Origin of the sequence: Comamonas sp. A7-5 (genome assembly GCF_039581385.1) — a bacterium.
In the GTDB taxonomy this organism is placed as follows: Bacteria; Pseudomonadota; Gammaproteobacteria; order Burkholderiales; family Burkholderiaceae_C; genus Comamonas; species Comamonas thiooxydans.
Genome location: NZ_JBCPWO010000004.1, coordinates 228,243 through 448,074, shown reverse-complemented (window position 1 = coordinate 448,074; position 219,832 = coordinate 228,243). Strand labels below are relative to the sequence as shown.

At 60.9% G+C, this 219,832-nt stretch carries 219 protein-coding genes, 2 tRNA genes and 1 pseudogene (2 of these 222 only partly in view); 105 read left to right on the top strand and 117 right to left on the bottom strand.

Translation table 11 applies throughout. From position 1 onward, the window contains the following. From AAIL67_RS10170 to AAIL67_RS10150, 5 genes are all read right to left on the bottom strand, one after another. Positions 1-424, bottom strand: partial view of a peptidylprolyl isomerase gene (locus AAIL67_RS10170; RefSeq protein ID WP_034358635.1) — the 5' portion only. The gene continues 362 nt to the left of window position 1, outside the view; the window shows 424 of its 786 coding nt (coding positions 1-424); it begins with the start codon at positions 422-424; its stop codon lies off the left edge, out of view. Between the two features lie 93 nt (positions 425-517). After that, entirely contained in the window at positions 518-784 is a 267-nt protein-coding gene (locus AAIL67_RS10165; RefSeq protein WP_343483909.1) for a BolA family protein, read from the bottom strand. Continuing rightward, positions 781-1,350, bottom strand: coding sequence for a septation protein A (locus AAIL67_RS10160; protein ID WP_003061281.1), 570 nt, complete (start codon positions 1,348-1,350; stop codon positions 781-783). Before AAIL67_RS10160 ends, AAIL67_RS10165 begins: the two co-directional genes overlap by 4 nt. 214 nt (positions 1,351-1,564) lie before the next feature. Further along, the gene (gene msrB, locus AAIL67_RS10155) at positions 1,565-1,981 is read right to left on the bottom strand and encodes a peptide-methionine (R)-S-oxide reductase MsrB (RefSeq protein WP_012838923.1); all 417 of its coding nucleotides are present in this window, start codon (positions 1,979-1,981) and stop codon (positions 1,565-1,567) included. Beyond that, positions 1,978-3,489 carry a YdiU family protein gene (locus AAIL67_RS10150; RefSeq protein ID WP_052088103.1) on the bottom strand — a complete coding sequence of 504 codons (1,512 nt, stop codon included), beginning with the start codon at positions 3,487-3,489 and terminating at the stop codon, positions 1,978-1,980. The genes msrB and AAIL67_RS10150 overlap by 4 nt, the downstream gene beginning before the upstream one ends. Before the next feature lie 228 nt (positions 3,490-3,717). On the opposite strand from AAIL67_RS10150, the gene AAIL67_RS10145 reads away from it, so the two are divergent. The 11 genes from AAIL67_RS10145 to AAIL67_RS10095 all read left to right on the top strand — a co-directional run bounded on the left by AAIL67_RS10145 (position 3,718) and on the right by AAIL67_RS10095 (position 19,097). Next, positions 3,718-5,361, top strand: coding sequence for a 3-(methylthio)propionyl-CoA ligase (locus tag AAIL67_RS10145; RefSeq protein ID WP_343483907.1), 1,644 nt, complete (start codon positions 3,718-3,720; stop codon positions 5,359-5,361). Between the two features lie 334 nt (positions 5,362-5,695). Then, positions 5,696-6,718, top strand: coding sequence for a DUF4123 domain-containing protein (locus AAIL67_RS10140; protein ID WP_343483906.1), 1,023 nt, complete (start codon positions 5,696-5,698; stop codon positions 6,716-6,718). Between the two features lie 186 nt (positions 6,719-6,904). After that, positions 6,905-8,140, top strand: coding sequence for a branched-chain amino acid ABC transporter substrate-binding protein (locus tag AAIL67_RS10135; RefSeq protein ID WP_034390757.1), 1,236 nt, complete (start codon positions 6,905-6,907; stop codon positions 8,138-8,140). Positions 8,141-8,370: 230 nt separating this feature from the next. Further along, positions 8,371-9,606: a branched-chain amino acid ABC transporter substrate-binding protein gene (locus tag AAIL67_RS10130; protein ID WP_343483905.1), complete on the top strand. Its 1,236-nt coding sequence runs from the start codon at positions 8,371-8,373 to the stop codon at positions 9,604-9,606. A 113-nt stretch (positions 9,607-9,719) separates the two neighbouring features. After that, positions 9,720-10,673: a branched-chain amino acid ABC transporter permease gene (locus tag AAIL67_RS10125; protein WP_003069495.1), complete on the top strand. Its 954-nt coding sequence runs from the start codon at positions 9,720-9,722 to the stop codon at positions 10,671-10,673. Between the two features lie 3 nt (positions 10,674-10,676). Next, entirely contained in the window at positions 10,677-12,017 is a 1,341-nt protein-coding gene (locus AAIL67_RS10120; protein WP_343483904.1) for a branched-chain amino acid ABC transporter permease, read from the top strand. 3 nt (positions 12,018-12,020) lie between these two features. Then, positions 12,021-12,839, top strand: a complete 819-nt coding sequence (locus AAIL67_RS10115) for an ABC transporter ATP-binding protein (protein WP_046460817.1) — start codon at positions 12,021-12,023, stop codon at positions 12,837-12,839. Between the two features lies 1 nt (position 12,840). Beyond that, positions 12,841-13,536 carry an ABC transporter ATP-binding protein gene (locus AAIL67_RS10110; protein ID WP_003069489.1) on the top strand — a complete coding sequence of 232 codons (696 nt, stop codon included), beginning with the start codon at positions 12,841-12,843 and terminating at the stop codon, positions 13,534-13,536. A gap of 242 nt (positions 13,537-13,778) precedes the next feature. Then, positions 13,779-15,878 carry a 3-hydroxyacyl-CoA dehydrogenase NAD-binding domain-containing protein gene (locus AAIL67_RS10105; protein ID WP_280040943.1) on the top strand — a complete coding sequence of 700 codons (2,100 nt, stop codon included), beginning with the start codon at positions 13,779-13,781 and terminating at the stop codon, positions 15,876-15,878. Between the two features lie 45 nt (positions 15,879-15,923). After that, complete coding sequence (locus tag AAIL67_RS10100; protein WP_003069486.1) at positions 15,924-17,099, top strand: acetyl-CoA C-acyltransferase; 1,176 nt, start codon at positions 15,924-15,926, stop codon at positions 17,097-17,099. Positions 17,100-17,237: 138 nt separating this feature from the next. Next, positions 17,238-19,097 carry an acyl-CoA dehydrogenase gene (locus AAIL67_RS10095; RefSeq protein ID WP_003069484.1) on the top strand — a complete coding sequence of 620 codons (1,860 nt, stop codon included), beginning with the start codon at positions 17,238-17,240 and terminating at the stop codon, positions 19,095-19,097. A 60-nt stretch (positions 19,098-19,157) separates the two neighbouring features. On the opposite strand, the gene AAIL67_RS10090 is transcribed toward AAIL67_RS10095, so the two are convergent. Continuing rightward, complete coding sequence (locus AAIL67_RS10090; protein ID WP_003069483.1) at positions 19,158-20,189, bottom strand: patatin-like phospholipase family protein; 1,032 nt, start codon at positions 20,187-20,189, stop codon at positions 19,158-19,160. A gap of 275 nt (positions 20,190-20,464) precedes the next feature. Here AAIL67_RS10090 and AAIL67_RS10085 point away from each other — a divergent pair, with 275 nt between their 5' ends. The 5 genes from AAIL67_RS10085 (at position 20,465) to AAIL67_RS10065 (ending at position 24,984) form a co-directional block, all read left to right on the top strand. Further along, on the top strand, positions 20,465-21,730 hold the full coding sequence (locus tag AAIL67_RS10085) for an MFS transporter (protein WP_052951059.1): 1,266 nt from the start codon (positions 20,465-20,467) through the stop codon (positions 21,728-21,730). 176 nt (positions 21,731-21,906) lie between these two features. Then, the gene (locus AAIL67_RS10080) at positions 21,907-22,416 is read left to right on the top strand and encodes a BON domain-containing protein (RefSeq protein ID WP_003069479.1); all 510 of its coding nucleotides are present in this window, start codon (positions 21,907-21,909) and stop codon (positions 22,414-22,416) included. 84 nt (positions 22,417-22,500) lie between these two features. After that, on the top strand, positions 22,501-23,724 hold the full coding sequence (locus tag AAIL67_RS10075; RefSeq protein WP_046460820.1) for a PLP-dependent transferase: 1,224 nt from the start codon (positions 22,501-22,503) through the stop codon (positions 23,722-23,724). 223 nt (positions 23,725-23,947) lie between these two features. After that, entirely contained in the window at positions 23,948-24,745 is a 798-nt protein-coding gene (locus tag AAIL67_RS10070) for a DUF2189 domain-containing protein (RefSeq protein ID WP_003069476.1), read from the top strand. A 20-nt stretch (positions 24,746-24,765) separates the two neighbouring features. Next, positions 24,766-24,984 carry a hypothetical protein gene (locus AAIL67_RS10065; protein WP_034363096.1) on the top strand — a complete coding sequence of 73 codons (219 nt, stop codon included), beginning with the start codon at positions 24,766-24,768 and terminating at the stop codon, positions 24,982-24,984. 17 nt (positions 24,985-25,001) lie between these two features. On the opposite strand, the gene AAIL67_RS10060 is transcribed toward AAIL67_RS10065, so the two are convergent. Continuing rightward, on the bottom strand, positions 25,002-25,733 hold the full coding sequence (locus AAIL67_RS10060; RefSeq protein ID WP_046460821.1) for an arylesterase: 732 nt from the start codon (positions 25,731-25,733) through the stop codon (positions 25,002-25,004). Here AAIL67_RS10060 and AAIL67_RS10055 point away from each other — a divergent pair. Beyond that, positions 25,732-26,412: an ABC transporter ATP-binding protein gene (locus tag AAIL67_RS10055; protein WP_003069470.1), complete on the top strand. Its 681-nt coding sequence runs from the start codon at positions 25,732-25,734 to the stop codon at positions 26,410-26,412. The two genes, AAIL67_RS10060 and AAIL67_RS10055, sit on opposite strands and share 2 nt — an antisense overlap. 100 nt (positions 26,413-26,512) lie before the next feature. Here AAIL67_RS10055 and sstT read toward each other — a convergent pair whose 3' ends face one another. Further along, positions 26,513-27,745: a serine/threonine transporter SstT gene (gene sstT / locus AAIL67_RS10050; RefSeq protein ID WP_003069469.1), complete on the bottom strand. Its 1,233-nt coding sequence runs from the start codon at positions 27,743-27,745 to the stop codon at positions 26,513-26,515. A 305-nt stretch (positions 27,746-28,050) separates the two neighbouring features. Between sstT and rlmB the strand changes: the two genes are divergently transcribed. Further along, positions 28,051-28,821: a 23S rRNA (guanosine(2251)-2'-O)-methyltransferase RlmB gene (gene rlmB, locus AAIL67_RS10045; protein WP_057092598.1), complete on the top strand. Its 771-nt coding sequence runs from the start codon at positions 28,051-28,053 to the stop codon at positions 28,819-28,821. 79 nt (positions 28,822-28,900) lie between these two features. On the opposite strand, the gene AAIL67_RS10040 is transcribed toward rlmB, so the two are convergent. Beyond that, positions 28,901-30,841, bottom strand: coding sequence for a hybrid sensor histidine kinase/response regulator (locus AAIL67_RS10040; protein WP_057092597.1), 1,941 nt, complete (start codon positions 30,839-30,841; stop codon positions 28,901-28,903). A gap of 91 nt (positions 30,842-30,932) precedes the next feature. Between AAIL67_RS10040 and AAIL67_RS10035 the strand changes: the two genes are divergently transcribed. Next, a complete protein-coding gene (locus AAIL67_RS10035) occupies positions 30,933-31,706 on the top strand; it encodes an NAD-dependent deacylase (RefSeq protein ID WP_012838903.1) in 774 nt (257 codons plus the stop codon). Between the two features lie 89 nt (positions 31,707-31,795). On the opposite strand, the gene AAIL67_RS10030 is transcribed toward AAIL67_RS10035, so the two are convergent. From AAIL67_RS10030 to AAIL67_RS10000, 7 genes are all read right to left on the bottom strand, one after another. After that, on the bottom strand, positions 31,796-32,395 hold the full coding sequence (locus AAIL67_RS10030; protein WP_039050571.1) for a chromate transporter: 600 nt from the start codon (positions 32,393-32,395) through the stop codon (positions 31,796-31,798). Then, the gene (locus tag AAIL67_RS10025; protein ID WP_003062711.1) at positions 32,392-32,979 is read right to left on the bottom strand and encodes a chromate transporter; all 588 of its coding nucleotides are present in this window, start codon (positions 32,977-32,979) and stop codon (positions 32,392-32,394) included. Before AAIL67_RS10025 ends, AAIL67_RS10030 begins: the two co-directional genes overlap by 4 nt. A 158-nt stretch (positions 32,980-33,137) precedes the next feature. Further along, positions 33,138-33,785, bottom strand: coding sequence for a GntR family transcriptional regulator (locus AAIL67_RS10020; protein ID WP_003062712.1), 648 nt, complete (start codon positions 33,783-33,785; stop codon positions 33,138-33,140). 142 nt (positions 33,786-33,927) lie between these two features. Further along, complete coding sequence (locus AAIL67_RS10015) at positions 33,928-34,674, bottom strand: aspartate/glutamate racemase family protein (protein WP_039050572.1); 747 nt, start codon at positions 34,672-34,674, stop codon at positions 33,928-33,930. A 20-nt stretch (positions 34,675-34,694) separates the two neighbouring features. Continuing rightward, positions 34,695-36,128, bottom strand: a complete 1,434-nt coding sequence (gene hydA / locus AAIL67_RS10010) for a dihydropyrimidinase (RefSeq protein ID WP_003062715.1) — start codon at positions 36,126-36,128, stop codon at positions 34,695-34,697. Positions 36,129-36,136: 8 nt separating this feature from the next. Further along, positions 36,137-37,351 (bottom strand): serine hydrolase, encoded by a 1,215-nt coding sequence (locus tag AAIL67_RS10005; RefSeq protein ID WP_343483902.1) that lies wholly within the window; start codon positions 37,349-37,351, stop codon positions 36,137-36,139. 40 nt (positions 37,352-37,391) lie between these two features. After that, positions 37,392-38,699 carry an MFS transporter gene (locus AAIL67_RS10000; protein ID WP_057092595.1) on the bottom strand — a complete coding sequence of 436 codons (1,308 nt, stop codon included), beginning with the start codon at positions 38,697-38,699 and terminating at the stop codon, positions 37,392-37,394. Between the two features lie 280 nt (positions 38,700-38,979). Between AAIL67_RS10000 and AAIL67_RS09995 the strand changes: the two genes are divergently transcribed. Both AAIL67_RS09995 and AAIL67_RS09990 read left to right on the top strand, forming a co-directional pair. Then, positions 38,980-39,711 carry an aspartate/glutamate racemase family protein gene (locus AAIL67_RS09995; protein ID WP_003062722.1) on the top strand — a complete coding sequence of 244 codons (732 nt, stop codon included), beginning with the start codon at positions 38,980-38,982 and terminating at the stop codon, positions 39,709-39,711. Positions 39,712-39,760: 49 nt separating this feature from the next. Further along, positions 39,761-40,609: a fumarylacetoacetate hydrolase family protein gene (locus tag AAIL67_RS09990; protein WP_003062724.1), complete on the top strand. Its 849-nt coding sequence runs from the start codon at positions 39,761-39,763 to the stop codon at positions 40,607-40,609. A gap of 27 nt (positions 40,610-40,636) precedes the next feature. On the opposite strand, the gene AAIL67_RS09985 is transcribed toward AAIL67_RS09990, so the two are convergent. Next, positions 40,637-41,224 carry a GAF domain-containing protein gene (locus AAIL67_RS09985; RefSeq protein WP_003062726.1) on the bottom strand — a complete coding sequence of 196 codons (588 nt, stop codon included), beginning with the start codon at positions 41,222-41,224 and terminating at the stop codon, positions 40,637-40,639. A gap of 87 nt (positions 41,225-41,311) precedes the next feature. Continuing rightward, positions 41,312-41,608 (bottom strand): helix-turn-helix transcriptional regulator, encoded by a 297-nt coding sequence (locus tag AAIL67_RS09980; RefSeq protein WP_003062729.1) that lies wholly within the window; start codon positions 41,606-41,608, stop codon positions 41,312-41,314. A 154-nt stretch (positions 41,609-41,762) separates the two neighbouring features. On the opposite strand from AAIL67_RS09980, the gene cls reads away from it, so the two are divergent. Together cls and AAIL67_RS09970 are read left to right on the top strand one after the other, a co-directional pair. Then, the gene (gene cls, locus AAIL67_RS09975) at positions 41,763-43,217 is read left to right on the top strand and encodes a cardiolipin synthase (protein ID WP_012838894.1); all 1,455 of its coding nucleotides are present in this window, start codon (positions 41,763-41,765) and stop codon (positions 43,215-43,217) included. Continuing rightward, entirely contained in the window at positions 43,217-44,068 is an 852-nt protein-coding gene (locus AAIL67_RS09970) for an NAD-dependent protein deacetylase (protein ID WP_280040928.1), read from the top strand. Before cls ends, AAIL67_RS09970 begins: the two co-directional genes overlap by 1 nt. 451 nt (positions 44,069-44,519) lie before the next feature. On the opposite strand, the gene AAIL67_RS09965 is transcribed toward AAIL67_RS09970, so the two are convergent. Genes AAIL67_RS09965 through AAIL67_RS09955 form a run of 3 tightly spaced genes read right to left on the bottom strand, consistent with a single transcriptional unit; the run spans position 44,520 to position 46,938 of the window. Next, positions 44,520-44,936, bottom strand: coding sequence for a PaaI family thioesterase (locus AAIL67_RS09965; RefSeq protein ID WP_179626415.1), 417 nt, complete (start codon positions 44,934-44,936; stop codon positions 44,520-44,522). Between the two features lie 46 nt (positions 44,937-44,982). Then, on the bottom strand, positions 44,983-46,116 hold the full coding sequence (locus tag AAIL67_RS09960; RefSeq protein WP_179626414.1) for a thiolase family protein: 1,134 nt from the start codon (positions 46,114-46,116) through the stop codon (positions 44,983-44,985). Between the two features lie 21 nt (positions 46,117-46,137). After that, the gene (locus AAIL67_RS09955) at positions 46,138-46,938 is read right to left on the bottom strand and encodes an SDR family oxidoreductase (protein ID WP_179626413.1); all 801 of its coding nucleotides are present in this window, start codon (positions 46,936-46,938) and stop codon (positions 46,138-46,140) included. Positions 46,939-47,054: 116 nt separating this feature from the next. Here AAIL67_RS09955 and AAIL67_RS09950 point away from each other — a divergent pair, with 116 nt between their 5' ends. Continuing rightward, a complete protein-coding gene (locus AAIL67_RS09950; RefSeq protein ID WP_003062738.1) occupies positions 47,055-47,999 on the top strand; it encodes a GlxA family transcriptional regulator in 945 nt (314 codons plus the stop codon). Positions 48,000-48,424: 425 nt separating this feature from the next. On the opposite strand, the gene AAIL67_RS09945 is transcribed toward AAIL67_RS09950, so the two are convergent. From AAIL67_RS09945 to AAIL67_RS09930, 4 genes are all read right to left on the bottom strand, one after another. Next, positions 48,425-50,158, bottom strand: coding sequence for a methyl-accepting chemotaxis protein (locus AAIL67_RS09945; RefSeq protein WP_343483898.1), 1,734 nt, complete (start codon positions 50,156-50,158; stop codon positions 48,425-48,427). Positions 50,159-50,571: 413 nt separating this feature from the next. Next, positions 50,572-51,528, bottom strand: a complete 957-nt coding sequence (locus tag AAIL67_RS09940; RefSeq protein WP_114864136.1) for an AEC family transporter — start codon at positions 51,526-51,528, stop codon at positions 50,572-50,574. A 138-nt stretch (positions 51,529-51,666) separates the two neighbouring features. After that, the gene (locus AAIL67_RS09935; RefSeq protein ID WP_164091450.1) at positions 51,667-51,837 is read right to left on the bottom strand and encodes a nucleotidyltransferase domain-containing protein; all 171 of its coding nucleotides are present in this window, start codon (positions 51,835-51,837) and stop codon (positions 51,667-51,669) included. A gap of 50 nt (positions 51,838-51,887) precedes the next feature. Beyond that, the gene (locus tag AAIL67_RS09930) at positions 51,888-52,013 is read right to left on the bottom strand and encodes a hypothetical protein (RefSeq protein WP_255443245.1); all 126 of its coding nucleotides are present in this window, start codon (positions 52,011-52,013) and stop codon (positions 51,888-51,890) included. Positions 52,014-52,157: 144 nt separating this feature from the next. Between AAIL67_RS09930 and sbcB the strand changes: the two genes are divergently transcribed. Then, entirely contained in the window at positions 52,158-53,597 is a 1,440-nt protein-coding gene (gene sbcB / locus AAIL67_RS09925) for an exodeoxyribonuclease I (RefSeq protein WP_343483896.1), read from the top strand. Positions 53,598-53,621: 24 nt separating this feature from the next. Here sbcB and AAIL67_RS09920 read toward each other — a convergent pair whose 3' ends face one another. Continuing rightward, positions 53,622-54,509, bottom strand: a complete 888-nt coding sequence (locus tag AAIL67_RS09920) for a LysR substrate-binding domain-containing protein (protein ID WP_057092590.1) — start codon at positions 54,507-54,509, stop codon at positions 53,622-53,624. Positions 54,510-54,706: 197 nt separating this feature from the next. Between AAIL67_RS09920 and AAIL67_RS09915 the strand changes: the two genes are divergently transcribed. Together AAIL67_RS09915 and AAIL67_RS09910 are read left to right on the top strand one after the other, a co-directional pair. Beyond that, positions 54,707-55,132 carry a VOC family protein gene (locus tag AAIL67_RS09915; protein WP_003062745.1) on the top strand — a complete coding sequence of 142 codons (426 nt, stop codon included), beginning with the start codon at positions 54,707-54,709 and terminating at the stop codon, positions 55,130-55,132. A gap of 82 nt (positions 55,133-55,214) precedes the next feature. Next, positions 55,215-56,138 carry an amino acid ABC transporter substrate-binding protein gene (locus AAIL67_RS09910; RefSeq protein WP_343483894.1) on the top strand — a complete coding sequence of 308 codons (924 nt, stop codon included), beginning with the start codon at positions 55,215-55,217 and terminating at the stop codon, positions 56,136-56,138. 37 nt (positions 56,139-56,175) lie between these two features. On the opposite strand, the gene AAIL67_RS09905 is transcribed toward AAIL67_RS09910, so the two are convergent. Both AAIL67_RS09905 and AAIL67_RS09900 read right to left on the bottom strand, forming a co-directional pair. Beyond that, on the bottom strand, positions 56,176-56,796 hold the full coding sequence (locus AAIL67_RS09905; protein WP_003062747.1) for a hypothetical protein: 621 nt from the start codon (positions 56,794-56,796) through the stop codon (positions 56,176-56,178). A gap of 15 nt (positions 56,797-56,811) precedes the next feature. Continuing rightward, the gene (locus tag AAIL67_RS09900; protein ID WP_003062748.1) at positions 56,812-58,041 is read right to left on the bottom strand and encodes a spore maturation protein; all 1,230 of its coding nucleotides are present in this window, start codon (positions 58,039-58,041) and stop codon (positions 56,812-56,814) included. Between the two features lie 134 nt (positions 58,042-58,175). Here AAIL67_RS09900 and AAIL67_RS09895 point away from each other — a divergent pair, with 134 nt between their 5' ends. Next, a complete protein-coding gene (locus AAIL67_RS09895) occupies positions 58,176-58,601 on the top strand; it encodes a hypothetical protein (RefSeq protein ID WP_003062749.1) in 426 nt (141 codons plus the stop codon). Positions 58,602-58,608: 7 nt separating this feature from the next. Here the strand turns inward: AAIL67_RS09895 and AAIL67_RS09890 are convergent, their stop codons facing one another. Then, complete coding sequence (locus AAIL67_RS09890; protein ID WP_343483893.1) at positions 58,609-59,751, bottom strand: PQQ-dependent sugar dehydrogenase; 1,143 nt, start codon at positions 59,749-59,751, stop codon at positions 58,609-58,611. Positions 59,752-59,938: 187 nt separating this feature from the next. Here AAIL67_RS09890 and AAIL67_RS09885 point away from each other — a divergent pair, with 187 nt between their 5' ends. Both AAIL67_RS09885 and AAIL67_RS09880 read left to right on the top strand, forming a co-directional pair. Next, the gene (locus AAIL67_RS09885; RefSeq protein WP_003053809.1) at positions 59,939-60,643 is read left to right on the top strand and encodes a YebC/PmpR family DNA-binding transcriptional regulator; all 705 of its coding nucleotides are present in this window, start codon (positions 59,939-59,941) and stop codon (positions 60,641-60,643) included. A 130-nt stretch (positions 60,644-60,773) separates the two neighbouring features. After that, positions 60,774-62,648 carry a hypothetical protein gene (locus AAIL67_RS09880; protein ID WP_343483892.1) on the top strand — a complete coding sequence of 625 codons (1,875 nt, stop codon included), beginning with the start codon at positions 60,774-60,776 and terminating at the stop codon, positions 62,646-62,648. A gap of 18 nt (positions 62,649-62,666) precedes the next feature. Here the strand turns inward: AAIL67_RS09880 and AAIL67_RS09875 are convergent, their stop codons facing one another. Together AAIL67_RS09875 and AAIL67_RS09870 are read right to left on the bottom strand one after the other, a co-directional pair. Then, positions 62,667-63,641, bottom strand: coding sequence for an NAD-dependent epimerase/dehydratase family protein (locus AAIL67_RS09875; protein WP_343483891.1), 975 nt, complete (start codon positions 63,639-63,641; stop codon positions 62,667-62,669). A gap of 246 nt (positions 63,642-63,887) precedes the next feature. Beyond that, positions 63,888-64,778, bottom strand: coding sequence for a LysR family transcriptional regulator (locus AAIL67_RS09870; RefSeq protein WP_343483890.1), 891 nt, complete (start codon positions 64,776-64,778; stop codon positions 63,888-63,890). 92 nt (positions 64,779-64,870) lie between these two features. Between AAIL67_RS09870 and AAIL67_RS09865 the strand changes: the two genes are divergently transcribed. Genes AAIL67_RS09865 through AAIL67_RS09850 form a run of 4 tightly spaced genes read left to right on the top strand, consistent with a single transcriptional unit; the run spans position 64,871 to position 68,848 of the window. Further along, positions 64,871-65,848, top strand: a complete 978-nt coding sequence (locus AAIL67_RS09865) for a tripartite tricarboxylate transporter substrate binding protein (RefSeq protein ID WP_003075567.1) — start codon at positions 64,871-64,873, stop codon at positions 65,846-65,848. 2 nt (positions 65,849-65,850) lie between these two features. Next, the gene (locus AAIL67_RS09860; RefSeq protein ID WP_343483889.1) at positions 65,851-66,855 is read left to right on the top strand and encodes a tripartite tricarboxylate transporter substrate binding protein; all 1,005 of its coding nucleotides are present in this window, start codon (positions 65,851-65,853) and stop codon (positions 66,853-66,855) included. Between the two features lie 24 nt (positions 66,856-66,879). Continuing rightward, entirely contained in the window at positions 66,880-67,947 is a 1,068-nt protein-coding gene (locus tag AAIL67_RS09855; RefSeq protein WP_003062756.1) for an isocitrate/isopropylmalate family dehydrogenase, read from the top strand. A gap of 19 nt (positions 67,948-67,966) precedes the next feature. Further along, a complete protein-coding gene (locus tag AAIL67_RS09850) occupies positions 67,967-68,848 on the top strand; it encodes an amidohydrolase family protein (RefSeq protein WP_080554098.1) in 882 nt (293 codons plus the stop codon). 264 nt (positions 68,849-69,112) lie between these two features. Here the strand turns inward: AAIL67_RS09850 and AAIL67_RS09845 are convergent, their stop codons facing one another. Then, positions 69,113-69,706 (bottom strand): isochorismatase family protein, encoded by a 594-nt coding sequence (locus AAIL67_RS09845; protein WP_003062758.1) that lies wholly within the window; start codon positions 69,704-69,706, stop codon positions 69,113-69,115. A 108-nt stretch (positions 69,707-69,814) separates the two neighbouring features. Between AAIL67_RS09845 and AAIL67_RS09840 the strand changes: the two genes are divergently transcribed. Then, positions 69,815-70,795: a DJ-1/PfpI family protein gene (locus tag AAIL67_RS09840; protein ID WP_279085791.1), complete on the top strand. Its 981-nt coding sequence runs from the start codon at positions 69,815-69,817 to the stop codon at positions 70,793-70,795. Between the two features lie 301 nt (positions 70,796-71,096). Here the strand turns inward: AAIL67_RS09840 and AAIL67_RS09835 are convergent, their stop codons facing one another. Then, on the bottom strand, positions 71,097-71,546 hold the full coding sequence (locus AAIL67_RS09835; RefSeq protein WP_179626402.1) for a GNAT family N-acetyltransferase: 450 nt from the start codon (positions 71,544-71,546) through the stop codon (positions 71,097-71,099). A gap of 39 nt (positions 71,547-71,585) precedes the next feature. Between AAIL67_RS09835 and AAIL67_RS09830 the strand changes: the two genes are divergently transcribed. After that, positions 71,586-71,828, top strand: coding sequence for a DUF2938 family protein (locus AAIL67_RS09830; RefSeq protein ID WP_080554099.1), 243 nt, complete (start codon positions 71,586-71,588; stop codon positions 71,826-71,828). 336 nt (positions 71,829-72,164) lie between these two features. Continuing rightward, entirely contained in the window at positions 72,165-72,599 is a 435-nt protein-coding gene (locus AAIL67_RS09825) for a hypothetical protein (protein ID WP_003062761.1), read from the top strand. Positions 72,600-72,818: 219 nt separating this feature from the next. On the opposite strand, the gene AAIL67_RS09820 is transcribed toward AAIL67_RS09825, so the two are convergent. Both AAIL67_RS09820 and AAIL67_RS09815 read right to left on the bottom strand, forming a co-directional pair. Next, complete coding sequence (locus tag AAIL67_RS09820; protein WP_080944414.1) at positions 72,819-73,802, bottom strand: catalase family peroxidase; 984 nt, start codon at positions 73,800-73,802, stop codon at positions 72,819-72,821. Between the two features lie 49 nt (positions 73,803-73,851). Further along, positions 73,852-74,241, bottom strand: a complete 390-nt coding sequence (locus tag AAIL67_RS09815) for a hypothetical protein (RefSeq protein ID WP_343483888.1) — start codon at positions 74,239-74,241, stop codon at positions 73,852-73,854. Positions 74,242-74,511: 270 nt separating this feature from the next. Here AAIL67_RS09815 and AAIL67_RS09810 point away from each other — a divergent pair, with 270 nt between their 5' ends. Then, complete coding sequence (locus AAIL67_RS09810; protein WP_343483887.1) at positions 74,512-74,973, top strand: MerR family transcriptional regulator; 462 nt, start codon at positions 74,512-74,514, stop codon at positions 74,971-74,973. Here AAIL67_RS09810 and AAIL67_RS09805 read toward each other — a convergent pair. Next, positions 74,958-75,644 carry a type 1 glutamine amidotransferase domain-containing protein gene (locus AAIL67_RS09805; protein ID WP_343483886.1) on the bottom strand — a complete coding sequence of 229 codons (687 nt, stop codon included), beginning with the start codon at positions 75,642-75,644 and terminating at the stop codon, positions 74,958-74,960. The genes AAIL67_RS09810 and AAIL67_RS09805 overlap by 16 nt on opposite strands. A 293-nt stretch (positions 75,645-75,937) precedes the next feature. Here AAIL67_RS09805 and AAIL67_RS09800 point away from each other — a divergent pair, with 293 nt between their 5' ends. Both AAIL67_RS09800 and AAIL67_RS09795 read left to right on the top strand, forming a co-directional pair. Beyond that, positions 75,938-76,738 carry a MetQ/NlpA family ABC transporter substrate-binding protein gene (locus tag AAIL67_RS09800; protein WP_343483885.1) on the top strand — a complete coding sequence of 267 codons (801 nt, stop codon included), beginning with the start codon at positions 75,938-75,940 and terminating at the stop codon, positions 76,736-76,738. Positions 76,739-76,742: 4 nt separating this feature from the next. Further along, positions 76,743-77,846: a DUF6817 domain-containing protein gene (locus AAIL67_RS09795; protein ID WP_343483884.1), complete on the top strand. Its 1,104-nt coding sequence runs from the start codon at positions 76,743-76,745 to the stop codon at positions 77,844-77,846. A 118-nt stretch (positions 77,847-77,964) separates the two neighbouring features. Here the strand turns inward: AAIL67_RS09795 and upp are convergent, their stop codons facing one another. From upp to AAIL67_RS09770, 5 genes are all read right to left on the bottom strand, one after another. Then, positions 77,965-78,597: a uracil phosphoribosyltransferase gene (gene upp, locus AAIL67_RS09790; protein WP_003062768.1), complete on the bottom strand. Its 633-nt coding sequence runs from the start codon at positions 78,595-78,597 to the stop codon at positions 77,965-77,967. 112 nt (positions 78,598-78,709) lie between these two features. After that, the gene (locus AAIL67_RS09785) at positions 78,710-79,684 is read right to left on the bottom strand and encodes a threo-3-hydroxy-L-aspartate ammonia-lyase (RefSeq protein ID WP_003062769.1); all 975 of its coding nucleotides are present in this window, start codon (positions 79,682-79,684) and stop codon (positions 78,710-78,712) included. Positions 79,685-79,866: 182 nt separating this feature from the next. Continuing rightward, entirely contained in the window at positions 79,867-80,763 is an 897-nt protein-coding gene (locus AAIL67_RS09780; RefSeq protein WP_343483883.1) for an enoyl-CoA hydratase-related protein, read from the bottom strand. A gap of 173 nt (positions 80,764-80,936) precedes the next feature. Further along, entirely contained in the window at positions 80,937-82,511 is a 1,575-nt protein-coding gene (locus tag AAIL67_RS09775; RefSeq protein ID WP_003062771.1) for a methyl-accepting chemotaxis protein, read from the bottom strand. A gap of 259 nt (positions 82,512-82,770) precedes the next feature. After that, a complete protein-coding gene (locus AAIL67_RS09770; RefSeq protein ID WP_343483881.1) occupies positions 82,771-84,306 on the bottom strand; it encodes a helicase HerA-like C-terminal domain-containing protein in 1,536 nt (511 codons plus the stop codon). Between the two features lie 80 nt (positions 84,307-84,386). Here AAIL67_RS09770 and AAIL67_RS09765 point away from each other — a divergent pair, with 80 nt between their 5' ends. The 7 genes from AAIL67_RS09765 to rng all read left to right on the top strand — a co-directional run bounded on the left by AAIL67_RS09765 (position 84,387) and on the right by rng (position 91,075). Continuing rightward, the gene (locus tag AAIL67_RS09765) at positions 84,387-85,106 is read left to right on the top strand and encodes a YebC/PmpR family DNA-binding transcriptional regulator (protein ID WP_003053891.1); all 720 of its coding nucleotides are present in this window, start codon (positions 84,387-84,389) and stop codon (positions 85,104-85,106) included. Then, entirely contained in the window at positions 85,103-86,395 is a 1,293-nt protein-coding gene (gene purD / locus AAIL67_RS09760) for a phosphoribosylamine--glycine ligase (protein WP_003075619.1), read from the top strand. Before AAIL67_RS09765 ends, purD begins: the two co-directional genes overlap by 4 nt. Next, positions 86,395-87,348 (top strand): oxygen-dependent coproporphyrinogen oxidase, encoded by a 954-nt coding sequence (gene hemF / locus AAIL67_RS09755; RefSeq protein WP_343483880.1) that lies wholly within the window; start codon positions 86,395-86,397, stop codon positions 87,346-87,348. The genes purD and hemF overlap by 1 nt, the downstream gene beginning before the upstream one ends. A 229-nt stretch (positions 87,349-87,577) precedes the next feature. After that, positions 87,578-88,255: a ribosome silencing factor gene (rsfS, locus tag AAIL67_RS09750; RefSeq protein ID WP_003062774.1), complete on the top strand. Its 678-nt coding sequence runs from the start codon at positions 87,578-87,580 to the stop codon at positions 88,253-88,255. Continuing rightward, entirely contained in the window at positions 88,256-88,723 is a 468-nt protein-coding gene (rlmH, locus tag AAIL67_RS09745; protein WP_003053899.1) for a 23S rRNA (pseudouridine(1915)-N(3))-methyltransferase RlmH, read from the top strand. It begins immediately after the preceding gene. Positions 88,724-88,833: 110 nt separating this feature from the next. Further along, entirely contained in the window at positions 88,834-89,448 is a 615-nt protein-coding gene (locus AAIL67_RS09740; protein WP_003062775.1) for a Maf family protein, read from the top strand. A gap of 139 nt (positions 89,449-89,587) precedes the next feature. After that, positions 89,588-91,075, top strand: coding sequence for a ribonuclease G (gene rng, locus AAIL67_RS09735; protein WP_003062776.1), 1,488 nt, complete (start codon positions 89,588-89,590; stop codon positions 91,073-91,075). Positions 91,076-91,406: 331 nt separating this feature from the next. Here rng and AAIL67_RS09730 read toward each other — a convergent pair whose 3' ends face one another. Beyond that, positions 91,407-93,197: an acyl-CoA dehydrogenase gene (locus tag AAIL67_RS09730; protein ID WP_343483879.1), complete on the bottom strand. Its 1,791-nt coding sequence runs from the start codon at positions 93,195-93,197 to the stop codon at positions 91,407-91,409. 484 nt (positions 93,198-93,681) lie between these two features. Here AAIL67_RS09730 and AAIL67_RS09725 point away from each other — a divergent pair, with 484 nt between their 5' ends. From AAIL67_RS09725 to AAIL67_RS09715, 3 genes are all read left to right on the top strand, one after another. Next, complete coding sequence (locus tag AAIL67_RS09725; protein ID WP_280008433.1) at positions 93,682-94,662, top strand: quinone oxidoreductase; 981 nt, start codon at positions 93,682-93,684, stop codon at positions 94,660-94,662. A 92-nt stretch (positions 94,663-94,754) separates the two neighbouring features. Then, entirely contained in the window at positions 94,755-95,411 is a 657-nt protein-coding gene (locus AAIL67_RS09720) for a DsbA family protein (protein WP_003062781.1), read from the top strand. After that, positions 95,380-95,730, top strand: coding sequence for a Rieske (2Fe-2S) protein (locus AAIL67_RS09715; protein ID WP_050788931.1), 351 nt, complete (start codon positions 95,380-95,382; stop codon positions 95,728-95,730). The genes AAIL67_RS09720 and AAIL67_RS09715 overlap by 32 nt, the downstream gene beginning before the upstream one ends. 127 nt (positions 95,731-95,857) lie before the next feature. Here the strand turns inward: AAIL67_RS09715 and AAIL67_RS09710 are convergent, their stop codons facing one another. The 4 genes from AAIL67_RS09710 to AAIL67_RS09695 all read right to left on the bottom strand — a co-directional run bounded on the left by AAIL67_RS09710 (position 95,858) and on the right by AAIL67_RS09695 (position 99,889). Beyond that, the gene (locus AAIL67_RS09710) at positions 95,858-96,970 is read right to left on the bottom strand and encodes a porin (protein WP_343483878.1); all 1,113 of its coding nucleotides are present in this window, start codon (positions 96,968-96,970) and stop codon (positions 95,858-95,860) included. 237 nt (positions 96,971-97,207) lie between these two features. Then, positions 97,208-98,260: a tripartite tricarboxylate transporter substrate binding protein gene (locus AAIL67_RS09705; RefSeq protein WP_343483877.1), complete on the bottom strand. Its 1,053-nt coding sequence runs from the start codon at positions 98,258-98,260 to the stop codon at positions 97,208-97,210. A 99-nt stretch (positions 98,261-98,359) separates the two neighbouring features. Continuing rightward, positions 98,360-98,962, bottom strand: a complete 603-nt coding sequence (locus AAIL67_RS09700; protein WP_046460155.1) for an alpha/beta fold hydrolase — start codon at positions 98,960-98,962, stop codon at positions 98,360-98,362. Between the two features lie 15 nt (positions 98,963-98,977). After that, entirely contained in the window at positions 98,978-99,889 is a 912-nt protein-coding gene (locus AAIL67_RS09695; RefSeq protein WP_343483876.1) for a TauD/TfdA family dioxygenase, read from the bottom strand. A gap of 110 nt (positions 99,890-99,999) precedes the next feature. On the opposite strand from AAIL67_RS09695, the gene AAIL67_RS09690 reads away from it, so the two are divergent. After that, positions 100,000-101,022, top strand: coding sequence for an AraC family transcriptional regulator (locus AAIL67_RS09690; protein WP_003062790.1), 1,023 nt, complete (start codon positions 100,000-100,002; stop codon positions 101,020-101,022). A 77-nt stretch (positions 101,023-101,099) separates the two neighbouring features. On the opposite strand, the gene AAIL67_RS09685 is transcribed toward AAIL67_RS09690, so the two are convergent. Beyond that, the gene (locus AAIL67_RS09685; protein WP_343483875.1) at positions 101,100-102,098 is read right to left on the bottom strand and encodes a tripartite tricarboxylate transporter substrate binding protein; all 999 of its coding nucleotides are present in this window, start codon (positions 102,096-102,098) and stop codon (positions 101,100-101,102) included. Between the two features lie 770 nt (positions 102,099-102,868). On the opposite strand from AAIL67_RS09685, the gene AAIL67_RS09680 reads away from it, so the two are divergent. Next, complete coding sequence (locus AAIL67_RS09680) at positions 102,869-103,939, top strand: 3-keto-5-aminohexanoate cleavage protein (protein WP_012838850.1); 1,071 nt, start codon at positions 102,869-102,871, stop codon at positions 103,937-103,939. 133 nt (positions 103,940-104,072) lie between these two features. On the opposite strand, the gene AAIL67_RS09675 is transcribed toward AAIL67_RS09680, so the two are convergent. Next, positions 104,073-105,011 carry an MBL fold metallo-hydrolase gene (locus AAIL67_RS09675; protein WP_003062796.1) on the bottom strand — a complete coding sequence of 313 codons (939 nt, stop codon included), beginning with the start codon at positions 105,009-105,011 and terminating at the stop codon, positions 104,073-104,075. A gap of 96 nt (positions 105,012-105,107) precedes the next feature. Here AAIL67_RS09675 and AAIL67_RS09670 point away from each other — a divergent pair, with 96 nt between their 5' ends. Further along, the gene (locus AAIL67_RS09670; protein WP_279085738.1) at positions 105,108-105,701 is read left to right on the top strand and encodes an NUDIX hydrolase; all 594 of its coding nucleotides are present in this window, start codon (positions 105,108-105,110) and stop codon (positions 105,699-105,701) included. Between the two features lie 234 nt (positions 105,702-105,935). Continuing rightward, positions 105,936-106,244 carry a metalloregulator ArsR/SmtB family transcription factor gene (locus AAIL67_RS09665; RefSeq protein ID WP_003053925.1) on the top strand — a complete coding sequence of 103 codons (309 nt, stop codon included), beginning with the start codon at positions 105,936-105,938 and terminating at the stop codon, positions 106,242-106,244. Between the two features lie 61 nt (positions 106,245-106,305). Here AAIL67_RS09665 and AAIL67_RS09660 read toward each other — a convergent pair whose 3' ends face one another. Then, positions 106,306-106,719: a DsrE family protein gene (locus AAIL67_RS09660; protein ID WP_012838847.1), complete on the bottom strand. Its 414-nt coding sequence runs from the start codon at positions 106,717-106,719 to the stop codon at positions 106,306-106,308. Between the two features lie 159 nt (positions 106,720-106,878). On the opposite strand from AAIL67_RS09660, the gene AAIL67_RS09655 reads away from it, so the two are divergent. The 11 genes from AAIL67_RS09655 (at position 106,879) to AAIL67_RS09605 (ending at position 116,806) form a co-directional block, all read left to right on the top strand. Beyond that, complete coding sequence (locus AAIL67_RS09655) at positions 106,879-107,871, top strand: MBL fold metallo-hydrolase (RefSeq protein WP_280008425.1); 993 nt, start codon at positions 106,879-106,881, stop codon at positions 107,869-107,871. Continuing rightward, the gene (locus AAIL67_RS09650; protein WP_343483873.1) at positions 107,871-108,362 is read left to right on the top strand and encodes a hypothetical protein; all 492 of its coding nucleotides are present in this window, start codon (positions 107,871-107,873) and stop codon (positions 108,360-108,362) included. Before AAIL67_RS09655 ends, AAIL67_RS09650 begins: the two co-directional genes overlap by 1 nt. A 126-nt stretch (positions 108,363-108,488) precedes the next feature. After that, complete coding sequence (locus tag AAIL67_RS09645) at positions 108,489-108,809, top strand: c-type cytochrome (RefSeq protein ID WP_343483872.1); 321 nt, start codon at positions 108,489-108,491, stop codon at positions 108,807-108,809. Positions 108,810-108,864: 55 nt separating this feature from the next. Then, positions 108,865-110,217 carry a sulfite dehydrogenase gene (soxC, locus tag AAIL67_RS09640; protein ID WP_343483871.1) on the top strand — a complete coding sequence of 451 codons (1,353 nt, stop codon included), beginning with the start codon at positions 108,865-108,867 and terminating at the stop codon, positions 110,215-110,217. Beyond that, a complete protein-coding gene (locus AAIL67_RS09635; protein ID WP_343483870.1) occupies positions 110,201-111,274 on the top strand; it encodes a c-type cytochrome in 1,074 nt (357 codons plus the stop codon). The genes soxC and AAIL67_RS09635 overlap by 17 nt, the downstream gene beginning before the upstream one ends. 47 nt (positions 111,275-111,321) lie before the next feature. Next, positions 111,322-111,777 carry a thiosulfate oxidation carrier protein SoxY gene (gene soxY / locus AAIL67_RS09630; RefSeq protein ID WP_019042819.1) on the top strand — a complete coding sequence of 152 codons (456 nt, stop codon included), beginning with the start codon at positions 111,322-111,324 and terminating at the stop codon, positions 111,775-111,777. Positions 111,778-111,809: 32 nt separating this feature from the next. Further along, positions 111,810-112,121 carry a thiosulfate oxidation carrier complex protein SoxZ gene (gene soxZ, locus AAIL67_RS09625; RefSeq protein ID WP_003053938.1) on the top strand — a complete coding sequence of 104 codons (312 nt, stop codon included), beginning with the start codon at positions 111,810-111,812 and terminating at the stop codon, positions 112,119-112,121. 78 nt (positions 112,122-112,199) lie between these two features. Continuing rightward, positions 112,200-113,009 (top strand): sulfur oxidation c-type cytochrome SoxA, encoded by an 810-nt coding sequence (soxA, locus tag AAIL67_RS09620; protein ID WP_280032227.1) that lies wholly within the window; start codon positions 112,200-112,202, stop codon positions 113,007-113,009. Between the two features lie 9 nt (positions 113,010-113,018). After that, positions 113,019-113,672 carry a sulfur oxidation c-type cytochrome SoxX gene (soxX, locus tag AAIL67_RS09615; protein WP_343483869.1) on the top strand — a complete coding sequence of 218 codons (654 nt, stop codon included), beginning with the start codon at positions 113,019-113,021 and terminating at the stop codon, positions 113,670-113,672. 206 nt (positions 113,673-113,878) lie between these two features. After that, positions 113,879-115,612, top strand: a complete 1,734-nt coding sequence (gene soxB / locus AAIL67_RS09610) for a thiosulfohydrolase SoxB (RefSeq protein WP_343483868.1) — start codon at positions 113,879-113,881, stop codon at positions 115,610-115,612. An 84-nt stretch (positions 115,613-115,696) separates the two neighbouring features. Next, positions 115,697-116,806 (top strand): YeeE/YedE family protein, encoded by a 1,110-nt coding sequence (locus AAIL67_RS09605; RefSeq protein WP_003062819.1) that lies wholly within the window; start codon positions 115,697-115,699, stop codon positions 116,804-116,806. A gap of 116 nt (positions 116,807-116,922) precedes the next feature. Here the strand turns inward: AAIL67_RS09605 and AAIL67_RS09600 are convergent, their stop codons facing one another. Genes AAIL67_RS09600 through lptF form a run of 5 tightly spaced genes read right to left on the bottom strand, consistent with a single transcriptional unit; the run spans position 116,923 to position 121,771 of the window. After that, entirely contained in the window at positions 116,923-118,089 is a 1,167-nt protein-coding gene (locus AAIL67_RS09600; protein WP_034361512.1) for a pyridoxal phosphate-dependent aminotransferase, read from the bottom strand. Positions 118,090-118,129: 40 nt separating this feature from the next. Further along, positions 118,130-119,071 (bottom strand): CysB family HTH-type transcriptional regulator, encoded by a 942-nt coding sequence (locus tag AAIL67_RS09595; RefSeq protein WP_003062823.1) that lies wholly within the window; start codon positions 119,069-119,071, stop codon positions 118,130-118,132. A gap of 58 nt (positions 119,072-119,129) precedes the next feature. Continuing rightward, the gene (locus tag AAIL67_RS09590) at positions 119,130-119,558 is read right to left on the bottom strand and encodes a CbiX/SirB N-terminal domain-containing protein (RefSeq protein ID WP_046460166.1); all 429 of its coding nucleotides are present in this window, start codon (positions 119,556-119,558) and stop codon (positions 119,130-119,132) included. A gap of 3 nt (positions 119,559-119,561) precedes the next feature. Then, positions 119,562-120,665, bottom strand: a complete 1,104-nt coding sequence (gene lptG / locus AAIL67_RS09585; protein WP_280032232.1) for an LPS export ABC transporter permease LptG — start codon at positions 120,663-120,665, stop codon at positions 119,562-119,564. Continuing rightward, the gene (gene lptF / locus AAIL67_RS09580) at positions 120,662-121,771 is read right to left on the bottom strand and encodes an LPS export ABC transporter permease LptF (protein ID WP_003062830.1); all 1,110 of its coding nucleotides are present in this window, start codon (positions 121,769-121,771) and stop codon (positions 120,662-120,664) included. The genes lptG and lptF overlap by 4 nt, the downstream gene beginning before the upstream one ends. Before the next feature lie 23 nt (positions 121,772-121,794). On the opposite strand from lptF, the gene AAIL67_RS09575 reads away from it, so the two are divergent. The 3 genes from AAIL67_RS09575 to AAIL67_RS09565 are packed head-to-tail and all read left to right on the top strand — an operon-like array spanning position 121,795 to position 124,648. Then, positions 121,795-123,354: a leucyl aminopeptidase gene (locus tag AAIL67_RS09575; RefSeq protein ID WP_003062832.1), complete on the top strand. Its 1,560-nt coding sequence runs from the start codon at positions 121,795-121,797 to the stop codon at positions 123,352-123,354. A gap of 52 nt (positions 123,355-123,406) precedes the next feature. Further along, positions 123,407-123,838, top strand: a complete 432-nt coding sequence (locus AAIL67_RS09570; protein WP_034361514.1) for a DNA polymerase III subunit chi — start codon at positions 123,407-123,409, stop codon at positions 123,836-123,838. 3 nt (positions 123,839-123,841) lie between these two features. Continuing rightward, positions 123,842-124,648: a hypothetical protein gene (locus AAIL67_RS09565; RefSeq protein ID WP_343483867.1), complete on the top strand. Its 807-nt coding sequence runs from the start codon at positions 123,842-123,844 to the stop codon at positions 124,646-124,648. A 29-nt stretch (positions 124,649-124,677) separates the two neighbouring features. Here the strand turns inward: AAIL67_RS09565 and AAIL67_RS09560 are convergent, their stop codons facing one another. Beyond that, positions 124,678-125,697, bottom strand: a complete 1,020-nt coding sequence (locus AAIL67_RS09560; protein ID WP_003062839.1) for a D-2-hydroxyacid dehydrogenase family protein — start codon at positions 125,695-125,697, stop codon at positions 124,678-124,680. Between the two features lie 628 nt (positions 125,698-126,325). On the opposite strand from AAIL67_RS09560, the gene AAIL67_RS09555 reads away from it, so the two are divergent. Together AAIL67_RS09555 and AAIL67_RS09550 are read left to right on the top strand one after the other, a co-directional pair. Then, complete coding sequence (locus AAIL67_RS09555; RefSeq protein ID WP_343483866.1) at positions 126,326-127,801, top strand: diguanylate cyclase; 1,476 nt, start codon at positions 126,326-126,328, stop codon at positions 127,799-127,801. 159 nt (positions 127,802-127,960) lie between these two features. Beyond that, complete coding sequence (locus AAIL67_RS09550) at positions 127,961-129,127, top strand: GGDEF domain-containing protein (protein ID WP_003062843.1); 1,167 nt, start codon at positions 127,961-127,963, stop codon at positions 129,125-129,127. 14 nt (positions 129,128-129,141) lie between these two features. Here the strand turns inward: AAIL67_RS09550 and AAIL67_RS09545 are convergent, their stop codons facing one another. Both AAIL67_RS09545 and AAIL67_RS09540 read right to left on the bottom strand, forming a co-directional pair. Then, complete coding sequence (locus tag AAIL67_RS09545) at positions 129,142-129,921, bottom strand: YoaK family protein (RefSeq protein ID WP_012838828.1); 780 nt, start codon at positions 129,919-129,921, stop codon at positions 129,142-129,144. Between the two features lie 150 nt (positions 129,922-130,071). Continuing rightward, positions 130,072-131,289 (bottom strand): GGDEF domain-containing protein, encoded by a 1,218-nt coding sequence (locus AAIL67_RS09540; protein ID WP_003062847.1) that lies wholly within the window; start codon positions 131,287-131,289, stop codon positions 130,072-130,074. Between the two features lie 320 nt (positions 131,290-131,609). On the opposite strand from AAIL67_RS09540, the gene AAIL67_RS09535 reads away from it, so the two are divergent. Then, positions 131,610-131,855, top strand: coding sequence for a DUF333 domain-containing protein (locus tag AAIL67_RS09535; protein WP_034361540.1), 246 nt, complete (start codon positions 131,610-131,612; stop codon positions 131,853-131,855). Positions 131,856-132,427: 572 nt separating this feature from the next. Further along, on the top strand, positions 132,428-132,808 hold the full coding sequence (locus AAIL67_RS09530; protein ID WP_034361542.1) for a cupin domain-containing protein: 381 nt from the start codon (positions 132,428-132,430) through the stop codon (positions 132,806-132,808). A 340-nt stretch (positions 132,809-133,148) separates the two neighbouring features. Here AAIL67_RS09530 and AAIL67_RS09525 read toward each other — a convergent pair whose 3' ends face one another. From AAIL67_RS09525 to AAIL67_RS09475, 11 genes are all read right to left on the bottom strand, one after another. Beyond that, a complete protein-coding gene (locus tag AAIL67_RS09525) occupies positions 133,149-133,343 on the bottom strand; it encodes a hypothetical protein (protein ID WP_003053971.1) in 195 nt (64 codons plus the stop codon). 249 nt (positions 133,344-133,592) lie between these two features. Next, complete coding sequence (locus tag AAIL67_RS09520; RefSeq protein WP_167599004.1) at positions 133,593-133,844, bottom strand: hypothetical protein; 252 nt, start codon at positions 133,842-133,844, stop codon at positions 133,593-133,595. A gap of 523 nt (positions 133,845-134,367) precedes the next feature. Beyond that, complete coding sequence (locus AAIL67_RS09515; RefSeq protein ID WP_003062855.1) at positions 134,368-134,715, bottom strand: PRC-barrel domain-containing protein; 348 nt, start codon at positions 134,713-134,715, stop codon at positions 134,368-134,370. 779 nt (positions 134,716-135,494) lie between these two features. Beyond that, positions 135,495-136,355: a hypothetical protein gene (locus tag AAIL67_RS09510; RefSeq protein ID WP_003062859.1), complete on the bottom strand. Its 861-nt coding sequence runs from the start codon at positions 136,353-136,355 to the stop codon at positions 135,495-135,497. A gap of 357 nt (positions 136,356-136,712) precedes the next feature. After that, on the bottom strand, positions 136,713-137,474 hold the full coding sequence (locus AAIL67_RS09505) for a hypothetical protein (RefSeq protein WP_343483864.1): 762 nt from the start codon (positions 137,472-137,474) through the stop codon (positions 136,713-136,715). 9 nt (positions 137,475-137,483) lie between these two features. Beyond that, positions 137,484-138,962 (bottom strand): amidohydrolase family protein, encoded by a 1,479-nt coding sequence (locus AAIL67_RS09500; protein WP_343483863.1) that lies wholly within the window; start codon positions 138,960-138,962, stop codon positions 137,484-137,486. A gap of 195 nt (positions 138,963-139,157) precedes the next feature. After that, a complete protein-coding gene (locus tag AAIL67_RS09495; RefSeq protein ID WP_003062865.1) occupies positions 139,158-139,604 on the bottom strand; it encodes a universal stress protein in 447 nt (148 codons plus the stop codon). A gap of 165 nt (positions 139,605-139,769) precedes the next feature. Further along, positions 139,770-140,066, bottom strand: a complete 297-nt coding sequence (locus tag AAIL67_RS09490; RefSeq protein ID WP_280009538.1) for a hypothetical protein — start codon at positions 140,064-140,066, stop codon at positions 139,770-139,772. Between the two features lie 294 nt (positions 140,067-140,360). Continuing rightward, positions 140,361-141,002: a heme-binding beta-barrel domain-containing protein gene (locus AAIL67_RS09485; protein ID WP_003062870.1), complete on the bottom strand. Its 642-nt coding sequence runs from the start codon at positions 141,000-141,002 to the stop codon at positions 140,361-140,363. Between the two features lie 84 nt (positions 141,003-141,086). Further along, entirely contained in the window at positions 141,087-141,491 is a 405-nt protein-coding gene (locus AAIL67_RS09480; protein ID WP_003062872.1) for a hypothetical protein, read from the bottom strand. Between the two features lie 95 nt (positions 141,492-141,586). Further along, positions 141,587-141,895: a hypothetical protein gene (locus tag AAIL67_RS09475; protein ID WP_003053988.1), complete on the bottom strand. Its 309-nt coding sequence runs from the start codon at positions 141,893-141,895 to the stop codon at positions 141,587-141,589. A gap of 770 nt (positions 141,896-142,665) precedes the next feature. Here AAIL67_RS09475 and AAIL67_RS09470 point away from each other — a divergent pair. Then, a complete protein-coding gene (locus AAIL67_RS09470) occupies positions 142,666-142,992 on the top strand; it encodes a hypothetical protein (protein WP_003075735.1) in 327 nt (108 codons plus the stop codon). 308 nt (positions 142,993-143,300) lie between these two features. Here the strand turns inward: AAIL67_RS09470 and AAIL67_RS09465 are convergent, their stop codons facing one another. The 4 genes from AAIL67_RS09465 to lexA form a co-directional block, all read right to left on the bottom strand. Further along, positions 143,301-143,762, bottom strand: coding sequence for a universal stress protein (locus AAIL67_RS09465; RefSeq protein ID WP_003062875.1), 462 nt, complete (start codon positions 143,760-143,762; stop codon positions 143,301-143,303). A 143-nt stretch (positions 143,763-143,905) separates the two neighbouring features. Next, the gene (locus tag AAIL67_RS09460) at positions 143,906-144,151 is read right to left on the bottom strand and encodes a hypothetical protein (RefSeq protein WP_003062877.1); all 246 of its coding nucleotides are present in this window, start codon (positions 144,149-144,151) and stop codon (positions 143,906-143,908) included. Between the two features lie 417 nt (positions 144,152-144,568). Next, on the bottom strand, positions 144,569-144,991 hold the full coding sequence (locus AAIL67_RS09455) for a hypothetical protein (protein WP_343483861.1): 423 nt from the start codon (positions 144,989-144,991) through the stop codon (positions 144,569-144,571). A 169-nt stretch (positions 144,992-145,160) separates the two neighbouring features. Next, positions 145,161-145,832, bottom strand: a complete 672-nt coding sequence (lexA, locus tag AAIL67_RS09450; protein WP_343483860.1) for a transcriptional repressor LexA — start codon at positions 145,830-145,832, stop codon at positions 145,161-145,163. Positions 145,833-145,914: 82 nt separating this feature from the next. On the opposite strand from lexA, the gene AAIL67_RS09445 reads away from it, so the two are divergent. Further along, the gene (locus AAIL67_RS09445) at positions 145,915-146,895 is read left to right on the top strand and encodes an asparaginase (protein WP_343483859.1); all 981 of its coding nucleotides are present in this window, start codon (positions 145,915-145,917) and stop codon (positions 146,893-146,895) included. 275 nt (positions 146,896-147,170) lie between these two features. On the opposite strand, the gene adk is transcribed toward AAIL67_RS09445, so the two are convergent. From adk to AAIL67_RS09415, 6 genes are all read right to left on the bottom strand, one after another. Then, positions 147,171-147,827 (bottom strand): adenylate kinase, encoded by a 657-nt coding sequence (gene adk / locus AAIL67_RS09440; RefSeq protein ID WP_003062884.1) that lies wholly within the window; start codon positions 147,825-147,827, stop codon positions 147,171-147,173. A 390-nt stretch (positions 147,828-148,217) separates the two neighbouring features. Then, positions 148,218-148,994, bottom strand: a complete 777-nt coding sequence (gene kdsB / locus AAIL67_RS09435; RefSeq protein ID WP_343483858.1) for a 3-deoxy-manno-octulosonate cytidylyltransferase — start codon at positions 148,992-148,994, stop codon at positions 148,218-148,220. A gap of 3 nt (positions 148,995-148,997) precedes the next feature. Then, entirely contained in the window at positions 148,998-149,189 is a 192-nt protein-coding gene (locus AAIL67_RS09430) for a Trm112 family protein (RefSeq protein ID WP_003054006.1), read from the bottom strand. Between the two features lie 96 nt (positions 149,190-149,285). Then, positions 149,286-150,329, bottom strand: coding sequence for a tetraacyldisaccharide 4'-kinase (lpxK, locus tag AAIL67_RS09425; RefSeq protein WP_343483857.1), 1,044 nt, complete (start codon positions 150,327-150,329; stop codon positions 149,286-149,288). Positions 150,330-150,424: 95 nt separating this feature from the next. Next, on the bottom strand, positions 150,425-151,834 hold the full coding sequence (locus tag AAIL67_RS09420) for a GntP family permease (protein WP_343483856.1): 1,410 nt from the start codon (positions 151,832-151,834) through the stop codon (positions 150,425-150,427). Positions 151,835-151,999: 165 nt separating this feature from the next. Continuing rightward, positions 152,000-152,902: a LysR family transcriptional regulator gene (locus AAIL67_RS09415; protein WP_343483855.1), complete on the bottom strand. Its 903-nt coding sequence runs from the start codon at positions 152,900-152,902 to the stop codon at positions 152,000-152,002. Between the two features lie 132 nt (positions 152,903-153,034). Between AAIL67_RS09415 and AAIL67_RS09410 the strand changes: the two genes are divergently transcribed. Both AAIL67_RS09410 and dkgB read left to right on the top strand, forming a co-directional pair. After that, complete coding sequence (locus AAIL67_RS09410; RefSeq protein ID WP_171832527.1) at positions 153,035-153,181, top strand: hypothetical protein; 147 nt, start codon at positions 153,035-153,037, stop codon at positions 153,179-153,181. Positions 153,182-153,328: 147 nt separating this feature from the next. Next, positions 153,329-154,135, top strand: coding sequence for a 2,5-didehydrogluconate reductase DkgB (gene dkgB / locus AAIL67_RS09405; protein ID WP_343483854.1), 807 nt, complete (start codon positions 153,329-153,331; stop codon positions 154,133-154,135). Between the two features lie 21 nt (positions 154,136-154,156). Here the strand turns inward: dkgB and AAIL67_RS09400 are convergent, their stop codons facing one another. After that, complete coding sequence (locus AAIL67_RS09400) at positions 154,157-154,999, bottom strand: CHAD domain-containing protein (protein ID WP_343483853.1); 843 nt, start codon at positions 154,997-154,999, stop codon at positions 154,157-154,159. Positions 155,000-155,205: 206 nt separating this feature from the next. Next, positions 155,206-155,739, bottom strand: a complete 534-nt coding sequence (locus AAIL67_RS09395; protein WP_343483852.1) for a hypothetical protein — start codon at positions 155,737-155,739, stop codon at positions 155,206-155,208. A gap of 69 nt (positions 155,740-155,808) precedes the next feature. Between AAIL67_RS09395 and AAIL67_RS09390 the strand changes: the two genes are divergently transcribed. Then, on the top strand, positions 155,809-156,258 hold the full coding sequence (locus AAIL67_RS09390; RefSeq protein WP_003062911.1) for an SRPBCC family protein: 450 nt from the start codon (positions 155,809-155,811) through the stop codon (positions 156,256-156,258). A 146-nt stretch (positions 156,259-156,404) separates the two neighbouring features. Here AAIL67_RS09390 and AAIL67_RS09385 read toward each other — a convergent pair. Next, positions 156,405-156,481: transfer RNA gene (locus AAIL67_RS09385), tRNA-Val, on the bottom strand. Between the two features lie 176 nt (positions 156,482-156,657). Between AAIL67_RS09385 and AAIL67_RS09380 the strand changes: the two genes are divergently transcribed. Beyond that, a complete protein-coding gene (locus AAIL67_RS09380; protein ID WP_343483851.1) occupies positions 156,658-157,578 on the top strand; it encodes a Dyp-type peroxidase in 921 nt (306 codons plus the stop codon). Positions 157,579-157,653: 75 nt separating this feature from the next. Here AAIL67_RS09380 and AAIL67_RS09375 read toward each other — a convergent pair whose 3' ends face one another. Both AAIL67_RS09375 and AAIL67_RS09370 read right to left on the bottom strand, forming a co-directional pair. Then, the gene (locus tag AAIL67_RS09375; protein ID WP_003054027.1) at positions 157,654-158,085 is read right to left on the bottom strand and encodes a biopolymer transporter ExbD; all 432 of its coding nucleotides are present in this window, start codon (positions 158,083-158,085) and stop codon (positions 157,654-157,656) included. 19 nt (positions 158,086-158,104) lie between these two features. Next, positions 158,105-158,737: a MotA/TolQ/ExbB proton channel family protein gene (locus tag AAIL67_RS09370; RefSeq protein WP_003062918.1), complete on the bottom strand. Its 633-nt coding sequence runs from the start codon at positions 158,735-158,737 to the stop codon at positions 158,105-158,107. 450 nt (positions 158,738-159,187) lie between these two features. On the opposite strand from AAIL67_RS09370, the gene xseA reads away from it, so the two are divergent. From xseA to AAIL67_RS09355, 3 genes are all read left to right on the top strand, one after another. Next, entirely contained in the window at positions 159,188-160,525 is a 1,338-nt protein-coding gene (xseA, locus tag AAIL67_RS09365; protein WP_134737326.1) for an exodeoxyribonuclease VII large subunit, read from the top strand. Between the two features lie 316 nt (positions 160,526-160,841). Next, the gene (locus tag AAIL67_RS09360; RefSeq protein WP_003054032.1) at positions 160,842-161,429 is read left to right on the top strand and encodes a Fe-Mn family superoxide dismutase; all 588 of its coding nucleotides are present in this window, start codon (positions 160,842-160,844) and stop codon (positions 161,427-161,429) included. A gap of 185 nt (positions 161,430-161,614) precedes the next feature. After that, entirely contained in the window at positions 161,615-162,475 is an 861-nt protein-coding gene (locus AAIL67_RS09355; protein WP_343483941.1) for a class III extradiol ring-cleavage dioxygenase, read from the top strand. Positions 162,476-162,488: 13 nt separating this feature from the next. Here the strand turns inward: AAIL67_RS09355 and AAIL67_RS09350 are convergent, their stop codons facing one another. The 6 genes and pseudogenes from AAIL67_RS09350 to AAIL67_RS09325 form a co-directional block, all read right to left on the bottom strand. Continuing rightward, a complete protein-coding gene (locus AAIL67_RS09350; protein WP_046460188.1) occupies positions 162,489-163,058 on the bottom strand; it encodes an SMI1/KNR4 family protein in 570 nt (189 codons plus the stop codon). A gap of 640 nt (positions 163,059-163,698) precedes the next feature. Continuing rightward, positions 163,699-167,076 (bottom strand): EAL domain-containing protein, encoded by a 3,378-nt coding sequence (locus AAIL67_RS09345; protein ID WP_343483850.1) that lies wholly within the window; start codon positions 167,074-167,076, stop codon positions 163,699-163,701. Positions 167,077-168,045: 969 nt separating this feature from the next. Continuing rightward, the gene (locus AAIL67_RS09340) at positions 168,046-169,218 is read right to left on the bottom strand and encodes an MFS transporter (RefSeq protein WP_057092547.1); all 1,173 of its coding nucleotides are present in this window, start codon (positions 169,216-169,218) and stop codon (positions 168,046-168,048) included. A 129-nt stretch (positions 169,219-169,347) separates the two neighbouring features. Then, the gene (locus tag AAIL67_RS09335) at positions 169,348-169,845 is read right to left on the bottom strand and encodes a Rid family hydrolase (protein WP_343483849.1); all 498 of its coding nucleotides are present in this window, start codon (positions 169,843-169,845) and stop codon (positions 169,348-169,350) included. A gap of 103 nt (positions 169,846-169,948) precedes the next feature. Then, complete coding sequence (locus AAIL67_RS09330; RefSeq protein ID WP_280009455.1) at positions 169,949-170,530, bottom strand: TetR/AcrR family transcriptional regulator; 582 nt, start codon at positions 170,528-170,530, stop codon at positions 169,949-169,951. A gap of 105 nt (positions 170,531-170,635) precedes the next feature. After that, a pseudogene (locus tag AAIL67_RS09325) lies at positions 170,636-171,250 on the bottom strand (DUF3363 domain-containing protein); the annotation flags it as partial. Positions 171,251-171,271: 21 nt separating this feature from the next. Here AAIL67_RS09325 and AAIL67_RS09320 point away from each other — a divergent pair. Together AAIL67_RS09320 and AAIL67_RS09315 are read left to right on the top strand one after the other, a co-directional pair. Further along, complete coding sequence (locus AAIL67_RS09320) at positions 171,272-172,072, top strand: hypothetical protein (protein WP_343483943.1); 801 nt, start codon at positions 171,272-171,274, stop codon at positions 172,070-172,072. Next, positions 172,065-172,286 (top strand): hypothetical protein, encoded by a 222-nt coding sequence (locus AAIL67_RS09315; RefSeq protein ID WP_179626336.1) that lies wholly within the window; start codon positions 172,065-172,067, stop codon positions 172,284-172,286. The genes AAIL67_RS09320 and AAIL67_RS09315 overlap by 8 nt, the downstream gene beginning before the upstream one ends. Before the next feature lie 59 nt (positions 172,287-172,345). Here the strand turns inward: AAIL67_RS09315 and AAIL67_RS09310 are convergent, their stop codons facing one another. After that, complete coding sequence (locus AAIL67_RS09310; RefSeq protein ID WP_179626335.1) at positions 172,346-172,633, bottom strand: H-NS histone family protein; 288 nt, start codon at positions 172,631-172,633, stop codon at positions 172,346-172,348. A 373-nt stretch (positions 172,634-173,006) separates the two neighbouring features. On the opposite strand from AAIL67_RS09310, the gene AAIL67_RS09305 reads away from it, so the two are divergent. Continuing rightward, positions 173,007-173,489, top strand: a complete 483-nt coding sequence (locus AAIL67_RS09305; protein ID WP_343483847.1) for a GNAT family N-acetyltransferase — start codon at positions 173,007-173,009, stop codon at positions 173,487-173,489. Positions 173,490-173,644: 155 nt separating this feature from the next. Here the strand turns inward: AAIL67_RS09305 and AAIL67_RS09300 are convergent, their stop codons facing one another. From AAIL67_RS09300 to AAIL67_RS09290, 3 genes are all read right to left on the bottom strand, one after another. After that, a complete protein-coding gene (locus AAIL67_RS09300; RefSeq protein WP_343483846.1) occupies positions 173,645-174,301 on the bottom strand; it encodes a hypothetical protein in 657 nt (218 codons plus the stop codon). 222 nt (positions 174,302-174,523) lie between these two features. Continuing rightward, a complete protein-coding gene (locus AAIL67_RS09295) occupies positions 174,524-175,000 on the bottom strand; it encodes a hypothetical protein (RefSeq protein ID WP_343483845.1) in 477 nt (158 codons plus the stop codon). Positions 175,001-175,195: 195 nt separating this feature from the next. Continuing rightward, positions 175,196-175,630, bottom strand: coding sequence for a hypothetical protein (locus AAIL67_RS09290; protein ID WP_343483844.1), 435 nt, complete (start codon positions 175,628-175,630; stop codon positions 175,196-175,198). 38 nt (positions 175,631-175,668) lie between these two features. On the opposite strand from AAIL67_RS09290, the gene AAIL67_RS09285 reads away from it, so the two are divergent. Together AAIL67_RS09285 and AAIL67_RS09280 are read left to right on the top strand one after the other, a co-directional pair. Continuing rightward, positions 175,669-177,900 (top strand): NADP-dependent isocitrate dehydrogenase, encoded by a 2,232-nt coding sequence (locus AAIL67_RS09285; RefSeq protein ID WP_003067431.1) that lies wholly within the window; start codon positions 175,669-175,671, stop codon positions 177,898-177,900. A gap of 190 nt (positions 177,901-178,090) precedes the next feature. Beyond that, positions 178,091-178,381 (top strand): CPCC family cysteine-rich protein, encoded by a 291-nt coding sequence (locus AAIL67_RS09280; protein ID WP_046460190.1) that lies wholly within the window; start codon positions 178,091-178,093, stop codon positions 178,379-178,381. Here AAIL67_RS09280 and AAIL67_RS09275 read toward each other — a convergent pair. From AAIL67_RS09275 to AAIL67_RS09265, 3 genes are all read right to left on the bottom strand, one after another. Continuing rightward, positions 178,361-178,921, bottom strand: a complete 561-nt coding sequence (locus AAIL67_RS09275) for a hypothetical protein (protein ID WP_343483843.1) — start codon at positions 178,919-178,921, stop codon at positions 178,361-178,363. The genes AAIL67_RS09280 and AAIL67_RS09275 overlap by 21 nt on opposite strands. Positions 178,922-178,945: 24 nt before the next feature. Next, on the bottom strand, positions 178,946-179,446 hold the full coding sequence (locus AAIL67_RS09270) for a DUF192 domain-containing protein (RefSeq protein ID WP_003067435.1): 501 nt from the start codon (positions 179,444-179,446) through the stop codon (positions 178,946-178,948). A 214-nt stretch (positions 179,447-179,660) separates the two neighbouring features. After that, on the bottom strand, positions 179,661-179,852 hold the full coding sequence (locus tag AAIL67_RS09265; RefSeq protein ID WP_280009486.1) for a hypothetical protein: 192 nt from the start codon (positions 179,850-179,852) through the stop codon (positions 179,661-179,663). A 228-nt stretch (positions 179,853-180,080) separates the two neighbouring features. On the opposite strand from AAIL67_RS09265, the gene icd reads away from it, so the two are divergent. Both icd and AAIL67_RS09255 read left to right on the top strand, forming a co-directional pair. Beyond that, the gene (gene icd, locus AAIL67_RS09260; protein ID WP_003067439.1) at positions 180,081-181,343 is read left to right on the top strand and encodes an NADP-dependent isocitrate dehydrogenase; all 1,263 of its coding nucleotides are present in this window, start codon (positions 180,081-180,083) and stop codon (positions 181,341-181,343) included. A 205-nt stretch (positions 181,344-181,548) separates the two neighbouring features. Beyond that, positions 181,549-183,936: a membrane-bound PQQ-dependent dehydrogenase, glucose/quinate/shikimate family gene (locus AAIL67_RS09255; protein ID WP_280009465.1), complete on the top strand. Its 2,388-nt coding sequence runs from the start codon at positions 181,549-181,551 to the stop codon at positions 183,934-183,936. A 180-nt stretch (positions 183,937-184,116) separates the two neighbouring features. Here AAIL67_RS09255 and AAIL67_RS09250 read toward each other — a convergent pair whose 3' ends face one another. Beyond that, positions 184,117-184,875, bottom strand: a complete 759-nt coding sequence (locus tag AAIL67_RS09250) for a DsbA family protein (protein ID WP_343483842.1) — start codon at positions 184,873-184,875, stop codon at positions 184,117-184,119. Between the two features lie 144 nt (positions 184,876-185,019). Here AAIL67_RS09250 and AAIL67_RS09245 point away from each other — a divergent pair, with 144 nt between their 5' ends. From AAIL67_RS09245 to mnmH, 3 genes are all read left to right on the top strand, one after another. Beyond that, complete coding sequence (locus AAIL67_RS09245; RefSeq protein ID WP_046460195.1) at positions 185,020-185,562, top strand: TIGR02281 family clan AA aspartic protease; 543 nt, start codon at positions 185,020-185,022, stop codon at positions 185,560-185,562. Positions 185,563-185,815: 253 nt separating this feature from the next. Continuing rightward, entirely contained in the window at positions 185,816-187,171 is a 1,356-nt protein-coding gene (locus AAIL67_RS09240; RefSeq protein ID WP_003067448.1) for a sodium:alanine symporter family protein, read from the top strand. 382 nt (positions 187,172-187,553) lie between these two features. Further along, positions 187,554-188,609, top strand: coding sequence for a tRNA 2-selenouridine(34) synthase MnmH (gene mnmH, locus AAIL67_RS09235; protein ID WP_343483840.1), 1,056 nt, complete (start codon positions 187,554-187,556; stop codon positions 188,607-188,609). A gap of 52 nt (positions 188,610-188,661) precedes the next feature. Here the strand turns inward: mnmH and AAIL67_RS09230 are convergent, their stop codons facing one another. Further along, complete coding sequence (locus tag AAIL67_RS09230) at positions 188,662-189,171, bottom strand: GNAT family N-acetyltransferase (RefSeq protein ID WP_012838791.1); 510 nt, start codon at positions 189,169-189,171, stop codon at positions 188,662-188,664. Positions 189,172-189,180: 9 nt separating this feature from the next. After that, positions 189,181-189,798, bottom strand: coding sequence for a LysE family translocator (locus AAIL67_RS09225; protein WP_003067454.1), 618 nt, complete (start codon positions 189,796-189,798; stop codon positions 189,181-189,183). A gap of 134 nt (positions 189,799-189,932) precedes the next feature. On the opposite strand from AAIL67_RS09225, the gene AAIL67_RS09220 reads away from it, so the two are divergent. Beyond that, positions 189,933-191,420: a PLP-dependent aminotransferase family protein gene (locus AAIL67_RS09220; protein WP_134737325.1), complete on the top strand. Its 1,488-nt coding sequence runs from the start codon at positions 189,933-189,935 to the stop codon at positions 191,418-191,420. Between the two features lie 101 nt (positions 191,421-191,521). After that, positions 191,522-192,313 carry a hypothetical protein gene (locus tag AAIL67_RS09215; protein ID WP_046460199.1) on the top strand — a complete coding sequence of 264 codons (792 nt, stop codon included), beginning with the start codon at positions 191,522-191,524 and terminating at the stop codon, positions 192,311-192,313. 7 nt (positions 192,314-192,320) lie between these two features. Here AAIL67_RS09215 and AAIL67_RS09210 read toward each other — a convergent pair whose 3' ends face one another. Beyond that, positions 192,321-192,656, bottom strand: a complete 336-nt coding sequence (locus tag AAIL67_RS09210) for a cupin domain-containing protein (RefSeq protein ID WP_029158280.1) — start codon at positions 192,654-192,656, stop codon at positions 192,321-192,323. 169 nt (positions 192,657-192,825) lie between these two features. Further along, positions 192,826-193,212 (bottom strand): hypothetical protein, encoded by a 387-nt coding sequence (locus AAIL67_RS09205; RefSeq protein ID WP_343483839.1) that lies wholly within the window; start codon positions 193,210-193,212, stop codon positions 192,826-192,828. A 532-nt stretch (positions 193,213-193,744) separates the two neighbouring features. On the opposite strand from AAIL67_RS09205, the gene AAIL67_RS09200 reads away from it, so the two are divergent. The 5 genes from AAIL67_RS09200 to AAIL67_RS09180 all read left to right on the top strand — a co-directional run bounded on the left by AAIL67_RS09200 (position 193,745) and on the right by AAIL67_RS09180 (position 199,582). Further along, a complete protein-coding gene (locus AAIL67_RS09200) occupies positions 193,745-194,731 on the top strand; it encodes a tripartite tricarboxylate transporter substrate-binding protein (protein ID WP_003067463.1) in 987 nt (328 codons plus the stop codon). Position 194,732: 1 nt separating this feature from the next. Beyond that, positions 194,733-196,055, top strand: a complete 1,323-nt coding sequence (locus AAIL67_RS09195) for a CoA transferase (protein WP_343483838.1) — start codon at positions 194,733-194,735, stop codon at positions 196,053-196,055. Beyond that, a complete protein-coding gene (locus tag AAIL67_RS09190; protein WP_343483837.1) occupies positions 196,040-196,432 on the top strand; it encodes a cupin domain-containing protein in 393 nt (130 codons plus the stop codon). The genes AAIL67_RS09195 and AAIL67_RS09190 overlap by 16 nt, the downstream gene beginning before the upstream one ends. 83 nt (positions 196,433-196,515) lie before the next feature. Next, positions 196,516-197,679, top strand: coding sequence for an acyl-CoA dehydrogenase family protein (locus tag AAIL67_RS09185; RefSeq protein ID WP_343483836.1), 1,164 nt, complete (start codon positions 196,516-196,518; stop codon positions 197,677-197,679). A gap of 985 nt (positions 197,680-198,664) precedes the next feature. After that, complete coding sequence (locus tag AAIL67_RS09180; protein ID WP_057092485.1) at positions 198,665-199,582, top strand: LysR family transcriptional regulator; 918 nt, start codon at positions 198,665-198,667, stop codon at positions 199,580-199,582. A 96-nt stretch (positions 199,583-199,678) separates the two neighbouring features. Here the strand turns inward: AAIL67_RS09180 and AAIL67_RS09175 are convergent, their stop codons facing one another. The 11 genes from AAIL67_RS09175 to AAIL67_RS09125 all read right to left on the bottom strand — a co-directional run bounded on the left by AAIL67_RS09175 (position 199,679) and on the right by AAIL67_RS09125 (position 209,296). Beyond that, a complete protein-coding gene (locus tag AAIL67_RS09175) occupies positions 199,679-201,199 on the bottom strand; it encodes an aldehyde dehydrogenase family protein (protein WP_343483835.1) in 1,521 nt (506 codons plus the stop codon). A gap of 34 nt (positions 201,200-201,233) precedes the next feature. Further along, positions 201,234-202,322 carry a saccharopine dehydrogenase C-terminal domain-containing protein gene (locus AAIL67_RS09170; protein WP_280009476.1) on the bottom strand — a complete coding sequence of 363 codons (1,089 nt, stop codon included), beginning with the start codon at positions 202,320-202,322 and terminating at the stop codon, positions 201,234-201,236. A 272-nt stretch (positions 202,323-202,594) separates the two neighbouring features. Next, on the bottom strand, positions 202,595-202,927 hold the full coding sequence (locus AAIL67_RS09165) for a cupin (RefSeq protein WP_057092482.1): 333 nt from the start codon (positions 202,925-202,927) through the stop codon (positions 202,595-202,597). Between the two features lie 4 nt (positions 202,928-202,931). Then, positions 202,932-203,828 (bottom strand): 3-hydroxyisobutyrate dehydrogenase, encoded by an 897-nt coding sequence (mmsB, locus tag AAIL67_RS09160; RefSeq protein ID WP_057092481.1) that lies wholly within the window; start codon positions 203,826-203,828, stop codon positions 202,932-202,934. A 72-nt stretch (positions 203,829-203,900) separates the two neighbouring features. After that, entirely contained in the window at positions 203,901-204,320 is a 420-nt protein-coding gene (locus AAIL67_RS09155) for a DUF488 family protein (RefSeq protein ID WP_012838776.1), read from the bottom strand. An 18-nt stretch (positions 204,321-204,338) separates the two neighbouring features. Then, the gene (locus tag AAIL67_RS09150; protein ID WP_057092480.1) at positions 204,339-204,854 is read right to left on the bottom strand and encodes a TfoX/Sxy family protein; all 516 of its coding nucleotides are present in this window, start codon (positions 204,852-204,854) and stop codon (positions 204,339-204,341) included. A gap of 31 nt (positions 204,855-204,885) precedes the next feature. Next, positions 204,886-206,052: an acyl-CoA dehydrogenase family protein gene (locus AAIL67_RS09145; protein ID WP_046460209.1), complete on the bottom strand. Its 1,167-nt coding sequence runs from the start codon at positions 206,050-206,052 to the stop codon at positions 204,886-204,888. A gap of 53 nt (positions 206,053-206,105) precedes the next feature. After that, positions 206,106-206,597 carry a lysozyme inhibitor LprI family protein gene (locus AAIL67_RS09140; RefSeq protein ID WP_052951030.1) on the bottom strand — a complete coding sequence of 164 codons (492 nt, stop codon included), beginning with the start codon at positions 206,595-206,597 and terminating at the stop codon, positions 206,106-206,108. Beyond that, entirely contained in the window at positions 206,594-207,067 is a 474-nt protein-coding gene (locus tag AAIL67_RS09135) for a lysozyme inhibitor LprI family protein (RefSeq protein WP_223305596.1), read from the bottom strand. Before AAIL67_RS09135 ends, AAIL67_RS09140 begins: the two co-directional genes overlap by 4 nt. Before the next feature lie 82 nt (positions 207,068-207,149). Further along, on the bottom strand, positions 207,150-208,673 hold the full coding sequence (locus tag AAIL67_RS09130; RefSeq protein ID WP_012838771.1) for a CoA-acylating methylmalonate-semialdehyde dehydrogenase: 1,524 nt from the start codon (positions 208,671-208,673) through the stop codon (positions 207,150-207,152). Positions 208,674-208,885: 212 nt separating this feature from the next. Further along, positions 208,886-209,296, bottom strand: a complete 411-nt coding sequence (locus AAIL67_RS09125) for a hypothetical protein (RefSeq protein ID WP_343483834.1) — start codon at positions 209,294-209,296, stop codon at positions 208,886-208,888. A 33-nt stretch (positions 209,297-209,329) separates the two neighbouring features. Here AAIL67_RS09125 and AAIL67_RS09120 point away from each other — a divergent pair, with 33 nt between their 5' ends. After that, complete coding sequence (locus tag AAIL67_RS09120) at positions 209,330-209,512, top strand: hypothetical protein (protein ID WP_343483833.1); 183 nt, start codon at positions 209,330-209,332, stop codon at positions 209,510-209,512. A gap of 372 nt (positions 209,513-209,884) precedes the next feature. On the opposite strand, the gene AAIL67_RS09115 is transcribed toward AAIL67_RS09120, so the two are convergent. From AAIL67_RS09115 to AAIL67_RS09100, 4 genes are all read right to left on the bottom strand, one after another. Next, positions 209,885-210,832 (bottom strand): tripartite tricarboxylate transporter substrate binding protein, encoded by a 948-nt coding sequence (locus tag AAIL67_RS09115; protein ID WP_343483940.1) that lies wholly within the window; start codon positions 210,830-210,832, stop codon positions 209,885-209,887. Positions 210,833-210,992: 160 nt separating this feature from the next. Continuing rightward, positions 210,993-211,637: a maleylacetoacetate isomerase gene (gene maiA / locus AAIL67_RS09110; protein ID WP_343483832.1), complete on the bottom strand. Its 645-nt coding sequence runs from the start codon at positions 211,635-211,637 to the stop codon at positions 210,993-210,995. A gap of 12 nt (positions 211,638-211,649) precedes the next feature. Beyond that, the gene (locus AAIL67_RS09105; RefSeq protein WP_343483831.1) at positions 211,650-212,369 is read right to left on the bottom strand and encodes a fumarylacetoacetate hydrolase family protein; all 720 of its coding nucleotides are present in this window, start codon (positions 212,367-212,369) and stop codon (positions 211,650-211,652) included. A gap of 142 nt (positions 212,370-212,511) precedes the next feature. After that, positions 212,512-213,639: a cupin domain-containing protein gene (locus AAIL67_RS09100; protein WP_343483830.1), complete on the bottom strand. Its 1,128-nt coding sequence runs from the start codon at positions 213,637-213,639 to the stop codon at positions 212,512-212,514. 272 nt (positions 213,640-213,911) lie between these two features. Here AAIL67_RS09100 and AAIL67_RS09095 point away from each other — a divergent pair, with 272 nt between their 5' ends. The 5 genes from AAIL67_RS09095 (at position 213,912) to AAIL67_RS09075 (ending at position 217,463) form a co-directional block, all read left to right on the top strand. Next, positions 213,912-214,460, top strand: a complete 549-nt coding sequence (locus AAIL67_RS09095; protein ID WP_343483829.1) for a MarR family transcriptional regulator — start codon at positions 213,912-213,914, stop codon at positions 214,458-214,460. Positions 214,461-214,489: 29 nt separating this feature from the next. Next, a complete protein-coding gene (locus AAIL67_RS09090) occupies positions 214,490-215,392 on the top strand; it encodes a LysR family transcriptional regulator (RefSeq protein WP_003067507.1) in 903 nt (300 codons plus the stop codon). 308 nt (positions 215,393-215,700) lie between these two features. Beyond that, positions 215,701-216,021 carry a heavy metal-binding domain-containing protein gene (locus tag AAIL67_RS09085; RefSeq protein WP_003067510.1) on the top strand — a complete coding sequence of 107 codons (321 nt, stop codon included), beginning with the start codon at positions 215,701-215,703 and terminating at the stop codon, positions 216,019-216,021. 123 nt (positions 216,022-216,144) lie between these two features. After that, positions 216,145-216,221, top strand: a tRNA-Gln gene (locus AAIL67_RS09080). Between the two features lie 774 nt (positions 216,222-216,995). Continuing rightward, positions 216,996-217,463, top strand: a complete 468-nt coding sequence (locus AAIL67_RS09075) for an Lrp/AsnC family transcriptional regulator (RefSeq protein WP_003067511.1) — start codon at positions 216,996-216,998, stop codon at positions 217,461-217,463. A 116-nt stretch (positions 217,464-217,579) separates the two neighbouring features. Here AAIL67_RS09075 and selD read toward each other — a convergent pair whose 3' ends face one another. Then, complete coding sequence (gene selD / locus AAIL67_RS09070) at positions 217,580-218,650, bottom strand: selenide, water dikinase SelD (RefSeq protein WP_045839495.1); 1,071 nt, start codon at positions 218,648-218,650, stop codon at positions 217,580-217,582. Positions 218,651-219,176: 526 nt separating this feature from the next. Here selD and AAIL67_RS09065 point away from each other — a divergent pair. Further along, positions 219,177-219,832, top strand: the 5' portion of a protein-coding gene (locus tag AAIL67_RS09065; RefSeq protein WP_343483828.1) for an ABC transporter permease. 184 nt of this gene lie beyond the right edge of the window; the window shows 656 of its 840 coding nt (coding positions 1-656); it begins with the start codon at positions 219,177-219,179; its stop codon lies beyond the right edge, outside the window.

The following is a 219,832-nucleotide window of genomic DNA, read 5'->3' as shown; positions in this document are numbered from 1 at the left end:
CCACCAGGATGTGGCTGGCCTTGTATTCCTTGCCGCCATTGGCAGCGACGAATTTGTCGTACTCGGCCTTGGCTTCGGCATCGGTCACGGGGTTCTTCTTGCGGAAGTCGTCAAACAGCGCGCGGATCAGCACGGTCTGGCGTGCCATTTCCATCTGCTGCTTGTAGGCTTCGGAGCCGGCCAGGCCGCGGCGGTTGGCTTCCTGCATGAAGATTTCACGCGCGATGACTTCATCCTTGATCATCTTTTCCATCTCGGGCACAACGGGCTGGCCGCTGGCTTCGATCTGGGTCTTCAAGGCATTGACGCGGGCCATGGGAACGGCCTTGCCATTGACGATGGCCACATTCTGGGCCGAGGCGGACAGGGCGGCTGCGCCCAGAACAGCGGCGGCCACGATGCGGGCCAGTTGCTTTTGTTTCATGCTCATTCGAGTTGTGATTGAGAAAAGTGAGTGAAGTTCAGTCCATACGCAACAGGCTCCCGTCAAGGAGCCTGTGGTCAGAACAGTGCGTTCTCAAAGTACTTCAATGGCGATGGCATGAACACCCTGGTCAATGAAGTCTTGCAGTGCATCATACACAAGGCGGTGGCGTGCCACGCGGGTTTTTCCATCAAAGGTAGGGCCGGCGATGCGCACGCGAAAATGCGTGCCCACACCGCTGTCGTTGGCGCCGGCATGACCGGCATGCTGATAGCTCTCGTCGATGACTTCGAGTCGGGTCGGGGCCAGACGCTGGCGCAGGGCGGCGTCCATGGCTTGGGCACTGATGGTTACGCTCATGGCTGCTTGTCCTTGGCTTCGGCCGCGTTGGGCACGCCGTCCTGGGGCAGGTAGCGGCTCATGTAGATGGCTTGTGCAATCACAAACACCACCATCAGTCCCATGCCGCCAAACAGCTTGAAGTTGACCCAGGTATCGGTGTCGAAGTTATAGGCTACCCAGATGTTGAGTCCGCCCATGGCGGCGAAGAAAGCAGTCCAGGCCCAGTTGAGTTTGAGCCAGATGGCGTCGGGCAGTTGCAGCTGCGCGCCCATGACGGAGCGCAGCAGGTTCTTTTTGAACACCAGCTGACCGATCAGCAGCGCGCCGCCCATGAGCCAGTAAAGCACCGTGGGCTTCCATTTGATGAAGTTGTCGTCATGGGCCAGCAAAGTGGCGCCGCCAAACAGCACGATGACGCCGAGGCTCATCCACTGCATGGGCTCGATCTTGCCGGTCTTGAAGCGCAGATAGGCGATCTGCGCCACAGTGGCGGCAATGGCCACGGCTGTGGCGGTGTAAATGCCCCAGACCTTGAAGGCCACGAAAAACAGGATGATGGGGAAGAAATCAATCAGCAGCTTCATGCGCGAAATGGTAGTCGTTCTGAAATTCAGACTGCGTAGCACCGACAAGGTTCCCGGCGCTGCGAGCGAAGCCGCATCATGCACCAAAGCCCAGGTCATACCGTGAGCAAAGCCTTGTACGCTGGACGGAATCAGCTATCAAAGCTGATACGCAACGCCAGCGCAGCGAGCCCGATTGGAAGCATAGCCCTTGCTGCTCAAGCCTTGCCAGCTCTTATTTTGGGGGCTCGTTCTGGAAATCCAGCGAGGCCGAGTTCATGCAGTAGCGCAGGCCTGTGTCAGTGGGACCGTCGGGAAAGACATGGCCCAGATGGGCTCCGCAGTTGCTGCACACCGTCTCGGTGCGCACCATGCCGTGGCTGCGGTCCACGATATTGGTGATGGCGCCGGGCAGGGCCTGGTCAAAGCTGGGCCAGCCGCAGCCGGCGTCAAACTTGGTATGGGAGTCGAACAGCTTGTTGCCGCAGCAGATGCAGTGGTAGCTGCCATCGGCCCAGAACTGCTCGTATTTGCCGGTGAAAGGTCGCTCGGTGGCTGCGTGGCGTGTGACCTGGAAGGCCGCAGCTTCGGCACCCTTGTCCTGCAACAGGGCTTGCCATTCTTGGTCGGATTTCTGGACAGGAAAGCTCATGATGAACAGCTGATTTCAATCGAGGAAGCCCAGTCGGGCGGGAAGCCGGCCCAGTCGTTGTGGTCCGGGTGCGAGTCATAAGGCGTCTGCAACACGGCCAGCATCTGCTGCACCGGGGCGAAGTCACCGGCCTGGGCGGCACGAATCACGGTCTCGCCCAGATGGTTGCGCAGCACAAAGCGCGGATTGGATTTTTGCATCAAATCGACGGTCTGTGCTTTGTCCACTTGCGCTAGCTGCTCTGAATAAGTGAGTGACCAGGCATCAAAGCTGGCGCGATCCAGAATGATGTCACGCAGTGGCTCAAAGTCGATTTTCGTTTCCTGCCTTTGTGCAACAGCATCGGTCAGGCGGCTGAAAAAGATGGTGTAGTCCACCTTGTTGTCGGCCAGGATCTGCAGCAGCGGGTTGACCAGCTGCGCAAAGCGGCCTTCGGTGGCAGGCGTGCCGGCCTCGTTTTCGGGCAGGCCCAGCTTGGCCAGCATCTGGCGCGCATAGGCGGCGGGGAAGACGGTCTTGTAGGACTCCAGCGCAGCAATCGTCAGCTCTTCGTCGCCGATCAGCGGCAGCAAGGCCTGGCCCAGGCAGTAGAGATTCCAGTAGGCCACCTGGGGCTGGCGGTTAAAGGCATAGCGGCCCTGGCTGTCGCTGTGGTTGCAGATATGGCTTGGGTCGAAGGCATCGAGAAACTGGAAGGGGCCGTAGTCGATGGTCAGGCCCAGAATGCTCATATTGTCGGTATTCATCACACCATGGCAAAAGCCCACGCCTTGCCACTGGGCCATCAGTCGGGCAGTGCGCTCGCTTACGGCCTGCAGAAAATTGGCGTAGGGATTGCCGTTCAGTGCAACGGCCGTGCGGCATTCCGGGTAATGCTGGTCTATGACCAGATCGGCCAGGGCTTTAAGTTCGGTCTGCATGTCGCGCGCGGCGAAATGCTCGAAATGGCCGAAGCGGATGAAGCTCTCGGCCACACGGGTCACGACGGCGGCAGTTTCCATGGTCTCGCGCGCCACGGGCAAGGGCGAGCCCGTCAGCGCCAGCGCTCGCGTGGTGGGAATGCCCAGGGCTGCCATGGCTTCGCTGCAGAGAAATTCGCGAATCGACGAGCGCAGCACGGCCCGACCGTCGCCCATGCGTGAATAGGGGGTGCGGCCAGCGCCCTTGAGCTGGACTTCAAAGCCCTGCTCAGTCTCGCCCAGCAAGATGGCGCGGCCGTCGCCAAGCTGGCCGGCCCAGACGCCGAACTGGTGACCGCTATAGACAGTGGCCAGCGGCTTGCTGCCGCCGTTGCCATGGCCGGAGACGGCATTGCCGCTGAGGATTTGCAGCGCTTCGGCGCTGTGCAGCCATTCGGTGTTCAAGCCTATCCAGCGGGCCGTGCTGACGCTGGCGGCAATCCAGTGCGGCTCTGGCACGGGCGTGGGTTGGAGATAGGTGAAAAAAGCCGGGCCCAGAGCTTCGAAGCGGCCGGGCTTGCGCCATTGCGGGGCAGGGGATTCGCTCATGCAATCATTGTGCTTGAGCAGCATCAAGGACAGGGTTTGCAGGGTTGTTGAGCCGGTTTCCGTTGGAGAGCAGCCTAGGTTTTTCCCTGAGTGCGCGCACATCGTTCAGAGGGAGGATGCAGACAAAGGTCGCCAAGGTTACGCATTGGTGACAGTCCTCAGATGACGGCCTGGAAGCCCGCGCTAGGATGCTTCCCGATCATCACAACGATATCCAGGAGACTGCCAATGTTGGGTCTGATGCAAAGCCAGCCGCTGTTGATTTCTTCCCTGATCGAGTTTGCCGCGCGCAACCATGCCGATGGAGAGATAGTCTCCCGCCGTGTGGAAGGCGATATCCACCGCTACACCTACAAGGATCTGGCGGCGCGCTCGCGTCAGCTTGCCAACAAGCTCGATGCCATGGGCCTGGTGCCGGGCGAGCGCGTGGCCAGCCTGGCCTGGAATGGCTATCGCCACATGGAGATGTATTTTGGCGTCAGCGGCTCGGGCCGGGTGTTGCACACCATCAACCCGCGCCTGCATCCCGAGCAGGTCGCATGGATCGTCAATCACGCCGAAGACAAGGTGCTGTGCTTTGACCTGACCTTTTTGCCCATCATCCAGGCCGTGCATGCCAAATGCCCGCAGGTGCAGCAATGGGTGGTGCTCTGCGATACAGACCGGCTGCCGGCAGACAGCGGCATTCCAGGCCTCGTCAGCTACGAGAGCTGGATTGCAGGCCAGTCCGATCAATACCGCTGGCCGCAGTTCGACGAGAACACCGCATCCAGCATGTGCTACACCAGCGGCACCACGGGCAACCCCAAGGCCGTGCTCTACAGCCACCGCTCCAGCACGCTGCACGCCTATGCCGCAGCGCTGCCCGACGTGATGTGCCTGTCGGCCCGTGATTCGGTGCTGCCCGTGGTCCCCATGTTCCACGTCAATGCCTGGGGCCTGCCATATTCGGCGGCGCTCACGGGCTGCAAGATGGTCTTTCCGGGCCCGGCGCTCGACGGCAAGTCGGTCTACGAGCTGATCGAGTCGGAAGGCGTGACCTTTGCTGCTGGCGTGCCCACCGTCTGGCAGATGCTGCTCGGCTATATGAAGCCGGGCGGCCTGCGTTTTTCCAAGCTCAATCGCACGGTGATCGGCGGCTCCGCCTGCCCGCCAGCCATGATCACCGCCTTCCAGGACGACTATGGCGTGGAGGTGCTGCACGCATGGGGCATGACGGAGATGAGCCCGCTGGGCACGCTGTGCACGCTCAAGAACAAGCATCTGGAACTGCCCAAGGAAGAGCAGATGAAGATCCGGCAGAAGCAGGGGCGCGCGATCTATGGTGTGGAGATGAAGATCGTCAACGACGCCGGCGACGAGCAGCCCTGGGATGGCAAGAGCTATGGCGACCTGCTGGTGCGCGGCCCCTGGATCATCGACAGCTATTACAAAGGCAGCGGCAACCCCCTGGTGCGCGGGGCCGACGGCCACGGTTGGTTCCCGACGGGGGATGTGGCGACGATAGACCCCGACGGTTACATGCAGATCACCGATCGCAGCAAGGATGTGATCAAGTCCGGCGGCGAATGGATCAGCTCCATCGATATTGAAAACATCGCCATGGCCAACCCGGCCGTGGCCATGGCTGCCTGTATAGGCATGCCGCATCCCAAGTGGGACGAGCGCCCCATCGTGGCCGTGGTCAAGAAACCTGGCGCGGAAATCACGCGTGAGGAGCTGTTGAAGTTCTACGAGGGCAAGACGGCCAAATGGCAGATTCCCGATGATGTGGTGTTTGTGGAGGCCATTCCGATCGGTGCCACGGGCAAGATGCTCAAGACCCGTCTGCGTGAGGAACTCAAGGACTACAAGCTACCCACGGCGGTCTGAACGTCCCCCGGCCAGGCCGGAGCAAAGCCATCATCGTGAGATGATGGCTTTTTTGCCTGTGCCTTTTCTGGCGCCATTGCTTGACATCCATGCCTTCAGCTCCCGGTTTTTGCGACTGCTCGTCACTCTTGATATCGGATGGTGGTCGTGCCCACGACTTGCCGCGACGCCAGCTTCTCGGAGCCGCCTTGCTAGGCGGACTGGGTACATGGAGTCTTCCTGCAGCAGCCTGTGGGCCAGAGGCTGTCGCCCAGGCTGCACCGCGCAATGTGTGTCTGGAGTGCCTGGCACGTCGGGCGCAGCAGCGCTCAGCCTTTGTGAACAAGGAGTTGCCATGAGCGCCGGGCCGCTCTGGCCGCAAACAAGACCTGCACGCAAGAGCTGGCCTCTGCGCTGGTCGCAGCTCGTCTCGACTGGTAAGCCAACAGGCAAGCCCTTGCAGCTGTATCTGTTGCTGGATGCGGCGCAGAACAGTGACTTGTTGGTGCAGGTGCCGCAAAGCGGTGCCGAGGCCTTGTTTGCGTTCACACGCGCGAGCAAGGAGGGCAAGCTCAGCCCCTGGTTGGTACACCTTGGCAGCACTGCTCAGGCCTTGAAAATGCCGCAGCAGAATTTTCTCGACGCCGTGCTCGATGTGGTGCAGGCCAGCCCTTGCGCCAGCTTGCTGGCGAGCGAGTGCGAGATGCCGGTGCTGCTGGCCCATCTGCGCCTGGCCATGGATCCAAGACTGCCTGGCGGCGACGGCAGCTATCTTGCCTTATGGGACCCCGCCGTGCTGGCGGCCTTGCTCGGGCAAAGCGATCCGGACATGCAAACCGCCATCGAACCCGTGCTGCGCCCTGCCCAGTGCCTGGCCTTGCTGGGTCCGGTTGCACGCTGGTGGTGCTGGAGTCGATCGGGCCGGTTGCATGAATATGCGGTGGCTGATTTTGCCGGGCCTGCGGCGCCCCTGCCGCTTCAATTCAGCACCGCTCAGGTCGATGCGTTGGTAAAGGGCAATGTGCCCGATTTGCTGATCTATTACCTGAATCTGAACCAGGTCCATCTGCGCGACAGATTGCCGCCGCTGGCAATGCATTGGTTTGCGCGTCAGCAACTGGAGTTTGCGCGCCGCCATGGGCTTGCTGGTACGCGCGACCTGCTCAACTATCTGTGTCTGGCGCTGATTGCAGGAGCACGCTTTGATCAATTGCCCGGAGTGGTCGAACTGCTGGCCAGGGTCAAGGCCGGCAGGCTGAGTTTCGACGAGTTGATTCGCGATATAGGACCGCATCTGGAGGACAGGGAGCTGCCGGAACCGCAGGTGCTGACCAGCTCCAGCGGCCTGCCGCTGACGGAAAGCCAGTTGCCGCTCTAGGCCGCTGAATCAGATAAGTCTCTGCATTTTTATAGGCGGGCGCCAGCAGCTATTGTTTTGGGAGCTTCGGCCTGAGGTAAACCCTGCAGTCGCCAAAGTGATATGCGCTAGGGCAACCCCCAGGCCGCAGGCGCTGGCTTGCCCTTTAGTCTGAGCGTCGCTCATAACCACCAACGGAGACGCTCTATGAAGTTTGCAATCAAGGCTTTGACAGCATCGGTGATCCTGGCGTGCGCGGGGAGTGCGATGGCGCAGAAGGGTGAGACCGTCAAGGTCGCCTGGATTGACCCGCTCTCGGGCCTGATGGCAGCGCTGGGATCCAATCAGCTCAAAAGCCTGCAGTACGTGGCCGAGGAAATCAACAAGAGCAGTGCTTCGGGGGTGAAGTTCGAAATCATCGGCATCGACAACAAGCTCAGCCCGCAGGAGACCACAGCCGCGCTGCGCTCGGCCATGGATCAGGGCGTGCGCTATGTGTTCCAGGGCAATGGCTCGGGCCCGGCGCTGGCCATCATGGATGCGCTGGAAAAGCACAATGCGCGCAACAAGGGCAAGGAGGTCGTGTTCCTCAACTATGCGGCGGTGGACCCGGACCTGACCAACAGCAAGTGCAGCTACTGGCATTTCCGCCTCGATGCCGATACCTCCATGAAGATGGAGGCCTTGACCACGTATATGAAGGACGTGCCAGAGGTCAAGAAGGTCTATCTGATCAACCAGAACTACTCGCATGGCCAGCAGGTGTCCAAGTTTGCCAAGGAGATGCTCAAGCGCAAGCGCCCCGATGTGGAAATCGTGGGTGACGACTTCTCTCCTCTGGCCCAGGTGCGCGACTTTGCACCCTATGTGGCCAAGATCAAGCAGTCGGGCGCCGATACGGTGATCACCGGCAACTGGGGCTCGGATCTGGCGCTGCTCATCAAGGCCGCCAACGATGCTGGCCTGAACAACGTCAAGTTCTACACCTATTACGCCATTGCCACGGGCGCGCCCACGGCCATGGGGGCGGCGGCGGCAGGCAAGGTCTATATGGTGGGCTACGGCCACCTGAACATGCCCGGCGCCATGGACAAGATCGTCAAGGGCTTCAAGGCCAAGGTCAACGAGGATATGTACACCGGTACCGTGTACACGGGGCTGAACATGCTCGACCAGGCTTTTGCAAAAGCCAAGACCACCGACCCGGTCAAGGTCGCCGCGACCATGGAGGGCATGAAGTTCCAGAACTACAACGGCGAGGTCGAGATGCGCAAGACCGATCACCAGCTGCAGCAGGGCCTGTACATCGCGCGATGGGAGAAGGCCGGCGGCAAATACCCCATGGACTCGGAGAACACGGGTTATACCTTTGCGCCCGTGAAGTACTTCGAGCCCTATGTGGCCAGCACCCCCACCAGTTGCCAGATGAAACGCCCCTCCTGAGCGGGGGAGGCAGGATCGATATTCGGGACGCCCTGGTGGCGTCCTTTTTTATTCCCGGGTTTCATTCGCCTGCAAGTGCGAGCAGCTGTCGCACAAGTGTCGCCAACTGCCGTGAATCGGCCTTGGAAGTCGCATGCGTGATAGTTACTAAGGCTTTCCCCAGCGGGAAAAAGTCTACCGACCGGTAGATTGGCGGCAGTCGCTAGCAAAAACAATGAAAGGAGACAAGTATGAAATGGGTTATACGTGCGGTGGCCCTCTCGGCTATGGCTGTGAGTGCAGGTGGTGCATGGGCTCAGAAGGGTGAAACCGTCAAGGTCGCCTGGATTGATCCCTTGTCGGGTCTGATGGCTGCCGTGGGAACGAATCAGCTCAAGACCTTTCAGTTGCTGGCGGAGGAGTTCAACAAGAAAAATGCCTCGGGCGTGAAGTTCGAGATCGTGGCGCTGGACAACAAGCTCAGCCCGCAGGAGACCACGGCCGCGCTGCGCTCGGCCATGGATCAGGGCGTGCGCTATGTGACGCAGGGCAATGGCTCGGGCCCGGCGCTGGCGATCATGGATGCGCTGGAAAAGCACAATGCGCGCAACAAGGGCAAGGAGCTGCTCTATCTCAACTACGCGGCCGTGGATCCCGACCTGACCAACAGCAAGTGCAGCTACTGGCATTTCCGACTCGATGCCGATACCTCCATGAAGATGGAGGCGCTGACCACCTTCATGAAGGACGATGCCGAGGTCAAGAAGGTCTATCTGATCAACCAGAACTACGGGCATGGTCAGCAGGTGTCCAAGTTCGCCAAGGACCTGCTCAAGAGAAAGCGTCCCGATGTGCAGATCGTGGGCGATGACTTTTCTCCGCTGGCCCAGGTACGCGACTTCGCGCCCTATGTGGCCAAGATCAAGCAGTCGGGAGCCGATACGGTAATCACCGGCAACTGGGGCGCGGATCTGTCGCTGCTGCTCAAGGCTGCCAACGACGCGGGCCTGAACAACGTCAAGTTCTATACCTATTACGCGTTTGGCGCCGGCGCTCCCACAGCCATGGGCGCGGCCTCCGACGGCAAGGTCTATACCGTGACCTACGGGCACTACAACATGGGCGCGCCGATTCAGGCCAGCATGGACAGCTTCAAGAAGAAGTTCAATGACGACCTGACGCAAAGCTCGATCTACCATGTATTCGCCTTGCTGGATGCGGCCTTTGTCAAGACGGGATCCACCGACCCGGTCAAGGTTGCGGCGGTGCTTGAGGGCATGAAGCTCAAAAGCTTCAACGGCGATGTCGAGATGCGCAAGAGTGACCACCAGCTGCAACAGGGCCTGTACATCTCGAAGTGGCAGAAGGCGGGCGGCAAGTTCCCCTATGACGCGGAAAACACCGGCTACACCTTCGCCCCCGTGAAGTACTACGAGCCCTATGTGGCCAGCACGCCCACCAGCTGCCAGATGAAGCGTCCGTCCTGAGTCAGGCTCGCATATTCTCACTCTCCCTCGTGCTGCAGCATCCGCACCCACAAGAGCGCATAACAGGTGCAGTGCTGCAGCGGTCTTTTTGCTAATGAGAACAAGGCAAGTCGATGACGCCTGAATTTTTCACCATATCGATGCTCAACGGAGTGAGCTACGGGCTGTTGCTTTTCATGCTCAGCTCAGGCCTGACGCTGATCTTCAGCATGATGGGCGTGCTTAATTTCGCTCACACCAGTTTCTACATGCTGGGCGCGTATTTCGCGTACACGCTTAGCGGCATCATCGGGTTCTGGCCCGCGCTCTTTTTCAGCCCGGTGCTGGTGGGCGTGCTGGGAGCGCTGTTCGAGCGCTACAGCCTGCGCCGCGTGCACAAATACGGCCATGTGCCCGAGCTGCTGGTGACTTTTGGCCTGTCCTATCTGATTCTGGAAGTGGTGCAGCTCGTCTGGGGGCGCGGCACAGTGCCTTATGCGCTGCCATCGGCGCTGCAGGGGCCGCTGTTTACCTTGTATGGCACACAGTTCCCCAAGTCGCGTTCCTTTGTGATGCTGGTGGCGCTGCTGATGCTGGTGGCCGTCTGGCTGCTGCTGACGCGTACGCGCATCGGCCTGGTGATTCAGGCCGCGCTCAAGAACCCAGAAATGGTGGAGGCGTTGGGCCACAACGTGCCGCGCGTGTTCATGCTGGTGTTTGGCGGCGGCTGCGCGCTGGCCGGTCTGGCCGGCGTGATTGGCGGCAACACCTATGTGACCGAGCCCGCCATGGCGGCCTCCGTGGGCTCCATCATTTTCGTGGTGGTGGTGGTGGGCGGCATGGGCTCGCTGGCGGGGGCTTTCGTGGCTTCGCTGCTGATCGGCGTGGTGCAGACCTTTGCCGTGGCGCTGGACTGGTCGCTGGCCGGCCTGTTCGCCTCCATGGGGCATCAGGTCAATGAATCCACCTTCGGCTGGCCCGTGCTGCGGCTGACGCTGTCGCAGGTTGCGCCCATCCTGCCTTACCTGTTCCTGGTGCTGATTCTGATCTTCCGCCCCAAGGGCTTGCTGGGTACCAGAGGGGATTGAGCCATGTCTTCGATTGCAAAAACATCCATGAATTCTTCTGCTGCCGACAAAGCTCGGGCTCAGGCGCATTACCGCTTCAAGCCCTTGAACATAGGGCGAATTCTGATCTGGGGCCTGTTTGCGCTGGCGCTGATCGTGGCACCGCTGATCTTCACCAGCTCGCTGGCGCTGACCATGCTCAGCCAGATCGGCTATCTGATCATCATCTGTCTGTCCTACAACATCCTGCTGGGGCAGGGCGGCATGCTGAGCTTCGGGCATGCGGTCTATACTGGCCTGGGCTCGTTTCTGGCCATTCATGCCATGAACAAGGCTGCTGCAGGCGAGATGGCAATTCCGCTGGTGCTGATTCCCGTGGTGGGTGGCCTGGCGGGCATGTTCTTCGCTGCGCTCTTCGGCTATGTGACGACCAAGAAATCGGGCACCACCTTTGCCATGATCACCATGGGTCTAGGAGAGCTGGTGGCCTCCATGGCGCTGATGTTTCCCGAGTTCTTCGGCGGCGAGGGCGGTATCACCACGGACCGGGTCTACAGCAAGTTTTTCGGGCTGGATTTCGGCTCCGGCCTGCAGGTTTACTACCTGATTGCCGTGTATTGCTTTGTCTGCACTGCTGCCATGTTTGCCTTCACCGGCACGCCGCTGGGGCGCATGCTGAATGCCGTGCGCGACAACCCGGAGCGTGTGGAATTTGTGGGCTACAACACCCAGCGCGTGCGCTACTTCGCCTTCATCGTTGCAGGCTTTTTTGCGGGTATCGGTGGCGGGCTGACGGCCATCAATTTCGAGATCATCACGGCCATGGACAGTGTCAGCGTGGTGCGCTCGGGCGGCTATCTGCTGTTCACCTTCCTGGGCGGCGCCACCTTCTTCTTCGGCCCCATCATCGGTGCGGTGCTGCTGGTGCTGGCTTCGGTGCTGCTGTCCGAGCTGACCAAGGCCTGGCTGCTGTACCTGGGCCTGGTGTTCCTGCTCATGGTCATGTACGCGCCCGGCGGTGTGGCCAGCCTGATCATGATGAATCTGCGCGTAGCCAAGTTCGGTCATTTCAAGCGCCTGCTCATGCCCTATCTGGGCATTCTGGCGGCCGGCATCGTGACGGTGGTAGGTGCCGCGTCGCTGATCGAGATGATCTATCACATGCAGCTCAATGCGGCGCTGGGCCCCAAGGTGCCCTTCATGGGCGCCGAGCTGGACACTAGCGCAGCCTCCACCTGGACCGTGGCGATTGTGGTGTTCGTGGTGGGCCTGGGCCTGCTGGAGGGCGTGCGCCGCCTGACGGCCCGTCGCTGGGGTCGCATACAGGAAGCGATTGAAGAAAGCATCAAGAAAGGGGAGGGCTGAACCATGTCCAGCATCGCCATCCATCAACCGGCTGCGCAAGCGGCGCAGCAGTCAGGCCATGCACTGGAGCTGCGCGATCTGCGCAAGAGCTTCGGCAAGACCGAGATCATTCGCGGCGCCAACCTGGCAGTCAATGCCGGCGAACGTATTGCCATCATCGGCCCCAACGGTGCTGGCAAGAGCACTCTGTTCAATCTGATCAGCGGCCGTTTCGAGCCCAGCAGCGGCGAGGTGCTGTTGCACGGCCAGCGCATCAACGGCAAAAAGCCGTTCGAGATCAACCGCATGGGGCTGTCGCGCAGCTTTCAGATCACGAATATCTTCCCCAAGCTTTCGGTGTTTGAAAACCTGCGCTGCAGCGTGCTCTGGAGTCTGGGCTACCGCTATAGCTTCTGGCGTTTTCTCTCCAATCTGCACGATGCCAACGAACGCGCCAACGAGCTGATGGAGATGATCGGTCTGCACCGCAAGCGCGACACGCTCGCGGTGAACCTGACCTATGCCGAGCAGCGTGCGCTGGAGATCGGCATCACCATCGGCGGCGGTGCCAGCGTCATCTTGCTCGACGAACCCACGGCCGGCATGAGCAACAGCGAAACCGCGCATTTCATACAGCTGATCAAGAAGGTTACCGAAGGCAAGACGCTGCTGACCGTAGAGCACGACATGGGCGTGGTCTTCGGGCTGGCGGACAAGATTGCCGTGGTGGTCTACGGCGAGGTCATCGCCTATGACACGCCTGAAGCCGTGCGTGCCAACGCCAGAGTGCAAGAAGCATATCTGGGATCTTCCGTCGCAGACCAACAGGCAGGAGCGCATTGAGATGCTGAAGATCAACGATTTGCATGCCTACTACGGCAAAAGCCATGTGCTGCATGGCGTGGACTTCGAGGTCCATGCTGGCGAGATCGTGGCCTTGCTGGGGCGTAACGGCTCGGGCCGCTCCACCACAGCCAAGGCCATCATGGGACTGGTGCACTGGGAGGGGGCACTGGACTGGAAAGGCAAGAACCTGCATGGCAAGAAAGCCTATGAGGTGGCCCATCTGGGTATTGGCTATGTGCCGGAGAGCCGCGATGTGTTCCCCAATCTGACCGTACATCAGAACCTGATGCTGGGGCAGAAAGGCAAGGGCAAAGGCAGTCGCTGGGGTTTTGACGACATGTATGCCATGTTTCCCCGCCTCAAGGAGCGTCAGCACACCGAGGCCGGCGTGATGTCGGGTGGCGAGCAGCAGATGCTCACACTCTGCCGCACGCTGATGGGCGACCCGGATCTCATCATCATCGACGAACCCACGGAAGGGCTGGCACCCAAGATCGTGGAGCTGGTGGGCGAATACCTCAAGAAGATCAAGGATCGCGGCGTGTCCGTGCTGCTGATCGAGCAAAAGCTGACCATCGCCATGAATATCTCGGACCGGGCGCTGGTCATGGGCCATGGGCATATTGTTTTTGACGGAACTCCCGAAACCCTCAGAGCGAACGAAAAGGTTCGCAAGGAGTGGCTGGAGGTTTGAGCCGGCGCAGCTCTTGAGCGGCTTTGCCGCTTCCCCCTCTCTCGCTTTGCGAGAGGGGGACGACATCCTGGCTGCGGGGCGGTGGGGCCGCCCAGGCCCTTGCTTGATGTCTCTGATATGAGGTGTGCTCATTGTGTGAGCTGTCTCGCTCAGGACAAACATCAGTTGCGCAACGCAGCAAAATTCGGAAAATAAAAAACGCACGACCGTTCTTTTCTATTTATTGAACAGGGGACAACAGCATGACTGCTGAATACAAAGTGGACGGAGCCATTGCCGTCATTACCTTGAACAACCCGCCGGTCAACGGCCTGGGTCTGGCCACCAGACGAGGTGTGGTTGAGGGTTTGCGCCAGGCTCTGGCGGATGACGCCGTCAAGGCCATCGTCATTACCGGCGCCGGCAAGGCCTTCTCGGGCGGAGCCGATATCACAGAGTTCGGCAAGGAAGATGCCTACCGCGAGCCGCATCTGATTTCGGTCATCCAGCAACTGGACCTGTCGACCAAGCCTGTGATCGCCGCGATTCACAGCGTCTGCATGGGGGGCGGGCTGGAGCTGGCGCTGGGATGCCATTACCGCATTGCCGCCCCCGGCACGGCCGTGGCGCTGCCCGAGGTCAAGCTGGGCCTGCTGCCAGGCGCCGGCGGCACCCAGCGCCTGCCTCGCGTACTGGGTGTGGAAGCCGCACTCAATATGATTGTCAGCGGCGAGACCGTGATGAGCGAAATGCTGGCCATGCTGCCCGGCCAGAAGCTGTTCAACAAGATGTCTGCATCGGCCGAGACGCTGCTGGCCGAGGCCAAGGCCTTGGCGCTGGAGGTCGCCGATGTCCGCCCGCTGCCGCGTGTGCGCGACCTGTCCTGCAAGCATCCCCAGGGCGAGGCCTATTTCGAGTTCGCCGCCACCATGGTGCAGGGCATGTCCAAGAACTTCCCTGCGCCCCTGCGCTGTCTTGAGGCCGTCAAGAACGCCACGACCAAGAAGTTCGACGACGGCATGGTGGCCGAGCGTGAAGCCTTCATGCAGCTGATGATGACGCCCGAGTCGCGTTCGCTGCGCCATCTGTTCATGGCCGAGCGTGCCGCCTCCAAGATCCCCGACGTGCCCGGCGATACACCGGTGCGCGAGATCCGCACCGTGGGCGTGATCGGCGCCGGCACCATGGGCGGCGGCATTTCCATGAACTTCCTCAATGCGGGCATTCCCGTCACGATTCTGGAGACCAAGCAGGAAGCCCTGGATCGCGGCGTTGCGACCATCCGCAAGAACTACGAAGCCCAGGTCAAGAAGGGCAAGCTCTCCGAGCAGAAGTACGAGCAGCGCATGAGCCTGCTGTCCACGACGCTTAACTATGGCGATCTGAAGAATGCCGACCTCATCATCGAGGCCGTGTTCGAGGAGCTGGGCGTGAAGGAGCAGGTCTTCAAGCAGCTCGATGAAGTGGCCAAGCCCGGCGCGATTCTGGCATCCAACACTTCGACCCTGGATGTGGACAAGATCGCCGCCTTCACCAAGCGTCCACAAGACGTGGTGGGCATGCATTTCTTCAGTCCCGCCAATGTGATGAAGCTGCTGGAAGTGGTGCGCGGCAAGGCCACAGCCAAGGATGTGCTGGCCACGGTGATGAAGGTGGGCAAGAAGATCAAGAAGACGGCCGTGGTCTCCGGCGTCTGCGACGGCTTCATCGGCAATCGCATGATCGAGCAGTACTCGCGCCAGGCCGGCTTCCTGCTGGACGAAGGTGCATCGCCACAGCAGGTGGACAAGGCCATCGAGAAGTTCGGCTTTGCCATGGGCCCGTTCCGCATGGGCGATCTGGCGGGCAACGACATCGGTTGGGCGATTCGCAAGCGCCGTTATGTCGAAAAACCCGATATGAAGTACAGCGCCAGTGCGGACCGTCTGTGCGAGCTGGGCCGCTTTGGCCAGAAGACCGGTGCGGGCTGGTATGACTATGTGCCTGGCAAGCGCGATGCCATCCCTTCGGAGGTGGTGGCCAAGATGATCGACGAGCACCGCAAGAGCCTGGGTATCACGCCGCGCAAGATCTCCGACGAGGAAATCGTGCAGCGCCTGGTCTATGCGCTGGCCAACGAAGGCGCGCACATTCTGGAGGACGGCATTGCCAGCAAGTCCGGCGACATCGACATGGTGTATCTGACCGGCTACGGCTTTCCGCTGTGGCGCGGCGGCCCCATGCACTATGCGGGCGAGGTCGGCCTGTTCAACGTGGTTCAGGCGATGGGTCGCTTTGCCAAGAACCCCAACGACGATGCCAAGTTCTGGCAGCCCGCACCGCTGCTGGCCAAGCTGGCCGCCGAAGGCAAGCAGTTCAGCTAGGCGCGGACGATTTGCCACGGAACACCCAGAATCAAAGGACAGAACATGACATCCGCAGTGATTGTTTCTACCGCGCGCACTCCGCTGGCCAAGAGCTGGAAGGGCGCTTTCAACATGACTTACGGTCCCACCCTGGGGGCCCACGCCGTCAAGGCCGCAGTGGAGCGCGCCGGCATTGAGGGTGCCGAGGTCGAGGACGTGATCATGGGCATGTCCCTGCCCGAAGGCACGACCGGCGGCAACGTCGCCCGTCTGATTGCCATGCGTGCAGGTCTGCCGGTCACCACATCGGGTCTGACCATCAACCGCTTCTGCTCTTCGGGTCTGCAGGCGATTGCGCTGGCTGCCCAGCGCATCATCGCGGGCGAGAACGATGTGCTGGTGGCGGGCGGTCTGGAGAGCATCTCCTGCGTGCAGCCCCACCTGAATCCGCACATGGCCTTCGATCCCGAGCTGACGGCCATGAAGCCCGAGATCTACTGGAGCATGCTGCAGACTGCCGAACAGGTGGCCAAGCGCTACAACATCAGTCGCGATGCCCAGGATGAGTACGGCGCCTCCAGCCAGCAGAAAGCGGCTGCGGCACAGGCGGCCGGCCTGTTCGAAGCGGAAATTGCTCCCATGAAGACCGTCATGGGCGTGGCCGACAAGGTGCGCGGCCTGATCACCAAGGAGGTGACCGTCAGCAAGGATGAGGGCATTCGCGAGGGCACGACCAAGGAAGGCATCAGCGGTCTGCGCAGCGCGCTGCCCGGCGGGGTGATCACGGCCGGCAATGCGAGCCAGTTCTCCGACGGGGCCGGCGCCTGCGCCGTGGTCAGCGAGGAATATGCCTCGCGCAAGGGCCTCAAGCCCCTGGGCCGTTTCCTGGGCTTTGCCGTGGCCGGCTGCGAGCCCGACGAAATGGGCATCGGCCCCATCTACGCCATTCCCAAGGTGCTCAAGAAGCTGGGTCTGTCGATCAACGATATCGACCTGTGGGAGCTCAACGAAGCCTTTGCCGTGCAGGTCATCTACTGCCGCGACAAGCTGGGCATTCCGGCCGACAGGCTCAACGTCAACGGCGGCGCGATTGCTGTGGGCCACCCCTATGGTGTCTCGGGCCAGCGCCTGACGGGGCATGCACTGATCGAAGGCAAGCGCCGCGGCGCCAAGCGTGTCTGCGTGACCATGTGCATTGGTGGCGGTATGGGCGCAGCGGGCGTGTTTGAAGTGCTGTAAGCAGGGCTTCAGCCAAGCCGCCTTCTGGTCACCTTGGGGTAGGGGCTGGAGGCGGCTTTTTTCTCCTCTGGATATATGAAATTGATAGCTTCAAGCGCTTTATCCATAAGCGATGAAGCCTGCTTTGATAGGTAATCTATGCGCCTGCGTTCCACCATTGACTTTCTGCTCTACGACTGGCTGCAGGCCGAAGGCCTGACCAGCCGCCCCCGCTTTGCCGATCATTCGCGTGATACTTTCGATGCGGTGATGGATACCTGCGAGCGTATCGCGCGCGAGAAATACGCGCCCTTCAATCGCACGGTGGATCTGCAGGAGCCGCAGTTCGATGGCGAAAAAGTCATCCTGCCTCAATGCACCTATGAAGCCCGCGAGGCCTATGCCGAATCGGGCATGCTCAGCGCGGCTCAGGACTACGAGATGGGCGGCATGCAGCTGCCCTACACCGTGGAGGCGGCGGCCAACTGCTTTTTCGCGGCGGCCTCGATCAGCATAGGCTCGAACATGCTGACCTCGGGCAATGCCAATGCCATCATGGCCCATGGCAGCGAGCGGCAGAAAAAAGTCTTTGCCGCCAATGAGTTCAACGGCCGCTGGGCCGGCACCATGGCCTTGTCCGAGCCGCAGGCGGGCTCGTCGCTGTCGGACATCGCCACGCGCGCCGAGCCCGATGGCATCGAGCATGAGAGTGACGCGCTGGGGCCGCGCTATCGCCTCAAGGGCAACAAGATGTGGATCAGCTCGGGCGACCACGAAATGACCGAGAACATCGTGCATCTGGTGCTGGCCAAGATTCCGGGCGCCGATGGCAAGACCATTGCCGGCGTGAAGGGCATTTCGCTGTTCATCGTGCCCAAGAAGCTGGTCGATGCCGAGGGCCGGCTGACCGGCGAGCGCAACGATGTGGCCCTGGCAGGCCTCAACCACAAGCTGGGCTGGCGCGGAACGACCAATACCTTGCTCAATTTCGGCGAAGGCAAATACCCTGTGCGCGGTCAGCATGGTGGTGGTCTGGACGGCCGCGGCGCGGGTGCGATCGGCTATCTGGTCGGCAAGCCCGGCGAGGGCCTCAAATGCATGTTCCACATGATGAACGAGGCGCGCATTTCCATCGGCATGGCGGCCTCCATGCTGGGCATGGCGGGCTACCACGCCAGTCTCGAATATGCGCAAAGCCGTCCTCAGGGCAGGCCCATAGGCGAGGGTGGCAAGGATGCGAGCCGGCCGCAGTCGCGCATCATCGAACATGCCGACGTCAAGCGCATGCTGCTGGCGCAGAAGGCCTATTGCGAAGGTGCACTGGCCTTGAACCTGCTGTGCGCCAGATTGGTGGACGAGCAGTACACGGGCGAAGCACAGCAGGCGGCAGAAGCCAGGCTGCTGCTGGAGGTGCTGACGCCGGTGGCCAAGAGCTGGCCCAGCGAGTTCTGCCTGGAGGCCAATTCGCTGGCCATCCAGATCCATGGCGGCTATGGCTATACGCGCGATTTCGCGGTCGAGCAGTACTGGCGCGACAACCGCCTGAACATGATTCACGAGGGCACGCACGGCATACAGGCCATGGATCTGCTGGGCCGCAAGGTCGTCATGGATGGCGGCAAGGGCCTGCAACTGCTGGCTGCACGCATCAATGCCACCATTCAGCGGGCCATGCAGCATGAGAAGCTGGGCAGCTATGCCAATCAACTGGCGCGTGCGCTGGCCGATGTTGGATCAACCACCAAGGCAGCCTGGGCCACGGGCAACCCGCAGGAGGCACTGGCCAATGCCGTGCCCTATATGCAGGCCTTCGGTCACCTGGTGCTGGCCTGGATCTGGCTGGATGTGGCGCTGGCCGTTCTGGCCATGGACAAGGATCTGGCAATTGCAGCTCATCGCGGCAGCATGGCGGCGCAGCGCTACTTCTTCCATTACGAGCTGCCGCGCATCGGCGCCTGGCTACAGGTGGTCAAGGCGCGCGACATGACCTGTGCAGGGATGGAGGAGGAGGCGTTCTGAGCCTCGCAGTGCAATAAAAAGGCCCGCATCAGCGGGCCTTTTTCATGGAGCAGGTTCAGCTCAGGGCTTTTCGCAGTTGCCGCTCATACCCACCATACCGGACAGCTTTTGAAGGCTGGAGCGCTGTTTCAGGCAGTCCTGATAGCTGGCTTCGGCGGCTTTCTGCTGCGCTATTTGAGTGGCTTTGGTGCGTTCGGCGCGCAGCTGGGCGATGCGTTCGCGAATCTGCGGCATCAGTGCAGTGGCGGCCTTCTCGCCTTCCACAATCGCGTGGCTGCGCTGTGCGAAGTCGGCCGGGCCGATGTCCAGCACCTTGGGACGAATGATGATGTCGGCACGCGCCAACTCGGCCTGGCCCAGCTTCTGACCCATGATGGCAATCGACTGATTGAGCGCTCCCAGCATATTGGCGGGGGTCTTGCCGCTGGCCTTGTTGGAGATGTCCACGGCGATCACGATGTCGGCCCCCAGATTGCGCACGGCATCCACCGGCACGGGGCTGACAATGCCGCCGTCCACATAGTGGTGCTTGCCGATGGTGACGGGCTGGAACACGCCCGGCACGCTGCTGGAGGCGCGCACGGCCTGGCCTACATTGCCACGTGCGAACACGGTGCGTTCACCGTCTTCCAGGCGCGTGGAAACCGCAACAAAAGGCTTGGCCATCTGCTCCAGCGGTTTGCGGCGGACTTGTTCATTCACATAGTCCTCAAGCTTCTGGCCCAGCACCAGGCCGCCAGCGGACAGCTGCAGGTCGCGGATCTTGGCTTCGTCCAGCGCCACGGCTTTTTCCTGCAGCTCAAAGGCGTTCATGCCGCTTGCATAGAGCGCACCCACCACGCTGCCGGCGCTGGTGCCTGCCACGAACGAGGGCGTGAGGCCATTGGCCTCGAGCATCTTGATGACGCCGATATGGGCAAAGCCCTTGGCCGCACCGCCGCCCAGCGCCAGGCCGATCTTGATCGGAGGGGCTGATGCGGTGGTCGAGGGGGCCTCAGGAGTCGCTGCGGGGCTGGGGGGATTGCTGCCGCAGGCGGCAAGGCCAAGCAGACTCAAACAGACCAAGGGGCGCAAAAAAGCATTCAGGCACATGCCGGGAAATCCTGCTGTCATTAGGGCGCAAAGTATAGCGACGGGTGTTTGATGCGTTGACGTGCTGGTTTTGATCAGCAAAAAGCATAGCTTCCTGTACTTGATAGCAAATAGTTTGGGGCATGTATCCTTTGTTTGGCCTATGCGTGCCGATGCGGCTTTGCAGACAATGTTCTCATCACAAGCAAGTGGCTGGCCCGCTCTGACGGCGCGGCAGGACCAACGACTGTCCGCTCTGTCCCTGTCGCAGGCCCGGCCCGATCAAGAGGCAGCAAATGTCGCAAAGCAATACATGGCAGGCCGGCGCCACAACGGCACAGGCCTCGGTCTGGTGGGTGGGCTTCGGCCTGGTGGTGGGTGTGCTGGGGGCGGCGCTGATCAGTCCCCTGTATGCGCTCTATCAGCAAGCCTGGCAGTTGCGGCCCAGCGATATCTCGCTGATCTATGTGCTCTATATGTGCGGTGGCCTGTGCGCCCTGCTGTTTCTGGGGCGTCTGCCCGACCGCATCGGCTTTCAGCGCGTGATGCTGTGTTTCCTGTGCCTGACGCTGGCAGGCACCCTGATCTCCATGCTGGCCTGGAATCTGCCCAGCCTGATCGTCGGGCGCTTTGTGGTGGGGCTGTCCTCAAGCCTCATCACCATCAGCGCCACCACGGGGCTGACGCTGCTGGCTTCCAGCGCAAGCACCGGTCTGCAGCCGCAGCGCGTGGCCATGGTGGCCAGCTTTCTCAATGTGCTGGGCTTTGGTCTGGGGCCCTTGATCGGTGGCGTGGCGGGGCAGTGGCTGCCTCAGCCCTTGACGACGGCCTATCTGGTGCCGCTGGTGCTGGGCTGCATCGGTGTGGCGGGCGTTGTCACGCTCAAGCTGCCGGAGTCGGTGCTGCGGGGTGCGGGCCAACTGGGGCAGGCCCCGGGCCGCCTGCACTGGCGGGACTGTCTGCCGCGGCTGACCTGGCCTGTGCACGAGGATTCCCTGGCCTTTGCACTGACCTGTGGCTACCCGTTCGTGGCGTTCGGCGTATTCGGGCTGTATGCCTCCATGGCGCCGCTGTTTCTACAGCAGATGATTCCCTGGAGCGGCCCGGTGGTCAGCGGTACGGCCATTGCGGTGATTTTGCTTGTCTCTGCAGGCATTCAGCTGGTGGCTGCCAGCCTGCCGCTGCACCGCTGCGGTTTTGCCGGCATGGCGCTGCTGGTGCTCAGCAACGGCATGCTGTTGCTGAATCTGCAGATGCGCTCGACGCTGCTGTTCATCTTGGGCGTGTGTTTGACGGCACTGGGGCATGGCATGTGCATGCTGGCCGGCATGACCATGGTGGGCCGTCTTGCCAGACCCGACAACCGGGCAGGCATGTTGTCTACCTATCAGACCATCGGTTTGCTTGGCTCCATGCTGCCCATGATGGCAGTGGGCTGGATTGCCGACCACTGGAGCATCAAGCTGGCCGTGAGCCTGTTTGCCTGCTTTGTCATGCTGTTGGCTACCCTGCTGGGCTTGGCATTTGCGCGCCATCCGCGCATGCAAGAGGTTGCGGATTAGTGCATGGCTTGCATAGAGTTTCTGTAAATCACAGAAGAAAACACTTATTAATCAAATGTCACAAATTCGGACAAATTTGTCCTACAGGGATGCGGGAAAAGTTCGTATCCGAGCCAAAATGGTGGTTCGTTACAGTTGACCGTCATGTTTTTGCAAGCATTAAGGGAGAAATCGATATGACCACTATGTTCAAGCGTTCCGCTCAAGTTCTGGCCATTACCGCCTTGGCCTTTGGCTTGGCTGCCTGCGGCAAGTCCGACGACAACAAGACCGCTGGCCAGAAGCTCGATTCCGCCATTTCCCAGACCGAGAAGGCTGCGGAAAATGCTGGCAGCAAGATTGAAGAAGGTACGGCCAAGGCCGGCGATGCAGCTGCCGATGCATTGGCCAAGGCTGGTGAAGCTACCGGTGCCGCCATGGAAAAGGCTGGCAACAAGATGGAAGAAGGCGCTGCCAAGGCGGGTGCTGCCCTCGATGACGCCGGCATTACCGCTGCCGTCAAGACCGATTTGATCAAGGCCCCGGAAATCAGCGCTCTGCAGATCAATGTGGACACCAAGGGCGGCGCAGTGACCCTGACCGGCACCGTGCCCAGCGAAGCCGTCAAGACCCAGGCCGGTGAGATCGCCAAGGCTGCCAAGGGCGTGACCTCGGTCAACAACAACCTGACCGTGAAGGCTGGCTGATCCCCCTAGGTCGCCACCTCGCATGAAGCCAGAGCGCGCAAGCCCTCTGGCTTTTTTGTGGCTGCATGGCACTAAGATCAGGGCATGACCCAAGCCGACCACAAGCTATCCACCCATCTGATCCATCATCCCTACAAGCCACCGACGGACTTCGAAGGCCCCCAGCTTGCCGTGCACAAGGCCTCGACTGTGTACTTCGAGAATGTGCAGGCCATGCGCGAGCGCCGCTGGCTTGACAAGAGCAGCTACACCTACGGTCTGCATGGCACGCCCACGACCTATGCCCTGGAAGAACGTCTGGCCTCGCTGGAAGGTGGTCTGCAATGCCTGCTGGTACCCAGCGGCCTGGCCGCGATTGCCACGGTGTCGCTGGCGCTGCTCAGGACGGGCGACGAGGTGCTGGTGCCCGATAACGTATACGGTCCCAACAAGACGCTGACCGAGGGCGAGCTGGCTCATTTTGGCATTCGCCATCAGTACTATGACCCCATGTGCGTCGAAGACCTGGCAGCCAAGATCACGCCGGCCACCAAGCTGGTCTGGCTGGAGGCTCCTGGCTCGGTAACCATGGAGTTCCCCGATCTTGTCGAGCAGGTGCGCCTGTGCCGGGCCAGGGGAGTGACCATGGTGCTGGACAACACCTGGGGCGCGGGTCTGGCTTTCCGTCCCTTCGACCTGCTGGGCGATGGCAGCCTGGGCGTCGATGTCACGGTCCATGCCCTGACCAAATACCCCAGCGGCGGCGGTGATGTGCTGATGGGCAGCATCATCACGCGCAACCAGCCCCTGCATATGCGCATCAAGCTCGCGCACATGCGCCTGGGCCTGGGCGTGAGCGGCAACGACGCCGAAGCCGTGCTGCGCAGCCTGCCCAGCATCGGCCTGCGCTATCACGCGCAGGATCGCTCGGCACGCCAGCTGGCGCAGTGGCTGGCTGCCCAGAGTGCCGTGGCGCAGGTGCTGCACCCCGCCATGCCTGATGCCCCGGGCCATGCTTGCTGGAAGCAGCTGTGCGGACAAGGGCAGGGCCAGGATGGCGTGGCCGCCGGTCTGTTCAGCGTGGTCATCGACGAGCGCTTCGACCAGGCGGCCGTCGATCGCTTCTGCGACAGCCTGCGCCTGTTCAAGCTGGGCTACAGCTGGGGCGGGCCCGTGAGTCTGGTCGTGCCCTATGAGCTGCCCGAGATGCGCAGCCGTGCCACACCCCACATCAAGGCGGGCACTGTGGTGCGCTTTGCCATCGGCCTTGAGGATACTAGCGATCTGCAGGCCGACCTGGCCCAGGCCCTGCTCAGGGCCTTTGGTTGAAGCTATTTAAATAGGAGCTGGCAGCGCTTGTCGAGAAGCGATTTCAATGCTTTTATTGACTGAAGTCAATAAAGAATGGGCGCTATAAGCTCTTGTTTTCATAGTGAAAACGCGGAGGCCGGCATGCGGGCTTTCCGCAATGCAGATTCGAGGTTGAGCGGGTAACTTGTTCCTGTCAGCTGCCGCCACCGAGGCGCGGTACGGGCGACAAGGAGGGTCTCGCATGCAAGCTTCCCCTGTTTCCGAGGTCAAGGCCGAGTCCGGCAATCTGCAGATTCTGCAACTGCGCTGGAGCGAGCCCTGGCAATGGCTGCTGCTCGGCCTTAGCGATGTGCGGCGCGCACCAATGATTGCGCTGTTCTATGGCCTGTGTTTCTGGGGCATGGCACGTCTGATGGCCTGGGTGTTTCGCTCCAGCCCTGAATATCTGATGTCCATGGCCAGCGGCTGTCTGCTGGTAGGCCCCTTCCTGGCCATGGGCCTGTACTACGTCAGCAAGCAACTGGAGCAGGGCAAGCCCGTGCTGCTGTCGGAGTCGTTGACCTGCTGGGACAAGCATCTGGCCAGCATGGGCATGCTGGTCATGGTGCTGATGGTGCTGGAGATGCTCTGGGGGCGCGCCGCCATGGTGGTGTTCGCCATTTCGTTCGATACCGGCATGCCCAGTACGGCAACCCTGCTGCAGACCCTGCTGCGGCCCGAGAACTGGGAGTTCCTGCTGGGCTACACCGCGGTTGGCGGGATATTTGCTGCCTTGGTGTTTGCCAGCATGGTGGTTTCACTGCCCGCCATTCTTGATCTGGATACCGATGCCTTGACGGCCTGCATCACCAGCATGCGCGTGGTGGGTGCCAACACGGGTGTGATGCTGCTGTGGGGGCTGATCATCACCGTGTTGATCGCGGTCTCGCTGCTCTTCTACAGTGCAGGTCTGATCGTCATCGGGCCGCTGCTGGGTTGCACCAGCTGGCATGCTTATAAAGCCAGCGTCCGCGCCGAAAGCAAGGAGAACCCTGCTTAAGGTGCAATGAGGGGGATGTCATGGAGTTCTGGAACTGGTTGAAAAAAATCTTCTCGCCTCAGTCCGGCGTGCCGGGGCGCAGCGCTGATTCGCAGCTGGCCTGGACTTCGGCAAGCAGTCGTGAAGACGGCAGCGACGTCTTCAACGACAGCTATTTTTGTGGCTCGGGCAGCGGCGAAGGTGTCTGCAGCTCGGACGGCGGCGACTCCGGCGGTGATGGCGGAGGCAGCGGCGACTGAGGCCGCGCGGCCGTCACTTATTTCAGCAATGGCCTGAGCTTGGGCCAGACATTGGCCAGCATCTGTGGCTGAGCCTGGGCATTGGGGTGAATGCGGTCGCTCTGAAACCATCGCTCGGCGTCCGCAGCATCGCCGATGCCCGACAGCAGAAACGGCACCAGCGGCAGCTTTTGCGCGTCGGCAATGCTCCTGAACATCTCGGCAAATTGCTCGGTATAGGCCGCACCATAGTTGGGCGGTACCTGCATGCCCACCAGCAGCACCTGGGCCCCGGCCTCCCTGGCGGCCTTGATCATGACTTCCAGATTCTGCTGAGTGCTCTGCAGCGCCAGGCCGCGCAATGCGTCGTTGCCGCCCAGCTCCAGAATCAGGATGCCCGGCTCATGCTGCCTGAGCAGCGATGCCAGGCGCGCTCTGCCGCCGGCCGTAGTCTCGCCGCTGATGCTGGCATTGACCACCTTGCGCGGATTCTTTTCGTCATTCATGCGCTGCTGCAGCAACTGCACCCAGCCCTTGCCGCGCGTCAGGCCGTATTCGGCGCTCAGAGAATCGCCAAGTACCAGCACCGGGCCGGGTTTCGCGCCGGGAGCGGCCTTGGCCGGCTCCTTGTTCCTGGCGGGCGATGAGGCCACTGCCGCACCGCAAGCCCCTGAAATGGCGAGCGACAGAGCAACAGCGATACAGTGACGGCGCTGCAGTGCAAAGTGCTGGTTGCGACTCTTGACGTTTTTGCTATCCAATTGATTCATGTCCACAACTCTTGCCATTCCTTTGATTGCCGTTGAGCAACTGTCCAAATCGGTGAGCGATTCCACAGGCGTGCTGGATATTTTGCGGGATATCAATCTGAGTTTCACGGCCGGCGAAACCGTTGCCATTGTGGGTGCCTCCGGCTCGGGTAAAAGCACTTTGCTGTCGATTCTGGCCGGCCTCGATACCCCCAGTCGCGGCACGGTCCGCTTGCTGGGCCAGGATCTGTTTGCACTCAGCGAGGACGACAGGGCAGCGGTGCGGGCACAGAAGATGGGCTTTGTCTTCCAGAGCTTTCAGTTGCTGGGCAATCTCACGGCGCTGGAAAACGTCATGCTGCCGCTGGAGCTGGCGGGTCAGCGCGATGCGAGAGCACGAGCTTCGCAGATGCTGGAGCGCGTGGGCCTGGGCCAGCGTCTCAATCACTATCCCAGGCTGATGTCGGGCGGCGAGCAGCAGCGCGTGGCCCTGGCGCGTGCTTTTGTGGTGGAGCCGGCCGTGCTGCTGGCCGACGAGCCCACCGGCAGTCTGGACTTCGCCACGGGCCAGACCATCATGGAGCTGATGTTTGCGCTCAACCGCGAGCGCGGCACGACTCTGATTCTGGTGACGCATGACCGCGAGATTGCGGCGCAATGTGATCGAAGCATCACCATAGAAGCCGGGCGCTCTGTCTGAAAAACCAAAAGGCCTGTGTGATCACAGGCCTTTTTGGGGATCTGGCGCTTATCAAATAAGCGCTTGCAGCTATCAAATCAGTAGATTCTGAGTTCAAGCCTCAGATGCGCGCGACTTCCAGCCCGGCCCTGCGCTCTGCGGCGCGGCAGGCGGCCGCGGTAAACAGCACGTCGGTCGAGGAATTGAGGGCTGTCTCGGTCGAATCCTGAATCACGCCGATCACATAGCCGACACCCACCACCTGCATGGCCACATCGTTGGGAATGTTGAACAGGCTGCAGGCCAGCGGAATCAGCAGCAGCGATCCACCGGGTACGCCCGAGGCACCGCAGGCACAGACCGCAGAGACCACGCACAGCAGTATGGCCGTGGGAATGTCCACCGAGATATTGAGCGTATGGGCAGCGGCCAGTGTCAGCACGCTGATGGTGACGGCAGCGCCGGCCATATTGATGGTGGCGCCCAGCGGGATGGAGATGCTGTAGGTGTTCTCGTCGAGCCTGAGCTTCTGGGCCAAGGCCAGATTGACGGGAATGTTGGCTCCCGAGCTGCGCGTGAAGAAGGCGGTCACTGCGCTTTCGCGCAGGCAGGTCAGCACCAGCGGGTAGGGGTTGCGGCGAGTCTGTGTCCAGACAATGACTGGGTTGATCACCAATGCCACAAACACCATGCAGCCGACCAGCACGGCCAGCAGATGGGCGTAGTCCTTGAGTGCTTCCAGCCCGCCGGAGGAGAAGGTGGCGACCACCAGGCCGAAGATGCCGAAGGGGGCCAGGCGAATCACGCCTTGAATCACGCGGGTGATGGCATGGCCAAAGTCCTCCACCATGGTGCGGGTGGTGGGCGTGGCGTGGCGTAGTGCCAAGCCCAGCGCGATAGCCCAGGCCAGAATGCCGATGTAGTTGGCGTTCAGCAATGCATTGACGGGGTTGTCGAACAGGCTTTGGACGACGGTGCTCAGCACCTGGCTGATCTCGCCGGGCACGCTCTGGACTTTGGGCGCTTCACGAAAGTGAATCACCGAGGGAAAGAGCGCGCTGGCTGCAACGGCCACGCAGGCCGCCGCCAGCGTGCCGATGACGTACAGCCAGAGCACGGGCTTGATTTGCGTTTCCTGGCCGGGGCGGTGGCTGCTGACGGCAGCCATGACCAGCAGCAGCACCAGAACCGGAGCGACAGCCTTGAGCGCGGCAATGAACAAGCTGCCCAACAGGGAAACCGACTGGGCGGCGGCCGGCCATAGCCAGGCCACCAGGCCGCCCAGAATCAGGGCAATCAGAATCTGCAGCACCAGGCTGCTGCGGTTGAACCAATCGAGCAAGGCGTTGAGCATGCTGGGTATTCGTTATGGGATGGGAGGGAGATACAAACACGTAAGCCTCCTCATGCCGGACATGAAGAGGCTATATGCGTGAATGCCGGGGCAGCAGGCTCAAGCCTGTTGCCAGTCGTTCTGGGCGGCAGTGGAGCTTCATGTGAAGACTCGCACTCGGAAAAAACCATGCTGGTACTGCTTGATGAACCGGTGCCTTGCCCGTTGGGGGCGCAGTGTAGCGGCAATGGAAAACCTCAGCTGTCAGCCCAGACATGGCCCTGCGAGTCTCAGGTCTGCCGTAAACGCCGGGATAATGTGGCCCCATGTCGTCCCCCAAAGTTCTTTTCGGCTTTCACGCCGTAGGCGTGCGTCTGAAGACCGCCCCCCAATCCATCATCGAAGTCTATTTCGAGGCTTCGCGCCGCGATGCGCGCATGCGCCAGTTTCTGGAACGTGCCAAGGAAGCCGGGGTGCGTCTGATCGAGGCCGATGCCCTGCGCCTTGCCAAGCTCGCCGGCTCTCACGGCCATCAGGGCGTGGCTGCACGCGTGGAAGAAGTCAAGGACACGCGCACGCTCGACGAGCTGCTCGACGACCTGGAGGAGGAGGGGGTGAAGGCCCCGCTGCTGCTGGTGCTCGATGGTGTGACCGATCCGCACAACCTGGGGGCCTGCCTGCGTGTAGCCGACGGCGCCGGTGTGCATGCCGTGATCGCTCCCAAGGACCACGCGGCCGGCATCAACGCCACCGTGGCCAAGGTGGCCAGCGGCGCGGCCGAGACCGTGCCTTACTTCATGGTCACCAATCTGGCGCGCACGCTCAAGGAACTCAAGGAGCGCGGCATCTGGATCATCGGTACCAGCGGCGATGCCGACAAACATCTCTACCAGATGGATCTGACCGGACCGACGGCACTGGTGCTGGGGGCCGAGGGCGATGGCATGCGCCAGCTGACCCGCAAGACCTGCGATGCGCTGGTCAGTATTCCCATGCAGGGCGCGGTGGAGAGTCTGAATGTGTCCGTGGCCAGCGGTGTGTGTCTTTATGAGGCTTTGCGCCAGCGCCTGGCCGAAGCCGTGGCGATCAAGGCCTGAGCCGGCTTTCCCTGTATCTGAGGCAAGGCGTGGCTGCGAGAGCAGCCACGCCTTTTTTGAAGGTCCGGCCGAGCCGTTCTCAGACGGCCGGCAGATCGGCTGGCGTCGTGAAGTCCGGATGCAGCATGCGCTGCACGGTGCGTGCCAGCTCGCCAATCTCCATGGGCTTGCTCAGCACCACGTAGCGGCATTCCTGGGCATGCGGCACTTCGGCCTCTTCGCTGCTGGTCATGAGGATGAGCGGAATGAGAACATGCTCCCGGGCCAGCTTTTCCTGCATTTTTGCGATGCTCAAGGCACCGGAAAACTCATCGGCGGCAATGATGAGATCCACCTTCATGCCGCTGTTGATATAGCGCAGCGCGACTTCGGGTAAATATGCGGTCACGACCTGATAACCAAGTCCGTAGAGTACCTGGGCCATGGCATTGCGCGTGGCCAGATCGGGCTCGATGAGCAAAATCGTTTCCTGCCGGCCCACTGGGGCCGAGGCTTGCGGGCTCTGCGGCACGACCGGTTGTGAGCGCGGAAAGTACAGGCTCACGATGGTTCCCAGGCCTGGAGTGCTTTCCACTTCGATCAGGCCCTGGACATGGTCCATGAAGTTCTTGACCATGGGCAGGCCCAGGCCCGCGCCCTTGCCTTCGGGCTTGGTGGTGAAGAACATGTCGAAGATGCGGGCCTTGATCTCCTCACTCATGCCCATGCCGTTGTCGGCTACGCTGATCATCACGTAGTCGCCCGCATGGCTGGCGCGCTTTAGCAGCACGTTCTCCGCTGTCAGCGTGATCTGGCCCTGCTCTTCGGTGGCATCACGCGCATTGATGCAGAGATTGATCAGCGAGTTTTCGAAATACAGCTTGTCCACGCTGATGGGCCAGATGCTGGACGCCATATGCAGCTGCAGTTCAGCGTTCTGGCCTACGGCCTTGCTCAGCAGAGGCTCCAGATCCTGCACCAGTGCACGGGGGTCGGCGGCAGCCAGCTGCATGGATTTGCGACTGCTGAATCCCGTCAGATGCGATGCCAGGCTGCCTGCTTTCTGAATGGTGTTGAGTATCACATCCACATGTTCGAGCTGCTCGGGCTCGCCCAGCTGCTTCTCCAGCATGCCGGCATGCAGGCCGGTGATGAAAAGCAGGTTCTTCATGTCATGCGCGACACCGGCAGACAACTGGTTCACCATGCCCATTTTCTGGGCTTGGGCGAGGTAGGTTTCGGCCTGATCCAGCGCCTGCTGCTTGAGTCTCAGCTGGTGGCTCAGCGTGGTGATCTGGTCGCGCAGCTGATTCTCGGATTGCCGGACGCTGTCTATGCCCAGGTTGGCGCCGACCCAGTAGAGAATTCTGCCCTGCGCATTCTTGACGGGAGACAGCGACGAGAAAAACCAGTGGAACTGTCCGTCATGGCGCTTGATGCGCAGCCGGTATCCCGTCGGCTTTTCGGTGATCAGGGCGCGCGACAGCCCGGTGTTGACGGTCGCCAGATCGTCTGGATGCACGATATCAATCCATATGCCTTCGCGCAGGCTCAGGGGGCGTACTTCCCGGTAGGCGTATTCATGCAGGGCCCGGTTGAGCCAGGTCACCTCTCCATGGGGTGTTGCAATCCAGACCTGGTAGGGCAGGTGGTCCAGAAAGTCCTCAAAGCGGTTGACATGCCCCAGCCCGAGCTCGTCATCGGGTTCACGAAACGAGGTTTCGGTCGGCAATACATAGCATTGCACCGCTTCTGCCGCGCCATTGCCCTGAATCGGCGAAAAATGCCAGAGTCCGGGGTGATCGGGCAAGTTTGCAGTCGCTTCCAGGCCTGTCTCCACGCACTGCCTGATAGCCAGCCTGGCTGTTTCCAGAATCTCGCGCGCGGGAATGCCGGGTGCCTGGTGACTGGGCTGCAGAAGGCGCTGCAATGCAGGATTGGCAAAGCGCAGTTCCAATGTCTGGACATCAACAAGACCCCATGCCAATGCTGCAGGCGTCATGGCTTGCTGAAGTGCGAACAATTGGCCCGATTCGTTCATATGCTGGTGTGGTGCAATATCAGGCAAAGAAGAAGCTCCGCAGGGAAATTCAAGTATTCCACGTTGCAACTCGATTTTTGAGGTTATAGCCTTGGTTCAAGCACTTATTGACAATTCTTCGACGTCCTTGGGTGCGATTGCCTGCGTACGTCGCTGGCTGGGCGAGGCGCAGCGACTGGCCGTGCTGACCGGGGCAGGTGTCAGCGCCGAGTCGGGAGTGCCCACTTTCAGAGAGGATGCAAACGGGTATTGGTCCCAGTTCAAGCCCGAGGAAATGGCCAGCGAGTTGGGGTATCGCCGCGATCCGGCTCATGTCTGGCGCTGGTACGAGCACCGACGTGCGCTGGTTGCCAAGGTGACTCCCAATGAGGGGCACCTGGCGCTGGCGCGTTGGGCAAGGCAGCATCCCGGTCGAATGACACTCATCACGCAGAATGTGGATGGTCTGCACCAGCAGGCGGGCAGTGAAGGTGTGCTGAGCCTGCATGGGGAGCTGAGCAGGAATCGCTGGCTGAATCGCCGTTGTGCGTCCTGCGACATGGAGCAGGCTGTCCCGGGCGAGCCGCCTCATTGCGCCGCCTGCGGCAATTTGCTGCGGCCTGCCGTCGTGTGGTTTGGCGAGTCTCTGCCGAGCCAGACCTGGGCCAGGGCAGAGCAGGCGGCAGAGCAATGTCAGCTGATGCTGGTGATCGGCACGTCGGGCGCAGTCTACCCAGCAGCAGGTCTGGCCAAGATCGCACGGCGCAACCGGGCGCGCGTGGTCATCATCAACCCCCATGCCAGCGAGCTGGACTCGGTGGCCGACCAGATGATCGCCATGCCATCGGCACAGGTGCTGCCCTTGCTGCTGGCAAGTCCCGAGTAGGCCGGGATGGGATTGCTAGCGGCTGTCTCAGTGAGGAGACTGCTTTGGCAGTTGACGCCGATCTTCCGACCCCGGGGGCGGTACTGCGTTTACACCCAGCCCAGCGCACCCAGCGCCGCGCCGGCAGCCAGCAGCCACAGCAGATGAATGCGTGTGCGCCATACCAGCAATGTGCATGCAAGGCTCAGCAGCCATAGCTTCCAGTCCCTGCCAGGGTTGCCGCTGGCGCTGCCCAGCAGCCAGCCTGTCGCCAGCAGCAGACCAATCACCAGCGGAGCCATGCCTTGCTTGAAGGCGCGCACGCCGCGTTTGTCCCGGTTGCGCTGACCCCAGCGCGAGGCCTGCCAGGTCAGCAGCGAGCTGGGCAGCAAAATGCCCACCATGCATACGGCAACTCCGAGTGCTCCCAGTCCCCAGGCCGCCGGGCCGGTGCCGCCTCCTGCATTCAGACCCACGTTCCAGCCCAGCAGGGCGATGAACAACACATTGGGGCCGGGGGCGGCCTGGGCAATGGCGATGGAACTGGTGAACTGGGTTTCCGACAGCCAGCGATTGCCGTCGACCAGATAGCGGTGCATATCGGGCGCAGCGGTGATGGCTCCACCCACGGCCATCAGCGACAGCGTCAGGAAATAGGCAAACAGATGCAGCCAGTCCACGGTCTGCAGCTCGATCGTCAGCGTGCTCATGCCAGCCTCCGGTAGGTCAGCACGCAGCCTGTTGCGCCCACCAGCAGCAAGGCCCAGAACAGCGGCAGGCGCAGCACGGCCACCAGCACAAAGGCGGCGATGGCCAGCCCTGCGCAATACCACTTGCCCAGCGGGTGCTTGCGCAGCGTGCCAGCCAGCTTCAGGCCCATGCCCGCCACCAGCCCTGCCGCCACGGCGCCCATGCCGCGCAGGGCTCCGGCCACGGCCGGGTTGGCCGCAAACTGGGTATAGATCAGGGTGAGGCTGATGACCACCAGCATGGGAAACGTCAGCATTCCGCACAACCCCACGATGGCGCCGCGCCAGCCGAAGTAGCGTTCGCCCAGCATGATGGAAAGATTCACCACATTGGGGCCGGGCATGATCTGTGCCACGGCCCAATCCTCCATGAACTCCTCATTGCTCAGCCATTGGCGTTTTTCGACCAGTTCGCGCTGCACCACGGCCAGCACACCGCCAAAGCCCTGCAAGGCCAGAAAGGTCAGCGACCAGAACAGTTCGCTCAGATGGCGCGGGCGTGGCCGCTCGGCTTGCGGCAGTGACGAAGGGGCGGGTGAGCTCATTGAAAGGGCCTCTGGGCCTCTGGAGAAAGTGATGGCGATCAGCCGTGGATGCTAATGCGGACGCCCCTGCCCGGATAGCTGCCAGCCATCTTCAGTAGAGAAGGGCGTATCGATCACTTTGATGGCTCCCGTTGCCGGATCGCGACGCCTGGCGCAGGTCAGAGGTCGCCCAGTATCTGTTCCAGATCTGCGTCGTCGGCATCGGCCTCCAGGCGCAGGCTGCCCTGTATGTGATCCAGATGGCTGAGCATCAGCTGTTCTGCCAGCTCGCCATTGCCCGCGACAATGGCATCGACCACGGCCTCGTGCTCGTCCACCAGACAGCAGGTGTTGACCGCCGATTCATACAGCGAGATCGTCAGGCAGGTCAGCGTGGACAGTTCACGCATGCTGCGCAGCAGCGCGGAGTTGCCGGCCAGTTCGGCAAGCAGTACATGAAATTCGCCGGACAGGCGAACCGTGGCTCGCTTGTCGGAATTGGCGCGAGCATCGCGCTCCTGCTTCAGATGAGCCTGCAGGCGACGGATCTTGCTGTTGTCCATGTTCAGAACGAGGCGACGCACAATGCCTGGCTCTATCAGCCGGCGCGCTTCGAAGACGTCCAGCGCCTGCTCGATGCTGGGCTTGGCAACAAAGGCTCCGCGCTGCGGGAACAGCTCCACCATCTGGTCGCGGGCCATGCGGGCAAGGACCTCGCGCACGCGAGCCCGGCTGGTGTTGAAGATATTGGCCAGCCTGTCTTCGCCGAGCTTGGTTCCCGGCAGCAGGCGGTGCTCATGGATGGCTGTGGCAATGCGGGCTGCCATTTCATCCACGGTAATTTCAGATCGAGATGTGTTGCTTCGATTGTTCACTTTTGTAGTGTGTTTTGTCGACATGCCGGTGAATTCTAGTGTCACGCGGCATGTCGGATTCGAACATCCCGATTGAGGTTATCCCGCAGCCTGTTCAGGGCAGCTGGCTCAATAGCTGGGTGAGCCCCGGGGGGAGGTTCTTGAAGTCCTTGCGCGGTGGTTTGGCAAAACTGCCTGCGCGTGCCGCAGCGGGAGCCAGCGAGACCAGGCTCTGCGCATGATTGACGGCGCTGGAGACGCCATCGACGGCTGGCACCGGCAAACTCTGCTTGATGGAGCGTGCCAGGCCCGCCAGCGGGGCGCCGGCAATGATCAGTACATCGGCGCCATCTTCGCTGACCGCTGCTTCGCACAAGGCCTGCAGGCGTGCTGCATGGTCATCCTGCACACTTCCGATATCTCGCAGAGGCTCGTCCAGGCAGCGAATGCTGGCCAGCCGGTCTATGAGTCCGTTGCGCTCGACCATATCTCGGTACCAGGCGGTAATGCGCCTGGAGATGGCAATGATCGAGAAGCGTTTGCCCAGCATGCAGGCGCTCATGAGTGCGGACTCGGTCATGCCCAGCACGGGAATGTCCAGAGCCTCGCGCAGGCCTTCGAGGCCCGGATCGCCAAAGGCCGCCAGGATGACGGCGTCATGTTGGTGCGCATGTTCGGCGGCCAGCTCGGCCACGGCGTAGGCGGCAATCATGGCCTCGAAGCGCGTCTCGATATAGGCCACCCCCATGGGAGCGGTCAGCATGGTGATTTCCGTGTCTGGCGCGGCGGCCAGCCTGGCCTCTTTCTCGATGAGCGCGGTGACGCTCTCGGAGATATTGGGGTTGATGATGAGCAGTTTCATGGTGTGTTCGTGCTGAAGTTTCAGAAGCGGGCCTGGTGGCGCTTGGGCAGCAGTGTGGGCGCGCCGCGCTGCAGGAAGCGGCCGCTGCCGGCGCGGGCGTGGAATTGCTCGCCGTCCCAGACTACCTGTCCCGCAGACAGGGTGAGGCAGGGCCAGGCCTTGAGCTGCTGGCCTTCATAGGGCGTGTAGTCCACGTTGTGGTGCAGATCGCGGTTGCTGATGGCGCGTTCGCCTTCCTGCCAGACCACGAGGTCGGCATCGGCGCCGATGGCAATGCTGCCCTTGCGCGGATGCAGGCCGTAGACCTTGGCCGGGTTGGTGGAGGTCAGCTCCACGAAGCGGTTGAGTGTCATGCGGCCCGTCAGCACACCATGCGTGTAGAGCAGCGACAGGCGGGTTTCGATGCCAGGAATACCGTTGGGAATGTGACCAAAGGACACCTCCTCGCCATTGGGCTTCTTGCCTTCGGGGGAATCGTAGTTGAACGGCGCATGGTCCGAGGAGAACACGGTGAACAGGCCGTCGTTCAGCCCGTTCCAGATCACTTCCTGGTTGGCCTGATCGCGCGGCGGTGGGCTGCACACGCACTTGGCGCCCTGATAACTGTCATCTATGCCCAGATCCTCGGCGCTGAGGAACAGGTATTGCGGGCAGGTCTCGGCCATGATGTTCATGCCGTGGGAGCGGGCCCAGCGGATCTGCTCGACGGCCTCGCGGCCCGAGACATGGACGATGAGAATTGGCACATCGGCAAGCTCCGAGAGCGCGATGGCGCGGTGGGTGGCTTCGCGCTCCACCAGCATGGGACGAGAGACCGCGTGGTAGCGCGGAGCGGAGCGGCCGCTGGCTTCCAGGCGCTTGGTCAGCCACTGGATGCAGTCGGCGTTCTCGGCATGGATCATGGCGGTGGCGTCGTACTTGCGCGCCACGTCCAGCACGTCGAGGATCTGGCCGTCGTTGAGCTTCAGATCGTCATAGGTCATGTAGATCTTGAAGGAGGTATAGCCTTCGCGGATCAACTGGGGCAGTTCCTTCTCCAGAACTTCGGGGGTGGGGTCGCTGACGATCATGTGGAAACCGTAGTCCACGTGGGCTTTGCCGTCGGCGCGGCGGTGGTAGTCCTCCACGGCCGCGCGCAGCGACTGGCCCTTGGCCTGGGCCGCGAACGGAATCACGGTGGTGGTGCCGCCGCAGGCTGCGGCGCGCGTGCCGCTGTCGAAGTTGTCGGCCATGCGCACCGGCGGTTCCATGGGTTGGTCCAGGTGGCAGTGGGCGTCGATGCCGCCGGGCGTGACCACGCGGCCGGCAGCGTCATATTCGCGGGCGCCGGCGGGCAGGTTGGCGCCCAGCTGGACTATCTTGCCGTCGCGAATGGCTATATCGGATTCAAAGATGTCGCTGGCGGTGGCAACGCGCGCATTGCGCACTACGAGATCAAATTCGCTGGATTTCATGCTGAATATCAGAGTTTCGGGGTGTCGGTCGGGTCTGCCGGTGCTCCGGACTTGCCCTGGTGTTGTGATGCGAGTACGAGTTCGCGCGCCAACGCCTTGTGGCGGGCGGGCGTGGGTTTGGCATGGGCCTGGTTGCTCAGCGCGGGCAGCACGTAGTCATTGACCATGCGGCGGATGGCCAGCACGTTCCGGGATTCGCGCAGGCCGCCTTCGATGGGCTGCATGCTGGTCATGACCACCACGGCATTGCGCTCGGGCAATACCACAATGAACTGGCCCTTGAAGCCCATGGCGTGGGTTTCGGGCTCGGTGGCGACGATGTCGTTGATCCACCAGTAATAGCCATACCATGGCGCCGAGGCGGGCGCGGTCATGGTCCGGACCCAGGCCTGGGAGACGATCTGCTTGCCGTCCCAGCGGCCGCCGGTCAGCACCAACTGGCCTAGCTTGGCCATGTCCACGGCGCGCAGGCGCAGCCCCCAGCCGGAGGAGACCAGGCCTTTGTCGTCAGCCCGCTCCCAGGTGTAATGGCTCATGCCCATGGGCTTGAAGAGTCTCTCCTTCGCAAAGTCCTGCAGTGGCATACCGGCGTCGGCCCCCAGCGTGGCGCTGGCCAGGATGGGGTTGACGTCGGTGTAGTCGAAGGTCGTGCCGGGCGCTACCTTGGGCGTAGTTTCGGCCGCCAGCTTGAGACGGTCGGGGGCGCCGTAGTAGATGGGGTCGTCGGTGGGCTTGAAGTTATAGACCAGGCCCGTGGACATGGACAGCACATGCCGCAGTTCGATGGATTGCTTGTCGGAGAAGGCATCCTGGAGGTCGGGGCGGGCCTTGGTCAGGATGGGCGCCACTTTCTCGTCGAGCTTGCTGCGGCCCTCGTCCACCAGAACGCCGGCGGCCAGGGCCGTCACGTTCTTGGTGATGGAGTACAGCTCGTAGTTGTGGTTGCGCGTCAGGCCCTGGCTGTAGCGCTCATAGATCAGCTTGCCGTCCTTGATGACGAGAAAGCTGCGCACGTCGAGGTTTTCCTTGCGGATCATCTCGGACAACTGCACCAGAGGGCGCGAATCCACGCCTACGGACTCGGGGGCGGCAGCAGGGAAATCGGGACTCGCCTGGACGGCGACGGAGTTGCGGCTGGCTGGCGTGGCGGCATATGCGCTCAGGGTAGAGGCGATGGCCGTGGCGCAGGTCAGGGCCACGGCTCGGCGTGTGGGCAAGGGCATGGGGTTCTCCATCAAAGTGTCCAGGCGAGGCGGGCGGTACTTAGACCGGGATCTTCTTGCTGTAGTCGATCACGATCGACGAGCAGACGAAGAGGCCTGCGCCCGCAGCAGCGAAGAGCATCATGGCCATGTCGTAGGAGCCGGTGGCCTGCACGATCAAGCCCACCAGAATGGGTACGCCGATGCCGGCGAAGTTGCCGCCCAGGTTCATGACGCCACCCAGGAAGCCGACGCGCTTGCGGGTGCCCAGAATGGAAGGAACGCACCAGAACAGACCGCACCAGCGCAGGAAGAACAGCGTTACCGACAGCAGGATCACGATGGTCACGGGGTCCTTGAAGCGGGCCACGTTGTAGATGGCGATGGTGGCGATGATCGAGGCGATACCGAACAGCGTGCGCAGCACCTTGGCTTGCGAAGCGCCCGCAGCCTTCCATTTGTCGGCAATCCAGCCGCCGACCATCTCACCGACGAAGCCGGAGAAGAACATGATGAACACGGCGCCACCCATCTGCTTGATGTCCATGCCATGCACCTTGGACAGGTAGGTGGGCATCCAGGTCAGCAGGCCGTAGAACAGCGCGTTGAAGCACATCCAGCCGAAGAACATGCCCCATACCGAGCGGTACTTGAAGAAGTCCATCACCTTGCCGCTGGCATGGGCGGGCTCGGCGGCGAGGTCGGCGGCATGTGCTTCCTCGATGAAGGCAGCTTCGGCTTCATTGACGCCGGCGTGCTCACGGGGATGGTTGCGGATATACCACCAGGCAAAGACACCCGCGATCATGGTGCCAACGCCCGCGACGACGAAGGACACGCGCCAGGAGTCGAAATGGGTCAGCAGGCCGGCGATGATCAGCGCACCCAGGGCGGCACCCAGAGGTGCGCCACCGTCCAGCAGTGTGGCGCCGCGGCCGCGTTCGTTCTGGGTCATCCAGATGCCGTTGAGCTTGCCGCCTGCAGGGTAGATGGGGGCCTCGGAAGCGCCCAGACCCAGACGGGTGATCAGCAGCGACACCCAGCCGGTGCAAGCTGCGGCGATGGCCTGGAAGAAGCCCCAACCCAGGGTGGAGCAGACGATGACCACGCGTGGGCCGAAACGGTCGGCCAGCATGCCGCCGGGAATCTGCATGAAGGCATAGGTCCAGAAGAAGGAACTCATCAGCAGGCCCTGAACGGCAGGGCTGAGATCGAACTCCTTGGCGATCATGGGCATGGCCACGGACAGCGATGCGCGGTCAATGTAATTGACCGCGATCAGGAAAAGCATCATCAGGAAGATCTTCCAGCGCACCTTGGTCGGCGCTGCCGCCGCCTGTGGCGCGGCAAGTGTGGTTGGGTTTTGCATCTCGGGTCTCGCTCCATCGGTTGGTTGATTGTTCGATGTGAGGTCGAAATCTAAATGTCGACAATGTTGTCAACAATATCGTAAACACCTATTTGGGAATTTTTCTCTGAAATATGCTGTGAGGCGAAAGGTGGTGACGAAGTGAAGATTTTCTTGTCGGATAACTTTGAGTGATTGGATTTTGATTTATTGTCAACAATATTGTTGACGTTTGTTTGGGTGAGGTGAACAATGCCGGCCAACCGGTTTGCCGGTTGGCCATACAACGGAGACAAGCAAGATGACTGCAACTACGACATGCCTGGGCGTGCTCACGCCTTCTTCCAACACCGCGCTGGAGCCTCTGACCAGCGCGCTGGCTGCCAGTGCCGGCAACTGCTCGGCCCATTTTTCGCGCTTCACGGTGACTGAGATTTCGCTGGCCGAGGGGGCACTGAACCAGTTTGACGACAGCAAGATCCTGGCCGCAGCCGAGCTGCTGGCCGATGCCAAGGTGGACGTGATCGGCTGGAGCGGCACGGCCGCAGGATGGCGCGGCTTTGAGACCGATATGCGGCTGTGCGAGCGTATTACCGAGCGCACCGGCATCAAGGCCACGACGGCCATCCTGGCACTCAATGAGCTGATGGGAAAGCTCTCCGTGAAGAAGCTGGCCATCGTCAGCCCGTACACGGCGGACGTGCAGCAATGCATCGTCAACAACTACCGCGCCGCAGGCGTCGAGACCACGGCAGAGCGCCATCTGGACATCTCGGTCAACCACAGCTTTGCGCTGGTGGAGCCCGAGCAACTGCTGCAACTCATCGGCAACGTGATCGAAGAAGGCAAACCTGACGCCGTCGTGACTTACTGCACCAATTTGCGCGCTGCGCACCTGGCCGAAGAGGTGGAGCGCCGTTGGGGCGTGCCGCTGCTCGATACCGTGAGTACCACGGTCTGGGGCATGCTGCGCGCGGCCGGGCGTGATCCTTCCGCCGTCAAAGGCTGGGGCCGCCTGTTCGATATTGCATGATGAAGGCCTTAGAGGGCGACACTGACCGATTCATAAGGAGACAACCATCGTGAAACTGCTTCGCTATGGCAGCGCGGGTGCGGAGCGCCCGGGCGTGCTGGACGCCGACGGCGTGCTGCGTGATGCATCGGCCCTGGTGCCCGATTGGGGCCCGGGCCAGCTAGGTCCCGATGCGCTGGAGCGCATACGGCATACGGACTGGAGCCGTTTGCCCAGGGTTGACGGAACGCCACGCCTGGGTTGCCCCGTGGCACAGGTGGGCAAGCTGGTCTGTGCGGGTCTCAACTATGCTGACCACGCGGCCGAGGCCGGACTGCCAGCGCCGGCCGAACCCGTGCTGTTCATGAAGGCCGTGACGGCGATCTGCGGTCCGGGCGATGCGGTGCAGATTCCGCAGGGCGCGGACAAGGTCGACTGGGAGGTGGAGCTGGGCGTTGTCATCGGCAGCCGCGCGCGGCGCGTGACCGAGGCGCAGGCTCTGTCCCATGTGGCCGGTTATCTGTTGGCCAACGATGTGTCCGAGCGCGGCTGGCAATTGGAGCGTGGCGGCACCTGGACCAAGGGCAAGAGCCATGACACCTTTGCGCCGCTGGGCCCCTGGCTGGTGACGGCCGACGAAATTACCGATCCGCATCGCGTGGGCCTGTGGCTGGAAGTCAACGGCAAGCGCATGCAGAACGGCAGTACGGCCAACTTCATTTTCAGCCTGCCCACGCTCATTTCGTATATCAGCCAGTTCATGACGCTGGAGGCCGGCGATGTGATTCTCACCGGAACGCCTGCGGGCGTGGGTCTGGGGCAAAAGCCGCAGCCCGTCTTTCTCAAGCCCGGCGATGTGGTGCGGCTGGGTGCCGATGGGCTGGGCGAGCAGCGCCAGGTCTGCGTGGCAGTGAACTGACGCTGCTTTTTCCCGGAGAGCTGGTTTTTAGAGCTTTCCGGGAGAAGCCGGGCCGGAAGGCGTGCGCTTTTCTTCGGCTGGCTGGAGCTGCTGGGCCTGCTTGATATCGATTCGCCTGGCCGTGATCCTGGCCACGCATTCGAGTTTTTGCAGGTCCTTGGCCGTCAGGCTTTCATCGGCCGCCTGGCTGAAGCAGCACAGCGTGCCGTAGACCTTGCCGCTGGCCAGCACGATGGGCGTGCTCAGATGGGCGCCCACGCGAAAAGGAGTTGCAGGCAGCTTGGCAAAGGCAGGGTGGCTGGTCGCATCCTGGACCAGACCGGGCAGAATGCCGTCGAGCACGCACTGGCAAAACGACTCCTCCAGGGGACCGCCGCCGCCAGTGGCAATCAATTCCTTGCCGGGGGCGGTATCGACATGCTGGAACATGCGCTGGCCGTTGCGGATCTCGGAGACAAAAATCACCTCCATATTGAGGTGCTGGCGCAGCTCCTGCAGGACCAGGCGCACGTTTTCATCGACCAGTTCGTCACTTCGATCTGCCGTGGCCAGCAACAATTCACTGACCTGTACCTCCAGTGCCTCCGGTGCGTAATCCCAGTTGTGAATCGCCATCTCTCAAATCTCTGAATGTCGCGCAAAAAAACCTCGGGCCATTGTGGCCGAGCAAACAGGGTTCTCAAGTTAACAATACGTAAGACCTCATAGCGAATCCTGGTCGGTCACAGGACTGGCGATGTGGTCGGCTGCAGCCGTCTGGCCGGTCTGGGGCTGAATCAGTGCCAGCACCTGGGCGTGCAGCTCGGCCGGCACGGCGATCAGCTCCATATTCAGCACACGGGCCATTTCCTGCAGAGTGGAAAAGCGCGGGTCCACATCGCCGGTTTCAGTGCGTTGTACGGCCATGCGTGACAGGCCGGCACGTTCGGCCAGATCGGCCTGGGTGATGCGGGCGGCCTTGCGGGCCTGGGCCAGAGTCGTGATGAGTTCGGAAATCATGCGTATCAATATACTCTTTGTAGCGCGGTACAAAAGCATGGCGCCTGCTGGAGGGTGTTTCCCCCCGGGCAGGCGGGTCGCCGCAGTCTGCCATGCCGCTGCCATACTGCGAGGGCATGGTGGTGATGGTTCATCGAACAACAGGAGTGTGCAATTGGACTGGATAGCAATGCAGCTGAGCCACGAGAGCGTCAAGCTCTGGCTGTCCGTGGGCTGGTCGCTGTATGTCGTCGTGGTAGGCATCTGGATTCTGCTGCAGCGCAGCCAGCCGATTGCCACACTGAGCTGGCTGTTGTCCATGGCTGCGTTACCTGTGGTGGGTCTGCTGGTCTATTACTACTTCGGTCCGCAACGCATGAAGCGCCAGCGTATCAAGCGGCTGCGCTCGCGCAAGCGTTCGCGTGTGCGCAACAGCATGCAAAAACTCAGGGAACGCATTCCGGCCCAGCAGGAGCGCTTGCGTCAGGTGGCACGGCTGGTTGGCATGACCAGCGATTTCCCGGTCAGCACGGCCACTTCCATGCAGTTGCTGGTGGGGGGCGCGGCGACCTTTGATGCGATTGCCGAGGCCGTGAGCGCAGCACGCCACCACGTGCATCTGGAGTACTACATCTACGAGCCCGATCAGACCGGCACGGCCTTGCGTGATCTGCTGATCGAGAAGGCACGTGCAGGCGTGCAGGTGCGTTTGCTGGTGGATGCTCTGGGCTCCAAGAAGCTGGGGCGAAAGTTTCTGGAGCCGCTGCAGCAGGCCGGGGCCGAGGTGCTGCGCTTTCACGATGCCAAGATAGGGCGGCGGCTGCGACCCGTGGTCAATTTCCGTACCCACCGCAAGATTCTGGTCTGCGATGGAAAAGTGGGCTTTACGGGTGGTGTGAATGTCACCGATGAAGAGAACGAGCGCATTTGTGACGATGCTTATCATGACGTGCATATCCGGGTCGAAGGCTCCGTCGTCAACTGGCTGCAGACAGTTTTCCTCGAGGACTGGGCCTACACCCGCAGCGACGATCCGCACCGGCTGCCCAACGATCTTGACGATCTGCTGCCAGATTGCGAAGACGGCCCCATCCCCATGCAGGTCGTGACCTCGGGGCCTGACGACCAGCTGGACGCCATCTACCGCTCCTATCTGGCGGCCATCAACGCGGCACAGCAACGCATCTTGCTGACCACGCCTTACTTTGTGCCGACCGAAGGCGCGCTGACGGCTCTCACCAATGCTGCACTGCGCGGTGTGGAGGTCCGCATTCTGGTGCCGAAGAAGTCTGATTCGCTGTTGGTGACGGCCGCTGCGCGCTCCTATTTTGACGAGCTGATTCGCTGTGGAGTGCATATCTATGAATATGCGGCCAGCATGCTGCACTCCAAGACCTTGGTGGTCGATGACAATATGGCGATGATCGGCACGGCCAATTTTGACTATCGCAGCTTTTTCCTCAACTACGAGGTCTGTGTGATTGGCTACGGGCCAGAGCTGAATCAGGCCATCGCTGCGCAGTTCGAGGCTGACCTGGGCCAGGCTCGAATGGTGCAATATCGCAGCGAAAAAGGTCTGCGGCGACGGCTGGTCGGTTCCGTGGCCCGATTGACATCGCCGCTGCTGTAGTGAGTGAAACCTTGAACCATTGTGTGGATGCTCTGGCGCTGTGGCGCCTGCAAGACTGGCTGCATGCGCACCCGCGTGTGGTAGTCATTGGTGGCGCCGGCTGCAGCACCGAAGTCGGCATCCCTGACTATCGGGACCGCAACGGACAGTGGAAGCGCCCCCAGCCCGTGACCTATCAGGCCTTCATGGGCGATGTGCTGGTGCGTCAGCGCTACTGGGCGCGTTCCATGCTGGGCTGGCGCGTGATGGGTCAGGCGCGGCCCGGTTCCGCCCATCAGGCACTGGCGCGACTGGAGCAGCAAGGCCGGCTGGAGTTGCTGATCACCCAGAATGTCGATGGCCTGCATGATGCGGCCGGCAGCCTGAACATCGTGGACCTGCACGGGCGCATCGACACCGTGCGCTGCATGGACTGCGACAAGCGCTCTGCCCGCGCCGATCTGCAGCAGCGCCTGCTGACGCTGAACCCGGCCTGGGCTGAACTGTATGCCACACCGGCGCCCGATGGCGATGCCGATCTGGAAGACCAGGACTTCAGTCGCTTTGTCGTGCCGGCCTGCCCACATTGCGGAACAGGCCTGATCAAGCCCGATGTGGTGTTCTTTGGCGAGACCGTGCCGCGTGAACGCGTGCAGACCTGCATGGCGGCAGTGGCCAGGGCCGACGCTGTGCTGATCGCAGGCTCTTCATTGATGGTCTATTCGGGTTACCGTTTTGCGCTGGCAGCGCATGAGCAGGGCAAGTCCATCGTGGCCATCAATCAAGGCGTGACAAGGGCCGATGCATTGCTGGCTTTCAAGGTAGAGGCCGATGTGGGTCAGGTCCTGATGGGCCTGATCGAGGCAAGCTAGCTCATTCCCTCCGCGCAACGGATGAGGGCAGGGGGGAACAGTCTGCATGCTCCTCGGGTTCGTCGCCATCGGGCGGGTGGAAATCGTGGCGCAGCAGCGGTGCATGGTTGCGCTCCATAAAGTGGCGGGGAGTGCCAAGGGATTTGTGTGCCGCCCTTGAGCGGCTCGTGTTCTGCATAGGTGCGGGCCATGCAGCCAAAGCTCCAGCCTGAAACTCCTGGTGGAGCTCGGGCCGTCGGAATGTACGGCGCAGGTATTCCGGTTCCTGCAAACTCGGGGAAGTGTCTTGGCCGTCGACTCGGCTCACCTGCGCACAGAGGTTGGCAGTTCGTGCGGATCGTAGGTCACCGCGAAAGCCTGACCTACGTGCTGCGCTCCGTCTTCACCCTGGGGAGCATCGATTTCTGTCGGATGTTTTTAGGCTGCCGACTCAAGCGCGGCAACGAGCCAGTCACCAGAGAACGATCTGCGAGCAGCGGAATAGCGATAGCTTACGACCCTTGTCATCGAACAATGTGGCCGACCACACCTGCGTTGTCCTCCCCAGATGCTCGGCCACAGCCTCCACGTGCAGGATTCCTTGCTTCGCAGTACCAAGGAAGTTGGATTTCAGTTCCAGTGTCGTGAATCCTTTCGCGCCCTCCGGTAGATGCGCCAGCGTCGCATAGCCGGCGCAGGTGTCGGCCAGCATCACCTGTGTGGCGGCATGTAGAAAGCCATTGGGTGCCATCATCCACGGTGCAATAGTCAGCTCCATGGTCATGCGGCCTTCGGCAAGTGCCAGCGGCCGCGCGCCAAAGGTATCGGGCAGTGTGCCGCGCTGGCGTTCAAACAGACTGTCCAGGGTTTCGGTGCTACGGAGCATCATGGTTTCCTTGAGTGGAGTTGAAGTCTTGGTCTCTGTCGATACGAGCTCACGGTCTCTCCAGCACCGTAGCAATACCTTGCCCACCGCCGATGCATTGGGTGGCCAGGGCATATCGTCCCTGCTGTCGTGCAAGCAAGGCAGCTGCCTTGCCCGTGATGCGCGCACCAGTGGCGCCAAGTGGATGACCGATGGCCAGCCCGCCGCCGTCAATATTCACGGTCGCCATGTCCAGGCCGAGGTCTCGGATGCAGGCCAGCGCCTGTGACGAAAAAGCTTCGTTGATCTCAACCACATCCAGATCGGCCACAGTGAGACCGGCACGGGCCAGCGCCTTGCGCGTGGCAGGGATCGGGCCTATTCCCATGATCGCAGGGTCCACTCCCACGGTCGCGAAGCTGCGGATGCGCGCCAGTACCTGCAGACCATGGCGTTCGGCAAAATCGTCTCGGGTGACCAGCACGGCCGCAGCGCCATCGGTCAACGGCGACGATGTGCCCGCCGTGACCACGCCATCAGGCCTGAAGGCGGGCTTGAGCCCGGCCAGGGCCTCGAGTGTGGTGGCAGGGCGTATGCAGCCGTCGGCATCCAGCAGCTCCCCGTCCGGTAAAAGAATGGGCACGATTTCGTCGACCAGCAGACCCTGGTCGCGGGCAGCGGCGGCTTTCAGATGGGATTGCAGCGCCAGCAACTCCTGGTCGGCGCGGTTTACCTTCCATCTCTGCGCCACGTTTTCCGCCGTTTCGCCCATTGAAATATAGGCGTCGGTATTTGCCTGTAACTGGGGGTTCGGCGAGAAGTTGAAACCGCCCTGCGGAACCATCGTCATGGACTCCACGCCCACACAGAGGAAGGCGTCGCCCATGCCGGCCTCGATCTGCGCTGCGGCAATATGCACGGCCTGCATCGACGAGCCGCAAAAGCGGTTCACGGTCATGCCGCCCACGGTTTCGGGCAGGCCGGCCAGCAGACCGACGATGCGCGCCAGATTGTTGCCTTGTGCGGCCTCGGGGTAGGCACAGCCGAGGATCACATCCTCCAATAGTGCAGGATCCAGGTCGGAGCGCTTCAGCAAAGCCTGCACAACCTGGGCGGCCAGCGTGTCCGGCCGGACCTCGGCGAGGCGGCCTTTGCGGGCGAATTGGAATGGCGAGCGTGCATAAGCTGCAATAACGGCTTTCATGACTTGGGCTCCTTGCGATGGTCAGTGCGCGGCGGCGTAGCGCTGGGCGACGATGTTGCTGGACAGCTGGCCTGCCATAGCTCGGCGTGCGGCCTCATAGGCATCCCACTTCTCGCCAGCATGCAGCGAGGGGATGGAGACCTTTTCTCCTCGCTCAAACCCCAGCAGTGCTGCGTCGACGAGGTCTTCGGCGCTCATCACGATGCTTGCATCCAGGTTCTCTACCGGCAATCCACCGATGGCCCAGAAGTCCGTGGCCGTAGCACCAGGCAACACTGCCTGCACCCGAACACCTTTGTCGGTCAACTCATGCTGAAGTGACTGACTGAAGGCCAGCACAAAAGCCTTGCTGGCACCGTAGACGCCATTCAGGGTCTCAGGGGAGATGGCGACGATGGACGCAATGTTGATGATCGCTCCGCGTCCACGAGCCACGAAGCCAGGAGCCGCCGCATAGGCCAGCCGCATGGGCACCGTGGCATTCAGATCGACCATGCGGGTCATCTTTTCAACGTCGCTGTGCAGCAAGGGGGTATGTGTGCCCATGCCCGCGTTGTTGACCAGCAAGGTGATGCTGGCGTCCGTGCGCAATTGCTCTTCCACGCGTGCCAGTTCATTGCGGTCGTTCAGGTCGGTCGGCAGGACTTCTACCGCACGGCCGGTGCGAGTGCTGATGCTGCTCGCCAGCGCGTTCAGCTGTTCGCGGTTGCGGGCGACCAGGATCAGGTCATAGCCACGCTGAGCGAGCTTTTCTGCATATAGCGCACCGATGCCGCTGGATGCCCCGGTAATGAGGGCGGTACCGAGATGGGTTTGTGCCATGGTGAAACTCCTTGAGGTTGATGGATGTTGTCCATGGCCTCAATGGTGCGATGTGCGTGGTTTGTCGTAAATGACGTATATAGTCATGAAAAAGGACATTGGAAAGGGCGTTTCTTATGCACCGCATCGGTTACATGCTGCCGGAAGGCTTCCAAGTCATGGCGCTGGCCACCCAGGCTGTGTTCGAACTCGCCAACCTGATGGTGGAGAAGCCCTTTTATGAGGTGGAGACCTATGCGATGAGTGGTACGGCCCGAGCTTCGGCAGGACTTGCATTGCAGGCAAAGCCCCTCACCGCACACAGCAGGGCAGACACCTGGCTGGTTGCGGGCAACCTCACTCCAAGGGACGTCGCTACGGCACCGGAACTGATCCGGCTGCTGAGCAAGGTGGCGGTATCCGCGCGGCGCGTGGCCGGTCTGTGCACGGGCGCTTTCCTGCTGGGCGACGCGGGCCTGCTTGACGGGCGCCGCGCCACCACGCACTGGTATTGGGCCGAGGCCTTGCAGCAGCGCCACCCACAGGCGCAGATTGAGGCCGACCGCATATACATCGCCGACGGACCGATCTGGACCTCTGCCGGTATGACAGCGGAGATCGACCTGGCGTTAGCGCTGGTGGAAAAAGATCTGGGCGCGAAGGTTGCACGGTCGGTTGCACATCGCCTGGTCATGCACCAGCGCCGCTCGGGAGGACAGTCACAGCATTCGGAGATGCTCAAGCTGGCACCCAAGTCAGACCGTATCCAGCAGGCGTTGGAGCATGCACGGCGCAATCTTTCTCAAGCACTGAGTGTGGAAGAGCTGGCCGAGGCTGCCAGCTTGAGTCCGCGCCAGTTCAGCCGGGTGTTCACGGCCGAGACGGGCCAGTCCCCCGCCAAAGCCGTGGAGGGCCTTCGGCTAGAAGCCGCGCGGCTGATGATTGAGGGCAGTCGGCATCCGCTGGAGGTGATTGCTCGGGAGACAGGTTTTCGTGACCGGCGCCATATGCGCGAAGCCTTCCTACGTGGCTTCGGCATGCCGCCACAGGCCGTACGGCGCGAAGCTCGGGTGGAACTGTAAAACGTCTGTGCACGCTCCGTGAAACGCGTAACTTGCACCTTGCGTGGAGCGACCAGCCGGACCCCGAGCCAACTGGCCATGATGGCAATTTGTGAACTGCGAAGTACCGCCGCAGCCGGTGGGATATGCGAGTACTTGGATGTCTGCTCTAGTGCGGGGAGGCGGTTCCCCCAGAATCCCGATCTATCATCGTCTCGAATAAAAACAGAGTTGCTGTCAGAGGTGATGGCTGGCGGGCATCACGCAGGGCTGGCCGTTGTAATGTTCCCAAGGAGCCACTGGCAGCAGGTCCTGGTGTGTGGAGTTGCTCATCGTCTACGCTATCTGTTGCCAAGCACTGAGTTATGCAACGACACCGATAGGTTCAAAAAGCGGCAGGCTTGACGCCTCACCGCCTTTGCTCACGGATCCGCTCGGAAGCTCCTTCAAAAAGTTTCCCAGTCATCGCCATTCTTATTCGTGGCCTGCTGTGTTCCAGCGATAGCAACCGGGCGACGCAGCACAGGGGATTTGGTGGCCATGAGGGGCTTTGGAGGCGACTCCGATACCTTAGCCACTGTCACCGGTTTTGTCGGGTTGACCGACGCTGCCTGCATTGCGGCAGAGGCATGTTGCTCGTGCTCTGACAACTTGAAGACTGCCACCGCTTCGACCAGCGACTGTGCTTGGTTGTGCAAGCTGCTGGCTGCAGCGGCCATTTCCTCGACCAAGGCTGCGTTCTGCTGCGTGGTTTGATCCATTTGGGTGACGGCTTCCCCAATCTGGGCCATGCCCGAGCTTTGCTCATGGCTGGCAGCGCTGATTTCACCCATGATATCGGTGACGCGCCGAATGGCCGTGACCACACCGGTCATGGTCTCGCCAGCTTTGTCCACGAGCAAGGAACCCTGTTCCACGCGCTGGACACTGGTGGTAATGAGCTGCTTGATCTCCTTGGCGGCCTCAGCCGAGCGTCCAGCCAGAGCCCGTACTTCGCTTGCCACCACTGCAAAGCCTCGTCCTTGCTCGCCGGCGCGGGCAGCTTCGACGGCGGCATTCAAAGCCAGAATATTGGTCTGGAAAGCGATGCCATCAATGACAGCGATGATGTCGGAAATCTTGTGGCTGCTTTCATTGATGCTCTTCATGGTCTCCACTACCTCTGCGACCACTTCACCGCCCTGTGTAGCCACAGAGGATGCATTCACGGCCATCTGATTGGCCTGGCGTGCGTTGTCGGCATTCTGTTTGACCGTCGCACTCAACTGCTCCATGGACGCAGCAGTTTGTTCAAGGGCACTTGCTTGCTCTTCCGTGCGGCTGGATAGGTCGTTATTGCCCATGGCGATCTGAGCACTGCCCGACGCAACTCCCTGAGCATTGCCACGCACCGCCGACACCGTGCTCACGAGGCTGTGTTGCATGCGTTGCAGCGCGCTCAGCAGTTGACCGGTTTCATCCTGAGATTTCACTGTGATCTGGCCGCTGAGATCGCCTCTGGCCACACGGTCGGCTGCTGCCATGGCCAGGGACAGGGGGCGGGTGATGGAGCGAGTGATCGTGATGGCAAGAGTCACCGCTAGAAGAATGGCGATTGCACTTGTCGCCAACACTTCCCGGAACAGATTGTCGGCAGCAGCTTCTGCTTTCTGGCTGGCCACGTCGGAGCTTTGGGTCTGGTGATCCAGCATGCTGCGGATGACCCGCTGATATTCGAGCTGGTTGGGGCGCAGCTGGGTTTCCAGCAATCTCAGCGCTTCATCTCTTTGGCCCTGATCGATCAGTCCAAGAAATTCATCACCGGATTTGAGGAAGGCAACGCGCCGCTGCTTCAGATCCTCCAGCAGCGATTGCCCCAGGCCGGAGTGAGTGTGCTTGCCCAGCGAATCCATTTCTGCAGCCAGCTCGGTGCGGGTCTTCTGAATCATGGCACGTGCCGAGGCCTGGAGCGTCTCCGTGGAAAAGATCGCGAGGTTGCGGAACTGAATTGCCTGTTCATTGGCGCCATCCGTGATGGTGTTCAGCGTGCGAATGATCGGGATTTGCTTCTGGGTGATGTCGGTGAGGGCTGAGCGCTGAGTCGACGACCCCCAAAGTGCCACCCCTCCCAGCACTAGTATCAGCACCATCAATGTCATGAACGAGAAAGTCAGCCGAGTGGAAATTTTCAAACGATCCATTTCGCGCGCCTCCTTTAGCAGCCAATGTTTTCGGTTTGAGAGCTCGTGTTAATTTGTGTCCATGCATTTAAAGTGTAACTTTTTGAAAGTTCCAGGGGCACCTTTTTATGGGTAATTGCAGCTTCTAAGCGACAGAGCCCGAGTCCTCGCCTTCTTCCACTTTGCCGAACTGGATGAGCGCTGTTCCCTGTCTACTGATCTGCGTCATCCCGTCCTGCACTTGGAGCAGCTGCCTGGACGCCAAAGCCCAGCTTTTCTTCAGGACAGGTCGAGATCTGCTCCAACTTTCGCTGGCCGGCTCCTGACCGGTTCACTGCAATGTTTCAGCCGATGCCGCAGTGCCATGCGTCGGCAGGGCAAGACCGAACTCCGATTGAATCAGGGTGGATATACGCGAAGGACTACCTTGATGACTATGTCCCATGCAGGACGTGCAGCAGCATCAGCAGCAGCGGCATGGTCACCAGGGCCAGCAGTGTGGAGAGGGCAATGCTGGCCACCACCTCATCCTCGGCAACCCGGTAGCGCTGGGTGAAGAGCAGTGCGTTGGCGCCCACGGGCAAGGCTGAGCAGATCAGCATCACCCCCATGGCCGGGCCGCGCAGTTGAAGTGTCCAGGCGCAGACGAGAAACACAAGTGGGTGCACCAGCGACTTGACCAGCGTGATGCGCATCGCGGCTCGCCAGTAAGCTCCGATCCTGGTGTAGGCCAGCGTGATGCCGACGAGCAGCAACGCCATGGGACCCATGGCCGAGCCCAGCATCTTGAGTGAGGTATCAAGCACTTCAGGCAGAGGCCAGCCTGTCAATGACCACAGCAAGCCAGCCAGAATCGGCAAAGGCACCGGGTGGATGACGCTATTGCGCACTGCCTGCCAGACAGTGCGCCCCATGGACCGTTTGTTGTGGGTGTCGTCAGCATGCTGTTCACGGGAGGATGCCAACTCGAACACCATGGTCGCGGCCGTCAGCAATACCAGGGCGTGCACCGAGATCAAGGTGAACAGCGTCACCAGTCCCTGCTCGCCAAAGGCCAGGCCCACGAGCGGTACGCCGATCATGGCTGCATTGCTGAACATGCTGGCCAATCCGCGCGCCGCAGCCAGGGTGTTGAAGCCGTAGACCAGCATCGTTGTCACGAATACGATGATGGCCGATAGGAAATACACGCCAATCGGTCGGTAATCCAGTTCGCCGATATGGACCTGAGCCATGGTGCGAAACAGCAGTGAAGGCAGCAGCAATAGGAACACAAGGTTGGACATGTCCTTGACTGCTGCCTGTCGCACCAGTCCGACACGCGCCAAGCCAAACCCTGTACCGATCAACGCAATCACCGGTAGTAGGGCCGCTACTGCGGAACCATTCATTCAACTCTCCAACAAAACCGAATCGCTGCTTGCACCTTGCTCCAGGCTTGAGCATATGCACTTCTCGGGCGCTGAGCTTAACGCCTCTGCACACGCGTTTTCGGAATCTGCTTCACCTGTGCGCTATCGCACAACCTGCTAAATGAGCAAGTCTTGGTTGCTATTGGGCGAGGTGAAGCCCCAGCCTGGCTTGCCCGACTCTCCGGCAAGCAGCACCGTCATATCGTGCCTTTGTTGGAGTGCGGCGGCGCGCATGACTTCCAATAGTAGGTGCGCACCCGGAATGGCTTTCTGTTCAATGGCTTGCACGATGGACCTACTTTCTGGCAATGAGGCGTGAGTCCATGTTCCCGCCTCATTCAACCCTTGACCCTGAGGGTATGGTGCACTTCCACCAGGTCCTTCTGGGCGGCCATGACGGCATCGATGTCCTTGACCAGTCGCGCCAGCAAAAGGCCGTGGTCAACGCTGCAGACCGGCTGCACAAATTTGGTTTGAATTGGGAATAGCTCAAACAATCATATTGATAGCTGCTTTCGCTTTATCCAAAGGCGCTGAAGGCTAGAAAGGCTTTAAGTTGATGGGACTGAGCCGCAAGCCGTGCCGGTTCGCAGGCATACTTCGGGCCCATGGCTCATACCTTCTTCTGGCACGACTACGAAACCTTTGGCGCCCAGCCGCGCTACGACCGTCCCGCGCAGTTTGCGGGCATACGCACGGATGACCAGCTCAACGAAATCGGCGAGCCCGTGATGTGGTACTGCCAGCCGGCCAATGACTATCTGCCAGACCCGCAATCCTGTCTGATCACGGGGATCACGCCCCAGCGGGCGCTGGAGGAAGGGGTTGCCGAGCATGAGTTTGCAGCGCTGATCGAGGCCGAGCTGGCGCAGGCCGGCACGGTGGGCGTGGGCTACAACACCATTCGTTTCGACGACGAGATCACGCGCTTCATGTTCTGGCGCAATCTCATCGACCCTTATGCGCGCGAATGGCAGAACGGCTGCGGCCGCTGGGATTTGCTCGACGTGGTGCGCATGGTCTATGCGCTGCGTCCCGAAGGCATTCAGTGGCCGATCAAGGAAGACGGTACGCCCAGCTTCAGGTTGGAAGACCTGGCCCGCGCCAATGGACTGCTGCACGAGCAGGCCCACGATGCGCTGAGTGATGTGCGCGCCACGATTGCTCTGGCCCGACTGATTCGCGAAAAGCAGCCGCGCCTGTTTGACTTTGCCTTTGGACTGCATAAAAAGGACGGCGCTCTGCGCGAGATGGGCCTGCCCGCCACACAGGAGCACGCGCGCCCGTTTCTGCATGTGACCGGCATGATCAGCCCCGCGCGTGGCTGTCTGGGCGTGATGTGGCCGCTGGCCACCCATCCCACCAACAAGAACGAAGTCATCTGCTGGGATCTGGCGGCCGACCCGGCCGAGCTTTCGGGCATCAGCATCGAAGAGCTGCGCCTGCGTTTGTTCACGCGTCAGGCCGAGCTGCCCGAGGGCGTGAGCCGTCTGCCCATCAAGAGCATCCACGTCAACAAGTCGCCCATGGTGGTGGGAAGCCTCAAGACCCTGAGCCCCGCGATGGCCGAAAAATGGGGCGTGGACATGGAGCTGGCGATGCAGCATGCGGCGATTGCCCGCGACCTGCCCGACATGAGCGCGCAATGGAAGGCCGTGTTCAGGCGCGAGGCAGGTGAGCCGTTGGATGCCGACCAGGATCTGTATGGCGGCTTTGTAGGCAACGAGGACCGCCGCCGTCTGGAGCGTATCAAGAGACTCTCGCCCCAGGAGCTGGCGTTGGACAAGACCGGTTTTGATGACGCACGCCTGACCGAGCTGGTCTGGCGCTACCGTGCGCGCAATTTCCCGCAGACGCTGGATGCCAGCGAGCAGCAGCGCTGGGAGCAACACCGCGCTGCCTGCCTGATCGAAGGCCAGGGCGGGGCACGCACGGCGGAGCAGATGTTCACCATGATCGATGCGCTGTCGGAATCCGTGGACGAGCGCGGCGAGGAGATTCTGGGCGATCTCTACGACTACGGCAGCAATCTGGTTCCCGAAGGCTGAGCACCGCCGGTCAACTGAGCCGCATTAGTGCTCCTGCGGCAGGGCGCGCCGGGCAAGCTTGGTGAGCAGGGTGATAAGCACCCGCGCCGGCTCGCTCAGGTGCCGCTCGGCGCGATGTACAAGGCCCACGTCGCGGTGGAAGGTGTGTGCCCCCAGGTCGATGGCACGCACGGCAGCGGGCCAGCGGCGCTGCGCCGTGGTCTGGGGCGCCAGGGCCACGCCCACGCCGTTGGCCACCAGCTTGACGATGGCTTCCAGCTCGTCGGCTTCGCACACTTCCTTCAGCGTGAAGTGCATGCCGCGCAGGAAACGGTCCACCTGCCGGCCGCCGAACGAGGTCCGGTCATAGCGTATGAAGGGCTGGCTGGCCAGCAGCTCGGCCCAGTCGTCGCCCCGGGTTGCGCGCGGCACCAGCAGCCGGAAGGGCTCGTGCGCCAGCGCCGTCCAGCGCAGATCGCTTTGCAGCGCAAAGGGCGGGCGTATCAGCGCGGCCATGTCCAGCTCGCCCGCATCCACCAGATTCATCAGCTGCAGCGATACGCCGGGAATGATGCGTGTGCGGCATTGGGGGAACTGCTGGTGGAGTCTGGCCAGCGCATCGGGCAGCAGGGAGCGCTGCAGAGATGCGATGGAGCCCAGTTGCACTGAAATGCTGGCGGGCTGCCCTTGTGCCGAAGAGCCCAGGTTGGCGTACAGACGCAGCAGTTCCTGCGCCTGCAGCAGCACCTGCTGCCCCATCTTGTTCAGACGGGCCGTGCGGCCTATGCGGTCGAACAAGGCGAACCCCAATTCACTTTCCAGGCGCTGCATCTGTGCGCTGACGGCAGCCTGGGTCAAGCCTATCCGGTCGCCCGCCGCGGCGAAGGTGCCTTCGCGGGCCACGGCGATGAAGGTGTTCAGCTCTTTCAACATTAATAAATTCTATTTGTGTATTTGGAAAAAATATATTGATTTTGTTTTTTATCAAGGTTTTTTACGATGGCTGCAGTCTCAGGCATGCGCCGGGGCCCGCAGCGACGCCGGGCATCGAGGTCCAACGCAACCAGGCCTTGCCTGCAGGCTTTTCCCGACCCTTGACTCGACCCCATAACGATTTCCGGAGTTTCCCCATGAGCCTGTCTCCCTTTCACTTGGCCATTCCCGTGTATGACCTGCCCGCGGCGCGCCGTTTCTATGGCGAAGTGTTCGGCCTGCCCGAGGGGCGTTCCAGCACGCAGTGGGTGGACTTCGACTTCTACGGCCACCAGTTGGTGATCCACGAGCATCCCAAGACCACAGCCCAGGACAGCGCCCACACCAATCCAGTCGACGGCCACGACGTTCCGGTGCCGCACTTCGGCATCGTGCTCGCATGGCCGCAATGGGAAGCCTTGGCCGAGCGCCTCAAGTCCTTTGGCACCGAATTCGTCATTGAGCCCTACATCCGCTTCAAGGGCCAGGTGGGCGAGCAGGCCACCATGTTCCTGCTCGACCCCTGCGGCAATGCGCTGGAGTTCAAGGCTTTCAAGGACATGAGTCAGCTGTTCGCCAAGTAGGCGGTGAATTGCGTCCGGGCCTGTTCCCGCAGCGCCCGCAAAGCGGTGTTTTTCTCCAGGCAAGAACAAAAAGGATTGAGCGATGAAAGTCACATTGAGCCATATCGTCATGGGTGCGGCAGCCTGTCTGGCCATCGCAGCGCAGGCCGAGACGCTGGACAGGATCAGGGATACGGGCGTGGTGACCATGGGCGTGCGCGAGGCCTCGGGCACCATGTCCTACACCTTGGGCAACGGCAAGTACGCGGGCTTCCATGTGGAGCTGTGCGAGAAGGCGCTGGCACGCATGCAGCAGCAGTTGAAGCTGCCGCGGCTGGACATTCGCTACCAGATGGTGACGGCGCAAAACCGCGTGCCCCTGGTCGCCAACGGCACGGTGGATGTGGAATGCGGCACCACCACCAACAATGCGGCGCGCCAGAAGGAGGTTGCGTTCGCACCCACGGTCTACATGGAGGAGGTGCGCACGGCAGTGCGCAAGAACTCGGGCATCACCGAGGTGGCACAGCTCAAGGGGCGCAACGTGGCCGCGACCACGGGCGCCACGGCTGTGACCCTGCTCAGGCGCTTCAGCAAGGAAAAGGGCGTGGACTTCAATGTGCTGATGGCCAAGGACAATGCCGAATGCTTCATCCTGCTGGAGACGGGCCGCGCGGATGCCTGCGTCGCGGACGGCCAGATCCTGGCGTCTGGACTGTCGCGGCTGCGTGATGCGGGCCAGTACGCCATCGTGGGCGAGCCCTTCAGCGTGGAGCCCATTGCCATCATGCTGGACAGGAAGTCGCCCGAATTCAAGAAGCTGTTCGACGCCCAGATCCGCGAGATGGCATCCAGCGGCGAAGTGGCCGCGCTCTACGACAAGTGGTTCATGAAGCCCGTGCCGCCGACGGGAGTAGCCATCAATCTGCCCGCATCGGAGGCGACGCGCGCTGCCTGGGCCGCTCCCAGCGACAAGCCGCTGGAGGACTATGCGGCGGTGCGCCTCGTGGTGGGCCGCACGCAATAGCGTCAGGCCATGGCGCGAATGACGACGCCCGCCCGTCCTAGGCCACGGCCCGCTGCAGATTGCTGCGGGCCTGCTGCTCCAGCAGGGCGTGGAAGTGCGAGGTGGCGTAGATGGTCTTGCGCTGAAGAAAGCCTTTGAGCACCTGCCTGCGCTTGAGCGCATAGATGGGGCGCGGCACCCAGGCGTATTCGGCACGCACCTGGGAGTCGTACTCGGCAAACCGGTCGGGGGCGGCACCGAGGATGGCCAGGTCGATGTCCACGAGCAACCGAGCTTCATCGTCTTCGGGCGTGGATTCATGACAGGTGGCCATGATCAGGGCCTGCACGCGCCTGCAAGCGGCCTCGTCCACGCCGCTGTTGCCCAGGACTTGGGCCGCCCAGCGTGCGCTGCGAAGCTCATTATCCTTGCCCTTGACGTCGTAGACGGCGTCATGGAACCAGAGCGCGATCTCTACTTCGCCAGGGTGCCGGGCCTGGTACGCCACGGTTTCGAAATGCGCCAGGCATTCGCTCAGATGCTGCAGCGTGTGATAGTGGCGCTGCGGCTCGGCATAGGCGGCCAGCAGGGCCTGCTTCAGGCCTTGGGGCGGTGTGGCGTGAAGCGTCTGCCAGGCACGCAGCCAGGAGCGCTCGAAGAGATGATCTGAAGCGGTCATGCTGCTTCCCGGATATCAACCAAAAAAGTGGTAGCAAACCACGATGGCGGCGACCACGCCGGCCAGCTCGGCCACCAGTGCGCAGGGTACGGCATGGCGCGCGCGCTGAATGCCCACGGCACCAAAGTACACGGCCAGCACATAGAAGGTGGTTTCGGTGCTGCCCTGAATCGTGGCTGCAGCCAGAGCCGCAAAACTGTCCACGCCCTGGCTTTGCATGGTCTCGATCAGCATGGCGCGCGCCGCGCTACCGGAAAAGGGCTTGACCAGCGCCGTGGGCAGGGCATCGACAAAGCGGGCATCCATGCCCAAAACGTCCACCGTCCAGCGGATAGCCGACAGCGCATATTCCAGTGCCCCCGAGGCGCGAAACACGCCCACGGCGCAGAGCATGGCGACCAGATAGGGCAGAAGGTTCCTGGCCACATCGAAGCCCTCCTTGGCCCCCTCGATAAAGCTGTCGTACACGGCCACCTTGCGCAGCGCGCCCAGGCCCACAAACAGCACGATCAGCGCAAACAGCGTGAGGTTACCCATGAGCGAGGAAAGCTGGGCCAGCGCCGCCGCGCTGAGCGTGGCCAGAAATGCCATGAAGGCTGCCAGCGCCAGCCCCACGGGCACCAGATAGGCCAGCACAACGGGACTGAACAGGGGCAGCCGCTGCACGAGTGCGACGCTGAACAGGCCCACCAGCGTAGAGGCGGAAGTGGCCAGCAGAATCGGCAGAAAGACCAGCGTCGGATCGGCCGCACCCTGCTGCATGCGGTACATGAAGATGGTGACCGGCAGCAGCGTCAGTGACGAGGCATTGAGCACGAGAAACAGGATCTGCGCATTGGTTGCGGTGTCGGGCTTCGGGTTCAGCTCCTGCAGAGCGCGCATGGCCTTGAGGCCCATGGGCGTGGCCGCGTTGTCCAGCCCCAACCCGTTGGCGGCAAAGTTCAGCGTGATCAGGCCCAGTGCGGGGTGACCGCGCGGCACCTCGGGCATGAGCTTGGCAAACAGCGGGCCCAGCATTTTTGCCAGCCATTCGACCACGCCCGCTTTTTCTGCAATGCGCAGAAAGCCCAGCCACAACGTGAGCGTGCCAAACAGCAGCACCATCACTTCGACGGACAGCCTGGCCATGGCAAACAGAGCCTGCACCATGGACGAGAACACATCTGCCTGACCGCCCAGCAGCCACTGCGCGAGCGCAGCTGCCGCTGCCACGAGAAAAAAACCGAGCCACAAGGCATTGAGCATATAAGCGCCTGTTCTGTACTGCAGCCGATTGTGGCGCGAAACCGGGGCAGCAATGGCACACTGTGGCTCCTTGGTTGCCCGGGAGAGCATGGCGGGCCCTCAGATGTTTTGAATCAGACAGGGACAGTGGACGGATGACAGCAAAGCAAGTTCTCTGGGAGCAGCCCTATGGCAAGGGGCTGGCCCTGTTGATGTGTCTGTTCGGTTTTCTTGGCCTGATGAGCGGATGGATGTTGCTGGAGGCCGATTTTTCGGACGGCTGGCGTACTGGTGCCAGGATCCAGTGGGCTCTGGTGCTGCAGGCCATGCTGGCGCTGAATTCGGCCATGTGCTTCACGCTGGTGTGGCTGCTGTGGACGCGCAATCGTGCGGCTCTGCTGCTGGGCGTTCTTTACGTGGTGCTCGGCGTGGTCAGTCAGGCTGGCATGTTCTGGTATGTCAGCAGGCTCGGCAGCCAGGTCGATATGCTGTCGCTGGGCTTGTGGTTGGGAGAGGCCATCTTCTGGTTCTGCATTTTGGGCTATTTCTACTGGCTCAAAAGCCGCGGCGTGCTGCGCTGATCCGAACTCAAGGCTTTGCCAGCACACGCAGCAATTGTCCATTGGATGAATCGGTGAGCAGGTACAGCAGACCGTCCGGTCCCTGGCGCACATCGCGTACGCGCTGGCTCAGGCGCGGCAGCAGTACTTCGGTGGCGGTGACCTTGCCATCGGCAATCTGCAGGCGCTGCAGTTGCATGGCCTTGAGTGCACCCGTGATGAAGGAGCCTTTCCAGGCCATGCCATAGCGCTCGCTGCTCAGATAGGCGAGCCCCGAGGTGGCAATCGACGGTACCCAGTAATGCCGGGGTTGCTCCATGCCCGTCTTTTCGTTGATGCCGGCACCGATCTTGCCGCCTCCATAGTTTTCGCCATAGGTGATGACGGGCCAGCCGTAATTCTTGCCCGGCTCGATGCGGTTGAGTTCATCGCCGCCTTGCGGGCCATGCTCTGTCATCCAGAGTTCGTCATCCGGCCCCAGTGCGGCGCCCTGGCTGTTGCGGTGGCCATAGCTCCAGATCTCGGTCAGCGCATCGGGCCTGCCCCCAAAGGGGTTGTCGCGAGGCACGCTGCCATCCTTGTTGACGCGCACGATCTTGCCCAGATGGGTCTGCAGATTCTGGGCCTCCTGCATGGCCTTGTAGCGCTCGCCCAGGCTCAGAAACAGCGAGCCGTCGGGCTTGCCGTTCACCTTGCGTTCCACGATGCGGCAGCCGAAGTGCAGGGCCGAATCGATCTTGGGACGCTGGCTGAAGAGAATCTGCACGTTTTCCAGGGCGCTGGCATCGGCCGCGAGGCAGGCTTTGGCCATGGCCGTGCTGTTCTTGCCCCGGTCCGCACCCTGACCAGGTTCCGAGAAGCAGAAATAGAGCTGGCGGTTGCTGGCGAAGTCGCTGTCCAGCACCACATCCAGCAGGCCGCCTTGCCCGGAGGCGGCGATGGCAGGAAGACCTTTGAGAGGGGCGTTGAGCCTGCCCCCGGCCTCCACAATGCGCATGCGGCCAGGGCGTTCCGTTACCAGATAACGTCCGTCCGGCAAAAAGGCCAGTGCCCAGGGGTGCTCCAGCCCCGTTGCCACGGTTTGCGTGCTCAGCTCGGCGGCAGCCAGGGCCTGCGAGCCGAGCAGGGCCAGCACACTGCAAGCGAGGGCGTGAATGGTGATGCGGTGCATTTTTTCCTCCTAGGTGGGCGGTCAACTGCTTGCTGTTTGCCTGTATTTATGACCCGGACTTGATGCAGTTTGCCGACAAAAGATCGCGCGCAGGTGTATAAATCCGGCTTTTGCTCGCCGATGTTTTGGCGGGCGGCTTGCGTGTGCATAGCGCGGGTTTTGACAACATTCAACAAGGAACGCAGCCATGGGCGCGCAATGGAAAGCAAAGGGTAAGGCGCTGGTCGCCGATGCCAAGGGTAAGCTGTTTGGCAAGCTGGTCAAGGAAATCATGGTTGCCGCCCGTCTGGGCGGCGGCGACCCTGCTGCCAACTCGCGCCTGCGCATGGCGGTGGAAGCGGCCCGCAAGGCTTCCATGCCCAAGGACACGCTGGATCGCGCCATCAAGAAGGGTGCTGGCGTTGGTGCCGACGCCGTGAACTATTCCAGCGTGCTGTTTGAGGGCTATGCCCCTCATCGCGTGCCTGTGATGGTGGAATGTCTGACCGACAATCCCAATCGCACGGCTCCCAATATGCGTGTCTGCTTCCGCAAGGGCCAGATGAGCGCCGTGGCCTGGGATTTTGACCATGTGGGCATGATCGAAGGCGAGCCTGAAAACGGTGCCGACGTCGAAATGGCCGCCATCGAAGCCGGCGCGCAAGACTTCGAAGCTGGCGAAGAAGAAGGCACCACCCTGTTCATTACCGATATTGCCGATCTGGACGCAGTGAGCAAGGCTTTGCCCGCGCAAGGCATCAAGGTGCTGTCGGTCAAGCTGGGCTACAAGGCCAAGAACCCCATCAGCATGAGCAGCCTGTCTGCCGAGCAGCAGGAAGAAGTGCAGGAATTCCTGGCCGGTCTGGAAAACGACGACGATGTGCAGCATGTCTACGCAGGTCTGGTGGACTGAAGTCATCGCAGCATGGCAAAACGAGCGGCCCCGGGGTCGCTCTTTTTTTGCCCCGAGTCGACCCCAGCCAGCGGCCCGGCAGTCGCTTTCTATACTGCAAGCCTGCTGAACTGTCTTGTGGATCGACTTCATGGTTTTTTTACCTCGCATTCCCGCGCCTGTTTCCCTGACCGCTATGGCGGTGGCCTTGTCGCTGGCGGGCCCTGCGCCGCAGGCGGCCGAGCCTGAAAGGCTGACGGGGGTTGCGCGACAGGCGGATTCGCCCGCCGAACAGGATTCGCCTTTTTTCAGGCTGCGCCGTGCCGTGGTCGAGGCAGCCCAGGTCAGGCGCTGGGACGAGGCCATCTCCCAGGCGCGCAAGCTGCTGGACATGACGCTGCCGCGCGGCAATCCATACGAGCAGCTCGATGCATCGGGCTTGCTCTACGCTTTGCTCTATCAGCAAGGGCAGTACGCGCAGGCCGTGTTGCAGACCGACCAGATGATGGCTCTGGCCGAAGCCGACGGCTACGACCCGGTCAGCGGGCAGATGCAGGCGTTGATACAGCGTGGTCTGACAGCCGCGATGATGGCCGGCGATCAGGACGCACTGGCTCGCTATCTGCTGGCGCTCAAGCAGGAGTCCAAGGCTTTTGAGCCGCTGTGGCAGTGGAATACTGCAGACCAGCAACTGCACTACCAGGCCGCGCAGCTCAGCGTGCCGCTGGTGCAGGGGCGCTGGGTACTGGTCCAGCTGGAGCCGGCCAGGGATCGCAAAGAGGTCGCGAATCTGGAGTATGTCTACCTGAAGCCCGATGGCAGGCGCCTGCGGGTCCGCATGCGGCTCGGCTATGACGATGGTCTGAAAGACATGGACGCAGCAGCCAGGCAGAAGTCGTTGCAGCAGGAACGTGGCATTTTTGCCAGCGAGCAGACGCCAGAGCCTGGGCTGAGGTTGCCGGCCCTGCCGTTCGCCGACGCAGTGCAAAGCCAGGAGGCCAGCCGCGAGAAAAGAGAAGAGGGGAGGCCCGACATCCTGCATCTGGACTGGGGGCTGGTGCGCGGCAACTGGAAACTGAGCCTGCACGCCGAGCAAATGGACAGCGAGCGTGACAGCGCGCTGCAGCAGCTGCCCCAGCTGTGGCAGGCCATGCAATGGCCCAAAGCGCCCGAACTGCCGCCAGAACTACCGCGCCAGGAGCGCGAGGTGAGTCATGCCTGGCGGGTCGATGACGACTGGTCCAGGGCCGGTCAACTGGCCCGCGCGGCCCTGGCCGATGCACAGTTCCCTGCCGAGCTTGCGCGCCTGAATACAGTGGCTGGCATCTCGGCCTTCAAGGCCGGTCAGCAAGCCGAGGCTGGCCGCTATCTGGGTTGGGCTCTGCAGGCCTGGCCCTATGTCAGCCTGTTCAGGCTGGAGTCCGAGCTGGTCGACCTGGCCCAGCAATATGGGGCCGAGCTGGCGGCGCAGCAAGGTCGCGACGCCGATGCCGCTCGACTGATGCGCCAGTACCTGCGCAATGCCGGCGGGCTGCAGAACATCTGGGTGCAGGCCCAGGACCCACAGGTGGCCGACCTGGAAAATCGCCGCACCGGCATGGTGCTGCCCATGCGTGCAGCAGGCTTTCATCTGCAAGAGCCTAAGGATTCGCAGCGCATGATGTACCGCGATCTGATGACCGGGCAGCAATTGGGCCTGACCACAGGGCTGAAGATCCCCGAGTCCGACGAGGTGCAGGAAAAGCTGCTGCGCACCGCGCTGGAAAAGCAGTTCCGCTTGAAGGCGGGGAGCTTGAAGAAGCGCAACTTCACTGCACAGACGCGCTCCAGGGACCGACGGCCTGAAGGCCGCGAATGGACGTTTGAAGTGAGCCCTCAGGAGAGTCGGACGGGCGCAGCTCCCGTCAAGCGTGTCGTCTTCTGGATTGTCGACCAGGGCGAAAGCCGCGCCATCCTGCGCGCCTCGGTGGCTAGCTTGCGCGAGCAAACCCGGGCCGAGCAGCTGGCCCAGGCGCTGAACTGGTAGCTTTATAAGTACCGATACTTATTTGATAGCTGCTTCCGAAGTCTGGGCAAGGGATTGCTGCTGATTTCTATGAAATTCATCGGCAATCAGGGCCAGCCCCTGCCGGTAGCTGGTGACGGCAAACCCCGGAAATGCCTGCTTGAATTTGCTGGAGTCAAACAGATTGTCGTGGGCATAGCGGGGCAGTAGCTCTTGCAGCTCGGCCACGGGTTTGGAGATCAGGCCGGCTGCGCTCAGTGCCCAGCGGGGCAGCCTGTGATGGCGGCGAGAGCGGCCAAAGCTCTGGCTGGCCCAGTCGATCAGTTGCTTGTAGTTGGGGCGTGCATCGTCGCATGGCAGATGCCAGGTCTGCCCATAAGCATCGGGCGTGTTGCCCAGCAGAGCCAGAGCCCTACTGGCATCGGGGGTCCAGATCAGGGTGCGCAGGCGGTCGTCTCGCACCGGTGCCAGCGGTGTCTTGCCGGCCTTGAGCCTGTCAATCACCAAGGTGTTGGTAATGCTCTGCGTCTGGGCCGGGCCGTAGAACTCGGGCGCCCGCGCTATCAGCACGGGAATCTCCCCGCGTGCCATCTCGGACAGCACCATCTCGGCCATGGCGGCGCGCACCCGGCCTTTGCGCCCCACGGGAGCGAATGCGGTCTGCTCGGTCTGCAGCTGCGCGTTCTGCGGATACATATAGGTGTTGTCGAAATAGACAAATGGGGCGCCTGCAGCGCGGCTGGCCGCCAGGGCGTTGCGCAGCATGCTTGGAAACTGCTGCTCCCAAAGCCGGGTATCGGGAGGCAGGCCTGCGGTGAAATACACCACGCTGCTGCCCTGAACGGCTCTGGCTGTTTGCTCGGCATCGAGCAGATCGGCGGCTTCGAGCAGATCCGTGTCATGTACCTTGCGCGGCCTGCGGCTCACCAGCTTGAGTTCATCACTGTAGTTGCGCTTGAGTTCGCGCGCCAGCTCGGTGGCGATCTGCCCGTTGGCGCCCAATATGGTCTGCATTCCTGCTCCTTGATGGATAGCTTCACCAGCCTTGATGACTGGGAATGATGCAAGCGTAAGCTTGAAGCTTGGTTCAAGGTCAAGCGCAATTTGCGCAGGAATGACGGGTCCGCCCGCCCAGCCCGGAAGGCAGACAGGCTTGCAGCGGTGGCGTAAATGCTGGGCTTGATAGGGCAGGAATGGGTGAGGAATAGGACGCTCGGCCAGCAGTTCCAATCAGGCAGTCATCTATTTACAGCTTTGCGCTTAGTTCAGCTGCCGGGTATGAACCAGTCGCAATGCCCTCTGGAATTCCTGAGCCATGGCAGAAAGTGCCTTGCCCCGTCGCGAGATCAAGCCGATGCTGCGAAGTACCTGCGGCTCTACCAATGGGATGCCGCAGAGATCGGTCCCGCTGATTGCATGCTGAGGGACCGCGCCCACGCCCACCCCGCGCCGAACCAGGCTTAGCAGGCTGGGGACATGTTGAACCTCGCATACCCAATGGGGTTGGGTGACGGTGTTTGACAGAGCCTGGTCGATGAGCAGGCGATTGCCGCTGCCTTGTGCTTGAGTGACACAGTCCTGATGTGCCAGTTCACTCCAGCTGATGCTGCTGCGGGTGGCCAGAGGATGGTCTTTGCGGCAGGCCAGCACAAAAGACTCCGAAGCCAGTTCTTCGAAGTCGAGGTCAGGTTCGCTGGCTCCGAGATAGCCGATTCCGAAATCCACTTCCGAGCGCGCCACGGTCAGCAGGATGTCTGCAGCGGGTTGATCCAGGATGCGCAGCCGAATGCGGGGGAACTGCTTCTTGATCTGATGGATGGCGCTCGCCACCACCGTATCCACGACAGAAGGGATGCAGGCAATGGTCACCAGACCGTGCAGCCGTTCGTTGAGTTCGGTCATCCCTATCAGCGAGGCCTCCAGTTCGGCCAGCACATGCTGGGCACGAGGCAGGAAAACACGTCCCATGGCATTGAGCTCCACTTTGCGAGTGGTGCGCTCCAGAAGCTTGAGCGATAAGGCTTGCTCCAGTTTTTCGACCCGCCTCGATAAGGCCGGTTGAGAGATGTGCAGCAACTCGGCTGCGCGCCTGAAACTGGCCAGCTCTGCCACAGCCACAAAGGCTTTGAGATCAGCAATGTCGAAATTCATTTGAAAAACGCATCAATGAGAAGATTTTTTGCAATTTACTGCATTAATTAAATCACTGATCATTCGCCCAGAACATAAGAAACGGAGACGAAATGCAAGGCTTGGGTGATTTCAGAAAAGCGTGGCTCGCCGCAGCCGCTGGATTGATGCTGGTGAACTCGGCAGCAGCTCAGGGAAAGTGGCCTGAGCGTCCCATCACGCTGGTTGTTCCTTTTGTGGCCGGTGGCGGTACAGACAGCATCGCACGTGACATTGCCAGCCAGTTGTCAAATCGCTTTGGCCAGCCAGTTGTTGTTGACAACAAGGGTGGGGCAGGTGGCTCCATAGGTGCGAACTTTGTGGCAAAAGCCAAGCCCGATGGCTACACGCTGCTGTTTGCGACATCCACTTTCGCGACGAACGCAGCCATTGATCCCAAGCTGCCCTACAAGCCGGAAAGTGACTTTGCTCCGGTGGCAATGATCGGTCGTGGGCCTCTGCTTTTGGTAACCAACAAGGCTCTGGGGGCGAAGTCGGTCGCGGATCTGCCAAAGATTGCCAAAACACGCGAAGGCGGCATCAATTACTGTTCAGCGGGCGCGGGCAGCATCAACCACCTGTCTGGCGAACTTTTCAGGCAGCAGGCGACGCTTCCAATGACGCATGTCCCCTTCAAAGGCAGCGGCCCTGCTGCGCTGGAACTGCTGGCAGGTCGTGTGGATGCATTCTTTGCCACGGTGCCGACCATTCTTCCGCACCTCAAGACCGGCAAGCTGGAGCTTCTTGCCGTCACCAGTGCTCAGCGCTCCAGCCTGTTTCCGCAGGTGCCCACCATGGCAGAAGCCGGAATCAAGGGCTATGACGTGACCACATGGTGGGGTGTGCTTGCGCCCGCCGGGGTGTCACCAGAGATCGTGAATCAGCTCAATCAAGCCGTCAATGCAGCCGCCGCCGCTGAGCCAGTGCGCTCGCGTCTCAAGCATGAAGGCGCAACGCCTATTTCCCTGAGCCCGAAGGCCTTTGCCGCGGAACTTCACGATGAGCTGGGCAAGTGGAAAGCCGTGGCAAGCAAGCCTGGCATGGAGCTCTGAGCATGTTGCTATCCCACGACCCCTCAGGCCTGGTGTCGAGAAGACAGGTACTGGCTGCCATCTGCGCGGGCTCTGCAGCGGTGGCCGCGAGCATGGCAAGAGCGCAGCCAAGTTTTCCAGGACGTCCAGTCACTGTCGTCGTTCCGTATGCGCCAGGAGGACAGGGCGATGTATTCGCACGACTGATTTCCAACGATCTGGGCAAGGCACTTGGGCAATCCGTCATCGTTGACAACCGTCCTGGCGCCAGTGGAGCGCTGGGCACACGCATGGTGGTGCGCGCTCCTGCGGATGGACTGACATTGCTGCTGGGCCAGACCGGAGAGATCGCCATCAACGGGGCGGCCATGAAGAGCCCAGGCTATGACAGCCTGAAGGATCTGCAAGGCGTGGCCCTGGTTGGCGACTCTCCGCTGGTGCTGGCGGTTCCTGCCAGCGCACCATGGAAATCGCTGGACGACCTGATCGCCGCTGCCAAGGCAGCGCCAGGCAAGGTGGCATACGCTTCGTCCGGTACGGCAACACCGGGGCATCTGGCAGCAGCAGCCCTTGCAGAGGCCGCCAAAGTTCAGATGGTCCATATTCCCTACAAGGGGGCCGGCCAGGCGATCACCGACCTCATTGGAGCGCAGGTGCAGTTCTTCATGGCCAGCACGCCATCGATCCTGTCACATATCAAAGGCGGCAAGGTGCGCGCATTGGCGGTCACCTGTCTGGAGCCCATCGCAGCGCTGCCAGGCGTGCCCACGGTTGCCGAGAAATTTCCGGGCTTCGAATTCAGCCTCTGGGGTGGTTACTTCGCGCCCAGGCAGACTCCGGCGCCGGTGGTGCAACTGCTGTCACAAAGAATCAACCAGATCGTGCAGCAGCCCGCGCTGAAGGCACGCTTCGAGGCAGAAGGCACTCTGGTCAAAAGCTATACGCCGCAGGAGGTGGATGCTTTTGTCCGCAAGGAAATCACCAAATACCGGCAACTGGTCCGAAGCACTTCCATATTGATTGATTAAGCGTTGAAAAAGAGAGAGTTGAGTATGAAACTGGTTGTATTGCCCGGCGATGGAATCGGCCCGGAAACCATGGCCGCCACAGTGGAGGTGCTGGAGGCTGTATCTCATAAGTTTGATCTGAATCTGGCCCTGGACCACGATGTCGCCGGCCACGAGAGCCTGCGCAAATATGGTGCGACGGTCACGCCGGAACTGCTGGCCAAGGTCAAGGCTGCTGACGGCCTGATGCTCGGCCCCATGGCCACCTATGAATTCAAGGACGAAGCCAAGGGCGAGATCAACCCCTCCAAGTTCTTTCGCAAGGAGCTGGACTTGTTTGCCAACATCCGGCCGGCGCGAACCTGGGCTGGCGTGCCGCACAAGGTGGATGATTTCGATCTGGTCGTGGTTCGTGAGAACACCGAAGGCTTCTACGCAGATCGCAACATTGCATCGGGCGGCAGCGAAATGCTGATCACGTCCGACGTGGTCGTCTCTCTTCGCCGGATCACCCGCGAATGCTGCGCACGCGTGGCGCGTTCGGCCTTCGAACTGGCCCAGCGCCGGCGCAAGCATGTCAGCATCGTCCACAAGGCCAATGTGCTCAAGTTGGGCGACGGCATGTTCATTGAAGAATGTCAGCGTGTCGCCAAGGATTTTCCAGAGATCGAGGTCGATGAATTCATCGTCGACGCGATGATGGCCCATGTGGTGCGTGCGCCTCAACGCTTCGACGTCATCGTCACGACCAATATGTTCGGTGACATCCTCTCTGACCTGACGGCCGAGTTGTCCGGCAGTCTGGGCCTGGGAGGCTCCGTCAACGCCGGCCAGCAATACGCCATGGGACAAGCGGCTCATGGGTCTGCGCCAGACATCGCAGGCCAGGACATCGCCAATCCGTTTTCGCTGATCTTGTCGGCCAGCCAGCTGCTGAACTGGTACGGTCAGCGCAGCAATGACATGCGTTTTGTGCGGGCCAGCGAGGCCATCGTCACCTGTGCAGCCCAGGCTGTCGAGCATGGCGAGGCCACGCGCGATGTGGGCGGTCAGCTCGGCACGGCTGCCACAGGCCGCAAGCTGGCACAGCGTATCGCTTCGTTGACGCGGTGAAGCCAGGCAAGGCAAAGTCATGGCGGTAGTTGACCGAAGTTCAAGGACGGGGGCAGAGCTCCCGGCTTTGCGCTGCGACACGCACACCCATGTATTTGGGCCGCAGCAGCAGTATTCCATGGATCCAATGCGGCACTACACACCGCGTCAAGCATCGGTTCAGGCGCTGCGGCAGCATTTGCAGGCCATCGGCATGCAGCGCGTGGTGCTGGTGCAGCCAAGCGTTTACGGGTTTGACAACCAGTGCCTGCTGGATGCCCTGGCCGAGCTCGGTGACAGTGCTCGTGGCGTGGCAGTCGCACCGCGCGAGGTCAGCGAGGCTCAGCTGCATGTCTGGCATGCAGCAGGTGTGCGAGCAATCCGCGTGAACCTGCAAAGCTCGGGCAACGAAGACGTCGCCTCGGCTTGCAACGAACTCTCATACTGGAGCGAGCGCGTTTGCCATCTGGGCTGGAGTATCCAGCTATATATGGCTTACCCGGTGCTGCAAGCTGTGAGCACGCACCTGAGTCGGTTGCCGGGGTCTTTTGTCCTGGACCATTTCGCAATGGTGCCGTTCCCGGCAACAGCCTCTCAAGATGACGGATTGCTGCTTCGACTTGCTGAAAGTGGCCGGATATTTGTCAAGCTTTCCGCGCCTTATCGTCTGGCTGAAGCGCAATGGGCCTGCGCCTGGGCAAGGCATCTGGTGAGCCATGCTCCACAGGGAGTGCTGTGGGGCAGTGACTGGCCGCATACAGCCAGGGATGCTGGCGTCTCAGCCTTGGAGCCTAGCCAGTTCCGCACGGTGCCCGCGCAGACCATCCAACAGGACATAGGCCGCTGGCTGATGGATGAGGATGAGCAGCAACAGGTGCTGGTGAAAAATCCGGCGCGCCTGTTTGGCTGGGTTTCGGATTGAGTGCTCAATTGGGCTGAAAGTGTCCAGCAAACCGGGGAGCAACCGCTTGGCTGCTTCAAAGACAAAGCGGGGGAGCGCTTTGCCAAGGGGGGAGGGCCGAGCGGGCCGCAGCACTTGCTCAAAACATGTCTCAGCGCTACCGGGGCGATTTTGCGAGGACATACACGCACGGCATCTCAAGGCTGCCAATGGGCTCAGCCCCTTGGGCCCAAGTAGGCAGAGGCCATCAACCAGAGCCACTTGAGCTGCGGATCCCGCCAAACTTCAGTGCAGAGCGGTGCCCGAGGGGACGACGACACCGTACAAATCAGCAATGGTCGCCAGTGCGCTGTGATGCAGCTGCACTGCCTCCACCTCTGCCACGGCACTGCGCAAGGGGCGCGTGGCGCAGGCATCGGCCACGATGGTTGGTTGGTTGCCGCGTAGAAAGGCGCCCTCGGCCGTGAATGTCACGCACATATGGGTCATGAAGCCGATGATGATGAGTTGCTGGCGGCCTGCTGCGTCTACCAGCTCACCGAGATTGGTTCCCACAAAGCTGTTGGGGGCCTGCTTCACCACCACGGCTTCGCCAGTGATGGGCGCCACGCTGGCGTGAATCTGCCCGATGTCCTCCGTGATGTCGTAAGCAGAGCCCGCGCCGCCGTCATGCATCACATGAATGATCTTTGTTCCCGCTGCACGTGCGCGGGCAAGCAGGGCTGAGGCAGCTTCCAGCGCGGGCTTCCAGCCCGTGAGTTCCATCACGCCGCGCGTGTAGGTGTTCTGGTAGTCCACCAGCACCAAGGTGGCGTTGGCCAGGGTGGCAGGCGAGGCGTCGAGGGCGTTGAGTTCTCTCAGGGTCTTCGAGGGGGTCATGGTCCGGTTTCCTTGTCAATGTTGAGCGATGAAGGAATGGTAGGAAAGCAGGGTAATGTCTGCAATGTCATATAACATGCAGATTCAGACACTCTCTGCAGGCAGCACATGGAACGCCTCATCGTCATCGTTCTGTTCAATCAGGTGGATCTGCTGGACATGACCGGTCCCGCCGAAGTGTTCTCGCTACTCGAGCGCGAGATGGAGCAGCCCACAGGCTATCGTGTAGTGCTGGCGGCTGAGACATTGGAGGCAGTGCAGACCTCTGCGGGTGTGCGCGTGCTGCCTGACATCACCTTTGCCCAGTTGGCGCGCAAGCGCATCGACACGCTGGTAGTGCCCGGTGCGGTGCAAAGGAATGCGGCGCGCGAACTGCGCGCCGTGGTCGACCCGCAAGTCGTGTCGTGGGTGAAGAAATTGGCTGCCCGCACCCGCCGCGTCACCTCCGTCTGCGTGGGCGCACATGTGCTCGCCGCGGCAGGGCTGCTGGATGGCAAGCGTGTCACCACGCACTGGTCCACCGCGCAGCAGCTGGCAGCAGAGTACCCAGCCGTTACCGTGGATGCCGAGCCGATCTTTATCCGCGAAGGCAATCTGTGGACGGGCGCGGGCCTGACAGCCTGTCTGGATCTGGCGTTGGCCCTGGTGGCAGACGACTTCGGCGAGGCAGCGGCACAGCGTGTGGCCCGGCAGCTCGTCATGTTCCTGAAGCGGCCCGGCGGGCAGAGCCAGTTCAGCGTAGCCATAGCCCAGCCTTCGACCACACGCCGTATGGACGCGCTACGCCACTACATAGCGCAGAACGTTGCTAGGCCGCTCACGCTGCCGCTCCTGGCCGAACGAATCCACGTCAGCGAGCGACAACTGGCCCGCCTGTTCAAGACCGAGTTGTGCACCACGCCTGCCGCGTATATAGAGTCCGTGCGCGTGGAGATGGCGCGCAACCGCCTTGAGACGTCTGATGAGTCACTGGTGCGCATCGCCATCGCCTGCGGTCTAGGCACTACCGATACGCTGACTCGCGCGTTTCGCAGGCAACTGAACACCACACCTGCCGAGTACCGCAGCCGATTTCGCACCCATGAATGAAGAGGCAGGCCGCAGAACCGGGCAACTCATGCGTAGCTACTGCTCAAGCGTTCAGACCAGGTATCACCGGTTCGCAGCTTGCAAGCGCTGCAGCCCAGATTGCCTTGCTCGCTTTGGTCCGCCAAACTTGCGGTTTGAAACGGACGGCGCAACACAGAATGTCTGGGTTACACATCAGTAGGACGGCGGTAATTCACTGAATCAAATATCTGTTTCTGACCGATAGGCGGCCGTCTCAGAACGACCCAAAGCCGTCGCTCATAACGTTGTCAAGCAGCCATTGAGCGAACCGACACGGAATTCAGGGCTGTGCAGTAGAAAACGACATCAACATGCAAGGAGCCTCATCGGGCTCTTCACTGAATGCTACCGACGTGCTGCGTGGCACCACGGAGCGCCAGAATCGCAACCCCGAGAGATTGCCCGGCATCACAGCGACTCGCCAATGCCCTTGATGCTTGGCAAAAAGAGCCTTTACCGCGGTCTTTCCTATAGCGAGACCACGATACGACTTTGAAACGCCGAATTCGGCCATCTCGAAGAGAGGTGACTCGTCTAGAGTACGAACGAGTGCAAAACCAGCAACCTGACCATCTGCAAGGATGAAATAGGGAAACCGCCCTGGCTCAGTCCAGTAGAGAGGGAGATAGGTATATTCCGCATCCACCCCCAACTCGGTCAGGTAGCCGAGAAGCATCGTTTTCAATTCGTGTTGAGCGGAATTAGGGATCGGTTCAATATCGATTTTCATTGCTTTAGTAGCGTGCTTGAATGCACAGAAGTAGAGGTCATGTGCTTTGCGCCGCCTTTGTGGATACAGGCTCCTACGCTGGCTCCTGCGCTGATCTTCGGCGGTGCGACCTTGGTACTGCCTTGGGTGATTCTGCTGCCTGCTTTAGAAGCTGGGCTGGCAAGCCGCAAAGCTCCTCATCCTTGGCAAAGTCGTGCACTGGGACTGGCCACACATATTGTTTTTGGAGTGGGCCTGTATCTGTGCGCGAAAGCAGTCACTTCTAAATCTGACTACCGATAGTCTGCTTTTGGCCGGTAACAGCCTGCCGCCAAGGAATGCTCACGACCCGTTGCTGTCGTTCGCTGCGCCTTGATCAATGCCTGCAGTCTTTCATTGCGACATCAGCATCGGCGACTCCAAAGCCAGTATCTGCTACTGGACTGCCGCCGATTCACCTTCTTATGAGTTAAAGCCTCCTCAAAACCCCGGGGCGGTCCAGTGCAGGCTTTTCGCTGGGTCGATACATCAGTTCGAATCAGCCTCTGGGTGGCCCTGAGGGCATCTTCGAAAATTCCCAATTTTCAGCGAGCGAGATTGTTACGACGATGGGCCCACTCAGTTCAAGTGGAGACAAAAATGCGATTCGAATTCCGCTCAATTGCCACACCGGCCCGACATGCAGTGCGTGCCTTGTTCATCGCAGCAACCCTGTCTGGCGCGCTGGCGCTGGCGACCCCCTTGTCTTTTGACATGGCAACCAGCCCAGAGCAGCGATTTCAACTGGCCTTGGAAGCCCAGACTGCAGGTGACTACGCCCCTATGCTCGCGTTGCTGCGCCAGGCGGCCCGCGATGGCGAGGCACAAGCGCAGGAAACACTGGCATGGGTGCTTCTGGCCGGCCCAACCTTGTACGGCGCTGCGGTAAAGGCAGATCGCTGCGAGGCAGCTCACTGGCTGCGGCAAGCTGCCGTAAAGGGGAGTCAAACGGCCAGAAGCCAGTTGAATTTTCTGAACCGCCTGCGAAATGCACCGAGTGGCCAGACGGCCTGCGCATTCGAGTGGAAGGGGTGACATGCGCAAGATCCCTTTTCAGATCACAGCGTCATCTTCAAGCATGTGCCACATGCCCAACGTGACTGGGACACGGCACTGTGTGGCCGCTACTGGCTGCTACCGGCCGATTAACGACAGTCGAAGATCGGCCGGTAGCTTGCCTTCCAGGTTCACCCTTGCTTGACTTTGGCCTTGCTGGAACCTAAGGAGGAATGCACTGAGCTTGATCCTCGGAGTTCATTGACCACTCAAGCGCTTGCCAAATGACACCGCATAGGCCTGGGAGCGAAAGCGGAGCACCGGATCATTGGTGGGCGCAATGCCGTCGGCCATCACCATCGGATCAAAGTTGATCGGCTCGCACAAGCCTCCTTTCTGAGTCGAAGCACTCGTGATCGTCAAGGTGCCGGCCTTGAACTCAGGTCGCTGTGCGGGCCATGATTGCGTGGGGTCGTCCTGGGGATCACCCGGCTGCCCGACCGTCACCAGCATGTCCCAGCGAGCCGGTTTATTTGATGTGCTGCGGATCAAGGCGGTTTCCAGAAAGTCCGTTCCAGCCGTCTTCAGCGCCTCGTTGCTTAGCGGCTTCTCCCCTTCCTGCGGTACTAAGCGCCAGCGCACCAGAGTCACCTTGTCTTGAGCATTGATGAACTTGAAGGTGTGAATGCCAAAGAATGCACTGCGGGTGTAGCTGTCGGGAGGGTTGTGGCTGGCCAGGTATTGCGCCTGAGCCAGGCTGTCAGGATGGGAGGCCCTGAATGCTTTGAGCTTTTCCGGGTCCGGCTTGCCGGTGGCTGGATCGGGGCGCTGAGCTTCGGTCAGGTCCAGAAACGTTCCGGGGTGGGCGGCGCCAAACATGGGGGTGTTCAGCATGGACATCTGGTGCAACTGCCCTTTGGGGAGCTTGAATTGCAGGGCCATTCCACGCGCGCTTTGGGCAACATCTGGAACCTTGGGGTTTCCTCCTGCCAGCGAGAAGCGCGCAATCACCGGAACGGCTTGGCCGGAAAACAGTGCAGAGCGCGAGTAGCTGGCGGCCTCGGCGGTAGCGGTGAATTCGCCCACCGCGCAGGTCCCCTTGATGTGATTGCGGCGCTCTCCCTGATGAACGCCAAAGGTCGCTTCCAGAGCCTGGACCACCCGCGGTGCCGTCACCTCCTGCTCGGCTGCCAGGGTGAAAACCGGCGACACCACCATGACACAGCTCAGCGCGAGCTTCATTTTTCGGAGCTTCATTGTTTCTTCCTCTTGATGATCCAGGCTTGAGTTCTCAGGGCTTGGCGATGTGCCAGCTGTTGTTGAGCAATCCATCTCCCGTTCTGTCTCCGGGCTTGGCATCCTTGGCCCAGTAGTAGAGAGGACGGCCCTTGTAGGCCCATTGCTGATCACCGTTGTCGCGGACAACCAAGCTCCAGTCACCGGTAGCCGTCGCCCCCGGGGCCACCGTCAGAGGCGGCCAGTTCGTGGCGCAGCCACCGTTGCATACGCTCTTGCCGGATCCGGCGGCATCTTTGTCAAAGATATAAAGCGTCATCTGGTTGGGGCCCACGAGCACGCCATTCATGGCAGAAGCGGGCGCCTGCGCCTGGGCGGCAGTTGTCACGGCACAGGCCGCCAGGAACACCGAGGTGAGGGGGGCGAAGGAAGCGAGACGGGTCATGGAGATCTCCTTGAGGTTGACCTGCTGTAAACAGTTCAAGGACGCTGTTTATTCCATTGAAAACTCTGCCCGTTCATCCTCCGAGGCTGTCCGGGCAGAAATCGCCCTGCGCAGTGCAGCGCAAGGCGATCCGCCCATTGATACCCGAATGGATCTGCGATTCCACTCCTTGAAGCACAGGCTTCGCCGGCCTCAACGACCGGTAGTGATGCAAGCGTGAGCTTGAAGCTTGGTTCAAGGTCAAGCGCGGATTGCGCGAGAATGGCGTACATGAAAATCGGAGAACTCGCCCAGCGCACAGGTCTTGCCGCATCGCGCATTCGTTTTTACGAGCGCATCGGCCTGCTGAGCGTTGCCCAGCGTCAGGCCAACGGCTATCGCAGCTATCCCGAAGAGGCGGTGCTGGCGCTCAGGCTGATTGCCACGGCGCAGCGGGCCGGCTTCAGCCTGCAGGAGCTGCGCCAGCTGCTGCCCGAGGATCTGGAGCAGTGGCAGCATGACGTGTTGCTGGCCACGCTGCATCGCAAGCTGCAAAGCATCGATCTGATGCTGGTACAGCTGACGCAAAATCGCGCCGATCTGGGCGAGCTGATCGCCCAGATCGAGGCCAGACCCGAAGACATGGACTGCGCCGGCAACGCACGGCGTGTGCTGTCGCAAATGCGCTTGCTGGGGCGGGAGGGGGAGGGGGACGGGGAGGCGGCGGGTCGACCCGCTCAGCCCAGCAACTGAGCCACCTGCAGGGCAGTGGCCCGGGCCGACTGCGGGTTTTGCCCCGTCACCAGCCTGCCGTCCGTCACCACCTTGGAGACAAAGGGCAGTCGGGCTTTCTCATATTGGGCACCGCGCTGGCGCATCAGCGCTTCGGCGTTGTACGGTACTTTACCGGCCACGCCGGCCAGCCTTTCCTCCAGCCAGGAAAAGCCTGTCAGCCTGCGTCCGGCGACCAGCAGCGAGCCATCGGACAGACGGGTTTCGAGCAGACCGCAATAGCCGTGGCAGACCGAGGCAACGACGCCACCGTGCTCATGGATGTCGCGCGTGATGCGCTGCAGCCCCTGCGAGGATGGAAAGTCCCACATCACGGCATGGCCGCCGGTGAAATAAATGGCATCAAAGTCTTGCGCGTCCACGGCATCAGGGGCGGCCGTGTTGGATAGCAGGGCCATGCGCGCTGCATCCGCCAGCCATGCCCTGGCCGTGGCATCCCGGTTCGGCCATTTCAGCGAGCGCGGCTCCAGCGGCGAGTGGCCGCCCAGCGGGCTGACCAGGTGCTGCGCGTAACCCCGCTGGGCAAAGACTTCCCAGGCATGGCTGAGCTCTGACAGCCACAGGCCGGTGGGCTCGGCAGGGTCATCGTAATGGGCGACGTTGCTGACGACGTGAAGAATGCGACGGGGCATGGGGAGTCTCCTGTGGCTCCCAACTTAAGCTTGAAGTGCAGTTCAATGTCAAGCATGCAGTGTGCTCGAGGTATTCCTGTTTTGATAGCTTTAATCGCTTTATGAGTAAGGGGTTGGGGTGGTTTTTATTGATATTTTCCGAGCCGCGCTGCCAGCCATTCCGCTTTGTGATGGGGGCGGGCCCCAGCCAGGCTGCTGAGGTTTGCTTTATGCGTTAAGTTTCAAGCTGCTGTCCCTGAGCGTGTACATGCTTGGCGGACCTGAGTTTCTCGGATTTGTCTTGAAAGGTGCCCATGGTGCACAAGCGTTCTCTCGTAAAAGCCTTGGCAGTTGCCGCCCTGGTACCTGCCGCATTGCTGGCCCAGGCCCAGGATCTGGCCGTGACCGTCGGCGTAACGGCCGGCCCCCACGCCCAGATTGCCGAAGTGGCCAAGCAGGTTGCAGCCAGGCAGGGCCTGAAGGTCAGGCTGGTGGAGTTTGGCGACTTCATCCAGCCCAATGCGGCGCTGTCCGCCGGCGATCTCGACGCCAACATCTATCAGCACCAGCCCTTCCTCGATGCCCAGAACAAGGACCGTGGCTACAAGCTGGTGCCCGTGGCCAAGGCTGTGAACCAGCAAATGGGTGTGTACTCCAGAAAGGTCAGAAAGCTGGCCGATCTCAAGAGCGGCGCGCGCGTGGGCATTCCCAACGACCCCACCAATGGCTCGCGTGCTCTGATGGTGCTGGCCAAGCAGGGATTGATCACGCTCAAGGCCGATGCCGGTGCGCGCGCTTCGGTGCTGGACATCACGGCCAACCCCAGAAAGTTCAGGTTTGTCGAGCTCGAAGCCGCCCAACTGGCCCGCGCCCTCGATGACCTGGATGCCGCGGCCGTCAACAGCAGCTATGCCGTGGCAGCCGGCCTGTCCCCCCAGGGCGACTCGCTGGCGCTGGAAGATGTGAACACGCCTTATGTGACCGTGCTCATCGTCACGCGCGCTGGCCATGAGAACAGCAAAGGCCTGCAGGCGTTTGTGAAGGCCTACCAGTCACCCGAGGTCAAGGCCTTTGTGGAAAAGACCTTCAAGGGTGCCTACACAACCGCATGGTGAGCGCATGAATCAGCCCTGGAATCAACTGGATGAGGCGCTGTTCGAGCGCGCCAAGACCTTGCTGGACGAGGAATGGCTGAGCCGTGACGCCGATCTGGCGCAGCTGCTGCCTGTGGTGCTGGAGCGCGGTGTGGGCCAGGATTGGCACAAGGCTGGCACTTTTCGCCACCATCTGGCAGGCGTGGCGCGCTCTTTGGCGCTGTGGCAGCAACCCAGGGACGTGCGCCTGCTGGGTCTGCTGCACAGTGTCTACGGCAATGCCTTTGTCGATCTGGTCAAGTTCGATGCCGGCAATGAGCGCGAGCAGCTCAAGCGCCTGATCGGCGAGCAGGCCGAGCATCTGGTCTATCTGTTCTGCACCATGAGCCGCACCCAGTTCGTGCAAAAGCTGCTGGCCGGCGATATCGCGGCGGACGGCAGCATGCAGCTGGAGCGCAACGGTCCCGAGCCGCGCGAGACCATCAGACTCACCGCCTATGAAGTGGCTGTGTTCGCGATCGTCAGCATGGCCGACAGCATGGAGCAGTGGTTCAGCTGGCAGGAAGACATCTACTCGCGCTTCCCGGCCGTGGACCACAGTCGTCAGCAGGCCGTGCACTGGGCAGCGTCGCTGTGGCCCGGCCCCATGCGCCCGAGCAGCCGCATGCTCAGCCAGATCAGCGGCCTGGGCCAGGCGCTGCAGCATCCTGCGCTCAAGACCCAGCTGCCGCTGCCGCCCGTTTTTGCGAATTGCAGCCAGCTGCTGAGCGCTGGCAACGAGGCAGCGGCCGTAGCGCTGTACTGGTCAGTGATTCAGCTCGATCAGCCGCTGGTCGATCTGGATGCAGCCACCGCCACGCTGGAGCAGGCTGTCGCGCTCAACCCCTGGGTGGGCGAGCCGCAGATGGTGCTGGCCCAGCTCTACCTCACGACAGGGCGCAACACCGATGCCGCTCGGGCCGCCGAGAGCGCGCTGCAGTGCTTCAGCAGCTGGGGCAATGCCTGGGACAAGCGCGTGCAGTGGGACGCCTGGATGGCCTGGGCGCGCATTCTGCTGCAGTCGGCCGAGCAGGGCAGCTGGCCTGCTCGGCTGGACAAGCTCAACAATGTGGCGCTGAATCAGATCTGAACTGGATCTGAAATTGATAGCTGCCAGCGCTTGATGGATAAGCGCTGCAGGCTATTTTGAGTATGAAAAAAGCCCCAAGGCCTTGCGCCTGGGGCTTTTTGTTGGCAAGCAGCCGTGCTTACTTGGTGCCGAAGATACGGTCGCCCGCATCACCCAGGCCGGGCAGGATGTAGCCATGGCTGTCCAGCTCGCGGTCCACGGCGGCGGTGTAGATGTCCACATCGGGGTGGGCGGCCTGCATGGTCTTCACGCCTTCGGGGGCGGCCAGCAGGCACATGAACTTGATGGACTTGGGCGCGCTCTTGTCCTTGAGCTGCTGCACGGCCGCCACGGCCGAGTTGCCGGTGGCCAGCATGGGGTCGACGACGATCACGTCGCGCTCGCCCATGTTTTCGGGCATCTTGTAGTAGTACTCGACGGGCTTGAGGGTCTCGGGGTCGCGGAACAGGCCGATGTGACCGATGCGCGCGCCGGGCACCACGTTGAGCATGCCGTCCAGGAAGCCGTTGCCGGCACGCAGAATGGAAACCAGCGCCAGTTTCTTGCCGTCAATGACCTTGCCCATGGTCTTTTCCATGGGGGTTTCGATCTCGACATCCTGCAGCGGGAAGTCGCGTGTCAACTCATAGGCCATCAGCGTGGACAGCTCGCCCAGCATGCGGCGAAAGCTGTTGGTCGATGCTTCCTTGCGGCGCATCAGTGTCAGTTTGTGCTGGACCAGAGGGTGGTCGATCAAATGCAGAGTGCTCATGTTCTTGGTCTTTGTGGTGAAGGCAGGCAGGCCCGCTTGTGGCGGACTCGTGCTTGCAAAAAATGGGATCAGGCGGATGCGGGCAGGGCCGCAACGGACGCTATTTTCGCTGTCACTCGGACAGCAGGCTGGCAAAACGCTCTAAATCCACATTGCCGCCGCTGATCACAATGCCCACGCGCTTGCCCTTGAGCGGCAAACCGCCGTGGATGGCAGCTGCCAGAGACAGCGATCCCGTGGGTTCGACCACGATTTTCATGCGCTCGGCATAAAAGCGCATGGCCTGGACCAATTGCTCGTCGTTAACGGTAAGAACTTCGTTCACTCGCTGCTGGATGATGGCAAAGGTCAGATCGCCCGGCGCCTGGGTCTGGGCACCGTCGGCAATGGTGCGCGGCGTATCGATCTTGACGATATGGCCGGCGCGCAGCGACTGCTGCACATCGTTGCCCGCTTCGGGCTCGACGCCGATTACCTTGCATTGCGGAGCCAGGGCGTTGGCGGCCAGCAGGCTGCCCGAGAGCAGACCGCCGCCACCCAGGCAGACAAACAGATAGTCCAGATCCGGCACTTCCTCCAGCAATTCCTTGACCGCCGTGCCCTGACCGGCGATCACGTCGCGGTGGTTGTAAGGCGGGATCAGCGTCATGCCACGCTCGGTCGCCAGCTTGTGAGCGATGGCTTCGCGGTCTTCGGTGAAGCGGTTGTAGGTGACGACCTGGGCGCCATAGCCGCGCGTGGCCGCCATCTTGGAGGCCGGCGCATCCTCGGGCATGACGATCAGGGCAGGCATGTCCAGCAACTGGGCCGCCTGGGCAATGGCCTGGGCATGGTTGCCGGAGGAAAAGGCCAGGGCGCCGCCCTTGCGCTGCTCGGGTGTGAACTGGGCCAGAGCGTTATAGGCACCGCGAAACTTGAAAGCGCCTATGCGCTGCAGGTTCTCGCATTTGAAGAACAGGCGCGCGCCCAGCTGTTCGTCCATGGTGCGGCTGGTCAGCACCGGCGTGCGGTGGGCTACGCCCTGCAGGCGCTGGGCAGCGGCCACGACATCGTCATAAGTGGGCAGGGGGGCGGTGTTTGTGCTCATGGCAGGACAGGCTGAGGTGGTGACTGAGCCCATGATAACGGGGCATGCTCCACTCCAGCCCGAATCGCTGCGTTGTCGCTTGGCTACACGTCGATGGCGCCCAGCAGGCCATCGAGAAGATAGAGAAATACGAGCGGAAAAGGCATGCAGGCCTTTATTGAGAGGGGCTGGTGGCTATTTAATCAGGAGCGATCACCTGCTTTGGGAAGTGCTGGTGCAAATGCCTGTAGCGGCTCCAGAGCAGGGAAGTCACCGGCGCGCTTGGCCTGCATGGCACTCACGGCCTCCATGACATGGCGGTTGCTCCAGATGCCGCTTTGCACCCAGCCCATTTGCTGCAGCGAGTCGCTCACGCTGTGGTCGCGCGCGTAGTTGATCACCTGCTTGCTGCCCCAGATGGCCACGGGCGGCTTGGCCGCAATCTCGCGCGCGCAGGCGAGAGCTGCTGTGACGGTGGCTTCGGGCGTGTCGTAGACGGCGTTGACCAGACCGTGACTGGCGGCCTCCTGCGCTGTCATGCGGCGGCCGGTGTAGGCCAGCTCCTTGACGATGCCTAGCGGCATCAGCTTGGGCAGGCGCTGCAGGCTGCCCAGGTCGGCGGTCATGCCGATATTGATCTCCTGCACGCAGAAAAAGGATTCGGCGCTGGCATAGCGTATGCAGGCAGTGGCCACCAGATCCAGTCCGCCACCCACGCAGGCGCCCTGAATGGCGCAGATCACGGGCATGCGCAGGGCTTCGATCTTGTTGAAGGTGGACTGCAACTGGGCCAGGGTGTCGATGATGGCGGCGCGGCCCTCGGGCGTGCGGTCATTGGGCGCAAAGGCGGGGTCGGCAAAGGTCTCGAGTGCCATGCCGGCGCAAAAATGCTTGCCCGTGCTGCTGATGACCAGTGCGCGCGACTGGCCGCTGCGCTGCAGTGTGTCCAGCACCAGGTCCAGCTCCTGCCAGAACCTGGGATTCAGAGTGTTGAAGGCATCGGGGCGGTTGAGCACCAGATGGGCAATATGGTCGACCAGGTCCAGGCGAAAGCTGCTCAGACCGGCGGTCAGCAAGGTGTCGTCAGAGGTATGGGGCATGCCGGCATGGTGTCTTGCTGCGTAGGCCGCGCCAGTCACACTTGCGACTGCAGACAGAAAAGCCGGTCTGGGTCAAACCTGCGGTGCCAGCCGTTCCCTCCTGGGTGCATGGAGCGGCTGGCAGAGAAGCTGGTGAAGAGATGGATGCTGTGTTCCAGCAACTTCAACCAGAATCAGGCAGTCAGGGCTGGCGCTCTGTCTGCGGTATGGACCTTGAACACGGCCACCATGCCGGTCAGGCGCTGGGCCTGGTCGCTCAGCGAGACAGCGGCAGCCGTGGATTCCTCGACCAGGGCTGCATTTTGCTGCGTCATCTGGTCCAGGTTGGTCACGGCCTGGTTGACCTGGCTGATACCGTCATGCTGTTCCGTGGCCGAGGCACTGATCTCGCCAATCATGTCCGAGACCTTGCCGACGCTGCTGACGATTTCTTCCATCACGCGGCCTGCCTGGGAGACCTGGTCTGCGCCTTCCTGGGCGGCGTCCACGGAGGTGGTGATGAGCGCCTTGATCTCCTTGGCGGCCTCGGCACTGCGGTGGGCCAGGGCGCGCACTTCGCCGGCAACCACGGCAAAGCCTCGGCCCTGTTCGCCGGCGCGCGCGGCCTCGACCGCAGCGTTGAGTGCCAGGATATTGGTCTGGAAGGCGATGGAGTCGATCACGCCGATGATGTCGGAGATGCGGTGTGCGCTGTCGCTGATGCGTCCCATGCTGCTGACCACGGACTGCACCACATGGCCGCCGCGCTGAGCGACCTGTGCGGCATTGCCTGCCAGATGGTTGGCCTGGCGGGCGGTGTCCGAGGCCTGGGCGACGGTGGCGGTCAGCTGCTCCATGCTGGCTGCGGTTTCCTCGAGATTGGCGGCGGTCTGCTCGGTGCGTGCGGACAGGTCGTGGTTACCTGTAGCGATTTCGGCCGAGGCGGTGCTGATGGAGTGCACGCTGGTACGTACATCGCTCACCAGGCTACGTAGCTGGGCTGCCATGGTCGAGACGGAGCTCAGCAGGCGGCCGAACTCGTCATGGCGGTCGTTGCCGGCGGTTACCGTGAGATCGCCCTGTGCAATGGCCTGGGTCAGCTCCACGGCTTCATTCAGAGGCTGGGTGATGGAACGGGTGAGGGCCAGCGCCAGGCCCAGGGCGGCGGTCAGCACCAGGGCCTGCACCACCCAGGACAGCCAGATCGCTCTTTGCTGGTCTTGCTGCAGCTGAAGGCTGGCGGCGTCGCGCTGCTGCTCCTGCAGCTTCACAAAGTCCTGCAGCGAATCGACATAGCGGCCGATGGCGCCCAGATATTGCAGGCGGATGAAGTCGCGCATGGCTTCGATATCGCCGCTCAGCTTGATCTCCCTTGCCTGCTTGTTCAGCGCCAGAACTTCGGCGCGCACGGCGGCGATCTTCTGCAGGGCAGCCTTGTCAGCATCGCTTTGAGCCAGTTTGATGACCTGCGCCTGCAGCGCGCCGTTGACGGCCACGCCTTCGCTGACGCGCTCGTCCATGCGCTGGGTCAGCGCTTCGTCGGTGGTCATATTGCTGGTGAGCACGCGTTCGCCCGTGGTCTCGGTCGCACCTTTCCATTGAAGGGCGAGATTGATGCGATTGTCATAGTCGGTCAGGGTCTGCATGCCGGCCTGCAGGGCCTGGGTGGATGAGTGCTGGTTCCATAGCGAGACGGCCAGCATCATGGTCAGAAGCCCGCCCAAAGTGCACCACAGCTTGGTGGATACACGCCATTGATTGAATTGCATTGGCAGAAAATTTGCAAAAGCACTGCCCGGCCCGAGCGAACTGGTGGTCTGCGGCAAGACTGGGCAGCGTGGTTAGCGTAGAGGAAAGAAGCGGCTGTGCCTGCAGGCAGCAGCACATGTCCAAGAGACTGGCGGCTGGCACCAGGGGATGGATTTATTATGTATCGTCATAATGACTGCCGCCTTGAGCGCTTTCTGTGCGGCGGCCGCAAAAAAGGCCTGCTGACGCAGGCCCTTGGAGCGAGTGAGCGCGTTGGGATCAGCGCTTCTTGTTGCCCAGAATGCCGCCCAGCACGCCGCGCAGAATCTCCTTGCCCAGACTGTTGCCCACGGTGCGTACCGTGGACTTGGCCATGGTCTGCACCAGACCGTCGTGCTGGCCGCCGCGCGGGCCGGTACGGCCGAACAGCAGCTCCTTGAGTCCGTCCATCATGGAGTCCGTGGCGCTGCCTTGCGGGGACGTTCCGGCCGCTCCGGCAGCAGCCGGGGCATCGCCGGGCTTGGCGGGCGTGGCGCTCGCAGTGCGGTCGCGCAATATCTCGAAGGCCGATTCGCGGTCCACGGCTTTCTCATAGACGCCGGCGACCAGGGAACCATCGATCAGCGCCTTGCGCTGCTCGGCCGTGATGGGGCCGAGCTGGCTGCCGGGCGGAATCACGAACACGCGCTCGGTCACGCTGGGGCGGCCTTTTTCGTCGAGGAAGCTGACCAGGGCTTCGCCTACAGCCAGCTCGGTGATGGCTGCGGCAATGTCCAGACCGGGATTGGGGCGCATGGTGGAGGCTGCCGAGGCCACGGCCTTTTGGTCGCGTGGGGTGAAGGCGCGCAGGGCGTGCTGCACGCGGTTGCCCAGCTGTCCGAGCACGCTGTCGGGAACGTCCAGCGGGTTCTGGGTGACGAAGTACACGCCCACGCCCTTGGAGCGCACCAGGCGCACGACTAGCTCGATGCGTTCGATCAGCACCTTGGGCGCATCGTTGAACAGCAGGTGGGCCTCGTCAAAGAAAAACACCAGCTTGGGCTTCTCGGGGTCGCCGATTTCCGGCAGCTGCTCGAATAGCTCGGACAGAAGCCAGAGCAAAAAGGTCGAGTACAGGCGCGGCGCATTCATCAGCTTGTCGGCCGCCAGCACGTTGATCACGCCCATGCCATTGGCATCGGTCTGCATCAGGTCGTTGATGTCGAGCATGGGCTCGCCAAAGAACTTGTCGCCGCCCTGGCTTTCAATGGTCAGCAGCCCGCGCTGTATGGCTCCCACGCTGGCCGAGCTGATGTTGCCGTACTGGGTGGTGAACTGCTTGGCGTTGTCGCCCACAAAGTTCAGCATGGCGCGCAGATCCTTGAGATCCAGCAGCAGCATGCCGTTGTCGTCCGCAATCTTGAACACCAGATTGAGCACGCCCATCTGGGTTTCGTTCAGATTCAGCATGCGGCCGATGAGCAGCGGGCCCATGTCCGAGATGGTGGCGCGCACCGGGTGGCCCTGCTCGCCGAACACATCCCACAGCGTGGCGGGGCAGGCCAGAGGCTGGGGCAGGTCCAGGCCGCGCTCCTTGAGCGAGGCGGCCAGCTTGCCTTCGATCTTGCCGGCCTGGCTGATGCCGCTCAGGTCTCCTTTGACGTCGGCCATGAAAACCGGCACGCCGATCTGCGAGAAGCTTTCGGCCAGTTTCTGCAGCGTGACGGTCTTGCCGGTGCCGGTGGCGCCTGTGATCAGGCCATGCCGATTGGCCAGTCCGGGCAGCAGGGTACATTCTGTGGCAGAGTGCTGGGCAATCAAAAGGGGTGAAGCCATTTCGGGTTTCCTCTGGGGGGGCATGCAGTCAAAAGTAAAATCGCTCCCGCTAGGTTAAATCAAATATCAAAGGATTCCCTGTGGCAGGACACAGCAAATGGGCCAACATCCAGCACCGCAAGGGTCGCCAGGATGAAAAACGTGGCCGCATCTGGACGCGCATCATTCGTGAAATCATGGTCGCAGCCCGCCAAGGCGGCGGCGACCTGAGCGCCAACCCGCGTCTGCGTCTGGCGGTGGACAAGGCCAAGGCCGCCAATATGCCGGCCGACAATATCAAGCGCAATATCGACAAGGCCACGGGTAACCTCGACGGCGTGACCTACGAGGAAATCCGTTACGAAGGCTATGGCATCGGCGGCGCGGCCATCATTGTGGACACAATGACGGACAATCGCGTACGTACGGTGGCCGATGTTCGCCATGCATTCAGCAAGTACGGTGGCAATATGGGCACCGAAGGCTCGGTGGCCTTCCAGTTCAAGCATGTGGGTCAGATCATGTTCGCCCCCGGCACGGACGAAGAAAAAGTCATGGAGATCGCGCTGGAAGCCGGTGCCGACGATGTGATCACCGATGACGAAGGTGGCATCGAGGTGCTGACTGCCCCCGGCGACTTTGAAGCCGTGCGTGATGCACTGCAGGCTGCCGGCTTTACCGCCGACATGGCCGAGGTGACCATGCGCCCCGAAAATACAATCGCTCTCGAAGGCGATGATGCAGCTCGCATGCAGAAGCTGCTGGACATGATTGAAGACTTGGATGACGTTCAGGACGTCTACCACAACGCAGAACTATGAAAATTCTTGTGATTGGCGGCGGTGGCCGTGAGCACGCTCTGGCGTGGAAGTTGGCCGAATCGCCCAAGGCGACCAAGGTCTATGTGGCTCCCGGTAACGGTGGCACTGCCCTGGCTGGCGGCAAGCTGGAGAACCTCAACATCACCGATGTGAAGGCTCTGCGCGAATGGGCCCAGGCCGAAAAAATTGCCGTGACCGTGGTGGGGCCCGAGGCTCCGCTGGCGGCCGGCGTGGTCGATGAGTTTCGTGCCCACGGACTCAAGGTCTTCGGCCCGACCAAGACTGCAGCCCAGCTGGAGTCTTCCAAGGCCTTCTCCAAGGACTTCATGGCGCGCCACAGCATCCCCACTGCGCAATATGAAACCTTCACCGACGCCGTCGCGGCCCACGCCTATGTGGATCGCCTGGGCGCTCCCATCGTCATCAAGGCCGACGGCCTGGCTGCCGGCAAGGGCGTGGTGGTGGCCATGTCGCTGCAGGAAGCCCATGATGCCGTGGACTTCATGCTGGTGGACAACAAGTACGGTGTTCAGCACAACGAAGGCGGTGCACGCGTCGTGATCGAGGAGTTCCTCGAAGGCGAGGAAGCCAGCTTCATCGTGCTGTGCGACGGCAAGAACGTGCTGGCGCTGGCGACCAGCCAGGATCACAAGCGTCTGAAGGATGGCGACCAGGGCCCCAATACCGGCGGCATGGGCGCTTATTCGCCTGCGCCCGTGGTGACGGCCGATGTGCATGCCCGCGCCATGCGCGAGATCATCCTGCCCACCATCCGCGGCATGGAAAAAGACGGCGTGCCCTATACCGGCTTCCTGTACGCAGGTCTGATGATCGACAAGGTCGGCCATCTCAAGACGCTGGAATTCAACTGCCGCATGGGCGATCCGGAAACCCAGCCCATCATGATGCGTCTCAAGAGCGATCTGGTGGATGTCATGCTGGCAGCCTGCGAAGGCAAGCTCGATCAGCTGGAGTTGCAGTGGGACCGCCGTACCGCATTGGGCGTGGTCATGGCTGCTGCCGGCTATCCCGAAAACCCGCGCAAGGGCGATGTCATCACCGGTCTGCCTGCCGCAGCCGACGATGCCATGGTCTTCCATGCCGGCACCCAGCTGGGCGATGACGGCCAGCCTGTGACCAGCGGTGGTCGCGTGCTTTGCGTGACCGTGCTGGCCGACAGTGTCAAGCAGGCGCAGCAGAAGGTGTATGACGTGGCACGTGGCATCCATTTCGATGGTGCCCAGTATCGTCGCGACATCGGCTTCCGTGCCGTCAAGAAGGCCGACTGATGAACCAGACATCCTCATCTTCTGTGGCTGATCAGCTGCCGGCGGCCGAGGTGCGTGAGTACCTGGTGGGTCTGCAGACCCGTATCACCGAGGCGCTGGAAGCGATCGAAGGCGAGGGTGGTGCGCGTTTTCTGGCAGACGCCTGGCACAAGGAACCGGGCGAAAAGCTGCAAGGCAACGGCGTCACCAAGATCATGGAGGGCGGGCGCGTGTTCGAGCGCGCAGGCTGCGGTTTCTCGCATGTGCGCGGGCCACAGCTGCCGCCTTCGGCCACACAGCACCGGCCCGAGCTGGCAGGGGCGCCGTTCGAGGCCATGGGCGTGTCGCTGGTGTTTCACCCGCGTAATCCCCTGGTGCCCACGGTGCACATGAATGTGCGCATGATCTCGGCCGGCCATGAGGGGCAGCCCAAGACCTGCTGGTTTGGCGGCGGCATGGATTTGACGCCGGTATATGGCTTTGAAGAAGATGCCGTGCATTTCCATCAGACCTGCCAAGATGCGCTGGCGCCATTTGGCGAGCAGCTCTACCCGCGTTTCAAGCAATGGTGCGACGAGTACTTCTTTCTCAAGCATCGCAACGAGCAGCGCGGCATTGGCGGCATCTTCTTCGATGATTTCAGCGAACTGGGTCAGCAGCAGAGCTTTGCCATGTTGCGCTCGGTTGGCGATGCCTTTCTGAAGGCCTATCTGCCCATCGTGGAGCGCCGCCGGAATGCGGAGTACACACAGCAGCAGGTGGATTTCCAGCGCTACCGTCGTGGCCGCTATGTGGAATTCAACCTGGTCTGGGACCGAGGCACGCATTTCGGCCTGCAGTCTGGCGGCCGCACAGAGTCCATCCTGCTGTCCATGCCTCCTCATGCGGACTGGAGCTATCAGCGCGAGGATGCCCCCGGTACTCCCGAGCGCGATTTGCTCGAGAAATTCCTGATTCGCCGCGACTGGCTGTAATCAGTCTGTTTCCTTGCCGGCAGCGCATAAAGCCCTGTCAGCAAGGAAATTTTTAGAAAACTATAATTTCCATAGCTGGATGCGCGCTATCGACTGGCGCGTCAACCTTTTTCAATGCGTGAAGAGCACGGGTCTTAGGGGCCTGAACGCAGACGCTAACCCAGCCCTGATACGGGTGTGGCGCAGCACACGCTATATTGATCCCATCATTTACTGATTCCATCGCCTGATGACCACCTCCACCAAATCGGATTCCGCAGCCAAGCGCGACGTCACCAAACTCCAGCGAGCCATTGTTGACGGCCTCGAAGACGTCAAGGCCCACGACATCCAGGTGTTCAACACCGAAGCACTGTCCCCGCTGTTCGAGCGCGTGATCGTGGCTTCGGGTACTTCCAACCGCCAGACCAAGGCACTTGCCTCCAGCGTGCGCGAAGCCGTCAAGGAAGCAGGGTTTCCCGTGCCCCGCCAGGAAGGTGAGCAAAACGGCGAATGGATCATCGTGGACTGCGGCTCGGTGGTCTGCCACATCATGCAGCCGGCCATCCGCCAATACTACCGCCTGGAAGAAATCTGGGGCGAGACACCGGTGCGCATGAAGATCGGTGCCGCCAAGCCCAAGCCCGCCGAAGTGGCCGCCAAGAAACTGGCTGCCAAGCTGGCTGTGGAAAAGGCAGCTGCGGAAAACACCGTGGTCGAGAAAAAGCCTGCCGCCAAGAAGGCTGCGGCCAAGAAGCCCGCCACCAAGACGGCTGCCGGTGCCAAGCCTGCAGCAAAGAAGCCTGCTGCCAAGTCCGCCGCCGCCAAGACGGTCAAGACCGTGGTCGTCAAGCCCAGCACGCCCCGTACTGCCAAGCCGGTTGCGGCCAAACCTGCAGCCAAGCGTGCTCCCCGCGCCAAGGCCTAAATGAAGCTGACCATCGTGGCTGTAGGCCTGCATGTGCCCGACTGGGCGCAGACGGCCTACGACGATTACGCCAAGCGCTTTCCGCCCGAACTCAAGGTCGAACTCAAGGCCGTCAAGACCGAGCCGCGCGGCTCCAAGACGCTGGAGACCCTGTATGCGGCAGAGCGCAAGCGTATCGAAGCCGCCATCCCCAGGGGCACCCGCATCGTGGTGCTCGACGAGCGCGGCACCAATCTGACCACCAAGGCGCTGGCCCAGCGTCTCAAGGGCTGGCAGCTCGAGAGCGATGATGTGGCCCTGGTCATCGGCGGCCCCGACGGACTGGACCCCGAGTTCAAGGCCGCGGCACACGAGCGCATCCGTCTGTCCGACCTGACCCTGCCGCATGCAATGGTGCGCGTGCTGCTGATCGAGCAGCTCTACCGCGCCTGGTCGGTCAATGCCGGCCATCCCTACCACCGCGAATAAGCGCTTGTGACCGGACTCTGCGTGCAATTTCGCGCAGTGCGTGATACTATGATTTTGATAGCCTTTTGCGCTTTATATATGGGCGCTAGAGGCCATTTTTAATCAAAATCATGGCGCCATTTCTCTATCTTGCATCCCAAAGTCCCCGCCGTCGTCAGCTGCTGGAGCAGCTGGGCGTGGCGCATGAATTGCTGCTGCCCAATGCAGCGGGTGATATCGCCGAGGATGCCGAGGCCATAGAGGCCGAGCTGGTCGGGGAAGACCCCCATGATTATGTGCAGCGCGTGACGGCCGGCAAGCTCGATGCAGCCGTGGCTCGCCATGCGCGGCGCGGTTTGCCGCAGGCGCCCATTCTGTGCTCCGACACCACCGTGGCCCTGGGAAAGCAGATTCTGGGCAAGCCCGCCGATGCCGAAGACGCGCGACGCATCCTGCATCTGCTCTCCGGGGCCGAACATGAGGTGCTGACCGCCGTGGCGCTGCAAAGCGGCGTGCGGCGTCTGCAGGCCCTGTCGGTGTCCACCGTGCGCTTTGCGTCCATGACCGAGGCGCAGATCGATGCCTATGTGCTCACGGGCGAGCCCATGGGCAAGGCCGGTGCCTATGGCATACAGGGCAGGGCGGCCGCACATATTGCAGAGATTCGTGGCAGCTATTCGGCCATCATGGGCCTGCCGGTTTATGAAACTGCCGAGCTTTTGCGCCAGCTGGGCTGGTCGCTCTGAACCTTTGGCGCAATCGGCACTCTGTTCTTGAGTCTTCCCTGCGGGAAGGTCTGCATGGCAGCTGTCTTGCGCCAGCCATGCGCGCGTCGCACACTGGGCGCAGCAAAAGCCAGGACATATAAAGAAAGAACGACAGTCAATGCAGCAAGATATTTTGATCAACTGGTCGCCGCAGGAAACGCGGGTGGCGATTGTCGAAAACGGCGCCGTGCAGGAGCTGCACATGGAGCGCCCGCTGGAGCGGGGACTCGTCGGCAACATCTATCTGGGCAAGGTCTCGCGTGTGCTTCCAGGCATGCAGTCCGCCTTCATCGATATCGGTCTGGAGCGTGCGGCCTTTTTGCATGTGGCCGATGTCTGGCAGCGTCAGGAAAATGGCGAAGCCCCGATGTTCGCGCGCAAGGACCAGCCGCTGACGCCCATCGAAAAGCAGGTGTTCGAAGGGCAGTCCATCATGGTGCAGGTCATCAAGGACCCCATAGGTACCAAGGGTGCGCGCCTGTCAACGCAGATCAGTATTGCAGGGCGCCTGCTGGTGTTTCTGCCACAGGACGACCATATCGGCATCTCCCAGAAAATTCCCCAGAACGAGCGCGATGCCTTGCGGGCTCGTCTGCAGGAGCTGGTCGGCACCAAGGAGGGGGGCGGTGGCGGCGGGTTCATTCTGCGCACCAATGGCGAGGAATCCAGCGATGCCGAGCTGGCCGATGACATCCGCTATCTGCGCAAGACCTGGGCGCGCATTAAGGATGCGGCGCAGAAGCTGCCCGTCATGTCGGTGCTGCATCAGGATCTAAACCTGCTGCAACGTGTGCTGCGGGATCTGGTCGGCGAGAACACCCAGAGCATTCGCATCGATTCGCGCGAGCAGTTTGCGCTGCTCAAGAGCTTTGGCCAGGAATACATGCCGGCGGCTGTGCCCAAGCTGGCGCTTTACAAGGGCGAGAGGCCGATTTTCGACCTCTACAACATCGACGAGGAAATCGCGCGTGCGCTGGGGCGGCGTGTGGATCTGAAGTCGGGCGGCTATCTGATCGTCGATCAGACTGAAGCCCTGACCACCATCGATGTGAATACCGGCGGCTATGTAGGTGCGCGCAATTTTGACGACACCATCTTCAAGACCAACCTGGAAGCGGCGCACGCCATTGCACGTCAGCTGCGGCTGCGCAATCTGGGCGGCATCGTCATCGTGGACTTCATCGACATGGTGCGCGAGGAGCACCAGGGCGAGGTGCTCTCCGAATTCCGCCGCCAGCTGGCACGCGACCGCGTCAAGACCATGGCTGGCGGCTTCTCTCAGCTGGGCCTGGTGGAGATGACGCGCAAGCGTACGCGCGAGTCGCTGGCCCATATGCTGTGCGAGCCCTGTGAAGCCTGCTCCGGCAAGGGCAATGTCAAGACCGCGCGCAGCATCTGCTACGAGGTGCTGCGCGAAATCCTGCGCGAAGCCCGCCAGTTCAATCCGCATGAGTTCCGCGTTGTGGCATCCCCCAAGGTGGTGGAGATGTTCCTCGACGAGGAAAGCCAGCATCTGGCCAGTCTCTCCGACTTCATCGGCAAGCCCATTTCGCTGCAGGCCGAGACTGCTATGGCGCAGGAGCAATACGATATTGTGCTGCTGTGAGTGAGAGTGCATTCAGCGTCATTTGCTCCAGTAGATCCGCTACGGCAGCTGCATCGATTACCTCGTTGCTTGTTACGCAAATCGCACGTATCTGCATTGCGCAGCCGTAGCCCATGGCTTCACTTCCTGGGTTGCACAGATCGCTTATTCCACCCGAGGCGCGTGTTTGCTCGCGTGAGCGATGGCTCCGGAGTCTGCCTGGCAACTGGCCCAGGTGCGTTGTAGAGATTCAAAAAAATAGCGGTCAGCGCTTTATCCATAAGCGCTGACCGCTGTGTCTATGAATTTCAAGATGGGGCAGGCCATTGCCGCCCCGTCTTCAGGTGCAGGATCAGAACAGATCCATGGGCAATGCCATCACGCTGGCTGCGCCGTTGATCACGGCATCGGCCTGGCCGGGCACGCGGGTCAGGATATGTTCGGCATAGAACTGTGCCGTGGCCAGCTTGGCCTGCATGAAGGCCGTGTCCTGGCTCGTGGCCAGCAGCTCCTGCGCAGCCAGCACCGAGCGGCCCAGCTGCCAGCCGGCGATCAGATTGCCGGTGAGCATCAGATAAGGAACGCTGCCAGCATAGGCTGCATTGGGGTCGGCCTTGGCCTTGGCCACGATGAAGTCCACCACCTGCACAAAGGCCTGACGGGCCTGGGCCAGATTCCTGGCGACTGCCTTGGCCGTATCGGTACCGCTGGCGATGAGAGCCGCCTCGGTCTTCTCGATCTGGGCGGCAATGGCCTTGGCGGTCTGGCCGCCATCACGTGCGGTCTTGCGGCCGACCAGGTCGTTGGCCTGGATGGCGGTCGTGCCTTCATAGATGGTCAGGATCTTGGCGTCGCGGTAGTACTGGGCGGCGCCGGTTTCCTCGATGAAGCCCATGCCGCCATGCACCTGTACGCCCAGGCTGGTGACTTCCAGGCTCATTTCGGTGCTGTAACCCTTGACCAGGGGCACCATGAATTCATAGAAGGTCTGATTGGCCTGACGCACTTCTGCGTCCGGATGGTGGTGGGCGGCATCGTAGGCGGCGGCGGCGGCGGTTGCCATGGCGCGGCAGCCCTCGTTGCTGGCACGCATGGTCATCAGCATGCGGCGCACATCGGGGTGGTGGATGATGGTGGCGCTGGCCTTGACCGAGCCGTCGACGGGGCGGCTTTGCACGCGCTCCTTGGCGTAGGCCACGGCGTGCTGGTAGGCACGCTCGGCCACGGCCAGGCCCTGCAGGCCCACGGCATAGCGGGCGGCGTTCATCATGATGAACATGTATTCGAGACCGCGGTTTTCCTCGCCCACGAGGTAGCCGATGGCTCCACCGTTGTCGCCAAATTGCAGCACGGCCGTGGGCGAGGCCTTGATGCCCATCTTGTGCTCGATGCTGACGCAGTGCACATCGTTGCGCTTGCCCAAGGAGCCGTCCTGGTTCACGAGGAACTTGGGCACGACAAACAGGCTGATCCCCTTGACGCCCTCGGGGGCGCCGGCCACGCGGGCCAGCACCAGGTGGACGATGTTGTCCGCCATATCGTGCTCGCCATAGGTGATGAAGATCTTGGTGCCGAAGACCTTGTAGCTGCCGTCGCCCTGAGGCTCGGCCCTGGTGCGCACCAGGGCCAGATCGGAGCCGGCCTGGGGTTCGGTCAGGTTCATGGTGCCGGTCCACTCGCCGGTCACCAGCTTTTCCAGGTAGGTGGCCTTGAGCTCGTCGCTGCCCGCTGTCAGCAGCGCCTCGATGGCGCCGTCGGTCAGCAGCGGGCACAGCGCAAAGCTCAGGTTGGCGCTGTTGAGCATCTCGATGCAGGCCGCGCCAATGGTCTTGGGCAGGCCCTGGCCGCCAAAGTCGGCAGGATGCTGTAGACCCTGCCAGCCGCCTTCGGCGTACTGCTTGAAGGCATCGGCAAAGCCGGGCGTGGTAGTGACCACACCATCCTTGAAGGAAGAGGGATTGAGGTCGCCGGGAACATTCAGGGGGGCGACCACGCCTTCGCAGAGCTTGGCGCATTCTTCGAGAACGGCCTGTGCGGTTTCCAGCCCCGCATCTTCAAAGCCGGGAATCTGGGCGACCTGCTCGATCTGGGCCAGATGCTCCATGTCGAACAGCATGTCTTTGATAGGCGCTTTGTAGGTCATCGTCTCTGTTTCCTTGAATGCTGGCCCGGCTGGCTGCCAGACCTGGGTTGTGCCTTGGATTGTTGGGGATGTTGCCAGCCACGGATGGCAGGGGCTTCCCTCGACTTCATGTCTGGCGCCTGGCAAGAATGTCAGGACCTCGCATTGGTTTGACGTTTACGTAAACGGAATGATTCTAGAGGCTGTGACGGGCTTGCCGCAGTCGCAGACGCGCAATATGGTGGCCAACGCTTGCGGCAAGCTTTCAATCAAAGAGAAACTTTATAGTTAACTTTTTTGGCCTGGTGTTTACCCGTGGTGTCGCGTAAAGACAAGAGGGCGGCGCTCTCGGGAAATGTCCTGGAGCCGAATTCCCATAAATTCAGTCCAGTCTGAATGGAGGAATACCGGGGATATGGCCTAAGTCATTGATTCGTATTGCTTCTGTTCGAGGTGAGGCGGTGTGCCGTATCACCTTTTGATTGGTATCTGACTGGGAGTTTGTATGGCTAAAGTAATCCGTTATCACGAAGTTGGCGGCCCCGAGGTGTTGCGACAGGAAGACATTGAAGTCGGCCAACCCGGTCCAGGTCAGGTCCGTCTCAAGCAGGGCGCTGTGGCCTTGAACTTTGCCGATACCTATTTCCGCTCCGGTCTGTATCCCGCTCCTTTGCCCGCAGGCGTGGGCAGCGAGGCTTGCGGCACGATCACGGCCGTGGGCGACGGCGTGACGGATTTCAAGGTCGGCGACCGCGTGACCTATACCGGCGCGCTGAACACCATCGGCGCTTACGCCACGGAGCGCCTGATTTCTGCTGCCCCCCTGATCCGTCTGCCTGACAACATCAGCTTTGAAACCGCAGCAGCCATCACCATGCGTGGACTGACGGCGGCTTACCTGATGCGCCGCATCTGGGACTTCAAGAAGGGCGACACCATCTTGCTGCATGCTGCAGCCGGTGGCGTGGGCCTGCTGGTGTCGCAGTGGGCAAAGCTGGAAGGCCTGAACGTGATCGGCACAGTCTCCAGCGATGCCAAGGCCGAAGTGGCCAAGGCCAACGGCTGCGTTCACACCATCAACTACAGCCACGAAGACGTGGCCAAGCGCGTGCGTGAGTTGACAGACGGCGTGGGCGTGAATGCCGTCTTCGACAGCGTGGGCAAGGACACTTTCGAGGGCTCGCTCAACAGCCTGAAGGTGCGCGGGCTGATGGTCTGTCTGGGTACGGCTTCGGGCTCCATTGCGCCATTCAACCCGCAGATGCTGGCCGGCAAAGGCTCGCTCTTCCTGACGCGTCCTGCATCGGCGCATTACATCGCCGACCCTGCGGAGCGTGCAGAGCTGGCCAACGAACTGTTCGCCCATGTGGCCGAAGGCCGTATCAAGGTGGACATCAGCAAGCGCTATGCGCTGGAAGACGCCGTTCAGGCTCACCGCGATCTGGAAGCCCGCAAGATTGTGGGATCGGCCATCTTCACGCTCTGAGATACCAAAGGCAGCACTTCTGTATGAAAAGGGCTGAGCCATTCAGCCCTTTTTTGCATCAACCCCGGTGATTGCCCAAAGAAATAAATGCCATGACTCAAAGCTCTGCTGCAACGACATTGCAGGTCGACTTTTCGCTGGACCTGATCTGCCCCTGGTGCTGGATCGGTCTGCGCAATCTGCTGGCCGCCCGTGAGATGCTGCTGGCCAGATATCCCGACCAGCAGCTTGCAATCCATTGGCATGCAGACACTCTGCTGCCCCATATCCCGGAGCATGGAGTGCCTTACCAGGCCTTCTACGAAGCCAGGCTGGGCGGTCCCAGGGCCGTGGAGGTTCGCCGTGCCCAGGTGCGCTCGGCGGCCCATGCGGCGGGCCTGCAGATCAATCATGCGCTGATTGAAACCTTCCCCAGCACGCGCCTGGTTTGTGCGTTGGTCAACTACGCGCAGACTCTGCTCGATGGTGAATCCATGATCCGTTTTGTGGAGTCCATCTTTGCCGCTTACTTTGTGCAGGGCCGCGATATAGGCTCGGTCATGGTGCTGCAGCAGCTGGCGCACTCGGCAGCACTGGACTGGAATCCTTCCCGCTTTGATGCGCTGCGCTACCAAAGCGAGGCCGGCCATACCGGCGGCGTGCCGCATATGGTGTTCAACCAGCGTCTGCAGGTGACGGGCGCGGTGGCGCCCGCGGAGCTGCTGCGCGCCATGGAGCATGCCCGTGTTGCCGACAGCATCTTCGCCTGATACCGCATTGCTGGCCGCCGGTGCCGTGCGGGATTTGCCGCCTGGCGGGCGAAAGTTGGTCTTCACGCCTGGTGGCCAGAGCATCTTGCTGCTGAATGTCGAAGGCGAGTTCTATGCCTTGGAGAACAGCTGCCCGCATGCGGGTGCCTCCATGGCCGGCGGCAATTGCGATGCCCATGTGCTGAGCTGCCCCGCGCATGGACTCAAGTTCGATATCCGCAGCGGCAAGTGCACGGCATCGCCGCAGATGACGATTCCTCTCTACGAAGTTCTTGTCAGAGAGGGACTGCTCTGGCTCAAACCGCCTGACAACTGCTGATAAACCATCGAGCGCTGATGTGCATAGAAGAAGGCCCGCAGATTTTCTCTGCGGGCCTTCTTCTATGGTTTCAGGATTGATGTCCTCTGGCCGGCAACCGGCAGGCGCCGGTTGCCATGGATTGGACTCAGAACGTGTGGCGAATGCCGATGTCAAAGCCCGAGGCATTGCCGCCAGCGACTGGAATCGGGCCTTGCAGCGCGCCCGTGGCCACCGGCAGGTTGATGCTGCCGCGGTTGTCTACATAGGCATAGGTGCCGTAGAGTGCGGTGCGCTTGGAGAGGTTGTGCACATAACCCACTGCGTACTTGCTGGAGCTGCTGCCGCTGTTGTCATTGCGGTTCAGGCGCATGAAGCTCATGGGGATATTGCCGTTACCGACCTTCCAGATGGCACCCAGCTGCCAGTAGCGTACATGGTCGGCATTGTCCAGACCTGCCAGGCGGTTGCCAGTGCGGTGATCGGCAGCCAGAACCATGAGGCGGTGGCCCTCCCAGAGGTAGGATGCGGCGGCATTGATCTGTCTGTAATCGTCGGCCGCACGGTTCTTGGTGGACGTGATGGCGACGGCTGCATCCCAGTTGTCGCCTCCATAGCCCAGGCGTGCACCATAGACGCGGCCGTCCTGGCGGTTGGGGCCGGCATCGTTTTCACCGAATGCAGTCATCAACTGATAGAACAGGCCTTTGCAACTGGAGCTGGAGCAGCCGGGCGAGAAGTAGCCAATGCTGTTCGATGCGCGAAAGCCCGTCACAGTGGTGCCGTGCAGCACATGCAGGCTCATGCCCACGCCCAGGCGAAAGGGGTCGTAGTTGAACATGTTCCAGAAGGCGGGCACATAGTCGCGGCCCAGGCGTACCTCGCCCCATTGCTTGCTCTGCAGATAGACCAGGGCCTTGCGGTTGAAGCTCAGACCATTGCTGCTGCCTGCCCCCGAAGGCTGGTTGTTGGTGTTGGAGGCCTGGCCGGTGCCGTTGTCGGTATTGAGACCCGCTTCCAGATCAAAGCCGGCGGCCAGACCGTTGCCGAGATCCTCACGGCCCTTGAAGCCCAGGCGGCTGGCCTGATTGCCGCTGGAGGTCAGCATCTGACGCGAGCCTGCGCCAGCGCCGCGGTAATTGGATACGGCCATATCCACCACGCCATAGACCTGCACAGAGGATTGTGCCGAGGCCGCCAGCGGCGCCAGCGTGCATGCGAGAGCGCTCAGCGCATTGAAAGCCATTTTTTTTGTAGTCATTCATGTCTCCTTGAACCGTTGAAAAAAGATGCCTGGTGGCAAACCGACGAAAAACACAGCAGGGCAAGGCCGGGCCTGGGGATGGGTTAGGGCGCAGGCAAGCCCCCAGCTCTAATCCCGCCAAAGGACTGGAGCCGGGTGCGGCCGCCCACGGTGCCAAGGGTTGGCACTGGGCAAAGGTCTTGAATCAGATAAGTAATGGAGCAGCTTGAGGGCAACTGCTCAAGGACCCGGGCCTCAGTTTTCGGGCTTGTAGCCTATGGACTTGAGCAGGGCTGCCTGTTTGCGGCTGGCCTCTTTGAGGTCGGCTGTCATTTCTGCCGTGGTAAGGGGCTGGCCGGGCTCCATGCCCACCGTGGCGAGCTGTTTGAGCACGGCCTCCTTGCGGAAATGCGCCAGCGCCACATCCCGCAGCTTCTGCTGGATGGCTGCCGGGGCTTGCGGATGGGACCACACGGCAAACCAGCCGGATTTGGACAGCTGGGGGTAGCCCAGTTCCGTGAAGGTCGGCACCTCGGGCAAAGTCTGCAGGCGGCTCGGGTAGACGACTGCCAGCGCCTTGATCTTGCCGCTGCGAATCAGGGGCAGTGAAGTGGTGACGCCATCGAACATCACCGGGACATGGCCGCCCATGAGGTCCACCAGCGCAGGGGGCGAGCCCTTGTAGCCCACATGGCGCATATTGATCTTGGCCAACTGGCCCAGCAGCATGCCCGAGGTGTGACCCTTCAGGCCCGTGGCGTAGGAGGCAAAGTCCACGCCGTCGCGTTGCTGTCTGGCGTAGCTGATGAATTCGGGCAGGGTCTGGAACGGCAGATCCTTGTTGGCGACCATGACCAGGCCAGTGCGTGTGAGCTGGGCCAGCGGAGTCAGGTCCTTGAACGGGTCGAAACTGACTTTCTGGGCCAGGGGCGCCTCGCTCAGCGCTCCGTCCTGAATCACCAAAAAGGTGTAGCCGCTTTTGCCATGCGACTTGAGGTCCTGGATGCCGATGGCTCCCGAGGCACCGGGCTTGGACTCCACGATCACGGGCTGCTTGAGCTCCTGCGTCATACCCTCTGCCAGCAGACGGGCCAGGGTGTCGGCCGTGCCGCCGGCAGGCCCGGTGACGATCAGGCGTATGGGCCTGGTCGGCCAGTCTGCGCTCTGCTCGGCCTGTGCGGGCAGGGCCAGGCTGGCGGCCACGGCCATGACGGCCAGACCTAATTTGCGGCGCAGTGCGCTGGCTGTCGCGGCGCGAGAGTCTGCCGTGTCCACTGAATTGCGCGAGGCGGGTGTCGTTGCCTTCATTGCTTGTCTCCTTCAATAGGGAGGTCTGGCTCCCCATCTGCGCGCACCTTTTATATATTGTGGGTGGCTGCGCATTCATCGTGATGGTCGTCGGGCGGCTCAGGCCGTTGGCTCGGGCTGTCGGGCTTCGATCCGAGCCTGCAAATCCTCGATCAGCTGTTTTGCCTGCGGCCAGGGGCCATGGCCCGAGGCCGGGTTCAGGTGGCCCTGGGGGCCCAGCTCCACCAGCTCGCTCCCCCAGTCGCGCGCAAAGCCGCGCGCGCGCTCCAACGCGGTCAGCGGGTCATTGCTGCTGGCTGCCAGCAGTGTGGGAAACGGCAGGCGCTGGCGCGGGATGGGCGTCCAGCCGTGGGCTGCCAGCACATCCTTGGGGGGGTAGCCGGCAGGCATCTGGGTTTCCACATCGGCGGGGGCGGCCAGCAAGGCTCCTAGAATGGGACGGGCTCGGCGCAGCGCCCAGTGCGCGACCATCATGCAGCCGGCGCTGTGCGCCACGATGATGACGGGGCCGTCGATGCTGTCCAGTGCACGGTCGATCGCGTCCAGGCGGGCATGGCAGCTGAGCTTGTCCTGCTCCAGCGGTGGAACGGTGACGCAGGGGACGGACTGCGCAGTCAGCTCCTTTGCCAGCAGCGTCTGCCAGTGCTCTTCCACATGGTCGCGCAGGCCGGGGATGATGAGAATCGTGTGCTTCAAGGTCATCTTCTGTCTCCTGGCTCAGTCCGTGGGGCCGCCGATGATGGCGGTGCGTTCCATCTTGCGGTGGCAGGGCTGGTAGTCCATCACTGCGTAGTGCTGGGTGGAGCGGTTGTCCCAGAAGGCTACGCTGTTTTTGCTCCATTTGAAGCGCACCTGGTACTCGGGAATCATGGCCTGGCTGGTCAGGTAATTGAGCAGTTGCGAGGAACCGGGCGATTTGTCCAGGCCGAAGCGCACATTGGCGGGTGTGTTGTAGTTGGTGAAATGGGTGGTGAAGCTGCTGTTGACGAACAGAATCTTCTCGCCGGTTTCGGGGTGGATGCGGACCACGGGGTGCTCGGCGTCGGGGTATTGGGCCTTGAGTGCCAGACGCTTTTCGATAGGCATGACGGCACCAAAGCTCGCTTCGATGCTATGGCGGGCACGCAGATGCTCGATCTTGACCTTGATGTCGTCTGGCAGGTTCTCATAGGCCATCACCATGTTCACCCACATGGTGTCGCCGCCCACTGGCGGGCATTCAACGCAGCGCAGCACGCAGCCCATGGGGGGCTGCTCGCGCCAGGTGGCATCGGTGTGCCATGAGTTTTCGTTGCGGTCCAGAGGGTTGTCGGGGGTCTTGTAGATCTGCACCAGGCCTGGGTGCTCGGGGTGGCTTCCCACCACCGGGTGGTCTTCCAGCTCGCCAAATTTGCGCGCAAATGCCACATGCTCGGCGCGTGTGATGTCCTGGTCGCGGAAAAAGATCACGCGGTGCTTGAGCAGTGCCTGGCGGATCTCGGTCATCAGGCCTTCGTCCTCGGCGGCCGCTCCCAGGTGAACGTTGGACAGCTCCGCACCGATGGAGCAGGTCAGAGGATTGACTCCCAGCGAGCGGGTCAAAGAGCTGGAGCGGATAAGGGCGGGTGCTGCGCCAACCTCGTTTTTCATTGGGAAGTCTCCTTATAGAATCAATGTCGCCAGTGTGAAAACTCCCCTCGATCGGCGCTTGTCATTACATGACTGGTGCTTTGCAATTAGTGCCAAGTTAGTGAAACCCCATGGCCTCTCTCGTTCGCGCCGCCTGCTTGACCAATTACGCCGAAGTCGCCCAGGCTTCGGGACTGAATGGCGCGCGCATGCTGCTCGATGCCGGCCTGAGCCCCGGTGTGCTCGACGAGCCGGATCTGATGATTCCGGTGGACAAGGTGGGGCGTTTGCTGCAGGCCTCGGCCACGCAGTCGGGCAATGAAAGCTTTGGTCTGTGCATGGCGCGCTCGCGCCTGCTGTCCAATATGGGGCCGGTGGGCCTGCTGATTCGCGATCAGGCTACGCTGCGCGATTCGCTGAACCTGCTGGTGCGTCATCTGGCCCTGCTCAACGGCGCCATGACGCTGGAGCTGGACGAGCAGGCCGACACGGTGCTGATCCGTGAGCTGTTGCTGGCCGGCCGTGCCCATGAGCCTACGCGCCAGCGCGTGGAGCTGGCGCTGGGCGTGATGGTGCGCGCCATTCGGCAGCTGATAGGTCGCGACTGGCAGCCTCGCATGGTGTGTTTCGAGCACGCCGCGCCCAAGGACCTGAGCATGCATCACCTGATGTTCGGCCCGCGCGTGGAGTTCAATCAAGAGTTCAACTGCATTGTTTGCGTCAAGGCCGATCTCGATACGCGCAACGAATTTGCCGACCCTGCCATGGTGCGCTATGCCCAGAAGCTGCTGGAGTCCGTGGCTCCCATGAGCGAGGAAGCAGTGCTGGACGATGTGCGCCGCACCATCTTGCTGCTGTTGCCCAGCGGGCGCTGCAGCATTGAGAAAGTCAGCGAGCACCTGGGTGTGGTGCCACGCACCATTCAGCGCCGGCTGACGGAAAAGGGGCAGAGCTTTTCCTCGCTGATGAACGATATCCGCAAGGAGCTGGCCGTGCGCTATGTGTTCGAGAGCAACCGCTCTCTGACCGAAGTGGCCGAGCTGCTGGGCTTTACGGCCCCCAGCAGTTTTTCACGCTGGTATCAGAGCCAGTTCGGCTGCAGTGCCAAGGACAGCCGTGCCAAGGCGCAGACCGAAGGCACGGGCGGCGCATAAAAAAGCGGGCCGTAAGGGCCCGCCAAACACACTACCAAAGTGCCACCCCAGGGAGAGGGCGGCTACGCCAGCGTCCTTCAGTTGCTGGCGATTCTGAGCTTGCTCAGAATTTTGCGGTTCTGCTCCACCGTGTTCAGCATTTTTTGTTGCAGCTCCGTCATCGTGCTGGGCTGGGGGGCGTCAAAGCCCTGGGTTTTGAGCTGCGCCTGAAACTTGGCGGATTGAGTCACCTTGTCCATTTCCTGGCGCACCTTCTGGATAAGGGCCGGGGGCGTGCTGCTCAGCACGAACAGTCCCACACTGGCATCGGGCAGCACAAAGTCGGGCATGTTCTGCTCGGCAAAGCTGGGCACATCGGGTAGCAGGCGCGAGCGGTTGGGCGAGACCACGCCCAGGGCCTTGATCTTGCCGGCCTTGACCAGCGGGGCTGCATTGGTCACCACTTCAAAAGTCAGTTGTACCTGATTGCCGATCAGATCGACGATGGCAGGGGCCGAGCCCTTGTAGGGCACGGCGGTGATCTTGCCGCCGCTTTTCTCGCTCAGCAACTCACCCAGCATGTCGGAGCGAGTGCCGGGGCTCAGGTTGGCGATATTGATAGGGCCGGAGCTCTTTTTTGCATAGTCCAGCACCTCCTGAATCCTGTTGGGGGGAAAGCTGTTGTTGGCCACCAGCATATGCACCATGGAGGCCACATCCGAGACATAGGTGAAGGTCTTGTGCACGTCAAACGGCGTCTTCACGGTAAGCGGAAAGTCGGTCCAGATGCTGGAGGGCGCAATCATCAGCGTATGCCAGTCGGCAGGTGCATTCATCACGGCGCGCTCGGCAATCACGGCCGATCCGCCGGGTTTGTTGTCGACGACCACGGGCTGGCCCAGATTGGTCTGCAGATGATCGGCCACCAGGCGCGCCACACCATCGGTGATGCCACCAGGAGGCGCAGGAACGACGAGGCGGATGGGTTTGACGGGCCAGGCGGATGCGGGGGTCTGAGCCTGTACGGCGGTGCTGGCCATTACGCCGACGCAAAGAATTGCGGCGCAGGAACGCAGGGTTCGAGGAATGTTTCGCATGTGTTGCTCCCTAAATGGAGTTGCTCAGATGGTGCTGGCGGGAGAGTCTGTGACCCGCCCATCTTCAAGAACGCAAGCATTCAGCGCTTGTCTTGCTGCGGCGCTATCGGCCCTGGCTCGCAAGACGGGAATCACGGGCATCACTTGCGGGCCGGGTGGTCCAGCAAAATTCACAGCGGTTGTCATTGATGTCTCCTGTCGTTTTTCATGGGGGGCAGACATTCGGCATGACGCCGATCTCTGTCTCGTAGGGGGCAGACCCAACGAATAGGTGATCCGCTGAATCTGCCGGCATGTCCCTGCGCTCTTGTGCTTGGGGTGTAGGAATGCACCAATTCATGATGGAGGTCCGCAAGTCCGGTGACTTGGCGTTTCATGCCTGCGACTTCGCATTTGATGACTGCAGTACTCCGCACTTACCCGATGTAGGGCTGCAGCCTGCATGGCTTCGATGCGTGCTTGAGGCGCGGTATGGGCGCCTTGCAATCGGAGCCGCGAGGAGGGGGAGGTCGCAGGTTGCCGATGGTGCGCGGCAGTCGCCTGGACTTTTGCAGTGCATGAACCGATGTCGTCTCTCTGTTGCCTGAGCCAATCACCTTCAGGCATGGTTTGCTGGTCTTGTCGCGTTTGAGAAAGCGCGTGTCTTGAAATGCAAAGTGGCATCTCGTACGGCATTTGATACTGGCTTCACGCATCGGCAATGGCCTGAAATCGGCTGATGCAGTTTGTCCAGACACTGATTTCTCGCACTCAAACCGGAGACAACAACCATGAACTTTCTTGACGGTCACCTGTATCCCGAAAACCAGCAACCGCTGATCATCACTGCTGCTCCCTACGCTCCGGGCTGGATTCCCTCGGACTTCCCCGAGGACATCCCCATCACCATGGAAGAGCAGATTCAGAAGGCCGTGGACTGCTATGAGGCCGGCGCCACCGTGCTGCATCTGCATGTGCGTGAAGACGACGGCAAGGGCAGCAAGCGTCTGTCCAAGTTCAACGAGCTTATTGCCGGTGTGCGTGAGCGTGTGCCCGAGATGATCATCCAGGTCGGCGGCTCCATCAGCTTTGCGCCCGAAGGCCCGGACGGCGAAGCCAAGTGGCTCTCCGACGATACCCGCCATATGCTGGCCGAGCTGACACCCGTGCCCGACCAGGTGACGGTGACCGTGAACACCACGCAGATGAACGTGACCGAGCATGCCGGCGAAGACGACTTCCGCGGTGTCTCGCGCGGCTTCCCGCATCTGCACAAGACCTACAAGGACATGATTGTTCCCTCGAACCCCAGCTTCGTCGAAGAACATATCCGTCGCCTGTCCGAAAAGGGCATCCAGAGTGCCTTCCAGGTCTACAACATCAACAGTTTCGAAACCATAGAGCGCATGATCCGCCGTGGCGTCTACAAGGGGCCGCTGGTCATGAACTGGGTCGCCATCAGCGGCGGCATGGACCAGGCCAATATCTACAACCTGGCCAATATGCTGCGCGCCGTGCCCGACAACGCCATCGTGACGGTGGAAAGCTCGGTGCTGAACGTGCTGCCCATCAATATGATCGGCATGGCCCTGGGTCTGCATGTGCGCTGCGGTATCGAAGACGTGCTGTGGAATCAGACCCGCACCGGCAAGATGAGCACCGTGGAGCAGATCAAGCAGCTGGTGCGCATTGCGGGCGAGTTCGGTCGCCCGATTGCCACGGCCCAGCAGGCCCGCGAGATCAAGCAGATCGGCGTGTTCTACGAAACCGCCGATGAAACCCTGGCCAAGAACGGCTTCGCACCCAACCGCAAAGGGGCCAACCAGGGCTTTCTGCGCAAGCCCATGGACGCTGTGGCCTGAGTCTCAAAGCCCGGGTGACCGGGCCCGGCTGATCTAGCCGCTGTGCGTTTGTCACGCTTGCCTGGTGGATGCGTGGCCAAGCGCCTGCCACCGCCGACTTCCTTGAGAAGTCGGCTTTTTTATTTCTCTGGATTCAAGCCCGCAGATAAAGGTCTTCGCCGCGCACGTTGCGCTCCTGCAGGATTTCTCCGACCGCCAGCAGCTCATCCAGATGCTGGGAAATGCTGCGCGTCTCGGCCCCCTGTACCCAGGGCGCATCAAAGCCTTGCGGGTAGAGCAGGCGCTGCTCCACCATCTGCGAGAGCGTCATGGGCCGCTGCGCCAGCCATTCGAGAATGCGCGCACCGCGCTCGTCAATGACCGCAGCAAAGCGCTTGAGGTCTCGAATAAACGCCTCGCGTTCCGTGTAAATGCCCTTGTGGTGCGAGGTCACCCAGACCCGGGCATCGATCTCGGGCAGCCGCGCCAGGCTGCGGCGAAAGTCCGTCAGACAGGAGCAGGCATCGCCGTAATAAGGGCCGAATCCTGTCAGGTCGATATCGCCGATAAAGGCAACACCTTCGGGCTCGATCAGCAGCACGGTATGGCCTGCCGTATGGCCAGGCATATGAATGGCGCGAATCTGCGACTGACCCAGCTCCCAGACGGCTCCATCCTCGTAGCCCCTGGCATCGGGTCTGGGGGCGTAGAAGAATTCGCTCTCCAGCTTGCTGCGCATGATGCCGGCCTGAGCCGAATCAGCCCAGCCAAAGGTGGCAACCAGGCCCTCCCAGCTTTGCAAGGCCGCCAGATCGCCCGCGTGAGCAAAGACCTGCGCGTCTGGTAGGCGGTGCAGGCCGGCCATATGGTCCTCATGCACATGACCCATCACCACCAGCTCGGTGGCATCGAACTCGGCCCCGATATGGTTGGCAACGATAGGCGTATCCAGCGCTGCCAGCGTATCGCTGCCGCGAGTCATGACCTGGTTGCCGTCCGGATACTTGCCACCCTTGGCGCCGCGAAACACCGTCACGCGGCCAAACTGGTGGCGCTGTATGTCTGTCTGGGCTGTGTCGATGGGATGCATCATGGTCTGAGTGGAGGAAAGTGAAGCCGGCTTCTGCGAAGATTAAAACCTTGGATGTATTTGCGCTGTCACCACAGCGCTTTGAAAGACGAGTCGGAGATGACCCAACAAGACAAACAGGCTCAGGAAGCCCATCTGATCGAGCACCCCATCAAAAGCGAGCTGGTGCACCAGGGCAGTTTTCTGCAGGTGAGGCTCGATACCGTGCGTCTGCCTCATGGCGGGCAGGCCACGCGCGAGTATGTGGTGCACCCCGGCGCCGTGGTGGTGATAGGCCTGCTCGACGATGGCCGCGTGCTGCTGGAGCGGCAGTTTCGCTACCCCGTGGGCCGGGTCATGACGGAGTTTCCTGCAGGCAAGCTCGATGCGGGCGAGCAGCCGCTGATCTGCGCTCAGCGCGAGCTGCTGGAGGAAACCGGCTACAGCGCGCGGGAATGGGCCTATGCCGGCCCCATGCATCTGGCGATCGGCTACTCCGACGAAGTCATTCACATCTTCTTCGCGCGCGGCCTGACTGCGGGCGAGCGCCAGCTCGATGCCGACGAGTTTCTCGATGTCTGCAGCATGACGGCTGACGAGCTGCTGGACGGCGTGCGTAGCGGCCAGGTCACCGACGCCAAAACCCTGAGCTGCTGCCTGTGGCTGCAGAACGTGCAAAGCGGTGCCTGGCCTCTGGAGTGGAAGCTAGCTTGATTTTTTTGATAGCTGCTTGCGTATATTGGCAATGAGTTTCAGCTATGAAAGTTCCTGAAATTCATAGCAGTCAGGCGCTGGCTGCTTCTTTTTCGGGATTGCCTGATGCCTATCAGTGTTTGTCGTCGGGTGATGACAGGCGCTGCATGACCTTCCTATAAACTGGTGCCATGCACCATGGCGTACCACCTCTATTTGAGGGTTGCCGTCTGAAGCGGTGTTCAGGAGTGTTTCATGGAATCGTCAGAGCTTGAGGATGACAGCGTTTTCGAGAGTGCGGCCGAGCTGTTCAAAGCCATGGCTGCGCCCATGCGGCTGAAGATCATCAGCGCGTTGTGCAACGGAGAAAAAAACGTCTCCGAGCTGCTGGCTTCCATAGACACGACCCAGCCCAATATGTCTCAGCATCTGAACACGTTGTACCAGTCCGGCATTCTGGGCCGCAGGCGCGAAGGGGTCAGCATCTACTACTTCATCGCCAACGAGAAGGTCGTCCATATGTGCCGCACCATCTGCGTGCAGATTGCCATCGAACAGAACTGACGGCTTGAGCCCAAAAGAAGAAAAGGCGCACCAGGCGCCTTTTTTCATGGCCGTATGTGGTTCAGGGCTTGAGATAGACAAAGCCTTCTTTGGCCTGCAGGCGTGCGACTTCGGCCACACCGGAGGGGACGACCGAGGCCTCCATCAGCAGGCTTGAGGCATCGAGCTTGCGCGTTTGCAGCGTGTTGTTGCAGACCTTGAACTCCACGCCGCGCCCCACCAGTGCGCTGACCTGGCCGCTGAACTCGCGGCCCTTGCTGTCCTTGGCATTGTTCAGCAGAAAGTCTATGCCTGGCCCATGGGTGACCACCACGATCTTGTCCGTGGGCGAGGCATTGAGTTCGTTATTGATATTGGCGAGTATGGCGGCCGCTGTCTCCACGCCGGTGTTGACGTGATAGACCACTTTCACATCCTGAGCGGCGGCAATCGCCGTACACAGGGCAAAGCTCAGGGCAACAAGTTGGCGCTTCATCGAAGGTCTCCTGTGGTGTCTGTAGGCATCAGGGAAGATGCTGCTGGTTAAATATTGCCACTTGCTTATATTAACGATGACGCAAACATTCAAAAATAGGGCAAGCGCTAGTGGCGACATGCAAGCATGACGCGCTGCCCATGCAAGGGAGACAGAGCCATGACAAGCTGGGCAGGAGCTGCGCTGAGGAGCTTTGTGTGGGCAACGATTGCAGCGACAGGTACAGCGGCCGCGCATGATGCAGCCCCCAGGTCGCTCATTCCGCAAGCGGTCAGCGCGCCCGTGATGGAGTTGCAACAGGTGGCTGCCAATGTATTTTTTGTGCAGGGCGTATCGGCGCTGGGCAGCCCGGCCAATCGTAACTTCATCTCCAATGCGGGCTTTGTCATCACCCATGACAGCGTGGTCGTGATCGATGCGCTGGGTTCGCCCGCACTGGCCGAGGAGCTGGTGCAGAAAATCCGTACGCTGACGCCCAAGCCCATCAGCCATGTGCTGCTGACCCACTATCACGCCGACCACATCTATGGCCTGCAGGTGTTCGAGGCCCTGGGCGCAAAAATCGTGGCCCATGCCCAGGCGCGTGAATACATCAACTCAGAAACCGCGCATCTGCGGCTTGAGGCTTCGCGCAAGGACCTGGCGCCCTGGGTCGACCGGAGCACGCGCCTGGTGCCCGCGAATCAATGGGTGTCGGGTGATAGCTCCACGCTGAAGGTGGGGGGCGTGGACTTTGTGCTGCAGCATATGGGGCCCTCGCATACGCCGGAGGATACGGCCATCTTCCTGCCGCAAAGCGGCGTGCTCTTCATCGGCGATGTGGTGTTTCGCAACCGCATTCCCTATGTGGGCCAGGCCGACAGCCGCCACTGGATTGCCGCGCTGGATGAGTTGCTCAAGCTCCCCGTCAAGGTCATGGTGCCGGGCCACGGCCCGGCCTCCGAGCAGCCGCGCCAGGACATGCAGCTGACGCGAGACTATCTGCACTATCTGCGCGAGGCCATGGGCAAGGCCGCAGCCAACCTCGACCCGTTTGACGAGGCCTATCAGGCGACGGACTGGTCCAGGTTCTCGGCTTACCCGCTGTTCAAGGAAGCCAATCGCATGAATGCCTACAACACCTTTTTGCTGATGGAGCAGGAAAAGCCGTGATGGAAACAGCCAGCTCCTTTCGTGCCCGCAGAAGACTGTGCTTGCAGCTGCTGCTGGCGGGGGCGGCCCCGGCGTGGGCGGCGCTCGATGCCTCTGAGCGCCTGCTGCCCACCAGCCAGAGTCTGCAGCACGACCTGGCCTTGGCGCTGGCCCGCAAGCAGCCGTTGGTGGTGATGGCAAGCCTGCATGGCTGCCCGTTCTGCAAGATCGTGCGCGAACATTACTTGCTGCCGTTGCAACAGTCCGGGGCTTTGGTGACTCAGATTCATTTTCTGTCACGTGAGCCTTTGCAGAGCTGGGATGGCACGGCGACCACGCATGGCGACATGGTCAGGCAACTGGGCATCGAGGTGGCGCCGACCGTGCTCTTCTATGGAGCTGCTCACAAGGAGGTGGCCGAGCGCTTGAGCGGCAGCTCCATCCCCGACTTCTATGGCGCTTATCTGGATGAGCGCATGCAGACGGCCCGCGCGGCGGTGCAGGGGCGCTGAGCCGGGTATGGGTATCGCTGTTCCTGTTCGGGAATAACGAGGGTTAGCGCGGGATCTCAAATTTGACGAGCTGTTGGATACTTTAAATAACAACATGCTTATATATAAATATAAGGAGACCAAGCGATGAAAACTGCATCCTGGCTGGGTGGCTTGACGGTGTTGCTGGGGCTGGCTGTTCCTGCACTGGCGCAGGCGGATCAGGCGCTGGCGCAGAAGAACGCCTGCATGGCCTGCCATGCGGCGGACAAGAAACTGGTAGGCCCGGCGTTCCAGGATGTGGCCAGGAAATATGCGGCCCAGGCCGATGCACAGGCCTATCTGGTCAAAAGCATCAAGGCCGGTGGCTCCGGCAAATGGGGGGCGGTGCCCATGCCCGCCCAGCCAGCACTCAGCGATGCGGACACCCAGACGCTGGCGGCCTGGATTCTCAAGGGTCCCAAATGAAACAGGCGTGTCGTGCTTTCCCGGTAAGCGCCACCAACGATCAAAGAGAGAGCTTATGCAAAGCCAGTTGATGGGCAAGGTGCGCAAGGCACCCGAAAACTTTGTGCGGGCGGACGATGTAGGTACGGTGTTTGCCGAAGCCAGGGCAGGTCGGCGTGACTTCATTCGCGGGGCTTTCGCGGCCGCGGCAGCCAGCGCTGCAGCTGTCCATGCGCAGGAGCGGCAGGCCGTGAGCGGCGATGGGGACCCGAATATTCTGGAGCTGCCCGCACACAGCAAGGGCCTGGGCCAGCCGGTGGTCACCGACGGCTACGGCAAGCCTTCCAGGTACGAGGCCAATGTGCAGCGTCGCCAGAGCCCGGGTCTGACCCAGACCAAGCAGGCCTCGGTATCGTTTGCGCCGCTGCAGTCGCTGTTCGGCATCGTCACGCCCAGCGGTCTGCATTTCGAGCGCCACCACCAGGGCTGGTGGGATATCGACCCTTCCAAGCACAGGCTGATGATCAACGGCTTGGTGAAGAATCCCAAGGTCTTCACCATGGACGAGATCATGCGTCTGCCTTCGGTGTCGCGCTTTCATTTCATAGAATGCGGCGCCAACACCGGCATGGAGTGGGGCAATGTGGCCGTGCCCACGGTGCAGTACACACACGGCATGCTGTCGTGCAGCGAGTTCACGGGCGTGCCCCTGATCACCCTGCTGGAGATGGCCGGTGCCGATCTGAAGAAGGGCAAGTTCATTCTGGCCGAGGGGGCGGATGGCTCGTCCATGACGCGAACCATCCCCGTAGAGCTGATTACCTCGGGCGAAGTGTTGGTGGCCTACGGCCAGAACGGCGAGATGCTGCGGCCCGAGCAGGGCTATCCGCTGCGTCTGGTGGTGCCGGGCGTGCAGGGCGTGAGCTGGGTGAAATACCTGCGCCGCATCGAGGTGGGCGACATGCCTTATGCAGCCAAGGACGAGGCGATCCACTATGTCGATCTGATGCCGGACGGACAGCACCGTCAGTACTCGAGCATTCAGGAGTGCAAGAGTGTGGTCACCACACCGTCCGGCGGCCAGATGCTGCTGGACAAGGGTTTCTACAACATCACGGGCCTGGCCTGGTCGGGCCGCGGCAAGGTCAAGCGCGTGGATGTGAGCGTGGATGGCGGTCGCAGCTGGCGCACGGCTCGGCTCGAAGGGCCGGTGATGGGCAAATGCCTGACACGCTTCAATCTGGACTGGGTCTGGAATGGCGAGGAATGCATCATCCAGAGCCGCGCCATGGACGAGACCGGCTATGTGCAGCCCAGCTACCAGCAACTGCGTGCTGCGCGCGGCACGCGCTCCATCTATCACAACAACTCCATCCAGTCCTGGGCGGTACGTGCCAACGGGGAGGTCGCCAATGTTCAGCTTGCGTAAACCGTTGGCGCTGCTGGCGCTGATGCTGGTCATGGGCGTGGCTGCCGGGCCCGCTGCGGCACAGAGCAAGTCTGCCGAAGACCGCTATCCCGGCGTGGGTCGCAATGCCACGGGCAAGGAGGTTCTGGCCTGGGATATCGACGTGCGCCCTGACTTCAAGGGGCTGCCCGCAGGCTCGGGCTCGGTGCAAAAAGGCATGGATGTATGGGAGTCCAAATGCGCGTCCTGCCACGGGGTGTTCGGCGAATCCAACGAGGTGTTCAGCCCGCTGGTCGGCGGCACCACGGCCGAGGACATCAAGACCGGGCATGTGGCGCGGCTCAAGGATCCGGCCTTTCCGGGCCGCACGACCCTGATGAAAGTGGCCACGGTGTCCACGCTGTGGGATTACATCAATCGTGCCATGCCCTGGAATGCGCCCAAGTCGCTGTCCACCGAAGAGGTGTATGCCGTCACGGCCTACCTGCTCAACCTCGGTGGCGTGGTGCCCGAGAGCTTCACGCTCAGCGACACGAACATTGCCGAGGTGCAGCGGAAGCTGCCCAACCGCAACGGCATGACGACCCGGCATGCTCTGTGGCCCGGCAATGAGTTCGGCAAGAGCGTCAGGCCCGATGTGCTGGCCACTGCCTGCATGAGCAACTGCGGCCCCGAGCCCAGGCTGCGCTCGGCCTTGCCCGAGCATGCCAGCAACAACCACGGCAATCTGGCCCAGCAGAACCGGCTGGTCGGTGCCCAGCGCGGCATCGAGACCGATGGCGGTGCAAGCAAGGCGGTCAAGCCTGCGGTTGACAGGAAATCGGGCAGCGCGGCACCGACGGCCTTGCTGGAAAAGAACGCCTGCATGGCTTGCCACGGCATGGCTCAGAAACTCGTCGGCCCGGCCTTCAGCGAAATTGCCAGCAAGCACGGTGGCCAGCTGGACTATCTGGCAAACAAGATCAGGGTCGGAGGCTCCGGCGTCTGGGGATCAACACCCATGCCGCCCCAGCCCAATCTCAGCGATGCTGATGCCAAGGTGATTGCCCAGTGGCTGGCGGCGGGCGCCAAGCCATGATGCAGCTTGTGTCGTGCGACTGTGAAGTGAATGAAAAGGAGACAAAGATGAAACGTAGAGACGCCCTCAGGAACAGTGCGGCCGTGCTCGGCATGCTGATGGCCGCCGGTCTGCTGCCGCAAGCAGCGCAGGCGGCCTATAACAAGACCGCTTTCGACGCCAAGACCGTGGCCGATGTGCTCAAGGCCATGGGAGCTGCTGCACCTGCCGAGAGCAAGGACGTGACACTGACGGCGCCCGACATCGCCGAAAACGGGGCCGTCGTGCCCCTGGGCGCAGCGACCAGCCTGCCCAATGTGAAGCAGATGCTGGTGCTGGTGGAAAAGAACCCCAACACGCTGGTGGCCGCCTTCACCGTCAACGAGGCGCTGGACGCCAATTTCCTGACCCGCGCCAAGCTGGGCCAGTCCTCGGATGTGTATGCCGTGGCCATCACCAATGACGGCAAGGCCTTCTATGCCAAGAAGGAAGTCAAGGTCACCCTCGGTGGCTGCGGCGGTTGATTGCAAAAAGTCATCTGAAACAGGAGAAGAACATGGCTGATCCAATGCGTATTCGTGCCCAGGCTGCGGGTGACAAGACCACCGTGCGCGTGCTGATGTCCCATGAGATGGAGACCGGCCAGCGCAAGGATGCGGAAGGCAAGACCGTGCCCGCCTGGTTTATTCAGGAGGTGACGGCCGCGCACAACGGCAAGCAGGTGCTGCAGGCGGAGTGGGGGCCTGCGGTTTCCAAGAACCCGTTTCTGCAGTTCGTGGTCAAGGGTGCCAAGGCAGGAGACAAGATCTCGGTGAGCTGGAAGGACAACAAGGGCGAGACCCGCACCGATGAAGCGACCGTGAGCTGAGCACGGTGGAGACAGTGGCTGGCCGCCGGCCAGCCTTCACCCCAGTCCAGAATCAATCAAAAAACAGAGAGGTGCCCCATGAGACATTCCTCCCCGGGCCAGGCGGCTGCCGCCGTGCTGGCCTTGTGCATGGCCGCGCCGGTGCTGGCGCAAAAGTCCACAGCCGACGGCATTGCCGAGTACCGCGAGATGCTGCAGGACGGCAACCCTGCCGAGCTGTTCGAGATGAAGGGTGAGGAGCTGTGGAAGCAAAAGCGCGGCCCCCGCAAGGCGTCCATGGAGCAGTGCGATCTGGGCAAGGGGCCGGGCGTGGTCAGGGGGGCCTTTGTGGAGCTGCCGCGCTATTTTGCCGACACGGGCAGGGTGCAGGATCTGGAGTCGCGCCTGCTGACCTGCATGGAAAGGCTGCAGGGGCTGGACGCGCAAAAGATTGCGGCAACAGCGTTCGGCAAGGACGAGCAAAAGAACATGGAAGGGCTGGTGGCCTGGATTTCATCGCAGTCCAAAGGCATGAAGTTCAACCTGCCCCAAGGCCATGCGCAGGAAAGGCAGATGTACGAGGCGGGCAAGCGCCTGTTCTATATGCGCGGCGGCCCGCATGACTTTGCCTGTGCTTCCTGCCATGGTGCGGATGGCAAGCGAATCCGCATGCAGGATCTGCCCAATCTGACCAGGAACCCCGGGGCTGCGGAAGGCTTTGGCGCCTGGCCCGCCTATCGGGTTTCATCAGGCGAGCTCTGGAGCATGCAGCGCCGCCTCAACGACTGCTTCCGTCAGCAGCGCTTTCCCTATCCCGGTTACGCCAGCGACGTGACGGTGGCGCTGGGGGTGTTCATGGGCGTCAACGGCAAGGGCGGGACGTCAACCGCACCGGCCATCAAGCGATAAGGAGGCCCTATGCGCAAGCAAAAACACATGCCGTACCTGGCCGTGGCCGCATCGTTGCTGGTGCTGGGCTGTGCCTCCGTCGACGGGGCGGCGGACATCGATGCCTTGACGGCCAGGATGGTGCAGACCTCTTTCCGCGACCAGGGCATCGCCAAGGTCGATCGCCTGCAGCAGGACGAATCGAATGCGGCCTGCAGCGCTGCCGATGCATCCGGCAAGCCGTTGGCACCTGCACGTGCGCAAGCCATCGAAGCTGCCAATCTCAAGACCGTCAAATGGCCTCAGGATGGCAAGCTGCTCGGCGACTGGAAGGAGGGCGAAAAGATCGCCCAGAACGGTAGAGGCATGACCTGGAGCGACAAGGCAGGCAGCGCCAATGGCGGCAACTGTTACAACTGCCACCAGATCAGCAAGGAAGAAATCTCCTTTGGCACGCTGGGCCCCAGTCTCTACAACTATGGGAAGATTCGCGGCATCAAGGATCCGTCTAGCCCCGAATCCAGAGCCATCGTCGAGTACACCTGGGGCAAGATCTGGAACGCCAAGGCCTACAACGCCTGCTCGGGCATGCCCCGCTTCGGTCACTCCGGCATCCTCACCGCAGCGCAGACACGAGATCTTGTCGCCTTGCTTGTCGATCCTGCCTCTCCCGTCAACAAATAGCTCCCTCTGAGCGGCTATGCCGCTTGCCCCTCTCTCGCGTTGCTTCGCAATTCGAGAGGGGATGACCCCTCGCACCCCTTGCCTGGCGTTTGCCAAGCGGTTGCGGCGCGCAGCATTACGTACACAACTTATGCAAATTCGGATCGGGCAGGGTAGAAATGCCCGTGCTTGCCTCCTTGTTTGCATAGGTACCAACGGATATCAGCATGAGTCTTTCCAAACGCGAATTTCTGCAAGTGCTGGCAGCAGCCAGTGTCTCGGGCATGGGATTGCAGCGCTATGCCTACGCCGATCAGTCGCTGGCCGACAAGGCCTTGTATGAGGTGGCGCCGTTCGGCAACGTGTCCCTGTTGCATATGACGGACTGCCATGCTCAGCTCAACCCGATTCACTTTCGCGAACCCAGTGTCAATCTCGGTATTGCTGCGATGAAGAACCAGCGCCCGCATCTGGTGGGCGAGCATCTGCTGCGCTCCGTGGGCATCAAGCCAGGCACGGCGTCGGCCCATGCCTTCAGCTATCTGGACTTCGAGGCGGCGGCCAGGCGCTACGGCAAGGTGGGCGGATTTGCCCATCTGTCCACGCTGGTCAAGCGCATGCGCGCCTCGCGTCCTGGCGCACTGCTGCTGGACGGCGGCGATACCTGGCAGGGCTCGGCCACTTCGCTTTGGACCAATGCCCAGGACATGGTGGATGCCTGCAAGCTGCTGGGCGTGGACGTGATGACGGGCCACTGGGAATTCACCTACGGCATGCAGCGCGTGCAGGAGATCATCGACAAGGATTTCGGCACGCAGCTCGACTTTGTGGCACAAAACGTCAAGACCGCCGATTTCGGCGATCCGGTGTTCAAGCCCTATGTGATCCGCGAGATCAACGGCGTGCCCGTGGCCATCATCGGCCAGGCCTTTCCGTACACGCCGATCGCCAACCCGCGCTACATGGTGGCGGACTGGAGCTTCGGCATCCAGGACGACAATCTGCAGAAGATGGTGGACGAGGTTCGCGCCAAGGGCGCCAAGGTGGTGGTCGTGCTCTCGCACAACGGCATGGACGTGGACCTCAAGATGGCTAGCCGCGTGCGCGGCATAGACGCCATCCTGGGCGGGCACACGCATGACGGCATGCCAGTGCCCACGCTGGTGCAGAACGCAGGCGGCAAGACCATCGTCACCAACGCGGGCTCGAACGGCAAGTTTCTCGGGGTGCTGGACTTCGATGTCAGGGACGGCCAGGTGCGCGGCTTCCAGTACCGGCTGCTGCCGGTATTCGCCAACATCCTGCCTGCCGATGCCCAGATGCAGGCGCTGATCACCCGGGTGCGTGCGCCCTATGAAAGCCGGCTGGGCGAAGTGCTGGCGCGCACCGACGGCACGCTGTACCGCCGTGGCAACTTCAACGGCACGGGCGACCAGTTGCTGCTGGACGCCATGATGGAGGTGCAGAATGCGCCGATTGCCTTCTCGCCGGGCTTTCGCTGGGGGACATCGTTGCTGGCCGGGCAGGACATCACGCGCGAATGGCTGATGGACATGACGGCCACCACCTATTCCTATGCCACGGTGAGCGAGATGACGGGCGCCACGATCAAGACCGTGCTCGAAGACGTGGCCGACAATCTCTTCAACCCCGACCCCTACTACCAGCAGGGCGGCGACATGGTGCGCGTGGGCGGCCTGCATTACCAGTGCGACCCGGCGGCCGGCGCGGGCCGGCGCATCAGCGACATGCGCCTGAACGGTCAGCTGCTGGAGGCCGACAAGAAATACAAGGTGGCCGGCTGGGCGCCCGTGGCCGAGGAAGCCAGGACGGCCGGCAACAAGCCGATCTGGGAGCTGGTCGAGCCCTGGCTCAAGGACCGCAAGACGCTCGGGCCGCGCAGGCTCGATGAGCCAAGACTGATCAATGTCGGCGGCAACCAGGGGCTGGCCAAGGCCTGATGAAAGCCGATTAAGACAGTGTTATCGCGCGGGCTGGGGTATATGCCATTGCCTTGAAGCCGGGCCGCGCCGTCCAATGCCCGCATGAGTCCTGCCGAGTTTGATTCCCTGACGGCCACCGTTCTGGTGGCCATTTTGTTGCTGGCCGCTGTGCTGGGCTTTGTGATGCGCGAGACCCGCTTTTGCACCGTGGGTGCCATCAGCGATGTGGTGTATCTGCAGGACTGGGGACGGGCGCGCCAGTGGTGCATGGCCATCGCCGTGAGCATGCTGGGCTTCACGGCGCTGGCGCTGTGGGGCCAGTTGCAGGTGGGTGATGCCCTTTATGCCAGCCGTCGCCTGCTGTGGCTGTCGGCCCTGGCGGGAGGGCTGCTGTTTGGCGGCGGCATGGTGCTGGCATCGGGTTGCGGGGCCAGGAATCTGACCCGGCTGGGCAGCGGCAGCCTCAAGGCGCTGGTGGTGCTGCTGGTCATGGGCGTGGCCGCCTTTGCCACGCTCAAGGGCATTACCGCCGTGGCGCGGGTGCGCTGGCTGGACAGCGTGCATCTTGAATTCGCGGGCCCGGCCCTGCTACCTGAGTGGCTGGCCGGTCATGTCGCCTGGCCCTTGACGCTGCTGCGCGGCGTGCTGGGCCTGGGCCTGGGGGCGCTCTTGCTGCTGCTGGCCCTCGATCCCCGGCCCGGCGCCGAGCGCAGCCGGGTCGTGCTGCTGGGCGGGCTGCTGGTGGGCCTGTGCGTGACGGCGGCCTGGTGGCTAGGCGGCCATCTGGCACTGGTGGCCGAGCACCCCGAGACGCTGGAGCAGGTCTATGCCGCGACCTATAGCGGCCGTATCGAGGCCTTCAGCTTTGTCACGCCGGTGGCGCACACGCTGGACTGGCTGATGTTCTTCAGTGATCGCAACAAGGTGCTGACCTGGGGCATTGCCTCGGTCGCGGGCGTGGTTCTGGGCAGCTTTGTCCATGCGCTGTGGCGCAGGGACTTCCAGTGGCAGGGCTTTGCCGACCGCGGCGATCTGGCCCGTCATCTGCTGGGAGGGCTGATGATGGGCGTGGGCGGTGTGACGGCCATGGGCTGCACCGTGGGCCAGGGCATCAGCGCGATCTCCATGCTCAGTCTGGGCAGCTTTGTGGCGCTGGCCGGCATTGTGCTGGGGGCGGTGCTGATGCTGCGCCATCTGGCAGAGACGGCATGAAGAAAAGAAAATTCGATAGCTGCTTGCGCTTTCTGATCAACAGATTCAGTATGAAAACCTGCTGAAAACGAGAAAAGGAGCGCGGTAGGCGCTCCTTTTTTATGGGTCTCAGCATTTCAGAGCTGGCGCAGGCGTGCTGCAGCCTCGATCAGGGTTTCGTCTTTCTTGGCAAAGCAGAAACGCACCACGCGCTGGTCGAAACCGTCGCCGTAGAAGGCCGACAGCGGAATTGCTGCCACGCCGATCTCCCGGACCAGCCACTGGCAGAACTCGGCCTCGTTGAGGTCCGAGACAGAGGAGATGTCGGCACACAGGAAATAAGTGCCGGCCGTGGGCAGCAGCTTCAGGCGCGAGCCCTGCAGGCCGCCGAGGAACAGATCGCGCTTGGCCTGGTAGAAGGCCGAAAGCTCCATATAGGGCGCGGGGTCCTGCATGTACTGCGCGAGACCCGCCTGCATGGGCGTGTTCACGGTGAACACATTGAACTGGTGCACCTTGCGGAATTCGGCGCTGAGGGCGGCGGGCGCGGCCACGGTGCCGACCTTCCAGCCCGTGACATGGTAGGTCTTGCCAAAGCTGGAAACGATGAAGGCGCGCTCGGCCAGGCCCGGGTAGCGGGCGCTGCTCAGATGCTCGGCACCGTCGAAGACCATGTGCTCGTAGACCTCGTCGCTGATCAGCAGCACATTGGTGGGCGCCAGCAGGGCTTCGAGCTGGCGCATTTCCGCATCGGTCCAGATGGTGGCGCTGGGGTTGTGCGGGCTGTTGATGATCAGCAGGCGCGTGCGCGGAGTGATGGCGGCAGCGATCCTGGCAAAGTCGGGGCGGAAGCTGCCGGGTGTCAGCGGCACCCGCACGGCCACGCCGCCGGCCATCTCGATATTGGGCACATAGCTGTCGTAGCAGGGATCGAGAACGATGACTTCGTCGCCTGCATGCACGGTGGCCAGGATGGCTGTGAGAATGGCCTGGGTGGCGCCGGCGGTAATGGTGATTTCGCTGCCCGCGTCATAGCGGCGGCCGTGCAGCGTTTCGATTTTGGCAGCCACGGCCTCGCGCAGTGCGGGCCAGCCAGCCATGGGCGGGTACTGGTTGTGACCGGCACGCATGGCGTCGTTGACAGCGTCGAGCAGCCTGGGGTCGCAACCGAAGTCGGGGAAGCCCTGGCCCAGATTGACGGCCTGGTGTTCGGCGGCCAGCGCCGACATGACGGTGAAAATGGTGGTGCCCACATTGGGCAGCTTGCTGGGGAAGTTGGGAGTCACGATAGTCTTGCAATGCATGGGCCGGGCGCACAGGCACCGGCCCTTGAGGCGGGCAGGATCAGAGCCCGAAGTCGTCCACGCTGCCGTTCATGGCGCGCATGATGAGGTCGCGCGAGAGACGGTCGCTGAGCAGCTCGGCAAACCGGTAGACGAAGTTGCGCAGGTATGCGCCGCGCTTGATGGCCACACGGGCCACGCTGGTGCCGAACAGATGGCCGACGGGGCGCACCACCAGGTCGTTGACGGGATCGTCGCGCATGGCCATCTCGGCCACGATGCCGATGCCCAGGCCCAGACGCACATAGGTCTTGATCACGTCGGCATCGATGGCTTCCAGCACGATATGCGGATGCAGGCGGCGCATCTCGAAGGCCTGGTCGATCTTGCCGCGTCCGGTAAACGACGGGTGGTAGGTGATCAGGGCTTCCTGGGCGATGTCCTCGAGCGTGATGCGCTCTTTCTGCGCCAGCGGGTGGCCCGTGGGGATGACCAGCACATGCTGCCATTCGTAGCAGGGCAGGGTCACCAGATCGGGGTAGTCGGCCAGCGATTCGGTGGCCATGCCGATCTCGGCGACTTCGTCGATCACCATGCGCGCGACTTCGGCGGGCGTGGCCTGGTGCAGGCTGATGGTGACCTTGGGATAGAGCTCGCGCAGGCGTGCCACGGCGGGCGGCAGCACATAGCGGGCCTGGGTGTGGGTGGTGGCGATGCTCAGCGTGCCGCTGTCCTGGGCGCTGTATTGCTCGCCGATGCGCTTGAGGTTGCCCACCTCGCGCATGATCAGCTCTATGCTCTTGAGGACTTCCTGTCCCGGCTCGGTGATGCGCTTGAGGCGCTTGCCGTGGCGCGCAAAGATATCGATGCCCAGCTCTTCTTCAAGCTCGATGATGGCTTTGGAGACTCCGGGCTGGGAGGTGTGCAAGGCCTTGGCCGCCTCGGTGAGGTTGAGATTGCGGCGGGCGGCTTCCTGAACGAAGCGGAATTGATGCAGGTTCATGACGGCATGGACTAAGAACTTGCATCATTATGCTTCAAATATCTAAAGAAGCTATTTTTTATTTGAAATCTGTATGTTTGAGCGCTTCGGTGCCGGCTGCCGCCTCTATTGCCAGCTGCGCCAGCAGGGACGTGACGCGCGGATTCTCGCCCGCCGCGGTCTGCAGATCGAACCGACAGGCGGGATGCTGCCGGCGCAATTCGTCCAGAAGGCGCGGAATGTCTTCTCGTGCATGTTTGCCAGTGCCGAGAAACAGCGGGAGCACGATCAGATGTCTGACACCTTGCGCAATCAGGGTCTGAGTGGCTGCAGGCAGATCCGGGGCGCAGGCGTCCAGATAGGCGCAGATGCAGGGCAGGTCGGGCCGCATTGCCTGTACCAGCTGGTGAACGGCCTCTATGGGTTGGCGCCAGAGAGCATCCCTGGAGCCATGGGCCAGCAGGATCAGACCGGTTTGATCTGGAGAAGGGGGTTGCTCGTCGTTCATGGCCTAGCGCCTCAGTACCAGCCAGCCAAAGGCCGAGAGCGATAGCGCGGTGTAGAGCAGGCCTGGCGCCGCGGCGGCCAGCCAGGGCCACCAGGATTGCAGGGTGCCGATATAGCCGAACACGTTGTTGAGCAGGAAGAAGCTGATGCCGGCCATCACCCCGCCAAACACATAGGCAGTGATGCCGCCCGAGCGGAAATGCAGATAGGCAAAAGGCAGGGCGAGAACCACCATCACCAGGCAGCTCAGCGGGTAGAAGACCTTGCGCCAGAACTCGATTTCGTACTTTTGCGCGGCCTGGCCGTTGTCCTGCAGATGGCGTATGAACTGGAACAGCGCAATCGTGGTCATGCGATCAGGCTTGAGCAGCGCGCCCGAGACCATGGCCGCAGTGACCTTGGTGGGCCAGTTCATGCTGGCTTCGCTGATTGGACTTAGCTTGGTGACATCGCCATCCTGGGCCACCTTGCTGCCTTGCACACCCTTCAAGGTCCACAGCTCCTTGTCTTCATCGACCTGGGCAGACTGAGCGTTGATCTGCGCAGCGATGCGGCCCTTGCTGTCGAATTCAAAAATGCGCACGTTGACGAAATCTCCCGGGGCCTTGACGGCACCGACATTGATGGCGACCGAGTGATTGCCCTGTTTTTCCTTGAGCCAGGCGCCTGTCGCGCCCCGGGAGATCTGCCCCTTGGCGACCACGCGCAATTTCTGGCTGAAGTTGTCGGCAGCAGGCGCAATATAGTCACCGACCAGCACGGTGAGAACTACAAAGCTCATACCCAGTACCAGCAGCGTGCGCAGCGCCAGCCAGGGTCCCATGCCGCTGGTGCGCATGATGGTGAATTCCGAGCTCTGGGCGAATTTTGCCATCACGAAGATGGCGCCGATCAGCACGGCAATCGGCATCAGCTCGTAGAGGTGGCCCGGAATGGACAGAGTCACGAACAGCAGCGCGCGCGTGGCGGTGTAGCCGGCATTGCCGCTACCCACCCAGCGCATCTCGTCGACCAGATCAAAAAAGAAGAACAGCGCCAGAAAGGCCAGCGAGACGTACAGAACGGCCTGTATGACTTCGCGATAGATCAGGTTGCGCAGAACTTTCATCGTGCGCTCTCCTGACGCTTGCCCGAGCGCCGCAGCAGGTCACGCGGTGACCAGCGGAAGTGGCGCGCCAGCAGTACCAGCACGCTGACGATCAGGATGCTTCCATGCAGCAGGCCCAGAATGCCCCACATGCCTATCTTGTTGGCGCTGACCCAGCTCTCGCCCAGGGTCATGAGGTTGTAGTAAACGATAAATGCGAAGAGGGCGATCATCAGGCTGCTGCTATTGCCCGCACGCGGGTTCACGCTGGAGATGGCTAGGCCCAGAATGACAAAATTCAGTGCGGCAAAGGGCAGGCCCAGGCGCCATGCCAGCACGGAGCGGGCGATCGGCTCGTCCTTGCCGATCAAGTCCTTGGTGGGCATGCTGCGCGCCGCCATCTCCTCGATGGTGACGGGGTTGTCGTTGTCGACCTGGACGCCGTATTCCTTGAATTCGGTGATGCGCACCGAGCCGTCGTCGCTGCGCGTCTCCATGCGCTGGCCGTCCTCCAGAATCACCATGCGCTGGCCCTTGATGACGGCCAGATGCGCGCCCTTGGCGGAGGTCACGGACTCCTTGCCGGGGTCGCGCGAGACCACGAAGACATTGCTGGCCGCCATGTCGGAAGGGGAATCCTTGTCGACGAAGAACACGCGTGTGCCGCCCGCCGATTCCTGGAACTCGCCGGGCGCGATGCGATCCAAGTCGCTGCGCTGCTGGAACTGGGTCTTGATCTGCTCGATTTGCTGATAGGACCAGGGCAGCACGCCGAGGGCCAGGACGGCGGTGATGAGAATCACCGGCCAGGCAAAGCGCAGCAAGGGCTTGAGCAGACTGGCCAGGCCCTGGCCGGCGGCAAACCAGATGACCATCTCGCTGTCGCGGTACATGCGGGAAAGAGATCCCACAATGGCGACAAACAGGCTCAGGCCCAGAATGGTCGGGAGTTGCCCGAGCACGGTGAAACCCATGACCAGCATCACGTCGGAAGGGCTGACACTGCCCTTGTAAGCCTGACCCAGGGTGCGGATCAGCATCATGGTCATCACCACAGTGATCAGAACCACGGCCGTCGCACCAAAGCTGCGGGCCAGCTCTTTGCGTATGGATGAATCGAATAACATTGGCTAAAAGGAAAACACCGATTATGAACTTTGAACTGAAGGCTCTGACCGCTGCCGCTGCAGCGCGCGAAAAATGTGATTTGCTGTTGGTGCTTGTTTCTGAACAGGCAGCATCGGGCACATTCGGCAGCGACGCCATCGGAGCCATGGTGGCTCATGCGGTGAAGCAGGGTGATTTTGCCCTGTCTTGCGGCAAGCAATTGCCTTTGTACCAAGTGCCCGCCATTGCCGCACGTCGTGTGGTGCTGCTGGGCGTGGGAGCTGGTACTCCCAAGGACGTGCGCAATGCCTTGGCTGGCTGCGGCGCGGTGCTCAAGACCGAAGGCATTGCCAAGGCCGTTGTGAGCTTTGCCTTTGATGCCGATGCCCAGGCTGTAGCGGCTGCCGTGCAGGCGGTTGCCGATGCGACCTACCTCTATACCCACACCAAATCCCAGGCCAAGCCCGTTGCGCTGACCAAGCTCGTGCTGGGCGTATCGTCCAAGACGGCTGCTGTTACCGCTGCTTTCAATACCGCAGTGGCGCAGCAGGAGGGCGTGGCCATGGCCCGCGAATGGGCCAACCGCCCGGCCAACCATGCAACGCCCACCATGCTGGCCAATGCTGCCAAGAGCATTGCCAAGGCAGCACGCATGAGCTGCAAGATTCACGGCCCTGCCGATGTGGCCAAGCTGGGCATGGGTGCTTTCATGGCGGTGGCCCAGGGCTCGCGCGAACCCCTGCGCTTCATCGAATTGCACTACAACGGTGCGGCCAAGAGCGTGGCCCCCATCGTGCTGGTGGGCAAGGGCATCACTTTTGACACCGGCGGCATATCGCTCAAGCCTGCAGCCGAGATGGACGAGATGAAGTTCGACATGGGCGGTGCTGCCAGCGTGCTGGGCGTGTTCCAGGCGCTGGCCAAGCTGCAGCCGGCCATCAATGTCGTGGGCCTGATTCCTGCATGCGAGAACATGCCCGACGGTGCAGCCATCAAGCCCGGCGATGTGGTGACCAGCATGAGCGGTCAGACCATCGAGATCCTCAACACGGACGCAGAAGGTCGCCTGGTGCTGTGCGATGTGCTGCATTACGCAGCGCGTTTCAAGCCCTCTGCGCTGGTCGATATGGCCACGCTGACTGGCGCTTGCGTGATCGCCCTGGGCGGTTTGCGCAGCGGCCTGTTCTCGACCAGCGACGAGCTGGCAGCCGCGTTGCAGGCCGCTGGCGATGTTGCGCTTGATCCTTGCTGGCGCATGCCTCTGGACGATGAGTACGCCGATGGTCTCAAGAGCAATTTTGCGGACATGGGCAACGTGGCAGGGCGCGCCGCAGGTGCGGTGACGGCCGCCAAGTTCCTGCAGAAATTTGTGGGCGATATTCCCTGGGCACATCTGGATATCGCCGGTACTGCCTGGAAGAGCGGTGCTACCAAGGGAGCTACGGGTCGCCCCGTAGGCCTGCTGGTGCAATATCTGCTGGGTCAGGAAGGCCGGGTTGCCGCTGCAGCAGCGACTGCTGCCAGGACCCCGGTGGCTCGCAAGAGTGCTGCCAAACCTGCGGCTTCGCGCCGCACGCGTGTGACTGCCAAGGCTTCGGCTTAAGAAAAGTCGGCAGATGCGGCCTGGTTTCAGGCAGCATCTGCCGCCAAGAGTTGTGACAGAAATTGCCTTTCATTTCAATGCACCAGACAAGCTGGGCTATGTGTGCCGATTCGCACGCAAGGCTCTGCGTCATGGTGCGCGTATCGTGGTTCTGGGGGATGGAGCTGCGCTGAGCCGGCTTTCGCCCCGTTTGTGGAGCGTGTCGGCCACGGATTTTCTCGCGCATGCTTGCGAGTCGGATGGAGCGCGGATGCTTGCTGCTTCTCCCGTCATCCTGGCCGAACACCTGCAGGACTTGCCTCATTACGATGTCCTGGTCAATCTCACGCCGCAGGTGCCGTCGGGGTTTGAGCGCTTCGCGCGCGTGGTGGAAATCGTTTCTTCCGGCGATGAGATGGATCGCCAGGATGCGCGTGCCCGCTGGCGCGACTATGCAGCGCGTGGTTTTTCCATCGTCCGGCACGATCTGAATCTCAAGGGCTAGGTCATGAACTCCTCATCCAAAGTTCCGCCACGCTTCGTCCCCACCCTGACCGAGGTGGTTCAGCCCGAAGCTGCCGCGCTTGAAGACACTGCGGACAGCGCTCAGCCGGTGCCGCCGGAGCAGTCTCAGGGAGCTGCGCAGCAGGTGCTAGGCCCGCGGACGCTGGGAGACAGCGTTGTCCCTCTGGCGAGGCCGTCGTTTCACACCTCATGGCTGGCGGATGGTCTCTACGGCCGCGGCCGGCCTGCAGGTATTCCGCATCAACTGCCCCCTTTGCCTGAATCCTTGCCGCCGCAGCAGTCATTTGCGCAGAGCATGACTGGGGAGGTGGTAGACGCAATATCGGCCAGGCAGGTGGAGCCTGAGACTGAGTTGGTAACTGCCGAACTCGTGGAGGCATTTCCGCTCGCAGACCAGGCGGAGCAGCCATCCGTTACGGACGCTGGCCAACCCCAGGGTGAAGAGCTTCAACCCGGGTCTGAGGCACTCGATGAGGAAGCCGCCGAGCCACTCGTCCAGGCACAAGATGTGGAGCAGGCTGTTGAACCCGCCCCGGTCTTTGGGGCAGCCGGCCTGCAGCAGGCACTGGATGCGCACGGTGCCGTGGTGACCGAAGAGTATCTGGTCCACAGACTCATGCAGCGGGTGGATCTGGTTCTGGAGCAGAAGCTCAAGGAAGCAATAGCTCAGGTTGTGGAAGCACAGACCCGATCCATGGTGCTGCGCCTGCGTGAAGAAGTGGAGACCGTGGTGCGTCAATCGGTCTACGAAGCCGTGGAGGCCGAGCTTGCACAGCAGACCCGGCAATAGCCGATAGCCGCTGGCCGCGGCATCCCAGCCTAGCGGTTCAGGCGCAGCGGACCGTTGAAAACCTCGGGGTTCAGAATATTGCTGGGCTGACCGTTGGCAAAGTTCACCACGTTCTCGAACGCCGCGCGGAAATACAGCTCATAGCTGTCCTGTTCCACATAGCCGATATGGGGTGTGCATATGCAGTTCTCCAGCCTCAGCAGGGCATGGCCTTGCAGTATCGGCTCGCTTTCGAAGACATCGATGGCGGCCAGGCCGGGGCGGCCGCGGTTCAGGGCGCAGAGCAAGGCTTCGGGCTCCACCAGCTCGGCGCGCGAGGTGTTGACGAACAGGGCGGTCGGCTTCATCCGCGCCAGATCCTGTGCCGTCACGATGCCCCGCGTCGCGTCGTGCAGGCGCAGATGCAGCGACAACACATCGCATTGCTCGAAAAAGGCTTCCTTGGAGGGGGCGCTCAGATAGCCGTCGGCCTCGGCTTTGCGGCGCGAGGCTTCGCTGCCCCAGACACAGACCTGCATGCCAAAGGCCTTGCCATAGCCCGCCAGCAGCTGCCCGATGCGGCCGTAGCCCCAGATACCCAGCATGCGTCCGCGCAGCACGCTGCCCAACCCGAAGTTGGGCGGCATGGATGCCGCCTTGAGTCCCGACTGTTGCCAGGCACCATGTTTGAGATTGGCGATGTACTGCGGCAGACGGCGCATGGCCGACATGATCAGCGACCAGGTCAGCTCTGCCGGCGCAATCGGAGAGCCCACGCCTTCCGCGATCGCCACGCCACGCTCGCTGCAGGCCTGCACATCGATATGCGCGCCCGCCTTGCCCGTCTGGGCAATCAGCTTGAGCCGGGGCAGTTTATCGAGCAGCTGGCGCGAGATCTGGGTGCGCTCGCGAATCAGGACGATGACATCCGCATCGCGCAGCCGGACTGATAGCTGTCCCACACCCTTGATGGTGTTGGTGTAGACCTTGGCGTTGAAGGCATCGAGCAGCTTGGCGCAATCGAGCTTGCGAACCGCGTCTTGGTAATCGTCCAGGATAACGATGTTCACCACTGGCATCCTTAAGTAAGTGGCTGAGTTTATTGAATGAAATTCAATGCGATCAAAGGCTTAGGATTGCTCTCGTGAAAACTTACGCCAAATCGACGCCACCAGATTCCCTGCGTGCACACCCTACATATACCAGAGCTTAGCTCAGGTTTGGCACCGGTTCTGAAAGCCAGGCTGACGCATGGCATTTGCAGGCGCTTGATGACCATGCCCCAAGAAGCTCCGGGTTGCGGATGCCATTGTGATCCAGGCCGGAGACGGTCCGTGGCTTGCAGTGGCTGTGACCGGTAAAACTGGGGTTTACCGGTATGTCTGAGCTGGTACGCAGACGACCGGTGCGTCAGCGCATCGAGGCAACACGATCCGCAAATGCCGGGCTGCCGGGCACTCGTGGCATCTGCGGCTTGGCTGCTTCAGCCCCGACCGTTCGAGCCTGCCCGATGTGCAGCAGCTTTGTAATATCTTCTGCCTGATTCAGAGGCCAAAGGTTTGCGCCTCCGGTCTGTTGACCAGGCGGTCATTTTCGGTGCGCTGCCAAATGCAAACCGGTTCGCAAACCGGTCCATATGGGTAAAAAGTTTGTCAAGCATTTCATATATGTCCAATCATTAACATCTCTGCCGGCCGCTTGCTCAATACCGGCGCGGATATCGATGACTGTGCGGGTGTCAGGGGCGGTCAGAAAATAATGTGTCGCAGCGTTCCCAATCAAGATGAGAATGTGGCGATGGAGAAGAATAGTTATATTTCGTCACTTTCTGATTCTCGCCTGGATACCCAACCGCAACTGCTTGAGGTGGCTGTGGCCCAGGCATTTAATGCCGTGGTGATAACCGATGCCGAAATGGCTGGCGGTGGCCCGTTCATTAGCTATTGCAACAAGGCATTTACCAGCATGACCGGTTACGCCACAGAGGAGCTGCTGGGCCGGTCTCCGCGTATATTGCAGGGCCCCGAGACGGATCAGCAGGTGATTGAGCAATTGCGCCAATGCCTTGCCGAGGGTCGTTTTTTTCAAGGTAGCGCAGTCAACTACCGCAAGGATGGAACGCCATACCATGTGTCCTGGAATATCTCTGCCGTGCGGGATGTAGACGGGAAGATCACGCATTTTGTATCCGTGCAGCAGGATGTGACGCGGCAGGTGGAAAGCGAAAGGCAGCGGGATTTGATGATCCAGGCATTGAACTCGGCCAATGCGCCGGTATTCATTACCGATCGCAATGGCTATCTCGTGTTTGTCAATCATGCTTTTGAGCATCAGACGGGTTATTGCGCAGCCGAAGTAATGGGCCGCACGCCGGCCATGCTGCAGTCCGGCTCACATACGGCACAGTTTTATGCCGAGTTGCGCGACGCCTTGGTGCGCGGGGAAAACTTCAGCCGGACTTTCATCAATCGGCGCAAGGATGGCGAGCTCTACCATGCTGCCCAGAGCATTTCGGCGCTGCGCGATGCCAGTCACCGGATAACGCACTATGTGAGCATTTCCAAAGACATCAGCGACCTGGTTCAGCGTGAACAGGAACTGCTGGTACGGGCCTACCGGGATGATCTGACCGGCTTGCCCAACCGCAGTGCCGGAAGTTATGAGCTGGAAAATTGCCAGCGAATTGCCGAGCGTCAAGGCGTTCCCTATGCACTGATCATGTGCGACGTCGATCTGTTCAAGCAGGTCAACGATCAGTTCGGCCATGAGGCCGGCGACCAGGTTCTGCAGCAGATCGCAAAAGTCCTCAGGAGCACCGTACGGTCTTCGGAGCATGTTGCGCGCTGGGGTGGCGAGGAGTTCCTGATCATCGTACCGGGCGTCGGCCTGCAGGCGGCCCTGGAGCTGGCCGAGCGGCTGCGCCGCAGCATCGCATCGCACAGCTACGTGGCGGCAGGAACCATCACCATGTCGTTCGGCGTGGGCAGCTGGCAGGCCGGTGAAGCCTCTGCGCAACTGCTGCGCCGCACCGACATGGCCTTGTACCGGGCCAAGAGTTCGGGCCGCAATCAGGTCCGGAGGGCTCGCTATCCGGGCCGGGGCGACGAACTCGAGCGCAGCAGGGATGGCTCTCGTGACGCCTGGCCCGTCCCGCGCACCGGAGCCGGTAACTGATATTTGTCGGGAAATCGATTTCTCGGCTTTTGGACACTTGCTAACATCGCCCCGAATTCAACAGTCCACTGATCAAACGGACTCCTTCTTCCTAACCTCAGAGCATGGGTAGCCACCAATGTGTAGCCGCGCGAATGAGCTTTACTGATCGGCTGATTCATGCCTAGCAATTTGCAGCTGTACTTGTTGGTCGCGCCGGTATGCATAACGGCACTGGGCGCACTCATGGCTTTTTGCTGGCTTGCACAGCGCCGCTCAGTGTTTCTGCTCTCGACGGCTTGTGGGTTGACACTTACGGGGCTTGCCTTGGGTTGGCAGTGCTTGACACCTCACGGACAACTGGTTCGGTGGGCTGTTTACACCGGGCCCATTTATCTGCTTGGTGCCTGGCTCTGTACCTGGGGCGTCGCTCAAAAGTTTTCCGTCTCCTCATATCCCAAGATCTCGGCCCTGGTATCGATCATCGTGGTTGCTGCTCTTTACGAGTACAGCATCGTGCAGGACAACATTGCTGCGCGCGTGCTCTGGCTGAACACAGGGCTTGGCATCATTCACTTCATACCGTTTCCTGCCATTGCGCTAAAAAAAGTCAGACGTGACGGGCTGGAGAAGCTGCTTTACCGGTCCTACGGGGCCTTTGCGATCTATACAGTGCTCAGGCCCATCATGGTGCTGTTTCTGGGATTCACTGAGCTCCAGGACATGCTCAGCTCCATTTACTGGTTGGTCACCATGCTGGGCTCGCTATTGTTCAGCCTGGTGTTCTCGGGCCTCATGCTCATCGTTTCGATGAGGGATGCAATGGCCACACTCAGAGACGAGCGCAATCACGACATGCTGACTCGCGTGTTGAATCGTCGCGGCTTCTGGGAGCTTGCAGACCCGCTGGCCCGGGATCGAAAAGCGCAACCGCTTTCCATCGTGGTGGCGGATCTGGATCACTTCAAGCGGGTCAACGACAACTGGGGGCACGAATATGGAGACGGAGTACTCAAGGCCGTCGCGGAAGTCATACAGGCAAGTGTCCGTGGAACCGACCTGGTGGCTCGCTTTGGAGGCGAAGAATTTGTGCTGCTGTTGACCCATGCCGACATTGAGACTGCACAACGTGTGGCGCAGCGTATTCGTGCCGGAGCGGTCGAGATCATTGCGCCATTGCCCGATGGTCAGCGCGTGACCTTGAGCATGGGTGTCGTTGTCAGTCCATTCGGCAGCGATCTGCGCGAAGCCCTAATGAGGGCTGACCAGCAACTCTACAAGGCCAAGGAGCTTGGGCGCGATCAGGTCGTCGTGCATGGACCCGGAGACGTCGCGGCAGCGGCGTGAGATACCGGATGCACTCAGCTCTTCTTGCTGAAGAGTGACGGCCGCTCGGCGGACTGCGCTGCATCGCGCATAAATGGCGGCACGGACAGTACAAGCAAAAGAGCGGCCAGCGGAACCACGCAGATGAAGCCGATATGCTTGAAGCCCAGTGCACCGGTAATGCCGCCCAGCACAAACATCAAGATCAGCCCTGCGGACACCTTCATACGGCGCCAGTCATGCCGAACCAGGGGCGACAGTTGAAGGCCGGCGTTGGCGTGGCGCTTCCAGAAGAACATCTTGCCCAGTTCCATGCCCAGATCCGTGAAATTGCCGGTCATGTGCGTGGTGCGAGTGCTGCCGCCGGATGTCTTGGAACCCACGGCATTCTGCAAACCCATCATGAAGGACAGCAGCAGCACGGTCAGCGGCACTGCGAAGGGAGTGTTCCAGGTCAAGGTGACTGTGCCCATCAGGCCGAAGGCAATCAGCATGACGGCCTCCAGCATCAGCGGCAGGGCATAGACGCTGTACAGATGGCGTTTGCGCCCCCAGTTCACCAGCAACGCGCAGACGGCCGCGCCTGTTGTAAAGGCGATGATGGCACCAAGCGCATTCAGCAGCAGCTTGGCGTTCTCAAGCACCAGGCCGTCAGCCAGTTGAGAGGCAAAGCCCGTCATGTGCGAGGTATACATCCGCAGCACAAGAAAGCCGCCAGCGTTGACCGCGCCTGCGTTAAAGGCCAGCAGCAGACCCAGGGCGACATTGGTGGACGGCGTGCGATGCCGGTTGGTGAGATGGCGAAGTCTGCGCATCAAGGATTCCACTGACAAAAGTGCACCCATGACGGGGTGCATCAATGCTGGCAAATTGGTTTGCCAGCGACCATACAGGAATCATTGTGGGCCAACTTGGATACGTGAGCTGCCCGGTGCGTGATGGCATTGGTCAGCGAATTCACCGGCTTACATCAGCAATGCCATGGGGTGGTCTGCCGGTAAGGTGTGTTCAAAGCTGATGTCTGGGTAAGTGCGGCCTTCCACATGAACGCGGTCTCGGCCAGCATTTTTGGCACTGTACAGCAACTGGTCGGCTTGCCTCAGTGCACCTTCAAGCTGGTCGGCATTGCTGATTGAAGTGATGCCAAAGCTCAGCGTCAGGGCTGGCCCTTTCGGCAATAGCTCCTGGTCATTTCTCAACTCCAGGCCAATGCGCTTGGCGACTTGCTCGGCACCTTGCAAATCGATCTTTGTCAGCAGAACCATAAACTCTTCACCGCCGAAGCGTGCAACCAGATCATTGCTGCGCACATTGTGCTGCATCGCTCTGGCGACAAGCTGCAAGACCTCGTCACCTTTGTCATGCCCCCAGTTGTCGTTGATGCGTTTGAAATGATCAATATCGCTGGCCAGAAGCGCCATGGGATACAGGCGCTGGTCGGCCAGGCGATGCTGTGCGGCTTCACTGAATGCGCGGCGATTCAGTATCTGGGTCAGAGCATCCAGGTCGCGTTCAGTGCGCAGTTGACGGACTGTGTCCCTGATGGTGACTGCACAGACTAAAACCGTGAAGAGCAATGCAAAAAGCAAAATACTCATCAGCGTTGTCAGCCAATAGGTTGAGTTGGCATCCATGGCATCGCCGAGACCGTTATGCGCGAAAGTCGCGACCAGCGTCGGGCGCAGCATGGTAAAGACGGCATAAAACATATAGGACCACAGCAAAATCCTATCCAGCCAGTCGTTGGTGAGGCCTCGTTTGAGAACTGCCGGCACCGGCAGCAAGAGCATCAGAGCTACGCCTATACCGAATGTGTGCAGTCTACCCACCTGGTTCTGCGCCACGTTGGCGAAATAGTAGAGCGAGGCCAGCGTCGCGGCACACAAGACAAGGGCTGCAAGCGGATATGTGGGTACGCACCGACGCTCTGAAAAGCTCTTGGAAAAACACCAAGCTCCCGCCAGAAACAGTGCGTTGACGAGAACCACATAGTGATTGAGGACTTCAAACTTCAGCACGCTGCGAATGCTGATGGACATTGCGGTTAGCAGGAAAGAGGCGCACAGCCAGAGTAGAAAGCGTTGCTTGGGCTGGGTCGCCCAGCACACTCCCAGCAGGCCGGCCAGGAAGAGCAGGGACAGAGATGGCATCAACACAAAGATGTGGTCGTTGCTCGTATGCATACACACAGCCCTTCTGCTAGTGATCACCAACAGACAGGCCAGACTGGCCATATCTCTAGTCAAATCTAAATGCCAAGGCGGCCATTAATGTGTCAGCCGCTCATCTTCCGGATCACAAATTAACAACTTCTTGCGATTTCTGACAGTTCACTTTTCCTCTTTTGGAGGTGAAATAACTAAAAGTGACATTGGCTGACAGAGTGCCGCCAACATCGTCGGTGCCAACCCTTAGCCCATATGTATGAAGGAGATGAGAGATTGATGTGAGTCAGGATTTTTTGCGGCTCAATGAAAAAGGCGGCATTTGCTACATTGAGCCCATGAAAAAAGCACTTGGAACCACCAGCGCAGTACTTTCTGCACTGGCCATCAGCGGTTGTGCCCAGACTCAGTCCGCTGCGCCTGTGATCGGCATGGCCAACCCCGCATCGGTGTACTGCGCCAAGCTGGGCGGCAAGACCCGCATCGAGAAGACCACTGCCGGAGAGCGCGGCATCTGCGTGCTGCCCAACGGCACGGAAATCGACGAGTGGGAGCTGTTCCGCCGCGACCACCCTGCAAAGTAACCGAGCCGTAGTCCTAACATCAGCGGGCTCAAGTGCTAGTAGGTTCTTGGTGCACGGCGGATGACTCGGGCATGTACCTCGCTAAGGCCAAGGGGTCGGCGCGACGCATCGTGCCTCCGTGAATGGCAGACAAAAAAGCCCATACGGCGCAGGCTGGGTGAGCAGGGTCTGGACAGTTCAGCCAGCTTCACCAATGGCTAGGCATTGGCTGTGCCCAAAACAGTCAGCACCGCGCCGTCTTGGGGCTGCGCAGAGAAGTTATGCCTTTCTTGCTGTAGCCGCTTCGATCTGCTTGCAGTATGCAAATCTGAAAAATCTGTGCGAACTTGTGGCGCTTTAAATGGGCCGCGTAGGCACCCTGTATGTCAAAGCATGCTTTTTTTCTGTCAGCCGTGAATTGGGCGGCGCAGACAGTGCCGTGCCGCATGCAGCAATTGGTAACTGATAAGTGCTCCTGGCAATGCCATGCGAATGACGTAGTGATAAGTTTTTTCATCTGTCCTTCGGCTCACCAGCTATGCCTGAAGAATTCCTTGGGGGCTCGAGGTGCAGCTCTTATGAAGGAGAAAATCATGGCCACTCCAGTCAGCGTTGAGAAGCTAGAAGTCAGGTCACACAGCGAGCCTGATGAACTTCGCACACCTAGCAAAACTCGCGTGGAGCTCGTAAAGCTTCAGGGCTACACGATTGGACGGTTCAACTTTGAGCCCGGATGGCGCTGGTCCGAATGCATCAAGCCCGTGGTGAAGACCGACTACTGCCAGCTCTCGCATGTGGGGCACGTTGTTTCGGGAAAGCTCACCGTTCAAATGCAGGACGGCTCTCAGAAAATGCTCAGCGCAGGGGAGTCCTACGCCATCCCACCCGGTCACGATGCCTGGGTCGAAGGGACTGAACCCTTTGTCGGCCTTGAGGTGCTGAGTGCAGAGGTCTACGCAAAACCTTCCGAGTAACGCTCGCGCAAGTGCTTGCGGGCTTGCCATAGCAGATTGAGGTAGCGGTAGTACATGCCAACCACTTGGCAAAAAAGCCTGCTAGGTCTGGAACCTTGCGGGCTTTTGTCTGCTTGGCGGGCGCTTCCGAGCTTCTGAATTGGCGATTGCGTTGCGCCCGCCCTATCTGCATTTGAAGGTGTGCTGCAGCTGATGGCATCGTCTGGATTGAACTAGCAGTCTTGCTTTCCATAGCAGGCAGCAGCCGGCTGTGTTGGCTGTCGTGGTGCTGGAGCTGTTGCCGTTGCCGTACGGTGTCGATGGGGCATGGGCTGTTCGCGGGGGGCAGCGGGACGGTAGATCAGGGCTTTTCACGCAGGCACTGGACGGTGTGGGCGTCCAGCCATTCGGCGTGCATGCCCGGGCAGGCGAACTCGTCGCGCACGGATTTGGTGAGGGTGGTGGGTTCGTCTGCCTGGGCGTTGGGGGTGGCAAGCCACAGTACGCCCATGAAGATGGCGGCGACGAGGATCAGGGATTCGATGATCTTTTCCATGATATTTCTCCGGTCTGGCGCTTGTCAGGAAAACGCCTGTGGTTATCAAAATCGATGAGGTCGACCGTTCACAGCGGCCAGGCTTCCGGGGTGGTGGCAATGACGACCGCCACGCCGATGAGGCAAAAGATCCCCAGGAGGCTGAGGCCCCATTGCACGGCGGTCAGTAGCCTTGTTCCAAGGCCGGGGCGATCAAGAGCAGGACTGTCAGGAGCAGCGCGAGCAGGGCGGTGGGGATGTGTGGCCATTTCACAGGCCTCCCTTCTCGCGCAGGCGCTGCACGAGGTCTTCATCAACGGGTTGAGGAACGGTGCTGTACAGCATGGAGTCTCCTTTTGGCGAGAAGCAGGCCCGCTGGATGGGCGGGGTCGGATAAAAAAGACCAGCGCTCTTGAGAGCAGGCGAAACCAACAAAGGTATGGTGGAGTGAATGCGCTTCGCGCTCTGGCGCAGCAAGCTGTTGCCTTGAATTTTACTGTTATTTTTATCAGTGCTGTTCATTTGTACAGTAGTTTAAATTTCCCCTGTACAGCGCGTCAACAGACATCGACCTCATGTGTTGCGTGGCTGCACTGAGCGTCTACCGGCAAAGAAAAAGCCCACCGGCGTTGGCTGGTGGGCTTGCGTGTAAAGGCCGATGCCTTGCGGCGTGCCTGGGGAAGCAGAGGGAGGGTAGAGAACCTCAGGCTCGGCAGAAAGCAATGGATATCATCACCATCTGGTGTGACCGCTCAGACCGCAGCTCACGGCTTGTGCACCACGGTATTGGTAAAGCGTATTTCAGGCCTCGATTTTGAGCAATACCTTGTACCGGGAACCATCACACCAGATGGCCCCGCTTGACCCTGCGGGGAGAGGTCGCGCTTAAGGCCCGCGGGGCCAGGAGGCTACATTTGAAAATCTCCGCGCAAAAAAAAGCCGACCGCGAGGTGGGCTGAACTCCAACTGGTTGGCGGCCGGCGCCGACCGGCCTGCGGTTCTTCTTGAGTTTGGGCGCTAGCGCATGTGTGGTTGCGTGCCGGGGTCAGACAAAGGGCACACCGTAGTGGTCATAAACACGGCGGCCGTAGTCGTCGGTGTATTCAGGCAATGTGCCTCCCTCGTAGCGAGGGGCGTTTTCAAGCCGTTCCTTGGTGACAGAAACCACGTACCCGCCTTGGCTGGGTTCGTATTTGAGGCTATCCCACGGCAGTGGGTAGAGATCTGAGCCGATGCCCAGGAAACCGCCAAACTGCATCACTGCATATCGAATCTTGCCGGTGAGCTTGTCGATCATCAGTGAGTCGATAGCCCCCAGTTTGTCGCCGTTGGGGTTGTAGACGCTGGTGCCGTTGACACGATCGGATGAGATGACAGGTGAGGCTGGTTGCATTCCTGCTCCTTTCTTTGCGTGGTACAGAACAACGCTGGCAAGGTGGGCCAGCGCTGAGGCGCTCACATTCACTGCTGGGGCGTTTTGTGCTGTTGCCCGGGTTGCTGTTGCTGAGCAGGGGTCTTCTGCTGTCCTGGGGTTTGCTGTTGCTGCTGGCCGGGTTGGCTGGTGTTCTGGCCTGGTTGGCGTTGCCCAGGGTTTTGCTGCTGCTGTTGCTGCTTGTCCTGTTGGCTTGGGCTGTGTTGCTGGTTCGCTTGTTGCGTCATGTCCTTCACTCCTTCAGGTTGGTGACCAGCAAACCGGGTTGGCTTGCTGTGGGTGCATGGTCGCCGAGTCATGGAAAACCCTTCTGTAGGAGAACGTGGCGCAACGCTGAATTTTGTGAATTCACGGCCATTACGTAGCATTTGGTTTACGTTTGAGGCGGAACTCTCGATATTCCTCACAGTATTCATCAGGACAGGCAGCAGGATATGGTGGGTTCCGGGCCCATTCAGGGTTGCGGTTTCTGCTGCCCTGATGCAAGTCGTTCCAACCGCAGTACCCTGGATCGGGTCCACCGGCTGGCCTTATGCCTTGGTGGAGGGCGCTGCGGTGATTCCAGTCAGCCTAGCCACTTTGCCCTTGTCCGCATTCGGCAGGCCCATTGGCTTTTCCCAGAGCTAGCTGTTTTGATAGCTTCCGGCGTTTGGTGGATAAGCGCTGGAGGCTTATTTGATCCAGATTCCTGAGTGCGGAGAAAAGCCCCTGCAGCTACTGGTTGGCAGGGGTTTTTCTGTTCAGGCCAGGCAGTTCAGGTCGTAGCCCACCATGAAGAGTGAAGCTTCCATGGCGCGCATGCGATCGGGCTGGCCTGAAAACAGGCTGGGGGTCTTGCGCAGGGTTTCGGTCATTACCCAGGCCAGCCGTACCTTGGCGCCAGCCCAGCGCTGGGGCGTGCTTTGGCTGGTGTAGAGCAGGGTGCCCGGCGACGGTGGCTGGTCAAACAGGCAAGCCAGTTTGTGCTGGGGCTTCTGGCTGCCGCCGGCCAGAGGGAAGCTCAGCGTATCGGGCAGGTGGCGCGTGCCGCTACTGCGGCGCCAAAACTCCACCAGTGCAGCCGCTGCAGCACTGACCCGCGAGTCATAGATGGGCAAGCCTTCTGCCGAATAAAAGGCGTGCACCTTGGTGAGCATGGAGTTCATGAGCTGCACTGTCGGAAAGCCAGTGCGCAGGCTGGCCGAGCCAAGCGCCATTTCCTGGTGGGTCTGGGCAATGTAGTGGCTGATGTTAGTGCCAAGGCCCACAAGAAAGGGCCGCGCGCCTTCTTTGGGGTTGCGCTCGCCGCCCCAGTCCAGCACATCGCTACAGGCGGCCAGGGTGGCTGTCGCATCGTTGGCCTGCACGGCAGCGCGCAGCTTGGCAGAAAGAGCGCTTGTCTTGATGCACGACTCGGCCCAGTCGCCCGTTGCCAGGCCAGTCGCCCGCCAGCGGTAGTGGTGAGGTACCAGATCGGCAAAACGGGTGGTGGCCATCAAGCCCTTGGGTACGTAGCTGGAAGAGCGAATGTTCAACTGAATCTGTCGCTGGGGGAGTGTGGCTGCAAGCCAGTCGGTAAAGCCAATGACTTCGGGCTGTTGCAGAAATTCGGTGCGGTTCATTGATGTCTTGTGGCCTGTCGGATTTCTGGTTTTGGTCAGTTGGTGCTGCTTTGACATTGTCGTCTGGCGCGGGCGGCTGATGGAGCAAGGAAAGGCAGGCTGCAGCAATGAGTGCGCACGTCCCTGGTTTGTCCGGCGGCGGTGTGTCGAGCGCGTTTTCAGGCTCTGACTCCCCGGTGGTTGAGGAGACTCCATGCGCTGAAACCGAGCGAGATCACGCACCAGGTAATCCAGTGCTTAGAGGGCCTGGCGCAGCCTGGTTCGCCCGCAGCGATTGCCATCGCCTATGCCATTGCTGCATGCGGCGTTGCAGCCGCAGGTCTGACGGGCTGGGTGTTGGCTATCCGCTGGTGGTGATCAGAACCTGAACGTCGCTCCGACGATCGGGCCGCTCTGGCTGAAGTCCAGTCGCTTGCCGTCGTCACGGTAGTCCACGCTCAGGTGGCGGTAGCCCACGGACACAAAGATGTTTTCCTTGACTTGGTAGTTCACCGAGCCGTGCACCTGCCAGGTGAACTTCGAGCCCACATCCAGCCCACCCATATCGGCATACACCAAGGTGGACCAGCGCGGCGCAATATCGTAGCGCCAGCGTGCGGCGACCACTGGGTCGACGAACGAGGTGTTGGACTGCGCCGAACCCACCCCTGGCACACTCACTTCGGCCTTGATCTGCCATAGGCGCAGGCCCGCCATCAGGTCAACGCTCGACTGCGGACTCAGCATCCAGTTGCGCCCGCCGGTCATCGTCAGCGAGGTCTGGCGAATCTTGGCATTTGCGCTCAGGCCTAAGGGTAAGGCAGCCTTGTCCGATGTAGCGGCGTAGCTGAAATCTCCCTGCAGCACATATTGTCCCTTGCGTGCCGTGCCGTTCACAAAGGCTGCAGCGTCCAGGTCCTCCAGAATGTCCGAGAACGATTTGTTCACGCTCACCGTTGGCGCTCCTCTGAACGGGCGGACGCTGCCGTCCAGCCCCGTCATCCATACATAGGGCGTGAGCTGAAAGCGCCATGCATCGGCTGCCGTCTTGTCCTGTGCCCAGGCCGGCGTGCCTGCCAGCAGGCTCACGGCCAGCGCCGCCGCTGTCATACCCGGAGTGGTGTTGATGTGCTGGGTCATTTGTCTCTCTTACAGCGTGTTCTTGTAAACCTTGCCATCCTTCATGATCAGGCGCAGGTTCTGTTCCGGGTTACTCAGGAAGTCCAGATTCACCGTCGGGTCGCCATCGGCCACCAGAAGATCGGCAAATGCGCCAGGGGCTATGCGGCCCAGCGGCTGGGGATAGGGGTTGCGCTCGCCCGACAGGGCCAGCAGTTCGCCGTTGGTGCCCGTGGCCTGCTTCAGCAGCGTCATGGGGTCGTAAAAGCGCGTCAGTTTGGCCAGTTGCTTGCCCTGTGTGACCGTGCCCTTGGGACTGAACAGAATGTCCGTGCCCCAGCCCGTCTTGATGCCGTACTTCTGCGCCATCTCATAGGCGCGCACCGTGCCCTGGGCCACGCGCGACTGGCTCTCGCGGCGCACTGCATCGGTGTAGGGGTTGGCGTCCTCGTCCTGCAGAAACGGCTGCAGGCTCCACCACACGCCCTCGTCGCGCATCATGCGCGCGCTTTCCTCGTCGGCCAACTGGCCGTGTTCGATGCTTTTTACGCCCGCCTTGATGGCCCGCTTGATGCCTTTGGGGGTGTAAACATGCGACATCACATAGGTGTTCCAGTCTGCGGCGGCCTCCACGCCGGCGCGCAACTCCTTCTCGGTGAACTGGGTGCTGTCCAGCGGGTCGTACAGCGATGCCACGCCGCCGCCTGCCAGCATCTTGATTTGCGATGCCCCCAGCATCAACTGCTCGCGCACGCGGCGCAGAACCTCGGTCTCGCCATCCGCAATCATGGCCACGCCGGTTTGCTCCACCATGCTCAGCGGCTCGTTCGCTGCACGCGGAATATCACTGCGAAGGCGGAAGTCGCCATGGCCCGAGGTCTGAGAAATCATCGCCCCGCTGGGATAGATGCGCGGGCCCGGGATCATGCCCTCGTCGATCGCGCGCTTGAGCGCAAAGGCGGGGCCGCCCGCGTCGCGCACCGAGGTAAAGCCGCGCATCAGCGTGCGCTGTGCCTCCTGCGCGGCGGAGATATACAGATAGCCCAGATCTGCCGTCATGGCCGTCATCTGCGGAATGGCTGCCAGCATGGTGTGCCAGTGCGTATCGATCATGCCCGGCATCACCAGCTTGCCCTGGCAGTCGATCACTTGCGCACCTTCCACCTTCTCGCCGGCAGAGGGCAGGGCGGCAATCAGCTTGCCCTGGATCAGCACCTGGACGCCTTGGCGCACCGACTTGCCCGTGCCGTCAAACAGGCGCAGATTGGTCAGCAACACGGGGCGGTCGGCCGGCCTGGCCGCCCCGCCCGCGCCTGTCTCGGCAGCATGCAGGGTCACAAATGGCGCCATCATGGCCGTCACCCCGCCCACAAACATGCGGCGCGACATATCGCTCATCACCCGCTCATGCAGCAACTGGCACACCACGCTGCCGCAGGTGCAGGTTCTCGGGCGAATCGGGCCGGTCTGCCACGCCAGGCCGGCATCGGTTGCGATTGCGTGACTCATCTGCTTTTCCCTTTTTTCAAAATGAACAAGAGACGCCGCTGCCGGCGTGACAAATGGAACCAAAGGCTCACAATTTGATGCACCGATGCTACACGACGATCGGCCATGAAAAAGCGCCCCACCGCACGAGGGCGATGGGGCGTTGCTTGCATTATGAGAGCGGCCGGGAAGTGGCTGCGCTGCAGTCGAGCATGCTTAAACCGGGCGGTGCACCAGAACCGGAATGCTGCTGTTGACCAGTACGCGCTGGGTCTCGCTGCCCAGCAAAATGCCGGCAATGCCCTTGCGGCCGTGTGATGCCATGCAGATCAGATCGCAGTTACCCTCCTGCGCCTGCTTGATGATGGCCTGATTGATGGAGATATTCGTGACCCGCACCGTCTGGCAGGCCACGCCCTCGGTCTTGGCAATGTCCAGGGCAGCTTGCAACACCTGATCTGCTTCCTTCTGGGCGCTCTTGTCGAACTCTGCAGAGTTGTAGGCGATCAGCGCCTCGGCTCCGTAAATCATGGCTGCGTAATCCGGCATCACATACAGCGCCGTCACCTGTGCGCCTTGTTCCTTGGCCAGTTGTATGCCCGCGCGCAGCGCGGCCTCAGAGAGCTTAGAGCCGTCCGTAGGAATCAAAATGTGCTTGAACATATCCAGCCTCCTTGCGCATAGGTGCGCGTCTTGTTGCCAAATCAATTCGATCGATCACCGAACTCATACTCACACTCCAGGGCTGCTAATGCAACACCTTGAAATGAGTATTCAGACGGTTTCTTGATGGAAATCAAATTCATGAGGTTGCAAGTAAAAACCGCCTCAAGCCCTTATCCATAAAGCGTTGAAAGCTATCAAAAGTAGATTTTCCGAAGGTCTTGCGCAGCCTGCTCTGCGGCTGTTGCCGGTCGGCAGGCTGGACTGGCTCTCGCGGTGCTGGGAGTAGGCTGTTGCCAGTTTGGCCAGTTGGGCATCGGTCGAGCCGATGGTCTCGCCGTCGGCAATGCGCCATGGCAGGCTGTCGAAGGAGGCCTGCCTCAGCTCGGTCACAATCGGCTGTATATGGCGCAGGGTGCGCGACCGTAATTCAGGTTCGGCAGGTGGCTGCTGTGCGCTCATCTATCGGCATCGCCCTGTATCAAGGTCATGAACGCAGTGCGGTGCACTTGCGCCTCAGCCTTCGCGACTAGATTGAAGGTCAGCTCCATGCGCCGAATGCCGGCAGCCTGCTGTGAATGACCTCCATGCGCTGAACGGCATCTATATAAGCCAGTTTGAAGGCAAGCGCCTTCTTGCCTGTAAGGGCCATGACCAGCAGCGTAAGGCCATCACGGACGATGCGGTAATCGGGGAGTGTGCGCCCTGCGGATCCAGTGAATTCGGCCGGGGCGTGGAGTCCTTTGAGAGTGCTAATCAGATTTCAACTGCGGCCCTTGCCGTTGGGTTGGGCGTGGGCTCGCCAATCTTGTGCAAGGTGTTGCGGTCGGTATGGGCAAAAGGCTCGCTCTGGCCGGGGATGGTCAGCGTGGTTTCCTGCTCGTACGACCAGGTGCCGTCCGAGTGCTTGGTGATGGTGATGGTATAGGCGTCGGTTCTGAAGGCGTGCTCCAGAAACGGGTTGCTGGAGATGCCGTTGACGGTGGAGCCGCGCTCGGCCCTGAGGGTGAAGCTGGTGGCGTCAGCCGTGGTCTTGCCCGTGGCCATGGCGGTCTGTCCGCGCGGGATGGTCAGGGTCTGGATGATGTTGCCGGTGGCAGGCTCCCACAGCCAGTAACCGACCTGGTCGTGAAAGGTTTCCACATCGTCGGGCTTGACGATGCGTGTGTGGTAGCGCAGGCCATAGAAGAGCTGTGGCCCGTTGGTTTGCGCATCGATGGGCTGGCACTCCATGTGCTCGATAAAGGCCTGCTTTTCGGGGCCGTCAGCCTTGGGGTTGATGTCCAGGCCGCGCTTGCCGATCCAGATACCGGCCATGCCGGTGAGGGGGCCGAGGTTGGCCAGGGTATTCACATCGGGCGTGGGCTCGGTGTAGATGTCTTTGGGAAAGTTTTCCATATCGTGTAACGGGCTTTCACTTTGAATCTGTTGAAGCCAGTTTACAAGCCATGGACTGAGGGGTTCTTGACGGCAGTCAAGCTGTCAGGTGCTTTCTTCGGTGGTGAGCGTAAAGCGTGCACTTTCGCCGCGCTGGGCGGCTTCACGCGTGAGGAAGATCAGCACGCGATAGCTGGCACCACGTTCGATGCGAAAGGTGCAGATGTTGTTGTTGGCCGAGCCTTGGCATAGAGGCTGGGCAGAGCCGTCCTTGAAGACGTTCATCTGACTGGACGGATTGTTGGTGTTGAGCGTGACGGTCATGCGCTGGAAGGGCCGCGTTTCGAGCCCGTATTGCACGATGCCGTTGCCCGTGATCTGGCCGCTGTAGGAGTTGGTGTAGCCGCCCGGGGTTGTAAAGGCGGCCTGTGCCATGGAGCTGCTGCTGAGATGTAGCGTCATGAGACTGAGCAGGGCAGCAGTTGCAAGCATCGGTTGGAAGCGGGTCATGCAACTCTCCTGAATGTGTTGGACAGGATGGCGCTCCTGGCGCAGCGACGGGTGTCTATGCCGACAGCCAATTCACCATCCTCCACCGCTGCGCCCTAGCGGCAGGAGACATTGCGCCAACTGAATTTGCCGTCGTTAAAGAACTCTGTCCATACCGACATGATGGGAGCCTGACGGTAAGAGAACGTAATCTGGTTAGGGATCTTTGGCCCTAGTGCGGCAGGCTGTCCATCCTTGTCGAAGACCTTGACGATGTAGAGCGTGACGCCTCCATCCTCGTCAGTGTGCAGGACTACCCGGTAGTCCTTGGTGAAGAGATCCCAGTCGAATTGCTTGGTCACATACGTGTGCAGACGGACAAAAGCGCGGTTCGCGTTCTTGGCGGCAGGATTAACTTTTCTCATGACGACACTCCCTGTTGCTCAACGACTTGCCGCAGGACCTGCGAGCTGACATTTCATTGCATTTGACTGATGTTGTATCAAGAGGATGTAAGGAAGTATGTAGGCACTTACAGATCGCGCTAATGGACAGAGCAGATCTGCTGTGTGAGCTTCTCTGAAGCGCTGGGGAGGTGCTTTGCCGGTGCCGCTGTCATCTTTTCTTGATGAAGTGGCCGTGCTAAGTAACTGAGTGAAAAGATAGATTTTTTTAATGAAATCTATTCTGAGCCGGCATGGGTTTGAACGTAAAAATTGCCTGATGATGACAATTTTGAGAGAGGCGCATTGAATTTCAGGATGACGATGCTCTGGCCTGAGTCAACGAAAGCAGGGCTGAATCGCCTTGCCTGAATTCCAACAGGCAAGTCATCGGTAGGTGCTCCCGAAATACTAGGCAATGCGGTGGCTGAGCAGCTGGCAAGCGTCCAAAAGCCAGCTTATCCAATCCTTGAGATATGTCACCGTGCAGGCTCAGAGTTCACCGTGGCTCTGGCAAGTCTCGCTCTGCCAGTTGTCTCTCAGGCCGGTCGTCAAGCAGTGTTAAACCCTGAACCTATTGGTGATGTAGATTTTGTTTCTGCTGCACTTTTCGGTAAATTGGGCGTAGGAAAATTCTGATTTTTGATGCGCAAGTGGCGATCTAGCCCTGTGCCTACTGAATTCAAAAAAAGCCCATGTCCCACCACCTGCAATACACTTTTGCCTCCCGTCTAGACGCCTGGATCAGGCATATGAAGCTGGCCAAGCCTTGCCATACGCAGCAGATGGCTTATGAGTTGGTGATCGACAGCTGGGTGCAAACCAATGCAGAGCTTGGTGCTTCGCAGGAATTTTTGAAGGCCTTGCGCCGGCGTCGGCTGTGCGAGGAGCATGGCTGGCGGGGGGTGAATACGAGCGTTGCGCACTGGGATCTGGATGATGCACACACTGTGCGGATCTATCTGCACGAAGACGGCTCCATCGTGGTGCAGCAAATGGACTCGCAGAATCTCCAGATTCTGTTCACCTTGCCTGGGCATCGTGAGCGATTGGGAGAAGTATCGGAGCGATGTGCCTAGCAGCCAAAAAAATGCCCGCGCAAGGCGGGCAAGTTTTGGGGTCCTCTCGATCCGGTTCTGCAGCTCACACAGTCAATGCATTTGAATAGTTGGCAGAGGCGTTACTTTGGCCTCAATCGCCGTTTATCGCTCTTGCACTGTTGCTGACGCGTTTGAACGGTTGACAGGTTGCCCCATCGGGTGCGGCCAGCAGCTCCTGACTGGCTGGCTGGCCTGCATTTTGCAGCCATGACTTGCAAATCACTTGCCCATCTTGTACCGAGGCAAGCGTGCGACATGCAGGACTGCTATTCGATATTTCTGGCTCCTTAATGTTTGCCGGTGGAGGCGGGCCGGTGTACCAGCACCGGGACATGGCTGTGCGTCAGGACGCGCTGGGTTTCGCTGCCCAGCAAAATTCCGCCAATACCTTTGCGACCGTGTGAGGCCATGCAAATCAGATCGCACTGCAATTCCTGCGCCTGGTGAACAATGGCTTGGTAAACAGAGGCGTGGGTGACTCGCACAAAGTTGCAGGGTACGCCTTCAGGTCTGGCAATCTGGTCAACGAACTGCAAAGCCGCATCTGCATCGCTGTTGGCACTTCGCTCGAACTCTGTGCTGTTGTAAGTCAGCAGTGCGTCTGCGCCGTAGATGATGGCGCGGTAATCGGGCATGACATAAAGGCCGGTCACCTTGGCGCCTTGTTCACGCGCAAGCAGAACGCCAGCACGCACGGCAGCTTCTGACAGTTTGGTGCCATCGGTGGGAATGAGCAGGTGCTTGAACATGTTCAGCCTCCTGATGCCGGAAGATGTGCCTGAGAATCAATTTATTCCAATATTTCGAGCTGCGCAATGCCTAGTTCTTGAATGCAGCAGAGTTGTAGACAGGAGGTAAGACTCTGTAACGGGGTCGATCGCGTCGAGTTGTCTCATTCCTCGGGCGAAGGGGGAACGCGATTGAGGATTTCGCCAGTGGCCTCTATCTCGAACTGCTGTGGATTGAGCCAGTTGACCTCCTGATGATCGGCAGTTTCAAAGTAAATGGCAGACGGTCGTATGGAGACGCCATGCGGCATGTCGACCTCATCAAAACTCTGATAGACCAGAATCAGGCGCAGGTCTCCATTGGCGTCTTTGGCCTGTATGTGCTGCAAGAGCTTGCGGTAGGCACTCATAAGACGCCCTCATTGACATGTGTATATGAATGTTTCCACTGTCGAAGAGGTGCTGCAATACCCTGATCCGGGTATCCGTTCTGACGCATATTCGCGCCTGACAAGGAGTTTAGAAGGCTGCGAGGCTTGTGCGAAATGCGTTCCGGCGGACAGGCACAGGCAGAACATCAGCAAATAATTTACATGGCGATCCAGATCGTTCGGCGCCAATACGGAGGGCCTGCTCTGGCGACATCGAGTTTTTGCCTATGCACTGCTGGCAGAGTTGTCTGGCGCCATATCTGCCGGCCGATGGGCCAAGAGCGTTGAGGTGGCTTCCTGTTGGATGCAATGGAAGCTTTGTTGCATCGCCTGCAGGCCTATCGCGGGTCGGGCTCGGAGCTGCACGAGTGCAGGCAGTCAAACCTCACTGAGCTTTCAGACTTGCGGGGCTGCTTGCTCATGGAGTGCCATACGCTCCAGCGCGGCACAGACATCGGCCATGCGTCCGCAGATCAGCAGGCATTCGGGCTGACTGCACGGCTCACGCTGCACGATCTTGAGAAGTCGTGGAGAAGCTGCTTGCCTAGACTCGTCGGTTATTGGCGATTGCAGCTCTGGTGTCGCTGCAAAGGCCTGAGGACAAAGCGTATTGCTGCCTAGACGACTGCGGCCGCGGTTGGCGCGCATGACAGGAATGCTGATCTGCTTCGCCTTTGGGCGATTGGTAGTGAAGGATACAGGTTCTGCAGCGGCTTCGCTTGCATCATCAGAGCAGAAGTTCGGGTTGAGCGACAGCGTGGCAGGCTGCCCTTTAAGGGTCAGGCGTGTCAAAGCCTGCAGTGATGTGGCGAATCCCATTTGGCAACTCCTCTTGATGACCTTGCGGCATGGATAAGGGCAGGATTGCGTTCTTCAGGCAAAGCTCCGCCCAGGGCGAAGCTCAACGGCTTCGCGCCTACCACCTGGGCTTGAGAGGGAAAGAGGCCCGGTGCCTCCGCTGCATAGGCGGAGGGACGCCGTCTGCCCGTTACATGAACATGCTGTTGCGGATAAGGCCTACGGCCAGGCCTTCGATGGCGAATGGCTCTTCAGGATCGACGTGAATGATCTTGTAGTCGGGGTTCTCGGGCCGCAGCTCGATGCCTTGAGGTGTGCGCTTGAAGCGTTTGACGGTCACGTCGTCACCGAGGCGGGCCACCACAATCTGGCCGTTGCGCGCTTCATGCGTAGCCTGTACCGCCAACAGGTCGCCGTCCATGATGCCCGCGTCACGCATGGACATTCCGCGGACCTTGAGCAGGTAATCGGGCTTGGCGGCAAACAGGCTGGGCTCGACCGAATAGCTCTGATCGATATGTTCCTGGGCCAGAATAGGCGAGCCGGCAGCGACGCGGCCGACCAGTGGAAGCACCAGCGGAGCCAGTGCCGTGAGCGGCAGCGCAAAGCTGGCACCGCGTGCCGCATTGATGGTGCGCACGGTATCGGCGCGCAGGCGAATGCCGCGCGATGTGCCGCTGACCAGATCTATGACGCCCTTGCGGGCCAGTGCCTGCAAATGCTCTTCTGCAGCATTGGCCGACTTGAAGCCAAAGGTGCTGGCAATCTCGGCCCGGGTAGGGGGCGCACCCGTGCGAGCGATGCTGGACTGGATGAGGTCCAGAATCTGCTGCTGGCGGGGAGTGAGCTTGGGGTGGTCCATGGGCATTCCTTGATCGATCGATGATGAATACTGTGTGTTCATCCAGTACCTGTATTTTTAATCAGTTTGAAGAGGACTGCAAGTGGAACCTGACAAAAATATCGTCATCCTGGGCACGGGCGGCACGATTGCCGGTGTCGCCGAGCAGGCGGGCACCAGTGTGGGCTACCGTGCGGCCCAACTGGGCGTGGCTCAGCTGCTGCAGGCCGTGCCGGACCTGGAGCGCGTTGCTTCTGCATCGCTGCAGGTGGAGCAGCTGGCGCAGCTGGACAGCAAGGATATGGATCACGCGACCTGGCATGCACTCGCGCTGCGATGTGCCGAGCTGCTCGCTCGTGATGACGTGAGCGGCATCGTGATCACCCATGGCACCGACACGCTGGAGGAAACCGCCTGGTTTCTGCAATGTGTTCTGCACCCGGCAAAGCCCGTGGTGCTGACGTGCGCCATGCGCCCGGCCACAGCCATTTCGGCTGACGGCCCCGGCAATCTGCGCGATGCCGTGGCCTGTGCGGCCGACATGCAGGCTGCTGGCCGCGGTGTGCTTGCCGTGGTGGCGGGCCGGGTGTTCAGTGCACGCCAGGTGCGCAAGGTGCATCCTTATCGTGTGGATGCCTTCGATGGCAGTGGTGCCGGCCCGCAGGGCTGGGTGGAAGAGGGGCGGCTGCGCTGGGCAACAGGCGGGCTGCCGGTCGTTGCGGCCAGCTCCACTGCAATCGCTTTACCGCCCGCAGATCACTGGCCCCTGGTGGAGCTGCTGCACAGTCATGCGGGCTGCAACAGTGCCGTAGCTCTGGCGGTGATGCAGGCCTGGTATGCGGCAGGCGTGCGTGCCGTGGTGGTGGTGGGCACGGGCAATGGCACACTCCATCAGGCATTGGGGTCAGCCCTGGACTGGGCGCAGACGCAGGGCATGGCTTTGTGCATCACGACCCGGTGCGAGGAGGGGCAGGTGGTGCAGGCCGAGGGAGCGGGGGATGGCCGTGTGAGCAGCCTGCCGGCGGCCAAGGCCAGAATCAGCCTGATGCTGGAGCTGATGGGCTGGCCTCACGCATTGGATTGATGCTCTTGTTATGAGAGCTGCTAGCCCTCATTGATAAAGAGTATTTATGGTGTTTTGCTCTGAAATCCAATGAATGTAGGCGCGGGAAGCTATGAATATTGATGGCTCCAGCGCCATCCCTGGTACAGCTTTTCCGCACCGGACTGATGTCGGCCGGAAGGCCGGGAGCGCGAGCTTCAAAAACAAAAAAGGCCGGTGAAGACTCCGGCCTTTTTTGCCCAGAGATGCCTGGCCGCGAAAGTCGGCAAGGCTCCATGAGCGAGTGATCAGGGCGATCAGGAAGCCAGAGCGGCCAGAGCGCGTTCGGTGATTTCTTCCACGCTGCCTGTGCCGCTGATGGCGCGGTACTTGGGGGCCGCTGCTGCATCGGCCTTGGCCCAGTTGCTGTAGTAGTCCACCAGAGGACGTGTCTGGCTGCTGTAGACGTCCAGGCGCTTCTTGACGGTTTCTTCCTTGTCGTCTTCGCGCTGAACCAGGTCTTCACCGGTCACGTCGTCCTTGCCTTCCACCTTGGGAGGGTTGAACTTGACATGGTAGGTGCGGCCCGAGGCGGGGTGGCTGCGGCGGCCGCTCATGCGTTCGATGATGGCGTCGAAGGGCACGTCGATTTCCAGCACATAGTCCAGCTTCACGCCGGCGGCCTTCATGGCGTCGGCCTGGGGGATGGTGCGGGGGAAGCCGTCAAACAGGAAACCCTTGGCGCAGTCGGGCTGAGCAATGCGTTCCTTGACCAGGTTGATGATCAGATCGTCGCTGACCAGCTGGCCGGCGTCCATCACGGCCTTGGCTTGCAGACCCAGAGGGGTGCCAGCCTTGACGGCGGCGCGCAGCATGTCGCCCGTGGAGATTTGAGGGATACCGTACTTTTGGCAAATGAAGGCCGCCTGAGTGCCTTTGCCGGCGCCGGGTGCACCCAACAAAATCAGTTTCATGGAAATCCTTGAGGAGAGTAGAAATTCTTGCTGGCCCAGGCAGACGGGTGGTCGTCCGTAGTCCCCGGGCCGTATTTTTTCGCGGGCAAGGATAGCACGCACAAGACCAACACAGGCTTACACAATTCAGTCAAGGCTGTCACAAGTGCGGCCAATTGAAGGCATGTATCCGCTGCAAACGCGATTGCTGTAGTTGTAATCCAGGTGCCGAAGCCGTTACATATGCTATTCGGACTATGCGGAAAGTATAGCGATCAGCGCTTTCCTGGACTGGCCCAGGGCCCTTTGGGGTTGCTCTGGCCGACGGGGCTGCTGCCGGCTTGATGCCTGAGCAGCCCTGGAAGAAGACGGCCTGCGGACCGGTGTCGCCAAAGTGCGCAGGTCTTTTTCTCAAACAGCAAAAACAGCGCGCACGCGCTCCAGGTCTTCGGGCGTGTCGACGCCGGCACCCGGTGCATCGGGCGTGATATGCACGGCAATGCGGTGGCCGTGCCAGAGGGCGCGCAACTGCTCAAGCTGCTCCATGGCTTCGGTCGGTGCAGGTGCCAGTTGTGGGAATTCGCGCAGAAAACCGGCCTTGTAGCTATAGATGCCAATATGGCGCAGCGGTGTGAAACCTGTGTGACCGGCCCTGGGGGCAGCCGTCTGCCACCAGGCCTCATCGCCGTGGTCGCGCGAGAAAGGGATGGGCGCGCGGCTGAAATAGCTGGCCAGACCCTTGACGTCACAGACCACCTTCACCACATTCGGGTTGCGGTAATCCGTCAGGCTATCAATAGGATGGGCGGCCGTGCCCATGCTGGCTTCGGGGCGGGCCAGCAGCAGTTGCGCCACGGCCTCGATGAGCTTGGGGTCGATCAGCGGCTCGTCGCCTTGCACATTGACGACCACATCGTCGCCGGACAGGCCCAGCTGCGCACAGGCTTCAGCCAGACGGTCGCTGCCGCTGGGATGATCCTTGCGCGTCAGGATGGCCTGGATGCCATGCTCGGCGCAGGCCGCCACAATGCTCTCGTCGTCGGCCGCCACCACGCAACGGGCTGCGCCGGCCAGAGCTGCGCGCTGGGCCACGCGCACCACCATCGGCAAGCCGGCAATATCGGCCAGGGGTTTGCCGGGCAGACGGGTCGAGGACAGTCGGGCCGGGATCAGTACCGTATAGCTCATGGCTTATTGCTTTTCTTCTTCCAGCTCGTCGTCGGACAGGGTGCGGGCTTCGTTTTCCAGCAGCACAGGGATGCCGTCGCGCACGGGATAGGCCAGACGCGCGCTGTGGCTGATCAGCTCCTGATGCTCGCGGTCAAAGCGCAGCGGGCCCTTGGTGACGGGGCAGACCAGCAGTTCGAGAAGTTTGGCGTCCATGGAGTATTCCTGCAAAACGGGATGAGGGCGCCAGCAGGGGGCTGGCGCTGCAAAAAGGGGGGATCAGCCGAGGCCGATCCATAGGCTCAATGATAGTCAGGCTGGCTTGCTATCGCGGCGAATATTGGCGTTGGCCTTGGCCAACTGCGCGTCCAGCAGCTCCCAGAAGGCCTGCGGCAGCTGCAGCTCAAGGGGAACGGCCCAGGCTTCGGGATGGCTGCGCCAGAGCTTGACGGCGTCTTTTTCGGTGCAAATCAAGGGTTTGTCGTTTCCCAGCTTGCGCGAGAAGCTCTCGAAATCATAGTGATCGGGCAGGGCCTGGGTTGCCGCAGCAGTGATGCCCTGGGCGGCCAGCATGGCAAAAAAGGACTCGGGGCGTGCCACGGCGGCCACGGCCTCCGGGCTCTGGTCAGCCAGGCTGCGCAGCGGGATGCTCTGGCCATGGCCGTTGTGGGCAGTGTCGGCCAGGCTGCGCTGCAGCGCGAACGTCGGGGCCGTGCCCGGAGGCCTGGGCGGCTGGCCTGCATGCAGTGTGGCCGTCACCGGGCGGGGCCAGGGCTCGCGCAACGGGCCTGCGGGCAGCAGAAAGCCGTTTCCGACTCCTTCATCATTGAAGACGCACAGCTCCACATCGCGTGCCAGGGCCAGATGTTGCAGGCCGTCGTCGCTCACGATCACATCGACCTGCGGGTAGCGCTGGCGCAGCACTTGCGCCGCTTCCAGGCGTCTGGAGGCGACAAAGACCGGTACGCCGGTGCTGCGCGCCAGCAGGGCGGGCTCGTCGCCGACTTCGCTGGCGGGGCTGTCCGGCAGGGCCTCGCGGCAATCCTGCCCGTTCTCGATCCTGCGGCCATAGCCGCGCGAGATGATGGCCGGCTGCCAGCCTCCGGCCTTGAGGTGGGCCACCACGGCCTGAGTCACGGGAGTCTTGCCCGCGCCGCCTGCGATCACATTGCCGACGACGATGACCGGCAGCCCCGTGCTTTGCTGGCGGCTGCGCATGCGCCTGGCGTTCCAGGCCTGCAGCACTCCATAGATTCGCGATAGCGGCCACAGCAGCCAGGCACCCGCTCCACGCCGGCGCCAGAGGGCGCGCAAGCCATGTTGCGAGGAGGATGCTTGGGCGGTGTTTTGAGGCATAGGGGTTGGGATCATACGGGCGCGGCCGGAGTTCCCGCAGCCAACAGGCCTGCGTGATGCGCAAATACCTGGGCCCTGATCCCGGGAGCTCGGGATCAAAAACTGCCAAACAGGCTGCCCAGCGCCACGATGACGGCAAGGGCAGCGACGGCCGGGACGATAGCTACCATGGCAATGTCCAGATAGGACTGGCGATGCGTGAGCCCGCAGATGCCCAGCAGGGTGATGACGGCGCCGTTGTGCGGCAAAGTATCCAGTCCGCCTGTGGCAACGGCCGTGACGCGGTGCAGCAGCTGGGGCGACAGGCCTGCTGCTTCGCCCATCTGTAGCCAGGTGCTGCCCAGGGTCTGGAGGGCAATGCTCATGCCGCCTGAGGCCGAGCCGGTGATGCCGGCCAGAATATTGATGGCGATCGACATCGAGATCAGCGGGTTGTCCGGGTAGATGTTCAGCACCGCATCGCGTATCAGCGTGAAGCCTGCCAGCGAGGCGATGACAGCACCATAACCGACCTGAGAGGCCGTGTTCAGCAGCGGCAGGGCCGAGGCGCTGGCACCTTTGTCGAGCAGTTGCTTGAGCTGTGGCAGGCGGCCCCACCACAGGGCAACCAGCAGGCAGATTGCCGCGGTCAGGGCCGCAATCACGGCCCAGATGCCGCGCAGCGCCTCGATGCTGGTGGCACCGAAACGGGCTTCGGCCAGATAGCGCGTGTCCAGACCTGCAAGCACATGCACTGATAAAAGATAGTTCAGAGCGATCACCACGGCAACAGGCAGCAAGGCCTTGCCCAGCTCCAGATGGCTGGGGGCGGCCTCTGCTGCTGGAGCAAGTTCGTCCGCCGGCTGCTGGGCTTCATCCTCGGCGGTAAAGCCTTCGCCTCTGGAGCGCGCTTGCGCGCTGCGCCAGTGCAGCCACCACAGGCCGAGCATCAGCATCACGGCTGCGGCGATCAGGCCCAGTCCCGGCGCGGCAAACGGCGTGGTGCCGAAATAGGGCATGGGGATCGCGTTCTGGATGGCCGGCGTGCCGGGCAGCGCCGTCATGGTGAAGGTAAAGGCTCCCAGCGCAATCGTGGCTGGCATGAGGCGGCGCGGGATGTCGGCACGCCGGAAAAGCGCCTGGGCGATGGGGTACACCGCAAAGGCCACGACAAACAAGGAAACACCGCCGTAGGTGAGAACGGCGCAGGCCAGCACCACGGCGAGTATGGCGCGCCGCTCGCCCAGTGCTGCCGCAATGCCTTGGGCAATGATGTGAGCCGCACCCGAAGCTTCCATCAGCTTGCCGAAGACCGCGCCCAGCAAGAACAGCGGAAAGTAGGCGATGACAAAGCCGCCAAGGCTGACCATGAAGATCTGGGTGTAGCTGGCCAGCATCAGCTCCGGTGCACCGAAGGCCACGGCCAGCAGGGCTGTCAGTGGTGCCAGCAGCAGCACACTGACGCCGCGATAGGCCAAAGTGATGAGCAGACCGAGTGAAAGAACGATGCCCAAAATGCTGATCACATGCACCTCTCTAAGCAAACCGTGCAGTCACGGCGTTCAATTCAAAAGCAGCGCAGCCTGTGCCAGGGCTGAGGCGGTACAGCCTCGTGGCAAGCCCATTGCGCCGCGTCATCGCGACACAGGTATGACAGCCGCCATCGTCTTTGATTCGCCGGCTTGCGTCGCTCAGGTCCCGAAGGGACGGCTGCCCAGCGTTTCCACCACATGGTCCACAAAGCAGGTGATGCGCGCCGCCAGTGCGGTGTTTCGATAGTAGACCGCATTGACGGGCTGGCAGATGTCCAGTGTCTGCTTGCCGAACAGCTGCACCAGATTTCCTTGCTCGCGGTCTGCGCGGGTCATGAAGTCCGACAGGCAGACGATGCCCAGGCCGGCCAGCGCCATTTGCCGGAGTGTCTCGCCGCTGGAGGAGGCAATGTCCGGGCGAACGCGCACGGCGTTGCCGTCGGCGTCGCGCAGCGGCCAGTCGTTGAGCGACTCGGGCTGGGTAAAGCCCAGCAGGCTGTGCTGGGCGAGCTGTGTCGGACTGGCGGGCATGCCATGGCGCTTGAGATAGGCCGGGCTGGCCAGCACGCGAATGCGACTGATGCCCACAGGACGGGCGTGCAGCGTGGAGTCCTTGAGCACGCCGATGCGAAATGCCACGTCGGTGCGCCTTTCGAGCAGGTCGATGATGCCTTCGTTGGAGTTCAGCTCCAGTTCCACCTCGGGGTAGCGCGCACGAAATCCTGCAATCAGCGGCACCAGCACATGCAGCATGAAGGGGGTGGCCGCATCGACACGCAATCTTCCCGCCGGCCGCATGCGCCGCGCCGCCATCAGCTCCTCCGCTTCGTCCACCGATGCCAGTATGGCGCGGGCATGCTGCAAGAAGGTGGCGCCTTCCTCGGTCAGCTCCAGGCGTCTGGTGGTGCGGCGCAGCAGCGTGGTCTGCAGCTTTTCTTCCAGGCGCCCCAGCGTGCGGCTGGTAGCCGAAATTGTGAGGCCCAGCAGCTCCGAAGCGGCCGTGATGGACCCCGTGTCCACGACGGCCACAAAGGCCTGCAATTCATCGAGCGTGGTCTTCATTGTTGAATTCAGTTCAAGAAAATTGAGGGGGTGCCAGGCTTGATCTGCAAATATCAACTGTGTGCACCGCCTTGGGAGCTCGTCTGTGGCTCTGTTCGCCCCGGTCACCGGCGCATTGCCGAATTCACCTCTGTGGAACGACTGTTGGTGATTGCCGATGGCTCCCAAGCCTGCATTCCCGCAGCGGGCATGGCAGTCATGTCTGCTGGGGCACGTGTTGCCATCAAAGATGATGAAGACTGGTCACTGCTGGCGCAAGAATCGAGTTTTTATATTTGATTTTATTTCAAAAGAATTTGTGAAATACAGGGCTTAATCTACAAATATGGGTTGGGCAAACTTCAGGCATCGGAAAAGCCTGGCCTGATAGCAGACATGCAAGCTCAGGACTGGCTGCCGTCTTCAATTTCATTCAGGAGTTATTTCATGAGCCATATTCCTTCCTTCGGGGTCGGCACCTTCCGCCTCTCCGGTCAGTCCGTGATCGATTCCGTGCGCAATGCACTCGATGTGGGTTATCGCGCTGTCGACACGGCTCAGATCTATGGCAACGAGGCTGAAGTCGGCCAGGCCATCGCCGAGAGCGACGTGGCACGTGGCGATCTGTTTGTCACCACCAAGATCTGGGTCGAGAACTACAGCAAAGCCAAGCTGATCTCCAGCCTTCAGGACAGCCTGAAAAAGCTGCGTACGGACTATGTGGACCTGACCCTGATCCACTGGCCTGCCCCTGGCAACGGCGTGGAGCTGTCCGAGTACATGGAGGCGCTGGCCGAGGCCAAGGCCCAGGGACTGACCCGCCAGATCGGTATCTCCAACTTCAATATCGAACTGACCAAGCAGGCCATCGCGGCCGTGGGCCAGGGCGAGATTGCCACCAATCAGATTGAGCTGAGCCCCTATCTGCAAGGCCGCAAGCTGACGGCCTTCCTCAAGGAGCAGGGCATTCAGGTCACTTCCTACATGACCCTGGCCTACGGCAAGGTGCTCAAGGACCCGGTGCTGATCCAGATTGCCGCCAAGCACAACGCCACGGTGGCGCAGGTAGCCCTGGCCTGGGCGCTGCAGCTGGGCTATGCGGTAATTCCCTCGTCGACCAAGCGCGAGAACCTGGCCAGCAACCTGCTGGCGCGCGACCTCAAGCTGGATGCCGAGGAGATGGCGCTGATCGCTGCGCTGGAGCGCAACGGGCGAGAAGTCAGCCCCGATGGCCTGGCTCCTGTGTGGGACTGATAGTGGTGCCGTATTAGGCCCTTAACCGGGCGGCTTGAGCCGCCAATCCTGCCGCAGCGTGCAGGCCAGAGTACTCTGGCGACGTTTGCGTTTTCTCTTGAGCCAGCGTTCTAGCTTTTTCGCTTGATCCGGTGTGGAGATCAGGCGCAGGTTCTGGCGTAGCAGGCTTTCGCTGGCGGCAAGATCATTCAGCTCTCCGAGAGGTTGCTGGATGTTCTTGAGGCGTTTGAGCAGACGGTGATGATCTTTGGGCAGCAGAGGTCCGAATAGCTCCAGCAGATAACGAGTTTTCTTGCCAGCTTTTCTGACATCGTGAAATGCTTCGATATCTGGCTTGTTCGCTGTTATCGCCCGCTTGATGCGTTGGTGCAACTGCCGCCTGGACTTTGCGATCCGTGCTTCGGCAAGTGCTCCCAATCGCAGCTGGCGAGGCTTGACGCGCAAGCTTGCCTCTGTTTGTGTCAGCGTTTTCAGCAGGCATGTCTGTATATGCGGAGGTGACAGGATTTCTCTGCCAGCCTGCAAGGCCGCCTCGCGAGCGACGTATATTGCGGCAATGCCGGCTGCACTGCATTTGCCATGACGGCTCAGCAGCTCGATCAGAATGTCGTAATCGCGGGCCTTGCCTGCTGCGCCGGCAATCGATTTCAGGTAGCCGCGCTGCCGTGCATATTCCTCGGCGCCCATCAGGGGGCGGTAGAGCCACCATAGTGTCAGCAGGTTGCGCAGCGCAACGCGCAATTGATGAATCCCCTCGGCGGCGGGCTCTCGGGCTATGTGCCGGGCCTGTTCGACTGCCGAGTCGACAAGCGGGGATGCGATAGCTGAAAACGCCACTGCGGCGTCTGGTTTGCCTTTGCCCATACGAACTCCCGGGGCAGTTTTCATGAGGCGGAGACAAGCTTGCGACTAGCAAAGCGATGCTCCGGTCCGCATTGCTCTCGCTGCTGTTTGCCACAGTGTGCCATGTTCCCTGCCCTATGTCCGTGGGCAGCTTCTGAATTGCGGCGGGAGCGTTCAGGCCGGTGACTGGCCTGGGCAGTGATGAGTCTGAAGGCTGGGCTTGGCTGCTAAAGGTTGGCAACGAACACGGGCAGGCTCAAGGCTGTTTTTGCACCAGGGCCGTTCGGCCCAGTCTTGCCCCAGTCGGCATTGAGCCAGTCCTTCTTGACGATATGTTCTGCGACGGCGGCGAGCTCTGCAGAGGGGTTAATGGCGCAGCCGAAAGGCAGCCGGCCATGTGTGCTGGAGACAAGACTGAAGCGTAGCTGCCTCGTCTGTGCGTCATGCCAGCAATAGAAAAGCATGGATGGATTTCCGCTCAATTTCTCTCGCCTGGCTGTCATGACCTGGTTGATGAAATCGACAAGAGCTGCAGCACTGAGACCCAGGGACTCGTCATCGCACGGAGAAAAGCACCACAGATTGGACGATGCCTCATGGTTGATGTCGGCGGCGTCGATGACGATCTCGTCATCGCGTGCCATGGACAGCCATCTGCCTAAAGCCGGCGAATCCTTCATCGGGTTCTGTGAATGTCGAGGATGGGTCAATGGAGTTTGCTGTAGTGGCGCTTGTTTTGACGCAGCGGCTGATGAGCGCATTCTCGAGAAGCTGGTAGCCAGTCATTGTGATGAGAGCTAAGCTTGCGGCCTCTACCTCAGGAGTCTCGCATGCCACAGACCATTCGACTGCACCGTGTGATCAAAGCTCCGCCCGAACGCGTCTATCGGGCCTTCACGACCCCCGAAGCCATGGTCAAGTGGTTGCCGCCCCATGGTTTCGCGGCGCAGGTGCATGAATTTGACGCCCGTGTGGGCGGCCGCTATCGCATGAGCTTCATCAATTTTTCCGCCAACAGTCAAAACAGCTTTGGCGGCGAGTTTCTGGAGCTGGTGCCAGGCCAGCGCATACGCCATACCGACCGCTTCGAGGACCCGAATCTGCCGGGTGAAATGATCACCACCGTGAACTTGAAAGCCGTGTTTTGTGGCACCGAGCTGCATGTGGTGCAGGAGGGCGTTCCCGACGTGATTCCCGAGCAGGCCTGCTATCTGGGCTGGCAGGAGTCGCTGCAGCTGCTTGCCCTCCTGGTGGAGCCGACCATCCCTGACGGAGCGTGAAAACGACGCAGAGCGCGACATTGACGGCCCGAGCTCAATGCATGGCGTGATCCATGCGTCGGCACCCCAAGAGAGGGGCAGAAACAAAAAAGCCCGCTTTTCAGCGGGCTGTCTTGCTTGCAAGCTCTGGTTTTGCTTGCGATGTTTGGTAGGCGCGATTGGACTCGAACCAACGACCCCCACCATGTCAAGGTGGTGCTCTAACCAGCTGAGCTACGCGCCTGTCGTCGATGGGATGAATTCTAGCAGCGGAAAAATGGTGGTTTGGGCAAAGTCGCGACTTTTTTGCGCTTGAGGCTGAATTTTTTCAAATCCGGCAAGCGGCTCAAGGCTTGCCGGGGCGCTGTTGATTCGCTACTAAACTTTGATGTGTTTTCCATCAATTGAATCGGCAACCCCATGACAAAAGCACAAGCAGGCATTCTGGCGTCTCTTCCTGAACAGGGGCGCTATGTTTTCTTCACCCTGGTCGGTGCAGGTGCAGATTTGCAGAACAGTCTGAAGAAATTGCAGACCAGTGTTGACGGTCAGCAGGTAGTGGCGGGTCTGGGCCTGCAGGTGCTGCAGCAACTGGACAAGAAACTGCCGCTGATGCGCGAGTTCCCGCACCTCAAGGGCCCGCAGTTCGAAGCACCCAGCACACCTTATGCGCTGTGCCTGTGGCTGCGCGGCGATCAACGCGGTGAGCTGATCGCTCTGACGGCCAAGCTGACCAACTTGCTGGCGCCGGTCTTCAAGCTTGATCACATCGTGGATGCCTTTGTGCACCAGCGTTCGGACAACGGTCACGGCCGTGATCTGACCGGTTATGAAGACGGCACTGAGAACCCCGAGGACGATGAGGCCGTGGCAGCCGGCATTGCGGCAGAGCAGGGGGCAGGCATGGACGGTTGCAGCTACTGGGCCTTGCAACAGTGGCAACATGACTACTCGGCCTTTGGCTGCATGAGCACCATGGAGCAGGACTATGCCGTGGGTCGTCGCCGCAGCGACAACGAGGAACTGGACGATGCCCCTGAATCAGCCCATGTCAAGCGCACGGCGCAGGAGAGCTTTGAGCCGGAAGCCTTTGTGGTGCGACGCTCAATGCCCTGGTGGAGTGTCAGCCCTCAGGGCAGTGATCGCAGCGGCTTGATGTTCTCCGCCTTTGGTTGCAGCTTTGACGCTTTCGAAGCTCAGATGCGCCGCATGCTGGGCATGGATGACGGCATCAGCGATGGACTGTTCCGCTTTTCCAGGCCGCTGACGGGCTGCTATTTCTGGTGTCCGCCGATTTCTGGTGGCAAGCTGGATCTGACGGTGCTGGGACTCCAGGCCTGAGAAATGGCATGGGTGCAAAGAAAAACGGGCCATCTGGCCCGTTTTTTCATGTGCTGCCCATTCCCCGAGAGGCTCCTAGTTGGCCTTGCCTGCGCTGGCCGAGGTCTGGGTGGCAAACGTGATCTGCGACAGTCCCGCGTGGCGGGCCGCTTCCATGACGGTCACCACCGACTGGTGCGGGGAGTTGGCATCGGCACTGATGATGACCACGCTGTCATTGCCCGCTGTTGCCGCACCGGACAGGGCGGCGGCAACAGAGGAGACGCTGCGGTCATCCACGCCTTGCTTGTTGACGGAGTAGCGGCCATCAGCAGAGACGCCGACGATGATTTCCTTGGGGCGATCGCGTTGCTGCTCGGTGTCGGCCACGGGCAAGGTCAGTTGCAGCTCGGTGAACTTGCTGTAAGTGGTGGAGAGCATCAAAAAGATCAGCACCACCAGCAGCACGTCGATGAAGGCGATCAGATTGATCTCGGGCTCATCGCGGTGACGAGGACGGAAGTTCATGATGGATGCGTTCCGCTTCTTACTTGGCAGGCTTGATGCGGCCCAGATGGCGTACGAACTGCTCGGACGCCAGTTCCATGCCCAGCAGATAGCCGTCCACACGGGCGCGGAAATAGCGCCAGAAGATCAACGACGGAATGGCCACCATCAGGCCGAATGCCGTGTTGTAGAGCGCAATCGAGATGCCATGGGCGAGCTGGGCGGGGTTGCCGGCGCCGGAGCTGGCTCCGGGCTGGGAGCCGAAAATCTCGATCATGCCGATCACCGTGCCCAACAGGCCCAGCAGCGGCGCGGCCGAGGCAATGGTGGCCAGGGCGCTCAAATACTTTTCCAGCTTGTGGGCGGCAGCGCGGCCCGCGCCCTCCATGGCCGAGCGCAGCTCTTCCTCGCTGCTTTCGGGATGTGCCTGGCGGGTACGCAGACCAGTGGCCAGAACCTCACCCAATACCGAGCTTTGGGCCAGTTGCTGGGTGGTTTCAGCGCTGGGCAGGTGCTTGGTGGAGACCGAAATCGCTTCATTGAGCAGATTAGTCGGCGCGACCTTGCTGGCTTTCAGCGAGGCAAAGCGCTCAAAAATCAGGGCCAGGGCCAGAATCGAGCAGGCAATCAAAGGCCAGATAGGCCATCCTGCGGCTTGTATGATCGACAGCAACGTTGCTCTCCCTCGTCGTTCAGAAATTGCAGCCGACGATTATGACCCACTGCCGTGCCGCTGCGACCCGTTTTTACAGGCCTCATACGGCAGGCTTGAGCCAGCGCAGCAAGATCGTGCGGCAGCGCTTGAAGCGCAAGGAGCTTGGAGCGGCAGAGCAGGCACAAAGTGCTTGCGATTCTTTGCGAATGCTTTCGCGTATATCACAGAAATCTGTGGATAACTTTGTGATCTAGTTGCTATGCCGGGCAGTTATCTGCTTCGCTTTAAAGGCTTGTTACGAGTTTGACACCTGTATGAAGCCTTATAAGTTGTTTTAAATCAATAGGATGGATGATTTTCCTCATGTGTTGTTTAGGATTTTTCTGGCTTTGTCGCCGACAAGGCTGGACGCCGACATCTGTGGAGAATCAGGCCCGCGTAAGACCTCGCTGACACCGCATGAATTCAATGTTTGAACGTCCAAACTCAGCAACCACGCCGCATGTGTGGGAAGTTGGCGCGCTATGCCACGCCATTGGCGATGCCTTGCAGGCTCGCTTCAATCCGGTCGCGGTGCGCGGCGAGCTCAGTGGCTTTTCGCGCGCTGCCAGCGGGCATTGCTATTTCAACCTCAAGGACGCGAGCGGGCAGATTCGCTGTGCCATGTTCCGTCGTGCGGCCGAGCAGGTCGGTTTCTCGCCACGTGATGGCGAGCTGGTCGAAGTCAGAGGGCGTCTAGGCGTCTACGAGCAGCGTGGCGATCTGCAACTGGTGGTGGAGAGCATGCAGCGAGCCGGGCAGGGGGCCTTGTTCGAGCAGTTTCTGCGCCTCAAGGCTCAGCTGGAGTCCGAGGGCCTGTTCGACCCTGCGCGCAAGCGATCGCTGCCGCCCTTGCCGCGCGGCATTGGCCTGGTCACGTCCCTGGGGGCGGCCGCCTTGCACGATGTGGTGACGGCGCTGCGCCGCCGCGTGCCACATATCCCGGTGGTAATTGTTCCGGCCCTGGTGCAGGGGCTCCAGGCGCCGCAATCGCTTGTGCAGGCGCTATCAAAACTGTATCTCCTGACGCAAGAGGGACAAGATGCAAGCGGCGACTTGCGTGTTGATTCCGCGCGGCAGCCGGTGATAGACACCATTTTGCTGGTGCGCGGTGGCGGCTCGCTGGAAGACCTGTGGGCCTTCAACGACGAACAGCTGGCGCGCACCATTGTGCAAAGCCCGGTGCCGCTGATCAGCGGCGTGGGTCACGAAACCGACTTCACCATTGCCGATTTTTGCGCCGACCTGCGTGCGCCCACGCCCACGGCTGCGGCCGAGCTGGTAGCCCAGCCGCGCGAGGTCTGGCTGGGGGCTCTGGGTCTGATGCAGGACCGTCTGGACAATGCCGTGCAGCGTGTGCTGGATCGCCAGGCCCAGCGCCTGGATATCGCTGCACAGCGTTTGGGGCGGCCTAGCGAGCAGTTGGCGCGCAATCAGCTGCAGCTCAGCCGTCAGGCACAGCGCCTGCGCCACTCCATGCTATTGAAATTGCAGCGGCTTGCGCAGAGCCAGCAAGCGATACAGGTCAGTTTTCCCAATATCTTCCAGCGCAGTCTGGAGCAGCAAAGGCAAACGCTGGATCGTATCGACCTGCGCTTGCAACTGCTGGACCCGCGCCTGGTGTTGCAGCGCGGCTATGCCTTGCTGACGGATCAGCAGGGCAGGCCTGTGACCCAGGTCAGGCAGGCCGTTCCGGGAACGGCACTGAAGGCTCAGCTGTCGGACGGAGCGGTGGATGTGGTGGTCACTCAGCCGCGTCTGCTTTGATGCTCGCCAGCCACAAGCTGGCTGCAAAACACCTGCACGCTAACCGGGTTCTTCATCAGAACTCTTTTGCAATCGGCGCAGGCAATGCAACAGGGGCCAGCGTTCATGCGCTGTAAGCCGTGAGCGCATGCTTTTGGCTGCGTGCGCAATAGTCCTGATGAGTGGCGCGCAGCCTCTCAGTTCTTTCTACAATGGTTCGGTTAGTGCAATACTTGACGTCTGTAGTACAGCAATGTGCCGGCCGGCACAGCGGTCACCGCTCAGGCGCCTTGGCACTGGACGGCCCCCAAAAATTTCAACCACGAGGAAAACCATCATGGAACGCACTCTGCCCCCCCTGCCATACGCTATCGATGCACTGGCTCCGTTCGGTTACAGCCAGGAAACCCTGGAATTCCACCATGGCAAGCACCATAACGCCTATGTGGTAAACCTGAACAACCTGCAAAAGGGCACCGAATTCGAAAACATGGATCTGGAAGAAGTCGTCAAGAAGTCTTCCGGCGGCATCTACAACAACGCTGCCCAGATCTGGAACCACACTTTCTTCTGGAACTGCATGACCCCCAACGGCGGAGCAGAGCCTACAGGCGCTCTGGCTGATGCCATCAACAAGAAGTGGGGCTCCTACGCCGAGTTCAAGAAGGCTTTCGTGGCTTCCGCTGCCGGCAACTTCGGTTCCGGCTGGACCTGGCTGGTGAAGAAGGCCGACGGTTCCGTGGACATCGTCAACATGGGCGCTGCCGGTACCCCCCTGACCACCGCCGACAAGGCGCTGCTGACCGTGGACGTGTGGGAACACGCTTACTACATCGACTACCGCAACCTGCGTCCCAAGTTTGTCGAAACCTTCCTGGAAAAGCTGGTGAACTGGAAGTTCGCCGAAGCCAACTTCGCTGCCTGATCCCGGCAATACGGCATCAGGTCTGCGGCTGCACGGCTCGGACCTGATCGTTGGCAAAAACCTCCGCAAGGAGGTTTTTTTATGCCTGTCTGCTAAGAATGAGGAGTTTTAGGTCTCCAGTTTTGATGGGGAAAGTGCAGGCAGCTATGTTTTTGATGACCTATTGATGCATGGGAGAGACTGGCATGGAGGAGCGTGAAGGCCTGGGCAGTCAGGCGGTTTCCGGGCCAATGGAGGCAGGCGCTCGCATGCCCGTGTACTTTCTCTGCCATGGAGCAGGCCCCTGGCCCTGGGTGCCGGAGATGCACGACTGGCATGCGCTGATGGCCGAGGGCTTGCGCAATATTCCGCGCCAACTGGCGCGCAGGCCCCGGGCCGTGTTGCTGATCTCCGCCCATTGGGAGGAGCCGGTTTTCACCGTGCAGAGTGCCGCCCATCCTGGCATGCTGTATGACTATGGCGGCTTTCCGCCGCAAACCTATAACCTGCATTACCGCGCGCCCGGCTCGTCTGAGCTGGCAGGCAGGGTGCAGCAGTTGCTGGCGCAGGCTGGAGAGGACGTGCGGGCTGACGACCAGCGCGGCTACGACCATGGCATGTTTGTGCCCATGGCTGTGATCTATCCGCAGGCCGATGTGCCCGTGCTTCAGCTCAGCCTGCGCAGCAATCTGAACGCTGCAGAACACCTGGCCGTGGGCCGTGCGCTGGCCCCGTTGCGTGACGAGGGAGTTCTCATCATTGGCAGCGGCTCCAGCTATCACAATATGCGTAGCTTCGGCCCCGTGGGGCGGGCGCCTTCCAAGCTGTTTGACGATTGGTTGGCCGAGACGCTGATGCAGATGACACCTGCCACGCGCAGCCAGCGGCTGGCCGATTGGGATCGGGCCCCCGGCGCGCGTATGGCCCATCCACGGGAGGAGCATCTGCTGCCGTTGATGGTGGTGGTGGGGGCGGCTGAGCAGGACCTGGCCCGCCGTGTTTACTTTGAAGAGGCCTTCATGGACTCGGCCACGCTGTCCAGTTACTGCCTTCAGGCCGGGGCGTAGCTCAGAGCTCCGCTTATTCCTGCTCGTCCAGTGGTCCATTCAAAAATTCTTCTCTGTCATCGTCAATCGAGTCGGCGGACGCTTGAAGATAGGCTGAGAAGCTGGGGGCAATCCAGCAGATCTGGTCGGGGTCGTGCACATAGGCAATGATCTGGCCGCGCTGTCCTTCAGGACCGGGATGATGATCGACCATTAGCACGATGTCCCCATAGAAGCTGGCAAACGGCTGCCAGCCGGCGTGCCACCAGCGCCCGCTCAGGCGAGGGTCCTGGGATGCGGGGCCGGCCAGATCCCACATGCGCTGGGCTCGACTTTCCATGCGGAGTGCCAGGGCTATGGCCTGAGGTGGCGTGAGAAGGTCCAGTGCATCTACAAAGCTCGGCCGCTGAAACAGGGGCTGGGTGCTGTCGGCGCTGCTGCCTGCAGTCAGGCGCCAGAATGCGGCCAGATCGGTATCCAGAGGCCCCAGCGCGGCGGCCAAAGCGGCCAGATCCTGTTCGCTGGCTGGCGGCAAGGGGTGAAAGCGCAGCTGGAATGCGGCATACACAGCCTGCAAATGCGCAAGATATTGGTCAGGTGTCATGATGGCAGGCGTAGTGGTCCGAGGTAAGTGAATTGGGCAGCGAGGTCGGACCGACAGCGGGTGTTGGGAGTCTGTTTGGGGGCAAAGTGTGGCTCTTTGGATTTTCAGTGTAGTAAATCCGCGGTCTTTGCTTCATGCCAACACTTCTTGCGCCAGAGGCAGTCATTGTGTTGCGCTGACCAGTTGAATCCATAGACGATAGCGATCAGCATAGTGCCACTGGCGCACTTGCTTTTTTGCGTGGCGCGCATTTGAAGCACTTCTTGTGCGCTTGGCCTTCAGTCTGAGGCCGGAAACTATATGGTCGGCAGTTGCTCTTGGGTTTCGACCTTTGAATGCCAAAAAAATAGATGCCCGACTCGATGCTTTCAGATTCGAGAACTTGCAATCTCGTATGAGATGGGGAGTGAGAATGTAATCAGCTATGAAGTTACGAAGTGCAGATTCAAAGTAGCTAGGCTTGCAAACGCCAGATTAATTTGCTCGCTATAGATTATTAGTTGTCGTCTGTCATCATTTAATTTGTCAGAATAAAATTTCAGGCGTATCTATGCACCGCATAATTCTGCTGTCTTGAAATTTATTGATGTTGAAAATACCTTTTTCTTTGTTGTTGGGTGCGTAATTTCAATTTAATGGATTATCTTGAAAAGGATGAACTATCCCGTGACTGAGATTTTCTGAAATCTTCGGCCCATTTCTGGAAATCGCTGGAAGGCATAGGTTTGGCGATGTAGTAGCCTTGTGCAATATCACAGCCAAGATCCTTGAGCAGATCCCAGTGCTCTTTGGTCTCCACACCTTCGGCAACCGTCTTCCGTCCGAGATCATGTACGAGATCAATGGTGGAGCGCACAATCGTGGCAGAATCCCGATCGCGATGCATTGCAGAAACGAATGATTGGTCGATCTTGATGTAATCTACTGGTAGTTTTTGTAGATAGCTCAATGAGGAGTACCCCGTTCCAAAATCATCCACATAAAGAGGAATCCCAGCATCGCTCATCTCGCTCAGTGCTCGTAGAGCATATTCAGCATGCTCCATTACGGTGCTTTCCGTAATTTCGATTTCCAATAGTCCGGTTGACACAGAGCGCTCTGAATGCCATTGGCGATACTTGGCGAAAAGCTGTTCATCTCTGAAGTTTCGCGCGGAGAGATTGATTGCAATAGGAACAGCACAGCTTTTTGCCTGCCAGCTCTGCAGCAGATCAAGGGCTGCGACAATAACCCATTCCGTCAAAGGCTTGATCAAGCCTGTTTGCTCAGCCAGGTCGATAAACAATCCGGGAGGAATTAGTCCTTTAATCGGATGCATCCAGCGTACCAAGGCCTCTGCGCCACAGATTTGCCCGGAGGAAAAATCAACTTTTGGCTGTAAAAATAGTCGCAGCTGATTGCCTGCAATGGCTCGCCGAAGTTCTCCTGCCATGGTCAAGCGTCCCGCTTGATTTTTCTGATGTGACGGGTCGAATACGCACTGGCTCAGTCCGCGGGCCTTGGCTTGATGGGTGGCCTTTCCCATTTGACGCAATAGTTCATCGGCAGTTGTGCCGTGTTCGGGAAACAAAGCTATGCCAGCTCTTGCACTGACATCCAATTCAATATCTGCGATCGGGAAAGGGCGGGAGATGGTTTTTTCCAACTCTTCGGCCAAGGCTACGGCGGAACCTCTATCCAGAGTGGGCGCTAATACTGCGAATTCGTCTCCGCGTAAACGAGCAATATGTGCAGAATCGGGAATGCTTTGCCTTAGGCGCTCTCCGAAGTCTCTAAGAATCTGGTCCCCATTAGAGAAACCTAGCACCTCGTTTATTTCTCGAAGGCGTTCAATATTGAATTGCAAAGCCGCGATTGGCTCTGGATGTGAAGAGCTTCCCTCAATTTTCGCAGTCAGAACTTCCCTGAATTCAATCGAATTGGGTAGTCCAGTCAAGGGATCATGGCGCAGCATATGATTCATCTCTGCTTGTACACGTAGTTGTTCTGAGCGTGTACGCAGAATGGAAATACCAAAAGCTAGATCGTCCGCTGACTCGGTCAGCAATGCGATTTCATCTTCGCCGAACGCGTTTGGTTCGGTGTCATAAATGGATAGTGCACCAATGACTTCGCCCTCAACCAATAAAGGGCAAGATACACCTGACTTCAGTTCACCAAGCTTGTCGCTCCATCGAACATGGTTGGAATCTACACGCATGTCTCGGACAAATTGAACCTTGCCGCTGCGAATTGCGCTAGATGTCAGGCTTTGGCCTAGCTCCGTATCGGCTGCTATGAGTCCTAGACTGCGAAGTGCTTCTATACCGCCTGGATAATTGCACTCGGCCATCGGACGTAGTTGTTGATCTGGCTCGTCACCCGAATACCAGACTGCAGCCATGCCATAGCCTCCTGCAGCCACGATGGCTCGGCACATGTTTTCAAGCAGACTCTGTTCTTCGCTGGCTCGTAGCATGGTGCGATTACCGGCGCTCAAGGTTCGCAGTCCGCGGCCAATATGCTCTAACTCATGCACTCGTTGTTCAAGTTCCCCATTGAGCGTCTGGATACGTTCTTCATAGTGCTTGCGCTCAGTAATATCGGTGCCCAATACGTAATAGCCAGCAACCGTTCCATCGGCTTGGTGTTTGGGAACATACTGAATAGTCTGCCAAACTCCTGGAAAGGGCTGCCAATCATATGTTTGCGGCTCTCCTGAGAGGACCTTGCCGATCAAGTCATTGGCAACAACATAGCGTTCCTCTCCGAGGATTTGTCTTACCGACTCACCCGTGATGTCTTCGCGGTCAGGTGCAAAGCACTCCCGGTACTGAGTGTTGACGTACTCGTAGTGCTGTTGTGCATTAACGTAGGCAATCAGCGCCGGAACGGCGCTGATGACGTTGTGCAAATGGCTTTGAATCTCATGCCATTGCAAAGTGCGTTGGTGCACGTCAGCTTCAAGTGACGCGTTTTGCTCACGGATGATCCGTTGTGCCTTTCGCTCCAAAGTAACGTCCCTAAAGACTAGTACAGCACCTCGTAGTTGGCCTTTGGAGTCGCGGATGGGGGCGGCGCTATCAGAGATTGGACGTTCGGTGCCATCTCTGGCAATGATTGAGGTGTAGTCGGCAAGTACCTGCACTTCCCCGGTGGCGAACACCGTTGCTACAGGAATATGAGCAGGCTCGCGGGTCTGCTCATGAATGATATTGAATACTTCCTCGATAGAACGGCCTTGAGCCTCATTAATACTCCAGCCTGTGAGTTGTTCGGCCACTGAATTCATGCGAGTGATTCGCCCTTCAGTATCTGTTGCGAGTACTGCATCGCCGATCGAATGCAAGGTAGTCACAAGGCTTTCTTCATTGTCAGCCAGAGCACGCTGACTGGCTTCTGTTTCGCGCAATTGACGTCTTATCAGAAGATAGGAGGAACCCAGCAGCAAGATAAGTGCCACAGCGACCAATGCTCCAGCCATCACCAGCTTATGACGCGCTTGCTTGTGCTCGGCCTCTTCCAGAGCGAGTCGCAGGCGCGCCTCGGTATCCATCTCGCTCAGCAATTCATAGGTGCGCAAACGCGTGGATGCAAGCGTAGTTGCGGCAGCAAATGCATTTGCTGCCTTCTGACCTTGGGTATTGCGCAATTTTTCAATTTGGCGTGCAGCTGCCATGCGCTGGTCAATGACTTTACGCAGCTCTGTCCAGCGACGTTGTTGATCTGGATTATCGATCGTTAGTTGCCGTATTTTTTCCAGCGAAAGCTCTCGCTCAGCCATCGCTGCATTTCGCTCGGCAATATGCTCGGCATTACCTGTCAGGCGGAAATTTTGAGTGGTTAGTTCAGATTGGAGAGAATAGCCTCTGACGCGATCTATATTGTTGAGCAATTGGTGTGCATGTGTCACCATTTGGGCAGCTTTGGCTGCATCATTTGCAACTTCCCACGTCGATAGTGCCATCGCGATCACTACCAGCGCAGCCGTTCCAAATGCTGTGACAACCTTGGACTCGAAACTAGACCTCCGCACCATAGAACGCGCTCCTACGCTAGATGCAGGCCGCACAAGCCATTTTCACTTGCCGCGGGCCTAGGCTGACATCACCATCCATGCAAGGGATCCAGACACTCCGGATAGGAGGAGTGTGCAGGGTCCATCAACATGCAAACTGAGGGATACAAGCTCAAATATACAAACAATATGCGATTTGTTTCATTTGTTGTCATTGGTTCACATTGCAGAGGAGTCGAAATTCGCGAAATTCTGTGTGTTGCTTGGCCTTGAAGCGTCCGTTTGCTAGTTTGGCAGAGCAATGTGATATTCAGTGGCCAGCAGATAAATAGCGTTCTTTTTCAGCGTTGTTGATACGATCAAGACGCATTACAAAGAGGCTGAATTCAAGTAGCTGAGAATTTTTACGGTCGATCTCTCAACAAGAGATCGCTTTTTTCTTTTGAATTCTTGAGCCATATCAATTTGGAGAACCTTATAAGAACACCCAGCCTTGAATAAGGATTGAGCAGTTTTCAGGAGTGGTGTTCGACTAGGGTTCGGCACACGAAAGCGAGCGAGGTGGCGAGGCCTCCGTTGCATCCGGCTTCCTCCGGAGCCGTCTGATCTTCGCGGGTTGGCCAAATAGCTTGAAGTTTCTGGACTCGGGCCGGAAGCCCGGCTGGGGCATGTGGGCAAGCCCCGCAGCCCGCTGAATGTGGCCTTGCTCACGGCGTGGCTGACCCTATCAGCGGCATATCTGTGAATGACAGGCGACGCTTACATCGAGCAGCTTGCTTGGACACAGATGGATCGATACGGCAGGGCACATCCGCTGGGAGACCGAAGACCATGGTGTGTCGTTCGAGTAGGGGCAGTACGAACTGACGGCTCAAAAGCCCAAGGAAATCAAAGGCAAGGCCATCATCGGCATCAATGACCGGATTCTGCAGTCCTGGCGTGCTTCAAGGACTTTGAGAAAACCGGCCTGCCGACGGCCATCAAAAAGCACTATTGACCGGAAGCCAGCGAGCGCGCGTCGCGCGCCTTGCGCCCGAGATAAGGCAACAGGCTGAGCAAACCGAGCAGCGCCAGCCCGGCGCCTACCCACAACGGCGAGCGCACGCCGTAGCCGGCCGCAATGCCCAAGCCGCCGATCCATGCGCCGAGGCCAAGCCCGATGTTGATGACCGAGGTATGTACGGTGTTGACCAGCGCGCCCGGATGCGCGGTCTTCATCACACGGGCGATCATCGCGGGATTCATGGGAACGCCCACCAAGCCGATAACGATCAGCGCGGCAAGGCTGAGAACCTGGTTTTGCGCAAACACGGCGAACAGCGCCAAGGTGGCACCCAACACGATCAGGCCCCACGCCATGATGGGCATGGTGTGATTATCGGCATAACGCCCCACGACCATATTGCCCACCACGTTCGCCGCCCCGTAGATCCCCAGCAGCCAAGGAATTGAGGACGCGGCGAAGCCGGTCACTTCGGTCAGTATCGGTGCGAAGTAGCTGAAAGCGGCGAACGTCGCGCCGATGATCAAGCCGCTGGTGGCGTAAGCCGCCCACAGGTGCCGATTTTTGAACTCCGCCAACTCCGCGCCGAGGCTGACCGTTGCGGAGGTCTTGGCACGCGGCACCAGGAATGTGATGACCACCGTGCACAACATGGCCAACGCCACCACCAGCCAGAAACTGGCGCGCCAACCCCAGTGCTGGTCGATGATCGTGGCAATGGGCACGCCCAGCACGGTTGCCAGCATCAGTCCGCCAACCACGATGGATGCCGCGCGACCCCGAGACTCGACGGCGACAATTTCGGCGCAAATCGCCAGCGAAACGCCAAAGCAGGCAGAACCGGCCACGCCGGTGACCACCCGAGCAATCGCCATGATGTCGTAGCTCGTCGCGGAAGCGGCCACTGATTGGGCGATCGCGTAGAAGCCCAACAGCCAGAGCAACGCCTTCTTGTTGGGTACGCGCAGCTTGAGCAGGCCGACGGTAAGCAACGGCCCGCCGACGACCATGCCAATGGCATACAGCGAAATGAGGTAACCGATCTGCGTCACCGATACGCCGAAGGCTTGCGTGAGCGACGGCATCATGCCCGCCACCATGAACTCGGATGTTGTCAACGAAAAGATCGTCAGCCCCAGGATGTAGACCACTAACGGCATGGGAAACTCCTTCAATAGTTTATCGTTTAGTACAGAATTGATCCAAAAGAACCGGCCGACGGGCCGGGATCAGTTATTGGGGATCAAAGCTATCGTTTATTCCAAAAACGAGATCCGGCATGCGTCGGGTCAAGCGACGACCATTTCGATGCCAGATATGCGCCCATTTGGTGAGAATGCGACCGCCTTGATCTCCACCAGCCCGCCATCGGGGTTCAAGGTGGCAACTCCCAGTTCCACTGCAATCGGATAGGGCGCGGCGAAGAATTCATCACGAATCCGCGCGATGGCGGCCAACTGGCCGGCCTTGTCGAGGTTCAGCCTGTCACTGCCAAATACATGGAACATCTGCAACTCGATCACATCGTTCATCTGCGCGTCACTGGCCACAAGCAGGCACTCGATCTGCCGGAACACGTCCCGCAGTTCATCGCAGAATTCCGTATCGCTCATTGGCTCGGTCGATCTGTTGCAAGCCACAATGCCGGAAAGGTACACAAAATCTCCTACGCGGCGCGCCGGTGCGTAGTGGAACTGTGCGACATCCGCCTCCAGAGAGGCCGGAATCGCGACCGCACCAGTCCGGTTAGGGATTTTGCGAATATCAGTATTTGCGGGCTGACTCATGGGACTTCTTCCGCATATCAATAGTGTAATGATCGGTACACAATTTGAGAAATAAAAAGGCCGATCAGCCCATGCGTATCTGATCCAAAGCGTGCTTTGCCGATCACAGACCTACCACAGTGCCTTCCAGAACATCTTGAAGGAACGCGCGATCCGGCATGGATTGCCCCAGGATGCGCAGCCCGTAGTAACTCGCTAAGAAAGCGCGCGTAACTTCCAGGGCAGGCCGGTCACTGGACAACTCGCCATTGCGTTGACCAACAGCAATGACGTGGCAGAGCCCCGCTTCTAGCTTGGCGACGTAGGCGCGGTTGATCTGCTCGATCACCGGGTCTTTGCTACTGCGCTCCATGACAGAAAACAGCGCCATGCAACTGCGTCGCTTTACAGGGTCAAGATCGCCATCCACGCCCCATTGCAGCAACGCCCGCAACCGTTCCTTGGCAGTGCCAGGGCCGTCCAGAATGTCCATCTGTGCCCGAAGTCCCAATTCCTGATAGCGGCGCAGGGCTTGCTCATAGAGCTTCTGTTTGCTGCCAAAGGCATGGTAGAGACTGCCACGCCCCAAGCCTGTTCGCTCGCACAGTTCCTGCGTCGAGCTGGCTTCGTAGCCGTTCGTCCAGAAAACATCCATCGCAGCGTCGATGACGGCGGTGTCGTCGTATTCCTTGGGCCTTCCGCTCATGGTCGATGTTCTCCAACACAAATCCTGTGGGAGATTGAACCAATATTTTACAGATCAGTCAATAATTGCCTTTGTGTCGTCCATCTGCGTGGCCCGGTCAGCCGGCTACCCAACAGATGGGCCCCGCTGCCGCCCAATGTCCCATGACACGCCACTGCCACGCACCGTCGCGGCGATCTGCTGCCCCAGCCGCTGCTCGATCACCGGCCGCCACGGCACCAGACTGAACCTCATGCTGTCATCGAGCATCGCGTACTGCCCGCTGGCGAGCCTGACGGAGCGCCGGTAGATGCCGGCCACGCGCTGCCCGTCGGCCACCAGGCGATGCTCCAGGCCGGTTTCGGCGGCAATGTCCTTGGCGACCTGCGCCAGCTCCCGATTGCGCAGCGTGCCCAGCAGGTTGCGTGCAAGGATGACGCGCTGCCCACGCCGCTGCGCCAGCCCCTGTTCTTCGAGGAAGTAGGCGCGCTGCTGCATGGCCTGCTTCGCATTGCCGCCAAAGCCCAGGTCGCCCAGCCCACGGCCGCCGCCGATCAGTTGATGGTCAAGCCAGGTCGCGCCGATCACGCGGGCCTGCCGCTCGATGGGAAGATGGGACTTCATTTCCACGGCTACGCCACCCAGGCGCTGCGCGTCGTACTGGCGGCCACGCTCGGCTAGGTCGTCCGGCATCTTCCATAGCCCTTCGACTACGCGCTCCACGATGGCGACCCTGCGCAGTTCCTGGCCAACGTCAATGGCGTGCCCTTCAAGCTGCGCCTGGAGCGCACCAGCCGCGACCGCAGATTCTTGCCGCAGGAGCGCTGGTCTGTATCCGGGCGCGGCTTGGCCGCAGTGCTGGCCGAGCCTTGGGCCAAGTCGATGCCCTTTGGCAGCCCAACGCAGACGCTGACAGCCCAGCAACTGGCTGCCGATGTGCTCAAGGTCAACGGCGTCTCCACTGGCTGGGGTATCGACTGGCAGATGGAGGATTGGCAAGTGCCTGCCGGAGCCTGGGCGCTGCAGGGCAGCTATATCGACGCCATCAACGATATCGCGGCGGCGGCTGGCGGCTATGTGCAGCCCCACAACACCGACCAGGTGCTGCGCATCCTGCCCAAGTACCCCACGGCACCCTGGCATTGGGGCGATGTGGTGCCGGATTTTGAGATTCCATCAGCCGTGGCCGAAGTAGAGGGCACGGAGTTCCTGGACAAGCCGGAATACAGCCGGGTGTTTGTAGGCGGTATGAGCGCGGGCGTGTTTGGTCCCATCACACGGGCCGGGACTGCTGGCGATCTGATTGCGCCCCAGGTCATGCATGCCTTAATCACGGACTCCACGGTGCACAGGCAGCGCGGCCTGGCAGAGCTTGCCGACACGGGCCGCCAGGCGCGGGTGTCGCTATCGATGCAGGTACTGCCCGAGACCGGCGTGATCCTTCCGGGGCAGTTTGTTCGCTACGTAGGCCCGGAGACCATGATGGGCATTGTTCGGTCGACATCGATCAGTTGGGCAGCCCCCAGGCTTCGCCAGACGCTGGAGGTCGAGACCCATGCCTAACCTCTACAAGCAGTTCATGGATCTGCAGTCGCCCAAGCCCCTTGAGGTGGGCACGGTGGCCTTTGTGATCAACGGTGTGGCCACTGTCAATTTGCCAGGCGGTGGCCGCCTGCAGGCGCGAGGTCCGGCTCAAGCTGGCCAGCGTGTGTTTGTGCGTGACGGAGCGATTGAGGGCGAAGCTCCGAACCTCACCTATGCAGATGGGGAGGTGTAGTTACCAGACCTTGAGATGCAATTGGAGCGACAAATAAAAAGTGGCCGCTAGGGCCACTTTTAGATTTCGAACTTGGAACGGTCTTGATCTTTGATCCAGGCTGGAGGCTTTCCTCGGCCAGTCCATGTTTGACCTGTGGCAGGGTCACGGTATTTCGGGGCCACGGAGGCAGTCTCGCGCTTTTGCTTTGCAGGAGGGAAGACATCGTCCTGAGTCAGACCAAAAGCATCGATCAAGCTTCTGATTTCTTGCACCGCGCCTGCGACTTCGGCCTTGCGGGCGGCGGCAATCTGCTGCTCAAGAGCTTCGCGTTGTGCCAATAATTCTTTATAGGAATTTGTACTCATTTAAAAGAGATCCTCTGTAAATATTTGTGCAAGCACTAAATTGGTGCACTCATACATGAGATACATCGCTTATGCAGTTAGTTCACTTTCAATTGAAAGTGACCGCATGCATTGTGTCCCAATTTGATGCGTATCAATTCAGAAAAACATAGAGCCGATGAAAAAAGTTGGGAAAGCCGCACAGTCAAGCTGGCGCTAAAGCTTGTTAGCTTGCATGAACGAGGTCTTTCCAAAAGGAAGAAGTCTAAGGATGTTTGTCCGAAAGAGGTTGTTGGTGCGCTTGAAGGGCGCAACTTGAGGATGCCAGCAGGCTGAACTATAGCCTCTGATGTACATACTTCACCATCCACTCAAATCCAGATAAAGTCAATGCATGACTCTGGAATTCAAACGTCTTACCGAAGTCGGTTTGGCAGAAATCATTGCGCTCAACAACAATCCCGAAGTGCTACGCCAAATGCCTCTGGGCAGGGCCGATTTCGATGAAGTTAAAGCTAAGGATTGGGTTGAAAACAAAGACGCCCAATGGGCGAAATATGGGTACGGTCCTTGGGCATTTATTGTAGATCAGGAGTTTGCCGGCTGGGGAGGGCTGCAGCATGAAGCAGGTGACGCAGACTTGGCCTTAGTGCTGCATCCAAAATATTGGGGAAGTGGAAAAACCATCTATCAGGAAATTATCAATCGCGCTTTCACAAGCATCGGCTTGACTTCCATAACCATTCTGCTTCCACCTTCAAGAAAAAGGATTAGAGGTATTTTCAGGCTGGGATTTAAGGAAGATGGCGAATTTTATGTTGATGGCGTTCAATTTATACGCTTTCGCCTCTACGCCACCGGAAATTCCGAAAGCTAGGAAAGTTGGTAATGATTTTGGGTGAGCCATCGTTTGTCGATTGCAGCCCTTGTGACGGGCTGCTGACGGCCAGGAGCGGACAACGGCGACAATTAAAACAGTCACTCAATGTTTTAATTCAACGATGATGTTGAATCAAGAATTGAGCCACAAGGCTAAATTTTGACATCGAATCCAATACGCAAGAAGACTTTTCCGAGAGATGACTGTTGATACCCTGCACTGCCACCTAAGGTGCCTGACCCGGACAATTGCACCAGAACAAGACCAGCCAAACTTAATTCATGCGTAATTTCCTCCAAAGTTTCAACTTGGACCCCCTCTTGGGTATAGAACCAACGCAGATTAGGTAGCAGCGCCAGGTTGAACTTTTCGAGAGCGCTGGCTAGACGCGTGAATGTGGTGTAGTCAATTTCTTCCCTGATGTAAGCTGCGAAAAATCGCGCTAGTAGGGTAGGCTTTGCTGTGTCATCTAAGCGCTCTAAAGCTAATAATAGCTTCTCTCCAAGATCCTTTTGCTCTTCCGAGGCATCCGGATACTTTTCAAGTAACCTTTGCCGTTCTATTAGCGGTACATCCTTTAAGCCGCCCAAGAAGCGGAAAAGTTTTCGGATTAAGAGTTCCTCAGAAATTGACTGCCCAGCACGAACCAAGTTGACAAGGGTTCCGACGAAAGGAATATCACGAATAACGCCAGCGGAAAGATGGTGATCAAGCGCGACTTCGGCAACGCCAAACACTGCATTTCCCAAATCATTTTTCGCAACTGTGCGAACTAAGTCCCTGCCAGGTGATGAAATTTGTGCTGTCATGAAAAGCTTCTATACAAGGTCAACGACGAAGGTCGGTATCTGAAGGGATGAGTAGCTAGCATGAGCGTTACAAACGCTCTGCTTGCGCACCGAGCGTGCCTCGGTGCAATGGTGCGCTAAATGACGGCTTTGCAGCCTTCATCTGATTGACTGCCAAGAGGCGAGAAGTGAACACCTAATATTAATCCGGGCTCCTGAGAAGATATGCTGAACCAATTCGGTTCAAACGATTGGCTGGCCTCGAACTTGTTCTCGAATGATTTCCCAGTTGTTCTTAAATGGCTCGAGTTGCTTACGCGTGACATTTACAACGCCCGCTTTATTTCCGTATTCAACCCCATGCTTCTCCTTGTACTTCCTTTCGTACTCCGCATCAATAGGCGCCAAAATCTCATACAAGCTCTTTTGTGCTAGGACATAGAACATTGGTGCTTCATTGTTATCCTCTGGCAGATGCACAAATACCCAGGGCTTTTGCGAGGGCGCTGGAACATGACCGCCAACAACCCATCTTGGCTGCTTCGTTGTCTTTACCTCAATCACTACAGATCGATCTGAATTTTCGGAAAATGCCACAACATCGGCGCTCTTTGCGTTGCCATACGTCAATGACGCGCCTATATGCAGCCGCTGCAACTGCGCAGCAACGAAGTACTCGCCAGACATGGCGAGGTGGTATTTCTCTTTCTGAGTCGTCATGGCACCTAATGGATCGAAGACCTCTCTGAGGCTTGTGTTCTAAGTCAGGTCTGTAAATGTGTTTGTAGCAGAACAAAGCCTATACAGAGGGCCGGCCTGTGGAAAAAGGGACTAAAGGGCTGCTTTGAGGCATTGAGACTGCAGACTGCTTTGGGTCGCTTCCTGCCGCTCCTGTAGGCTGAAAAGTCCACTGGCCTATACATTTATCGCCAGAAGTCGCTCGATCTTTTGGTGTAAAAACAACACATTCGTGGTGCTGTCTCTTGCCAAATTGTCAGCCTTGGTGCCAAAGGCTGTGCTACTTTGTGCCAAAGATCGCGCAAATTTGTGCCAAAGGCCGCGCAACGCAACTAACTCAACGCAACTTTCAACGCAACTTGCACGGCTGTGATGGCCGCTAAATGAATGCGGCAGTGCGACTTTTTTACATGGAAGAAAACCGGGGAAAAAAGCCTGTTTCCCAATGAAAACGCCTTTTGAAAGTTGAGCTAAATCCTTGAGTCTTGTACAAGACTTAAAAAAATCGGCCCGGTTGCGCGTAGAATTTTGTATTGTGGGAACGCATTGCATCAAGAAAGTGTCGTCCCGCTGTGTCAGGCCCCATTGCGCAAGCCCGGGATGCAGGCCCAAGGCACCTTTCCCCCTTTTTTCACAACCTGAGACAAGAGATGAGTACGCAGCAACCCACCATCATCTACACCTTGACTGACGAGGCTCCCCGCCTGGCCACCAGCGCATTCCTGCCCGTGATCCGTGCTTTCGCAGCACCGGCCGGCATCAATGTGGAGACCAGCGATATCTCGCTGGCAGGCCGTATCTTGGGCGAGTTCCCCGACTTTTTGACCGAAGCCCAACGCGCTCCGAACAACCTGGCTGAACTGGGCAAGCTGACGCTGACGCCTGAAGCCAACATCATCAAGCTGCCCAATATCTCCGCATCCGTGGGCCAGCTGCAAGAAGCGATCAAGGAATTGCAGGGCAAGGGCTACGCCATCCCCGACTATCCTGAAACCGCCACGACCGATGCCGAAAAGGACATCAAGGCACGCTACAACAAGTGCATCGGCTCTGCCGTGAACCCCGTGCTGCGCGAAGGCAACTCGGATCGCCGCGCGCCTGCAGCGGTCAAGAACTACGCCAAGAAGCACCCCCATTCCATGGGTGAGTGGAAGCAGTGGTCGCAAACCCATGTGTCGCACATGGAAGAGGGCGACTTTTACCACGGCGAAAAGTCCATGACGCTGGACAAGGCCCGCGAAGTGAAGATGGTGCTGGAGACCAAGTCAGGCAACAGCATCGTTCTGAAGGACAAGGTCAAGCTGCAGGCAGCAGAAGTGATCGATTCCATGTTCATGAGCAAGAAGGCCTTGTGCGCCTTCTATGAAAAGGAAATCGAAGACTGCCGCGAGTCGGGCATCCTGTTCTCGCTGCACGTGAAGGCCACCATGATGAAGGTATCCCACCCCATCGTGTTTGGTCACTGCGTGAAGATTTTCTACAAGGAAGCCTTCGAAAAGCATGGCAAGCTGTTCGATCAGCTGGGCGTGAACGTGAACAACGGCATGGCCAATCTGTACGAGAAGATCGAGACCCTGCCTGCTTCGCAGCGCGAAGAAATCATCCGTGACCTGCACAAGTGCCAGGAGCACCGTCCGCGTCTGGCCATGGTCGATTCCGCCAAGGGCATCACCAACTTCCATTCGCCCAACGACGTGATCGTGGATGCTTCCATGCCCGCCATGATCCGCGTGGGCGGCAAGATGTGGGCCGCTGACGGCAAGCCTTACGACTGCAAGGCCGTGATGCCTGAGTCCACCTTTGCCCGTATCTACCAGGAAGTGATCAACTTCTGCAAGTGGCACGGCAACTTCGACCCCAAGACCATGGGCACCGTGCCCAACGTGGGTCTGATGGCGCAAAAGGCCGAAGAGTACGGCTCGCACGACAAGACGTTTGAGATCGCCGAAGACGGCGTGGCCAACATCGTGGACATCGCCACCGGCGAAGTGCTGCTGAGCCAGAACGTGGAAGCTGGCGACATCTGGCGCATGTGCCAGGTCAAGGATGCTCCTATCCGTGACTGGGTGAAGCTGGCGGTGACCCGTGCCCGCAACTCCGGCATGCCTGCCGTGTTCTGGCTGGACCCCTATCGTCCCCACGAAGCCGAGCTGATCAAGAAGGTGCAGACCTACTTGAAGGAATATGACACCAACGGCCTGGAAATCCACATCCTCTCGCAAGTGCGCGCCATGCGCTACACGCTGGAGCGCGTGGCCCGCGGTCTGGACACCATCTCGGTGACCGGCAACATTCTGCGTGACTATCTGACCGACCTGTTCCCGATTCTGGAACTGGGCACCTCGGCCAAGATGCTGTCCATCGTGCCTCTGATGGCCGGTGGCGGCATGTACGAAACCGGTGCTGGCGGCTCCGCTCCCAAGCATGTGCAGCAACTGGTGGAAGAAAACCACCTGCGCTGGGACTCGCTGGGTGAATTCCTGGCTCTGGCCGTCTCGTTTGAAGACCTGGGCATCAAGGAAAACAATGCCCGCGCCAAGCTGCTGGCCAAGACTCTGGACGAAGCCACCGGCAAGCTGCTGGACGAAGACAAGTCGCCTTCGCGCCGCACCGGCGAGCTGGACAACCGTGGTTCGCAGTTCTACATCGCTCTGTACTGGGCCCAGGCGCTGGCTGCTCAGACCGAAGATGCAGCACTGGCGGCCAAGTTCGCACCTCTGGCCAAGAGCCTAACCGAGAACGAAGCCAAGATCGTGGCTGAGATGAAGGAAGTGCAAGGCAAGGCTGCCGATATCGGCGGCTACTACATGCCCGACGTGGCCAAGCTGGACGCCGTGATGCGCCCCAGCGCCACCTTCAACGCCGCCATCGCGTCGGTGTAAGCCAGCTTGCCTCGCAGAGCGGGTTGCCCCGCCTGCGTGCAGGCAATGCCCCATAAAAAGCCGGTGGACCTGAAAAGGTCTCCGGCTTTTTTGTGTCCGGTCTCAGTAGTTGCTATATAAATAGAAGCTGCATGTGTATGATGAATAAGCGCTGTAGCTTGATTTCATTCGAATTTATGAAAGGCGCTCCATGTCGCTGTATCAATGCCCGTGTTGCGACTATTTCTCGCTGGATGAGCGTGGCGAGTACAGCATCTGCAGCGTCTGCTTCTGGGAAGACAGTGGCTGGGATGTGGACTGCCCGGATGAATACTCCGGCCCTAACCACATGACGCTGCGCGAAGGTCGGCGCAACTTTCAGTACTTTGGTGCCTGCGATTACCGAATGCTCAAGAGCGTGCTCCCACCGGCAGCGCGCAGCCGCTATCGACATAGTCCGCGTGTTCTGCGCAGAGTGGCATCAATCGGCGTGGGGCAGTGACCGTCTGGCCTCGTCAACCCAGCGCAGGAATCGTATGCCTGGGTGCTGACGCAGCAGCGGATAGCGTTGGCGGTGGTAGCAGTCCCAGTAACTGGCGGCCTGCTGCTTGCAGGTAATCACAAATTCGGGGTTTTCGGCAGCAAAGCGCCCGTAGCTGTTTGGCAAAAGTCTATGAGTCTGGGCTGCCAGATTCTCAGCAATTTCCAGCACATACTCGCCAGCCGCGCGGACCACAAACGGCAGCACCCAGTTGCAGCCGTGCTCCAGCAACTGGCGCAGACAGGCTTCGCGCACTTTACCGTTGGCGTGGCGGCTGCCCAGGCACAGGGCCAGTTGCTGTGTGGGGCCGCTGCTTTCTTGAATGCATTGCTGCAGCTCACGTTTGTCGTAGTACACGCGGTAGGGTGCATGCAGCAACTCGCCATTGATGCTTATCGTGAAGCCGGGGTAGGGCTCGAATGCCTGCGACTTGCCCAGTCTTTGCAGCAGCGCAGCGGCGGTATCGCTCAGTGCTTGCGGAAACCGCGGCTGGTAGAGCATGACGGATGCTGATTCTGGCGGTGCTTAGCGATTGAAGGGCGCACCGCCCAGCTTGGTGCCGGCCTTGATGCCGCGCTTGGCAAACCAGCCCTGGTTCATCTCCAGCACATAGCGCACGGGCTTGGCCGAACAGTGGGAGTCCTCGCTCATGGGTTTCATGTCGGCCAGATTGACGATGGTGCCGTCATCGGCCACAAAGGCCGCCGTCAGCGGCAAGATGGTGTTGCGCATCCAGAAGCACTGCACGCCGGGTACTTCGAAGACAAAGAGCATGCCTTCCTGTTGCGGCATCTCCTTGCGGAACATGAGACCGATCTCGCGCTGCTGCGGCGTGACGGCCAGTTGGGTATCGATGCGGTACATGCCGGCCGTCAGGTCGATGCGGCGCAGATTCGTCTGCGGCTGACCTTCGTCGCGGGCCATGGCCGGGTTGCCGAACAGGCCCAGCAGGGCGGTACAGGCCAGGGCCAGCAGCGGAGCACGCCAGCCGGATTTGGGGATTGTCTTGGTGGGGCGGTTCTTCATGAGCCTTGCATGCCAAACAGGAAGTCGGAAGTCACAAGCCTATAGCAATCCGCGTGGGTTGCGGCGCAAATCGCTGTCACAAATAGGCTGCCGGAGCCGGTCTGCAAAATGCAAAGCCTGCAGAACTATCCGTTCGGCAGGCTTTGGCGTGAGTCAGGTCCGGCGTACAGAAGCATGGCGTGCCGGTATCGCCAGACCGGCTTTCAGCGCGCGATCAGGCTGGCTTGTGCATCTTTTTGCTGCTGTGCTGCATATGATGCTTTTTGGCAGGTTTTGCCTTCATATGCTTGACGGTGGGCGCCGCTGCTGCTGCCGCAGGGGTGGCAGGCTGCGCCGGCGTGGCGGCTTGAGCAAAAGCGCCAGCAGCGAACGAACCAGCAATCAGGACAGCGAGTAGTTTTTTCATATATGCCAATTTCCTAAAGATGCGGCAATGCCAGGTTTCAGATTGAAGTGAGGAGCAGCCCATCTGTCCCTCACGCCCTCTCAACGGCAGCCCTGTGCCGCCGTTGAAAGATTTTTATGCGGCATTTCTTAAAATTTGCTTAGAGCAAGGTGCCAAAATCGGGGGCAACAAAATAGCACCAAAAAGGTGCGCCACCGCGCAGTATTCAAGACTAGGAGATTCCACAACATGAGCACGTCCCAGCACATCCAGGTTCCGCCGCAAGGGGAGAAGATCAGCGTCAACGCGGACAAGACACTGAATGTTCCGAGCCAACCCATCATTCCCTTCATCGAGGGCGATGGTGTCGGTGTTGATGTGACGCCGGTGATGCGCAAGGTGGCAGACGCTGCCGTTGCCAAGGTCTATGGCGGGCAGCGCAAGATTGCCTGGATGGAGGTGTATGCGGGTGAGAAGGCCACGCGGATCTACGGCCCCGATGTCTGGCTGCCCGAGGAAACCGTGGCCGCCGTGCGCGACTATGCCGTGTCCATCAAGGGCCCGCTGACCACGCCAGTGGGCGGCGGCATCCGCTCGCTGAACGTGGCGCTGCGCCAGGAACTGGATCTTTATGTCTGCCTGCGCCCCGTGCAGTACTTCAAGGGTGTGCCTTCGCCGCTCAAGGAGCCCGAGAAGACGAATATGGTGATCTTCCGCGAGAACTCGGAGGACATCTACGCGGGCATCGAATACGCGGCCGGCAGCGAGAAGGCGAAAAAGCTCATCGACTTCCTGGCCAAGGAAATGGGCGCCAACAAGATCCGCTTTCCCGAAACCTCGGGCATCGGCATCAAGCCCGTCTCGCGCGAGGGCACGGAGCGCCTGGTGCGCAAGGCCATCCAGTACGCCATCGACAACAACAAGCCCAGTGTGACCCTGGTTCACAAGGGCAACATCATGAAGTACACGGAAGGCGCTTTCCGTGACTGGGGCTATGCGCTGGCGCAGCGCGAGTTCGGTGCCGAGCTGATCGACGGCGGCCCCTGGTGCCGCATCAAGCACCCGAAGACGGGCAAGGACATCGTCATCAAGGACTCGATCACCGACGCCTTCTTGCAGCAGATTCTGATGCGTCCGGCCGAATATTCGGTGGTGGCCACGCTCAACCTCAACGGCGACTACATCTCGGATGCGCTGGCCGCGCAGGTGGGCGGGATCGGCATTGCTCCCGGTGCCAACCTGTCGGAGAGCATTGCCTGCTTCGAAGCCACCCACGGCACGGCGCCGCGCTATGCGGGTAAGGATTATGTGAACCCCGGCTCCATGATTCTCTGCGCCGAGATGATGCTGCGTCATATGGGCTGGCGCGAGGCTGCGGATCTGATCGTCGAGTCGCTGGAAAAAGCCATCCAGAGCAAGCATGTGACCTATGACTTCGCCCGTCTGATGGACGGTGCGACCCAGGTGTCCTGCTCAGGCTTTGGGGATGTGGTGATCTCGATGATGGACTGAGCTGAGCCGCCTGCCTGGCAGCTTTGAAGATCTGCCGGCACTGCCATCTCAGCGGCCGCACCGTCTCCACGGTGCGGCTTTTTTTATGCCTTCTTACCTGGCGTTTGTAGTCCTGAGGCTGGCGTGCAAAGCCTCGAAAGTATGTCGATGTGTATCGGCATTAAAGCGTGCAATACACAAATGGCAATTAATTTCAGGTGAGGCTATGGCTCCTTCATCCAATGACGGGCGCTGGTACTGGCTTGCAGTGGGGTTGCTGATGCTGCTCATGGGTCTGTACCTGACCATAGGCGGCGGCATTCTGCTCGGCAAGGGAGGCAGCTGGTACTTTGTGCTGATGGGGCTGGCGCTGCTGGCATCGGCCACACTGCTGCTGGCGCGGCGCAGGGCCGGCGCCCATCTCTATGCGCTGGCCTTTGTGCTGACCCTGGTATGGGCCTGGTGGGATGCGGGCTGGGAGTTCTGGCCGCTGGTTTCGCGTCTGATGGTGTTTGCCGTGCTGGGCCTGCTGGTGGCCCTGGGCTACGCACAGCTTGAGGCGGGCAAGCTGGTCATGAACGACTACGGACGCCTGGGAGCCGCAGTGTCGGTGGTGGTGCTGGGCCTGGGCATCGTCGCGACTGCCGTCAGTGCCTTCTCGCCCAAGGGCGTGATCGCTCCCGAGGTCACCGAAGTGCCTTCGGTAGGCTCCATGGAGATCAAGGCCTCGGACTGGACGGACTGGGGGCAGGGCCCCGCAGGACAGCGCTTTGCGGCTGTCGAGCAGATCAGCCGGGACAATGTCGGCAAGCTGGCTGTAGCCTGGACGGCACGCACCGGCGATGTGCCACAGAGCACGGGCTCGGGTGCCGAAGACCAGAACACGCCGCAGCAGATCGGGGAGCGCCTGTATGTCTGCACGGCCTACGGCAAGGTGCTGGCGCTGGATGTGGACACGGGCGAGGAGAAGTGGAAATTCGACCCCGAGGCCAAGTCACCCAACTGGCAGCGCTGCAGAGGTCTGGGTTACTTCGATGGCAATGAGGCCGCAATCAAGGCCTCGGGTGCCCTCGGCAAGCCCGGAGATGTTGCGCCAGGCTGCAGGCGTCGTCTGTTTCTGCCCACCATCGATGCGCGATTGATCGCGCTCGATCCCGATTCGGGCAAGCCATGCACCGACTTCGGCAAGGACGGCGTGCTGGATCTGACCCAGGGCATGGGCGAGGTCAAGCAGGGCTGGTATCAGCAGACCTCGGCGCCGCTGGTGACCGAGAACCTGGTGATCGTGGGTGGGCGCGTGGCTGACAATTTCTCGACCGACGAGCCCTCGGGCGTGGTGCGAGCCTTCGATGTGCACAGCGGCAAGCTGGTCTGGGCCTGGGACTCGGGCAATGCCGACATCACCGGGCCGCCGCCGCAGGGACAGACCTATACGCGCAACTCGCCCAATGTCTGGGGCGGCATGTCCTATGACGCCAGGCTGGGCCTGGCCTATCTGGGCACGGGCAATGCGACGCCGGACTTCTATGCGGCCCAGCGCACTGCGGAGATGGAGAAGAACAGCTCCGCCATCGTGGCCATGGATATCCGCACCGGCAAGCCGCGCTGGCTCTACCAGACCGTGCATCACGATCTGTGGGACTTCGACATCCCGTCCCAGCCCGCTCTGGTCGATGTGAGCAATGCCCAGGGCGGGGTGGACCCCGCGCTGCTGCAGGTGACCAAGCAGGGCATGATTTTCATGCTCAACCGCGAGACCGGCGAGCCTCTGGCAGAGGTGCAGGAGCTGCCCGTGCCGCAAGGCCATGTGCCGGGCGAGCGCTATGCGCCGACCCAGCCGCATTCCACGGGCATGCCCAATATCGGCAACCAGACTCTCAAGGAGTCCGATATGTGGGGCGCCACGCCCTTCGATCAGCTGCTGTGCCGGATTGCCTTCAAGGACATGCAGCATCAAGGCGTGTTCACGCCGCCAGGCATGGGGCCGACGCTGCAGTTTCCCGGTTCCCTGGGCGGTATGAACTGGGGCAGCGTCTCCATAGATCCGATCAGCCAGACCATGTTTGTCAACGATATGCGCCTGGGTCTGGCGAACTACATGATTGCGCGCGCCGATATGAAGCCCGGTGCCAGCGGCATCGAGATGGGGGCCGTGCCCCAGGAGGGCACGCCGTTTGGTGCCATGCGCCAGCGCTTTCTATCGCCGCTGGGCATTCCATGCCAGAAGCCGCCTTTCGGCACCATGACGGCCGTGGATCTGAAATCCCGGCAGATCAAATGGCAGGTACCCGTGGGCACGGTGCGCGACACCGGTCCTCTGGGCATTCCCATGTGGCTGCCAATTCCCATCGGCATGCCCACGCTGGGGCCTTCCATGGTCACCAAGTCGGGGCTGGTGTTCTTCGCGGGCACGCAGGACTTCTATCTGCGCGCCTTCGATAGCGCCAACGGCAAGGAGATCTGGCGCTCGCGCCTGCCCGTGGGCAGTCAGGGCGGGCCGATGAGCTATGTCTCGCCCAGAACCGGCAGGCAGTATGTGGTGATCACCGCCGGTGGCGCACGCCAGTCGCCCAAGCGCGGTGACTATGTGATCGCCTATGCCCTGCCGCAATAGCGAAAGCAAGAGCGACAGGCTGCGGAGCCGTCGGCAGAAGGATTTAAAAAGATAGCTTCCTGCGCTTGATGGATAAGGAACTCAGATTGAGTAGTGTCTGAGTTCATTGAAAAACAAGCGCTATAAGCTATGAATAAAAGAGTATCTGCCGCGCAGGCTACGCCACGCTGGCCGCGCCGCTCAGCGCGGTGGCAGCTCGCAGCCGTCGGGGCCGCAACTGGTGTCGGTGTCGCCGGCCTGCTGCTGATTGAGCTCGGCAATCTGCTCGGCCCAGGCGGCCAGTTGCTGCTTCCAGCCGTCGACATCGCCCAGCCATTCGCCGATTTCGATGCGCTGCACGGCGCGTTGGCCGGCCTGCTCGGGGTGGTCGAACTCCAGGGCCAGGGTGGGAAAGCCCTGGCCCTGCACCATGCCCAGCCATTCGCGGCTTTCGGCAATATGCTTTTGCGTGGCCGCGCCGCTTTGCTCGGCGTAGGCCGCGTCATAGGCCGCGCTGTCCAGACCGATGCCAGTTGCCAGCTCGCGCAGCACGGCGGGCTCGCTGATGCGGCGGCCTTCCACATAGTGGGCTTTCTGCTCGGCAGCCAGCATCTCCAGGCCCTTGCCTGCCAGCGCTTCGGCGGCCAGCAGGGCCGTGGTTGGGGGCTCGGAGTCCAGCGGCGCGCCAATGTCATTGAGCAGGCCGTTGAGATAGGCATCGCCAAAAGGCTGGCCCGTCATCTCGGCAATGCGCTGGTCGCTGGGCATGACTTTGTCACGCCAGTCTGCGGTGATGGTGCGCGTGTGGGCGCCAGTCAGCATGCCGCCGGCATGCCATTGAACCTCGATACCGGGCACCTCACGCGCGGCCTTGACCAGCGGGGCGGCGGCATAGCACCAGCCGCACAGAGGATCGAAAATATAGTGCAGCACCAGGGCGGGCAGCTTGGATGTGTTCATATTGGGCGACCTTGCAGGCCGGTAGATTTGCAAACAAGCTTCAATGTAAGCGCGGTAGCGGCGCTGGCGCCGTAATGGTTGGGTATGACCTTGGCGCCGGTCTTGGCAAAATGGCCGCATTGTCCTCAGCTTGTTTGCCTGCCCATGCGCCTGAATGTCACGCCGCCGCCCCAGTCCTCGCCAGAGTCCGAGCCTTCCCCGCAATCCGTGGCACGGCGCAGCACCATGCTGTTTCTGCTGTTCTGGCTGGTGGTCATGGCTGCGATGTATCTGGCCATGCAGCATTTCCTCAAGCCGGCCCAGGCCAAGGTCATGGCCGACGGCACGGTGCGCATAGAGCGCGGCATGGACGGGCATTTCCGTGTCAAGGGTTATGTCAACGATCAGCCCGTCACCTTTATGGTCGATACCGGTGCCACCTCGGTCAGCGTGACCGATGCGCTGGCCGAGCGTGCCGGTCTGGAGGGTGGCGAGAAGGTACGTTTTCGCACGGCCAACGGCGAACGCGACGGCCGCATCGTCACCGCCGACGAGGTCCGTATCGCCAGCCTGCGTGTGCGCGACGTGCGCGTGGGCACGGGCTATACGGGCGACGACAGCGAAGACGCCTTGCTGGGCCAGAACTTTCTGCGCTTCTTCGATGTGCAGATGAGCGGCGATGAAATGCTGCTGCGCCCGCGCAAGTGAGTGCCGTGAAGATACTGACCGTGATTTTGCGCACTTGTGCGAGTCATAGGCCGCGGCAGCCCAAAAGCGATCGCAGACTGGATTAAAGTAGGGCGCTTTGCCAACCGGCAAACAGGAATAGTGCGCTGTGCGTGGGCCTCACACGGGCCTCTTGCGGTTGCCGCACTCGCCGCTCATGGGTGAAAGACATGTTCCGGGACTGTTGCCATTCAATGGACCGCAGGCGAAAGCTGGCTGCGGCAGACGACACTCAATGGACTGGTTAACCCAACTCTTCAAAGCCCTCAACGATATTGTCTGGGGCGTTCCCATGATCGTGCTGATTCTCGGCACGGGTTTTTATCTGCAGATCCGCCTGGGCTTCATGCCGCTGCGCAACATCGTGCGCGGCTTTCGCATGATCTGGCGCAGCCGCCGTCCCGGCGACAAGGCAGATGGCGACATCACTCCCTATGCAGCGTTGATGACGGCATTGTCCGCCACCGTGGGCACGGGCAATATTGCCGGCGTGGCCACGGCCATTGCCGTGGGCGGCCCGGGCGCACTGTTCTGGATGTGGATGACGGCGCTGCTGGGCATGGCTACCAAGTATGGCGAGGTGGTGCTGGCGGTGAAGTACCGCGAGAAAAACGACCACGGCCAGTGGGTGGGCGGCCCGATGTACGCCATCAAGAACGGTCTGGGCAGCAAGTGGAAATGGCTGGGTACGCTGTTTGCCATCTTTGGCGGTCTGGCCGGTTTCGGCATCGGCTCCATGGTGCAGTCCAACGGTATTGCATCGGCCATGCACACGGCTTTCGGTCTGGAGAGCTGGATCACAGGCCTCGGCCTGGCCGTGCTTACCGGTGCCGTGGTGCTGGGAGGCATCACCCGCATCGGTGCGGTGGCCGAAAAGCTGGTGCCTGCCATGTGCGTGGCCTATGTGGTCTGCGTGCTCTATGTGCTGGGCGTGTACTTCGACCGCATTCCGGCTGCGTTTGCACTGATCTTCGAGCAGGCCTTCAGCCCCACGGCGGCCACGGGCGGCTTTCTGGGCTCGACGGTGCTGATGGCCATCCGCATGGGCGTGGCGCGCGGCATCTTTTCCAACGAAGCGGGCCTGGGCACGGCCGGCATCGCCCAGGCTGCTGGTGCCACGCGAGACCCCGTTTTCTCGGGGCTGGTAGGCATGATGGGCACCTTCATCGACACCATCATCGTCTGCACCATGACCGGGCTGGCCATCGTGGTCAGCGGCGTCTGGAATTCCGGCGCAACCGGGGCCGTGCTGTCCACCCAGAGCTTCGAGGCCGCCATGCCCGGCGTGGGCAAATATGTGCTGGCCGTTTCGCTGTCGGTGTTTGCCTTCACCACGATTCTGGGCTGGGCCTATTACGGTGAAAAATGCTGGACCTATCTGGTCGGCACCATCTGTGAAAAGCCCTTCCGCATCCTCTGGACCATCAGCGCCTTTGTGGGGGCCGTGGCCACGCTGGACTTTGCCTGGCTGGTCGCCGATACGCTGAACGCGCTGATGGCGATTCCCAATCTGATCTCGCTGCTGCTGCTCTCACCCGTGATCGTGCAGCTCACGCGCGAATACTTTGCGCGCCAGGATAGCCAGGCCTGATCATTTTGATAGCTTTAGGCGCTTGACGCACAAGTGCTGGAGCTTGACTTGACCTCACACAGGGCGCAGTTGTGCAAGCAGCTGCGCCCTGTGCAGTTTTGGGGCCGTGGCTGAAGCAGCCCCGCATATCTGCGAAAATACCTCCCACACAGGGAATGACTGTTGCGGAAAATATTGCCGCAGCCGTTGTGCGTATCGAGGCTCGATCCACGCCCTTGCTTCGTGGCCTGCCGGCTTCATCTTGAGATGAGACTGCAGGTTTTTCATGTTGCCGAGCCTCAGGTCGAATCGCCGCATTGTCGCGATTCCCGCTTTGCGCCCGACCACACGCCATTGCCCGGCAGCCATGCAGGCTGTCAGGCGTAGCCATGGATAGTCTGCCGTGTCCCACCGCCAGCCCGTTCGCGTTCCCGAACGTCACCAGTTTGATGCCCTGATCGATGCCCGCTCGCCCGCCGAGTTTGAGCAGGACCATATCCCCGGTTCCATCAACTGTCCGGTACTGAGCAATGCCGAGCGTGCCGAGATCGGCACCATCTACAAGCAGGTCAGCCCTTTTGAGGCCAAGCGTCTGGGGGCGGCCTATGTGTCGGCCAATCTGGCACGCCATCTGCGCGAAACCTTTGCCGACAAGCCTGCCAACTGGAAGCCCCTGGTCTATTGCTGGCGCGGCGGCCTGCGCAGCGGCTCCATGGTGACCTGGCTGCGTCTGGTCGGCTGGGATGCACAGCAGCTGGCCGGTGGCTACAAGGCGTTTCGCGGTCATGTGATCGCGCAGCTCGAAAGCCTGGTGCCGCAGCTGCAGATGCGCGTGCTGTGCGGCGCCACCGGCTCGGCCAAGACCCGCGTGCTGCATGCGCTGGCCCAAAGAGGCGAGCAGGTGCTCGACCTGGAGGGCTATGCCAGCCACAAGGGCTCCTTGCTGGGCGGTCTGCCCGGCATCGAGCAGCCCAGCCAGAAGCGTTTCGAGACCCTGATTGCCGAGCAGATGGAGACCTTCGATCTCTCGCGTCCCGTCTATCTGGAAGGCGAGAGCGCCAAGATCGGCCGCGTCGGCCTGCCGCTGGTGCTGGTGCAGCATCTGCACAAGGCTCCGGTCATCGAGGTGCGTGCGACGACCGCCGCACGCCTTTCCTATCTGCTGCGCGACTATGCCTACCTGGGGGACGATCCCGAAGTGCTGGCCACCAAGCTGGGCTGGCTCAAGGAGCTGCAGGGCAAGGAGACCGTGGGCCGCTGGCAGCAATGGGCTCGGGCCGGGGAGCTGCCTTCGCTGTTCGAGGAGCTGATGCTGCGCCACTACGACCCGCACTACGAGCGCTCCCAGTCGAATCACTTCGAGCAATGGCCCCGGCGCCAGGTTCTGGAGACAGACCAGCTCTCGGATGAGGCCATCGCCGGTCTGGCGCGGCAGATCATTGCGATGCAGGCGCGCTGAGCCAGGCCGCTTGTTCAAGCATGCCGGCTGAAACGGGCCGGTGCGGTGCGGACTAGTCCAGCTTCATCACCATCAGCACCTCGTCGAAATACTCGCCGTCCACATACAGGGCCGCAGGCTCCAGCCCATATTCGCTAAAACCTGCCTGCTCATACAAGCGTAGTGCGTTGCCGTTGCCGGCATTGCAGCCCAGCATCAGCTGTCGCAAGTTCAGCGCTCTGCCGTGCTCAACAGCCGTCTCCAGCAGGCGGCGGGCCAGGCCTTGGCCTCGGGCCGCCGCAGCCACGTACATGGCAAAGAGATTGCCCTTGTGCGCAGTCTTTTCTCCCTGCTCGCGATACATGCCCAGGGTGGCGCAGAGTCTGCCGTCTGCGTCAAAGCCTCCCCACATGGCTTGGCCTGGCGTGCTGCCGAAACGACTCAGTATCTGCGCATCGCCGAGTGCCCGTTCGCTGGCAGGTGTGGCACCGAAGGCGGTGGGGCATTCTGTCAGGGCTTGCAGGCGCAGGGCGCGATAACTGCAAAGGTCGGACTCGGTCAGTTGGCGTATGTCATATTGCATGGACCGAGTTTAGACATGCTCGGCAAAGATGGGCACCAGCGACAGCAGCAGCAGGCCGGCCATCACGCCGTTGAACATGCGCAGGGCCTGTGGAGTGCGCAGTGCGCGCCCCACGGTGCTGCCGAACAGGGTCCAGACGCTGATGCTGGGGTAGTTGACCAGGCCCAGAACAAGGGCCGATAGCATCAGATTGACGAAAAAGCCTTCGCGCGGTGTGTAAGTCGCCACCACGCCCACGGCCATGATCCAGGCCTTGGGATTGACCCACTGGAAGGCAGCTGCCTGCCAGAAGCTGAACGGGCGGCTGCCCGACTGGCCCTGGTCCACGCCGCCGGCACGGGCGATTTTCCATGCCAGCCAGATCAGATAGGCCGCGCCCACATATTTGAGCAGGGTGTAGATGCGGGGCTCGGCCTCGAACAACTTGCCCAGGCCCGCGCCGATCAGCAGCACCATGATGACCACGCCCAGACAGATGCCCAGCATATGCGGCACGCTGCGGCGATAGCCGAAAGTGGCCCCCGAGGCCGTCAGCATCACATTATTGGGGCCAGGCGTCACGGAGCTGACAAAGGCAAACATGGCCAATGGCAGGATGAAGGCAGAGGATTCAGGCAGAAATGACATGGTGAACCTTGGGGCTGCATAAGCGTTGTGCCTCTATACTAAGATCTGTAGTCAGTACACTATCAGTACACTTTTGCAGGCCAGTTGATGAGCTGGCCTGCTCTAATTGACCTGACACTTTGAGGAAGCACTTCATGCTGGATGCTCATATCGACGGCAGGGCAGCGACCCCGGCAGCCTTGCCTGTGGCCGCTACGGCATCCCTGGGCTGGCAGCCCATGCGCTCCAGTGCGGTGGGACTGGTGGAGCAGTTGGTCGAGCATTTCGGCGGGCTGATCCGCAACCACGGCCTGCGTGTGGGCGTGCGCCTGCCTTCGGTGCGGGCGTTGGCGGAAAGCGCAGGTGTCAGCCGCGACACCGTGGTCCAGGCCTACGACAAGCTGGCTGCCCAGGGCCTGGTGCAATCGCGGCGCGGCAGCGGTTTTTATGTGGCTGCCCAGCGCCGTGTGATGGAGCCTGCCGCCGTTGCTGCCGCCTCGGCGCAGCCGGCGGACTTCGACACCGCTTATCTGCTGCGCGGCATTTTTCGTGATGACAGCGCGGGCACCGGGGGTGCGGGCTGCCTGCCTTCGAGCTGGATGGACCAGGGTCTGATCACGGGCGCCATGCGCGCCATCACCCGTAACAATGCGCGGGCCGAGCAGAGCTTTCTCAGCTATGGCCATCCACAGGGCTTTCTGCCATTGCGCCAGCAGATCGCCTCGAATCTGCAAGCCCAGGAGGTGCCGGCCCATCCCGAGGCCAATCTCATGACGGTGGGCGGGGTGACCCATGGGCTGGATCTGGTCGTGCGCTGCTTTCTCAAGCCCGGCGATACCGTGCTGGTCGAAGATCCGGCCTGGTTTCTGATCTTCGGGCGGCTCAAGTACATGGGTGTGAATGTGGTCGGCGTGCCGCGCCTGCCCGGCGGGCCCGATGTGGCTGCCCTGGCATCGCTGGCCCAGAGCCACAAGCCCAAGCTCTTCATCCTCAACACGGCGGTGCACAACCCCACGGGGCTGAGCCTGTCTGCCGGCGTGGCCCACGAGGTGCTGCGCATTGCCGAGCGCCATGATTTCCTGCTGGTAGAGGACGACACCTATGCCGAATTCCTGGGCGCCATGCCGCTGAGGCTGGCGGCCATGGACAGATTGCAGCGCGTGATTCTGGTGGGGGGCTATTCCAAGACCTTGTCGGGCGGCCTGCGCGTGGGCTATATCGCGGCCAAACCCGAGTATGTGCACCGCCTGACCGACATGAAGCTGCTGGCAGGCCTGACCTCTTCGCTGCCGGCGGAGCAGATCGTGCACCATATTCTGGCCGACGGTTCCTTTCGCAAGCATGTGGACCGGCTGCGCGAGCGCGTGGACCGCGCGCGCGGTCGCTGTCTGCGCAAGCTCGAAGCGCTGGGCTGCCATGCGGAGTACGAACCCGTGGCCGGCACTTTTGCCTGGGTCGACTGCGGCGTGGATACCGAGGTGCTGGCGCGTCAGGCGGCGCTGAGCAATCTGCTGCTGGCTCCGGGTCTGCTGTTTTCGCCGCAGCAGGCAACCAGCAGCAAGCTGCGCGTGCCCGTGGCGATGGCCGACCAGACCGAGCCATGGAAGGTGCTGGAGCAGATCCTCCGGCAGCTGCGCAAATAGCGTCCTGGCCGGTGAACGGGCCCGGGCTTTGTTCACGATTGATAACAATCGCGCGCCTCTGGCGTGATTGAACACGTTGCATCTGCTGTTATGTTTGTAGCATGACAGCAGCACGAGCTTTGCCCCATGCCGCCGCAGGTCACTGCACGCGCGATTTCCTGCGTGCTCGCCCGCTCATGGGGCGGTGGCTGCTGTCAGGGCTTGTGCTTTGCGCTTTGGCCGCTTGTTCCAGTGCCCCCACGAATCACGGCGAAGTGAAGGGCGAGGACTTTCACTCGCGCGAGCTGCTGCAGTCCGACAGCAACCGCATGGCAACGCTGGCCATGAAGGAAAATCTGGAGAGCCTGTTTCTCATCATGGACAAGCTCTATCGCCGCAACCCCGCCGAATGGAAAAAGACCGCCTCCAGCCGGGAGGCGGCCATGACTTATGTGCGCATTGCCGTCATGGAGCGCCAGCCCTGGCATGAACTGCAGGACAAGCGCGATGTGGCAGCGCTGTCCCTGGCCTTGCAGCCCGAGTTCGCCGGAGACCGGGTCGCGGCCTTCGTCCATGCTGCAGCCGATATGCTGATCACCGCGCATGGCGGGCGAACCAGCTTCACGCTGATCGACGGGCTGGACCCGCAGCATGTCTTCAATGCAGCGCGCAATCTGGAGATCGCCAACTGGATTCTCAACTCGCGCAAGACGCCCGGTGGAAAGCCCTTGCTGCTATCGAATCAGATAGCGGAAGAGGGGCGCAACCTGAGCTTCGAGCGCGAGATGGGAAAGATCATAGGCCGGCTGGATCTGGTGGCGGATTACACCACCGAGCGCTATCGGCGCTCCGTCATCGGCTATGCGCAGGGATTGCTTGCCGGCCCGTTCATGCAGTTTTTGCCCGTTCGATAGAAGTTCTTCAGGCCTCACAGAGCACGATGGTGGCAATCGCGGACGAGTCTTCCATGGCACGCACGGCGTGGGGCATATTGGCTGGCAGATGCATGAGTTGCTTGGGCCCCAGTTCATGCACGGTCTGGCCGATGAGAACTTCGAGCCGACCTTCCAGGCATTGCAGGCTGACGCTGCCAGGCACGCGATGCGGCGGCAGCGACTGGCCCGAGCGCAGCACGACGCGAATGACTTCCAGATCTTCCGCCTTGAAGAGCACGCTCGAGTGAGCGGCAGGAAGCCTGGCTCCGTAAGGAGCGACATCCAGAGCTTGGTGGGTGGGCGTGGAGTGGATATGGTCCATGACAGCACCTGAGCGAAAGCGGTAATAAGGCATTCTCCCCCGAGTGGGGCCCAAGTTCAATCACCGTTTTGTGACAGCGCTGTAGGGCATCAGGCCTTATCGCCTCGTTTCGTTGCTCATCAGCGCTGTTTGGGGCGTATCGCAGAGGTCCGGGAACGGCTGGCAGCCGTCATGCCAAGTGTTGTAGATTCTCGGCAGGCATGGGGCTGAAGCCCGCTGTCGCGAACTCTGCAGCCCAGCGTTTCAGCAGGATCGAATAAGCGTTCAGGAAGAACTGTCGAGGAGCCTGAATCCGCCAGTTTGCGGGCAGGTAGAAGCAGCCGTCATGGCTGTCTTGCAGTGGGGCTGCAAAGTCGTATTGCAGGCTTTGCAAGGCGGCTTGCAATGACCGGGTCAGCATCACTTTATGCGCTGTGCTCCATGAAGCCTGCTCACAGCAGGGAAAGAAATAGCGATCGAGCAACTGCAGCAACTGCTGGGGATCATTGGGATCATAGGCTGCGAGTTCCTGACCCAGAGACTCTTCCCGATCATAGATATCGAAGGGCGCCAGCAAAAGAGACGGGTCGGCATGGAACTCGATGTCGCTGCCGGGGTGCTTGAGAGGCTCGGCCATGGTCAGAGGAATACAGAAGAAACAAGGCGACAGTCTGCCATTGAGCGGCGCTTCAACCCCGTATCCGCTCCAGCTATTTGCTCAAGCTGAATGCCTTGCGTCAGCGCCAGCTCGCGTGAATAGCTGATGACGTTGCTAGTGCAGCATATGTATTGCTTCCAGGCGTCCGAGCCGCTCTCGCCGCCAAAAAGCTCCGTCGATCTCGACGCCTCTGGGCCTGACCAGAGCGGGCCGCTGCCGCCACCTCAAGGGCATAAGGGCTGGGGACGCTTGTACAAATCCGGCTCATTTCTCCGTGCAGAGGGGGAAGGCGAGGCGTCGTGCGCAGCGGCTGGGAATGTCTAGCTGGATTTAATGATTCGTAAATTGAATCATTCATGCGGTTTAAACAATTGGACTTGAATGATTGAACGCTTCAGCATGCAGTGCAGGCACCGGATACAGGTGCCGCAGCCTGAACAAGGAGACAAGCATGAACAAGCGATTCTTACTGCGCGCCTGTGCGAGCGCAGGCCTGGCAGCCACCATGAGCATGGGCCTTGGCGGGACGGTGCTGGCTCAGGAGAGCTATCCCGCAGCCCCCATCACGCTGGTGGTGCCGTTTGCTGCTGGCAGCGGCACCGATGCGGTGGCGCGCGTGGTGGCCAACAAGCTGGGCGAGCGACTCAAGCAGCCCGTGGTGGTGGACAACCGGGCCGGGGCCAATGCCCAGATTGCAGCCGCGCATGTGGTCAAGGCCAAGCCGGACGGCTATACGCTGTTCATGACCACCAACACCTCGCATTCGGCCAATCCCTGGCTGGTCAAGGGGCTCAAGTACGACCCCATCAAGGACTTCACGCCCGTGGCCCGCGTGGGCGAGCTGCCGTTCGCGCTGGTGGTCCATCCCTCGGTGCCGGCCAGGACCGTGGCCGAGCTGATTGCCTATGCCAGGTCGCATCCGGACAAGCTCTCCTACGGCACGCCCAACAGCACCTCGCTGGTGGCTTCGGAAACCTTCAAATACATCACGGGTACGCAGATCACCGGCGTGCCCTACAAGTCCAGCCCGCAGGCATTGACCGATGTGATGGGCAACCAGATCCAGATGTATGTGGCCGATCTGGGTTCGGCCTGGGGCACGCTCAAGACCGAGCGCGTGCGCACGCTGGGCGTGACGGCGGCCAAGGGATCGCAGCTGCTGCCCAATGTGCCCGCCATCGGCAAGACGCTGCCGGGCTTCGACATCACCTCGTGGAACGGCATCTTCGGCCCGGCAGGCATGCCCAAGGCCATTGCCGAGCGCATCAACGGCGAGCTGCAGCTCATCCTCAAGGACAAGGCCGTGCAGGAGCAACTGGCCCAGGTCGGCTTCGAAGTCTGGCCCACGGCCACACCCGACGAGTTCGCGCTCTATGTGAAGGAGCAGCTCGCCAAATGGGGGCAACTGGTCAAGCAGGCCGGCATCGAGGCGCAGTGAGATGACGAGCATGCATAGCGATAGCCGTCAGGCTGCAGGCCGCACAGCGGGCCCGTCAGCGGGTCACACAGCGGTTACATCAGCCGGTCCCCTGGCCGGCGTCAGGATCGTGGACATGACCTCGGTGATCATGGGGCCGTTTGCCACGCAGATTCTGGCCGCCCTGGGTGCCAATGTGATCAAGGTGGAATCGCCCGAGGGCGACAACATGCGCCATGTAGGCCCCATGCGCAACCCCGGCATGGGCCCCATTTTTCTGCAGGCCAACCAGGGCAAGCGCTCCGTGGTGCTTGATCTCAAGCAGGCCGCAGCACGCCAGGCGCTGCTGCAGCTGCTGGCCGATGCCGATGTCTTCATCAGCAATGTGCGGCCCCAGGCCATGGCCAGACTCGGGCTGGACTGGCAGACGCTGGAGCAGAGCCATCCGCGCCTGATCCATGTGAGCTGCTGCGGCTTCGATCAGGCCGGCCCCTATGCGGCCAAGCCTGCCTACGACGATCTGATACAGGGGGCGACCGGCGTGCCCTGGCTGGCCCAGCAGTACGGCGGGGGCGAGCCGTCCTATGCGCCCATGACGCTGGGAGACCGGGTCACGGGCCTGCATGCGGTCTATGCGGTCACCGCTGCGCTGTATGCGCGTGAGAAGAGCGGCCAGGGCCAGGCGGTGGTCGTGCCCATGTTCGAGGCCATGACGCAGTTCATCCTGGGCGATCACATGGCCGGGCTGAGCTTCGAGCCGCCGCTGGGCGATGCCGGCTATGCGCGGCTGCTGACGCGCCATCGCAAGCCCTACCGCACCAGCGACGGCCATCTCTGCGTGCTGATCTACAACGACAAGCACTGGCACAGCTTCTTCAATGCCATAGGCCAGGGCGAGCGCATGCGCGAGCCCATGTTTGCCACCCACGGCCAGCGCGCAGCGAATATCGATGCCGTCTATGCAGAGGTGGCGAACCTGATGCGCAAGCGCAGCACGGCCGAGTGGCGCGCGCTGCTCGATGCGGCCGATGTGCCGAATATGCCCATGGCTTCGCCCGAGGACTTGCTGGCCGACCCCCACCATGCGGCCACGGGTTTTGTGCGCGAGATCGAGCATCCCAGCGAGGGGCGGCTGCGCACCACGGCCAATCCCACGCAGTGGAGCGCCACGCCCCCGGGCCGCGAGGCCAGCGCTGCGCCGCAGCTGGGCCAGCACACGCTGCAGGTGCTGCGCGAGGCGGGTCTTGGCGAGGCGCAGATCGCCGCGCTGCAGGCCAGCGGTGCCTGCATGCAGGCTTCATCATCCAACGATAAAAGAGAGACAGACATATGCCCCGCTATCTGATCCGCGAGCAGGACGTACAGGGCTACAGCCCCGCCAACCACCACGGCACGGTGAATCGGCGCCTCGTCAGCCAGGCCAATGTCGGCGCCCAGCACATGGAAGTGGTGCTCGGAACGCTGGGAAAAGGCGGTGGCGCGCTGCCGCATGCCCATCCGGGCATGGAGCAGGCCTGCTATCTGCTGGACGGCACGGCCGAGGTGGAGGTGCAAAGCCAGGGCCAGACCGAGCGCTTTGCCATGCAGCCGGGCGACACCTGCTTTTTTCCCGAGGACTGCATGCATGTGTTTCGCGTCACCAGCGACCAGCCCGTGCGTCTGCTGGTCATCTACAGCCCGCCCTATGGCGAGAACCCGGCGCGCGTGCGCCGACCTGATTGATAAAAAACAATAGCTGATAGCGCTTGTGAGACAGGCGCTTGAGGCGGATTTCATTGAAATTCAACCGATAGAGAGAAGCCGCCATGGATTTTTTATGGAGCGCCGAGCAGGAACAGATCCGGGACGCCGTGCAGCGGGTCTGCGCGCCTTTCGATGATGACTACTGGCTGAAGAAGGACAGGGACGGCGGCTTTCCGCACGACTTCCACCAAGCCCTGGCCGAAGCCGGCTGGCTGGGCATTGCCATGCCCGAGGAGTTCGGCGGCGCGGGCCTCGGCATCACCGAGGCAGCGCTGATGATGCACACCATCTCGGCCACGGGGGCCGGACTGTCGGGGGCCTCGGCCGTGCACATGAACATCTTCGGCCTGCACCCGGCCGTGGTCTTCGGCACGGATGAACAAAGACAGCGCTGGCTGCCGCCGCTGATCGCGGGCCGGGACAAGGCCTGCTTCGGCGTGACCGAGCCCAATGCCGGACTCAACACCCTCAAGCTGCAGACCCGTGCCGTGCGCGAAGGCGATGTCTATGTCGTGCACGGGCAGAAGGTCTTCATCTCCACGGCCCAGGTGGCCAACAAGATATTGCTGCTGGCTCGCACCAGGCCCGTGGAGGAGTGCAAGGGTACTGAGGGCCTGTCGCTGTTCTACACCGACCTGGACCGCAGCCGCATCGCCGTGACCGAGATAGAGAAGATGGGCCGCAAATGCGTGGACACCAACCAGCTCTTCATCGACGGCCTGCGGATCCCGGTGCAGGACCGCATCGGCGAGGAGGGCAAGGGCTTTTCGTATATCTTGCACGGCCTCAACCCCGAGCGCATCCTGATCGCGGCCGAAGCCGTGGGCCTGGGCCGTGCGGCCCTGGCGCGCGCCACTCAGTACGCGAACGAACGCGTGGTCTTCGACCGGCCCATAGGCCAGAACCAGGGCGTGCAGCACCCGTTGGCCCAGGCCTGGATGGGGCTAGAGGCCGCACACCTGATGGTGCAGAAGGCCGCTTTCCTCTATGACAAGGGCCTGCCCTGCGGCGCCGAGGCCAATGCCGCCAAGTACCTGGCCGCCGAAGCCTGTGCCAAGGCCTGCGAGACCGCCATCTTCACGCACGGCGGCATGGGCTATGCCAAGGAGTTCCATGTGGAGCGCTATATGCGCGAGTCGTGGATTCCGCGGCTGGCACCTGTGAGTCCGCAGCTCATCATGTGCTTTATCGCCGAGAAGGTGCTGGGCTTGCCCAAGTCGTATTGATCGGCCTAGCGGCAGGGGATGGTAGGTCAAGCAAACGAAGTGGTGCTGTTTCTGATAGCTACTTGCGCTTTCTGTGATTGGGCTAGAGGCTGATTTGCCTTGAAATCTGTGTTGCGCCTGCCTGGCAAGAGGAGATGGTGAGCGAAGCTAATGACCTGCTTGGTTTGTTTGCAGAGGGCGGGTCTCGGCCCGCCTGCCGCCTCACTTTCTTGCTTGTGCAAGAAAGTAAGCAAAGAACACAGTCCCTGCTGCCCCCGTCCCGCCGGCTGTGCCTGCGGGCAACCTGCGTCGTCAAGCTCTTGCGGCTGTGCGGCCCAACTCACTTCGCGGCAAGCCGCTTCGCTCAGACAAACGGCCGCAAATTTGATGACGATGCAGCTGCACTCTGCGGTGCAACTGTGCGCCACAAGAACTTGCCGCCGCAGGCGTGGGCACAAGGGGCAAGACCGGATGCGGGATAGCTTCTTTGGAAAACTAGTAGGTGCTATCGCAATCTTTAAAGCGCCAGAGGCCGGCTTCGTCGCAACTCATGCAGGCCGCCCGTATCTACCCGTGTGTCTGCGCCTGCGGCACGCGGTTCGGGCTGCGGGCAACGCTGCCGTAGGACAGCGTTGCATCGTGAACGGACTTGCCGCCGTCTGTCTGAGCGAAGCGGCGTGCCGCGCAGCGAGTTGGGCGGCAGAGCAGCCCGAATGGCGTGACGCAGGTTTGCCCGTAGCGAAGCGCAGGGACGCGGACAGTCGGGGCGTGTTCTTTTGCCTTCTTTGCTTGCACGAGCAAGAAAAGAAGGTCGCCCGCCGGGGCGAAATCCCGGCCTCTGTCGCTGGCGACAAAGCAATGCGGTTTTTGATAGCTGCTTACACTTTCTGTAATTGGGATAGAGGCTTATTTCACATGAAGTTTTTGTTGCTACGGCCTGCGGTGGAAGATGGAGGCCGAAGCAAATGATCGGCTAGGGTATGGTCTTGGCCAAACTTAGCGAAACATGATGAAAACCCATTTGCTGCGTTACTTTGTGGTCCTGGCCGAGGAGCTGCACTTCGGCCGGGCCGCCCAGCGCCTGTGCATCACCCAGCCGCCGCTGAGCATGGCGCTCAAGGCGCTGGAGCAGGATCTGGGCACGGTACTCATGGAGCGCGATGCCAAGAACGTGAAGCTCACGCCGGCAGGCGAGGCCTTTTTGCATGAGGCGCGCAAGGTGTTGGCTCAGCTCCAGCATGCGGCCGAGGTGGTGCGTGGCGTGGCCCAAGGGCTGCAGGGGCGGCTGGACATCGGCATCACGGGGTCCATGGTTTACCGCCAGGTGCCGGGGTTCTGCCGGGCCTTTCGCGCCGAGCGCCCGCTGGTCGAGCTATGCCTGCACGAGATGTCCACGCGCGATCAGCTGCAGGCCATTGCCAGGGGGCAGATCGACTGCGGCTTTCTCAACATCGGCACGCCCCAGGACGATATACGCACGCTGTCCATAGGCGAGGAGGCTTTTGTCTGCTGCCTGCCCAGCGACCATGCGCTGGCCCAGCGCGGCGAAATCGACCTGCGCGAACTGGCCCAGGATACCTTTGTCATGTTTGCGCGCGAGGTGGCGCCGGCCAACTACGACAACGTTATCGCCTGTCTGCAGCAAGCCGGCATCCATCCCCATACACGGCATGCCGCGCGCCAGTGGCTGACCGTCATGGCCCTGGTCTCTGCCGGTCAGGGCGTGGCCCTGGTGCCGGCCTGCATGCAGACCGTGGGCATGAACGGCGTGCGCTTTGCGGCGCTGCGCGGCAGCCGGGTGACCACGCCGGCAGTTCTGGCCTGGCGGCCACGGGGCATGCCGGCCGTGCTCGAAGCCTTTGTGGCCAGCGTGCAGAACCTGGTGCAGGCCGCACAGCCAGAACTCCCAGCCGCAGTCCGCTAGGCCAGGAACTGCGGTGCATCTCTTGCTGCTCAGCGAGAAAAGCAGCTCCATGGGGCCCGGTTTTCCCCGGCAGTCAAAGATGGCAAGGCCTGTGCTTCACCCGAACTGAATGCCTTGCGCCAGCGGTAGCTCGCGCGAGTAGTTGATGGTGTTGGTCGTGCGGCGCATGTATTGCTTCCAGGCGTCCGAGCCGCTCTCACGGTCGCCGCCAGTCTCTTTTTCGCCGCCAAAGGCGCCGCCGATCTCGGCACCGCTGGGCCCGATATTGACATTGGCCATGCCGCAGTCCGAGCCGGCCGCGCTCAGAAAGACTTCCACCTCGCGTAAATCGTTGGAGAAGATGCAGGAGGACAGGCCCTGAGGCACATCGTTGTTGAGCGCAATGGCCTGCTCCAGATCCTCATAGCTCAGCACATAGAGCAGCGGGGCAAAGGTCTCGTGGCGCACGATGCTGGTCTGGGCCGGCATGTCCACGATCGCCGGTGCCACATAGAAGCCCTGCGGAAACTGCTGCTCCAGCTGGCGCTGGCCGCCCGTCAGCAAATGACCGCCGTCTTTCAGCGCCTGACTCAGCGAGTGCTGCAGCGCCTCGAACGATGCCTGGTTGATCAGCGGGCCGACCAGGGTATCCGGCTGCAGCGGGTTGCCGATGCGCAGGCTGCGGTAGGCCGGCAGCAGCCTGTCCAGCAGCGGCTGTTTGACATCGCGGTGCACGATCAGGCGGCGCAGCGAGGTGCAGCGCTGGCCGGCCGTACCCACGGCGCTGAAGACAATGGCGCGCACGGCCAGATCCAGATCGGCTGCCGGCGTGACCACCATGGCATTGTTGCCGCCCAGCTCCAGAATGCGCTTGCCAAAGCGCGCCGCCACCTTGGGGCCCACGGTGCGGCCCATGCGGCTCGACCCAGTGGCCGATACCAGCGCAATCCGGGGACTGTCCACCAGGGCCTCGGCGACAGCTGCGCCGCCCAGCACGATCTGCGCCAGACCTGCCGGAGCCCGGTCGCCAAACCGGGCAATGGCGCGTTCCAGCGCCTTGAAGGTGGCCAGGCCCGACAGCGGTGCCTTGTCGGAGGGCTTGAAGATCACCGGGTTGCCGCAGACCAGGGCAATCGCCGCGTTCCAGGCAAACACGGCACTCGGAAAGTTGAAGGCTGTGATGATGGCCACCGGCCCCAGCGGGTGGTATTGCTCCATGATGCGGTGGCCGGGACGCTCGGAAACAATGGTCTTGCCATGCAGCTGACGCGACAGGCCCAGTGCAAACTCGCAGATGTCCACTCCTTCCTGCACCTCGCCCAGGCCTTCCTGAGCTATCTTGCCGACCTCGCAGCAAATCACATGGCCTATATCGGCCTTGGCGCGGCGCAGCTCCTCGCCCCAGAGCCGCACCAGCTCGCCACGCACCGGGGCGGGTACCAGGCGCCACTGTTTGAAAGCCTGCACCGCATGGTCTATGACTGGCGGCACCTGGGCACCGGGCAGGGCGGCCAGACTGGCCAGTTCCGTGCCGTCGATGGGCGAGTGCACGCTGATGTCCTTGCCCTCAAGAGCCTGCAGCTCTATGCCGCAGCGGCTCAGCACGGTCTGGAAGTCGGTTGCGGAGATGGCGGTCATGGCAGTCCCTCCTGATTGGTGTGAGATACAGGCTTCAGCCGAGCAGGCCTTCAAAGTAGGGGGCCACGCGGGTGTTCGAGAGTGCGGCCAGCGTGCATTGCTCCTGGCGCACAAAGCCCTGCTGCGGTAACTGGCCCGTGGCGAACAGCTCCACGGCGGCCAGCATGCCGGCCGAGGTCGTCAGCTCTATGGCCGTGCGCTGTCTGCCGCGCAGCGCCGCACCGAAGATGCGGGCGCCGCGCGTCAGCTGCTCCAGCCGGCCCGCGCGCTTGCCGCTGGCCATGGCGGCAACCACCACCATGTCTTCACGGCTGTGGGGCACCGCGCCTTCGAGCACCTGGCGCAGCAGATCACGGCGCTCGATCAGGCGCAGGCCGTGCAGCAGCAAATGCATGGCATCGCGGTGGCCGGGGTGGCGTATGGTCTTGTAGTTGAGGTTGCGCACGCGGCCCTGCAGCGTCTCGCACAGCGTGCCCAGACCGCCCGAGGTGTTGAAGGCCTCGAAGTTCTCGCCGTCCAGAATCAGCGGCTCGACCCCCTCCAGCGGCGGCACCAGCATGGGCTGGCCGTTGACGATGGTATTGCAGGGCTTGCAGTACTCGTTGATGACGCCGTCCACGCTCCAGGTGAAGTGGTAGCGCAGCGCATTCGTCGCATGGCGCGTGAGCGCGCCCACGCGCAGCTGCAGGTCGAACAGCTCGTCGAACTGCTGGGCCAGATGGCCGCCCAGCATGCCGATCAGGCCCGGTGCCAGTCCGCACTGCGGCATCAGCACCGAGCGCGCCTGCGCCGCCATGTCCTGTATGGCGCGCATGGCCGCCACATCCTCGGTCAGATCGAAGTAATGCACGCCCTGCCGCGCCGCTGCCCGGGCCACGCGCTCGGCACAGAAGAAAGGCAGTGCATTGATGACCAGAGAGTGCTGCTGCAGTGCGTGGGTCAGCGCCGCATCGTCCTCTATGTCTAGTTGCAGGGGGCGGACCTGCGGGTCGCTGCCGGGCGGGGGCTGCATGTCGGCCAGCGTGACGGTGGCTTCATGCAGCTCGGCAGCCATGTCGGCGATCGTTGAGCCGATCTTGCCGGCGCCGAGGATGAGAATGTTCTGTCCAGTCAGCTTCATCATGGAGAACTCCTTGAGAGCAACGCAGCGATCACTTCCTCCGGGGTCATCTTAAACACAGGGCGGCGATTTGCACCACTGTGGCAAGCGTCAGCAGGAGTCGATTTGCGTGGGCAGACAAGGAGTCTTCAGCAAGGGCTGTCCGCTTCGGAAAGAATAGCTGTCAGCGCTTGCGGAGTCAGAGCTGACAGCTTGACAGGCTTCAAGCCCGGAGGCCAGCTGTGACACCCGCTGCAGCAGAGCGGGGTCAGCTGGCCGGTGACCGGGTCTGGTGGTTAGTGCTTGTGCAGCGCGATGGTGATCAGGGCCGAGGAGTCGAGTTCGGCCTCGACCTCATGCATGGTTTGGGCGGGAAGAAACAGCAGCTGCCCCGCGCTCAATGTCTGGCGGCTTGCGCCCTGGATGACGGCGAGCTGCCCCTCCAGACATTGAATCGTCAGTTCGCCCGGCACCTGATGCGCAGGCAGGCGCTTGCCTGCCATCAACACCAGACGGATCACTTCCAGGGTGTCGGACTTGAAGAGTGCAGCGGTCTTCTGGTTTCCCAGCGAAGTGCCGTAGGGCTGCACTTCGACGGGAACCCCGGGTTGGGCGTGGGGCAGGGCCATGGTCTCAGGCCTTTTTCTGCAGCATCTTGATGACGCTGGAAAAGTCTTCGCTGCCGTGACCGGCCAGACTGTGCGCGGCATAGATGGAGCGCGCCATGCCGCCCAGCGGCGTGCTGGCGCGGTTGGCCGTGGCGTTGTCCTGCGCCAGGCCCAGATCCTTGAGCATCAGGTCCGTGCCGAAGCCGCCTGCATAGCCCTTGCTGGCCGGCGCGTTCTCATGCACGCCGGGGAAGGGGTTGTATTTTTCCAGGGCCCAGTTGCCGCCCGAGCTGCGACGCATGATTTCGGACAGCACCTTGGGGTCCAGACCGTTGGCTACGCCCAGAGCGATTGCTTCGCTGGTGCCCACCATCAGAATGCCCAGCAGCATGTTGTTGCAGATCTTGGCCGTCTGGCCCGCGCCGACGCCGCCCGCGTGGAAGATATTGGCCCCCATTTTTTCGAGCAATGGCTGGGCGCGTGCCAGCTGCGCGTCGCTGCCGCCCACCATGAAGGTCAGCGTGCCGGCAATGGCACCGCCGGTGCCGCCCGAAACCGGGGCGTCGATGAAGTCTATGCCCGCTGCCTGAGCCGCCTTGGCCACCTTCTGGCTGGTGGCCGCGGCGATGGTGGAGCTGTCGATGACCAGCGTGCCCTTGGCGATATGCGCGAGCAGACCGGCCGCGCCGTCGCGGCCCAGGAACAGGCTCTCTACATGCTGGCTGGCGGGCAGCATGGTGATGACGGCTTCGGCGCCTTGCACGGCTTCCTGGGCACTGGAGGCCGCCTGTGCCCCGGCGGCCACGACCTTGGCGATGGCCTCCTGGCTCAGGTCGAAGGCTTTGACACTGTGGCCGGCCTTGGCCAGATTGACGGCCATGGGCGCACCCATATTGCCCAGACCGATAAAAGCGATTTGCATGTCTGTCTCCTTGCTGTTATTGAATTGAAAGCGTCTAGCGCTTTATCCATAAGCGATTGATTGGTTTTTCGCTTAATTCTTGAGAATGGCACCCTTGTCAGCGAGCAGGCTGCGCAAGATGCTGCGGTGGCAATGCGCCTCGTCGTCGCAGTAGCAGCCCAGAGAAAAGGCGGAGCTGTGCGACAAGGCGGCAAGCAGGCCCAGGGTGCGATCGGCGGCGGGCTCGGCCAGTTGCTTGCGGAACTGCTTTTCAAACTGCTTCCAGAGCTTGTCGGCCTGTGCCTCCTGGCCGGCCGTGCGCAGCTTGATGGCCTCCAGGGCCTGCTGCATCAGCTCCACCTCGGGCGAGAGCTCGGGATACCAGCAGTCGTAGTAGTTGCGGCTTGCGAACTCGGCCTTGGGCACGCCGCGCGGCGGTCTGCGCACCGTACCTATGCGCAGGCCCTCGTCGGGGGCGCGTTCGCTGCCTAGCTGGACTATGCGTATGGCCATGAGGTCAGTCCTTTGTGCTTATTCGCTGTCGAAAATAGGATGTTTTCTGGGGGCGTCGGCATCAGCCGGTTTCGGGGCAGCCCTGGTGCGCTTGCGCCCGCTGCTGGTGCCCTGACCGGCAGGACTTTTTCCATCGCCCGGCTTCTTGCTATCGGTCTCGCTGCTGGCCTTGCTGCCGGTCTTGCGTTTTGGCGTGGCCTTTGCCAGCGGGTTGAAAGCCAGGGCTTCGCTGATCCAGTGCTGCCACTGTTCACGCCTGGCGTAGGCCGTGGGGCCGACGAGGAAGTAGCCGTCCATCAGTCCGCGTGAGGACAGCGGGCGCACGCCCGGCATCTCTGCAATCTGCGCATGACTGGCGGGGGGCAAGCGCACCAGCAACTCGTCGTTTTCCACGCCCAGGCACATCTTGCCGTCGACCATGAACACATGGCAGCCGAACATGGTCTTTTCTTCCACGGCTGTGCAATCCTGCAGCGCATCGCGCACGGCATCTATGAGCTGCAGGGTTTCAGGGGCGATGGGCTTGGCGGGCATGACGATCCTTGCGTTGCGTGATGGCAGCAGCTTAGCGAATGACCTCCGGAGCATCGCCCTCCAGCATGCGCCTGGCAATGATGACGCGCATGATTTCGTTCGTGCCTTCCAGAATCTGGTGCACGCGGGCATCGCGCATCAGGCGCTCCAGCGGGTACTCGCGGATATAGCCATAGCCGCCATGCAGCTGCAGAGCCTCGTTGCAGACCATGAAGCCGGCATCGGTGGCAAAGCGCTTGGCCATGGCGCAGTAGGTCGATGCATCACGCGCGCCGGCATCCAGCTTGGAGGCTGCGAGGCGCACCATCTGGCGTGCTGCGACCAGCTCGGTCGCCATATCGGCCAGCTTGAACTGCAGGGCCTGAAAGCTCGCAATGGCCTTGCCGAACTGCTTGCGCTCCTGCATATAGCTTTGTGCCTGGGTCAGTGCCCCCTGGGCCGCGCCCACCGAGCAGGTGGCGATATTGATGCGCCCGCCGTCCAGGCCTTTCATGGCGATCTTGAAGCCTTCGCCTTCGCGGCCCAGCAGGTTGTGCGCGGGAATGCGCACATTGTCGAAGCTGATGACGCGCGTGGGCTGGCTGTTCCAGCCCATCTTTTCTTCCTTTTTGCCATAGCTCACGCCGGCCGCATCGGCAGGCACGGCAAAGGCCGAGATGCCCGAAGCCCCGGAGCCGGCATCGCCGGTTCTTGCCATCAGCACCAGCACATCGGTGCTGCCCGCGCCGCTGATGAAGGCCTTGCTGCCGTTGACGATGTACTCGTTGCCCACCAGCTCGGCCCGTGTCTTGAGCGAGGCCGCATCCGAACCCGCGCCGGGTTCGGTCAGGCAGTAGCTGGCCAGCTTGCTGCCGCTGGTGAGCTGCTCGCCCCATTCGGCGCGCACGGCATCGGTGGCCCAGGTGCCCAGCATCCAGGTCGCCATGTTGTGGATGGTGATGAAGGCCGTGGTCGATGGGTCGACGGCCGCCATTTCTTCGAATACCAGCGTTGCATCAAGTCGTGGCAGGGCCAGGCCGCCAATGCTCTCCGGAGCGTAGAGGCCGCAGAAGCCCAGCTCGCCGGCCTTGGCAATCGCCTCGCGCGGGAAGATGTGCTCGCGGTCCCACTCGGCTGCATGCGGTGCCAGCTCGGCCTGCGCAAAAGCACGGGCAGTATCGGCAAAAGCGCGTTGATCTTCGCTGAGTTCAAAGTCCATTTCATGTCTCCTTTTTGTTCTATTCGTCTTCTGGCCCCCGACGGCTTTGCAGCTCAGTCCGGCGGCCCCTGGTGCAGCCAGCGCTTGAGCACCGCATCGCGGGCCGTGATTTGCTGCACCAGACAGCCGTGGTAGCGGCTGGGCCAGTCGGGCTGCGCTTCAAAGGCCTTCGTGGCCTGCTTGCACTGGGTAATGCGATGGCGGCTCCATTCGCCTTGCTCCTTGCGCAGAGCGGGGCGCTCATGAGCCGATAGCGCACGCATCACATCCCCGTAGAGAATCTGGTGGTCGGTGTCGGCTTGTTGGAAATCCTTGATGGCACAGGCATTGGTCTGGGCCGTGGTGCCGCCGGGCACGCAGTCGGCACCGGCCTGGGCCAGTGCGTGCTGGCTCAAGCTGGCTGTCATCAAAAGAGCTGCAAGCGATTGGCTGGCAACGGCTGCATGCCATGTGCGCCTGCTTTGGGGAGTGCGGATCGTCATGCCCGCATCATCGCAGCCCATGGTGGGCTGCAGGCGCTGTCGGTGTGGAATTGCCCGATTCATGGCTGTTCGCCGCCTTGCGCGTTCCTGGCCAGCGGATGCCACTGGTTCTTGAAGACCACGACCCGGCTCAGGGCCATGCCGATGCGGCAGGCAGCCATGTCTTCGGCCTCATGGACATAGCCATTGGGCTGGCAGCGCCGATCACGCTCCTGCGTCCACTCTTGCTGCTCGGTCTGCAGAGCCTGTGCGCTGTCCTGCGGCAGCCGGCGCTGCAAAGACAGATAGAGCACCTGCATGCTGCGTTCTATGACCTGGGCCTGGTGCTGCAGGCAGGCAAGCGACAGCGGCTGGCCAGACGGGCAATGCGGTGCCTCCTGATCACCATCCTGGGCTGCAGTTGCAGGCAGGTGGATGAGCAGCAGGCCGCTGACGGCCAGGGCGCAGAGCCGGGCCAGCGGCCGGGCAGAAATGCCGGCTGTGCCGATGGCAGAACGCTGAGATGGGAAACGGGACAATTCTTGAACGTACATGCCTGCCATCATCGGCAAAGCCGCCCAGTGCAGCCCGGGCCTTGCAAGAGGCAGGGCGGCACTGTCGGGTTTCATGGCCGGCTTACTTGAGGCTGATGGTGGTGTTCACACCGTGGCTGGTGGTGCTGTCGTCGAACCAGCGCGCCGTGATGGTCTTGGTCTGGGTGTAGAACATCACCACCTGCTTGCCGTAGGGGCCCAGGTCGCCCAGCTTGGAGGCCCGGCTGCCCGTGAACGAGAACAGCGGCACGGGCACGGGAATGGGCACATTGATGCCGACCTGGCCCACATCGATCTCTTCCTGGAACTTGCGCGCGGCCGCACCCGATTGGGTGAAGATGGCCGTGCCGTTGCCATTGGGGTTGGCGTTGATGAACTCGATGGCCTGATCGATGTCCTCGGCCGCGACCAGGCACAGCACGGGGCCGAAGATTTCCTGCTCGTAGATGCTCATGCCGGGCTTGACGCCGCTGAAGATGGTGGGGCCGACAAAATTGCCCTTGGCATAGGCTGCCACCTCGGGTTTGCGACCGTCCAGCTCCAGCGTGGCGCCGTCGGCCAGACCGCGTTCGATCAGGCCTTCGACACGCGACAGGGCCGCGCAGCTCACCAGGGGGCCGACATCGGTGCCGGGCTCGGTACCTCCATTGACCTTGAGGGTCTTGGACTTGGCCACCAGGTCGGGAATCCAGTTGCGGGCCTCTCCCACCAGAACGGCCACGGAGACCGCCATGCAGCGCTGGCCGGCCGCACCGAAGGCAGCGCCCAGCAGGGCGTTGAGCGACTGCTCCTTGTTGGCGTCGGGCATGACGATGGCGTGATTCTTGGCGCCCATCATGCATTGCACGCGCTTGCCGTTGAGGCTGGCGCGGTTGTAGACATGGGTGCCGACCTTGGTCGAGCCCACGAAGCTGATGGCCTTGATATCGGGGTGGTCGCAGATGGCGTTGACCACGTCTTCGCCGCCGTGGATGACGTTGAGCACGCCAGGAGGCACGCCGGCTTCCAGTGCCAGCTCGGCCAGGCGCATGGTGACGATGGGGTCCTGCTCGGAAGGCTTGAGGATGAAGGTATTGCCCGTAGCGATCGCCATGGGGAACATCCACAGCGGAATCATGGCCGGGAAGTTGAAGGGCGTGATGCCTGCACACACGCCCAGCGGCTGGTTCAGCGTATAGGTATCGACACCGTTGGCCACATTGTTGGCCAGCTCGCCCAGTTGCAGATTGCCGATGCTGGCCGCGTGCTCCACGACTTCCAGGCCGCGGAAGACATCGCCTTCGGCGTCGGGCAGGGTCTTGCCCTGTTCGGCCGTCAGCAGGGCGGCCAGCTCCTTCATGTTTTCGCGGATCAGCTGCTGCAGCTTCAGAAAGATGCGGGCGCGTGCGCCGATGGGCGTCTTTTTCCAGGTCTTGAACGCCTGCTTGGCATTGGCCACGGCGGCGTTGACCTCGTCGGGCGTGGCGAACGGTACGCGCGCCAGCACTTCCTGCGTCGCAGGGTTGACCACATCGCGCCACTGGGTGGTTTTGGATTCGACCATCTGCCCGTTGATGAGCAGCTTGACCGTGGGCGCCAGAACCTTGGCGGAAGTCGGTGCGTTCATGAGGTGTCTCCGTTGGTGAATTCGTTCCTCATGGTATGTGTGCGGATTTGCTGTAGCAATAGCAAACACTGCACATAGGGTGTGCAAATGTGCACAAGTGGATGCTATGTCTGCCAGCGCTTTGGAGCTTGTCGTGCAGGCATGGCTGCAGTACCTGCGGCGGCAAAATGCAAAAGGGCCCACCCGGGCCCTTTTGCCGTTCTCAGGTGCTCTTAGAGCTCGCTGAACATCTCGTCAAAGGCTTCGCTCGCGAAGTCGTTGCGCCAGGCCTTGTCCTTGTCCTTGGGCACCATGCCCAGGGAAAGTACGCCCTCGTAGGTGTAGCTGGCGGGGGCTGAGTATGCAGCTTGCAGCTTCTTGAGTTCGCCCTGCACCTGATCCAGGCTGAGCTTGTTGCGCACCATGCGTTGAATGCCCTCGGCCCAGGTCTCGGGGGTCTTGACCAACTGGCAGCTGAACTTCACATCGGTATTGAGCACGCCATGCTTGTCGAGCTTGGGCTTGGTGGCCGAGACGGTCTTGCACTGCGATTGCTGGCGCGCCTTTTGCACCGTGCTCATCAGGCTTTCCACGGGCGCACGCAGGGCGCTGCGCTGTGTCTCGGGGAACAGGGGCAGGGCCACGTCGGTGACTTCACGTGGGAAGTCCTTGTCGGCTTGCTTGAGTTCGGCGGCGTTGGCGTAGTCCGCGCTGCGGCCCGAGCGCAGGCGGTCCGGGCGCAGATAGTCATTGAGCTGGCTGATGGCCTGCTCGTCGTGATTGACCAGGGTGCGGATGTACAGCTCGGCAGCAGCAAAAAAGCGATGGCAGTCTTGATGGAATTGTTCATCTTTTTATAACGATTTAAAGGGGCTGAATCACGTGAAGTCACGTGAAAACAGCATGGAGGCCCTGGCAGGCAGGCGGCGCTGCGGCTTGGGCGGGAAGCTGCCGCACCGCCCTGACGCTTATCAGCGGGGGCTCATGGCATGCGGGCGTTCTAGAGGTGGGATGAAAGTCCGGAGAAACGCCTCGTAGCAAGTGTAACCCCGGGTCGAGGTCGTTTTCTGCACGCCTTTGGAGCTCTGCTGTCTATGTGCGGCCTTCTTGATCCGGAGCGAGGCAGGTCGTCGCGTCAATGAAAAAAGCCCCGTGCAGCCTGTGCTGACGGGGCTTTGCCGGTTGCGGGCGTATGCCTGTGCCGTGATCTATTTGATGGCCGAAGGTGGCTCTCAATCCAGGCTGATCTGGGCTTTTTCAATCAGCAGTTTGTATTGCTCGGACTTCTTCTTGGCAAATTGCTGCATCTCGGGCACGGTGAAGCTCATGGGCTGGAAGGCGAAGGTGGAGAACTTCTCTTTGACCTGCGGGTCCTGCAGCACGGCCACCACATCGCTGCGGATCTTGTCGCGCACGGCGGCATCCACGCCCTTGGGGCTGAGCAGGGAGACAAAGGAGTTCACATCCAGCTCGGCTGGGCCGCCGGCTTCGGCGACCGTGGGCACGTCCGGCATTTGCGCAATGCGCTTGGGTGCGGCCACGGCCAGATAGCGAATCTTGCCGCTTTTGTAGATGCCCTGGCTGGAGGGCAGGCTGGCAAAGCTCCAGCTCGGGTCGCCGTTGGCCACCGAGGTGAACAGCTGGCTGACCTCGCGGTAAGGCACATGGGTCATCTGGCTGCCCGTCAGATAGTCCAGCCATTCGCCGCCCAGGTGGCCGGGACTGCCCACGCCCCAGGAGCCGTAGCTGACCTTGCCGGGCTCGGCCTTGGCGGACTTGATCAGATCGCCCATGTTCTTCCACGGCGAATTCGTGGGTACGGCCACAAAGAAAGGGGTCAGGAACAGCGGGGCCACGGGGTCGAAGTGGCTCAGCGTGTTGAAGTTCTTGTTCTTGTAGAGATAGGGCAGGGCCGAGATATGTTCGCTGTCCAGTTGCAGCAGGGTATAGCCGTCGGGCTTGGCGCGGCGCGCGTACTCGATGGCGACAAAGCCGCCGCCACCGGGGCGGTTGTCCACGGTCACGCCCTGCTTCCAGCGCTGGGCCAGCTTTTCGCCAACGATGCGCAGCACGGCATCTGGGCCGCTGCCCACGGCAAAAGCCGTGACCACGGTCACCGGGCGGTTGGGATAGCTGGAGGCATCACCCTGGGCCAGCGCCTGGCCGGCTGCGACCAGCAGCGCCGCTGCGGAAACTATTGTTTTGATAGCTGTTTGCGTAGTTATGGATTGGCTTTGGTGCTGATTTTGCTCGTATTTCACAGTTTGTCTCCGGTGGGTGTTTTTAGGGACTGCAAAGCGTTGCTGGGCAGCCGCGTCCGGGGCGGCTGCAGTGGCGGGTCTATTGCGGAGCGTCGGGCTGGGCCAGAGGCGCTGCCTGGGCAAAGGCGGGCAGGGCGCTGCAGGCAGCATCTACGGCGCTGATCAACGGCCAGCGGGCCTGATCCACGCCAAAGCGGCGTGCGCTCTCGACCTGCGGAATCAGATAGACATCGGCCAGGCTCGGTGCTGCGCCAAAGCAAAAGCTGCCGCGTGTGCCATCCCGGGCCAGCAAGGCTTCGATGGCGTCAAAGCCGGCCGTGATCCAGGTGGTGCACCAGGCGTTGATGGCAGCCTCGTCGGCACCGAACTGCTGGCGCAGCGTCTGCAGGATGCGGCGGTTGTTGATGGGGTGTACATCACAGCCCACGATGGCCGCCAGGGCGCGCACATGGGCGCGTGCCTCGGGGTCGGCAGGCAGCAGTGCAGGCGTGGGGTAGCGCTCTTCCAGCCATTCGATGATGGCGGGCGACTGGATCAGCGTCTCTCCGCTGTCCAGCACCAGCGCGGGCACCAGGCCTTGCGGGTTGATGCGCTTGAAAGGCGCTTCGGCCTGCTCGTCCACGCGCAGATCGACAGGGAGGTAGTCGGGCGCGAGGCCCTTGAGATTGAGGGCGATGCGCAGACGGTGCGAGGTGCCGCTGCGAAAAAAGCTGTAGAGCTTCATGGTCTGCGCGCCTTACTCGGGCTGGCCCACGCTCAGGGCAATCTCGCCCACGCCTTCCACACGGCCTGTGATCCGGTCGCCAGGCAGCACGGCGCCCACGCCTTCGGGCGTGCCCGTGTAGACCAGATCACCGGCTTGCAGGTGATAGAACAGCGACAGGTCGGCAATGATTTCGCGGATGTTCCAGATCAGCTTGTTCACATCGGACTGCTGCTTGACCTGACCGTTGACGCTCAGCTCGATGAGGCCGGACTCGATCACCTTGCCGGCCATGGGCACGATTTCGCTGGCGATGGAGGACTGCTCCACATCCTTGCCCAAGTCCCAGGGGCGGCCCTTGTCGCGTGCCACCAACTGCAGATCGCGGCGCGTCATATCGAGGCCGCAGGCATAACCGTAGATATGTTCATGGGCTTGGTCGGCAGGAATGCGAAAGCCCGGTTTGCCGATGGCCACGACCAGCTCCATCTCGAAGTGGTAGTTGCTGGTCTCGGGTGGATAGGCCACGGTGGCGCCCGATTCGGTCAGCGTCTGCGGGGCCTTGGTGAAGTAGAAGGGACGCTCTGTGCTTTTGTCCACGGGGCGGCCCATCTCCAGCGCATGGGCGTGGTAGTTGCGGCCCACAAAGAACAGGCGGTTGACGGGCAGGCGTTGCTCGCTGCCGCGCACGGGCAGGGATTGCACGGGGGATGGTGCCCAGAGATAGTTGTCGTTGTAGTTGGCTTGGGTCATGTGTGATTCCTGATGGGTATCGGTGACTAGGTGCTTGAAAAAGACGCGTTCTATATGTGAGGCAGCCAGCAAGGGCCTAGGCGGCCCCGCCGCCCTGCAGCAAAGGCTGTCGTCCCCTTTGAGGGGGAAGACACGAAGCGGCTCAGGGGGTATCCGCCCTGTACGCGTGGACGGCCTCGAAAATCGGCGTATCGGCAAAACGGAACAGATCCAGCTGCGGTTGGTCGGCATCGCATTGCGCGCTGAACAGCTGCCAGGAGGGCACGACAAACATATCGCCGCGCCGCACCTGCCATTGGCGCTCGCCCACAGTCACCGTTCCCTGGCCGTCAAAGACCTGGAAGACGGCAGAGCCCACTTCGCGCTTTGGCCGGGTGCTGGCGCCACAAGCCACGCGGTGCATTTCGCAGCGAATGGTGGGCAGCACGTCGCGGCCATTGCTGGGGTTGGTGTAGCGCACGGCGGCATGGCCGGGGCTGACGGTGGCGGCATGGCCTTCGGCTTCGAGCGCCAGTTGCTCGCTCAGCGCGCGGTCGGTATCCACCCAGCGGTAGGCCAGCAAAGGCGTGCTCGGGCTGTTCTGCATATGCGCCACAGGGCTCAGCCCGGGATGGCCCCAGAGGCGCTCGGAGCGCGAGAACTCGGGCGTGGCACGCTCCTCGGGGTCCAGATGCAGGCGGCCATGCTCGAAGAACTGGGACTCGGTGTAGTAGGCAAACGGAATATCCAGCCCGTCTATCCAGGCCATGGGCTGGCTGGCCGCATTGTGGTGGGCGTGCCAGTTCCAGCCGCCCTGGGGTAGAAAGTCGCCGCGCGACATGCGGATCGAGTCGCCGTTGACCACGGTCCACACGCCTTCGCCTTCGACCACAAAGCGGAAGGCATGCTGGGTGTGACGGTGCTCGGGCGCATCTTCGCCGGGCATCAGGTACTGGATGGCAGCCCATAGCGTGGGCGTGGCAAACGGGCGGCCGCCCAGCGCCGGATTGGCCAGGGCAATCGCGCGGCGCTCGCCGCCCCGGCCCACAGGGACGATGCGACCGGCTTCATCCGCCAGCTTGAGCAGATTTTCCCAACGCCACAGATGAGCGGCTGCCTGGCTTTTTGGGTGGGCAGGCATCAGGCCGCCGATCTCCGTCCACAGCGGCACCAGCATTTCCTGCTCGAAGCCTCGGTACAGCTGCTCAAGAGCAGCTGTGGGCTCGGGTTGGCCGGGGGCTTCAAGGGCCGTGAGCTTTACCGGTGAGGGCTGGGCTTGCACAAGGCTCATGGTTTGTCTCTTTCTTTGGTATCTGCTTGGCAGTGCGTTGCTGCCTTGTCTGTCGGCTTGCGGCCTGAGATGGGGGCAAAGAGAGGCTGTGAATCAAATCAACAGCACACTGATGATTAGCATAATGTTGATCTGCATCAGCGATGATTGGGTTAAACCCGGTAGCAGGCCTGGCTCGAATCGGGGCGGCAGTCGTGCGAATATCGGGGTCTTTCAGTCATGGCCCTTCAACTGCCGCACGGCAGGGCGGGCCAGGCACCGGCCCTCAAGACATGCAATACCAACCCGCAGAACTAGAAAACTATCCCGGCTATCACATCCGCAGGCTGCAGCAGATCGCCGTAGCCGTGTTCATGGAAGAGACCGAGGAATTCGGCGTGACGCCCGTGCAGTACGCGGCCCTGTCGGCCGTGCTGCGTCAGCCGGGCATCGACCAGCGCACGCTGGCACGCAATATCGGCTTTGATACCTCCACCATAGGCAGCGTGATCGACCGCCTGGAAGCGCGCGGCCTGATGGCGCGCAATGCCAGCCCTGCCGATCGACGCGTGCGTTTGCTGAGCCTGACCGAAGAGGGGCGCAGCTTGCTGGTGGCAGCCGAGCCTTCGGTGCTGCGCGCCCAGCGCCGCATGCTGGAGCCTCTTCCTGACGACAAACGGGCACAGTTCATGGAAATGCTGTCGCTGCTGATCCACGAGAACGACGAGTTCGCGCGCGCCCCGAGTGCGGTGGCCCAGCGCAGTGCCGAGCGCAAGCGCAGTGCTGCCGTCAAGGCGGTCAAGGGCCTCACGGGCAAGGTGCAGGACAGCGTGAACGACTGAACCACGAACCGAGATCGCAAGGAAAGACATTGGACTGGGACCATCTGCGTTTTTTTGGCGAACTGGCTCGCAGCGGCAGCATGGCGGCGGCTGCGCGGCGCATGGGTGTCGAGCACACCACGGTGTCGCGGCGCATTCAGGCGCTGGAAAAGCAGCTCGGTGCCGTGCTGTTTGCGCGCGAAGGCGGCCAGTGGCGGCTGACCGAGGCCGGGCGGCAGTTGCAGGAAGTGACCAACACCATGCAAAGCGCGGTGGACGGGCTGGAGCGGGGGCCTCTGGCGCATGCAGCGACCGCCGAGGGGCTGGCCGGGCTGGTGCGGGTGGGGGCTACCGAAGGCTTTGGCACGCAGATGCTGGCCTCCGAGCTCGCCAGGCTCACGTTGCGCTATCCGCTGCTCAGCGTGGACCTGCTGGCGCTGCCGCGCATGCTGCATCTGTCCAGCCGCGAGGCCGATATCGTCATCTCGCTGGAGCGGCCAAAGCGCGGCTCGGTCGTGGTCACCAAGCTGACCGACTACCGGCTCTATCTTTACGGCCAGCGTGAATATCTGGCGCGCAAGCCCTTGGTGGCCAGAACCGAGGATCTGCGCCATCACAGCTTTGTGCACTATGTGGACGATCTGCTGTTCACGCGCGAGCTGCAATTGCTGGATACCTTGCACCGGCCCGAGCGTTTTGCGCTGCGCAGCACCAGCATTACCGCTCAATACGAGGCCGTGCGTGCCGGTGCCGGTCTGGCCGTGCTGCCGGCATTTGTGGCCGACAAGGACCCGATACTGAGCCGCGTGCTGCCCGAGCAGGCCTGTTTCACTCGCACCTTCTGGATGAGCATGCCCGTGGAGTCGCGCCAGATTCCGCGCATAGCCACGACCTGGAGCTTTCTGCGCGATGCCGTGCAAGGCATGCAGAAGCTGCTATTGCCGGATGCATGATTTTTGATGGCGTCTTGCGCTTCATGAGGGGCGGCCTGACTTCTGATTGGACCCTGCATCTTGCGCTGCATGGAGGCTGATCTGCGCTGCCAGACCCGTTGGGAGTCAGTCATGAGACGCCCTGAGCGCCGATGGACGCAGCCGCCATCGTCTTGATAACAGCGCGGATTGCACGCATATACTGATTCGACCGGATGACTCGGCGCCTGCGGCAAGGTCAGGCCTGTATCTGCCTCTGCCGCGCGCAGCGCTATGACCAGAGCGTATGGCTGCCTGTCTCCTTGCGCTGATTTTTAAGAAAGCAAAGCATGATCGTCACAACCACTCCCTCCATCGAAGGCAAACGCATCACCCGTTATTGCGGCGTGGTGGCAGGCGAGGCCATTCTGGGCGCCAATGTGTTCAAGGACTTCTTTGCCGGAATTCGCGACATCGTGGGCGGGCGTTCTGGAACCTACGAACGCGAGCTGCAAAAAGCGCGTGAAATTGCCCTCAAGGAACTGGAGCAACGCGCCGCCGAGGCGGGTGCCAATGCGGTGGTTGGCGTGGACCTTGATTTCGAGGTGCTGGGTCAGGGCAATGGCATGCTCATGGTATCGGCCAGCGGCACGGCTGTCGTCGTGGAATAGGCAGCCAGCGACTGAGCTGGCTTGACGCCAGGAAGGCTGCAAACCTATTCCATGTGCAATTGCACATTTTTGGACTACTTCGAAATTTATAGCGAAAAGTCGTTGTAGAATTCGTTTCATCGTAGGGGAGTCGCCAAGCTGGTTAAGGCACTGGATTTTGATTCCAGCATGCGAAGGTTCGAATCCTTCCTCCCCTGCCAAAATCCAAAACCCTGCTCATTGCAATGAGCAGGGTTTTTTGTTTGTGAGCTTGGGGTGCATGCATGCAAGCGAGCGAGCCCAAAGCTTTCAGTCATGCGCGATTGGGGCACTCAGGTTGCGCTGTTGCGCATCCAGCCTTGCTGAGCAGCACAAGGCGCAGTTGTCGGTGATTGGAGGCTGCTTGCAGTCTGGTGGCTCAGGCTTTGCCGAAAGCGACGCACCAGGTCAAGGGGTGACCTAGGGTAAGCACTTACCTTTTGCAGATATTTGCAGCAAACCAGCCAAACTTACCGAGTGTTTTCGCCGTATCGTCGGTGGCATCGATGGGTGCGGGAAAACAACCATTAGACTCTTCGCTCTTTTGTGTCGCTGTTACTCGACGAGCGCGCTTGGGTCCTTGTGAACGAGTTTGACTGCTCACTCGCAACAGAGATCTGGTTTCGGCCGGGTCCACTCTGATGTACCGCAGTGCACCCTTGCCATGGTCACAAGCGCAGGCAAGTGCAGATATGTTGATATATCTTGCCTGATTGAAACAAATGTATACATATTTGCCATCTGAAAAGACAAGCTCACTACCAGGCTGGGTTAGCTGACACAATGATTGGCTGTTAGGTGTCGCTGAGGTTCGCTCCACGCGTTTGGCTGAGGGCGAACAGCAACAGAAGTCGCTCGGCGCAAGGCATGGCTGCAGGTGGTGGCAGAGAGTTCTTGGGGTTTGTGTTTAACGCAGCGTTTGCGTAAGTGCACGGCAAGATTTGGATAGACAAGGTATGGAATATCGACTGGATGAAACGGACCGCCAGCTGCTGCGCCTGCTGCAGACCAACGCGCGTGCCTCGACCGCGCATTTGGCTCGGCAGATGAATCTGGCTCGGACCACGGTGGTCGCTCGCATCGCCAAGCTGGAGCAGGAGGGCGTGATCGCCGGCTATGGCGTTCGCCTTGGCTCGCGCATGGAGCAGTCTGCCGTGCGCGCCTATTGCGGTATCCGTGTTCAGCCCAAGACGGCAACTTCGGTGATGCAGGCGCTCAACCGCTTCACCGAGGTGGAAGAGGTGTCGGCCGTTAGCGGACAGTACGACTACATGGTGTTTGTGCGCTGCGAGAGCAATGAGAAACTGGATGCGCTGCTCGACCGTATCGGCCTGATCGACGGCATCCAGCAGACCTATACCTCGGTGGTGCTGAGCCGCAAGATCGACCGCCGCACCACGGCCGAGGTTGTGGGAGAGGCTTAGAAGCCCAGAGTCACAATCTGACGCTGATATGCAAAACGCCCGGTTTGAGCCGGGCGTTTTGCATTCTGTGGAGGAAGGAGAGCAGGGCTGCGCTCCTTCTCGACCACCTGGTGCGCTCAGTCCACAAAGACCTTGGGCGCGCCTGCCTCCATGCGGCCAATCACTGCAGCATCGCCAAAGCCGCTGTCGGCAAAGACCTTGAGTACCTGCTGGACAGCATCTGCCGCACAGGAAACAAGCAGGCCGCCAGAGGTCTGAGGGTCGGTCAGCAGCGCTTTCTGAGCGTCTGTCACGGTCGATGCCAACTGGATGTGCTCACCATAGGATGCCCAGTTGCGCCCCGATGCGCCCGTGAAAATGCCTTGCTCTGCAAGCGCCTGAACACCGGGCAGCACGGGGAGCTTGGCGCTTTCAATGCGTGCGCTGAGCTGGGCGCCACGGGCCAGCTCCAGGCCGTGGCCCAGCAGGCCAAAACCGGTCACGTCGGTCAGAGCGTGCACGCCGTCAAGCTTGGCAAGCTCGGCGCCGGGGCGGTTGAGCTTGGTGGTTGCATCCACCATGGCACGGTAGCCTGCATCGTCCAGCAGATTCTTCTTGAGCGCCGCTGAGAGAATGCCCACGCCCAGGGGCTTGCCCAGAATCAGCACATCGCCGTCCTTGGCATCGGCATTGCGCTTCATCTGCTTGGGGTTGACGATGCCGATGCCGACCAGGCCGTAGATGGGCTCCACCGAATCAATCGAGTGCCCGCCTGCCAGAGGAATGCCGGCATCGCGGCAGACCGATTCGCCGCCTTCCAGAATCTTGGCAATCACATCGTGCGGCAGCACATTGATGGGCATGCCCACAATGGCCAGCGCCATCAGCGGCGTGCCGCCCATGGCATAGATATCGGACAGCGCGTTGGTGGCGGCAATGCGGCCAAAGTCATAGGGGTCGTCGACGATGGGCATGAAAAAGTCCGTCGTCGCCACGATGGCCTGCTCGTCATTGATCTTGTAAACGGCCGCGTCGTCTGCGGTCTCTGTGCCTACCAGCAGGTCGGGGAAAAACTGCTTGGGCAGATTGCTTTTGGCCAGCAACTCCGACAGCACGCCGGGCGCAATCTTGCAGCCGCAGCCGCCACCGTGGGAGAGAGAAGTCAGACGCGGGGTCGCAGGGGAGGCTGTTTCTTGAGTGGTGTTCATGTCAATCCAGACGGCAAGCAGCACTGTTGTTGCTGCGGTAGTGATAGAGATGCTTGTGCTCTGCCGGAAGTTCATCCCGAATGCACAGTAGGCTCTCATTATTGACTGTCTGGGGTCTTGGTTTGCAGTCTATTGTCGATTCTCTGGGGGGTGTACCTGGAGAGGCATCAAGATGGCTCTGCGGTGTACCTGGCGTTGTTGGATATTATTTTTTGAATATTCGATAATCATATTTGTTAATGGAAAAATACCAGGAAGCTAGGTTTTTTATTCTCGACTGATATTTATCGGAAATCGGCGCGAGAGATGAATAGCATATTCATGCGCTAACGTATTCTTCAGATTGAAAAAATTTTAGTTGACCACCTTTAATATTGAAATAATCAAATAGTTAAAATAAATTGATTTGATCTTGTTGATAGATTATTTATAATGTAATTGAATGTGAAACGGGTGAGTTGGCTGGTTGTAATAGGGTTTTGCTTATGTTTTCATTTACAATCAGTCGATTGGATTTCAGTGCGTCTTGAGTCCAAAAGAACGAGGATTTATTTTGGACTCAGCCCCGTCTTCTGGTGAGATCACCGCACCACGTAGTTCACTTTCCGTTACTTTTGCGGTATGGAATGCACTTTTCCTGCGCGAGGCCGTTGCGCGGCTGAGCGCTACGCGCGGCGCCTGGGTGCTCATCGTGCTGGAGCCGGTGTTGCATGCAGGCCTCATGTTGCTTCTTTACACGGTTGTGCGCGCACGCTCCGTGGCTGGCGCAGATGTGGCTGTCTGGCTAGTCCTGGGGCTGACTAGCTATCTCACTGTGCAGAATGTCTTTCAGCGTGCCATGGGGGCGGTTGATGCCAACAAGTCATTATTTGCCTATCGCCAGGTTCGCCCCATTGATACCGTGATTGTTCGAGCGTGCCTCGAGGCAGTATTGGGCCTTTTGATATTGGTTGTGCTTCTTGGTATTTTGGCTTTTTTGGGGCACTTTGTTATTCCGGAATCACCGATGGAGGCTATGCTTTCCTTTATTGGATTGATGCTCGGTGCTTTAGGGGTTGGGCTCATCCTGTCCGTTCTAGGTGACTTGGTTCCTGAGGCTGGGAATCTGATGATGTTCCTGTTTCGGCCTTTGTATTTTTTGTCGGGTGCGATATTTCCGCTATCAGCGATCCCGGTTCAATA

What these genes read in the sequence shown, in the direction of transcription:
- AAIL67_RS09710 (WP_343483878.1), bottom strand. Translation starts at nt 96,970, where the DNA reads ATGACTACAAAAAAAATGGCTTTCAATGCGCTGAGCGCTCTCGCATGC.
- AAIL67_RS09225 (WP_003067454.1), bottom strand. Translation starts at nt 189,798, where the DNA reads ATGTCATTTCTGCCTGAATCCTCTGCCTTCATCCTGCCATTGGCCATG.
- AAIL67_RS09525 (WP_003053971.1), bottom strand. Translation starts at nt 133,343, where the DNA reads ATGGAAAAGATCATCGAATCCCTGATCCTCGTCGCCGCCATCTTCATG.
- AAIL67_RS09605 (WP_003062819.1), top strand. Translation starts at nt 115,697, where the DNA reads ATGAGTCCTGCCGAGTTTGATTCCCTGACGGCCACCGTTCTGGTGGCC.
- AAIL67_RS09900 (WP_003062748.1), bottom strand. Translation starts at nt 58,041, where the DNA reads ATGCTCAATGCCTTGTGGCTCGGTTTTTTTCTCGTGGCAGCGGCAGCT.
- AAIL67_RS09635 (WP_343483870.1), top strand. Translation starts at nt 110,201, where the DNA reads ATGTTCAGCTTGCGTAAACCGTTGGCGCTGCTGGCGCTGATGCTGGTC.
- AAIL67_RS09165 (WP_057092482.1), bottom strand. Translation starts at nt 202,927, where the DNA reads ATGGCCCTGCCCCACGCCCAACCCGGGGTTCCCGTCGAAGTGCAGCCC.
- AAIL67_RS10000 (WP_057092595.1), bottom strand. Translation starts at nt 38,699, where the DNA reads ATGCAAAACCCAACCACACTTGCCGCGCCACAGGCGGCGGCAGCGCCG.
- AAIL67_RS09885 (WP_003053809.1), top strand. Translation starts at nt 59,939, where the DNA reads ATGGGCGCGCAATGGAAAGCAAAGGGTAAGGCGCTGGTCGCCGATGCC.
- AAIL67_RS09725 (WP_280008433.1), top strand. Translation starts at nt 93,682, where the DNA reads ATGGCTAAAGTAATCCGTTATCACGAAGTTGGCGGCCCCGAGGTGTTG.
- AAIL67_RS10130 (WP_343483905.1), top strand. Translation starts at nt 8,371, where the DNA reads ATGAAATGGGTTATACGTGCGGTGGCCCTCTCGGCTATGGCTGTGAGT.
- AAIL67_RS10115 (WP_046460817.1), top strand. Translation starts at nt 12,021, where the DNA reads ATGTCCAGCATCGCCATCCATCAACCGGCTGCGCAAGCGGCGCAGCAG.
- AAIL67_RS10090 (WP_003069483.1), bottom strand. Translation starts at nt 20,189, where the DNA reads ATGTGCCTGAATGCTTTTTTGCGCCCCTTGGTCTGTTTGAGTCTGCTT.
- AAIL67_RS10075 (WP_046460820.1), top strand. Translation starts at nt 22,501, where the DNA reads ATGACCCAAGCCGACCACAAGCTATCCACCCATCTGATCCATCATCCC.
- AAIL67_RS09825 (WP_003062761.1), top strand. Translation starts at nt 72,165, where the DNA reads ATGCGATTCGAATTCCGCTCAATTGCCACACCGGCCCGACATGCAGTG.
- AAIL67_RS09650 (WP_343483873.1), top strand. Translation starts at nt 107,871, where the DNA reads ATGGAAACAGCCAGCTCCTTTCGTGCCCGCAGAAGACTGTGCTTGCAG.
- AAIL67_RS09330 (WP_280009455.1), bottom strand. Translation starts at nt 170,530, where the DNA reads ATGAGCGGAAGGCCCAAGGAATACGACGACACCGCCGTCATCGACGCT.
- AAIL67_RS09805 (WP_343483886.1), bottom strand. Translation starts at nt 75,644, where the DNA reads ATGCCCCGTCGCATTCTTCACGTCGTCAGCAACGTCGCCCATTACGAT.
- AAIL67_RS09210 (WP_029158280.1), bottom strand. Translation starts at nt 192,656, where the DNA reads ATGGACCATATCCACTCCACGCCCACCCACCAAGCTCTGGATGTCGCT.
- AAIL67_RS09595 (WP_003062823.1), bottom strand. Translation starts at nt 119,071, where the DNA reads ATGAACCTGCATCAATTCCGCTTCGTTCAGGAAGCCGCCCGCCGCAAT.
- AAIL67_RS09660 (WP_012838847.1), bottom strand. Translation starts at nt 106,719, where the DNA reads ATGAAGCGCCAACTTGTTGCCCTGAGCTTTGCCCTGTGTACGGCGATT.
- AAIL67_RS09905 (WP_003062747.1), bottom strand. Translation starts at nt 56,796, where the DNA reads ATGACCGCTTCAGATCATCTCTTCGAGCGCTCCTGGCTGCGTGCCTGG.
- AAIL67_RS09485 (WP_003062870.1), bottom strand. Translation starts at nt 141,002, where the DNA reads ATGGAAAACTTTCCCAAAGACATCTACACCGAGCCCACGCCCGATGTG.
- AAIL67_RS09705 (WP_343483877.1), bottom strand. Translation starts at nt 98,260, where the DNA reads ATGAAGGCAACGACACCCGCCTCGCGCAATTCAGTGGACACGGCAGAC.
- AAIL67_RS09490 (WP_280009538.1), bottom strand. Translation starts at nt 140,066, where the DNA reads ATGAGCGCACAGCAGCCACCTGCCGAACCTGAATTACGGTCGCGCACC.
- AAIL67_RS09095 (WP_343483829.1), top strand. Translation starts at nt 213,912, where the DNA reads ATGCAATACCAACCCGCAGAACTAGAAAACTATCCCGGCTATCACATC.
- AAIL67_RS09830 (WP_080554099.1), top strand. Translation starts at nt 71,586, where the DNA reads ATGTGCTTTGCGCCGCCTTTGTGGATACAGGCTCCTACGCTGGCTCCT.
- AAIL67_RS09195 (WP_343483838.1), top strand. Translation starts at nt 194,733, where the DNA reads ATGACGAGCATGCATAGCGATAGCCGTCAGGCTGCAGGCCGCACAGCG.
- AAIL67_RS09565 (WP_343483867.1), top strand. Translation starts at nt 123,842, where the DNA reads ATGAACTCCTCATCCAAAGTTCCGCCACGCTTCGTCCCCACCCTGACC.
- AAIL67_RS09910 (WP_343483894.1), top strand. Translation starts at nt 55,215, where the DNA reads ATGAAAGTCACATTGAGCCATATCGTCATGGGTGCGGCAGCCTGTCTG.
- AAIL67_RS09230 (WP_012838791.1), bottom strand. Translation starts at nt 189,171, where the DNA reads ATGCAATATGACATACGCCAACTGACCGAGTCCGACCTTTGCAGTTAT.
- AAIL67_RS10055 (WP_003069470.1), top strand. Translation starts at nt 25,732, where the DNA reads ATGTCCACAACTCTTGCCATTCCTTTGATTGCCGTTGAGCAACTGTCC.
- AAIL67_RS09475 (WP_003053988.1), bottom strand. Translation starts at nt 141,895, where the DNA reads ATGAGAAAAGTTAATCCTGCCGCCAAGAACGCGAACCGCGCTTTTGTC.
- AAIL67_RS10080 (WP_003069479.1), top strand. Translation starts at nt 21,907, where the DNA reads ATGACCACTATGTTCAAGCGTTCCGCTCAAGTTCTGGCCATTACCGCC.
- AAIL67_RS10025 (WP_003062711.1), bottom strand. Translation starts at nt 32,979, where the DNA reads ATGAGCTCACCCGCCCCTTCGTCACTGCCGCAAGCCGAGCGGCCACGC.
- AAIL67_RS09860 (WP_343483889.1), top strand. Translation starts at nt 65,851, where the DNA reads ATGTTGCTATCCCACGACCCCTCAGGCCTGGTGTCGAGAAGACAGGTA.
- AAIL67_RS09670 (WP_279085738.1), top strand. Translation starts at nt 105,108, where the DNA reads ATGACCCAACAAGACAAACAGGCTCAGGAAGCCCATCTGATCGAGCAC.
- AAIL67_RS10135 (WP_034390757.1), top strand. Translation starts at nt 6,905, where the DNA reads ATGAAGTTTGCAATCAAGGCTTTGACAGCATCGGTGATCCTGGCGTGC.
- soxZ (WP_003053938.1), top strand. Translation starts at nt 111,810, where the DNA reads ATGGCTGATCCAATGCGTATTCGTGCCCAGGCTGCGGGTGACAAGACC.
- AAIL67_RS09280 (WP_046460190.1), top strand. Translation starts at nt 178,091, where the DNA reads ATGTCGCTGTATCAATGCCCGTGTTGCGACTATTTCTCGCTGGATGAG.
- AAIL67_RS09220 (WP_134737325.1), top strand. Translation starts at nt 189,933, where the DNA reads ATGCTGGATGCTCATATCGACGGCAGGGCAGCGACCCCGGCAGCCTTG.
- AAIL67_RS09295 (WP_343483845.1), bottom strand. Translation starts at nt 175,000, where the DNA reads ATGACGACTCAGAAAGAGAAATACCACCTCGCCATGTCTGGCGAGTAC.
- AAIL67_RS09920 (WP_057092590.1), bottom strand. Translation starts at nt 54,509, where the DNA reads ATGTTGAAAGAGCTGAACACCTTCATCGCCGTGGCCCGCGAAGGCACC.
- AAIL67_RS09250 (WP_343483842.1), bottom strand. Translation starts at nt 184,875, where the DNA reads ATGAACACATCCAAGCTGCCCGCCCTGGTGCTGCACTATATTTTCGAT.
- AAIL67_RS09510 (WP_003062859.1), bottom strand. Translation starts at nt 136,355, where the DNA reads ATGAACCGCACCGAATTTCTGCAACAGCCCGAAGTCATTGGCTTTACC.
- AAIL67_RS09865 (WP_003075567.1), top strand. Translation starts at nt 64,871, where the DNA reads ATGCAAGGCTTGGGTGATTTCAGAAAAGCGTGGCTCGCCGCAGCCGCT.
- AAIL67_RS10110 (WP_003069489.1), top strand. Translation starts at nt 12,841, where the DNA reads ATGCTGAAGATCAACGATTTGCATGCCTACTACGGCAAAAGCCATGTG.
- AAIL67_RS10160 (WP_003061281.1), bottom strand. Translation starts at nt 1,350, where the DNA reads ATGAAGCTGCTGATTGATTTCTTCCCCATCATCCTGTTTTTCGTGGCC.
- AAIL67_RS09495 (WP_003062865.1), bottom strand. Translation starts at nt 139,604, where the DNA reads ATGTTCAAGCACATTTTGATTCCTACGGACGGCTCTAAGCTCTCTGAG.
- AAIL67_RS09600 (WP_034361512.1), bottom strand. Translation starts at nt 118,089, where the DNA reads ATGCATTGCAAGACTATCGTGACTCCCAACTTCCCCAGCAAGCTGCCC.
- AAIL67_RS09645 (WP_343483872.1), top strand. Translation starts at nt 108,489, where the DNA reads ATGAAAACTGCATCCTGGCTGGGTGGCTTGACGGTGTTGCTGGGGCTG.
- AAIL67_RS09360 (WP_003054032.1), top strand. Translation starts at nt 160,842, where the DNA reads ATGGAACGCACTCTGCCCCCCCTGCCATACGCTATCGATGCACTGGCT.
- AAIL67_RS09465 (WP_003062875.1), bottom strand. Translation starts at nt 143,762, where the DNA reads ATGTTCAAGCACCTGCTCATTCCCACCGATGGCACCAAACTGTCAGAA.
- AAIL67_RS09350 (WP_046460188.1), bottom strand. Translation starts at nt 163,058, where the DNA reads ATGACACCTGACCAATATCTTGCGCATTTGCAGGCTGTGTATGCCGCA.
- soxA (WP_280032227.1), top strand. Translation starts at nt 112,200, where the DNA reads ATGAGACATTCCTCCCCGGGCCAGGCGGCTGCCGCCGTGCTGGCCTTG.
- AAIL67_RS09075 (WP_003067511.1), top strand. Translation starts at nt 216,996, where the DNA reads ATGGAATATCGACTGGATGAAACGGACCGCCAGCTGCTGCGCCTGCTG.
- AAIL67_RS09270 (WP_003067435.1), bottom strand. Translation starts at nt 179,446, where the DNA reads ATGAAGAACCGCCCCACCAAGACAATCCCCAAATCCGGCTGGCGTGCT.
- AAIL67_RS09850 (WP_080554098.1), top strand. Translation starts at nt 67,967, where the DNA reads ATGGCGGTAGTTGACCGAAGTTCAAGGACGGGGGCAGAGCTCCCGGCT.
- AAIL67_RS09720 (WP_003062781.1), top strand. Translation starts at nt 94,755, where the DNA reads ATGACTCAAAGCTCTGCTGCAACGACATTGCAGGTCGACTTTTCGCTG.
- AAIL67_RS09130 (WP_012838771.1), bottom strand. Translation starts at nt 208,673, where the DNA reads ATGAACGCACCGACTTCCGCCAAGGTTCTGGCGCCCACGGTCAAGCTG.
- lptG (WP_280032232.1), bottom strand. Translation starts at nt 120,665, where the DNA reads ATGAAAGTTCTGCGCAACCTGATCTATCGCGAAGTCATACAGGCCGTT.
- AAIL67_RS09200 (WP_003067463.1), top strand. Translation starts at nt 193,745, where the DNA reads ATGAACAAGCGATTCTTACTGCGCGCCTGTGCGAGCGCAGGCCTGGCA.
- AAIL67_RS09770 (WP_343483881.1), bottom strand. Translation starts at nt 84,306, where the DNA reads ATGGCTTCACCCCTTTTGATTGCCCAGCACTCTGCCACAGAATGTACC.
- selD (WP_045839495.1), bottom strand. Translation starts at nt 218,650, where the DNA reads ATGAACACCACTCAAGAAACAGCCTCCCCTGCGACCCCGCGTCTGACT.
- AAIL67_RS09845 (WP_003062758.1), bottom strand. Translation starts at nt 69,706, where the DNA reads ATGACCCCCTCGAAGACCCTGAGAGAACTCAACGCCCTCGACGCCTCG.
- AAIL67_RS09700 (WP_046460155.1), bottom strand. Translation starts at nt 98,962, where the DNA reads ATGACCTTGAAGCACACGATTCTCATCATCCCCGGCCTGCGCGACCAT.
- lptF (WP_003062830.1), bottom strand. Translation starts at nt 121,771, where the DNA reads ATGTTATTCGATTCATCCATACGCAAAGAGCTGGCCCGCAGCTTTGGT.
- AAIL67_RS10105 (WP_280040943.1), top strand. Translation starts at nt 13,779, where the DNA reads ATGACTGCTGAATACAAAGTGGACGGAGCCATTGCCGTCATTACCTTG.
- AAIL67_RS09785 (WP_003062769.1), bottom strand. Translation starts at nt 79,684, where the DNA reads ATGAGCACAAACACCGCCCCCCTGCCCACTTATGACGATGTCGTGGCC.
- AAIL67_RS09665 (WP_003053925.1), top strand. Translation starts at nt 105,936, where the DNA reads ATGGAATCGTCAGAGCTTGAGGATGACAGCGTTTTCGAGAGTGCGGCC.
- AAIL67_RS09415 (WP_343483855.1), bottom strand. Translation starts at nt 152,902, where the DNA reads ATGAAGACCACGCTCGATGAATTGCAGGCCTTTGTGGCCGTCGTGGAC.
- AAIL67_RS10140 (WP_343483906.1), top strand. Translation starts at nt 5,696, where the DNA reads ATGAGCGCCGGGCCGCTCTGGCCGCAAACAAGACCTGCACGCAAGAGC.
- AAIL67_RS10060 (WP_046460821.1), bottom strand. Translation starts at nt 25,733, where the DNA reads ATGAATCAATTGGATAGCAAAAACGTCAAGAGTCGCAACCAGCACTTT.
- kdsB (WP_343483858.1), bottom strand. Translation starts at nt 148,994, where the DNA reads ATGAGCTATACGGTACTGATCCCGGCCCGACTGTCCTCGACCCGTCTG.
- AAIL67_RS09340 (WP_057092547.1), bottom strand. Translation starts at nt 169,218, where the DNA reads ATGCCGTTAGTGGTCTACATCCTGGGGCTGACGATCTTTTCGTTGACA.
- AAIL67_RS09855 (WP_003062756.1), top strand. Translation starts at nt 66,880, where the DNA reads ATGAAACTGGTTGTATTGCCCGGCGATGGAATCGGCCCGGAAACCATG.
- lexA (WP_343483860.1), bottom strand. Translation starts at nt 145,832, where the DNA reads ATGGACCACCCCAAGCTCACTCCCCGCCAGCAGCAGATTCTGGACCTC.
- AAIL67_RS09950 (WP_003062738.1), top strand. Translation starts at nt 47,055, where the DNA reads ATGCACCGCATCGGTTACATGCTGCCGGAAGGCTTCCAAGTCATGGCG.
- AAIL67_RS09870 (WP_343483890.1), bottom strand. Translation starts at nt 64,778, where the DNA reads ATGAATTTCGACATTGCTGATCTCAAAGCCTTTGTGGCTGTGGCAGAG.
- AAIL67_RS09940 (WP_114864136.1), bottom strand. Translation starts at nt 51,528, where the DNA reads ATGAATGGTTCCGCAGTAGCGGCCCTACTACCGGTGATTGCGTTGATC.
- AAIL67_RS10070 (WP_003069476.1), top strand. Translation starts at nt 23,948, where the DNA reads ATGCAAGCTTCCCCTGTTTCCGAGGTCAAGGCCGAGTCCGGCAATCTG.
- dkgB (WP_343483854.1), top strand. Translation starts at nt 153,329, where the DNA reads ATGAGCCATATTCCTTCCTTCGGGGTCGGCACCTTCCGCCTCTCCGGT.
- AAIL67_RS09140 (WP_052951030.1), bottom strand. Translation starts at nt 206,597, where the DNA reads ATGAATCGGGCAATTCCACACCGACAGCGCCTGCAGCCCACCATGGGC.
- AAIL67_RS09390 (WP_003062911.1), top strand. Translation starts at nt 155,809, where the DNA reads ATGCCACAGACCATTCGACTGCACCGTGTGATCAAAGCTCCGCCCGAA.
- AAIL67_RS09305 (WP_343483847.1), top strand. Translation starts at nt 173,007, where the DNA reads ATGACTCTGGAATTCAAACGTCTTACCGAAGTCGGTTTGGCAGAAATC.
- rng (WP_003062776.1), top strand. Translation starts at nt 89,588, where the DNA reads ATGCAGCAAGATATTTTGATCAACTGGTCGCCGCAGGAAACGCGGGTG.
- AAIL67_RS10015 (WP_039050572.1), bottom strand. Translation starts at nt 34,674, where the DNA reads ATGAAACTGCTCATCATCAACCCCAATATCTCCGAGAGCGTCACCGCG.
- AAIL67_RS09245 (WP_046460195.1), top strand. Translation starts at nt 185,020, where the DNA reads ATGCGCCTGAATGTCACGCCGCCGCCCCAGTCCTCGCCAGAGTCCGAG.
- AAIL67_RS09915 (WP_003062745.1), top strand. Translation starts at nt 54,707, where the DNA reads ATGAGCCTGTCTCCCTTTCACTTGGCCATTCCCGTGTATGACCTGCCC.
- AAIL67_RS09100 (WP_343483830.1), bottom strand. Translation starts at nt 213,639, where the DNA reads ATGAGCCTTGTGCAAGCCCAGCCCTCACCGGTAAAGCTCACGGCCCTT.
- AAIL67_RS10030 (WP_039050571.1), bottom strand. Translation starts at nt 32,395, where the DNA reads ATGAGCACGCTGACGATCGAGCTGCAGACCGTGGACTGGCTGCATCTG.
- sbcB (WP_343483896.1), top strand. Translation starts at nt 52,158, where the DNA reads ATGGCTCATACCTTCTTCTGGCACGACTACGAAACCTTTGGCGCCCAG.
- AAIL67_RS09170 (WP_280009476.1), bottom strand. Translation starts at nt 202,322, where the DNA reads ATGATGAAGCTGACTGGACAGAACATTCTCATCCTCGGCGCCGGCAAG.
- AAIL67_RS09145 (WP_046460209.1), bottom strand. Translation starts at nt 206,052, where the DNA reads ATGGACTTTGAACTCAGCGAAGATCAACGCGCTTTTGCCGATACTGCC.
- AAIL67_RS10145 (WP_343483907.1), top strand. Translation starts at nt 3,718, where the DNA reads ATGTTGGGTCTGATGCAAAGCCAGCCGCTGTTGATTTCTTCCCTGATC.
- AAIL67_RS10020 (WP_003062712.1), bottom strand. Translation starts at nt 33,785, where the DNA reads ATGGCAGCCCGCATTGCCACAGCCATCCATGAGCACCGCCTGCTGCCG.
- AAIL67_RS09275 (WP_343483843.1), bottom strand. Translation starts at nt 178,921, where the DNA reads ATGCTCTACCAGCCGCGGTTTCCGCAAGCACTGAGCGATACCGCCGCT.
- AAIL67_RS09690 (WP_003062790.1), top strand. Translation starts at nt 100,000, where the DNA reads ATGGCCTCTCTCGTTCGCGCCGCCTGCTTGACCAATTACGCCGAAGTC.
- AAIL67_RS09180 (WP_057092485.1), top strand. Translation starts at nt 198,665, where the DNA reads ATGATGAAAACCCATTTGCTGCGTTACTTTGTGGTCCTGGCCGAGGAG.
- AAIL67_RS09530 (WP_034361542.1), top strand. Translation starts at nt 132,428, where the DNA reads ATGGCCACTCCAGTCAGCGTTGAGAAGCTAGAAGTCAGGTCACACAGC.
- AAIL67_RS09285 (WP_003067431.1), top strand. Translation starts at nt 175,669, where the DNA reads ATGAGTACGCAGCAACCCACCATCATCTACACCTTGACTGACGAGGCT.
- AAIL67_RS09535 (WP_034361540.1), top strand. Translation starts at nt 131,610, where the DNA reads ATGAAAAAAGCACTTGGAACCACCAGCGCAGTACTTTCTGCACTGGCC.
- lpxK (WP_343483857.1), bottom strand. Translation starts at nt 150,329, where the DNA reads ATGCCTCAAAACACCGCCCAAGCATCCTCCTCGCAACATGGCTTGCGC.
- AAIL67_RS09575 (WP_003062832.1), top strand. Translation starts at nt 121,795, where the DNA reads ATGAACTTTGAACTGAAGGCTCTGACCGCTGCCGCTGCAGCGCGCGAA.
- AAIL67_RS09795 (WP_343483884.1), top strand. Translation starts at nt 76,743, where the DNA reads ATGAATCAGCCCTGGAATCAACTGGATGAGGCGCTGTTCGAGCGCGCC.
- AAIL67_RS10065 (WP_034363096.1), top strand. Translation starts at nt 24,766, where the DNA reads ATGGAGTTCTGGAACTGGTTGAAAAAAATCTTCTCGCCTCAGTCCGGC.
- AAIL67_RS09840 (WP_279085791.1), top strand. Translation starts at nt 69,815, where the DNA reads ATGGAACGCCTCATCGTCATCGTTCTGTTCAATCAGGTGGATCTGCTG.
- AAIL67_RS09815 (WP_343483888.1), bottom strand. Translation starts at nt 74,241, where the DNA reads ATGACCCGTCTCGCTTCCTTCGCCCCCCTCACCTCGGTGTTCCTGGCG.
- AAIL67_RS10100 (WP_003069486.1), top strand. Translation starts at nt 15,924, where the DNA reads ATGACATCCGCAGTGATTGTTTCTACCGCGCGCACTCCGCTGGCCAAG.
- msrB (WP_012838923.1), bottom strand. Translation starts at nt 1,981, where the DNA reads ATGAGCTTTCCTGTCCAGAAATCCGACCAAGAATGGCAAGCCCTGTTG.
- AAIL67_RS09740 (WP_003062775.1), top strand. Translation starts at nt 88,834, where the DNA reads ATGGCGCCATTTCTCTATCTTGCATCCCAAAGTCCCCGCCGTCGTCAG.
- AAIL67_RS09400 (WP_343483853.1), bottom strand. Translation starts at nt 154,999, where the DNA reads ATGGGCAAAGGCAAACCAGACGCCGCAGTGGCGTTTTCAGCTATCGCA.
- AAIL67_RS09985 (WP_003062726.1), bottom strand. Translation starts at nt 41,224, where the DNA reads ATGGCGATTCACAACTGGGATTACGCACCGGAGGCACTGGAGGTACAG.
- AAIL67_RS09375 (WP_003054027.1), bottom strand. Translation starts at nt 158,085, where the DNA reads ATGAACTTCCGTCCTCGTCACCGCGATGAGCCCGAGATCAATCTGATC.
- adk (WP_003062884.1), bottom strand. Translation starts at nt 147,827, where the DNA reads ATGAAACTGATTTTGTTGGGTGCACCCGGCGCCGGCAAAGGCACTCAG.
- AAIL67_RS09895 (WP_003062749.1), top strand. Translation starts at nt 58,176, where the DNA reads ATGACAGCAAAGCAAGTTCTCTGGGAGCAGCCCTATGGCAAGGGGCTG.
- soxX (WP_343483869.1), top strand. Translation starts at nt 113,019, where the DNA reads ATGCGCAAGCAAAAACACATGCCGTACCTGGCCGTGGCCGCATCGTTG.
- AAIL67_RS09355 (WP_343483941.1), top strand. Translation starts at nt 161,615, where the DNA reads ATGGAGGAGCGTGAAGGCCTGGGCAGTCAGGCGGTTTCCGGGCCAATG.
- purD (WP_003075619.1), top strand. Translation starts at nt 85,103, where the DNA reads ATGAAAATTCTTGTGATTGGCGGCGGTGGCCGTGAGCACGCTCTGGCG.
- AAIL67_RS09315 (WP_179626336.1), top strand. Translation starts at nt 172,065, where the DNA reads ATGCCTAACCTCTACAAGCAGTTCATGGATCTGCAGTCGCCCAAGCCC.
- rsfS (WP_003062774.1), top strand. Translation starts at nt 87,578, where the DNA reads ATGACCACCTCCACCAAATCGGATTCCGCAGCCAAGCGCGACGTCACC.
- AAIL67_RS09085 (WP_003067510.1), top strand. Translation starts at nt 215,701, where the DNA reads ATGATCGTCACAACCACTCCCTCCATCGAAGGCAAACGCATCACCCGT.
- AAIL67_RS09395 (WP_343483852.1), bottom strand. Translation starts at nt 155,739, where the DNA reads ATGCGCTCATCAGCCGCTGCGTCAAAACAAGCGCCACTACAGCAAACT.
- AAIL67_RS09960 (WP_179626414.1), bottom strand. Translation starts at nt 46,116, where the DNA reads ATGAAAGCCGTTATTGCAGCTTATGCACGCTCGCCATTCCAATTCGCC.
- AAIL67_RS09430 (WP_003054006.1), bottom strand. Translation starts at nt 149,189, where the DNA reads ATGGACGCCAAACTTCTCGAACTGCTGGTCTGCCCCGTCACCAAGGGC.
- AAIL67_RS09240 (WP_003067448.1), top strand. Translation starts at nt 185,816, where the DNA reads ATGGACTGGTTAACCCAACTCTTCAAAGCCCTCAACGATATTGTCTGG.
- AAIL67_RS09675 (WP_003062796.1), bottom strand. Translation starts at nt 105,011, where the DNA reads ATGATGCATCCCATCGACACAGCCCAGACAGACATACAGCGCCACCAG.
- AAIL67_RS09590 (WP_046460166.1), bottom strand. Translation starts at nt 119,558, where the DNA reads ATGAACGACGAGCAACCCCCTTCTCCAGATCAAACCGGTCTGATCCTG.
- soxB (WP_343483868.1), top strand. Translation starts at nt 113,879, where the DNA reads ATGAGTCTTTCCAAACGCGAATTTCTGCAAGTGCTGGCAGCAGCCAGT.
- AAIL67_RS10095 (WP_003069484.1), top strand. Translation starts at nt 17,238, where the DNA reads ATGCGCCTGCGTTCCACCATTGACTTTCTGCTCTACGACTGGCTGCAG.
- AAIL67_RS09715 (WP_050788931.1), top strand. Translation starts at nt 95,380, where the DNA reads ATGCCCGTGTTGCCGACAGCATCTTCGCCTGATACCGCATTGCTGGCC.
- AAIL67_RS10005 (WP_343483902.1), bottom strand. Translation starts at nt 37,351, where the DNA reads ATGCCCTTGCCCACACGCCGAGCCGTGGCCCTGACCTGCGCCACGGCC.
- AAIL67_RS09480 (WP_003062872.1), bottom strand. Translation starts at nt 141,491, where the DNA reads ATGACCCGCTTCCAACCGATGCTTGCAACTGCTGCCCTGCTCAGTCTC.
- AAIL67_RS09820 (WP_080944414.1), bottom strand. Translation starts at nt 73,802, where the DNA reads ATGAAGCTCGCGCTGAGCTGTGTCATGGTGGTGTCGCCGGTTTTCACC.
- AAIL67_RS09955 (WP_179626413.1), bottom strand. Translation starts at nt 46,938, where the DNA reads ATGGCACAAACCCATCTCGGTACCGCCCTCATTACCGGGGCATCCAGC.
- AAIL67_RS09175 (WP_343483835.1), bottom strand. Translation starts at nt 201,199, where the DNA reads ATGACCGCCATCTCCGCAACCGACTTCCAGACCGTGCTGAGCCGCTGC.
- AAIL67_RS09185 (WP_343483836.1), top strand. Translation starts at nt 196,516, where the DNA reads ATGGATTTTTTATGGAGCGCCGAGCAGGAACAGATCCGGGACGCCGTG.
- AAIL67_RS10120 (WP_343483904.1), top strand. Translation starts at nt 10,677, where the DNA reads ATGTCTTCGATTGCAAAAACATCCATGAATTCTTCTGCTGCCGACAAA.
- AAIL67_RS09680 (WP_012838850.1), top strand. Translation starts at nt 102,869, where the DNA reads ATGAACTTTCTTGACGGTCACCTGTATCCCGAAAACCAGCAACCGCTG.
- AAIL67_RS10165 (WP_343483909.1), bottom strand. Translation starts at nt 784, where the DNA reads ATGAGCGTAACCATCAGTGCCCAAGCCATGGACGCCGCCCTGCGCCAG.
- upp (WP_003062768.1), bottom strand. Translation starts at nt 78,597, where the DNA reads ATGAGCACTCTGCATTTGATCGACCACCCTCTGGTCCAGCACAAACTG.
- AAIL67_RS09300 (WP_343483846.1), bottom strand. Translation starts at nt 174,301, where the DNA reads ATGACAGCACAAATTTCATCACCTGGCAGGGACTTAGTTCGCACAGTT.
- AAIL67_RS09515 (WP_003062855.1), bottom strand. Translation starts at nt 134,715, where the DNA reads ATGCAACCAGCCTCACCTGTCATCTCATCCGATCGTGTCAACGGCACC.
- AAIL67_RS09135 (WP_223305596.1), bottom strand. Translation starts at nt 207,067, where the DNA reads ATGTACGTTCAAGAATTGTCCCGTTTCCCATCTCAGCGTTCTGCCATC.
- AAIL67_RS09695 (WP_343483876.1), bottom strand. Translation starts at nt 99,889, where the DNA reads ATGAAAAACGAGGTTGGCGCAGCACCCGCCCTTATCCGCTCCAGCTCT.
- AAIL67_RS09520 (WP_167599004.1), bottom strand. Translation starts at nt 133,844, where the DNA reads ATGAACAGCACTGATAAAAATAACAGTAAAATTCAAGGCAACAGCTTG.
- mmsB (WP_057092481.1), bottom strand. Translation starts at nt 203,828, where the DNA reads ATGCAAATCGCTTTTATCGGTCTGGGCAATATGGGTGCGCCCATGGCC.
- soxC (WP_343483871.1), top strand. Translation starts at nt 108,865, where the DNA reads ATGCAAAGCCAGTTGATGGGCAAGGTGCGCAAGGCACCCGAAAACTTT.
- AAIL67_RS09540 (WP_003062847.1), bottom strand. Translation starts at nt 131,289, where the DNA reads ATGCATACGAGCAACGACCACATCTTTGTGTTGATGCCATCTCTGTCC.
- rlmB (WP_057092598.1), top strand. Translation starts at nt 28,051, where the DNA reads ATGTCGTCCCCCAAAGTTCTTTTCGGCTTTCACGCCGTAGGCGTGCGT.
- AAIL67_RS09215 (WP_046460199.1), top strand. Translation starts at nt 191,522, where the DNA reads ATGACAGCAGCACGAGCTTTGCCCCATGCCGCCGCAGGTCACTGCACG.
- hydA (WP_003062715.1), bottom strand. Translation starts at nt 36,128, where the DNA reads ATGAAATCCAGCGAATTTGATCTCGTAGTGCGCAATGCGCGCGTTGCC.
- icd (WP_003067439.1), top strand. Translation starts at nt 180,081, where the DNA reads ATGAGCACGTCCCAGCACATCCAGGTTCCGCCGCAAGGGGAGAAGATC.
- AAIL67_RS09800 (WP_343483885.1), top strand. Translation starts at nt 75,938, where the DNA reads ATGGTGCACAAGCGTTCTCTCGTAAAAGCCTTGGCAGTTGCCGCCCTG.
- AAIL67_RS10125 (WP_003069495.1), top strand. Translation starts at nt 9,720, where the DNA reads ATGACGCCTGAATTTTTCACCATATCGATGCTCAACGGAGTGAGCTAC.
- AAIL67_RS09265 (WP_280009486.1), bottom strand. Translation starts at nt 179,852, where the DNA reads ATGAAAAAACTACTCGCTGTCCTGATTGCTGGTTCGTTCGCTGCTGGC.
- AAIL67_RS09730 (WP_343483879.1), bottom strand. Translation starts at nt 93,197, where the DNA reads ATGACCTACAAAGCGCCTATCAAAGACATGCTGTTCGACATGGAGCAT.
- AAIL67_RS09875 (WP_343483891.1), bottom strand. Translation starts at nt 63,641, where the DNA reads ATGCAGACCATATTGGGCGCCAACGGGCAGATCGCCACCGAGCTGGCG.
- AAIL67_RS09945 (WP_343483898.1), bottom strand. Translation starts at nt 50,158, where the DNA reads ATGGATCGTTTGAAAATTTCCACTCGGCTGACTTTCTCGTTCATGACA.
- AAIL67_RS09460 (WP_003062877.1), bottom strand. Translation starts at nt 144,151, where the DNA reads ATGAGTGCCTACCGCAAGCTCTTGCAGCACATACAGGCCAAAGACGCC.
- soxY (WP_019042819.1), top strand. Translation starts at nt 111,322, where the DNA reads ATGAAACGTAGAGACGCCCTCAGGAACAGTGCGGCCGTGCTCGGCATG.
- AAIL67_RS09105 (WP_343483831.1), bottom strand. Translation starts at nt 212,369, where the DNA reads ATGACCCAAGCCAACTACAACGACAACTATCTCTGGGCACCATCCCCC.
- AAIL67_RS09505 (WP_343483864.1), bottom strand. Translation starts at nt 137,474, where the DNA reads ATGACCCAGCACATCAACACCACTCCGGGTATGACAGCGGCGGCGCTG.
- maiA (WP_343483832.1), bottom strand. Translation starts at nt 211,637, where the DNA reads ATGAAGCTCTACAGCTTTTTTCGCAGCGGCACCTCGCACCGTCTGCGC.
- AAIL67_RS09810 (WP_343483887.1), top strand. Translation starts at nt 74,512, where the DNA reads ATGAAAATCGGAGAACTCGCCCAGCGCACAGGTCTTGCCGCATCGCGC.
- AAIL67_RS09775 (WP_003062771.1), bottom strand. Translation starts at nt 82,511, where the DNA reads ATGCAATTCAATCAATGGCGTGTATCCACCAAGCTGTGGTGCACTTTG.
- AAIL67_RS09335 (WP_343483849.1), bottom strand. Translation starts at nt 169,845, where the DNA reads ATGAGTCAGCCCGCAAATACTGATATTCGCAAAATCCCTAACCGGACT.
- AAIL67_RS09470 (WP_003075735.1), top strand. Translation starts at nt 142,666, where the DNA reads ATGAAGCTGGCCAAGCCTTGCCATACGCAGCAGATGGCTTATGAGTTG.
- AAIL67_RS09455 (WP_343483861.1), bottom strand. Translation starts at nt 144,991, where the DNA reads ATGGGATTCGCCACATCACTGCAGGCTTTGACACGCCTGACCCTTAAA.
- hemF (WP_343483880.1), top strand. Translation starts at nt 86,395, where the DNA reads ATGAACCAGACATCCTCATCTTCTGTGGCTGATCAGCTGCCGGCGGCC.
- AAIL67_RS09890 (WP_343483893.1), bottom strand. Translation starts at nt 59,751, where the DNA reads ATGCACCGCATCACCATTCACGCCCTCGCTTGCAGTGTGCTGGCCCTG.
- AAIL67_RS09500 (WP_343483863.1), bottom strand. Translation starts at nt 138,962, where the DNA reads ATGAGTCACGCAATCGCAACCGATGCCGGCCTGGCGTGGCAGACCGGC.
- AAIL67_RS09980 (WP_003062729.1), bottom strand. Translation starts at nt 41,608, where the DNA reads ATGATTTCCGAACTCATCACGACTCTGGCCCAGGCCCGCAAGGCCGCC.
- AAIL67_RS10040 (WP_057092597.1), bottom strand. Translation starts at nt 30,841, where the DNA reads ATGAACGAATCGGGCCAATTGTTCGCACTTCAGCAAGCCATGACGCCT.
- AAIL67_RS09150 (WP_057092480.1), bottom strand. Translation starts at nt 204,854, where the DNA reads ATGCCCGCCAAGCCCATCGCCCCTGAAACCCTGCAGCTCATAGATGCC.
- AAIL67_RS09155 (WP_012838776.1), bottom strand. Translation starts at nt 204,320, where the DNA reads ATGGCCATACGCATAGTCCAGCTAGGCAGCGAACGCGCCCCCGACGAG.
- rlmH (WP_003053899.1), top strand. Translation starts at nt 88,256, where the DNA reads ATGAAGCTGACCATCGTGGCTGTAGGCCTGCATGTGCCCGACTGGGCG.
- AAIL67_RS09545 (WP_012838828.1), bottom strand. Translation starts at nt 129,921, where the DNA reads ATGCGCAGACTTCGCCATCTCACCAACCGGCATCGCACGCCGTCCACC.
- AAIL67_RS10150 (WP_052088103.1), bottom strand. Translation starts at nt 3,489, where the DNA reads ATGAGCGAATCCCCTGCCCCGCAATGGCGCAAGCCCGGCCGCTTCGAA.
- AAIL67_RS09345 (WP_343483850.1), bottom strand. Translation starts at nt 167,076, where the DNA reads ATGGTGCGGAGGTCTAGTTTCGAGTCCAAGGTTGTCACAGCATTTGGA.
- sstT (WP_003069469.1), bottom strand. Translation starts at nt 27,745, where the DNA reads ATGCTCAACGCCTTGCTCGATTGGTTCAACCGCAGCAGCCTGGTGCTG.
- AAIL67_RS09685 (WP_343483875.1), bottom strand. Translation starts at nt 102,098, where the DNA reads ATGCGAAACATTCCTCGAACCCTGCGTTCCTGCGCCGCAATTCTTTGC.
- AAIL67_RS09380 (WP_343483851.1), top strand. Translation starts at nt 156,658, where the DNA reads ATGACAAAAGCACAAGCAGGCATTCTGGCGTCTCTTCCTGAACAGGGG.
- AAIL67_RS10085 (WP_052951059.1), top strand. Translation starts at nt 20,465, where the DNA reads ATGTCGCAAAGCAATACATGGCAGGCCGGCGCCACAACGGCACAGGCC.
- AAIL67_RS09310 (WP_179626335.1), bottom strand. Translation starts at nt 172,633, where the DNA reads ATGAGTACAAATTCCTATAAAGAATTATTGGCACAACGCGAAGCTCTT.
- AAIL67_RS09190 (WP_343483837.1), top strand. Translation starts at nt 196,040, where the DNA reads ATGCCCCGCTATCTGATCCGCGAGCAGGACGTACAGGGCTACAGCCCC.
- AAIL67_RS09255 (WP_280009465.1), top strand. Translation starts at nt 181,549, where the DNA reads ATGGCTCCTTCATCCAATGACGGGCGCTGGTACTGGCTTGCAGTGGGG.
- AAIL67_RS09880 (WP_343483892.1), top strand. Translation starts at nt 60,774, where the DNA reads ATGGTTTTTTTACCTCGCATTCCCGCGCCTGTTTCCCTGACCGCTATG.
- AAIL67_RS09780 (WP_343483883.1), bottom strand. Translation starts at nt 80,763, where the DNA reads ATGCCCCATACCTCTGACGACACCTTGCTGACCGCCGGTCTGAGCAGC.
- AAIL67_RS09550 (WP_003062843.1), top strand. Translation starts at nt 127,961, where the DNA reads ATGCCTAGCAATTTGCAGCTGTACTTGTTGGTCGCGCCGGTATGCATA.
- xseA (WP_134737326.1), top strand. Translation starts at nt 159,188, where the DNA reads ATGTTTGAACGTCCAAACTCAGCAACCACGCCGCATGTGTGGGAAGTT.
- AAIL67_RS09995 (WP_003062722.1), top strand. Translation starts at nt 38,980, where the DNA reads ATGACTGCAACTACGACATGCCTGGGCGTGCTCACGCCTTCTTCCAAC.
- AAIL67_RS09835 (WP_179626402.1), bottom strand. Translation starts at nt 71,546, where the DNA reads ATGAAAATCGATATTGAACCGATCCCTAATTCCGCTCAACACGAATTG.
- AAIL67_RS09965 (WP_179626415.1), bottom strand. Translation starts at nt 44,936, where the DNA reads ATGATGCTCCGTAGCACCGAAACCCTGGACAGTCTGTTTGAACGCCAG.
- AAIL67_RS09655 (WP_280008425.1), top strand. Translation starts at nt 106,879, where the DNA reads ATGACAAGCTGGGCAGGAGCTGCGCTGAGGAGCTTTGTGTGGGCAACG.